Consider the following 230,686-nt stretch of genomic DNA (forward strand, 5'->3'; position numbering starts at 1 on the left):
GAAGAACCCGAATCTCATAACGACCCCAATAAACTCTCAGATCAAGTCGCTCCAAGGCATCCTGCCGATCTTTCATCAATTCGTATGGAAAATGGTTATTCATCCTGATGCATCATCCCTGTATCTTATGCTTGCAATTCATCCAAACGAATGGCGCGATGCTCTTTGGCCGAACGGTTGGATGCTTCCATCAATTTGGTTAGCTCAACCGCATATGCGATATTTTCCTCTGCAATGGTATCTTCTTGAATATGGGAAATCCATTGTTCAAATGCACTTGCACGATTCGCCGGTACCGGCAGCTCAACCCAAGCATCCTTGTACTCTTCTTTTTTCGTTGTACGAATCAGAAGCTTGCTATCAGGCGTTCCGTACAGAATGGTTCCATCCGTTCCATGAATCTCAATCGTAAACGGCGAGAAGTTGTTAACAAATCCGGCTTCCACTACACCGACGGCACCCGTGGCTGTAGAGAGCGTAGCAACGGCGTTGTCTTCCACCTCTTTCCCCGTAATGTAACCGAAATTCGCATTGACATCAACCGCTTCTTCACCGAGGAACAAGCGTGTCAAATACATCGGATGACACCCCAGATCGATTAAGGCACCTCCGCGGCACTCCTCCAGGCTGTAGAAATGCTCAGGCAGCCAACCGGCAGTTGCGCCATTATGAGACAAGCGTACGCGAACGAGTGTTACGGTGCCAAGCAGCTCTTGCTGCAGTACCTCATTGATCGCCAGGGTATAGCCATCATTCAGTCGCGGAAGCGATACCGTTAATTTGACTTGGTTCTCATTCACGGCATTGATGATATCATTGACCTCTTGAAGGGTGGCAGCAATTACTTTTTCCGTGAAAATGTGTTTGCCTGCTGCCGCGGCCTTCAACATCACTTCTCTATGCATGGATGTCGGAGCATCCACGATCACGGCATCGATATCGTCACTTTGCAGCATGTCATCCAAGGATTCATAAAAAGGTACACCTTGCTTCTCCGCCGCTTCTCTTCCGCGCTCTGGGTTCTCATCCCATACCGCTACGATTTGAGCATCCGGATGCTCCTGCGCTTGTTTCGTATAATCCCACGCGTGCACATGCCAATAACTAATTTTTCCGATTCTAATCATTCTCGTCACCTCAGTATCTAATATTAAGACATCATGCCATTAATCTATCACACGAACCGCCCGATTCACAGTGTAAAATTGCGACAATCCAGTTAGATATCACGACATAATGACCAAACAAAAACTCCGCCAGTTGACGGAGTAGGATGTGCTATATCTAAAATTTCAATCGTTCTCTTGCAGATGTGATATGTGCAGTATGATGTTTCCCATGCCAGGCGTACATGCCCGTGGCGTATTCGAGACTGGTTTTTCGCTGGTTCTCAGGGTGATAGAACGTTCTGAGATAGTCTCCGTTATTCATGATGTCTAGTAAAGCACCCCATCTGGCATGAATGCCATCAATCAAAACAAGCGATGCGTCAATGTCCAGTATCAATGAATCCTGAAGAGCTGCCCACTTCTGCTCGTCATAAGGCTTAATCGTTGGGTTGTCTTCCGTTAAAGCAAGTTTAAACCGAATATAGCTATTCATGTGGCTATCTGCAAGATGGTGAACGACTTGACGGAGCGTCCAACCGCCATCTCGATAAGATACATTCAGCTGTTCCTGGCTCAACCCCTGGACTGCAGCCCTCAGTTTCTCCGGCAGGCTCTTAATCTCTCGAATCCAGAGCTCCCTTTGTTCAGGCGGGGAGTTCCCTTCCCATTCAAATTGCCCTATCGGGTATCTCAAATCCATGTTCCCTCACTCCTTGACCATCATTTTTTTGTAAAACTCCTATGATAATGATATTCGCATTTTACAACGAGTCCAGTATTCCTGATCCGATGTCAATCCACTGCAATTCTTTCAAAATTACGCAGTGTCCGAAGTGCATTCCATGTCAGAACGCCCTTCCATTCCTCCTTGGCCAACGGCCATACCTCTTCGTACTGGTACCAGCTCCAATTGGGCGCCCAGGCACCATCTTCCCCTTGATTCTCTACAAGCAAATCCAGTTCCAGAGGCAGAAGCTCTTGGTATTTAACAAAATACGGTGAATCCGGCGAATCCATAATGCTAAGAGGCGTTGCTCCGTATCCCTCGCGACTGCCAGGATCCCTGCTTATGCAATGATCCATGAAAACCTCAAGTGTTTCTCCGATCTCGGACGCCTGTTCTTTCGGCAATCTTTCGTTCAAGCGCAAATAACAAAACAATTCATGCATTTCATGAAGATCGCTAGATTGTTTCAGGTAGTTCACAGCATAATCCATCCTTGATTCCAAAAACTCCGAAGGGTATAACTCCCGCTCGTCGATAAAATACGCAATGATATCCGCGTTCGGATTTCCCCAATGATCCTTGAAGGCTCCGTACTGCCACCATATCGCCCTTGGAGACTGCTCTGCTTCCTTCGGAATAATGTCCCACCCTGACCGTTCTGGCACATAGGAGTGCTCAAGATATTTTAACGCGGATATAACCCGTTCGTTCCGCTCCGGATGATCTGGATTCAACCGAAGAATCTCTAGCGCTCTGGTTGTCGCCAGAGCAGATGACTCCTTGCAGCGAAGATCGGGCTCCAGAGCATGTCCAAATCCACCGTCCTTGTTCTGATAGCTGTCGAGCTCGGTTAATACGTCCGTAAACGACCCGTCCTCGAATTCGTACCGGAATAGTGCCCGTTCAAGGTCCCTGGCCTGGTGCAGCATATATTGCCTGGCTTGTTCAAATCGCATCTGGTTTAGCTTCTTCACTTGGATTCCAACTCCTCGTAGAAAGTGATTCGGTTGCCGAAAGGATCCGTAACACATACCTCTTTGCTATTCCAGGGGGCGATCTCGATTCCGGGCCTGGAATACCGATAGTTCTGGCTTAACAGCTGTTCGTGAAAATCTTCAATCCCTGCCATCTCCACGCGAATGGCTGCTCCTGGGGAACAGTCACCGTAATGTTCCGTCAAATGAATCGTTAACGAATCCTTAGTTATTTGCATGTAGAGCGGTGCCGAATCATCAAACCGATGTTCCCAATCCAAGGTAAAACCAAGATATTGAATATAGAATTCCCTTGCCTTCGTTTCATCGAATACCCTGAACAATGGTATGATTTTGCTCATCATCTGCCCCCTACTATATCCCGTATTTTTCAAACTCTTTATGTATGTGCTGCTGACTTATTTAGAATATATCATAAATTCTGCAAGGCTCGTCCCAAACATAAAAACCCAGCACAGATACCATAAAACCTCGTTTGCTGGGCCATCTTTGGCTAGTATTCATTTTATTTATACCTATTCATTCCTGGTCACTTTGGACAGCTTCTTGGCTTTCTCGCGTTTAACACGACTCCATACCAGCAGAACGAGAAATGAACTACCCAGGCAGATAAAGATCACTTTCAAATAATGCTCAACCACATTCAGAATGTACTGCCACTGTTCGCCGAATATAAAGCCTATGCTGAAAAAGACCAGCACCCATGAGGCCACGCCCGTGTATCCATATAGCCACACCGTTCGATAGGGAACCCGAATCATGCCGATAAAATACCCGATAAATTGCCTGACCCCGGGGATGAAAAAACAAATAATGAGCAGCTTATTTCCATATTTGTTGTAATAGGCCTGCGTTTTCTCTACAAGGGACGGCTTGATAAACAGCCATTTTCCATAGCGCTCTATAAGCGGCATCCCCAGCTTGTATCCCAGGATATAGGTAATGGTTAGCCCCATGGCCGCTCCCATAAATGCAGATCCAACGGCAGGAACCATATCGATGATTCCTTTATAGGTTAGAAAACCGGTATAGGTTAAGGTACTGTTTCCAGGAGGAATTGGAAGAGCAATAAAATCAAGAGGAAGCCCAATCAATAACACCAGGTAGCCGTATTGTTCAAACAACTGCTCAACCAATTCAAACAAATTCATGGGGAAAACTCCTTCATCTTACCGATAACTGTCATAGTAGTGTTGTAGAGCATCATTTACATAAACTTCTTTGTTCAGCACCCCGTAAGGCACCGGATGCATATCTTCAGACCATTCATGAGAATGGCGCCGATTCTGTTGAATATCCATCAATCTTGTGAGGACTGATAAAGCCGAATCTTTATGCGTATTAATGGCCGCTCTTCGCTTCATTTCTTGCAACAAGGGCGGACTTGTAATTAATGTTAGCAATTGGTACTGCAGTTCACCCGCCATGGCTTGCCGTGCCACGCCTATTCCAACCAGGTAATCTGCATTATCCTGCTCTTGGCCTGGCAAGGGTTTCACTAACAGCATCGGCCGTTCCATCGTTAATGCTTCGGAAATCGTGAGGCCTCCCGGCTTTGTCACCATTAGGTCCGCTATCGCCATCAATTCATGCATACGATCTACGTAACCCATGACCGTGATTTGCGGATGATCTGAAAACTCTTCCAGCAGTGATTGATATAATTTCATGTTGCGGCCGCACACGACCATAAACCGAACACCCTGCGGGTATGCCCTTGATTTCAAGAGTTCGATAATTTCTTTATCGATCATCCCTTCTCCACCGCCCATAATCAGCACGACCTGTTCGGATGAACACAAGCCGTAATAGGCTCGGAGCCGTTCCGAATCGACAGGTTGACTATACAGCGGATTTACGGGAATACCGGTCACAGAGATCTTTTCGCTTGGCACGCCTTTGCGCTCCAATGCAACCTGTACCACATCGGAACCAACCATGTAATAATCCGTATGAGAGTGTATCCAGTAACTGTGGTCTGTATGGTCCGTCATGACGGTTGCCGTCGGCACATTGGTGAAACCCATCGCTTTCAGCAGAGACATGCCCGCTGCTGCCGGCGGAAAGGTACTAACCACGATAGCCGGATTTTCCGTTTCCAGCATCGTGCTGAGCCTGTGAAGACTGAAGGTACTAAAGCGTTTCAGCATCTGGATGAGGGTGTTTTCCTCGCGCGTTTTCTGGAATAAGTAGCCATAAAAGGATGGAAAGTGCTTCATCCATTGCACAAAGAAAAACTGACCAGCTACATGCAGGCGTGGATGGGTTAACTCCATGTAATCAATGACTTTCACGCGCAGATGAGGGTAGTTTCTTTTTGCTGATTCCACAATGGCCTTTGATGCCTGGTTGTGACCCTCTCCCAGACTTCCGGTTAATATGATGATTTTTTGCTCATATATGGATCTCATGAATATTACTCCTTATCTAACGTTATGTGATTCCAATGACATGCATCAGGTAAACGACCAGCCATCCTGAACCGAATCCAATCAGACTGCCTGCCAGGCAATCAGTTGGGTAATGATATCCCCAATATATACGGGATAGACCGACCAGCGCAGCCAGGATAATTAACAGGATCGTTGGCAGCGGAGATACCAGAAACAACAGTGGTGTAATGACGGCAAAGATTGCCGTGGTGTGTCCTGACGGGAAGGAATAGTCCTTCAATGGAAAATTTCCAATCTTCACCTGCTCCAGAACCCGAAACGGACGATCTCTTCTGACAATTTTCTTGATGAGGACAACAATCAGATGGCTAATGGTTAAGGCAATGGCACTCTGATATGCCGTTATGTCCCATGCTTTAAATGCAGCCCAGGCGATGAGCAGTGCGCTCAGAATCGTAAAGGTGGCTCCACCGAGATGGGTAATGCCGCCGAACAGCCGATCAAAGGCTCTGTTGCTGATCGTCTGGTTGCACCAGACAAATACCCGGTGATCAAATCTTCGTAATCGCTCGATCATTCATTCTTCACCTGCCGTTACATCAACTGAATCTTTTGAACCCTGCACGACAGGGATTTGCGAACGTTTTTTCCTGCGTTTCTTGATAAAGTGAACCGTCAGCCAAATTCCTCCAATCAGAGCACCTACGGAGATCAAAATAATCGGAAGCACGCTGTCCACCATATTCTCTGCAGCACGGCCATATACGTAGAAGAGCACACCTACGGCATAGAACTTCACAGCGCGTCCGATCGCTGCGTAGGTGAGAAGTTTCCATAAGGGATAGCTCATGCAGCCGGATAGAATGGTGAAGATTTTAAAAGGAATCGGTGTAAACGCACCGACAAGAATTGCGGCTTCGCCATGCTTGGTAAACAAGACGGTGGCGGAATCGTACCATTTTTTCTTCATGACCTTGGTTAAGACCAAATTTCCGGAAGCCTTGCCTATTCCATAACCGATCGGCGTTCCGATCAAGCAGCCGACAAAGCCGATGGAGGCGAGCCAGATCGCACGGTCCGGACTCAATGCACTTAAAGACAATTGCGATAAAAGTGCCGGAATCGGAAAAATAATCGCATCGATCATGGCATGAATAAATAATCCGATATCGCCTAAATTACGTAAAAAATCCATCAGGCCTTGTCTCCTCTGCTAGACTACACACTTGGCAGTCCCTATACTGTGCGATATCGCGGGTCAAATTTATATCCGAAATCATCCGTTCACATTCCTCTCACATATCATGTTAATGTAAGAATATCATGATTGAAGAAGGATGCCTTCCGTCTCCAGACGATAATCAACCTAGACTTAGGTCTAGATACTAATAGTAGATATAATATAGTAGATATAGTATAAACGAGTTTTATGATCAATAAGTTGGGTTTATAACCATTTGGACCAAAAACAAAAAAACAGCTTAGCCGCAATATGCGGCCAAACTGCCAAGCTCTAAGACCATGAACTATTCAAATTGGCAAATTTGCGCGACCTCTCGGACCGAGTTCACCACATGATCGGCCTGCGATAAGTCCTGATTCCCCGAGTTCGGGTTCACGAAGCCGATGCATGTCATTCCAGCCGCCTTCGCTGCAGCAACGCCATGCTTTGCATCCTCAAGCACCATGCAATGCTCCGGATTCACTCCGAGCAATTCAGCCGCCTTAAGATACACATCCGGTGCCGGTTTCCCTTTCTCCACTTCTTCACCGCTCACAACGCATTCAAACTGATCCAGGAGATCGAACTTACGCAAGACGGCCGATATAAATACTGGTGGCGATGATGATGCAATAGCTGCCGGTATGTTACGTGCTTTAAGCTCCGCAAGGAGCTCCCGAATGCCATCAATAGGCTCCATTTCCCGTGAGGTGAGTATTTCAATTTTATTGGACAATTGGTATTCAATAATTTCCGAAACGGATTGAGCAAGCTGATGTTCATCTTTAATAGCTGCCCACATCTCTGGATTGGTCATGCCTACATACTTCTCCAACTGTTCATGGGTTATCGCCGATCCGTAGTCGTTCATCACCTGAATATCGACTTCAAAGTGAAGCGGTTCACTGTCAATAATGACCCCATCCATGTCAAAAATAAATGCCTGTATCATGTTCATGCTCCTTTGTTGATATGTATTTTAGTTAACGCCAGATTATATCGAGCAGTTCCATAAGGGAATGGATCTCATACTTAGGTTGAATGGATGTTGGGTTTGCCTTGCGCAGCGGGTTATACCAGCAGGTATCAATTCCGTAACGAATGCCTCCCTGTATATCGGAAGTTAATGAATCGCCGACAATGAGAACTTCCTTCTTGTCGGGGTGATTCAACTTATCGAATGCATAATCGAATATGCCTTTGTGGGGCTTCTGGGACCCGGCATCCTCCGAAACAATGATGCATTCAAAGGAATCGCATAGCGCCGACCCGCTGATTCGGTTAAACTGCACTTCCTTGATTCCGTTCGTGATGATAGCCATACGTTGACCGCGTTCCGCAAGTTGACTGCACAGCTCTTCTGCCTCCTCCATCAGAAAGGAGCCTTGTCCTAGATATTTTATGTATATATCGCTAAAGGCATTGGCATCCAAGGCGCACTTGATGTCGTGTTCTGCCAACAGCCGGTCAAACCTGGCCGTACGCAAGTCACTTTGTGTAACCTTCCCCTGCTCGAAATCACGCCACAACTGCTGGTTAATGTGTCTGTAGCTGTCTACGATGGCATCCGTGCACTCCTGATCAATCTCGCCAAAAACGCCGGATAACGCAAAAGCCTCCGATTTGGCATAGTCGTATAATGTTTCATCTGCATCAAATAAAATAACGTTGTAACGCACGGCTGCCCTCCTTCTCATGCTGCTTAACTTATGGCAATCTGGATTGCTGATTAGTCAAAATGAAGAATCCTACACCCAAGGCAAGCTGTTTCATCATACCTCCTTAACTCTCTCTGTGGAGTCTATAGAGATGATACCGCTCCTGCTCAAGCTCGATATCCCCTACGTACTTAAACCCGCATTTTTGGATCACTTTATTGGAGGCATGATTATGAACGACGGCTAAAGCGATTAGCTCGCGCTCGCTTGTATTCCGGAACAAGAACTGGATTAATGCCCGTACAGCTTGCGTTGTATATCCCTTATTGTAATACCGATTCGAGATTCCGTACATAATCTCTCTGTTAGGCGGGGGCAGTTCTTCCTTAGGACCTGTATTGCACCAGCCGATACATTCGCCTGTTTCTTTTAAGACCATGGCTAGCCGCAGACGCAGCTGCCCCACATCCCCGCCGTCTTGTACGGCTTGCAGGAACCGCCGATTCTCCGGCATCTCATAGTTGGTTAACCATACCAGCCGCTGTTCCCTGGATACATCCCAACCGGGGAGGAAATGTCTGATCTCCGGTTCGTGCGTGATCTTGAAGATCGCCTCAAGGTCTTCCACCATATACTCCCTGAGAAGGATGTCCTCGCAATCTATTGTGAAAGGAATTCCTTGAGATTCGATATCTGTCTTGTTGTTCAATGTAGTCCTCCTATATTCATTCGCTCGCTCCATTTCCCTGGCCCATGACGAGGGCTATTAACTGATCGGGCCGAGTGTAAATATCATCAGGTTCAACGCTAAATTCTACGTTCTGTACGGTATCAAACCAATGCGCTCCAATGGTGAGCACCTGGGCTGATTTGCCTGCCGCTATATCGGCATCGCTGTCGCCGACAAAAACCACGTCCGATGTACTCAGACCGAGCAATTGAACGGCTTTGAATATCCCTTCCGGGTCCGGCTTGGAACGTTCAACCTCATCACCCGTGATGGTAGCGGCAAAAAAACCGTCCAGCTCCAGATTTCTAAGACAGATATCCAGGCACCTTCTGCTCTTGCCCGTAATAATGACCATGGGTATATGTAAATCCCACAACTTCGAGATTAGATTCTGGATCGATTCCGACACCTGTACATGCTTCTGAAAATCCTTCTCAAACACTTCGTAATAATATTCTACGGCTTCGTCAACATGGGCTGGGTTCGAGAGATTTTCAGTAATAATCTCTTCCTCCGTCGGCCCAAACATCTGCACGATTTCCGCATCCGTCAACGTTTTGCCTTCATATTTCATGAAAACCGCTCGGAACGTTTTAAACGATAGCGGCAGCGTATCTGCTAAAGTACCATCAAAATCAAACAGCACCGCCTGAACGCTGGACATACATCGCTCTCCTTTCATCCTTTGCTTCAAGAACGACTATACACCATCCCACTCAGACTAAATTCATCCTCATCTGAATGGTAATCATCTTCTGATTATCATCTAACGTCGTAATACGAACATCGAAGGGCTCAAATCCAAGCTTATGATAAAAAACCAGCCCTCTGGAGTTGGTATTATGGCAGCTAAGATGAAAGGTTGTCATCCCATATTTCTCTTTGGCTATATCCATCATGGTCTGTAACAGCTTCTGCGCGGCTCCCATTCCCCTATTCGACGGAGCAACGATAACATTGCCGAGCCACAGAGATTGATCAACATCCTCATAAAAATTTGCATAAGCGACAACCTGCCCTGTAGATTCTTCAACAATCACCGTAGGATCATATCGATTTTCTAGCAAACTCAAGATTTGCTCCGGCGTCCAAGGAAACTCCGATCTGGGACTCACGTAAAATAGCTCCTCCGGCGTTTGAGGAAAGCTGCATATCGTTGATAAATCCTCGTCTGCCAGCGGCCTATGGATGTACATATTACAAGCTCCTCCTTACTTCATATTTCGTGCAATATACATGCCTCTTCCAATCAAGCCTTGTGGATCGTGCTCCACGTGAAGACCCGCTTCCTGGAATGCCTTGATCATCTCTTCCACGGTAAAGAGCCCCATACGATGCTCCTCCGAATAATGCTCAATTCCATGCTCGCTTCCAAACAAATACTCGAATTTCATGATCGAAATATTGCCTTTGCGGTCCGAATGAGACATTCTGCTCATATAGATCCCGCGATGCTCAGTCATGATCGTGTCCACTCTCCCGGCGGTCCAGACATCCGGTGTAAACCACGGCTCAACCAGAATGACCCCCTCCTCGTTCAGATGCTCCTTAAACTGCGTAAGGGTCTGCACCAATAGATCGAACGTCTTCACATAACCGATGGAGCTGAATAGACACAGGATCACATCATATTTCCGGTCTAAGCGAAAACGGGTCATATCGGCAACGGTATAATCACCCTCAGGATTTTTTGACTTCGCTATCGAGACGAATTCGGAATTTAGATCAATACCATCGATTGCATAGTACTGCTTTAAGAACAAAGCATGTTCAGCAGTTCCACAGGCAACGTCAAGCAGGGTCCGGTAATTCTTACCCTGTTCTTCAATATATTCCCGGACCTGGTGCGCCTCCTGCTCATAATCCTTAAGGCTGTAAATTACATCATAATACTTCGACGATAAATCAAACATGGATTCACCAACTTTCCGTATCGGATATCATTATCTAAAGCCAGGTCATCCGTGCCAGGCATCTTCCATGATTATACAACCGTTCCTCTGATTGAGTAACCCCTTGTTCACGTAAGGGGCAAATTCACGAACATCCATGATTTGGGATTGCATGTGCTTCCCCTTCGATACGCTTGTGTCTGTACCAATAGGAATAAATCTCTACGTACTGAAAACGATCATATAACCGGCTTGCAGCAAGATTATCCTGTACGACCTGCAAATAGCTGCGCGTGGCTCCATTCTTCTTAGCCCAATGCAGAATATGTAATAGTAACTGTTTGCCGAACCCGCGATTTCGATATGCTGGAGCGGTAACCAGATCATATATTCCTACAAATCCCTGCTCCAAAGCTCCGATCCCGCATGCTACAGGCTCAGCTTGATCATATAGGATGAAGAATCCATACGGTATCACGGAATAGTTAAACAGTTTTCTTTTCACAGCCTTGTTTCTCTCGGAAATTCCGGTTATATCCCCGAGCGCTTCCAACCATTCATCGGTCAGCTTTTCTTCGATCTTAACTTCCTTGTGGGATGGGGACTCCATATCATCCAGGTGATCCAACACTCTAATGCTGGTAGGATCCAGTATGGTATAACCCCTGGATTCCAAAATAGGATCGAGTTCCTGCGGATTGAATGGTGTCATTTTAAATACGACGTCAAGCCCGGCCTTCACATATAAACGCTCACATTGTTCAATCTGTGCATAAATGTCTATCGAAGGCTCCGTATATAGAGCATGAATAGAGTTGGATCTCTTGGTATAGCCGTCTGCAAATCGTAACAGCCATCCATCGTGTGTCAAGGTTTGGAGCGCTGGCCAAGCGTTTAAAGTAAGCTCTTCGATTCTCTTATGCACGTATACCACTCCTACAATATGATAGGAATAAATATACATCATAACGAATTTTTATTCAATGAATGAAAATGTACGCCATCCCCCTGAACCAGACCGACCACCTGGTTTCGATAGTCGATTAACCGCCTACAATCTGAATAGAACAGGAACATCCGCGAGCCTTCTTCTCCATATCATATGGTCTGCTCCGCTCCCCCAATGGTTCTGAAGAACATAATCGGGTTCACCCAGCCTCTTCTTCCAGATCTTCTGTGCATGGGAGTATCCGCTATCCAAACAAAATTCCGTCATTCCCTTATTATGAAGCGTAAGATACATAACATTTAACATTAGATTTCCGATCCCTTGCTGTTGGTAATCAGGATGAACAAATACCGTTCCAATTTCAACTACATCACGCCATTCACCATCAGTAGCTTCCCGGATCAATGCATTGGATGGTCCAAACTCGATGCAGCTTACAATGTTGTTGTCTAGCAGTCCGATAAGAAAGTATCTCTGCTCTCCATTCGTATCAAGATCCGCATTCAAGTACCCGTTTTTGCTGTCGATCTCCTGCTCCATGTCTTCAAGTAAATCCTCTAAACCTTCTTTGGCAAAAGTATCGGTAATCACGAACCTGAAAAAATGCTCCATAGCCACTATATCGCCGCGATTGGGTCGCCTAACTTCTACTTGAAGCATATAAAGTCCTCCTTGTATCTTCAATTACAATAGACTCACAGATTTTTAGTGTGTTTCATAACATGGGCTTTAATTTCATCCTTTTGTTCATCGGTTAAAAAGCTTCAACATGCTCTACCTTTTCCCCTTCGCTCTGACAGGAGCATAAAACCAATCCCATCCAGACAGAACAGATCCATAAACCAAATCGAAGTTTATTCTTCAGAGCCACAACCTCCTATATATCCGTAAGCAATAGCTGAAAGTGCGATCCGGTCAGCATATTTTCTTTTCAATTTATCCTCCATGTTCATCGATTCCCGATGGGTTGAATAATGTGTTCAACTCGGCAGCTGTGTCCTGTATGAACGTTTTCACTTTATCTAAGGTAAAATAAATCAGCTCAACCTTCGGCTCATTACGTTCATCCAACAGCCACTCTAATTTGAGCGTTCGGTACTGCTCTACCTCTGACTTTTCAACAAATAAAGGTATGGAATGTCCTGCCGAATCCTTAAGTTTATTCAAAATGGAGTCTGTCCAATGCTCTGATCGTTTCAATTCGAATTCAAGCTGGCTGACCTCTTGGTTATATGTATATCCTATGTTTTCTTGGTCCTCTATGTTTTCTTGCTTAAAATCAGCGTACAACGTCTGAACCCACCTTAAATCCGTGTAGATATGAGCAAAATAACCGTGTATATATTCTTTCCATACCTTCTCCGGTTTCAGATTTAGATAATGCAGATAATTCTCCTTGATAAGGTTTACATCAGGCAGCCTTCCTTCATGTACCAGATGCGTAATCCCTTTCTGTTCTCTCGTGATCTTGCCTCTAACATGAATGGCATCCGGAGCGATACTCCCGATCAGCAAATGCGGAGACGGCTCCGGTCGGCCCAACTTCTCGGCAACCCCAAAATGCACCATAGGCCACGGCATAGCGATAACCTCCTGAACTTATCGTAATTTTGAGAAAGACCCAGCCCCAAATGCTCCCATTCCAGGTCTGAGTCTTGATGATCGGTTTGTCTAAAAATCACTGAAGTATATACCTCTCGTTTCCATGCGTTTACTCCAAGCGTTCATTGCGGATAACCATATGTAGGTGATCTTCCCAGACGCCGTTAATCTTCAGGTATTTAATCGCCAGTCCTTCTTCGTAAAAGCCTAGGCGTCTCACTACATTCAACGAAGCTTTGTTTCTTGGCATAATGTTAGCTTCCAGCCGGTGCAACTCCAACGTATCAAAACAATAGGCGACCACGGCCCTTAGCGCCTCGGTCATATACCCTTTCCCCGTATGAGCCTGTGAAAGCTTGTATCCCACATGTGCCGATTGAAAGACGCCTCGAACGATATTGCTGATCGCAATCGAACCGATGATTTCATCATCTTGATGCAGCCACACTTTAAACAGAGATCCGTCAGCTATGCTTCGACTCTCCGCAGCCAGAATCTCCGCCTGCTTATCGATGGAATAGAACTCAGCTTCTCTAGCGGGCTCCCATACCTTCCAATAGTCATCGTTCTTGACTATAAAATCCACCACATTCGCTGCCCGATCCCGATCCATGGTCTTCAATTGCAGACGCGAAGTTTGTAGTGTAATAGACATGCAAAACTCCCCCTTGAACAGCTTAAACTGAAATCAGATCATACCATATTAGTCCCTTGGGATATAATGTCTTAGCTTTGATCGGGTAATTCCACGGGCTTTCCCCTCTGGCGTCAATCGGTATTCGAACTGCATAATCGTATCATGTGCAAAATAAATATATTCGACATCAGGCTCGTCATTGAACACCACGACGACATAAAAAGCAGGCAGCTTAACGCCCCAGACGCCTTTTACTGACTGTATTTCATCCTTGCTGTAACGTTCTTCCTCAAGCAGGTAGGCATTCACCTTCTTAGCGTAGATCATTTTGTTCGCCTGCACGTACACAAAGGGAGACAGAAGCACAAGAACGAACAAAACCAATAAGGCAATTCTGATTTTCTTCATGTTATTCCCTGCTATTATCATAGATTAAAATGCCGTTTAACCTCTTCGTAGTTCTCCTGAATGCTTCTGCTTCCGTCCACGAAGATAATCTTGAATCCCCGATTCATAACGTCCTTGGCCACATATGCCGCAAAGCCGATATCTCGTCCCATCCAATTCTGAAATGCGGTATCAGGATCATCGCATTGATTCAGAATATCATGGATCCATTCCCGCTTCGCATAATGCTCCTTCTGGAAATCCGGTACCGGCACGACCCAGATCGCCTGATGAGGGCTGGATACCAGCTCTGCTACTTTTTCCGGCAAAAGGGCTGCGCCCTCCACAATGATGGGGTTCGTGTCCGGCATGGCCGATACATCATCCACAATCATCCGAAATTCCTCGCGGTAAAACTCCAGTTCTTCATGAACCTGCTGCTCTACAGGTCGTGACCACAACGCATTCCAGGTCATATCCTTCAATCGGAACATGGTAGGATGCTCAGACGGATTGCTTGCGTTCACATGCTTCTCGTTGAACAGATCACATTGATAATAGGTGTAGCCGTACTCTTTCGTGATCATTTCGGCAATCGTGGATTTGCCTGAACAAGGGGAACCTCCGATCCAGTATACGTGGGAGTAGTCTTTTTTCTCGTTCATCATCACATCATGCCCCTCTGTTGCTATCTTGTCTTAATTCGTTTCGAATTTCCAGCAATACGTTCCAGATCGCCCTCAAATATACTACAACGAATAAAAAGCCTACAATCAATATCCATCCGATCATTTCCATCTTCACCCCACCTTACTGCTTGGACTGGAGACCTTCATTCAACCCTATCTCTTCTATAAGTACTCCCTCTTGCCTTCAGCGCTTTTTTGTATTCGCAGCGTATCAAACAATCGCCCTTCATCATCGATGGCGCGCACTTCCAAGCGATCTGATGTGACGACGACTTGCAGAAAATGAGGCACCGCCAAGGACTGCGAAGTATGCCATTCCCTTTTAGGCAGCAACCAGCCCGGCATGGCTCCGGCGCCGCCTGCCACGATGTAAACAATACCGTTGTCATAATCCACGGTTCCTTGCGATAAGGGGTGGCTTCGCTCATATACAATCGTATGCGAGTTGATAACCAGATCCACGCCATACCGTTCAAATACCGGGCAAAGCTGTCGCAAATCCTCGACTTGATAGCCGCCCGAAACATATGGCGGGTAGTGAAAATATACAATTTTCCACCTGCGATTGCTTGTTGATAGCTCGCGTTCCAAGAAATCATACTGCGCATTTCCTGGACTCATCACGCCGGAGCTGCGAGGATAATCTTCTTTTCTGATCAAATCCGTGCTGTCTAAGCAGATGAAATGAACATCTCCGTAATGAAAAGCGTAGAAATTCTTCGGTTCGGGAAAAGCAAACAGGTCGTAATACCATGACGCGTTGTCCTCATGATTTCCCAGGCAACTGTAGATAGGTGTATCCACAAAAAAATCTCGTCCTGGTCCAAAGAAATACTTGTCCCAATCCTCAGCGGTCTTCCCGTCATGGACGACATCACCTACAAACAAGGCGATATCGGGTCGATACTGCTTCATCCGGCTAAAAATTCTCTGATTTATTCGTCCTCCCGACGAATCAAACCCGCTATAACCTCCGGTTTCACTGGTCACCGTAAAAGAGAATGGCTCACCTTGTCCTGCTGCTGTCTTGAACATATAAAATCCCGAATCAATCTGATCTGATTCATGCTGGGAGTAGATCCTGTAATAATAAGTGGTTCCGGGCTCGAGACCCTCCACCGTTATTTGGTGTATCCGTGTTGGAGACTCATCAGCGAAAGTACCGAATAGGTCAACAGGCTGCTTGTAGTTCCCTTGATGTCCGCTATGTATTCTCTCGGCATGCAGGACGTCCACCCTGGAAGTTGCAGGGAGAGACGTTTCCCACATCACGATCATGGTGTGCTCGGTCGGGTTTTGCAGGTACGGCCCTTTTATAATGGAAAGCATGTTCAGCCTCCTTCGGATCTTGTTATTCGGAAATGTGTTGTTATATGACTCCATTTCCTCTCTAATTATAACTGTCCTTTCAGCTAAAAAGTTACGCTATCTTACAATCACGCCGATGGTCCTAAATAACGAAAAGAACCGGCAATAACCCCCGATTCTTTGTAAAATTTATGATCGTCATCCTTCTCGTATCCAAAACTTAGCCTACCACGGCATCCAGTTCCGTCTCACGCTGTTCATGTTCGGGAACTAACACCTCGACCACGACTCTGGTCGGTACGCAGATGATCTGCTGATAGGGTTCCGAGATAAATCCCATATCCAGTGCAATTCTCTTTGGGGCATCCGAATATATCATCTGGATCCCGTAGTCATACACTTTCAGTGTGTTGTGTCCAAACTTGGTCTTAATGTCAATGATACGTTCGTCCCCGGTCAGCGGGACAGTTTCGTATTCTTTGCCATTCACCGTAATCAAGGCCTGCAGTTGTCCCTGCTGGTAATCCACATGGCTATGCTTCCACCATTGCAGACCCGTAAAAGTGCCAAGGATCAGAATCAAGGCAAACAGGATCATATCTCCGCGTCTGAATCTGGACAACCTGCTCCCTCCTGACATTCACAGTGTTTGGAACCTAAGTATGAACGATGTGCGAAACCATCGAAATGAATTTTGTCACTATGGATTGCAATGTGATTTCATCAATGAATTGCATAAATCACATATCTATTTTCTTCTATCAATACAGCTCCGTTGATCTGCATGCACAGATTACATACCGCCCATAGACCTGGGCGCCCTGATAACACCAGTCCCGTCCGATGTAAGGATTTACGTATTGCGAGATGCAGTCCTGGCACTTGGCCCGCTGTCCCACCGGATCACTTGTATACCACCACCCAGAAGGATAAGGACATAGACCTCGGCAATCGCTAATCACCGTCTTGGGGGTGCAAATGATATAATCGGACGGACAGGAGGCATCTGCGCCGCAGCCCGAACAATATTGTCCATGCGGAGGCCGGCAGGGCCCCGCAGCAAACGAGATTTTGACGATATCATCATCAGGCCGGACCAATACTTTGGCAAGCGTCTCGGCCGTTTTTTGCGCAAATTTATTCAATAGCGACTTTCGATTCATCTTCCGGGTCACCCGACTGATCAACACCTGCGTCTCTTCGTCCTTGTTCTCCGGCTTCCGCCACATACTCTCACCTCATCTTAAGAAGCCCTTGATGCTTTCGCGTACGCTTCAAGTTGTTCCCGGCTGTTAACCAAACCCTTATGCCGTATGACACCGTTCACATCCACCGCATAGGCATAGGGGGTGACCTGCACATCCAGATGATTCGCAAACTCCGAACTTACGATCAGCACCTCATCGTCATAAGCTATTTTTCGGATATACTCCGATGCTAAATCCACGGATGAGAATAACAACAGAACGGGTTTTACGTTATTCATCTTGGCAATCCGCCTAAAATCCGGCAAAATATCGGCGCATTCCTTACACGTCGGCGATCCGAACAGCATGAGGGAAGGCGTGCCAATCAGCTCGCTCGTGGACCACTCGGCTCCCTGCAGGTTTGTCGTTGTGGCCCCGGGTATTTTTTGGCCGACCGGAATGCCGGACTGATTCACGCCTCTCGCGGTACCCATTACCATAATCCCCAACTGCCGGAACAGGACCAGATTCAGAATGACCAACGGTACGACCAGAATCCACAGCACGGTATATGAGATCCAGAAGAACGTATTCATCACGGCCTCCTTACAACCTTTTTATTCTCGAAACATAAGGTGCGGCAATCTCGCGGTATATTCGGATCGCATGCAGCGCATCCGGAACCCCTATGATGATAAACAGCGATAGCAGTATCATCATTCCCTCTATAAGCAGGCCGGTAACAGCGAAAGAGTTATTATGCGCAAACCAGACAGGATGGCTGTAGGCCAACCCCATGAGACTCATCGCCAGATTGAACCCAATCAGTGGAAAGCCAAGCTTGGAGTTGATCTGAGGTCCGAGACAGCCGCAGTCCACCCTTCCTTTTTTCCGGATGAAATAAGCGACGCCCAAGCCCTGAAAGAAATAGAGTAAAGAGATACCCAGGAAGCTGAGCCGCGATGGAAAACAATATACCATGGTAACGGACAGGACTTGCAGGAGGATGAGCAGACCATGCAGACGGGCACTTCCGGGAAAAAGATCCGGATCACCGAATACACGGCTCCAGCCAAAGCTCGCCACCGACAACAGCATGGGCAGCGTAACGGATATCGCGAGCAAATCGTACATGGACCCGTAAGCTCCTTTCTCTTCAGTAGCTGATGAGCCAGATGATGGAACCGATGATCAGCAGCTTGGAGACCGTTTGCCGCACGGCCGTGAGCAGCGTGAGGTTGCGCACCCTTTTTTCAAGCATACGGTACACGATGGATCGGATCAGCGGGAGGCTGAACACCGTACCACGAACGACTCCAAACGTTGCCCCTGCCAACAGGCTCAGCCACCATGGAGCAGTGAACAAGGAGACCAGGATATAGGCGTGAAAAAGGACGCCCACCTGCAATGTGATGAAACCCAAGCCCAGAATCTGCCCCCATAATGCCGCGGAGCGGTACCCTGCGTGCTTGATCCATTCGGAGGGAACAATGAAATTGCCGGATGGAAGAATCCCCGTTTTCTGAATGAACTCCAAGCCCAGAAGTATGGCAAACAGCACAACAATAATATAGTTCTGATATAAACCAACAGAAGTTAATTTCAGCAAAAAATTGATGAACCCGATCGCCAGACCCGTTATAGCGCCGCCCAGAGTACAGGACACGATATACACCAGAGCATATTTGGATTTACTGACCTTCGTGCCCTCCAGACTGCCTAACACATTCAGCCCACAAGTGGTGTCCACGCTGGCCACTGCAGCACCGACGGCAAATATAAAGAGCAGCATCGACAGCAAGTCATGCCACCTCCCCACAATCCCTAGTAATGAACCCTTCACTTCTTCATCTTATGAGTGACAGCCTGTCGATTATTTACACAAATATACGTTGGCATGTCCTGCTGCATGGCTATCTACTTGAGAAATAAGAAACCGCCCATGGATGATCTCCATAGACGGTTTCAATTTATACATGCACGCTCGATGATCTCATTATGCGACTTTATGATAATCCGAGATATCGACCTCAAGCGGCATTTCGGCTGCGCGCGCTTTTTGGGCCGCTTTAAAGAATACGATGACCAATATGACACTGATCACAGCACCCACGATATAAGAAACATTCATGGACTGCCTGAATCCGATCTCCGCGTTCAGAATGTAGACCGTTGTTGTGTAGAGCATAAACGCACCGGGAATCAGCGCCACCCAGTAATTTTTACGGGCAATGAACAGGTACATCGCACTGACAAACAAAGCAATAACCGCGGTGGCCTGATTGGCCCAGGAGAAGTATCTCCAGAGAATGTTAAAATCAATCTGCGTTAAGGCGATGGAAATGATAAACAATGGAATGGCAATGAGAAGACGCCGCTTCATGCTGAATTGTGGCAGCTTGATATAATCCGCAATGATCATGCGCGCGCTCCGGAATGCGGTATCCCCCGAGGTAATCGGCAGCACGATCACTCCCAGTACAGCCAGCGTGCCTATAACGGCACCTAGCGTCACCTTCGCAACCTCACTTACAACAAGACCCGTTCCGCCGGTTGCAAGAAGCTCGTTCAAGCCATTGGAACCCTGGAACAAACTCATCGCCGCCGCGGCCCATACCATGGCAATGATCCCCTCGGCAATCATCATTCCATAGAAGATTTTACGTCCCTGCTTCTCAGTCTGAGTAGTCCGGGAAATAATCGGCGTCTGGGTAGCATGGAATCCGGATAAGGCACCGCACGTAATCGTCAGAAACAATAGCGGGAAAATCGGCATATGATCCGGATGCAAATTGGCTAAGGTCAATTCCGGTATCGGTACCTGCTGTACAATCAGCATCCCGCCGACACCAAGAGATGCAATGAGTAACAGTGCGCCGAATATCGGATAGAAGCGGCCAATGATTTTATCAATGGGCAGCAGCGTAGCCAGAATGTAATAGCCAAAAATAAACAGGGTGATGATCCACAAGCTTACCTTGCCGTTCATCAGATTGTGAAGCAGGCTGGCTGGTGAGGTCACAAAGACGGTACCTACCAAGACCAGCAGCAGAATCGCGAAAGCGTTCACAACATGCTTCATCACTTTACCCAAAAACTTGCCAGCAAGCTCCGGCAGATGGGCACCGCGGTTGCGGATGGAGATCATACCCGTCAAGTAATCATGCACAGCGCCGGCAAATATACACCCTAGCACAATCCAGATAAAAGCAACCGGCCCATAGAGCGCTCCCATAATGGGTCCGAAAATGGGTCCCACACCGGCTATATTGAGGAGCTGAATCAGCGAGTTTTTGTTCGAGCTCATGGGCAGATAATCGACGCCGTCCTGATTGACATAAGCAGGCGTGGCTCGTTCTTCTTTAACTCCGAACATTTTTTCGATGTATTTTCCATAGGTGAAATATCCAACAACCAGCAGAATGATCGATATGATGAAGGTATACATGCCTTCGCCACCTTTCCTTGAAATCGCTTACATTGATTATAAGAAATTATCGAGGTCATGGGGCGATTTTGAAATAACATGTCGTCTAGACGCATTAAGATGTTCAAATTTAAGGTTATTATGCATAGATACGGGGTTCTCTCATCAAGCTCTCATCAATCCCTCGTCTACTCATGAGCATTCCATCATCCTCATCACATCCACGTTTACTACTAGAGCTCCAAAGCTTCTCGAAATGCCTTGGCATAATTTCGGCTTACGGCTAGTTTGTCACTGCAGCCCTTCAGCTCAAGCTGGAATGCGCCGTTAAACCAAGGAACCAGGCTTTTTACATAATCAAGATGTACCACATAGCTTTTATGAATCCGGAAGAATGGATACTGCCGAAGCTTCGTTTCCAGCTCCTTGAGCGGCGTTTTAACATGATATTGCTTATCGGCTGTGACAATCTTGGAGTACGCATCCTCCCGTGAGATATAAATAATATCATCCGGGTCTATAAACTTGATTTCCCCCTCCACATCCAATGACAGCTTCCCCGAAGCTTTTGAATACCCGGTTGCTGCAGAATCTTCCTTCCGTAACGATTGCTCAAGGCGCCTCACCGTCTCCGCCAGCCGATCTTCGTCTATGGGTTTTAACAGATAGTCCAATGCTTCAAACCGGAATGCCTCAACACCGAATTGAGCATACGCCGTGGCAAACACGATTCTCGGAGGGAGCTTTAACTCGTTCAAGGCTCTTGCCGTTTCAAGCCCGTTCATTAAGGGCATTTCAATATCCAGAAATACGGCTTCCGGCTTCAACTGCATGGTCTTTAACACCGCCTGTTCACCGGAATCCGCTTCCCCAACGATCTCGAGTGTAGGATGCTGCTTCAATAAATAGATCAGTTCTTCGCGGCTGTACCGTTCATCATCCACGATGAGTGTTCGAATGCGTTCGATCATGTTTCATAAACCTGCCTTCATGAATGGAGTTTTACGTTAACGGCAGTGGGAATCTGAAATTGGATTTCTGTCCCGACCGCTTCATCACTATTGATGTTTAATGATGCATGGGGTCCATACATCAAGGCTAATCTTCTGTTCACATTATACACAGCCATTCCCGTACCCGATGAAGAATCGAGCATTTGGCGACCCAATAACTGAAGCCGTTCCGGCGGAATCCCCGTTCCATTGTCCTTGATCGTAACGATTACACCGTTAGCCGGATCACCCTGAATGCAGATGTGTATGACACAATGGTCTGTTTTGTTCCTGAAACCGTGGCGTATGCTGTTCTCTATTAACGGCTGCAAGGTCAGCGGCGGCACAAGCACCTGCAACGCAGAATCCTCTACCTCATATTGAATTTGCAGCTTATCCTCGAATCTGGTTTGTTCAATGCTCATATAAGAACGTATATGCTGCAGTTCATCCTGAAGCGTGGCCTTCTCGGCGGTTGCGGCGGTCAAATTCTGACGAATATAGTCTGAGAGACTCCGCAGCAGCTTTCTTGCCTTCTCGGCATCAATCCGTGTCAAGGAGAGGATGGTGTTTAATGCATTAAACAAAAAGTGCGGATGAATTTGTGCTTGAAGCGTCTTGATTTCAGCTTCCCTGGCAAGTTCCTTGGTTTCCTCCAATTGAGCGGCCTCCAGCTGGTAGCTTAACAGCATCGTAAGACCTGACATCAACTCTGTTGTAACGTGGGTAATGTCCTTCGGACTTCGAAAATAGAACTTGAGGGTACCCACGGTCTGACCTCCCTGTTTCAAAGGTCCGATGATAGCCGCGCCCAGCGGACAATCGGGCTCCTGGCACTGAATATGCGCCCGATCCGCAATCAGCTGCTCCCCTTGTTCAATTACCCGACGCGTCACTTCCGTCTGCAGCGGACGGCCCGCCGCGTGATGATCATCTCCCGTCCCAACATGGGCCAGAATCATCCGATCATTCGTAATCGCAATCGCACTAGCGTTGACTTCCTCGTAAAGAATCCGGCATACCGCTTCCGCGGATTGCACATTCATCCCCTGCCGCATGTACTCTATGGTTCTCCGGGCAATACGAAGAGAAGCTTGAGCCTGCTGAGCCGCTACCTTCTCCTCTTCATTCAATACGGATCGGATAATGAGCAGAAACAAAGCGCAACCGATCCCGTTAGCTACAATCATCGGAACTCCAATGTAGCCGACCAAGGTCATCGCCTGTTCGAATGGTCTGGACAAAAGCAGAATGATCAGCATTTGAAGGGATTCTGCCAATGCCCCCATTAGAAGCGCAGCTGAGAAAGAAACCTGCTCATTCTTCTTATGAAACAAGCTGGCCAGAAGCCCAGCAAGTATGGTCGCGAGCCCACAGGCCAAACTCGTGAATCCCCCTAATGTAAAACGGTGAAGCCCGGCAATCAGTCCTGCACCGAGCCCGATTCTGTAGCCTCCGAATAATCCAGCCATGACCACACCGACAACCCTTGAATTCGCAATCGCTTCGTCTCCGGACACCTGCATCATCCATTTGTTAACTTCAAGTGATTCGGTGTTCACCGTAATCCCGGTATACGTCCCGATAATACCTAAAATACCGAAGACTAATATGGCTTGCATCTGTTGTACAGACCCCAGCTTGTCCTGGCTTATCATTGTCCGGAAGAACCTCAACCGGGTTACGATAAATGCAATCGTCACAATAATGCCAATCCGTTCGGTCATTGTAATCAGTAGTTCAAACATGGCGTCACCCCGCAATCTGACTTTGAATCGGTTACTCGTCACGCATAGATTCCTTATGAAGTTTGCCGTAAATCTGGCAATACATACTAAATTATCATGGCAGAGGCTCAAAAAACAACAAAAAAACCTCCCGCTTCAGTCCGTTCTAAAGCGGAGGTTGTTAAACTCCATACCATCCTATTCGTTTGAGAATCTCCGTTTTATATGATTATCGTCCGAAATCCGGCTTTCTCCATTCCATATAAATACGGTCGCTGAACCCTTTTTCCTCTGCGTCATCCTCGGATCTGCGTTCAAATTCCCGGAACCCTAATTTCTGATATAACGATAACGCGACCTGGTTGCTGTCGGTCACTTCCAGAACATAACGCTTGTATGGCAGCTCTTCCATAACATGCTTCATTAAAGCGGTGGAAACGCCTTTGCCGCGCGCTTTTGTGGTAGTTGCCACACATTCGATATAACCCGTCTCGTCATCATAGGGCAATGCCGGGTTAAATTCGTTTTTCATGACGTTATATGCAAGTTCCCCTGTCTTGTCTCCAAAAGCCTCCTGAAGCGGAGCTAATTCGACCGGCATGGCCCGCTGCCCATGATGAGAACAGGCTAAAATCCCGATTATGACTTCCTTGACCTCCGCTACATAAAACACCTCAGGACTGAAGAGACTCCGGAAGGCTTTCTTCAATGTGCTTCGGTCCTGGGTGAAATAGGACAATTCGTTATAATACCCATCGACAAACACTTCCGCCACTTCCTCGCGAACGTCTCGTTCATAATCTGCCATTCTTCTAATCGTCATGGAGCACATGATGTTTACCTCCTGTCAAAAATGTAATCTGCGCTTCATATCCTTTCGAAAACCCTTATCTGCAATCAGGCACATCCCGCTAAACGTTAATAAGGCATATACAGCCGCCGCAACGGCTGTCCATAATACGTGCGACATGCCGATGGCAAAGAGTAATAAGGGCACAAACCCAAGCAAGATCAGGGTTAACAAGTAACCTGCGAACTCGCGCCAGCGCATTTTTCTGGTGCAGCATATAACGGTAATCAGCAGGGTTGCCGCCATCATCAGGAACGGAATGACGTAGCCGGTTGACCAGTAGTTCGTACCCGCTGCAACGTTGAGCCAAAGCAGCATGCCGGACAGCCCGAGCAGCTGTACAACGATTTTGCCGCCAAGGTGCGACTTGGACATCAAGGTATGTCTGATGAACAGCCATGCATAGAGCACGCAGGGCATGAGATACAGACTCCACCATACTTCGTGATTCCCCAGAATATTGATAAGAACGGATAAACCGATGACGGACACGGCAATGAAGGTAAGCCACTTGGATAAAAGACTGCTCGCACGCTGCTCCTCAACAGCCTCATAGACAGGGTACCAAGAATTGCCTACCTGTAGTGCATCGCCCTTACCATGTAAATTTCTCCGGCATAAGGGACATGCTGCGTGCGCCGGTTCTACGGATACCCCACAGCTCTCACATCTCATGCACCCATCCCCCAATCGTTGCTGACGATTCTTATATCCAATCCGCTTAAGCTGGCAAGCTGACGAAAAAAGTGCCTGATCACATCGCTCTCAACGATATTCCTGGCAAAGGTGATGGTCAGCTGGTCATTGATCGAACTGACGGCACAGTTCATTGGACTCTTGGCCGTAGGATACATCGTAGTTTCCATCGACTCGATATGCGCAGCCATACTCGCAGGGATGTCGACTCGGCCCAGATTGGTAAGCGTTAGCGTTTTGGCCTCTTCACCGTAATGGTCGAATCCATAACGAATCGCCAGATCCTTCAATTTCAGCGGCGTGAATCGGGATAACAGGTTCTTCTCGTATTTCATGCTGCTGGCCATCGCTTGGCTTAGATATGGCTTCGTCGTTTTCTCTTTCATCTGTGCATGCACGATGCCTTGTACATCATCCAATGACATGCCTTCCTTCATCTGTACGCCAATGTTGATGACCGCAAAAAAGTTGCGCAGGCTGCTGGAAGGGAAGATTTTTCGCAGGTTCACCGGCATGCTGATCACGATCGGTCGGTTCTCGTTGTTGAAAGGCAGCGTGGTCTCATAAACCGCCATGATCAAAATCGCTGTCAGGTAAGCGGTGAGGGTCACTCCCTTCTGCTTGGCCGCCCCATTCAGGCGCGAGGCGTGAATCATGCCGTGGATAACGTTATGTCCATAAGGAGAGAATCGGGTACCGGGAATTTGCAGGGCCTCCGGCATTCTGGAATCGGCCGTGATCGAAGTATAATGAGCTTGAAAGCTGTCCTGTGCTTCGGCATAACGAGCAAATGATGCGGGCGGCAGAATCAGACCTTCCTTGTCCTCTACGTTCTCACCGAGTAGATATAAATACTGGAACACCAAGGTTTTGAGGAACTCCAGAGCCCCGCCGCCGTCTGTTAGCGCATGGAAAATCTCCACGCTGATCTTGTTGCCATGATATAAAATTCTCACTAAGCTTCCGTTCTCCGTCGAGAGGGCTGCAGGAGCACAGGGATAGGAGGATTCCGGTTCCACCATCAAACGCGTCTCCTTTTCTCGCAGAAATTTCCAGAACAGGCCATTTCTAAGCTCAACGTTCAAAAGAGGGAATCTCTTAATTACGCTATCGAGCGCCTGTTGTAAAACCGATGGCTTCACGTGACTTGTCAGCATCAGCGACAACCGGTAGGTTGATGAATTCTCCCTTCCCGCAACCGCGGGAAACAGCTTCCCGGCGTGGTCAAGTTTATACCATTCTTCCATCTGTTGCTCTCCTCATTTCTTGTTAAACTCCCATTTAGCCGTTTATAACTGGATTACCTTATGTACGTCTCAATGCCTCTTTTACTCAAGCTTCAACCGCAGCTGATACCAAGAGGGCATGCCCCTCTTCATGTGCAGCCCGCTTATCCGCCATTGAAAATCGCTTCATCAGCGATGAGCGTGTATGTATTAACATCATTGGAACAAGTAATTCCGTTCTTCGATCAATCCGGTTCTTGCCATCCGGGTGCAGCACGGATAACAGCATTCGCAGGTAGGACGTGGTCAGCTTTTGGAACAGGTCCGGTTTCATCGCTTGATGCTCAAAACCAAGGCCATGGGTTAATCCACGGTGCAGCAGTGTAATCCCGACCAATGCCCTGACCTCGCTGAACTCAGATTGGCCTTCATATGCACGGCTAATCTGCAGCATGGACTTTCTTGCAAGTCTTGCTATTTTCAAAGCCGCACGATCTGGCCCTTCCGATCGGATGAGTTTCAGAATCGTTTCATTATCCAAATGAAGCTCGCCTACCAGATCTCCATTCTGAATAACCGTCGAGTCCTCGCAGACGATGCACTCACCTCGATGCTTCTTAATCATGACCGTGCATATGCCAAAGCGCGAGATATGCGAGCTGCGGAACCTGGAAATGAAGCTGAAGATCCGTTCCCATATCATCCAGGAGCTTTGCATGACGGTTTTAAATAATTTTCGCAGCAGTTGAAACACCTCATTATTTATGAATTGAATATGTCATTCCACGATCCTCCAGTGGAATTCCGTTAGCTTCATCATAAAGAAGATCTGCACAGGTTCACACCGTCTCAGGTTCAGAGTTGCCCTCGGTCTCAAGACGGAGATGCGGATCAAAAAAAGTTGCTATATAAGTTGAACTAAAGATTCTCAGCCCGAGCATCACTACGAATACGGATTATTCCTCCGATCGCTGTTGCCCCCAGATTTCTATCAACCCATTAAAAATGGTTGAAATCCAGGTGCAGTATATGCTTCCGATGAAAGCTTTCCTTTGGAAAGCTTTCGGGCGACCGCTACCGCTTCTCCCAGAATAATTCCGCCTTCTCCGTTGAGGTTCTTCTTTTCATTAGTTCAATCTATATAGCTTATGATGTTGTATACAAAGCAAAACAACCTTTGATCTGCACCAAAGGTTGGCTCGCCTTAACGCTTATATCAACAACTCATTAGGCTCTCTCTGTCCCAGAATGCTCCGGTCTCCCAATCAAACCATAATAAAATAGACGATCGATATCCCGAAGCATGCTAGGACTCGCTTGTGCCATGAACCCCGGTCGTGCCAGCCCCTCCTTAAACACTTGAATATAAAACAAAACCGCTTCTATCGAAATTTCTGGATCAATAACCCCCTCCTGCTTGCCTTGCTCAATCAATTTCACAAAAAAGGGAATCGTTCTCTCCTTGTAAAATGCCTCGATATGCTCTTGAACAGACGGTTCATTGCTGATTTGAATAAGATCGGCGTTAATCTGATCCACGCTATTCATTCGTGCCCCCAGCAACAACTCCAATTTTTCCTGAAAAGGGATGGGCTTATCTAGCAGCTTCTCATACTCGTTCATGATATTACTCATATAGTCGATAAACGTCAGACGGATAAGCTCTTCCTTGCTGCCAAAATAATTATAAATGGAGACGGGGGACACGCGGGCGTGTTTGGAGATTTCTGCAATGCTTGTCTTTTCAGCTCCATATTTGCTTATCAAATCGAAAGTTGCCTTCATAATTTGTTCTTTTTTCTTCACTGTGCGGAGTTGATAACCGTTCATGTACTCACCTCTCGGATAAAACTATACGGAATGTTTTGTAATAATGCAATTCAAATATTTCAAAAAATATCTTGCTCATTGTTATCCAAAGCAATATTATGAAATATATGAATGATTTAATTACAAAATATAAAAAAGGAAGTGTGATTATGAACCGTATACCAGGACCCGATTCCGCTCTTGGCTGGAGGATCAATATGTTTCATTTCTTCCGCAGTCCGTTCGCATTTCAGCACAAGTTATATGAAAAGTATGGTAAGATCGCTGCCCTCGGGAAAAGCCACAATCCTTCATCAGTCTTTGCGTTTGGACCCGAACTGAATCGTCAAATCCTATCCAATCCAAACTTTTTCGAGATGAGCACGGCTCTTGTTAAAATACCCAAAGATACCGTAATGGGGGATTTATTCTATCATAATCTGCTATTGATGAGCGGTGAAAAGCACAAACAGCACCGTCGCCTGATACAGCCCGCCTTTCTGCATGGTCAAATTGAAAAATACGGCCAGGATATGACATGCATAACGGAACAATTGGCAGACGAATGGAGAGGACGTACCCGAATTGACATCAACACTGAAATGAAAAAGTTAACGCAGCGCATCGCCCTTAAGACGTTATTCGGTGTTCATAATACTGAAATGATGGACTCAATGGGGATGCTAATCAATCGGTTTACGAAGTCTTTCTTGCTTACCACCCTCGCTCCCATTCATCTTCCTTTCACTCCATATCATCGCTCTCTTCGTATTGCACAACAGCTTAATACACAAATCCGGTCCATGATTCATGAGAAGCGGCAAGAGACTAATGCAACGGATGTGCTAGCCGCACTGATTAGAGGACATGATGAGGATGGCTCAACATTAACGGATGAGGAATTAGTCGGGCATGCATTCTCAATCTATGCAGCTGGTCACGAAACAACGGCAAATGCTTTGACTTGGGCATTTTTTCTACTGATCCAGCACCCGGATATATATGCAAACTTGATGGAAGAATTAAACGCCGTGCTGGGTGGAAGCCCTCCAACACATGAGAAACTAGGCCGACTCCCCCTACTGGATTATGTCGTCAAAGAGAGTTTGCGTTTACTTCCTCCAGCAAGTATCGGTACCCGTATTACGGCCGTCCCTTGCGAGTTGGATGGCTTCGCTCTTCCAGAAGGGACAAATATATTTTTCAGCCAATTCATTACCCATCGTCTTCCACAGCTTTACGAGAGTCCGAATGAATTCAAGCCGCAGCGCTGGGAGACGATTAAACCATCTGCATTCGAATTCTTACCTTTCAGTGCAGGACCCCATATGTGTATTGGCTGGCATTTCGCCATGCAAGAACTTAAGATTGTCCTTGCTGTTCTTCTTCAGCGTTATCATTTTTCATTAGTGCGTCATGCCAAAATCACCCCAAATCTAATGATGCGGCCCGTTCACGGTATGCCTATGTTTATAAGCCAGGAACATGGTGATTTTGAACGAGTTGACGTACGCGGCACCATTCATCGACTGATCCAATATGGAGACGAACATGCCCCAATTCCAAAATAATAACCTGCCACGCGCCTAACATCGGTTCTAATCGATTGTTTTCGTAATATTAAAAAGTAAGCGCTTCCTATTTGCGCAAATATATACTCTTAGGATAAGCAAGCCATTGTAACTGCCGTAGAGTCCATTAGGTTTACATCAAACTGACAAGGATGTGACTACGATGATGCTTTCACATTTACGTAGGTGCGGGCTTTTGTTTCTGGCGGCAGTGTTCATCTCTGCAATCTGGGTTCCACTCCCCCATGCCAAGGCAGCAGCGTTAATTACAATCGATTCCCATCAGGATGGGCAAACGCTTCACCCAGGTGTGTCTGAGTTATTCGGGACCTACAATGGTGTGTATGAGCTTCAACTCATCGTAGACGGAGAATTTGTAACGGATGTTCAGATGGATGATCCCAATGGCGATGACAGCGGGACCTGGTCCTACAAGCTCGACACGAGTCAATTGGACGGTTCAGTCGAAATGGTGCTGAAAGCAAATGACGCGGTTACACGTTACGGCATCTGGTCTCCTTGGATTCACCTGAACATCGATAATCCCGCAGCTCATACTCCAGAAGTGGAGATTACCAGCCCTATTGAGTATACTTTGCAGCGCAACAAAATGGATATTAATATATCCGCAGCAGGTAAAAATCCGATATCACTTGTTGAGCTCCGCATCGATGGTGGAGAATGGCTGCAGGTACCCCATGCCAAAAACGGCTATAAATATACATTCGATTCGCGTCAATCCCCGCTACGGGTACACAGCCTGGAAGCCAGAGCAACCGATTCTTATGGCAATATAGGCTATAGCCTAACGGTCTATGCAAGAACAGGGGGGCAGCCCCCGGTGAACCAAGGTAAAAATCCCGCGACGGTTACAGATGCCGTTTATACGGATCTCATCCACCCAACTCCCGTTAACGTAATAGATGAAGTATACAATCCATCAGCTACGAACCCTGAAACGGTAACCAGCAACACTTATAACTCAGAACCGCTGACGGATCAAGATCGTGCGATCTGGATCTGGGAAAATGCCTCCTACCCTCTCGTTCTGAATCCGAACTCCCGCGTTGTCCTCTCGTCCATGGCAAAGGATACCTCAACCTTTAATCAGCGTCCGATTACGACCCTTTATTTGGCTGTAGGTCAATATGACGGAACCAAAATGCTGGAGGATCATCGTAGTAAGGTCCAACAATTCATCGAGTGGGCACACGCCGAGGGTTTTCGGGTTCAAGCGTTGATCGCCGGTGGTACCACTCCACCTTACTTCGGAGCCTATAGTCGATATCAGACTCATGCCGTAAGGGAATTTGAGCAGATATTGAATTACAATTTGGCCTCGGGCGAGTCTGCACGTTTTGATGGCGTGAACTTGGATACTGAACCGTATATCCTGCCGGATTTCAAAACAGCAAAGCCTTCCGTCCAGATTCAGTACCTGGATATGCTGCAGCTGCTGATGGAACGTAAGCAGGCATCGGGACTCGCCTTGTCAGTCGGCGCAGCCATTCCAAGATGGTACGACACTTCGGCCGACGCCAGCAATATTACATGGAACGGAAAGACGAAATGGCTGTCTGAGCATATCCAGGACACGGCCGATTATATCTCGATTATGAATTATCGCGATCAGGCCGATGGCAGCGCAGGCATTATCGCGCAAGCGCTAAATGAGCTAGCCTATGCAAATGCGATCGGCAAGCCGAAGTCGGTCGTAATCGGAGTCGAGACAAAAGACATCGCGGATGGCGGGGATCCCGAAACCATCAGCTTCCATGAAGAAGGGCGAACTTATATGGAGCAGGAGTTAAACAAAGTTTACGACGCTTTTCTGAGCGATTCGGCGTTTGGAGGCATTGCTCTCCATCATTACTCCTCGATCGTTGATTTTCCAAGCGAATGGGGACCTGGCGGCTACACATGGCAGCCTCCTTCCGACCAAGAACCGCCAAGCACGGTTAGTGGGACAACTGCGGTCACGTTTGATTTTCAACGCATCAATATAACTTACAATATGGCGATGGATAACACGGCCGTGAATGCATATCGGATTTACCGCGGGACAGAAGCCGACTTTGAGATCGGACCCGCTACTTACGCCGGAACCTCTAAAGGACTTTCCTACAAAGACACCGGGCTGCTGCCAAGCACCACCTATTATTATAAAATCACGGCGGTCGATATCAGCGGCAATGAAGGAGCTCCCAGCGCGGCCGCTTCAGCAACAACGGTTCCGTCCGCCATGAAACCCATGGTCATTGATCAGATGACCATCACCTATTCTGCAGGTATCGCCAGAGTAACCATGCAGATGGTTGATATGGAAACCAGGCTGCCTGTTACAGCCAAGATCAGCGGACGATTCACCCATATGGCAGGCAAATATGTTAATGCCGTGACAAATGCGGAAGGCGTGTTCCAATCGCAGTCCGAGCTCATCCCCGTATCCCGAGGCGAGATCGGTTTCCTGCCGCGGCGCATTATGGCGGACTCCTATTACTGGGCCAGTGCTTATGACCAACTCCCATACCCGACGGTGATATGGGAGCCTTGAGTCTCATTTAGATTGTACGTTACAGTCGTATTTAGACAAGAAACGCCCAGGCCTCAGCCTGGGCGTATGTTGCTTCACTATTTTTGAAGGAATCGACATTCTCTCTATAGGATCGTATGGGAAATGATCGCACCTAATTAATAGCAATATCCGCATCAACAAAATGGTTGAGCCATGTAGGTCTTATCTGTACAGCTATTCCCGCTGATTAATATGATCATGCATGCACCTCCCGTAACAGCCATGTTTATGATAATGGTTATATAGGCTAATCAAAATACTTCTTATAGTTATCCAATTATTCTATTGGACTTACTTCATCTTCTTCCTTAAAAAACTCCTCGTCCGATTCAACTTGGTATACGAATTTAGAGCCGGTTTAAAAGGAAGCTCGAGAGAGGGCAGTCTCGGATATTGAACGAAAAATCGTACAAATGGGCTTGCCGTGGGCGGACAGGTCCAGCTTTTGTGCGAAATATCGTACAATTGGGCATACCGCAAGCAACCAGACTCAGCATTTGTGCGAAATATCGTACAAACGGGCGTGCCGTGGGCGGACAGCTCCAGCTTTTGTACGAAATATCGTACAATTGGGCATACCGCAAGCAACCAATCTCAGCATTTGTACGATATATCGTACAAACGGGCATACCGTGGGCGGACAGCTCCAGCTTTTGTGCGAAATATCGTACAATTGGGCTTGCTGTCAGCAACCAATCTCATGTTTTGTACGACAAATCGTATACATAACGTACCGTTAACACTCATACTCACCTTTTGTACAAAAATCGTACAAAATAGACACACCGCCGGCGGCAAGCCTCGAGTTTTGTTCGAAAAATCATACAAACGAGCGCACCACGAACGTCTAATTTCGGCAAAAAAACCAAACAGAAACCTCTCCATGTTAATGATGGTTTTATACCACCACATATCAAAGAGAGGTTTCCTTTTTGATAACTATAATCTACTTAATGGTCGACAGCCATCCACACAGCTCCGGACCACGCAACGTGCGCACAAGGAGCAGTACGCACGTTGTACTCATTGTACAGTATCCTTAAGTTAAGGCAGCGTGTTCAAGAATGGTCTCACTGTTTTGGCAAGAGTGTAATTCGTGGTCGCATCCCAGTTAATGGACCAAGTCATTGCTCCCCGTATATCAGGGTATTTAGCAACGGGCTTATAACTACCACAGCTGTTTCCAGTTGCTAGACAATTCAGGGCATTATTTACGACCGTTGGAGAAACATATCCGCCTCCAGCTGCTGAAGAGGTAGCAGGCACTCCCAATCCCAATTGGGAAGGTGATACCCACTGGAGCGTTAAGTCCGAAAGAGCCGTCAGGAAATCAACTGTGCCTTGGGAATAGCATTTTCCGTCACGACCTAGCATGCATCCAGAATTATAATATTGGACGTTAATTACGGTTGTAATATCCTTTAGATTGTTATAGAGCTGCATATAGGAGGTGTTTGGATTCTGCATGTCTATCGTTTGGGGAGCCATCGTCAGAACAAAATCATTTCCTACTTTTAGCTTCAGTTGACGGATCGCATTGGTTAAGTTAGGTACATTCATGCCATGCTCCAGATCAATGTCTATCCCATCAAGTCCAAATTGAGTGATGATTCCGTACATGCTGTTCACAAAATTCGCTACATTCGGGGAAGGATTATTCAAGTTAATGTTTCCCTGTTCCCCTCCAACGGATATAATGACCTTCTTGCCTTGAGCACGTTTAGCCTGAATATCCGCGATCAGTTCAGCATTTGTGTACCCACCAAGAGCAGCGGATAGCGCAGAATCTACAGTGAAAGTGACACCACCAGGGTTAGCAGGGTCCATCTCGGCAAACGCTAAAACAATGATGTCGTACTGATCCGGTATATCTCTCACTTTCAATTTGCTGGCACCATTGATAAAGTTCTGCCAGTACCCTGTCAATATATGCTTCGTCGGCTGGGGACCTCCGCCTGGTCCTTCTGAAGTTGTTGCATTCACGGTCGCACTTGCAGGAGAAAGATTCCCGGCAGCATCCTTAGCAATGACCTTAAAAGAATATGTCGTTTTCGGTGAAAGACCCGTTATTGTCGCTGTCGTACCGGTAACAGAAATGGCAAGGGATGTGCTTTGGTATACATCATATCCTGTCACGCCTACATTGTCCGTAGATGCTTGCCAGGATAATGTAACACTTGAAGTGGTGACTGCGCTTACAGTTACATTCGTAGGAGTTGTCGGAGCTACAGTATCATTACCTCCACCACCTTGAACAAACTGCCACAATGCAGGAACATTAGGCGGTTCCCACCCGGGTAATGAGGTATGAGATTGAATAGCTTTATACGCTTTCCCATCGTATGTCACGTTATCGTTTACGGCATAAGACACATTGGGTGCCCAAGCACCCCGTTCTGCTGCAGAAACCTCAAGGGGAAAAAAGTTCATAATCATAGACACGACGACCAATAAAGGCAACATCATCATTCTCGATTTGTCCAACACTCTGGATAAACCCTTTTTCATCCATTAATCCCTCCTCAATAATTGAAAATTAAGGTTAGCCCTATCTTGCATAAGACGACAAACATCACCTCCTTTATAAAATAGAATCCTTCTGTTACATTCTCTAAAACCAGATGATCCATTCACTTACTCAATTTTGATTCATTTACATATTTCGTAAGTTGATTTATATGTTAAAAATTTACTTTATATGTTAATGACTATCAATAGCCCGGAAGGATCAATTTGTGTATGCAAGAAGATTTCCAAGCAAGATGCGCCTGGGGTCTAGGCCTGGGTTGCTTCCCTATTTTGTAAGATAAAAATAACCGTCCTCCTTGAATTGTGTTCAGGAGAACGGCCGCTGTATGGTTAGTTTAGTCATGGGTCATGTTTCGGGATCTCTCGGATAGATTTCGCCGCTCCTGGCCTTCCAGAAATAACGGCATGAAGTGTGCTCGTAATATTCCTTGGATGTTTCCTCCATGAATCGCAGGGAATCTTCGGATACTTCGTCGGAACGCAGTGCTTGTTGAATTCATTGTATGCAAAAGTGATAAAAATTCAACTCTTCGTGAGGCAGCACTACGAATGCGGATCATGCTTCCGATCCCTGTTGCCCCCAGATTTCTCATTGTACTTCTCCAAGGTTGAAATCCGGGGGCAAAGGGGACCGCTCCGCTTCTCCAGCATGATTCCGCCTTCTCCGTTGGAGAATGGAAGACCTTTAAATGCGAATTATCGAGGAAGCAGCTTATTTATCAAACATGCTTCAATATAGTAGGTTCGAACCCTTTGTCACGGTTAAAGACTGGATATACTCAGCGAAATCCTGATAATTTTCAAATCTCAATATCCGCATCAACAAAATATCGGCCCCTTACCCCGCCAATCACTTTGTTAAGCTCACTCAGTACCCGCTTCTCTTCGATAGGATTGGTCCACCAATTGTCTCGCCTCCCTTGAGAACGATGATCCGGGCACCACACATACTCATACCAAGGAGGCATAAAGGTCCTGAGCATCAGATGGCATCGGCGCATATGACCAGGTGCACTAACGAGCAAGAGTCGCTGGATTCGTTCTAACCCCAATGCCCGATCAAGTACGGTTAGGGAGGCCATAATGTTTTCCTTCGTATGATTGGACATCATTTCAATAAAAATGGATTCTGCCGGAATTCCCATTTTTATTGCTTCATCCCGCATCATAACCGCCTCGGGTTGCTCCCACTCGCCAAACCGGTCTCCACCCGTAAATAATAGATAGGGGGCGCGTCCGCTTTTGTATAATTCAACCGCTTTCCATACTCGGTCCAGGTTTTTTCCGCCAAACACAAAGATACAATCTCCGAACTGCGTACCATCATCCACTTCCGTTTCCGCTCCGAACACCACCGTTGTGATCTGTTCTCTCGTTAATGTCTCCGGATTCATCTGTGAGATCAACAATAAGAACGCCTCCCGTTTCTCAAAGCTAGAATTCCAAAAAAAGACGAATCACACGATCGTCCCATACCTGCACCTATATATCGTTCTGGTCCTTGATCTCCATTTTTATTCCAATCCTGCGGCCAACCAAATTCGTCCACCAGCTGGAAGATTTCATTCTTTAAATAGAGCTTCCGTCTGTAAGGCTTGTCGTCTTTATAACGCATTGTAGGAAATAAGTCACCATACGTAAAACTAATCGTCTCGGGGTCAACATCATCGAGGGGAATCTTGACTTCCCTCCCGTTCTGATACCACTGCTTGATCCATTCACAAGGGCCATGTGTCATGTAATGTGGATATTTATTCATCGCCCTGCCACCCTTGGCTATGAATAGATCTCTTGCACACGACTCTACTTCACGTCGGATTACGATATAATCATCTGCACGTTGACTCGCAAACATATTTTTATTTTGTTGAAGTCTTCTCTGTACTTGCTGCGCTTCTTCTATGGATAGTGCGGATAAATTTCGAAAGGGTCCGGTTGCTGCATCATAATAATGATATAAGAATAATTCCATAACTCCTTCCTTTCCTTGATTACAGCGATACTATTTCGCTCGTAGATTTAAAACCCCCTCATGTTTCTCAGAAGTCTCTGAAGCGTCAAATGTCAGCCCGTCCATGGTCAGCTTACCCTGATTCCATTTTAATCTGGATACTTGTAGCTTTTGATCAGTTGACTGCACATTCATGGGATGATCAGGAATCTCCATCTCAATCTCATGATCATTTATGATTCTGACCTTGGATTTATGAGTAGAAATGACTGGAAGTCCACTTCCATATATCATATAGAGACCATACTTTTGATTATTTTCTTCATAAAAATACACACCCGTCCCTTTTGCATCCCACTCCCGATTTACAATGGTTGTCCATATTTCATATTCATTCTTCATCCATTGATTAACATGAAATAATAAAAACATGGATAGGACTACTGCAAGGACAAGTAATAATTGTTTTTTCATAGGCTACTCCATATTATTAAATAGGGCTCATCCTTTATATTTCACGACTTGTTATTTATCGATTTCCACTTTCGATTTTCTGCTTCTCACCCTCGATGTAGTCATATACTTTTGAAATCTCTTCTTCGTAGTTCTCTTTAATTTCAAAATAAGGGACAGCAGTAGCTAAACACTTTTCATGGAAAGCATCATGCTCCTGTATATAATCTGTAACCGTTCCTTCTTCAGGATACATCCGAGTTTCGATAGCATTTCGATGTTGAATGATGTTGGATTGGAAGTTTTGCTGAATATACGTGGTTGAGAACCCCAAGAATACTGGTATAATGTGCGCTGAGTAGGATGGCTCGATATCCTGAAGATGGTGAGGCAGGATGTAGCAGCCCTCAATGATTAGATTCTGATTATTCTCGATGTTCGTCTTGATGATCCCCTTGAGGATCGGCCATAATTTTTCACCGATAAACTCTGTTGAATCCAGGGGGGTGAAGCCACAGTTCATATCCGCTCTGTATAATCCCATTTTCAAATGGTCGATCGAAAGATATGGAACGTGATACCTCTCCAGCAATTGTTGAGCCATATAGGTCTTACCTGTGCAGCTATTCCCGCTGATTAGTATGATCATGTTCGCGACAGTCCTCCTTTAATGGCATAGGCATCAACTCTTTAGGCAAAAGTCAGCCCTTTGTGGGGTCGACCGTCATACTTGTCTCTTAATTTCAAAATTTTATCGTGAATATCCATGGGTGGGACAATTCCGAAGTCATACTCCAATGCAGCTTCACCTCGCTTTACAAGCTATTCTAAGCAGCACTTAGGCTGCAGTGTACATCTGGTCTGCTCATTCACATGCTTGACTATTTTCCCATGTAAATCGGTTGTTTGGTGAATCGGCCACGCTTTCAAACGGTCTCAAGCAGACCATTAAGATATTACTGCAAACGGTAGTAACCTCTACAAAATATACTATTCTTAGGTTTAATAAGAATTAAAAAAGAATTTATGATATCAGAAGATGATATGACCATGTTAAACCAACAAATATATAACATGAGTGATTTCATGAATCCGCTCATACCTATTGAAGCAAAAGCTGGAACTATAGACAACATCATAAGCGGAAGGCTCATGAATAACCAAAACCTCTTTTTAGATAGGGGAGTATCTGTATTAAGCCAAAAAAATATGCCGCTAAAAGTCAAACTTATATCACCAAGCTTATAGATAACTATAATGTGAAAGAACTCATGTATCACGAATATACATGCACTAAATAGGATTAATGTTATATAAAATACAACACTGCTCCTGGTACTAATGCTTACTTGATTGGTTGCCGTGATCAATTGTGAGATTAAATCATCGCCAAAAACAAGGCCAGGTGCTAATGCAATACATATCATTAACAAATATACAAACTTCATATAATGTGTTCGGAACCAAGGCTTTCGAATGAAAGGAATCCATGAAGAAAAATCAATATCTGTTGCAGGAAGATTTTTAAACCATAAAATCATGTGTTAATTTCGCTCCTTTTCCAATTGAACCGGTACCTCTTTGATTTACGACCAGGTAATGGACTATTTGAAGCTAAAAAACTCGCATTGACGAGGCACCTTCCATGATTATACATCTGTCCACAAGAAGGCGACAGCCAGAAATTACAGAAGAGATAACTTCTCTTCTCAGAAACATTACATTTGGATTTTATTCAAAAAAGGAAACCCTTTTTTATCCAAATGTGGTAAAGTAGAAGTCGAAAGTATAAGCGGTTTAATTTTTAAAAAAGGAGGATTTCATTATTTGTCAAAGCCTTTCCCTGTTGTCATTCCAAAAATTAAAAAGGAAGTGTCGCGATGATCACACGAAGCAAAATGATGGTCTTAAGTCTCTGCATTTGTATGTTGATCACATTATTTCCTACATCGGGCTTTGCTGAAGCAGAGGTTGAGGAAGAAACGGCAGCTGCTGCTGTGCCGAGTCCGTGGAAGCAACAAAATATCGGTTCACCGTCGGTGAAGGGCAATGCTTCTTATGATCCAACGGCTGATCAATTTTCCGTAAGCGGTGCGGGCAAGGACATCTGGGGCAAATCAGATCAGTTTAATTATGTGTACCAGCCCTGGACGGGAGACGGCGCCATTATCGCCCTTGTCTCTTCTCAAACCAATTCACACGAATTCGCGAAGGCCGGTATCATGATAAGGGAAACGCTGAATGCTGATTCCAAGCATGTCGATTTGCTGTTGACGCCTTCGAACGGGTTCACTTTCCAGTACCGGGCCGAAACAGGCGGAACTTCCCAAAGTGAGAAAATTGCATCGACCAGCCCGGCCTGGATAAAGCTAGAACGTAAAGGCAGCGTCATCAAAGGATATGTATCCAACAACGGTTTGAACTGGGGAGATTTAGGCAATGTGACTCTAAACATGAATGCCTCGTTGTATGTAGGATTGGCTGTCAGCAGCCATAATGAGTCTAAATTAAGCACGGCTATCTTTGACAAGGTGAAGGTAAATGCGTCAGGAGATGTATACCCGCCTACCGAACCGACCCACTTGCAAGCAACCAGTGTAACCGATACAACGGCAAGTATATCCTGGACGGCATCATTGGATGATGTTGGCGTTAAGGATTATGACGTTTATAAAGACGACGTATTGGCGCAAGCGAATGTGACGGATACGATCTACACCTTTACCGGTTTAACCCCGAATACCACATATAATTTCACAGTCAGGGCAAGAGATACAGCAGGGAATATTTCCAATGCCAGCAGTCCTCTCACCGTGAAAACGACGAACCAAACCGATACTCAGGCACCAACTGCCCCGACAGAACTTGAAAGCTCAAGCAAAACATCTTCATCAGTTCATTTGACCTGGACGGCATCGACAGATGACGTAGGCGTGTACGAGTACGATATTTATAGAAACGGCTCATTAGCAGGCAGCACGTCTGCCACATCTTTCAAGGTAACAGGACTTACGGCAAATACCACATACAGCTTCACCGTTAAAGCCAGGGATTTAGCAGGAAATATCTCTGAGGCTAGCCAAGCGTTATCGGTTAAAACGAACCCTGCCTCTTCCGATCCATATATACCAGAGGTTGTCGCTAACAACTTGGAAACGCCATGGGCTATCGATTTCGCACCGGATGGACGGATCTTCTTCACGGAACGCAACAGCGGCAGAGTTCGTGTCGTTGAGAACGGGAATTTGAAATCAACGCCGGTCATTACGCTCGGCTCCCCTTTTTATTATATGCCTAAGAGTGAAGGCGGCTTATTGGGACTAGCGCTTGACCCTAATTTTGCCACCAATCATTACATGTATATTTATCATTCCTACAAAACATCCGACAACAAAGTAGCCAACAGGGTTGTTCGTCTTAAAGAGAATAACAACAAAGCTACAATTGACAAGGTTCTGATCACTGATCTTCCTGGTGCAGTCTATCACAATGGCGGCCGCTTGAAGATAGGCCCGGACAACAAACTGTATTTCGGTGACGGCAACTACGGAAATAAAGATGATACTCTTTCTTACCTCGGAGGGAAGATATTCCGCCTTAATTTGGACGGCACCATTCCTGCCGACAATCCATTTGGCGCCTCTTCGCCGATTTATAGCCGTGGACACCGGAATCCTCAAGGATTAGCATGGCAGCCTGGAACGAACCGTCTCTTTGAATCGGAGCATGGTGAATCCTCCAAGGACGAAATCAACTTCATAGAACCCGGTAACAATTACGGCTGGCCTAAATATGAGGGCGGGAATCAGAATCAACCAGGCATTACACCTCCGCTTATTTATGCGAGTGGCACAACCTGGGCACCCTCCGGCATGACCTTTGTAACTCAAGGGCCATGGGCAGGCAATCTTCTTGTTACCAACCTTAAAGGCAAACAGATCATTCGCATGGTCATTGGAGAGCAGAACGGAAAGCCGACGATCAACAGTAGTGATCTTAATTATCTGTTTGTGAATAAATACGGCCGCATCCGCGACATTGTCGAAGCACCGGACGGTTCGCTTTATTTCGTTACCAGTAACAATGGCGATAAAAATGGTGACGGCACTCCGGATAAACTTGTTCGATTGCTTCCTAACTTCTAGCGAATTTGAATCATGTTAATAGCTATACAAACCAGCGCGTGCCGATGTCCCTTGGCACGCGCTGGTTTAAGTTATGCCTGAAACCACAGATCATTTACTATCATCGACTTGCTGTATCTATGCAACGAGCTCCTTGTATCACTTTCTTTTGGAGCTCCTTGTTCGATAATGCGGTACATTCCCGGAAAGCAAAATGTTTACATCCTAAACATTGGTTATGATCCAATTGGAATAATGCGTAATCAATCGCCTCACCCGTATGCCCAAAGAAGTGATCGGCCCCGATAAGATCAAACAAACCCGTTCTCTTCAATACTTCCATAGGCTGTGGTTGGACACCCGATATAAGAACCATCCCACCAAACTTCTTGAAGTGTTTAACTAAGCTGGCTAAATTGTGCTCCCCTGTCGTATCCATAAAGGGTACTTTCCCCATTCGTAGAAGTAAGACTTTAGGTCTTTGATGAATCGTATCCATGATCGACTTCTCGAACATGTTCGCAGCACCAAAAAAGAGCGGACCTTCAATTGTGTACATACCGATTTGGGGACAATCATGCCCCTCGGTTACCATGTGTGCCCTTACTTTTTCATGGTTATCCGCTGGATCGGGAAGCACTTTAGTTACTCTCAAAACGTCACTCATTCGTTTCACAAACAGAATGACGGCTAAGATTAATCCCACTTCAACAGCAGTCGTTAAATTCGTGAATACGGTTAGTAAAAATGTAATGATGAGTACAATGGAATCGCTCGTTTTGGTTTTCAAGACATGAGCAAATTCTTTCCGTTCGCTCATATTCCAAGCAACGAGCATCAGGATGGGAGCCATACTGGCAAGTGGAATCTCCGAAGCGTAAGGTGCAAATAAAATGAGGACCAAAAAAACAACAATACCATGTATAATTCCGGACATAGGCGAGACAGCACCGTTTTTGATATTGGTTGCTGTCCGTGCAATGGCACCCGTTGCTGGAATACCTCCAAATAGAGGTGTCACCATATTCGCGATGCCTTGCCCAATCAGTTCACGACTGCTATCATGACGACTGCCGGTCATGCCATCAGCTACAACTGCCGATAACAAAGACTCAATACCACCCAACATCGCGATGATAAAAGCGGGACGAATCAGCGTTTCAATACGGTCCCAAGTTATTTGCGGAAAATGGAATTGAGGTAATGTACTAGGAATTGCTCCGAACGACGATCCAATCGTTGCTACGTCTCCTTTGAAGAACACAGCCGCAACCAAACTGGATACGACAAGCCCCACTAAAGAACCCGGAACCTTCGGCATAATTCTTGGTGTAAGGAGAAGGACAACCAAACAAACCCCTGCTGTTATGACGCTGTAGATATTCGTGGTTGTCAGATGCATCACAATTTCCTTCATGTTGGGCAGAAAATTTTCATGTTTCTCGATACCACTTAGACCCAAAAAATTAGCAATTTGTCCGCTGAAGATAATCACTGCGATTCCAGCGGTAAATCCAATGGTTACCGGGCGAGGAATAAACTTAATCAACGCACCAAGTTTTAATAATCCCATTAAGACAAGGATGATGCCAGCCATGAATCCAGCAATCAGCAAATTTTCGTATCCATATTGAATTACTATTGCGAAAAGGATGGGGATGAATGCACCGGTCGGCCCCCCAATTTGAAATTTAGAGCCTCCGAGCAAAGAAATTAAAATACCGGCAACGATGGTTGTATAAATACCATACTCGGGTTTGACACCAGCAGCAATAGCAAACGCCATTCCTAATGGAATGGCGATAATACCAACAATCAGGCCTGAAATAAGATCTTTACGAAATGCGGATGCATGATATCCCTCAAATCTTCCCGTCCATTTCATCTGCTTTACCTTCTTTTTTTCATATATTTGATTATTTGAATATATGTGAGATGTTACTCCTGCAAATGAATAATGTCAATCGCTAAAATTGAACCTATTCCTCTATTCTATAAACGAAAAAAACAAGGTGCTCCTGAGTATTGCTCACGGATGCCCTTGTTTTTTTAGTTATGGTTCATTTCGGATGACCTCAAGCAAAGAAATCGCATCAACGAGATGATTATCGAATATCTGCTTTGTAACAGCTAGCAATTCTTTAATCAACGGGTCACGTAAGGAATAGATGACCGATGTTCCGTCTTTTAAGCCAGTAACTACATTTTTATTTCGTAATACTGACAATTGTTGAGAAACGGCTGAACCTTCTGAACCCAAAATACTTTGCAATTCGTTGACGTTTTTATCTCCTTCGCTCAGCACCTCAAGAATTCGAATTCTCATCGGATGAGCCAGCGCTTTAAAAAAATCGGCTTTAAACTGTTGAATATTTTGATTTTGGTTCATGGCTATACTCCCTTAGTGGCTAAACTTTTGAATATATGAATATAATAACACAACCGTATACCAAACATCGCGTAAAAAAAAATCGCCTGAGCATCGATTGTTATTTGGTTGCAACTATCGTATAATACTCTTTATATTCAAATTTTTGAATATTTGATTTTATACCATTAATAAATGAGGAGTGGATGCGAATGTCAGGCTTTATGGTTAATGATCCATCTCAACAAGATTTGCCATCCATTCACCCATCGACTTCGTTATTGAAAAAAGTGAGCAGGCAAGCTGTCATTGCGATTGGTATTCAGGCTCTGCATGAGGTCGGATCCGATCCTATTTGCAAAGTCTGCATTGCCAATGGAGGCTCTTGCTGTAATGGTTGCAGGCATCTTGCGGACGGAATTGGATGCCAGCAACGTAATACAAGTTGTACGGCATGGTTATGTGGGTTTCTTAAATTTTTGTTGTATGAAACAGGCCTGTTACGAGAATGGAATGACTTTTGGGACCAAGTACCGGGACAAGATTTTCGTGAGGATTTCACTCCAGAAGTTTTCTTCGTGGAAAAGTCGTTACATCTTCCGGACATTCGAAATCTTAGCGAAGCTTTGGCTGCGGATCTTCAGGAGTTAGCCAGAACTCACATTGCGATTGGGTTCATACTCACACTTCGGGAAAAAATAGATAAAAATATTGACCAATTGGAGTATTTTGAACATGATCCCAAAAAGCAAATCAGCCTAAAAAGAAGCATTAAAATGTTATCAGGTCCTTTTTATCGTTTTCAAAAAGAACTACATGATTATCGCCAAAAGCTTCAGAAGACTAAATAACAACATTGCCGGGTCCGACGGACTTAGCCAGAGCAGGTGGTCTGCCAGAATTTTTTTCTCGAAGTCTCTCCAGCAGACCACGGGCGCCAATCGGACCGCTGCCGTAAACGCATTGTTATGCAATGTCCTTGCCCATCTTCCAAAATGCTTCAATCTTTATCAATCTTCAAATTTGTTATACCAGAATACTGCTTTTTCATTAGCAGTCGAAAAATTTGAATAAAGCATATTATCAACTGCACCGATAACAAATTTATTCTTTGAGTAAAACCTACATGCTGTAATATTAACATCTTGAGTTTCGAGCATAAGACCGATAAGTTTATTCTCCTTTGCCCATTCAATTGCTTTCTCTAGTAGTATTTTTCCCAATCCCTTTGTTTCTCCAATTCTTTGCAACAGCGATATCTTCTAATAAAGCATAGCCATTCCAATGAGTATGAAGTTGTATCTGGCCTACACAATTATTGTCAACATAATAGAAGTAGACAGCTTTGTTTTCGTTATCTATATAACTGACGTCGATGTCTTCATTATCCCTTAGTATATTGTTCAGAGAATAGTTCTTCCGTGTAAGTCCAAATATCGTCTTCGTATTTAGGAATTATCCTTCCGAATACAATCAAGTCTTCATTAGACTTATTAAAATCCTCTATATTTTCATGTGTCATTTTAATAATCATAATCCCAAGTATCTCCTTAGATCGTTTACGTTTATTCAGATTTGCAAGGATTTCACATAACGTTTGGTATCTACGAACCCGAGCTTATCGGGGTCCCAGCAATCAGTTCCGACGGGCTTAGCCTCACAAGGTTGTCAGCACCTTTTCCGAATAACTTTCATAATCTTTGTATACTATAAACGGCTTGTTCGGCACCAAATCTTATAATTCTTTTCTCCATTATCATACCTACTTTCTCTAACAACTTGCATGATCTAATGTTTGCCGTTTGTGTTTCTGCTACTAACTTCTGTATTCCAAGTTCATTAAAAGCATATTCAATCAATCTACTAATAACCTCCGTTGCAAGACCACCCCCCCAATACTCTGGAAGGAACTGATACGACACTTCAATGTTTTCACCATCGTAATATTCGTCCAAAGATATCAAGCCGATAAATTCTTTGCTTTCTGACATTCTCACAATCCAATAACTTGAACTATCCTCATTAGATTTATTAATGATTTCGGAATATTTGATTCTCAGGGATTGTTCATCATCAGTTGTTCCGCCAAGGTAAGATCGAACATGCTCATTTATGTATAATCTCTTTACATTTTCATAATCACTTTCTTGAATTATAGAGAGTAAACATCGTTTTGTTGTTAACATGGAGAACCTCCACGGATCATCTTTTTAGTTTTTTAAAATCACGCTGATTCACATAACGTTTGGTGTTCCCGACATTCCAAATGCACTAATACATCTCGACGGGCGGTCTGCTCAATCGGCTATCCGGTCTATAATATTTAGTTACGATATGGTACAAGGATTTTTCCTTGAAGCCTAGACTCTCGTACAGCGTTTTCGCAGGATTGCCTTTGACGACCTCAAGCTTAACGATCTTTTCGCCACGATGCATCATCTCATTCAAAAGAAATGAAACGAAGGCTTTACCGTATCCACGAGATTGCATATCTGGCCGAACTGCGACCTGACGCAGCTCACAGCCGTCAATAACTCCACATGCCGCTATTACAAATCTGTTGTTTCTACCTTTCAAAAAATTATTCCGTTCCCATTCTGAAGGTGCAATATAATACGATGGGAGAATACCAACTCGTTCACGCATTTTGTAAAAAGCCATTTCGCGAATAACATCCACTCGGGATAATCATCATCTTCATACTGCCTAATAGGAAAATGACTTTCAGGAAGAATTTCTCCTTCACGCACCATGATATAAGAAGAATGAAGTATATGGTAACCGTTTTTACATACAAATTGCAGAGAAGATCGATCGCCGTCCATACATGCACCAATCGAACGTTCGACTGCCTCGTATTGATTAAGTAATTGTTCTGCGCTTTCAATAAGCTTGCTCCCGATGCCCTTTCCTCTATATTCCTTTCTTACAAAGATTGTCATCTCCGTTCCTCTCCCCTTAAAACCGCTAAAGGAGAGAAATCCCACGGTCATATTATTGTAATAAGCAACAAATATACCTTCAGGAAAATTGATTTCGGTCTCCCGAAACTTTTCCTTAAAGAATTCATCCCCAAACAACATGGCTTGGATAGAGGATATATCCCTTTCGGGTTTGTAGGGTTCTATTATTAGATTTTCCACCTTGATAATCCTTTCAATTTGTCATGTGAGTTGATGTAATTGCCATCTCCAAAATACCGTTAAATCATGTTTCCCTTACATGTACTTCTTTCTCTCCATCTTCCCAAACGACATGAATTTCGAATGTCCCATCTTGGAAAAAGTAAGGCATCCTTCTTCTGATAGATTGTTGCATAGGTAAATCTTCTAAATCTGAAATCTTCACCCACTCTGGTATACCTTCTGTGAAATCCGACAATAATTCTCCAGAAAAATCGTTTGTTAAGTAATTTAAAATAATGTGTCTATCATTGGCTTCTTCATTCACATACTCATAGATCCCTTTAAACCTCAGATTTTTAACAATAAGTCCTGTTTCTTCTTTTACTTCTCTGATCGCACCTTCAATTGGACTTTCAGGAAAATCCAATTTACCTCCAGGAGCAATATATCCCTTAAAATTATCATGGGTTCTATTAAGCATCAAAACCCTATCCCCATCTTGCACCATACATAGAGTCCATATCTTATAATTTATATCTTTCATAATTCACCTCATCGATATAACTTCTTCGCAAAAGCAAACGGATTGATCAGGTAATTTCGCAGTCTCAGCTACTCCATCTATGTATTCAATATCTCCTCTTGATCCGATAATTTCATATGCTATTCTTGGCATTTCCTGTTCAGGCTCTATTGCATAGATCTTCTGTACATTTCCGACAAAGTGTCGAGTAAGGAACCCCCGGTACCTGCGCCAATATCAGCAACAACTCCATGACTCGCATTTACCGAAACCGAGAATCTTAAGGTCACGAAGAGACCGGCTACGCTTGTATAGCTAACCTCACAGGTGTGGCCGCTGATCCCCCTTCCCCTGGATGCCTTCTGGCGGACCGAGGGTCGTCAGGCCCGACGCGTGAATTTTGTGTTAAATGATGTCAAAGCCTTCATCGAATGACTTACAGTTCTTCTCATCAATCTTTGCAAAAATAAATGTATCTCTTAACGTACTCCCATCAACAGATGTATCTTCATTTCTTAGTGTCCCTTCTAATGTAAATCCTAATCTTTCTGGAATTGATCTACTCTTATCATTCAATGTATCGCATCGGATTTCCACTCTGCGAGCTTTTAATACATTAAATGCAAAGTCAGAAATACCCTGTACTGCTTCAGTCATAAATCCTTGCCCACTTTGTCGACTGTCTATCCAGTATCCGATCTCAAATTTAGGTATATTCCAGTTAGGATTATGTAGACCTGAAGATCCAATATATTGGTTAGAATCTTTATGAAAGATTAAAAATCTAAGATCTTCTCTCTTTAAAAATTTCAAATAAGCCTCTCTTAAGTTAGCTTCAATTATTTCCTCTGATTGTTCTTTCTGTGCAAAAGGAAGCCATCTTCTTAATTCATTTAATGAAGCCATAATTGATTCATATACTATCTTTCCATCTCCAGGATATGGACTTCTAATCAGTAATCTATCAGTAAAAAATTGGCTTGGAAAATCTATTAATATCGGATTCAAAAAGTAGTCGCCCCTTTGTTTTTTATTGTTTGCATTGATTTCATATAACTCCGTACGCTCCACTACCGTCTGACTGGTTATTTTCGCCAATCATACCATAATCATCTAGCGCCGGACATGACAAAAAAGACCAGAAACGAACTCCTGCTCCTGGCCTAAACCTATCGTAATTTATCTAATCCATGGATCAAGCATCATCTTCTAAACTTGCCAACCTAAACCTTAAGGTTCAAAACCCTTCTGACTCACAAACAACTGCTCCTCCGGAAACTCCCTGCGAAATCGATCGTAGACCACCTGATAGGCAGCTGGATCGTACCATTCCTGCTCCCCAAGCTCCTCGTACAGAGCCTGAACCGGCAGTCTTTTCGTACGCTTCCCGCCACTGCCATCCCCCATAAAATAATCGTCGATGCACACGCGATTCACAAGCGGCCGCAGGATCTGTGGGAAAGCCTCCGTGCTCGGAAGCACGGGTGCGATTGCTGCCTGGGCAGGAATTCCTGCGTCCCTCAGGAGTGCGAGGGTTTTCAGTCTCGCTTGGATCGGCGGGGCTGACGGCGTAAAATGCTTGCGCATCTCATCACGGTCCGTCTCGACCGTCATGCTTACCCGCACGCGTTCTCCTAACTGTTGCAGCAGATCAATATCCCGCTGGACCAACGGACTGCGCGTCTGTACGAGCAGAAAATCCGGCGGTTCGCTGACCATCACCTCAAGCAAAACGCGAGTCACTTCTTCCTTGGCCTCAACCGGCTGGTAAGGATCGGTGCTGGAAGACATGAAAATCGTGACGGGTCCCTTGGACTTGGCACGCTTCAGTTCTTTACGCAGGATGGCAGCAGATTCGAGCTTAACGTCAACCCAGCTCCCCCATTCCTGATTGCGGAATATCGATACCGGCATTTGCCGGACATAGCAGTAAGAACAAGCGAAGGTGCAGCCCGTATACGGGTTCAAGGTATGGCTGTATCCATTCAGGAATCCTGTTCCTTTATTGAGCAGGGTCTTTGGCGTTTTATAGAGCACTTCTTGTTTCACCTCGGACACCCCATTTCTACACTTTCTTCTATTATACTATTTCTCTCCTCACAACCCGTAATGAACGAGTGAATACACATGCGCCCCTCTACTTTGCATCATGAAAAATAATCCCAAGGCTGTATCTGGTCCCCGACGTAATCGTGCTGACGCCATGACGGAGCGTGGTTCGGTAATACCCCCGCGTTCCTTCAACGGGACGATGATTGGTGGGAAAAATTAACCCCGCACCTTGTTCCAACGTGATGACATGTCCCCGGCTCTGTGCCCGCGGCCGCTGCTCGATGAGAAGGAACTCTCCTCCCGTGTAATCGACTTCCTTCTCATTCAGAACAAACACCACTTGAAACGGGAAAAATTCATCTCCGTACAAATCCTGATGCAAGCAATTATAGCCGCCCTCTTCATATTTCAAAATCAACGGCGTCGAACGCTTTTGCTCCTGCGCATGGCACATGCCAAGAAACTCATCCAAGCTCGCCGGATACCTCTCCTCATGTCCAAGCTGTGTCAGCCAGCGGTTAGCCGTCAGCGCAAGCTCAGGATAAAAGCCTTCCCGAAGCTGCTGCAGCGATTCTGGCAGCGGAGCTTGATAATACTTGTACTCTCCGAGCCCGAACCGGTGCCTAGCCATATTGATCGTGTTTCGAAACCGCTCTTCTTCCGAATATGTGTTGATAATCTCTGTACACTCTTCAGATAGCAGCAGCTTTGGTAGGACAGCATATCCCTGTTCATCCAAAGCTGCTTGTATCCCTGTCCAATCCAGGCCTGCTATGCGTTGCGGCAATGAATTAGGCATAATTCATCGTCTCCCTCATCCTGGCTCGCTCACCCTCAAGCTCCAGCAGCCGGGTCTTCATGGCAAGCCCCCCGCGATACCCCGTCAATGCACCGCTTTTGCCAATTACCCGATGACAAGGCACAGTTATCAGCAGCGGATTAGCCCCAATAGCTGCTCCTACAGCTCGAACAGCTGCCGGCTTTCCAATCTGATTGGCGATGTCAGAATACGTAAAAGTCTGCCCATACGGAATCTGGCACAGCGCATTCCATACCGCCACCTGAAAAGCGGTCCCCTTGTAATCCAAAGCCATCTCAAACCGATCACGCTTCCCTTGAAAATACTCCAGCATCTCGGTGGCATATGGCTGCATGGCTGCATCATTCTGCACGAGCTCACAGCCAGGGAATTTCGCTTGTACCCAGTCCTCCAACTCTGTAAAAGGTTTATCCTGTGATCCGACGTAACATAATCCCTGCTCCGTGGCCGCGATGTATACGCTCCAGTTATCATGACGCAGTTGAGTCCAGTTAATGGTAATCAAATGATTGGATTTCATGATCGTGCACCTCCGCACTCGTATTTTTTAAACATTGCCCGCGATAGTTAAGGGGGGTCATCCCCGTTTTCTTCTTAAACAGCGTGATAAAATAAGCCGTATTCTCCATGCCCACCTTATGGCCGATATCCGAGATCGCCAAGCTGGAATTCGTCAGGAGCTCTTTGGCCTTGCCAATCCGGTAATCCTGAATGTACTCCATCGGGGTCTGACCTTTGACACGCTTAAATATTCGGTGCAGATGGTACGGACTGCCGTGGCTCACATCGGCCAACACATCAAGCGAAAGATGATCGGTATAGTGTTGATCGATATACTCGGTGACGAGTTCAATCCATTCATGGTCCGGCAGGCGCTCTCCCGTCGGCTTGCACCTTTTGCATGGCCGGAAGCGCTCAGCTTTTGCTTCATCAGCCGATTGAAACACGCGCACATTTTCAAACTTCGGGGGTCTGGATTTACAGGATGGCCTGCAGAAGATCTTTGTTGTCTGCACCGCATAGAAAAACTTGCCGTCACTTTCCTTGTCGTTGTTGATAATGGCTTTCCACTGGGCTTCGGTCGGTTGTATTTGGTTTGCCACGTTTCCTCACCTCCGCTAACATTATAACCACAGGATAATCCTGTTGTACGCTTTTTGGAATAGAAGAGCAAGATAACAAAATTATACGGTCTGCATTTATGGTACAACTAGTATAGAAGAGTTCAGGTGCGAAAGGAAATGATGAAGATGCAGGAGCGAAACCAGATACATGACGATAAGCCCTATACTATGGAGAATCATCTCCCCCGGGACAGCTGGGAAGATCATGCCGAAGCCATAAGGCTTTTCGTACCGAAGGAGTTCAGTTTTACGGAGAACCTCAATTATTTGCAAAGATCGCCGAACGAATGTCTTTATCATATTCGGAATGACAGCATCTACCGTGCTATCCCGCTTGATGGTGACATCGCTGTGATTGAAGTCAGTGCGGAGCCTCAAGAACAGGCGATCCTTGTTCGGTTTTTGGGGAATACCGCCCCCTCCGATCCCTGCAAGCGGGCGGAAGTAGCGGGTTATGTTCGGGACTGGTTCGATCTGAATACCGATCTCGTACCGTTCTATACGATGGCGGAAGCAGATCCATTACTCAGTCAAGCCGTTCAATCCTTCTACGGGCTTCGCAATATGGGTATTCCCGATCTGTTCGAGGCTTTGTGCTGGGGCATTCTGGGGCAGCAAATTAACCTGGCCTATGCCTATACGTTAAAAAGACGTTTCGTTGAAGCCTTCGGCCGCCGCGTGGAGTGTGAAGGAGAGATTTATTGGATTTTTCCAAGACCTGAAGACATTGCACCGCTGCGTGTTGAAGACCTGGACGGGCTTCGGATGACCGTTAAAAAAGGCGAGTATCTTATCGGAGTGGCCCAGCTCATGGCAGAAGGGAAACTGACGAAGGAGCAGCTGCTAGAAGCAGGCAGCTTGAAACAAGCGGAGAAACAACTGGTCAGCATCCGCGGGATCGGACCATGGACAGCCAATTATGTGTTGATGCGCTGTTTACGAATGCCGGCGGCTTTTCCCATCGATGATGTGGGTCTGCACAATGCCATCAAACATCTGCTGGGCTTGGAGGTCAAACCGACGAAAAAGGAAATACTGGAGCTGTCGGCAGCATGGGCGAACTGGGAATCCTACGCCACCTTTTATCTGTGGAGGTTTCTCTATTAAAGTTCAAACATAATAAAGAGGACGTCTCCCTCTTCTGCCATCACTGACAGCAGGGAGACCTCCCCTATTTAGCAAAACCTTTGATCCGAGAATCAACTATTCGATGAAGTACAGTTTACCGTCAACCTCGAGTGAGATCGCGGATTGCGACAAATCGTCTTTAAGCTTCTTCGCATAGTCCACCACTTGATTAAGCGAATCCTTATCCAGCTTCTCGGCAAACGCGTACACGATCGTTACTTTTTCCTTGATGAGGGTTTTGTTATTGTCCACCCATGCCCCTTCACCCGGAATCGCCGTTGCCCCGCCAAACCAGCCGGACAGCTTTGTCAGTGTTTGGTCAACAAACTTCTGATGAGCTGCATCCGTAATCGGAATATCTCCCTTCACCGTTGAAGGCACGTAAATCTTAACGACATGATCCAAATGGAACTGATCGTTCAGAGCACTCTGTGTAATGGCGGTTGCCGTCGGATTGCCCTCTGCACTAAAAGACTGCTGAACCGGTACTACGATAAGTGTTAACAATAATGCCGCTGCAAAAGCGATAAGCCAACCTTTTCTCTTCATGTCCATTTCTCCTTTATGTATGGTCTCGTATCCCGTACAAGCATGGCATTTCAGTTGTCCAGTGCAACCTTCCTGCCATCCGCACGATACAAACTAGCACATATTATATACTGGCCTTTGCTTATCAGCTATGGGACATACGGATTATATTATGCGGAATCATGTAAAAAAGCCGATATTCCCGATAAACAAACTACGAGAATTCGACTTTTGATGATTACAGCGCTATTTTATCGATCCGATCCAGGATAAACTCTCCACCGAACGATGATCCATGCTGCCGTTCAAAATAGCTTGAACATCATGCAGCGTATCCTGTAAATGCACCCGCTCGCCAGGTAACCCGTTGTAAGCCTCGGCAACGTAAAAAGGCTGCGTAAGATAAGCCTCAAGCCGTTCTCCACGTTCATAAACCTCCGTCTCGGATGCCGGAATGGCCTGCAATCCTCGCACTTGAACCAGCGAACGCAGCTCGCGATAACGGCGCAGCAGCTTCTGGGCCCGCTGTTGGACCGATAAGTGAGCCTGATCCAGGTGAACGCCTTCCAATACGGAAGATGTAGAATATAACGGGTTCACGGCAGGAAACATATGTCTGGCCGCCAGATCGGCATCGAAATACCACAGCGTCTCCAGCGGACCGTAAGGCATGTCTTCATCAACAACCGCACCTTTAAGGTCCACAAGAAAAGTCGTGACCTGCCTCAAACCCTCTTGTTGAAGACGTTCCTGGAGGTCGTAGATTTTGCCGGTCAAGACATGCTCCCGGTCCGCTGCAAACATAATCTCTTTATCGGTATTTGCATTCGTCACAATGGAATAGGTTTCTTCTATTGAATTGGCAACCCGTTCTACATCATTCAGCATATCCTGCAGCTCGGGATATTCGCCTTCCGGCTTCAGCAGAATCGTCATATACCCTTCCTGCTTGAAGTGATGAAACAATTCACCGAGCAGCACCGGTTGGCCCATTCCGGGACGGGCGACCAGCCCGACGGTACCTCCTTTGGCCAAAGGAGCAAATAGATCAAGGGGCTTAATGCCCGTTTCGATCATCTCCACACTTTCCCCGCGCAGAATCAGTTCATCCAAACTGCATTTTGCCAGAGATGCCAATGCGGCAATGGTGCGGACTTCCGCCCGACCAACGGGAATTTTTCCTGTGCATAGGTTGGAGACCGTGGCCGGCCGTAATCCCACGGATTTGGCTGCGCTGGTCAGGTTCGGAACTCTTTGTCGTAACAGTGATACATTCAGCTTCAGATTGTCCAAGTGCGTACACCCTTTTTAGTGATAGATTGATGGTTCTGCCTAATCTCTTTTTAGAAAAGAGTCTGCGGTGCTGACAAACACATCCACATCCGGTTCAAAAATATTATGATCATGCTCCTCGAACGCCGCGATGCTTGCCTGAGGCAGCGACAGCTTATATTGTTCCACTGCTTCTAATGATAACCCGGGATGTGGTTTTACGCCACGGATAATAAGGACTGGGCATGTCAATCGGGTTAAGTCGTTCCACAATTCGACCTTAGCCGATTCCTGTTGCAGCGCCTGTAAAGCCGATGTTTTCATACGGTCGGACAGCTTCCTTCCTCTCCAAGGCGGTAGCGAAGCAAAGAATTCCACCCATCCCGCTGGCAGCTGGGTATGAACCGCGGGATAGTCTCCGATGATCAGGCCTTGAATGCGTTCCGGATTCTGAACCGCGTAGCCTAACTGATAGGACACCCCTCGGGAGTATCCCATGAGTACGAATTGCTCAAGTTCAAGATGACAAATAGCCGCATCAATGTCGCTGATATGGTCTTCGAGTGCATATCCCGAGACAGGCGAATCACTTCGTCCCCGGCCACGAAGCGTGATGACAACGATATGTCTGGGCGTCAGCTTTTCCATTATGGCGATGTAATCCTCAGCCGACTCGGACAGTCCCGGGATGATGACCAATGAGTTTTGTTCATTCCTAAGCTCCCGATGTACCTCCGTCACATGAATATATACCCCTTGGTTATTGACCATTGTCTCGTATAACTGCATACATTAGACCTCCTTAAAAATGGACATTTATTTATGAAGTTTGATTATAGAGTTATCTCCTTTTTTTCATCCGTCTGAGCCATCCCCCTTAACTTCCTTTCACCTCAACGCCCCAAAAGGTAAAAATGCGTGCACGCCCTTAAGGATGTTCACGATCTGGGTTACCCGCAGATCCACTGTTAAGGTGGCGTAGGCGTACGCCTCCGTTCTTGAAATAGAGTAAAGCTCGGTCATGAGATCAAGCATCCCGCTTAAGGCCATCCACATGGCTTCGTCCAGATCCTCGTGGAACCCCATCGTAAGCCACCCGGTACTCGTCTTGGCTCTGGGCATCGTTATGGGCATGTCGTCACGGACATGAAAAGTTAGACACACCTTATCCATGGGGCATTCCAGGGCGGGACCGCTAACTTCGCCGTCGCCCTGCGCCGCGTGTCCGTCCCCTGTTGAGAATAATCCGCCATCAACCGGGATTGGCAGAAACAACGTGCTTCCAGCCGTCAACTCTTTGCAATCAAGATTGCCTCCATATGGACGCGGCACAAAAGTCGTATGCTTGCCTTTTTCCTTCGGCGGCATGCCCATAACCCCCATAAACGGTTTCAGACCGATGCCGTACTTGAAATCTCCGAACTGACTTCTGCCTGTCATTGTCCTGGCATCCAATTCAAAATCCAGTGTCACTTCCTTGGCGTCGGCCATGCCCAGCTTCTCGTTCCAATAACTCGGAAAACCTCCAGCAGAGGTCCATCCCCACGATCCGGGAATAACTTCGTTGATCTGGATCTCCAATGTAAGCCCGGGTTCAGCCCCTTGAATATGGACGGGACCCATTAATGCATGCCCAAAATGCTCCTCCTGCCGCTCCGGCTTGCGCTCCGTAAACTTCGTTCTCGCCGCGCCCGGGGCACTGCGCTTCTCCAGTCCCCAACCCGCATCTAGGGTTTGATACACGACAGTATCCCCAGATTGAATATATAGCGCGGGCTCCAGTTCCCTGCTGAAAAATCCATGAAGCGTATGAATATCCGGTTGCAGCATATGAACCTGTGACATCCATCTTTCTCCCTTCAAAGCCATAATCAGAGTGGCCATTCCATGTCTCATATTCACTCTGTTACTTTATAGGGTATTTTAAATTACTCTTAGAGTCAATAATTAATTACTCCAAAACGCAAAAATAATTACTCTCAATACATTCTGTTGCTCAATTCCGATCAATACTAAAGGGTCGTTGCAGCACAAAAAACCGTCCGCTGCTTCACTACGAGGGACGGTTCATCACTATGTTCAGTTAAATTTCATATCAGCTAATGATTGAGCGTTCATTGGAATGGTTACCGTTATTTTGCGCATGGCCATTCTCATTGCACTCTATTCTTTCTTCAAATCCTTACACTGGAATCCCGCACGACCATCTGCGGCATCAATTTCACGGCCCGCTCTTCCCTCGGAATTCCCAACATGCGATCCATCAGGATTTGTGCTGCCTTTCGGCCGATTTCCTCCTGCTGCAAGGCAACGGACGTCAGCTTGGGATATACGCGGGAGGCAAGGTCCAGATTATCCATGCCCACAACGGCAACGTCATGGGGAATGCGCAGACCGGCTTCCTCGCAGGCCTTCATGACCCCGATCGCCATTAAATCGTTCGCGGCAACAATGCCCTCCGGATGGTCGGGCCCTTCCAGCCACGCCTTCGCCATTGCATAACCGCCGCTTTCGGTGTAATCGGATTCGGCGATAAAACGCGGGATCAAGGGTATTCCCGCATTCAGCATGGCATCCCGATACCCGCAGAACCGCTCGTGGCCGGTCTGCTCGCTCAGATTGCCGCCGAGATAGGCGATGCTGCGCAGGCCTTGACGGATCAGATGCTCCGTGCTTTGCTTGATCCCGTCATATGTGTCCACATACACATAGTCGAAGCGGTCATTCCCTTCCGGCGAGACATATTTATTCGTGAGCACGACCGGTGCTTGCAGTGCATTGATGGCCCCGATATTCTCTTCACCGAAATGAAAGGACACCATGATCATGCCGTCGGCCACATTTTCCCGCAGGGTCTGAATCGCCTTCATCTCCTCCTGGAACCTGTGCTTGGTGTAGAACAGAATCATCAGGTAATCATGCTCTTCCAGCACCTGATTGATTCCGTTGATCATATCGAAGTAGAAAGGGTTGCATATATCTGGCACGGCAAAAATGATTTTGTTGGTTTGTCTCATTTTCAGCATTTTCGCTGCATGATCGGGCGCATAGTTCATTTCTTTGGCAGCTTCCAGAATTTTGCTCTTCGTCATGGGACTGCAGTAACCTCGTCCCGACAAGGCTCTGGACACCGTAGAAGGGGATACGCCTACCCGTTCAGCAATCGTATAAATCGTATGTTTGTCCATCCTATCCTCCATTAACAGCCATGGAAACGCCATATGCTCCCGCAAAAGGCTCCATGGATTCACACTATCACCTTACCGCCAGGTAAGCAATAGCTGCTCCTTTATATAACCTCCCGCTCATCATTATCCGGAAGCTCCGGGAATGGCGCATGGGGCTCGGCCTGATACCAGAACGCCGTCGATGCAATATCGCTCTGCTGCGGAAGATATCTTCCTCCGGACCTCCAGCCGAGATCCTGAATGGTCACGCGAAGATCGCTTTGAAAGCGGATTGGATCCATGACATGCCATCGATACATGCCAAAACGCTGCTGACTTCGATACAAACCGTCCGGCTTCAGCACTTGGTGCATCCCCAGATATGGCGTCGAGTAGGTTCGATAGGTACCAATCGGCTGCTCCCAATTCCAGGCTCCGCCAAAATAATCTTCCGTTCCCGTACCGCATAGGGTCGGATAATCCTGATCCCCGTCCATATAGAACTTGATCTCGCCTTCGCCCCACCAGCCGTTATTATTCACCTGCCAAGCGAGGTAAGTCCCTACATAGTGCCCGTGTCCAGTTACCCCATCCAGAATGGTGTAAACCTCTTTATAAGGAACGGGATTCGTTCTCCGCCACTGCGCGTGAAAATAAGCCTCATCTTCCGGGATGTCCGTCAGCGTATAGTCAATTTGATAGTAAAGGACTGCCTTTTCCGGCGCACGGTTCTCCATCGTCAATCGGGCATGCTTGCGGAAAGGCATCTGCCAGTAGCTGTTCATGCCGCCGGCCGGATTCACGGCAACCGGAATCGAGTTGACATCGCTGCGCTCCCCCCATCCGTTACAGAACAAATCACCGACGGGTACCTCAACCGAAGGGGCCTGCTCATCGTCCCAATACATACGGATAATCAGATTACGCCACAGCGTCGGATGGCAGGTAAGCCAGATATGCTGAATCGCCCCGGGACCCTGAATGTCACCCATCGTAAACGTTTCTCCCGATAAAATCTCCACGGAAGGAGAGACCTTCCAGCCCACGCCCAAGTCCCTGGAAGCCGCTGCGCCCGTGCCGTCGGTGGCCATGCCGCCCTTTCCTTTGTCACCGGTAAAATTCTCCGCGCTGATGGATCTTGTCTGCGCATTGGACAGCCGTGATAAATTTCCGAGGTGCATGTTGAGCCCATTAAAGTTCGTCAACTGTTATCGCTCCTTTAGTATGTGATATCGTATCCGTACCGTTCTTTCAACGTTTGGCCCAGGTGATCCTTAATCCGCAGGTAAGCTTCAGCGGCCGCGCCGTTCCCCCAATCGAAGATGGTGAATGTCCCCATGCCTCGTCCCTCCTCGTCCACAACACCATCATGACCGTAATTCTCCATCATGAAGCCGTAATCCTTCTCGTTAAAGAAAGGATACGCCCGCTCCCACTGCTGTTTTGTTTTTTCATTCTGGGGACAATACATCATGACGAACGAGGCCTGCAAAGCGGCGATCCCGCGCTCAATATATTCGGGCAGATCCAGTTCCATCCCATATTGTAGGATCAACTCGGCAAACAAGCTTTGCCGCGCATCATTCCACTCCCCATCACAGTTCATGACGCCGAATCCGCCCAATACGTCAACATACAGGTAGGGAGGCTGCCAGGAAGCCTGCGTCATCAGCATTTCATCCAGCACACTTTGGCCAACGTTCAAATAGGCAGGATTGCCGCTCATTTTATACATATGGTATAACGCTTCCGCCGTCCAAAACATGGAGAAATTGCACTGCTTGAACATGTTATTCCTAGCCACCTTGTTGCCTGGAAGCTCTTCACGACCATAACCGCAGCAGGACCAATAGGTCTCGAAATCCTCCCACCTGCCGGTCGGCACGATCTCCTTCATCACAACCTCCAGCGCCCGCTGTGCCGCTTCCTTGTATTTGGAATCCGGGCGCAATTCATGCAGCTTCAGCAACAAAGTGACGGATAGCGAAATTTCCGGGGACTCTCGAAGAATATCCAGCGGCGCTAACGTATCCTGATTGAGCCAGGCCGGAAAATAGCCTTTCGCGTCTTGGAGGGGCACAAGCGCATCTGCATAGCGCACGGCATATTCCAGCAGCCTTGGATCCGGCTCTAGCTCATCAAACCAGCGAAGCATGAGCAGCGCCGTCCAGCTCATATCCAGCACGTGATAAGGGGCATCCGCAATCGAACCCCATGGATCAGCCGGATTGCGATTGGAATTTCCCCAGAAGGCAGACGCCCAGTTCCCGGAACGGTTAACCTCCTGTCCATCTACCACTACCCGCTTCATCTCCGTTGCAATGACGGCGGGAAAGAACCCGCCGCGCTGCGGAGCAGCGAGAGCAAGCTCTTTCATGAGCAGAGCTTTCCGAACTAACTCCGAATCGCCTTGTGCCCGGCCGTAACGACAGATGCCTTGTGCCGAGCGAAGGGAGCTGAACCATGCCTGATTCCAGACGGATCGGCTCTCCCGCTCGTTTGGCACGCCCGGATAATTCGGGCTTTGACTCACATCGGCAATGAATACCGCAGCCCCTACGTTCCGTCCGTCCCATTCGAACTCCTGCCATACCGTGTCTTTCCAGTGACGAAAAGCCCACTCATAGGCATGCCTTACATAGTGGTCAAGATGGACCTCTTCATAGATACTGTGACGGAATTGCGTATGCCCCCACCTGTCCCATAAAAACTGCAGTACCAGCCGCCAGGGATTGAATACGGCTTGATCAGCCTCCACCATTTTAAGAAAGAAGCCGATTCGTATCGTTCCTGGCGGGTATGAAGCCCCATTCACCTTCTCAAACAGCACATGCTCGCTCACCCGAGTTCGGCTCATTCCCAAGACAAGCAGGTTATTAGGAGCATCCAGGTCCATGTACCAACGAGCGTCCGCATCCTTCGTGATCAGATCCAGATCCGGTATGAGCATGAGCGTCCTTGTATCGTCATGAACGATGAGCACAGGCGAACGAAAGCAGTGTTGGTCCATCACATGCCGGGATGTCGGTGTTACATGAGGCGCCCAGTGAAAATGAGGCAGGAATGCCGGCTCCAAGCGCATCTGCCAGTCATCCTGTTGAATCTCCTGCTCCAGCTCGAAGGTCAGTATGCAATGAATCGTGTCTTCATCCAGCTGATGCAAGCTAAGCTCTGGAGCCGTATGCCCTATATTGTCGTAATCCCACCGTTTCACAAAAGAATCCGGTAATCGTATCATTGATGTCTCCCTTCTTCCGGTTTCTCGGCATCATTTCATCATTAATTCTTAACCACGCTGAAATCGTCAACCTGAATCCACATATCCGAAGTTGCCCACATCCCGGCGTATATCTCCAGACTATGATGCTGGCCCGAGTTGAAGCGAACCGTCTTCAGGGTATATCCGGGAATTTGCTGAAATGCAGTTTCATTCAGCACCGGACCTCCGCCAAGCTGCCTTACGCCGAAATATCCATCGTTATGGTTGTCTGAGGTACGGATCCATGCCGATAATGTGTAATCGGTATCCGGCTCGACAAAAATCTCCTGCTTGATTGCATTCCAACCGCTGCTTGCCCTTGCATATCCGTTGTTTGCTCCAGTGTGTGCAAATCCAAGATTGCGGTCTACCCCGGCCGTTCCGTTCGAATACCAGGGCGATGTCAGGCTGGAAGAGGATTGCGATTCAAAACCGGCATGACCCACGAGATTCGAATCCCTCACCAGCGACACATCATCAACCTGAAGCCAGGTGTCCCCGCTCGCCCACAATCCCGTATACAATTCCACAACGGATCGGTTCCCGGAGTTAAAGGTCACCGTCAGTTCCGTGTAATCAGGCAATTGGGCAAAAGCGGTTTCCTTAACGACGGCACCATCTACAGGCTCCCTTATCCCGAAGTAACCTTCCGTATTGTTGCTCGATGTACGAACCCAGCCTTTCAGCGTGTAATTGGTGTACGGCTGCACCACGACCCGCTGCTTGATCGCGTTCCATCCGCTGCCATTGCGTACATAGCCATTATTCTCACCGGTTCGGGCATTTCCGAGCTTGCGGTCCAAGCCGCCCTCGCCCGTAACATACCATGGAGCCATGACCGGCGTTTTTATCTGCGTTTCGAAGCCTGGGTCCGAGATGAGATTGTCGCCGAGCATGTCAGGGGCCAGCGTGGTCTTCATTAGATGAGTATTGTAATCCGGGTACCAGGTCGACATGATAAAATACATCTCAGGCCCGTTATTGGACAGCGGATGCATATACGCATTGTACTGACCAAGGCCCGTAAAATCTCCAGGCACCAGAATTTTTTCCCCGCTCCATGGGCCGATCGGCGTTGCCGCATCCCGCATGACGATCGCCTGCCGGTCTTCGTTCAGATAGGTCATGATATACCGTTTGAAGTGGGCGTTGTAAGCAACGGACATCTCGCCCGCCACACCGATCGCCACTGGCCGGGCCGCAGCCTGTGCGGCCGACCAGCCGTTACCGTCCCAATAACGATAATCCCCGATATTCAGCAGCGCATTCTCCGATACCCGGGCAAGATATACATCCTCGAAGCGGCCATTTGGCGTAGCATACATATAGACGAATCCGCTGTCCTTAAGGAATGCCGCCATTTGAAAAGGATTGTTCCAGGTTGACGTGTTGTTGTACCAGCGAGCGGACGGACTCTTGGTCCAGTTCTGCCCGTTGTCATCCGAGTAAGCGATGCCGGAGTAATTCGTATACCATCGGCCGGCTGGTCCCCAGTGGTTGACGGACATATAATGGATATAATGCCTGTTGCCGACGGTTACGCCCGCCGTCGGAATGACCGTCATTTCATCATTGTTGATTTTTTTGGAGGGGAGAATTTCCTTGGCCTGGCCTGGCCTGCTCTGAATCATTGTGGAGAAGGTAAGTCCATCCTCCAGATTCGTATCTGATGAGATCGCCAGCAAATTGCTCCGGTTCCAGTTGCCTGCCGTATCGTTCGTATCGCCGAAAGCAATGAAAAATTCGCCACCTCCCTTATCCCACACGATGCCCAAATCCGTCCCGCCGACATTGTAGTTTACGTGGGTTTGATTCGGATTCGGCATGGTCTCTCCGACAGGCGTTGCACCCGTTACCCGGGCGATCATCTTCGTGCCTTCCGGCGTCAGCGCTTCGGCGCTGCCTGCCCACGCGGAAGCGAATATTATGGACACGGCGAGAACACCTGTCGTCATCTTTTTCATAAACATCACGGACACCCTCCTTCACACATCGGCCTCAAGCAGCGGTGCTATTTATGTTCTCGAATACATGGCTATGTCAAATTCCAGCATTGCCATGCTTCGGGGCGGAAGCGTTAGCAAGCGCTGAGCATCTTGCTGTGGAGCGCAATTAACGGCCTGCTCACCCGCTAGCGTGAACAGCCGTCCGTTCACTGCTGTTTTCCCGTAGTCTTCCGGACGAAAATCTACACGAATCGTTTGCTCCTCTTCAGTCACATTCGCAAAGAATAAGCCAACATCTCCTTGCTCATTCTGCCATGCCGCGTGTATGACGGAGTCAGTCAAAAGTTCCCCCTCATTGTTATACTCCGGTGTTCCCTTACCATGGTTATAATGAAACCATTTCATGGAAGTCTGAGGGCTGTCGAAGGAGAGCGGCCGAAGCATGGTCCCATATGACCAATACGCCTTCGCTGCTCCGGTCCGTAGTCGTGCATACAGGGCCAAGTAATCTGCCCTGTTCGTGGAGAAGGCATACCCGCGCGGATCAAACGAATAGTAATGCTCCTCCGCCTTATTTTCGTTGCCGTCCAGTACCTCCATCGGGCTGTATTCGTAATTCAGTTCGTACAATCCGCCCCAGAGGTACGTGCGTGCCACCGTAAAATAGTACAGCTCCCCGATCTCCTCCGTCAGCTTGCCCCAGCCATCTAGTCTCAGCGCGCCGTACTCATGATATACGTACGTGAACATCGGGATCAGGCGGGCCTCGCCTGACTTAAGCAGTTCCCGGATCGGCCAGCCTTCAAGCGGCGCTGCGGGCTGCCCTCCGGCCCGCGCCTGATAATAGTCGATCAGATCCAGCATCGTTTCATTGATCATCTCGGTGCCCATGGGGATATAACGGCCTGCAGTTTCGCACATAGCCGCCTTCGTATCCGCATAGTTCCGCCGGTAGGCATCCTCTATCATGATGCCGGCTCCAACCGGATGACCATGACTTTCATCCATGCAGATTTTCAGAATGTTGTTGGCGGAGATGTCATAATAAATCGCATCGACATCATCACTCTGCTGCAGCGCCGTATCCCGTTTCACATGAAAGTCATGAGTATACGGATGTGCCGGACAGAGGAACGGGAAGCGGTACGCATCCACGCTTTTTTTCAGATCGGGAAATTTCTGCGCGGCTTCCCTGCCAAGTGCGCCGTCCGCTCCGTCAAAATGATACAAGTAATCGAACTCGAAAGGAGCGAAGCGGTGGCCCAGCTTTCGGATCAGAGCGATGTTCTCTGGGTTGAAGCGGGTCGGAAACCAATCGTCGTATCCCCCAGGCACGCCGCTGCCAAACGTTTGCGGCCGGTGCGTCCAGTCTGGGCCCAGGATGTGAAACATCGGCGTTCCGATGCTTTCATGGTATTTCTGAATCCATGCAGTCCGATCCGATCCCGCATTGATCCCAAAGGTAGCTGCCCCCATATCCTCATGCAGCCATTGACTCCCCTCCTTCGCAGCCCTGCCCGCAAGCTTGCCGCGTGAACACCATTTCTGCTGTACGGCCCAACTCTTGTATCGATCAGCAGCTTCGTACCACCCGGTTCCTAACAGAAGCGACAGCTGCACCGGGTAATGAGGCTGAATCCCTTTACCGGAACCCATATCACTGCAGCCATGGATCATCGAAGCTTCCAGCATGCCGTTTCCGTTCTTGAAGAAATTAAGCCACTTCGGATGGCCTTCGCCGTCCAGGGCCGCGAAATACAGCCCGCCCCTGTCCTTGCCATAATAGGCAAAGAACTGCATCGTCGCCCCTGAGAAGCTTTCCGGGTACGGCATGAAACGAAAACTGATCCCATTCATTTCAAACACCTTCATCGGGTCGTTGACCTCAAATCCGGTAGCAAAGGGGTGAGCAATATAATCCTCCTCCCCATGCTCCGTAATCGTGGTCAAATTCGGGATAATCGGATATTCCAGACTAAGCAATCTGCAATCCGAGTTGTTTTCAGCGTCGCATCGAAATTCAATACCGTCCCCCTCCGCCGAGAGTGTCAAGGAAGAGGTTACGATCATGCCTTCCTGCGTGTGCCAGCTTAGTCGAACTTGATCCTGCCCGGATGCCGTCTTGTTCCTGTCCCAATCGAATCGCTGAAAGGAACTGCTGAAGCCCGCGTCTGTCTCAAGGCGAAAGGGATCCGTAATGCCCGCAACCGCGATATAATCGATCCCTCTTAAGTTATCGCGAACAGCTTGAATCGTACCGTCCGTCTCGCTGAGTTCAAGCCGGATGAGTCTGTTCTCAAGAATAATCATGCTTCACCTCCACCTGTATGGCTTAGATCGTTTATTTTAATCCGGAGATTTTGATTCCTGATATGATGTGCTTCTGGAAGAAGAGGAACAGGATAATGGTCGGCAGACAGGAAAGCGCCGATCCGGCCATCAACATGCCCATTTCCGTTGCACGCTCGGAACGGAAGGTGTACAAGTACTGCATAATCTGAAACAGCTCCGGATTGGTAATCGTCATCGTCGGCCATACGAAGGAGTTCCAATAGGCTAAATAGGAGCCAATGCCCACAATGACAAAGACCGGGAACGACATTGGAATGAAAATATGCGTAAAAATCTTGATCCTGCCCGCTCCATCGATCAGTGCCGCCTCTTCCAGCGCCATTGGAATATTCAGATAGAATTGGCGGATGAAGAACATATGTCCCGCGGAAGCAATCCCGGGCAATACGAGCACCGCAAGGGTGTCGAGCATGCCCATCTCATTCACCACGATAAAGGAGGTCAGCAGGATCGCCATGCCGGGAATGAACATGGTGATGATGACGTAAACCCACAGAAATGTCTTGAACCGGAATTCCAGCCTGGAGAAGACGTAAGCCGCAGTAGCGTTAACGGCCAAGCTTAGCAATGCAAAAAGAACGGCGCCCCCGAATGTAACCAGCATCGTTTGAATGAAGGCCGAATCGCCCAGAATGTCCATGTAATTCTGAACCATCCATTTCTTCGGGAAGAATCGGAACGGAGTGGCAAGCACCTCCGCTTTGTCTTTGAACCCGGCAAGGATGACCCACAGCAGCGGGAACAGAGCCATAATGGTCACCAGGCCGGTCAAGAGTGTCATCAATGTTTTTTGAAGTCCGTTGAACGTTTTCATCTTGTTATCCTCCTGTCTTCCCTAACCGTCGATCGCTTTTTCCGAATTCAACACTCTGAAGATGATGGCCGAGATACTGCCCAGGACCACAAACAACAGCAGCGATGCCGCGATCGAGTTGCCGACCATGACGTCGTTGCGGAAATGGTTCAAGATGTACAGGTTCGGCGTTGTGGTCTCGCTAAGCGGTCCGCCGCCCGTCATCACGAGGGACAGCTCGAACTGTGAGATTTGCGCCGTAAATCCGGTTACGAGCAGATACAGGATCACATTGCGCATGAGCGGAATCGTGATATACCACATCCGAACAAAGGTGCCCGCTCCTTCCAGTTCCGCAGCCTCATAGTAGCTTTTCGGAATATCGTGGAGACCTGCCAGCATGATCAGCGTTGTGAGGCCGAAGCCCAGCCATACGGCAGGGGCTGCGATGCTGGGCAGTGCCGTAGCTACTTCGGCAAGCCACGCTTTCGGCTCGTATCCGAACAGTCCGATGATGTAGTTGGCCAAGCCGCCTGCATAATCGAAGATAAAGACGAAGATGACCGATGCCACGATCCCGGAAATGATGGTTGGGATGTACACGGAGGTCTTCACAACGCTTGCAAAGCCGGAGCCCAGGTTCTTAATGATGTTGGCGAACAGAAATGAGAGAATCAGCATTGTCGGAACGACCATAAGGGCAAACTTGAGCCCTACCCAAATGGACTGGAGAAAGAGGTCATCGGTCAGCACCATATAGAAGTTCTGTAAGCCCACAAAGGTGGAATCCTGGTAGAAGCTCCAATTATAGAAGCTCACGCGCAGGGCATAGAAGAAAGGTATGATGACAAAGATCGTCAGCAGGATGACGATGGGTGCGAGAAGCAAATAAGCCACCCCATTGTCCTGCCGGTAATTTTTCTTAAACATGTAGAGTCACCACCATGACCTAAGGATGAGGCAGCCATCCGAAATCGGATATCCGTATCTGAAGGGATGATCCCCGGGTGGCCGCTAAAGCGCTAATTTTTCGGATTTGTGCCGGCAAGATTGTTCTTGGATATGAAATCGTTAATATCCTTTTCCGCTTTCTCCAGCGCCTTATCCACCGGCGTTCCTTTCATGGCGGACTCAATGGAAGTGGAGAGTGCGAAGCTGATATCCCATGGATAGATCGGTTCAGCCTGGGAGTAAGGAATGATCTGCTCAGAGACCAGCGCACGCCAATTATCCTTGGATGCATCCGGATCGGATTTCATCGCTTCGTCCACCGATTTACGCGGGGAGAACTTGGAGAATTGGGACGTCTTGAAAAAGTCGATCATGATGTTCGGATCCCCGGCGAGGAGATAAGAGATGAAATCTGCCGATTCTTGCGCATGCTTGGATTTGCCGTCTACCGCGAGCGACCAGCCGCCAAGCGTTGCCGTCGGTTTCGTCAAATCGCCGTCCAACGATGCCATCGGTGCAATCCCCACTTTATCCACCAAATCCTTATAGGTGTTGCGAAGCTGCCCCATCGCCCAGGAACCGCAAATCTGGATGGCAATCTTGCCCTCGCCGAAAGGCTTGATATCCGCATACCCGGCCAGAGCCTGCTTCGGCATGACGCCAGATTGGTAAGCTTTCTGGTAAAAATTCAAAAGTGCCTTGTAGCCGTCATTGTTTACGTCTGCTTTGGACCAGTCCTCCGTAACCGCAAGATGTCCTGCTGCATTATACTGCAGCCCCCAGCTCGACCAGCCCAAATCCGGAGCGGTTTGTGCGATCGATAATCCGAACACGCCTTTCTTGGTCAGCTTCTGAGCTGCATCCAGAAGCTCATCCCACGACTTTGGCGGCTGATTCGGATCAAGCCCGGCCTCCTGGAACAAATCCTTCCGATAGAACATGACGGCAGAAGGTTCGACCAGCTTTGGATAAGCGTAGTACTTACCGTTAACGGATACAAATTCCTTCATGTTGTCGTACAAATCATCGAATACTGCCGGATTCATCAAATCGTTCAGTGCCGTCAGCTGTCCTGTCTTCGCGGCATTAGCCACGTTTCCGTAGTTGATCGTTCGGATATCCGGCGCTTTCCCCGCGGCTTGAGCCGCTTTCATTTTTTGATCCCAAGCGTCGCCCGGAACGATCGTCAGTTTCACTTCCACATTATTCTGAGATTTGTTGTACTCGCCGACCCATTTTTTGAACCACTCATCGGTCGTTTCCTCGAATTTTTGCGCCCAGAAGTTGATTACAATTTTATCGCCGCTGCCACCACCGTTGTTTGCGCTTTCATTTTCCGGTGAATTGCTTGATGCTCCGCCTGCCGGGCCGCCGGATCGTCCGCCACAGCCTGTAACGAGCAGCGCCAGTACCATAAGTGTGGAGAACAAAACTTTCCAGGATTTAAAACTGATGTTTGTTTTCTGCACCATGAACCCTCCTTATAATGGATCAACCTATTTAAACGCGATTCGCATTTAAACCGAACATTCGTTGAATCCGTTGTCATTTTTCCAGAGAAGCTTTATACCAAAAGACGTTGTACGGATCCCACAAAGATAGCGTGAAATAAATCGTTCGCCCGTCATTCTCGGTATACCGATCATTCATATAGGGACCATACAGTCCTGGATAATCCTCGGCTCGGACCAAATCCAGAGGCTCGCCCCACGGCCCCCACGGCGTCATCCCTTCACGTATGACAACACCCTGGCCTTCCTTCAGATATGTCATCAGCCAACGTTCCAGATAAGAGTTCCATACAACAGAAAGCTCGCCGACCGTGTCATCCACTACATTCTGGGCATCTTTCTTATCGGTACTCCATCTGGGATTACCATCATCGTCCAGACCACTATAGTACTCGTACTCGGACAGATTCTCGATGTTCTCTTCTCCCACCTTCATGAGCTGAACGCCGCCATAGCGTCCGGCTGGAATACCCCAGAAATAAATGTCCGTCCCGCCTGCTTCATTCTTTACCTTATAGGGACTGACCTGAATGAAATTGCTGTCCCCCGGCCAACGCAGTTGATCCTGGAGCTCCCACGTCTCACCGTTATCAACCGATTTGGCCACGCTGCTGTAGTTGGCGTCCCACTTCCCGGGATCTCCCCAATGATTGACCGACATGTAGTACACATACAATGCACCACCTGCCGCAATGCCATGAGTCGGAATTTTGGTCATTTCTTCATAATCGATTTTGACGGAGGGCAGCAGCTCCTTGGCTGTACCGAATTCATCCGTCACCATGTTTTCAAACGTGATGCCGTCAGCCGGTTCCATATCCGTGGTATAGGCCATCGTATTGGAGCGCCAGTAGCTGCCCCCTCCGCCTATCTGATCTGGCGCCCGTTCGCCGAACGTATCCCCGAACACGAAGTAGGTTCGTTCCCCATCGTTCATCATAGAACCGAGATCGGTACCGTACACCGCGTATTGATCGGTACGATTGGGGGATTGTTCGCCCGTCAATTGCGAAATTTGTTCCAGGCCGGTAATGCCTGTTAATATAAAGCCCTTGTCTGCTCCATCTAGCTGGGGATTCACCTTGCTGCCGCTCGTGCAGCCGCAAAGCAGCACGAGTAGGCCGGCGAGCAAGGCCGATTTCAATTTCAAGCTCATCTCCCCTTTCGATTCACTATTCCACCCCTGTATTAAGGGTTGGAGTGGCCGAATATTTGCTTCATGCTATCATCGTTAAGCGGCTTGATATCCGGCAGGGGCATTCTCTTATCCACCTTAGGCAGCGCCGGGAAAGGACGATGAGGTTCAGCCTGATACCAGTACGCCGTAGAGGAAACATCGTCGCTCCGATGATTGTTATGTCCGTGCTCGATCGTTACCTTAATGCTGCTCTCGAACATGATCGGGTCGAGGATATGATACCGGTACGTGGAGATTTTGCCGCTCCAGTTCGGTCCCCCTCCCAGAATAATGCCATGATAGGGCGTGCACACTTCCTGCTGCGGACACCAGGCCGTGTTGAAGTAATCCTCCATCCCCGTTCCGTGCAAGGTCGGAGGCCATGGCTCCCCATCGATGAAGATCATGTCGTCCCCTTCGCCGTACCAGTTCCACTCCCGCGTATCGCGCAGGTTATGGACATTGAAGTTGCAGCCGATGTAATGACCTTTCCCCACCGCGTCCAGGATGACATAGTTCCCGTCTCCGGTCGTATTCTTGCCGCCGAATTCATAGAAGGCGTAATCCACTCTGTTATCCGGTATCCCGTCCGTCGGATTTTCCCGATGCCACTGGGCATGAAATCTAAGCTCCTCCTCAGGCAGCTTATCGTATGATTCGTAATTCACATAGAAATAGAATTTGATCGGATGGTCCGCCTCGCTCTCAATCGTAATACGGGCTCCATCCGCAAAAGGCATCCGGAAAAAGCTGTTGAATGCCTTGCCGTCCTCGGGACTCATCATCAATGCCGCTGACGTATAGTTTTTGGTGAGCCCATGCCCCATTCCGAAAAAATCACCGATCGGCGCTTCCACGCTGGGCTCCGTCTCCTGGTCCCAGTACATGCGTAGAACGATTTTACGCGGTAGATACAATTCCTCAGCAGGCGCGTCAGTCGCCATCGTCATCCAGATGTGGGTGATGACGCCCGCGCCTGGAATGTTGCAAATTTCGGTCCGGTCGCCAGGGTTGATGGAGAAGTAATCTTTATTGCCTCCCGAACGGTCGTAGCTGGATTCCCGTTTACTTTTCCCGTTGCGAGTAAGGCTGAGTGAAGATAATGCTGAATGATTGTTCATGGATGGTTCGCTCCTTTTAGATTGGTGGATAAAGGTTATATAAGTATTTCTAGAACTCGTTTCCCAAAATGTGACATCGATTGCAGAATTGATGGTGATGGAATGCAGGGCCCTTCCAGAACCTGCATTCCCAGTTTATGAGTCCAACGCCGCCAGGCGATATTTCGTTGTGACCTCGCGTTTATTCAGGCTTTCATTCACACATTCATTCCGGTGATTTACCGCTTCTTAATGCCTTCAAGCGTTTCAGCACCCCGTTTTCGCCTCTGCCCAAATAATCATGAAGGCCTTTATATTCCTTGTACAATTGATCATACACTCGCACATTGGCCTCAATCGGCTTAAAGGTCTCTTTCCGAACACGGGCTATTGCTTCCGCAGCCTCAACGATACTCCCAAAGCCACCTTGCTCTTTGCCTGCCGCCACGGCACCGAACATGGCTGCACCAAAAGCGGCCGTCTGGATTGTATCCGCTACTTTGATTTCTTTGCCGGTAACGTCAGCATAGATTTGCATCAGCAAACGGTTTCGCTGCGGCAATCCGCCGCAAGCATAGAGCTCCTGGACTTCTACGCCGCTTACAGTAAAAGCATCGATAATCGCCCGCGTTCCAAACGCAGTGGCCTCCAGCAGCGCCCGGTATATTTCCGCAGGCTTGGTTTGCAGGGTCAAGCCGAGCATTACGCCGCTAAGATCGGCATCCATCAGTACAGAGCGGCTTCCGTTCCACCAATCGAGTGCCAGTAGTCCGCTTTGGCCAGGCGCATACCGGGCCGCTTCCTTCTCAAGCCACTCATGAATGCCAAGCCGCTCTTCGGATGCTTTGCGACGAACATATTCCGGCACAGCCTCTTCCACATACCACGCGAAGATGTCGCCTACGGCCGATTGCCCGGCTTCATACCCGTAATAACCGGGAATGATCCCGTCCTCGACGACGCCGCAAATGCCTTCGCCCGTCACTTCCTTGTCGCTTAAAATCAAGTGACAAGTAGAGGTTCCCATCGCAAGCACCAGCTTGCCAGGGGTTACCACACTAACGGCCGGCACCATGGCATGGGCATCGATGATGGCTACGGCGACCGCGGTGCCCGGCAGAAGCCCGGTCATGGCTGCCATAGATTCGGTTAATCCGCCCGCTTTCGAGCCCAAGGGCTTGATCGGGCCTCTCAGCTTCGTCTCCACGAGGTCACCAAACCTCGGATCAAGCGACTTCAGGAACTCCTTGGACGGGTATCCCTCCCGTTTATGCCAATTGGCTTTGTAGCCTGAGGTGCAGCTGCTCCGCGCGAGCTGACCGGTCAATTGCATGACCACCCAATCGGCAGCCTCCATGAACAATACAGCCTGCTCATAGATCTCCGGAGCTTCATTCAGAATCTGTAAAGACTTCGCAAGCATCCACTCCGAGGAAAGCTTACCTCCATAGCGAGCAAGAAATTTCTCACCCCGCCGTATTGCGGCTTCATTAATCAGGTTCGCTTCATCCTGTGCCGCGTGGTGCTTCCACAGCTTTACCCAGCTATGCGGGTTGTCTCTCCACTCCTCCAGCATGCACAGCGGAGTTCCCCCGGCATCCAGCGGCATCATTGTACACGCTGTAAAATCGACGCCGATCCCTATGACTTGATCAGGTGATACGTTAGCCTCCGACAACACACGCGGGATGGATTGCTGAAGGACTTCCATGTAGTCCCCCGGATGCTGCAGCGCCCAATCCTGCTCCAGCTTCAAGTCCGAGTGGACCAGCGCCTCGTCCATAACTCCGTGCGTGTATGGCGTTACATGCGTCGCGACTTCTTGCCCTGTATTGATATCAACGAGCAAAGCCCTGCCCGATTCGGTACCGAAATCCACGCCAATAGTGTATAACTGCTTCATTTCATCCGCCTCCTATTTATACAACGGACCATAAGACGCGCATGCCCGGTAGTCTGCCGAGACCGGCTCCAGTCCGCCGAAAGCGGTCCATGCGCTCGGCCGGAATATCCGTTCCTCCGGTACGTTATGCATGCATACCGGAATGCGGAGCATCGAAGCCAAGGTGATCAGATCTCCGCCGATATGGCCGTAACTCATGGCGGCATGGTTGGATCCCCAGCTGCTCATCACGGTGTATACATCCTTGAACAGTCCCTCGCCGGTCAGATTTGGCACGAACCAGGTCGTCGGCCACGTAGGATCGCTTCGCTGATCCAATACATCGTGCACCGCCTCCGGCAGCTCCACGGTCATTCCCTCGGCAATATGAAGGACCGGCCCGACACCCGCAACCATATTGATCCTCGCAATCGTGACCGGCATGCCTTCCCGGGTCGTGAAGTCTGTTGAGAAGCCGCCGCCGCGGAAGAAATCGATAGCCGGACACCACTTGACCGCATCCAGACAGTCTTGAACTTCCTCCTGCGTGATTTCCCAGAACGGCTTCATCGCCGGTCTGCCGTCCTTCGTCTGCCTTCCCGTTCCGTCAAGGGCAGCAGGCCCGGAGTTGATCAGATGGATCACGCCCTGCTCTGCGATCCACTCAAGCTGATACCCTGTTACACGCTTTACCGCTTCAGGGCTCCAATATGTACGAACATCTGCAAATACCTGGGCTGCGTCCGTCAGGAGATGTCCGAACAGCATCGTAATTCCGTTCAAATTATCGTTCTCCGTTGCAACCATGTAGGGTTCCCTCAGACCATTCCAATCAAAGGAGGAATTGAGTACTGCCTCCATGAAATCTCCGGTCGGGAAATAGTCCGTCCAGGCACGCTGTCCTTGAAACCCTGCTGCCAGCGCATTTCGCCCGAGCGCTTCCTCCCCGTATCCCATTTCAGCCAGCTTCGGATTGCCCACCATCAAATCGCGTGCGATTAACGCCATCTTCGCGACGGTCTCCCAATCCTGCCGCTTCTGCTCATCGGTTCGCTTTAAATGCTCCGGATTGACGTCCGTCCCTGGCTTGCAGTTCTCTTTAATCCAGGCCAGTGCCCGCTCATATTCGTCGCGGTCGTATATTTCCAGCTCGATTCGCCTTACGAATTCCGTCATATCCACGTATTCATTGCGCATCCCAAGATACTTCTGGAAAAAGTTCTCGTCGACGATACAGCCCGCGATTCCCATGGAAACGGTACCCATCGACAGATAGGAAGTCCCCTTCATGGTCGCTACGGCAAGGCCTGCCTTTGCAAATTGCAGAAGCTTCTCCTGTACGTCAGCTGTAATTTCGGTATCCCCGATATCCTGCACATCGCGTCCATAGATCGAGAAAGCCGGGAGTCCCTTCTGATTGTGTGCTCCAAGAGCTGCCGCCAGATACACGGCACCGGGGCGCTCGGTTCCGTTAAATCCCCAAATCGCTTTCGGCCTTGTCGGATGGGTATCCATCGTTTCCGTCGGATAGCACCAGGAAGGTGTCACCGAAATGGTTAGTCCTACATTTTCCCTGGCAAACTTCTCTTCCGTTCTTGCGGCTTCGGCTACTCCTCCAATGCAGGTGTCGGCAATCACGCATTCGACCGGAAGCCCGTTGCTATGCGTTAGATTTTCGGTAAGCAGGCGTGCAGTTCGCTTCGCCATATCCATCGTTACATCCTCTAACGATTCCCGAATGCCTCCCCTCCGACCATCGACGACTGGACGAATGCCGATCTTCGGCAATTGATTCTGCAATCGATTGCAGATTTGGGTTTGATAATGCATTGTCATCATCCTCTCTGTTTTTAGAACGGCAGCTTATAGGTCAATTCAGCTGTTTCACTTCATTGCTGTAAATTTCAATTTCCGGATCAGACAGCGGTGCTTCTTCGCGAATTCGACGTAGAAGAATCTCACCGGCTTTGATTCCCATTTCATAGGGATGCTGTTCCATATAATAAAGTCCCGATCCTTTGAGTAATGGACCGGCCTCTACCTCACCGAAAGAAGCTACTGCCATGTCATCCGGAATCTTTAGTCCACTGCGTACAATCTCAAGCAATACGCCAAGACTCATTCGGTTATTCAGAGATATAATCGCAGTGGGCCGATGCTTCAGCCCCAGAAAATGCCGTACCGCCCGGATTCCGTCCTCTGTAGAGAAGTCGCCATTATACACCAGCGGTTCCTCGTGCAGTCCGTATTCCTCCATCGCCTTCCGAACACCGTCAAGACGCTCCCTGCCCGTACTTGATCTCGTCGGGCCGTTTACCACCCCAATGGCCGTATGCCCATCCTCTAACAGTTTTCTGGTTAGACGGGTTGCGCCTTCGGTATTGTCCTCGGCTACCAGATCGAGTCGAAATCCTATTTCAGGCGAGTCCAGTTTTCTGTCTATGAGGATGATCGGCATTTTAGAATCTGCCAGTTGCTTGATCGCCGGATCATTTCCGCCTGACGTCGCCAGTACGACGGCGTCCACGCGCTTTTCCTGCATAAGCTTAAGCAATCGTTTTTCCTTATCCGGATTCTCGTCCGAGCTGCAGAATATGAGCTGAAAGCCCTCTTTGCCTACAATATCCTCAATACCTCTGGAGATTCCCATGAAATAAGGGTTCGAGATATCGGGAACGATGACCCCGATCATATACGTACGGTCCTGCTTAAGACTTCGGGCGATGGCGCTTGGCCGGTAATTCAACTGGTTCACCGCCGCCATTACGCGCTCTTTAATTTCATCGCTTACATAATCGCTGTCGTTCAGCACTCTTGAAACGGTTGCCGTAGATACTTCTGCTGCCGCTGCTACTTGTTTAATCGTTGCTCTTGCCAAACATTGTTCACCTCAAAACGTTATGATTCCATTATGTAATCGATTACGTAAACGATTACAATCACAGATTACAAGATCGGATATGCTTCTGTCAACCCTCTTTTTTTAATTTTTGGTAAGAAGATTATCCGAGCGTTGTCGGGGCTTTTATGACTTAGCGGGCGCACTTCTCCCTGTGCGCTCGGTGCGTGATCCCGGCTTTGGTGCATCCCGCTGCTTCATAAAAAAGCCCCTTACCATCTTGTTGGATGGTTATAGGGGGCTGAATGTACTGCTGTAAATTTCCCAATTCGATCTAACTCTGATCTGAGGGGCGGCTGTGTATTTTTGTTGGATCAGACTAAATCAAGCTTGAGCTTTAAATAGTTGCTGCGCAACAAGATTGACCTGACCCTTGCGATCGTATCCTTTCTAATGGGTAGGCGGGCCACTTTACTAAGCAAAACCCAGCGCAGACAGGCTATAGCTTCAAAAAGCTCGAGCTCATCCGCTTCGTAACGGTTCTCGGTACAAAATACAGCACGGTAGAAAGAAGCTCCCTTCTCGCTCACATATATCCACATTAAGAATATCGACCAAGCGATGTCATACCTGGGATCGCCCATTTGGACATTAGTCCAATCGATGACGGTCAACTTGTCTTCCATCTCAAGAATATTGCCCAGATGGTAGTCGCCATGGATGACACAATCTTGTTTCATGTTCGCACGCTGAACAAGCTCCATCAATGGCTGTTTGATATCGGGAAACTCATCAATTCGAGGATAAAAATAGGAGATGAAATCATATCTCTTCAACCCAGAGCCTCTCTGGCTATCCAGGGGAAGCTTATGTATATCCAATAGCATCTTAGCAAGTTTCATTAGTTTAGGCTGATTCACATTTTGAACGGGAGTACCATCATAACTGGTCAGCAAAACTGGGTTGCCATTCCGGTCTGTCCCCCAGCCTAAAGGTTTCGAAACCGCGCTTCCATGCGTGCACAATGCATTCAATATGTGATATTGCATCTGAACGTTGGGCTTGGAATCTTTATTCCAAACCTTTAGTACATAGTCTGCCGTTAATGTGGTGATCATCATCACTTCTGCCTCCATCCCGGAATCTAATGGGACGGCATGGAATGAAGTTTCATGCTTGAGCAATGACTCGAGCGTCTCGTTTTTCTCCAACCAATTTATTTCTCGCAAATTACGTTCCTCCGTCATTATGCAACGACTCGATGGTCGCAAAAATATGGGAATAGACAGCCTGGATATTGGTCTCATTCATTACACCGTTGTATAAACCGTAACCCCAATGCGACGCATCCTTGCCGTAATATCCTGTTGCGTACATATCCGATGAAAGATCCGGAACCTCATCGTAGGACAATTCCTCGATCGTGAAGGGGACATGAGATTTTTTAGACTCGATATAGAAAAAAGGCACTTCAGCCTGATGATAAACTTTTGTATACTTGGGCTCAGAAGCTTCCACCAGATGTTCTTTGGTTATGAAAACAGCGTCAAGCTCCGCGGAAAAGTCTAGATCCTCTAGCTGCTGAAACGTAACCTCCCTAAAACCCACATGCCCCTTCTCCCTAACTTGCGGTGTTTCTCCGATCACACCAATAACGAGGCTTCTGCCCTCATAAATGGGCATATCGATCGAATCTCGTTGAGCATTTCCATTTATCAGAATAACAAATACAAGCAATAGGATTACTATTATTTTTCTTTTCATGAACATCTCCTCGCAAATTTCCCTTTCTCACGAACGCATCCCATGTCCCTTATCCCATTACTCTTTATTTTATATGCTTCTTCCTAGCGATAATAACATGCGCAGTATCCAATAACTCCATATTATGTGTTTCCTGAGCTTCGTAAACATTTATCTTAACCTTGAACACATATCTGTACAACAAAAAAACCGCGATCCACGCGGTTTTTCGATGGTTCAATCCATCTTGCTTATTTCTTAGCGCCCCTTCTCCGCTCCCCGATCAGAGGAAATTCACCGATCCGAAGCCTGGCGCTTCCGTACGGAACTAACTCCAATTCCGTAATGGGCTGCCCGTCCGTGTTCGGATGCAGCGGAGGGTTTCCGGCATTATTGCCTTCCATTTTCCAATCCCGAATCAGCTGACCCTTAACCTTCACCCTGACAGGTGCATCCTTTGCCAGGAACGGCTGGCGAACCATATCCTGCTCAAGCACCTCGAAAGACGTATCGGCAACCAAACCGTATTTCCAGGGTGAAGCGGGATACACCTCCCAATCGTGAAACAAGTCGCGCTGCCGGATCATCTGCCAGTTCTCCTTCACGGGCAGCACATACACCAGCGGCCCTCTTTCAATGCTGGTAGCGTACATGCTGCGCGACACGGTCTTCACTTCCATGGGCAAGTGAAGCTCCAGAAGGTCGCCGCTCTGCCAGTTCTGCACAATCCTTGCATAGCCGGATTCAACCTGGAATGGCAATTCGCTCCCATTCAGAGTGATGACGGGATGGTCACACCAGGCAGGGATGCGCAGCGATAGAGGGAACGATTCCGCGCGTTCCATTGACAGTTTGATTTGAACGTGGTCCTTGAACGGATATTCGCCGGTTACCTCTACCACAGCCGAAACGCCCTGACGACCGACCTTGGTGCTCACCGTGCATGGAGCATAGGACACGGCAACAAGCCCTTCCTCTTGATTCTTCATCCATAGATGCGAGGTCAGCTTGGGCCAGCCCTGATGCATGTTGGCGGTACAGCATCCGAAGTTCGGCTCCAGCCCGAACACGTTAGCGTCGGGTCCGTTACTCCATGCACGCGGAGCGACATTGCAGATCATCTGGTTGACTTGCTGATCGTACTGGTGCGAGGTCCAATCCGGAGAGATGGCGGCAGGCAGCGCATTAAACGCGACCTTCTCCAGGATATCCCCGAAACGTCCATCCCCGAAAATACGCGTCAACTGCTCCATCGAGAACATATACTCCACGACAGCACATAATTCCACGCCTTGGCTCGGGTGGGTGCCGGACAACCATTCATCTCCCGAGAACATGCCGTGCGCTTGACCGTGGAACGTCATCAAGGAATCGATACCCCGATGTACGCTTTCCCGCTCCACCGGATTTCCGTTTAATTCATACAGCACGCCCGGCGTTTTGATGCCCATCGCCACATTCACGACATGGGTTGTCCAATCCCACTCTTCAACCTTGCGCCAGAACGGAAAATCATGAAAGATATCGGTCCAGTCCGTTGTTTGTCCGGCAACGATATCGGCAAGCTCTAACAGATAAGGTTGCGCCGTGCGTTTATATAACCATACGATGCACAGCAGCATCTCCGCTCCCCTTGTTTGGGCCCAGCCCCGCAGCGGCTGTTCCTCGATAATCGAATGGACATATGTAAAAAACTTCGTAAGAAAAGGGACAATCCGTTCATCGCCCGTTGCTTCCTCATGCTGCATCATCACTTTCAGCATGATCATGTAATGCCACCAGTCCTGCTCCTTATCGATATCCTGGTTCACGGAGGTAATGCGCGCCGGACCGAACATGCCATTCTCCTGCTGGCTCGCAAGCGACCACTCGATCCACCGATTCGCTTTGGCAATCAAAGACTCATCTTCGAGCAAATAAGCTAACGGAAGCAAGCCGTCGACATAATACGGTCCCCGTTCCCAGCTCTCTCCCTGGCCTCCAAGCCACCCGTTCTCATCCCCTACGTCTTTCCACTGTTCTTCCAAATGTCCGGTAAACCCGCTTGCTTGAATCTCCAATTGGCTTTTAAGCCATCCGGCCGGTTTAATTGCTCCTAATGGCAAGCTGTTAAACGCAGTTTCATGCAGCATCAAACTTCCACGCTCCTTGTTTCTGTCTTGTAGGTGCACACTCTGGTAGAAATATACCATCTGAACCAGGTGTTACCCTATACACAGAAACAACATCTTTTTATCCGATTACAACATGCTGTCTTATTGAAACCGGATCAGTAAAACGATTATCATAGAGAAAAGTTCGTTTGAAGAGGAGGTCTTGTCGCAGATGATCTTCCAGTTTACGGTGCCGCCGTTACCCCACTATATGATTTGTGGAGAAGATACCTATCTGGTAGGAGATAAACATCCGGATCGCTATAACATCGGGGTCTTTGATCTGATTATGGTGACAAAAGGGGCGCTATTCCTGGAGGAGAACGGTGCTCCTTACAGGGTAAAGGCGGGCTGCTACTTGATCCTAAGACCGGATGCAGCCCACCGGACATTTGAGCCCTGTCAGGAGGAAACGCACTTTTATTGGCTGCATTTTCAGACGCTAGGGTCTTGGATTGAAACGGAAGAACTGACCCTTTTTGCCTTATCACAAACTGATCAGCCTTATGTGCAGATCGAGAATTTTTCTTTTTATATACCCAAGTATGGAGAACTACCCTCAATAGAGCAAGCGAGACTCCTGCTAGAGCAATTGCAGAACCTTCAGCTATCGTCATCTTCCGCCGCACGCTGGAAACAGCAGCTGCTGCTGCATGAGCTGCTCCTGCTGTTTCAAGCGGAAGAGGACGGAATCCAGCATCAGAATCCTCAATATGCCATAGCCGAACGAACCGCCAACTATCTGAGACAACATTACAAAGAACCGGTTAGCTATCAGAGATTATCCGATGCCATGCACTTCCACCAGAACTATCTGTCGATCTGCATGAAAAAAACGTTTGGCTGCACGCCCCTGGAATTTCTAACACGGCATCGGATCGAACAAGCCAAGCGATTATTGATCCACACCAACGATCCGATCGGACGCATTGCCGAAGAATCCGGATTCGGCTCTTTTCCGTATTTCATTCGCTGCTTTATTCGTTATACAGGCTTCAAACCCAAATCCTTTAGGCAAAAATACCGTTCCTAAGAGCGTTCATAACACCTCGGTTGCTTAAAATACGCTTCGTACCAAACCCCCGTCGATTCGAAGCGCTGATCCGTTAATCGCCGAGGATTTGGGACTGCTGAGATACGTAACAAAATCCGCAATCTCCTCCGGTCGAATCAATCGTTGAATAATGGAAGTCGGCCGATTCTCCTTCATAAACCGCTGCCCGGCTTCTTCGATCGAAAGATCCTCATTCGGATACAGCGTATTCAGCATCGTTTCAACGCCTTCCGTAAGAGTGGATCCGGGCATGACGGTATTCACCGTTACGCGGGTTCCTGTCGTCAGCTCAGCCAAGCTCCGGGAAAGGGACAGCTGCATCGTCTTGGTTGCGCTGTAATGTGCCATCTCCTGGGATGGCATGACGGCTGCTTCGCTTGCGATAAAAATAATTCGACCTTCATTTCGATTGATCATGTTCTTCAAATAGTGCCGGGTTAACCGAACACCGCTCATAATATTGGTCTCGAAAAACCTGAACCAATCCGCATCAGGGATATCGAAAAATTCAGCAGGCTCAAATATCCCCAAATTATTGATCAAAATATCAACGACCGGAGCAGCTTCTCTGACCTGATGACAGCCCTCCTCCGTTCCGAGATCCGCCACGGCAATACGCAGCTCGGCATCCGGATGCACAGCGTGAATGTCATGGATCGTCTGTTTTACTTTGTCCTCATGTCTTCCATTTATAATGACGGACGCTCCCTCGGCTGCAAGCGACAAGGCAATCGCTTTGCCAATGCCGGATGTCGAGCCAGTGACCAATGCGACTTTTCCCTGTAGATCGAGATTCATGATCCTCTCTCCTTTTCGTTTATGTAGGAATGGACCCTCCCGATTCCCGTCGTTACTGCCCGAGGTCCAGGAGAGTCACAATATTTATTACACTACTATCCTTGCGTAAACGCAGATTTCTTAGACATCAAAATTGTCCGGATCCGGTCCCACTCTAAGATTTTGATTCAAGCTGTCGATGCGTTGCATATCCTCATCGGACAATTCAAAATCAAAAATATCCGCATTCTCGGTGATCCGATGCTCTTTGGTCGATTTCGGAATCGTCACCACGCCGTTCTGTAAATCCCAACGAAGAATAATCTGGGCGATGGATTTATGATGCTTCTTCGCAATGATTTGAAGGTCCTCCTGATCCAGCAGCTGTCCCTGCATTAAGGGAGACCAAGCCTCGAGCTGAATTCCGTTCGCCTCGCAGTACGCCTGCAGTTCTTTTTGCGTTAATCGGGGATGATATTCCACCTGGTTTACCATCGGTTTGATTTCCGTTTCCTTCATTAACTTCTCTAGATGATGGATTTGGAAATTGCTCACGCCAATGGCTTTCACGCGTCCTTGCTTGTACATCGTTTCGAGGGCCTTCCACGCCTCTATATATTTCCCTTCAACCGGCCAGTGTATAAGGTACAAGTCCAAATATTCCAAACCCAGCTTCCTAAGGCTTTCCTCGTAAGCCTTCAAAGTCGATTCATAACCCAGGTCGGCATTCCACACTTTGGATGTGACAAATAGATCTTCTCGATTTAAACCAGCAGCTGCCAAGCCCTCGCGAATGCCTTGCCCGACGCCTTCTTCATTACCGTATATGGCGGCCGTGTCCACGCTTCGATAGCCATGCTGGATAGCCGTACGTACGGCATTCACCAGCTCCGGTCCTTCTTCTACCTTAAATACGCCTAGTCCAAACCAAGGCATGTTGACGCCATTATATAAAGTGGTTGTATCTTGTAAGTGTTTTGCTGTCATGTTGATAAACCTCCGAACATCTTTTGGATTGTAAAAAAGTTGAACCTATTTGTAGTATCTCCGATAAACGCTTAGCCTCACCTCCCTTCATCATAAAATAATCATTCAGGCCACTTGCTTACCCGACTGCTCCGAGTTCTTCCGTTCCAGCTTCAAGCTCCATCCCGTAAGCACGACGGCACCTACTACCATTAGCGCTCCGATCCATGCCGTATGAATCAAGCCCATGGAATTCGTGATCAAGCCGCCCAGAAAAGCGCCGATGGCGATGCCGGCATTAAAAGCGGCAATGTTCAGCGCGGAAGCCATATTCACGGCCCCGGGTGCAAATCGCTCAGCCAGCATCACGACATAAACCTGTAGTCCTGGCACATTCATGAAAGCCAAAAAGCCCATGAGAATAATCGTGATGAGTCCCGCCACTTGAAACGGTGCGGTAAACGTCAGCGTGAACAGTACTAGCGCTTGGGCGATGAACATATAGAACAATGCTCGAAGCGGGTTGCGATTGGCTGCCTTCCCACCGATCACATTGCCGACCGCAATGGCGATCCCGTATACAAGCAGAATGATGGCCACTGTATTTTCCTTGAAGCCTGTTATATCCTGCAGCAATGGGGATAAATAAGTGAAGACCACGAAAGTCCCGCCATAACCGAGAGCCGTAATTAGGAGCATGAGCAGCAGTCTGCCATTGGTCAGCAATTTAGCCTGGTCACGGAATGAAGTTCGTTCTCCCTTAGGCAAGTCCGAAGGGACTAGGATGCTGTTGGCGATGAGCGCGACAATACCTACCACAACAATGGCAACAAAAGCAAGTCTCCAACCCCACTGCTGACCAATAAACGTTCCAAGCGGAACGCCGGTGACCGTAGCTACCGTCAGGCCCGTAAACATAATGGAAATCGCCGATGCTCTGCGGTCCTCAGGCACTACGCTTGCGGCAATGATCGAGCCGATCGACATGAATACGCCATGGGAAAAGGCCGACAATACACGTGCGGCAAGCAGAATACCAATGGAAGATGCACTGGCCGCAAAGCTGTTACCAATGATAAAAATGATCATAATCCAGAGCAGCAATGTTTTTCTGGACATCCTGGACGTTAGCGACGTTAGGATTGGCGCACCAAAGGTAACGCCCAGCGCATACATCGAAACGGTTAATCCGGCCGTCGTCACGGATATATTCATATCCTTCGCTATCAACGGCAGCAGCCCTACGCTGATAAATTCCGTTGTTCCGATGGCGAAGGCACTGACGGCAAGCGCCAGCAGCGCCAGCAAACTTCTTCTTTTATCTATCATCATGATGTTGATATTTCCCCCTATCCTATTCTCTTGCTTGTATATTGTAAAAATATTGAGTATGGTGTAATCCAGCTGGCAAATGCTATTATGATCTATATCGCTTTTTGTGTGAAGAACGTACTTTTTTGTAATGTAGGTACCTGACAGTACCCTAGGTACTTTTTAGTACCTATTAGAAATAGGAGGGTGAATATGCAAGCCAAGAAATACAACATCGCCGTCGAAGCGACATTGGAAGTGATCGGGGGCAAATGGAAATGCGTGATCCTCTGCCATCTGACCCATGGACGTAAACGAACCAACGAGCTGAAGCGTCTCATGCCGAATATTACGCAAAAAATGCTGACGCAGCAGCTGCGGGAGCTCGAGGACGATGGCGTGATCAATCGCATTATTCATAATCAAGTGCCGCCCAAAGTGGAATATGAGTTGAGCGATTACGGCATGAGTTTGAGTGGAATTCTCGATATGCTCTGTGCATGGGGAGAAAAACATATCACGATAGTATATGGGGACAAATTCAGCGTGCTTGAGGATAGTATCCTGAATGATAAACTGAAAGTCTCGGACGAGCCCGCAACAACAGATGAACGCTAGACCTGATGGATAAGCAATCCTGATATGGCATCTTCGAAGATAGCAAATCATAAGAAATTTAGACATATCGTGAATGCTATACTGATCCCGGAATAAACGTTTTTCGTAAATACGAGTCAATACAGGGAACTAAAAAAATGTAGGCAACAAGGAAAATTTCCGGATGGAAGGTGAACCAATCCATGACTCAAGTTATTGCTGAGATGTCGATGTCATTGGACGGATATATTACAGGTCCGAATCATAGCGCACGGCTGCCCCTAGGCAAGGGAGGTGAACGACTGCACGAATGGATCTATGAGCTCACCAGCTGGCGCGAACTGCATGGCCTGGCCGGGGGCGAGTTTAATCAGGACGCGGAGTTGATCGCCGAATCCAATCGCAGAACGGGTGCTGTCATCCTCGGCCGTACGATGTTCGATCATGGCCATCCATTTTGGGGAGATACCCCACCTTTTCATATGCCGGTGTTTATACTGACTCATGAAGCTCGCCCTGCAGAAATCAAGAACGGCGGCACGACTTATACCTTCGTTACGGATGGAATCGAACGCGCATTGGAACATGCCAAAGCTGCAGCGGGGAGTAAAGACGTTAAAATTGCCGGAGGCGCCAACCTGATACAGCAATATATCGAAGCAGGTCTGCTGGATGAGCTCCTGATCACGCTGGTACCAATCCTCCTCGGCAACGGTCAGAAATTGTTCGAACATATCCACTCGCCGAATATCGAATTTATTCGGACCGCTGTCATCGAATCTCCGAATGTCACGCATCTGAGATTCCGACTGTTCCATCACGCGAACGCATAATAGCGGCACGTATTCCTGGCACTGAACTAATGTTCATGAGAACACAAATGGCAGACCGCTCTTGTTCAGGGTCTGCCAGTGCATTACAGAATAACATGCAAACAATTAACAAATTCATGCCGTCCATCCTATCCGTGCAGTATCACCGAGCTCGCAGGTTATTTCGCATTTTCCTTCTCTTTTTGGTTGACGATCATATCCGTCACTTCCTCCGCCTGGGCCAGGACAGCAATCGGATCAAACGGCCAGAATCGTTTGGCATCGAGATAAAACACGCGATCCTGCTTCACCGCTTCAATCGAAGTCCACACCTTGTCCTCCTTATCCATCTCGGCACCATTGGACTCATCAAAGAAGATATAATCGCCTGCATAATCTTTGAGCACTTCCAAAGAAACCTCTTTGTAAGTCACGTTGGCATCAATCAATTCTTTTTGGATCGTTGCCGGAGGCGTTAGCTGGAGCTCCTTATAGATCGCCAAGCCTCCTCGATAAATGCCATCTCCGTAGAGATAGAAGGTTTTGCCGAATGCGCCAAAGATCGAGAACGTCTCTCCCTCTTCCAACACACCGTTCACTTTTGTGCGTAGCGTTTCTATTTTTTCATCGAAACCGGCGAGCCATTCTTTTGCTTCTGTTTCTTTTCCCAGTATAGCACCGAGTCCCTCCACTTCTTCGTGCACGCCTCGATAGGTTTCATAAGGGAGAATGACCGTCGGTGCGATTTTGGATAATTTCTCGTATAATTCCGTGTCCGAGTTAGCGCTGATAATCAGGTCGGGGTTCAGTTCCACAATCTTTTCCGGAGAACTTTCCCCCGTGTTCTCTATGCCCTCAATCATGTCTTGAATATGGACGTTCTCGAGATCCGTCGCTGTCGCGCCGACCGGCTTTTCTCCAAGCAGCAGCAGCGTTGGCAGGTAGGCATCAACTACAATTCGCTCGGGAGCGGCCGGAATATCGATTTCACCGTTCATCGTAGCCACCTTTCTTATCGTAGGGGCTGGGGTTTCAGTCTTGGGGTTGTCCGTGCTCGCAGCTGTTTCATCGGCAGAGCCACCATTATTCACGGTATTCCCATTCCCGCTGCATGCCGAAATAAAGATCGAACATATGACAAGCGTGGAGAGCATGATGCGTAATTTAGACTTGAACATTTTTTTATCCTCCCAAAAAAATGATAGCTGGATTTAAGCACCGAATTGAGCCCGATGCAATCGGCTGTATATACCATGCGCTGCGAGCAGATCTTCATGGACACCTTGTTCGGCGATACCTTTGTCTGCAACAACCACAATGCGGTCTGCATTCTTGATCGTAGCAAGTCGGTGTGCAATCACCAGGGTCGTACGTCCTTCCGACAGTTCGGACAGCGCCTGCTGGATCGCCGCTTCGGTCTCCGCATCCAATGCAGACGTCGCTTCGTCCAGAATAAGAATCGGCGGATTCTTAAGGAACATCCGGGCTATCGACAAGCGCTGCTTCTGTCCGCCGGACAGCTTAACGCCCCTCTCGCCAATGAAGGTGTCCAGCCCATTCGGAAGCGAAGTGACCAGATCCTCTAGCTGGGCACGGCTTACGGCTTTCATAATGTCGCTATCGGCAGCATCCAGTCGGCCATAGGCAATATTTTCGCGAATGCTGCCGTCAAACAGGAATACATCCTGCTGCACGATACCAATATGGGAACGAAGAGATTGCAGCGTCATGTCCCGGATATCGATCCCGTCAATCGTAATCCGGCCAGCGACTGTATCATAAAAACGCGGCAGCAGAGAGCACAGCGTGGTCTTGCCCGCTCCGGAGGGACCCACAAGCGCAACGGTTTCACCGGCACGAATGGATAAACTGACATCCTGCAGCACTTGATCTTTATTCTCATAACCGAAGGATACACCGTGAAAGCCAATGTCTCCCCGCAAATCGTGAACCGGCTTCGCATTAGGCGAATCCGCAACATCCGGTTCGCTCTCAAGCAGCTCCAAATAACGCTTAAAGCCGGCGATTCCCTTCGGATACATCTCTATGACCGCATTAATCTGTTTAATTGGACCGAGGAAGACGTTGGACAGCATGACAAAAGCGATAAATTCCCCGTTGGTCATCCGGCCTTCGATCACGAACCAAGTACCGCACACCAAAACGAACAGGGAGATGAATTTCATCAGAATAAAGCTGATCGAAGAGTTCCACGCCATAATGCGGTAGGCAATCAGCTTTGTCACACGGAAACGATTGTTGTTCTCGGCGAAACGAGCCATTTCATGCTCCTCATTCGAGAAGGCTTGAACCACGCGGATACCGCTGACGTTGTTCTCCACCCGTGCATTGTAATCGGCGATATCGGAGAACATGCGCTTGAACGCAGCCGACATTTTTCCGCTGAAATACAGCGATAAATAGACCATCAGAGGTACTATCACAAACGTCATCACCGCAAGCTCCCAGTTAATCCCGAGCATGATGCCCAAGGCTCCGGCAAGCGTCATAAGGGCAATGAACAGATCTTCCGGACCGTGGTGGGCAATTTCCCCGATATCCATCAGGTCATTCGTCATCCGCGAGACGAGATGTCCCGTCTTGTTATTGTCAAAAAAACGGAAGGATTGCTTCTGAACCCGATCAAACAGCTTTTTGCGCATATCCGTCTCAATGTTGATGCCAAGTTTATGCCCCCAATAGGTGACCACGTAATGCAAGAAGGAACTAACAACATAAATGCCGAGAAGACCCAAACAAGCGTATAAAATCCACTTCCAGTTGCCGCTTGGCAGCAAGTCGTCGATCACGCGGTTGACGGCAACCGGGAATATCAATTCCAGCAATGCTGCAAAGATAGCGCAGCAAAAATCCAGGATGAACAGCCCTTTATATGGCTTGTAATATGAAAAAAATCGACGCAGCATAAGGACCTCCTTAATCCGTAATTCCGTTATAGAAATGAGCAAGTCCTTCCTTTTTAACAATCGCCCATATTTAGATCCGTTACGATCTTATCCTGTTACGCTCTCGACCTGGATAACAGGTACAGGAAATAGGGAGCGCCAATCACCGCAACCACGATCCCCGTCGGAATCTCAGATGGTTGGATAATCCAGCGTCCCAGAGTGTCGGCTGTGATGACCAGCAGTGCACCCACCAACGCCGTTACCGGCAGCAGCATCTGATGCTTCGCACCGACCAAGCGTCTGGACAGGTGGGGCGCGATAAGTCCGACAAATCCAATTCCGCCGCTTACCGCGACGCAGGAGGCTGCCAAGCCAACCGCCGCTGCCAGCAGCTTCAGCTGCTCCCTTGTGACGGAAGCACCGAGTCCGGTTGCCATCGGTTCTCCAAGATTGAGAACGTTCATCACCTGCGCTTTATACATCACGAAGGGCAGAAGCACAAGGATCCATGGGAGCAAAGCCAATACAAACTTCCAGCTTGAACCCCAAATGCTGCCCGCTAGCCAAGTGGCAACAAACTGATATTTTTCAGGACTCAAACGCAGCGTTAGCACGATCATAGCCGCACTAATGCCAGCCGCAACGGCAATCCCTGTTAACAGCAGCCCCGTCGGCTTAAAACCCTGATTCTTCTTATAGGCCAGCACGCATATTAATGCAGCGGTTAAGCTCGCCCCAATCAATGCAAGCACCGGCAGTAGATAGACAGGGGCCGCCGTCGTGCTTGGGAAAAATGAAATGAACAGCATCACCATCAAGCCTGCTCCTGCATTAATCCCCAAGATTCCCGGATCCGCCAGCTCATTACGGGAGATTCCCTGCATCACACATCCCGATATCGCTAACCCGGCCCCAATAAGCAACGAGATAACGATCCGCGGCAAGCGGAATTCGAACAGCACGAGCTCCTGCTTATCCGTCCCGCTGCCAAACAGTGTTTTTATGACCTCAAACGGTGATAAACGAATGACGCCCGTGTTCATACTGATCAGAAATACCAGAACGATCAGTGCAGCCAGCACAGACAGGGTGATGATTTTGCGCTTCTTGTCTTTTCGCCCATGCGTGGTGTTTGTGATGGTCTCCATTACAGTTCCCTCCTTTCTTTGCGTGCCAAGTAGAGGAAGAAGGGCACCCCGATCAGCGCGATGATCGCGCCCACCGGTGTCTCGTAAGGAGGGTTCACCATTCTTGCTGCTAGGTCGGCAATGACGACCAGCAAGCTCCCAAGTACGGCCGAGCAAGGAATGATGAGGCGGTAATCCACACCGACCAGCTTGCGCGTGACGTGCGGAATCATGAGACCGACAAAGCCTACCGCACCGACAACCGAGACGGCAGCCCCTGCCAGCACCAGCACGATCACCGTTCCGGCCAGCTTGACAAGTCCCGTTCGCTGCCCGAGTCCGCGGGCGATCTCATCGCCGAGGCTGAGCATGGTAATGGAGCGTGACAATGCGATAGCTCCCAATATGGCAGCGACGATCCACGGCAGCATAATCTTCAGATGGACCCACTTAATCCCCGCTGTTCCGCCGGCATACCAGAACGCCATGTCCTGTCCGACCTGAAAATACAATGCAATGCCTTCGCTAAGCGCACTTAACAACGCACTAAGCGCGGCACCCGCCAGAACAAGACGTACCGGTGTCAATCCGCCTTTTGCCATGGAACTGACACCATACACGAGTACAGCACCTAATCCTGCTCCAAGGAATGAGAACAGAATCAGATACATATAAGGCAGCCCTGGAAAAAACGAAAAACAGAGAGCAATGGCAAATCCCGCTCCCGCATTTAATCCGAGCAAACCGGAATCAGCGAGCGGATTCCGGGTCATCCCCTGCATGATCGCCCCCGATACCGCAAAGCAGGCGCCAACCATCGCCCCACCGAGGACCCTCGGCAAGCGAAGTTCCTGTATGATCTGATGCTCCGTCACATCGGGATTAAAGAAGAACAGCGCCTCCCATACATTTCGCAGATCAATCTCGGCCGCTCCGAGCGATATCGATAAAGCTATACCAAGCACCAGCGCTGCCAAGCCTCCGGTAAGAATTAGGGTTGCAGCCCATGGTCGCCCTTTGAGTTTAACGTGGGCTTCGGAATCTGTAAGACTTGGATTGGACGTGTTTGATGACATCATTTTCCCCTCAATACTTTGATATTGATTCTCATTATCATCTGTAACTATAAAATAAAGGTCTTTCCTGCGTCCATGGACATCTTGAATTTCTCATCTGAAAAAAGTCCATGTCCAAGTCAAGCACTTTTTTCCAAATAAAAGCGGTACCTCTTTGGGCTCACCAAAAGCTCCGCTCCAAATGGATTGTGCCGTTGACACAGAAACCTCTAATCCATTACAATAAATGCTAATTGAATGAGGCGATGGAGTTCGCCATAACCGCTTCGATAGCTAATGACTCCTACCAGAGGTCGCTTTCCTGGTAGGAGTCTGTTTGTGTATTGAAGGGTTTAGCGGCGAATATATAGAAACGGGTGAATTTGCATGATTAAAAAATGGTTTGAAGGTACCGAAAAATGGCCATACGCCTTGTTGTCCGGTTACTTCATCAAATGGATCGTTCTGGGAAGTGTTGTTGGATTGATGACGGGCAGTGCCTCCGCCTTCTTTCTTTACAGTCTGGACTATGTAACTTCCCTTCGCATGGAGAATCCTTGGCTGCTGTTCTTCCTTCCCTTGGGAGGCGCTGTGGTCAGCTACCTTTATTACAAGTTTGGCAAGAGCAGTACCAAGGGGAATAATCTCATCCTTGAACAAATCCATGGCGGTACGGAATCCGTTCCATTGCGAATGGCACCTTTAGTTCTAATCGGAACATTAATCACGCATCTGTTTGGGGGCTCTGCAGGACGTGAGGGTACTGCCGTTCAGATGGGAGGAAGTTTATCGGAGTGGTTCGGTAAGCTTATCTGCGTCACGCCGGCGGATCGAAAAATACTGCTAATCTGCGGAATTAGCGGCGGCTTCGGATCCATTTTCGGCACGCCGCTAGCGGGAACGCTATTTGGACTTGAAGTCCTTGCCATCGGACTGATCTCGCATCAAGCCCTATTACCAGCATTCGTGGCCAGCTTGGTCGGAAATCTGATCGCCACCTCCCTATGGGGTGTCAGCCATCTGCATTATCCGATCGGAGAAATTCCGGCTTTGAGTTTCATAGTCATCATGAAGGTCGTTTTAGTCTCGATACTCTTTGGTCTGACAAGCCGACTATTCAGTGAGCTAACCCATTCCTTGAAGCGATGGTACAGCTATTTCTTCCGCAATCCGATGATCAAAAGCGCAGTCGGCGGTGTCATCATCATTGGGCTGGTTTATCTGCTTGGGACACGCGATTATTTGGGGCTGGGTCTCCCCCTGATCGAAACCTCCTTCACAGGTGAGGTATCGCCTCTCGCCTTTCTCGGCAAAATCCTCTTTACCTCGCTGACGCTCGGAGCAGGGTTCCAGGGCGGGGAAGTAACCCCACTGTTTGCCATCGGCGCAACGCTGGGCAACGCGTTGTCGGGATGGATCGGGTTGTACGCCCCGTTCCTGGCTGCATTAGGATTTATTGCCGTCTTCTGCGGAGCGACGAACACCCCGATTGCTTGCTTTATTATGGGAATCGAACTGTTTGGTGGGGAAGGCGCGGTGTATATGTTTATGGCCTGTGTGATTAGCTACCTATTCTCCGGGCACTCCGGCATCTACACCTCCCAACAAATCGGCATATCCAAACACCCGCTCCTCTCGTTCCCGCTGGGCACAACGCTTGCAGGAGCGAAAGCATTAAACAAACCGAAGCACAAATCAAAGTCGTCCGAGTAATCGGACGTCTTTGGTTGAGGGGAACAGCGATGAAAGGAACGTTTCGTACACGGAGCGTCTCTTCAAACAAAAAGAGAGGTGCATCGCAAGATCTAATGATCTTGCGATGCACCTCTTTGTTAGATATTATACCGTTGACTTGCGAAGCCACTGACGAGAACACACCGCAATGATCAATACAATCGGAATCATCCACAGCGTCAGATCGAGTGCAGCTTGCTTTGTAAACCATATAAAGATCGGTCCCCACCATTCATATCGCATCGCGATCAAGCTCAAGCCCGAGATGAGGATCATAACGGCGGCCAGCGTGATAAACGTTCGGATTCCTCTGAATCTTAAGAAAAACGCACCGATACCCAACCCTAACATGGAAAACATTAGGAGTAATATGACATTCACAATAAATTGGACAAGCCATGATCCATCGCTCAAATACGGCAAATTAAAGAAATGTACTTTATCCCCCCAATATCCAGTCCATACCTCAACTTGAGAAAGCACCACCAGCACAGCCGAGCAGAAGATACTGATTAATAGAATAAAGATAAATGTCCCTAGGAAAAAGTCCGTTCGACGTAAGCTAAACCCCATAGAGAAAGGAAACAACTGCACTGCCGTGGTTAAAGCGGTAACGAACATGAATATATAGATCGTCGCCAAGCCACCTGTATAAAATGCCTCTCCCCCAATCAAGACGCTGAGCAGCAGATTGACCAAGAAACTGAAGGACATGATGATCCAAGGCAAGTAGAACCAACTTAGTTTATGTCTTAGATGAATCTTAATGACACTGGATATTCCTCTCATCAGCGGTTCGCCACCTTTCCATTTTTCGTTAAATGAACAATTAATTGTTGGAGGGATACAGGCGTCGTTTCCAAGCCCGCTTGCTTAGCTTCCTGCTTCACAACAGCTTCTGAGGCTCCCATAACCGTCGCCGAAACCGTCGATCCCAACATTTCCCGGTGGATGACTTCCCGCCCTTGAATGAAGGACTCAACCGCAGATTGATGCCCGATTACGTTATAGGTGCGTCCTCGCAGTTCATCTGTATCCGTGTCCAGCAATATTTTTCCGCCATCAATCACAATGATATGCTCCAACAGTCTGCTAACCTCGTCAATCAAATGAGTGGACAGAATAATCGTACGCGGATGGTTGGTGTAATCCTCGATCAATTGATCATAGAACAACTCCCTCGCCACGGCATCCAAACCCAGATAAGGCTCATCAAAAATCGTAATGGGTGCGCGGCTGGCGAGTCCGACAATGATGCCGACCGACGACAGCATGCCGCGGGACAATCTTTTCACGAGTCGTTTCATGGGCAGACGGAATACCTCGATCAGTTCCTTGGCATATTCCGCATCCCAGTTCGGATATACATTCGCTGCAGTTTCCATCACATCCCTGACCGTAAACAGATCCGGATACTTCTGGCCTTCCTTTATAAAACATACCTGCTGGATGACCTTTTGATTTTCATAAGGATGCTCACCAAATATGCGGATCTCCCCCTGGCTTGCGAATAACTGAGCAGTAATCATTTGCATGATGGTCGTTTTGCCAGCACCGTTCCTCCCGAGCAATCCGTAGATCTTGTTGGCTTCTATCGTAAAGCTCACATTATCGACGGCTGTAGTATCCTTATATTCCTTACTCAAATTCTTGACTTCAATCACAGTTTGGCTCATCAGTCTTGCTCCCCTCTGCGGATCATTTCCGATAATTGATCTTTGGTAATCCCAAGCTTCGCCGCTTCCTTAACCATGGCGACAACGTACTGCTCATAAAACTCCGTCTTGCGCTTTTCCATCAGCAATTCACGAGCCCCTGAAGCTACAAACATGCCAATCCCCCGTTTCTTGTACAAAATCCCTTGATCCACCAGCAGATTTACGCCTTTGGCAGCCGTTGCCGGATTGATCTGGTAAAAGGCTGCAAACTGATTCGTCGATGGAACCTGTGTCTCCTCAGGCAGTCGTGCTTCGATAATGTCGTCTTCAATTTTGTCGGCAATTTGCATGAATATCGGTCTGCTGTCATCAATCTGAAATGCCATTTACCTCACCAACTTTCGTTTATAACCTTCATTGCATCATTGGTTAGTTACTCATGTAATTAACCATATAAGGGATGAAGTTGTTTGTCAATGGGTTATCGGAATTTATTTACAAAAACAAAGAGGGGTATTGGACTTTTGTCCTAAATAAACAGCCCTTATCTTCCGATAAAGTATAAGCACAATTCCTATGTCACCAATACAGATAAAGAGAAAAAGGAGCTTGAGAGGAAACATGAAAAGAATCATTGCAATCGTCGTACTAGCCATGCTGACGGTAATAACGCCGCTGTATGCCGCATCCGCCCCCAAGAATATGGCTTATGTGGATAAGAACAGCCAATCCTATATTTCGATTGGGGTACTCAAGACCTATGACGGCGTAAAGGTGGCGTATACAGCCGCCGAGAAGAAACTCCACATTACTCGTGAAGATACAGACCTCACGTTATACCTGGGCAGTCGGAATGCCTACGTAAATGGCAAGAAGGTTCAGGCGAAAGCAGCCCCGTTTTCCGAGAACGGATCCACCTATGTACCGCTGCAATTTGTCAGCCAACATCTGGGCTTACAGCTATCCTGGAGCCATAATAGATCCACCTTGAAAATCACGGATGGGAATGTAGCAAACACGCTCCCTGTTCTATCGGGAACATTCATATCCAGCCAAACCAAGCCCGTTACGACGGCTAGGAAAACCTTCAAGGTGGGCTCCCGTTCCTTCAGTGCACAGGTGGTTACCGTTTCACTTCTCCATCCGAGGGTGGAACTGGACGTTGTTCTGGCAGGCAATAAAGCAGGGAAGGTCGAGGATTTGCGCAGTATAGCCAAGCGCAGTAAAGCCGTAGTCGCTATTAACGGCACATACTTTGATGCCTACACATCCGGCGCATACAAAGCGCCTTATGGCTATTTGATCAGCAAAGGCAATATTATGCACAAGGCCTCGGGGGATAATCGGACGATTTTCACCTATGACAGCAACAATCTAACCTCTATGATCCCGGGACTTGATTTTAAATCCGTATATGATGCCGGGCATATGGAAGGGGCCCTTCAAGCTGGCCCGCGTCTGCTGACTGACGGCAAGGTGACCCTGGACGTCAAGAAGGAAGGTTTCAAAGATCCGAAGATTTTAACAGGAGGCGGCGCACGAAGCGCGCTCGGTATTACGAAGGATCATAAGCTGATTTTGTTAACGACAGGCGGAGCAACCATTCCCCAGCTTGCGGAAATTATGAAACAAGCTGGGGCGTACCAAGCGATGAATCTGGATGGTGGTGCCTCCAGCGGCTTGTATTATAATGGATCTTACTTAACGGCGCCTGGACGGCAGGTCAGTAATGCCATCGTCGTAAAATATAAATAGATACCTCCTCTCCCCTGGTTATCCGGATATTCTGCCGGCTGATCAGGGGTTTTCTTTTTACGCAGCACTACCTCTGCTTGGAGCCGCATATGCTGATCTAGAAAATGTTTCACGATGAGGACCCATTGTGTAAATATATACAAACTGTCTTTTGTTAACGTTCTAATCTAATGGTTCATTCAGCGGGGGGTGGATTCCATTACATCGGCTATTGCGGTCATTCGGACGAGAATCAGGGACACGGTCGAGGGGATATATCGGGTTTGGAGGGAATGGATTGGGAGATACCCTTTCATTGCCAAGGTGTATCACTTATTTTCCTGGCTTTCCCTGCTGGTACTCGTGATAAGTCTGGTGCTGATCGAAGAATCACGGACCATGCTTATTCAATATTTGTGGTCTTTCTACGTACTGCTGCAATTTTGGCTGCTCAGCCGGAGCAAAACCATTACCTGGAAGCAAGTCAGTTTGTTTGTTCTCTTAGGCGTTCTTTTGGTCATTCCCTTGACCAATGGGACCATGCAGGGACTTCATTTGATTTTTGGAGGACGGCCTACCGATACATGGTCATTTGCCGTCATGACCCCGGTCGTTGAGGAAATCTACAAGTTACTACCGCTGGGATTGTATTTATTTTTTTCAAGAAGAGCTACTTCGTTAAGCCTGAGTGATTATGTTTTATTAGGGGCTGCTCCCGGCATTGGCTTTCAATTTATGGAGGAACTGTCGAGGCGCTTAGTCCAAAGCAATTACGGGGTGTCTTTTCTCGGCGGCAAAACGCTCCATTGGGAGTTCTTCGATTGGTTTCCGGGCTACTTCGAGGAAAGCTTTATTCCGACCATGATGAATGTTACGCATCCTGTACATAGTGCTATGATCGCACTCGGAATCGGCATCGCTTTCCGGTACGCCAAACACCTCTCACGCTGGGCCTATACATTTCCGGCTCTCCTTCTGCTGTGGGCTATCCTGAATCATGCAGCATGGAATGGGCAGAATCGGCTGCCGGAGTGGGTACTTACTCTTCATGAATGGACCGGTGAGGGCTACCGAACCGAAGGCTTCTTCCTGGTCCTGCTGGTTGCTGGGTTGTTCATCGATTATTTCGATCTGCATCGAATCCGTGACCGTCTTCCGGTTCTGAAGGGTGAGGCCCTCATCAACCCATTAACGGAGTGTTGGCAGATGACGCGTGCTCTCTTTACAGATAGGAAACGCCTCGGTTACTTGATTGGATTCTACCGAGAACGACGCGAGCTCGGATATTCGATATTGTATGGCAATCTCGAAGCAGCAGGCCAAAGGGGTCAGGTCCAGGAAAATGTAAGAAAGTATACTGCCGTACTGGGAGCCATCGGCATCCTCGTGCTTGCTGCCGGGATCCTGTCCAGTATCGGAGCTACGATGATAGCCGGCGACTCCTCTTGTTTTGCGTGCTTGTTCGACTCACTCCAGAACTGGTGGGATCGGCTTAGCGGCTGGGAACAAGCGGGTATGATATTGGGAGCCTTTGCCCTTTCCCTGCTGTTTGTCAGCTTCTGGCCTGCGCTTAGCATTGCCTTGACCGGTGCAGGCATTGCCGGTGGCGGGCACGAGATTGCCGGATACATCCGCGACCCGAAGAAGCTGCTATCCCCACAAAATGCGGCCGCTGCCGTTTTAGCCGTTATCCTCAGCCGAATTCCGATCGGTAAAGGGGTATCTTGGCTGTCCAATAAGCTGGGTCCCCGCGCGAGGAGGTGGCTGGATACGCTTTCCGAGAAAGTCGGTTTGAAAACGCGCGAGGAGCCGGATACCCCGACTGGCGGAAATCGCGATCCGAAGCCTGACGGTACGAAAGAGCAGCCGGAAGAGAACCCGAGGAAGCCGGATGATGACCATGAGAATAAGCCGGAGGAAGATAAGCCGAATCCAGATAAGCCTGACAGCGAAAAGCCGGAGGAAGAAAAGCCAAAAGACAAACCCGATGATGAAAAGTCTGACGAACCAAACGACACACCGCAAGAGGTGCCGAGATATTCCGGAGAGCTGCAGAAGGTTAACAAGCCGGATGCTGCCGCGGATGCGCTTGCGGAGCGACTTGGCGGAGAATCGAGAATGAAGTTTGATTCCGACCCCATCGGGCGGGAATTTGACGCCGTTAGCGATGATTATATTGCCCAGACCAAGCCAGCCCTGCAGCAGGTTAACAAAAAGGTCCGTGATCAGATGAAAGCGACCTTCGAAGCGGCGGAGCAAACCGGCAGAAAGGTCTATTATCATTTTGAAGGGGAGCCTGCCCAATCGGTTATTGACAAATTACATGAATACAGCCAAAGATATGGAATAGAAGTCCACATTGATACCGATCCATTATAACGACAAGGAGTGAGCATTCATGTATGAATTTCACGGCTGGGCTACTATCCAGGAAAATCCTGCGGATGCGGATGCCGGGCAGCTCGACATGATTATTCAGAAAATACAGCTTAAGATGACCGAATTTGCATGGGGTAGTGGTTTGCTATCCTTAAATGCGGCTAACGGCTTCTATTACCTTCATGTTGGAGGTTTTACCAACCGCAAGGGAGCCGAGGCTGCCGAGATCGTGGCGCTGTATCAATTGATTGGCGAAATCGCTCCCGGTTCATACGGTCTTCTGTATACCAGAGATGATGAGAATCTGGAGGGTTATGACAACGAGTTCCGGGTCCAGGTGTTGGCACGCGGACAATTACGGGAACAACGCGATCCGTTTCTTTCCCCTTGCGTCCCGGTGATCGAAGATGAAGTCGATTAATGACATGATAAATGGAGTTAGAAAATAAAAAAATCCCGTTACTCGCTATCTCATGATGTTCCTATGGATAGCGGGTTACGGGATTTATTGTTTATCTGGATATTGGTCATGTATTCGCTCATGTATCTATACTCATTGCAAGAAGGACTGGGTGACAGTGACTTAAGCTCGTCTGTTCAATTCATCCATCGTGGCCTGTACGATGATGTACAGGCCTTTCAACATCGTTTCATGGGATAAAGTCGGCAAGGACGGCTTCTCCACGGCCATCTCCGTCGATGCCGGAAAATGCACAAAGCCGCCAATGGCCGATCTTTGTTCAAGCCGTATTTCGTTCAAAATCGCATACATCGTATTATTGCAAATATACGTTCCGGCCGTATTGGATACCGAAGCAGGAATTCCCGCTTCTTTCAGCCGGTTAACCATCAAACGGATGGGAAGGGATGAGAATAATCCGTCCGGTCCGTCAGCGTCTATGGGCTCGTCTTGAGGTCTTGCCCCCCGATTATCCGAAATCGTCGATTCCGGCGGTATGTCCTTGATATTGATGGCGATTCGTTCCGGTGTAATGGCGGTCCGTCCACCCGCAACGCCGCAGGCAATGACCGCATCGGGTTCGTATGCCTTCATCTCTTGCAGCAGTATTTCCGCACACTCATCGTAATGTACGGGAAGCAGCAGCGTTCTGATTTCTGCACCGGGGAAGGATTCGTGCTTGATCTCCTCAACCAGTCTCTCCGTTGGATTAACAGAGCTGCCACCAAAAGGTTCAAAGCCTGAAATTAATATTTTTAGCATATATCACATCTCCTGTACTCGTTTATGTAAGCTGCCGGGTCACAACAATAGCATCCTAACTTTTATTATAGCAGCGCTTGTACGCTTACGCCTTCAGCTTCAAGCCGTGATCGCAAGGCGCTGGCGAATAACGATGCGTGCGCGCCATCTCCATGAATGCAGACGGTATCTGCCGTAATGGGAATCACCTTGCCGCTCAGAGAAACTACCACTCTTTCTTTCACCATCCGCACGACTTGTGTGACCGCAGCTTCGGGGTCGATTATGATGGCATCCAGTAGATTTCTCGGCGTGAGGGTACCATCATCCTGGTAGGTACGATCCGCAAACACTTCGCTAGCTGTGCGAAGCCCTGCCGTCTCCCCCGCCGCGATTAACTCACTGCCTGCCAACCCATACAGAACAAGTGTCGGATCGATATGCTTGATTGCCGATGCAATCGCATCCGCAAGGGGTCTGGAGGTCGCTGCCATATTATACAGGGCACCGTGAGGTTTTACATGCTGCAGCCCGGAACCTTCCTGTATCGCAAAAGCCATCAAGGCTCCAATCTGATAGGTTACCATATCATAAGCTTCGGCAGGCGTAATCTCCATTCTTCTTCTTCCGAAGCCGGCCAGATCGGGCAAACCCGGGTGTGCGCCGATTGCGGCACCACTCTCGATCGCCTGACGCACCGTTGCCCGCATAACCGCCGGATCGCCTGCATGAAATCCGCAAGCAATGTTTGCCGAAGTTATACTGCGCAGAAGCTCCGTATCATTGCCTAACCTGTAAGCACCGTAGCTCTCTCCCATGTCGCAGTTCAGGTCCACTCGAATCATGCTGACTCACCACTCCTTTAATTTAAGCTTGATCATGGCTTCCAACATTCGAAGCTCTCGAACGTGAGCCGTATAAAGCTGTTCTGCTTCTGCCAAGGAAATTCCCGTAAAGCGAATCGTAGCCCCAGGCGACAGCTGAGCGATCAGCGAAATATCGACGGTTGCCACTTGCGCGATTTTGGGATAGCCTCCAAGCGTCTGCCGATCCGCCATTAGAATGATGGGCTGGCCATCTGCGGGTACCTGTACCGTTCCAAGGGCTACCGGCTCGGATATATATTCCTTCGCATGGCTTAATTGAAGCAGCGGGCCGGACAGCCTGTAGCCCATACGATCCGATTGCGGAGTTACGGCAAACCGATCTTCGAACAACGCCTGCTTGCTGTCGTCGTCAAAGTCATCATATTGACGCCCTTTCAGCACGCGTATCAGCGTCTCCTGTCCTGGACCAGGGTACCCTTCAGCAGAAACGGCCCATTTTACGGTGAGGAAACCGCCATAATCATCAAGGTATCGTTCCGACGAAACCATGGGAAGCTTAGAAGGATGGGCATCCAACATATCCCCTTTCCTCAACGGCCTCCCTTCATACCCGCCGATTCCTGCCCTTAAGTACGTACTGCTGCTGCCCATTACCTGGCAGACATCAAATCCGCCCGATACCGCCATATAAGCGCGACAACCCGTTACCGGCTGTTGAAAGCTCAGAACACGGCCCGCTTTGATTAGCACGGGACGCCACATTGGAACCTTCACGCCTTCAATCGAGGGCGATAGATCCCCTCCTGTAATGGCAACCCACCGATCACTATGAAATTCAACCGCGAATCCAGACCATGTAATTTCCAGAACGGCCTGTTCATCCTCATTGCCAACCAGTCGATTGGCGATCCGATAAGCAGAGGTATCCATTGCTCCTGCCGTGATAATACCGTATCTGCCGTACCCCCGTCTTCCCGCATCCTGAAGAGTAACAAGAAGTCCCGGCTTTATAACGGTTATACTCATAGGCCCACTTCCCTTAACTGTTCGTATTCCTCCGCATGAATAGGCCGAAACCGGATATATTGCCCGCTCTTCAACAACGTTGGAGGCTCGGCTTCGGGACGAAATAAAACGAGCGGCGTCCGGCCGATAATCTGCCACCCGCCCGGCGTTTCGATCGGATAAATGCCGGTTTGCGTACCGGCGATTCCTACGGATCCAGCCGGTATTTGCAGCCGGGGAGTCTGTTTCCTCGGTGTCGCAATTTGCTCCGGAATACCTCCGACATAGGGAAAGCCGGGCGCGAATCCGATGGCGTAGACCAAGTAATCCTGCCCGGAGTGAATTCGAATGACATCCCTGGGAGAAAGGTGATTCTGCTGAGCCACTTCGTCCAGGTCTGGTCCATAGTCGCCCCCATAACAAACCGGAACGTCAACAACCTCATATTTCGTGATGGTCTTCTCGCAAGCGCCCGCCTGCATCCGCTGCTCGAGCATCGCACAGACGTAAGCAAACACGGTATCGAATCCGTCCGGCTTGCCGATCTTATCATAATCATAGTAAACCGCTACGCTCGTATATGAAGGGATGCATTCGATCCAGCCTGGAAAAGGGTTCTGTTCCAATCGTCTCGTCATAGCTGTGACCTGGCGATGTACCTTCTCACTCACGATATTTTCGAATTGAATGTGAACAGCCGAATCCCCTAAAGGGAAGAACGAAAAAGACTTGCTCATGGGACATTCTCCATTCCATATGTACTGCTGTTTATCGTTAATCATTGAATGATTATTCCTATGATAGCAGAGAAACAGGCATCCGTTGAATATGCAGTTTAATTATTTATCGATAGAAACAGGAATAGCTGACTCTGACGGATCTGGCCAAGCGTCAATGCTGTCTTTCTGTATAATTTTAGGAATTGTTGGCAAAATACAGAAGACGTACTTTGATAAGGAGGTGCACCAACATGAGCCAACAAAACCATAATAGTAACGAACCGACAAAAGCGGAAGTTCAAACCACAAAATTGAACAAAATGCCGATTCCAGGTGAATTTGACACCGGAGTCTCTGCCGAAGAAGCAGCCGAGGTGTTTAAACAGCAGCAGCCAAACGCTGGTCATAGCTCCGAGAACCAACAATAATACAAGTAGAAGACCTCACGCATGATCCGTTGTTTACAGGATCGTCTGTGAGGTCTTTTTAGCCGGCTCTTCAGAAATCGATATCATCCATTAGAGTTTCCTTACTTGATACCGCCCCGTTCTAACCTCGAGAATATATTCCTCAGGGGAAGGCATGCCGGATTCCAAGGCATCCTGTACGGCCTGTTCAATAGGGTATGGCACGCGAATAAATTGAATGTTGAAAGGAGCCGGATCTTCGCTGTCATAAATTCCGTCCAAAATGACATAGGAGGCTTCAGGCATCTCAAGGGGATTGCCGACGCTGCCGGTATTAAACAGCGTTCTCCCGTCCAGATGCTGGTGATATGCATTATGAATATCCGCGTAACCGGCGACGTCCGCGATTCTCGGGTCTCCGCACAGCGGGGAACTGTGAAACAAGGTTTCCAGCTGCTCCTGACCATCCCATGGTTGTATTCGCTCGTACACACTGCGGGGTGATGCATGAAACAACCGGATCCATTTACCGCTCATCATGAACTCAAGGATATACGGAAGTTCGGCAAGATATTGAAGCCTCTCGTTTCCGAGTCTATGCTGATGCCATTGGAGGACCGGATCATCGGTTTCCTTACCTATAAAGTCATCCCAATTTCCCTTGATGACTTGCTGGCAGTGGGTTCTCACCATATCAACCGCGATATCTCCGTGCGGGCCTTTCCCAATCAAGTCACCCAGGCAATAGATAGTTTCTATTCCACGTTGTTTGATATCCTTCAGAACGGCCTCCAAGGCAGGAATGTTTCCATGTATGTCGGAGATCAATGCAATTTGCGTCAATGAACCCGCCTCCAAACTTCGTTTATTTCGGATTGCTGTGGTTATGGTTTAGTGAATCCCGTAATTCAACATATGCGTCTCGAAGCCAAGGATGGACTACCTTCAGCAATTCACGCCGATTCCATAAGTAATGAATATATTCAAATGCGGCATGATCCAGCGAGATTTGCAACTGCTCCGTTATCTCCTTTAAATACGGGGGGATTCCCGGTTGATCCCATTCCATCTTATCAGCGACGAACAGTACCTTGTCTAACAATGTAGCCTTGGATCTTAACGTCGTATGGCAACCAACAGCGTTCAAGATTTCAGGTTCTGTAATCCTGAACAAATCCTCTGCTATATATGCCGATATTTTCTGATGTATGATCATGGGAAATTGCTCTTCTTCAGGCAATACTTCCAACCCGATCTCGCGGGCTACTTGAATGCGGACATGATTCGGAAAAACGGCGCTAATATCATGCAGATACCCGGCATATTCAGCAGCGGTCGGATCGGCGCCATAGAGAACAGCAACTCTGCGGGCTTCCTCCCCCACTTTCAGCACATGCTCTGCTGTCTTGGGACATTGGTGTTTCTGCAGAAAGGAGGCCACGTCATTCCTAAGATTCCCGGTGAGATCGTGTCCCCCAAGCTGACGGTAGGAGCTGATCATCAATCGACGGTTATGCGGGTCATTCACTCTTTTCACCTCACCCATTTCCCCTGAATTCACCAATATAGCACTTCATTTTCCATACAATATTAACTTATACTGAGAACAGTTTGAAGCTATTATACAAGAAAGTCAAAGAAAGGAGGTCATCCGATTCCAAGCATCATCGACCAAACCCATACGTGCAGGTGATGCGGGATATTAACGACGAGCATGACATAACGAACCTACGGAAGGAGGAAGCAATGATATATTAGAAAGACTTGATCGATCCGTGATATTGCCCCCGGTTTGTCCATTTATTATTCCTTTTTATGGAATGTTTCGATTTTTAGTCTAATGTTTATAAACGTAATCATATATTTATACTCACGCAAGCTTGGTAACTGAATAAGATTTAAGCATCACCGACTTCACCACGTTAGGAGGCTGACGATAGTGAATACACGCAGGATGGTTAGCTTGGGGTTACTGATTCTTGTTATGATCATCAGCGGTTGCGCTGAAAATGTTTCCACCGAAAAAACGAAAACGCTTACACTCTGGTATTGGAACCGAAGCCTGGACGATGAGCTGATTAAGTCCGTTGAAAAGGAATTTCCGGGAATCCGAATCGATGCGCAAAAAATCGGTGGCGACTTCAAATCGAAGCTAAAAACAACGCTGGCGGCTGGTTCCGGAGGACCGGACATCGTCGCTTTTAACGACTGGGTGGCAGAGCTGTTTACGAGTTCGGATCGTTTCTACGATCTGTATGAGCTGGGCGCCAAGGAGATTGAGCCGGATTTCCTGGATTGGAAATGGAAGCTTGGCGTCACTCCGGAAGGCGCCATGATTGCCCTTCCGATCGATACAGGGCCAACCGCCCTATATTACAGGTCAGATTTGTTCGGGGAAGCCGGGCTGCCGACCGAACCGGAAGAGGTCCACGCGCAGCTCGGCACCTGGGATCAATATTTCGAAGCCGGGCAGAAGCTGCAGGAGCATTTTGATCAAAAAGTGAAAATGCTCGACAACATCACCAACATTTACACGCAAATGAATGCTCAGTCTGAACGCATCTATTTTGCCGAGGACAATACGTTTATCGGCGAAACCCCTGAATCCTCCATGAAGACGGCCTGGGATACGGCGGTGAAGGCTTCACAGATGAAGCTGAGCGCCAACACTACGACTTCCTCCTCCGAATGGAATGCCGCCATGAACAATGGGCGGGTCGCTTCCTTTGTCGGTGCGGTGTGGATGAAGGAAATATTGATGCAGGCGGCACCGGATACCAGCGGCAAATGGAGAGTAGCACGCGCCCCTGGTGGGGACGGCAACAATGGCGGCTCCTTCCTGGCCATTATGAAGACGAGTAAATATCCGCAAGAAGCATTTGAAGTGATGAAATATATTCAGAGTCCGGAAAATCAGGTTCAATCCTTCAAGAAGATCAACCTCTTCCCTTCCGCCAAAGACGCGCTGGATGCCCCCGTGATGAAGGAGCCCGAGGAATTTTTCGGGAATCAGGCAACGGGCGAGGTGTTCTCGGAATCTGCGCGTAACGTCAAACCTGCTTATTTCGGCGGTAAATTTGCTAATGTAAACGGCATTGTCAATCGAGAGCTGTCATCCGTTGCGCTCCAGGGCAAAAATCCTGATAAAGCCTGGGAAGACGCGCTGGCCAGAGTCAAAAAAGAACTGCTGCGCTAAACCCGGATCCGCTTCTTACCTGTTTGTTTCTCGATTGCTATTAGTACTTAAATACCAACCGCTTGAGGAGGTTACAGTACGATGGATAATCCAATGCTGAATCCTACACCCGTGGAACAGAAGCCTGTTCCTAAGCATCCGAAATCACAAGACCGACTGTCTGCACAGATTTGGAAACACCGCAAAGAATATTTGGCGATCTCCCCTTTTTACATTCTATTTGCCATATTCGGCCTCTTCCCGATCGCCTTCTCGATGTTCCTGTCCTTTCAGAAATGGGACGGCATCGGCGAGATGACCTATAACGGGCTGGGCAACTACCAATTCATGCTCACCGATCCGGAATTCTGGAGAGCCGTCGGCAACACGCTTCTCATCTGGATCTACTCCACGATACCGATGCTGTTTATCGCGCTGGTCGTTGCCTTCCTGCTTAATGCATCGTTTGTCCGGTTCCGCACCTTCTTCCGAATCGGTTATTTCCTGCCGAACGTTACGTCACTCGTGGCGGTTGCCATTGTGTTCGGCACCGTATTCTCGAACAACTACGGCCTCCTCAACTATATTCTGTCCTTGCTCGGCCTGAACTCTATCGAGTGGCTGAATACGACATGGGGCATACAACTCGCCATTTCGGTCATGGTCATATGGAGATGGGCAGGATATAACGCCATTATCTATCTTGCCGGGCTGCAGAGCATCCCGACCGTCCTGTACGAAGCAGCCAAAATCGACGGGGCCTCCGGCATTCAATCCTTTTTCAAGATCACCATTCCCAATCTAAGGCCTATTATTCTTTTCACGGTCATCACCTCGACCATCGGCGGCATGCAGATCTTTACCGAACCACAGGTGCTTGTCGGCAATGATGGCGGCGTCAGCGGCGGCGGTATGACCATCGTCCTCTACCTGTATCGTGAAGCCTTCGTGAATAACTATTTCGGATATGGCGCTGCCGTCGGCTGGGGAATGTTCCTGCTCATTGCACTCTTCTCCATCGTGAACTGGAAAATGGTGCAGGGCAGTCCGTCCAATGACTGAAATGGGGGTGAATCGTATGTTCAAATGGAAATCCATTTTTCTTCACATCGGGTTAATCGCCGGACTGCTGCTGTCGATTTTCCCCTTCTACTGGCTGCTTGTCATGGCAACGCGAACCACTTCGGACATTTACAGCTTTCCCCCGAAACTATGGTTCGGTCCTCACTTGCTGGATAACGTGTCGAGGGTGCTGAGCAGCATTGATTTTTTCGGGGCCTTCTGGAATACTCTATTCGTTGCTTCCGCTTGTACGCTGTTAGTCTTATTCTTTGATTCCTTAGCCGGATTCACGTTCGCTAAATTCCAATTCCCAGGAAAAAAATGGCTGTTTGTGCTGCTGCTAGCTACCATGATGGCGCCTGCCCAGTTGTCCCTGGTGCCTTCATTTGTCATTATGGCAAAATTCGGCTGGGTGGGCACTTACAAGGCCTTGATCATTCCGGGTATGGTAAACGCTTTCGGGATCTTCTGGATCAGGCAATATGCACAGGAATCGGTGCCTTCGGAGCTCCTCGATGCAGGCAAAATCGACGGCTGCGGATTCTTCCGCCTCTACTGGAATATATCGCTGCCGATTCTGCGTCCTGCCCTATCGTTCCTGGCCGCCTTCACATTCATCGGCGTATGGAATGACTACCTGTGGCCGCTCATTATTCTAAATGATGAGAACAAATTCACCCTGCAGGTTGCGCTCTCCTCATTGAACGGAATATACACGACCGACTATTCGATGGTCATTGCCGGTACGCTGCTTGCCGTCATCCCACTCATCGTCATGTTCCTGTTCATCAGCAAGCAATTCATCTCCGATATTGCAGCAGGTGCCATTAAGAGTTAACGGTCAGAGGGTATTCCAAAAAGATCTTGGATCTGGATGGATGCCCTCTTATTCTGTTCATAGCAGCCGGCCGAAAAGCAAGAAATGGCGGTGCAAAGGATAACATCCTGAGCACCGCCAATTCTTCATAAGACATAGTTTTCAACCTGACGAACCATCAGTCCAATGAGCAAATCCGCTTATTGGAAAACTCTTTCATGATTTCAACCCAGATCATACCGCCATACCGTAAACGCTACGGCACCATCACCAGCTTTTCATTATCCGGAGTTTCTCCCTCCTCTTCTGAACCAACCACCGCCTCCCTCTTTAACTCCGCTGTTTCATCCAACTTTTTACGCCCCATTAACGTTGCTGCCGCAAGCGCTAATGCTGCAGGAATAATAGCCCAGGCAAATGTAACGGCAATAGAGGAAGCGAGGTTGTCCGAGATTGGTTTGAGCAGCTCTGTCGGAATCAGCGACCTTGTCTCCGGCGCCAATAAGATGTGGGGATCCTTCAAATCGAATCCTTCAGGAAGTCCACCGTTGTTCAATCCTCCCGATGACAGGGATCCGGTAAAGGATCGGCTCTGTATCAACCCGAACACCGTTATTCCAATGGTCATCCCGAGCGATCGCGTGAAGTTAAAAGTCGAACTCGCCATCCCGCGCTGTTTATAGGATAAGCCATGCATGACGGCTGTACTCAGCACGGAGAACGATCCGCCGATGCCAAGCCCGATCAAAACCATGTATAGGGTTACGATGAATCTGCTGGATTCCGCCGTGAGCGTCGAAGCAAGCACCATCCCACCCGTGAACAGGACAAGCGTGGGGATCATGATGTTGCGATACGATATTTTACTCATCAGAAAACCGCTCACCGTAGCCGTTATGACCGAACCCACCATCATTGGCAGCAGGACGAGCCCTGAGTTCGTTGCGCTTCCGCCGAGTACGCCTTGAATGAAGATCGGAATATATACGGAAGCCACGATGAACGATCCTCCGCTAAATAAACCGCATAGCACACTGGATGTATACAGTTTATTCTTGAACAAACGAAAGGAAATAATCGGTTCCTGCACCCTTCTCTCCGCAAGCACGAAGAGGACTAACATGACAAACGCCACAGCAAACAACGCCAGAATAATCCAGGAATTCCACGCCAACTGCTTGCCGCCAAGCTCTAAAGCAAACATGAAACAGATGACGCCTGTCAGGAGCGTAACAGCCCCCATCCAATCAATCGGCTGCTTGGAACGTTCGTGCGATTCCTTATAAAACAGCGTAACCATTATGAAAGCCACGATGCCGATTGGCAAATTAATATAGAATACCCACTGCCATGTAATATGATCCGTAATATATGCACCTGCGAGCGGACCGAATATACTGGATAATCCGAACACGGCTCCGAATAACCCGGTAAGCTTACCTCGCTTTTCGAGGGGAACCGTATCGAACATAATAGCGAAGGCAATCGGGATCAGCGCACCGCCACCAATACCTTGCACGGCACGATAAAGCGCCAGTTCCGTAATGGAGTTCGCCGTACCGCACAGCACGGAACCCAGCATAAATACAATCATCCCGAATACAAAGAACTTTTTGCGACCGTACATGTCGGACAGCTTGCCAAAGATCGGCATTCCCGCAAGCTCAGCGACCATATAAGCGGAGGTCACCCATACGAAATGATCAAGTCCTCCGAGCTCCCCGACGATATTCCCCATTGCGGTCGCTACGATTGTATTGTCCATGGAGGCCATTAAGATGCCGAGCAGCAGGCCGGCGAGCACGATGGGCAATTTGTTGGTCGATTGTGTCTTCACGTTCTCATACACTCCTTCTAAGTAGGTTTCTTTCTTTACTCTCGTCATTCTAATTCAGAAAGTATGACAGGTGACTGTCACACTTTTGTCCCCGATTCCTCTTTTTTTTCGAACACATATAAATAAAGCTTAGACACTTTATGCACACATACTTGGTAGCGGTTGGTCAGTTCGCAGCTCTCCATAAGTTGAAAGACTGCTTGAAAGACAAACCTCCCTTACGGTGAATGAAAAGAATCAGGTCCCTGTCTGACGAAATTAACGCCCCGAGCGTCATGATGCTCGGGGCTGTTCATTTCCATGATTAGATCCGTTATCTGCAAGCCTCCTTAACATGTTAAAATAAAGTGTACATCTGAAATGGAGGAAATCTACATATGGACAATTTCGAGAAAAATCTGGAGAAATACGCGGAGCTGGTCGTTAAGGTAGGCGTAAACGTTCAACCGGGCCAAGTACTGATTGTCAATGCTCCAATCGAAACCGTAGAGTTGACACGCCACATCGTGGCCAAAGCATACGATGCAGGCGCCAAATATGTGCAAGTCGACTGGGACGATGAGAGAATCACCCGCATTCGCTACGAGAAAGCACCGGCTGACTCTTTCGGTTATTATCCGCAGTGGCAGGCTGACGCCATGCAGCAGCTTGCAGAAGGTGGAGGAGCCATTCTGCGGATTAAGGTTCCGGATCCTGAGCTGTTCCGCGGCATTGATTCAGCCAAAGTATCTACAGCCGTGAAAGCCGCTGCCGTAGCTAACGAGAAATACCAGGTTTATGTGCGCAACAATAAAATCAGCTGGTCGCTTATAAAAGCCCCTACCCGTGCCTGGGCCGATAAGGTATTCGCGGATCTTCCCGAAGAGGATCGTATTCAAGCGATGTGGGATGCGGTATTCCAGATGAATCGAGTGGATAGCGAAGATCCGGTTGCCGCTTGGCGGGATCATATTGCTCAGCTGAAGCTGCGCCAGAATCACATGAATGCCAAACGCTATAAGAGTTTCCACTACCGTGCGCCGGGAACGGATCTGCGCGTGGACATGCCGGAAGGGTATCTCTGGCTTGGCGGCGGTGACGAAAATGAAGCCGGCGTATATTTCGTGGCAAACATGCCGACCGAAGAAATCTACACGATGCCGCACCGTACAGGCGTAAACGGGACCGTAACCAGTACGCTTCCACTTAATCTGAACGGCCGCTTGGTAGAAGGCATAAAACTCACGTTCAAGGACGGCAAGGTTGTCGAATATGAAGCCGAATCCGGGCGGGAGCATCTCACATCATTGCTGGAAACAGACGAAGGCGCGTCCTATTTAGGAGAAATGGCCCTCGTACCGCATGATTCGCCAATCTCCCAGCTGAACCGTGTCTTCTATAACACCGGTATCGATGAGAATGCATCGTGCCACTTTGCGCTGGGAAGCGCCTATCCTGTCAATATCGAGGGCGGCACCAAGATGAGCAAGGAAGAACTTCTCGCTCGCGGGGCCAATGTCAGTCTGACGCATGTTGATTTCATGATCGGTTCGGCTGAACTGGACATTGACGGCGTGCTGGCTGACGGCACAATTGAACCTGTATTTCGCGGTGGACGATGGGTTTAAATTCACTCTGAAAAAGTTCAGGTACACATCTGTATACTTGAGACAAAGCCCTGCAGGAAACTGCAGGGCTTTACGAATATCCATGACTCTTACAAACGGGTTGGCGCTGATGTCAAAAAGAATGGCCAAAACCATTTTTCCACTTTACTTATTTTGCGTATGATGCGACCGATAACGGCACGCCGAAGCTGCTCATCAATGATTTGAATTGGGATTCCCAGGGCTGGCCAACTTATTGAATGCTCCATAACCTTAGCATGAATCTCCATTAGCCTTGAATCTAAAAGAGGCAGACACTAAAGCTCCAGCTCTAGTGTCTGCCTCTTATTTGTTCTTATCTCTTACTTCTTCTCCATGTTCTCCAGCATACGAAGAATCATCATGACGGCTTCCGCCCGGGTCGCGGAGTCCTGTGGAGCAAATCGGTTACCCGAGCGGCCATTCACGATGCCAGCCGCAGTGGCGGCAGCGATTTCCTTCTCTGCCCAAGCTGGAATGGCTTTCTGATCACGGAATTCCGTCTCTGCTTCTGGTAAGGTAAGGCCCAGATAACGTGTGATCATGACCGCCATTTCAGAACGGTTGACGGATTGATTCGGTCTGAACGAACCGTCCTGATATCCCTTCACAATATCTTCGGATACGGCCCATTGAATCGCATGAAGCGCCCAGGATCCGATTTGGGAACTGTCTTTGAAATTCAGCTTCCCAGCATCCCCTTGTCCATTCAGTGCCTTGGCCATCATGACCATAAATTCAGCGCGTGTTACTTGCCGGTCCGGTTTAAAGGTATGATCCGGATAGCCGTCAACGATTCCGAGTTGAACTGCTTCCTCTATCGCCGACGAAGCCCAGTGTCCAGCGATGTCTGTAAACATCACCGGCTTTGGCTTCGGCATCGGTTCTTCGGTCCTCGGATTCGCCTTACGATGAATGGTTAACTGGTACGTTCGGGTCGTCCCGTTCTCCGCCCGAATCACCAGCTTCAACAGGTTATCCCCTTCCTTCAGCGCGATAACCTGATCCTTCTTCAGGGGTTCTTCTCCCAGAAGGACTGTTGCCTTGTTATGCGCCGCATCAACACGGAGCTGCACGGAATCGGCTTCCGTCTCAAGTCGGTACTCTGTTGTGTTCTCATTGAATGCAGGGGTAAGTTCAGCTGCTTTGCCGCCGATGATCACTTCAAGTCCTTTTAAACGGTTGTCTCCAGATAATAATATGTGTCCTCCAGAGGACCCCGATCCCGACTCTGATCCCGATGAAGGAGGATTCTCCGTTGAAGGTACAACCGAAGCGTTATAGGTACGGATCGCGGCTTGCAGAGCGGTGATCGCATCCTGTACTGCCTTGGCAGTTGCATGATCCTGTTGCGCTATGGCGCTGGCTCTTTCAATGGCAGCACGGAGTGCGGACCTTGCTGCGGCCGGATACTGCCCCGGCGATGTGCCTTCCCTTGTTTCGTCAAGCCTTTGCTGTGCCGATGCGATGAATCGGATTAACTCGCTCTTGTCTACTTCTGCTGCCGGTGTTGTGACCGAGTTATGGAGTCCGGCGCTCTCTCCCGCAGCGTTATAGGCTTTTACGGTAAAATGATATCGGGTGTCCGGCTCCAGACCGGAAGCGGTATACGAATACACATCATGGGTCACGGTAACAACCGGTTCACTCCGACCTTTCAGATATACACGATATCCATCCACACCATCATCTGCGGTCGCCTCCGGCCAGCTTATGGATACGCCGTTTGACGTGATGTCCGAAAATTCAAGCTTCCCGGCTGTCCATACAGGTGCACCCGGATTTTCTACGGCTTGAGTGATGACCGTTAAAGCCTCACTAGGAGCCGATTCCGTGCCTTGCTTGTCCACGGAGGTTACTTTGAATTCATACAGCGTGTCCGGGGTTAGCCCAGTCGCTTCATATACGCTATCCGTGACCGTTGCCACGCGCTCCCCGTCCTGATACACATTAAAGTTCACGACTTGTTGGTCTGGACTGTTCACGGGATCCCAACCGATTCGAACCGTTGACGATGTCACATTTAGTGCTTTCAGGTTGGTCGGAGCGCCGGGATTCCCGCCATCTGTCGTGAATGTCCACACATCCGAAAGGGTTTTCCCCCCGAATTTGTCTTGTGCGACAACATACCACGAATAGGTTCCATCAGATTGCAGTCCTGACCACGGCTGAACAACCTCAGTTCCGCTAGCCACGTTCTGCGGTGTACCGATGGACTCTCCTCTCAGATGATTTACTTGGATCGAATCCGTTGCTACCCGCTTTAATTTCGGTTCAAGATCCAGATTCATCGTAAATTCATCCACGCCCGGATTCGTATAATAATTATACTTATCCAAGTAAGGCGAATACGTATTCACATAAATCTGATTGCTTTCCTTATCAAAATGCAGCAGTCTCAAGTAACCACTGCCGCCATCGGCATGTCCTTGATAGTCTGCCAGCATCTGATACACGGTTCTGTCCGCAGTACCATCTCCATTATCATCCAATTCATTTTTAAGCAGACTCGCTCCCGTGTAATGGCCGCTCAGAACGGCAACCACGTTGGGATTCGGTACGACAACTTCCTTGTACAATTTGTTACCTATACCGGAACGAGTTCCGTTCGCGAGCATATAATCATGGAAATTCAGGAACGCGGTACGGTCCGGATACGCTGCGAGAACTTCGTTCATCCACTTGATGTCCTCGTCTTCAACGCCCCATCCCATATACATCATGATGAAGTCGTTGCCTTCAATAGAGACAAGGTCATAATGTCCGCGATTGTCCTTGTAGGAACCTCCGTAATATGGCTGATCCTTGTAACGGTTCTCCCCGAAATACTGACTGTAGGTCGTGTAATCCCAATCATAACTTCCCACATCATGATTCCCGGCAAGCACGCCATGCGGCAGATTTGCATCCTCCAGCATCTTCATGTAATCATCGGCACGTTTCCATTGATACTCAGCTGTCGGATCATTCACGATATCACCGGTATGGAACAAATATTTGATGTTCATATCATCGATGGAATCGACAATCCAGTCGAATTGCTTCTGCTGAATATGCGGGTACAGCTCCGTTAAGAACTGGGTATCCGATACCCATACAAAAGTGTAATCATAATCCCCACGGGATGGAATTTCATCCTGTACGATGATATCCACTTTGCTGTTCTGGACGTAGTCTGCTGCCATCAGTTCGCCTCGAAGCGTAAAATCATCTTCAGACTGGGCAATATGTTTGGTAATTTCCGTCCACTTGTTCTGTTTGTGGTTCCACGCATACATCGTGACCTTGCGGCCCGACACCGTATGTCCTTCCCAAGTAACTTCAACGCTGTCACCCGGCTCCACGGCATGCTCCAGCTCTACCTCAAACCGGATATAAGGGAATTTAGACGTGGAATCCACCGTGACGTATTGATCATTGGATTCAGCTACCAGCTTCAATTCCTCTTCGGTCAACGCGGTTTCGCCCGCAGGAAACCTGTCCTTAGGAGGCTCTTCATCCGAGGCGTTCTTGGATAATTTTACTCGATCGCCACTTAATGCATGATACGGATACGCCTGATGGAAGGAGACCTCAAGCTCGTCATCCGATGGATCGCTGACTTGAACCTTCAGCTCTGGCGACAACCCGGTCCCGCTCTCCATATCTCCTGGTGAGACCAATACAGGTGCACTCGGATGCTCCGGTGCCGTGTTAAACGTTACCGTACGTTCCGAGATGTTGCCGATCTTGTCCACTGCCCGGATTTCCAGCTTATGATCACCTGGATCAAGCTCGGACGATGAAGTATCGTATGGCACCTGGATGGCTCGACCATCCAGCAGGACCTTCACCTGTTCCACGCCGGATACGCTATCTTCGGCAGTCACATCGATCGGAATGCTTCCCTTATAGCTCTTCCCCTCTTCAACGGTTACGCTAATTACCGGTCCATTGTTATCTACCTGAACGATGGCAGATGCTTCAGACTTCCCCTTTACATTCAATTCAACCTTGTGCTGTCCGTCTTTAACCGCCTTGGTATCCCATGCGTAAGACAGGGCCTTTACTTTATCGGCTGGAATATCGAATTGAAATGCAACAAAAGGTAGAAACCGTCCATCATCACCAAGGTCATGGATAAGCGCAGGATCGCTAAATTGCGGATCCCGAATTTCTGTCCCATCCCCTAACAACAGCCGTACGTTGCGGGCATTAAAGTCATCCATATTTCCGGTCGGCTTGTCATCCTCGAAATAGGTTTTCTCATTATCGCCGGCCCGAAGGGTAATTTCGTTTGTGCCGCTTATCAACCATTGCGGTTCGATGGGGACAACGATGGTTTGATAACCGTCAATGTTCGCTTCGGTCTTGAACAGAACATTCTTGCCGATGGTTACCGTGTTGATCCCATCGTCAATGCCATCGCCTTCAAAAACAAAATAAGCGGAATACTCCATAACGGGTGTACCTTGAACCGGCAGCCCGTCGATATGAAGCTCAAGATCCGCAGATTCCACCCCGTCAGCTGCACCCCGGATATACGTGATCCCGGTGACGGTCTGTTGATCGTCAACATTCAGGCTGGCGCTGGCACCATTCCCCGTGAGATCGACTTCATATTTGGGACTCTCTACTTCCTTAAAGGTGTTGGACACCGTGAAAAAATACTCCAGCTTGGTGTGTCCCAGCAGCTCCAGGTAAGAAATCGTATGACTAAGGCCTTGCTTCCCTTCCTGAAGCTGTACGACCTTGTAATCGTTCTGTCCATCGACACGATAAGATAACGCGAGCGAAGTAACCATACGATCATCATGCGCTTCTGCGAGAATCTCCATATTTTCGCCAGGCGTCACATTTGTCGTTGTCGTCCGATTGGTGACCGTTGGTTCCTTGGTCACATCAATATGTACCGGCTCCGCAGGCACCTCGGAATGCTGCAGCGAACCCGGCGTAGCCTTATGCTCCAGCTGGGAGATCCGCTGCATCTTCAGGCTGCCATCCTCCGGGTATTTATAGAAGATCCCCTGATCGGCGGCGTTATGAACATCTCCGTCATTGTAAAATGCGGACACGATCGGACGGCCGGTGTTCGTTACAACCACGAGCTCCCGCATGCGTGAATTGGACATGCCGCCTGAGAATATTTTGACGACATCGGTGTTTTCAATCAGGTTAGTGCCGTAATTTTTATTAAAATCAGCAATCGTTGATTTGCTGTTCTGTGCGTTAATGATCCAGAACACCAGCGTGCCTCTGGATGGAATCATCACCTCATCGGGTACATGAGCCCAAAGGGTATCACTCTCCAAGTAACGATAACGAATTTTGTAATGGCTGAAATCGATGTCTTGATCGGTATTGTTGTATACTTCAATAAATTCATAACCGTCGGCGGTTCCTACATTCGTAGAATCAGGGACAAGCTCGGTGATCAGCAGTTCAGGTACGTTGTTCAGCGCGTTGGATGACTGGGCTGAAGCCTGTCCTGCGAAACCGGCAACCGAGGCCGACAACATGATACAGAGAATCAAGAAACAGGATATACATCGATTCAGGACGATCTTAGACAATGGAAAACCTCCTAGAAATGATTTTTGAACAATCAATTCAGTTTCCCAATTCTCCAGGTCTCCATGGGATCTCCAAATTTTAATTAAAGCGTTTTCAATATTAAATCCCTCACGATATCCGATTTAGGCTGTCCCCTAGAGAGATCAATGCAGCACCTCACCTCCTAGATCAATAATTGCATATTCCCTTTCTTTTTTAAACCGTTTTATGTAAAATCTGATAAATGATTCACAAGTCCCGGTATCCGTTAAACATCTAGCAAAATAGGACAATTTGTTAATAGATATTCATTACTATATATAAGTAGGTACCCCTATCTCAAGGTCCACAAGCGGGGTCAGCATAGCGTATAAAGTTCATTACTTCCAGACTATTCACGTCTTAATCCGGTTCATCTTTGGGCAAGCATCCGTCACGATCCTCTTTCATAGAATGCAACTTCAGCTTATTCAGATACTAACAATTACTCCGGTCTCCCGCACAAAAAAAGACCCCGCGAATGATTTCGCAGGATCCTTATCAGTGGGAAGCGATTTAAAATTCATTATGCAGCCATTTTCCAATTGCTAGGGTGCCTTACCTGAAAAGAATCGAAGAAACTTCGCTCTCCTTCTCCTTTTGCGAGTGTTCATGGTGAATCAACTGCCTTTCGGAATGACATCAATGTTCTTCCGTCCGTCGATTGACAATACCACTTCCCACTTGTTCTATATTTACCCGCTCCTCAGGAAGTGAAACACTTTAGCCCAAACTTCCTCTCGAATTTTGAGATTAGCCTATGTACCCCTTCATTTGTATACATGATGGCGACTACTCACTCTTCATCGTCTGGGACAGTTGGACCAGCTTGTTCATGGTTTTCCAATTCCGCATGGTCATCGGTACGCCGAGCTTGGTCAACTGAACCGCCAGCTTGGAATTCCGAACGCTTTCCTTAAACAGTAAGTAAACCTCTTCACCAATAACCTCGAAGGTTTCCTTTTCGTTTACATAAAGCCTTAATTTCTCCACATCTTCAGCAGCAGGCGCTTCCGGCAGCATGGCAACATAAAGACTCTCAAACTCCGACGCTTCCTCCGCTTGACGTATCGTCTCTTCCGAAAATGGACAGTTCCGAACGATACCCTCGATTTCCTCAGAGGTTCTAAGGATCACCGATATCGAAAAGCCGAACGTTTCAAGTATGCCTTGTTGCATTTGGACGCGCAGCGTTTCCTTGGATTCCGCAGATTCGAAGAGCACGTTTCCGCTCTGGATGTAGGTCTGCACGCGAGTTAGTCCCATGCGTTCAAGCATCTTCCTTAGATCGGCCATTTTGATCTTGTTATGGCCGCCTACATTGATCCCTCTGAGCAACGCGATATAGATTGTCATCCAAGCACCCTTTCCACGATCAGACCTGCCGTCTTCTCCCCGTTCGCAATGCAATCCGGTATACCCACTCCATAATAGGAGCATCCCGCAAGCATAACGTTAGGGTACAGGTCACCCATTTTATACTCTAATGACTCCACGATTTGCCGGTGCTTCAAATGATAATTCGGCATATTATCATGCCATTTAGTGACTTCACAAGAAATAGGCTCTGCCTTAATGCCAAGGCTTTGGCTGATATCCTCCATCCCGACCCGTTTCAATTCTTCATCGGATAATCGGATCAACTCCTCATAATGCGGATTGGAGCTCTTGTAGAACAATCGCATTAATAACCGCTTGTTCTCGGAAGTATGCTCCCATTTCCGGCTCGTCCAGGTACAAGCATCACACTTCAACTGGGTTCCCTTGGCCGTAATGAATCCCGTTCCATCGTAGGGAAGCTCTTCGTCTTGAATATCATAGGCAAGATACACGCTGATAAGCGATTTGGTATGCAGCTGGTCAAAGTCCTCGTTAAGCAGCGGATCTTGCAAGAGCTCCTTCGCGGCGGATCCCATTGTGCTTAATACAACAAAATCAGCTTCAAGCTTTTCGCCATTTGCCAATGTTATCCCGTAGCCGCTAGCCATTTTCTCCAGCTTCTCTGCGGAAACGCCCTTGTATATCTTCGCGCCTGCTTGTATCACGGTCCGTTCCAATGCATCAATCAATACAGAGACTCCGTCTTGGAAGGAAACAAACTTCTTATTTTCTGAGCCCAGGAATTTCTGTTTATGCTCGGCTAGACCACCCATGATACTGCCGTATGTATTTTTGTATTCTAGTAAATAAGGAAACGTAGACGCAATGGTGAGATCATGAAGCTCTCCGGAATATACGCCAGATATGACTGGAGCGATCTGATTCTGAACAATTTCCTTGCCAAGGAAGGCTTCAAGAAACTCGCCCAAAGAATCATCCTTGGTAAACGTTTCATTCGGCGTGTAGTAGTCCTTGAGCGCCTCCACCTTCCCCTCGGCAGACACGAGCTCACTTTCCGCCAAGGATTTCATGCTAAGCGGGATGCCGAATACGCTCTCATCCGGGATTCTTTTCAAACCTGCAGTCGTATATATGAAAGAAGTCCCCGTGGCATTATACACAACCTCGTTTGTTAACTGAAGCTCCTCCAGAAGTGGTGCCACATTCGTTTTCCGGGATACGATCGAATCCGCTCCGGTTTCCATAATAAATTCACCGTTCTGAACGGTTCGGATTTTGCCTCCCAGCGTTTCACTTGCCTCGATAAGCACCAATTCCATATCCTGTTGACGGCGATTTAACTCTTTTTGCAAATAGTATAAGGTCGAAAGTCCGGTAATGCCGCCGCCGATGACTACGGTAGTTGTCACAGTACATACACCTCTATTATGTAGGTTCATCACATCTTCATCATGTTTGTTACCATTGTATCCAATTTCTAAGTATATCATAGAGCCGGTTCTTTCGAGGGCCGCCAATCCCTCAATATTGTGAACAGAATCGTCCCCACAGTCATCGGCTTCCCACCAGGAACACAATTTGTATATCATGCATACTCCCTTTGTGCACGTGCAGATTCAGGGGCATGCCAGGATGGTTATCGACAGCAAAAAAAAACTCCGCGAGATCACTCGCAGAGTTTTTTCGTGGGAAGCGGTTATTTCTATTCTAACGCAATCGTTCCATTGCTTAAGGTGTACTTTGGAATAATTCAGGTAGTGTCGTCCTTATTCCTCGTTATGCTGTACATGGGTATCAAATCCTTTCGGTAATTCCGACTTAACGTCTTATTATCCGTCTGGTGTTGATGTGTTTCCACTTCCCACTTAGGATATATATACCCGGTGTACGGATGATGAAACAGGTGAAGCTTCTCTTTTTTTCGCCCCTGCCAGAACTTTAATTATCCTCGGTCAACACTTCAAGCAATCCTGCCGGAAGCTCATACTTGCGGTTGTTGATCTGTATGCTCTTCAGTTCCTCCAGCAGTGAATCATTGCTTTCCGAATCTTTAATGGCTTGCACTTCGTGGTGCAATTGCTCCATCTGACGGTCCAGCGCGTTAGCCGTATCCGCAGCCTTCTTAAGCTCTTCCAGCAGATGCTGGGGAACCGACTTATTATATTTGTAGAAAATTTTATGCTCCAGACTGGCCCAGAAATCCATCGCAATGGTCCGAATTTGGACTTCAACGCATACCTTCTCCACCCGGTCGGAGAAAAAAACAGGCACTTCGACTAACAGATGCAGGCTTTGGTATCCGTTTGGCTTCGGATTCTTGATATAATCTTTGACGTTTAGAACCGTTAAGTCGCTCTGCTTCTGCAGCATGTCGCTGATTTTGTAAATGTCGGTAATAAAGGAGCAAGTGATTCTTAGACCCGCGATGTCTTTGATGTTATCTTCGATGGAACTGAGAGATATGTTTCCGCCTTTTCGCAGCAGCTTCTTCATGATGCTCTCCGGCGATTTCAGGCGGGATTTCGTATGTTCGATCGGGCTATAATCATGAAGAGCCTGGAACTCCTCTTTTAATATTTCCATTTTGGTTTCGATCTCATCTAAGGCGAATTTGTATTTCATCATAAATCGGGTAATTTCGTTCCGAATGATTTTGAGCTGTTCGATTTGCATAGAATTCATGGGATACTTCCTTTCGATTGTGTGATTCAGAGCCGTGATGACTCGAGTAGTAAATAAAAACAAAACACGCTGCTAACATTCTAGAAGTTCTGTTCCCTCTTTAAATAGTAGTTGATTTTGAGGTGCGACTGCAACTTTAGTGCAATGACGTCAAAAAGACGCTGCAACCAGAAGGTTACAACGTCTTTTATCATATGCCAGCATCGTAGTGCTTGATATCGTTGTATAAACCATATCTTGCGAAACGTTTATGCTCGTATTTTATGATCCTATACAGTTTATGGACGTGTTATTATTTCTCGGGCAATCGCAAAATACTCATGGTTTCGACATCCATTCACGATGGATTTCCCCGTTTATATCCAACCCGCTTGCCCGTATATCAAACCACGTCCATTACTAACCACCATTTATGAAGACAACTTTGCAAAGATCTCTCTCAATTTAGCAACAGCTTCGATCTCCAGAGCTTTAATATCCTCTACCAGCGATATCGCCTTCGTTGCTTGATCCTCCGAATTAGGCTCTCCCCCCACCGGGAATGGGAACATCTGATGCAGGACACTGAACTTCTCACACATTCCTGTATATAACACGCTGGCCTCTTTAAATTGCTGCGTGAGCTCCGGTCCTTCCTTATTCGCATCCGGCCAAGCTGCATTCAGTTCCTTGAAGAACTCCGCAGCGTAATACCGGGCATCTCTTAATACCTCGATGTTGTAAGCATGACCGTTCGGTTCGATCTTCCGCCCCTGCAGTGATTCAACCCAAGCATCATATGCCGCAATCCCTTTCACCGCCGTCGGCACCACGCTTTCTTTCCCCTCATATTGCTCGATGGCGGTTTCAAGCGCAAGTCGAAGCTGCTGCTGAAGCGTTAAATCAACGGAGCCCTCAATAGCCAGAACAAATAGATCTTCCATCACGCTTCTGCCGAGATTTTCGTAGGGCAGCGTATCCGCTCTTCCGCATACTTCCCCATAGAGGGTTCTCGTTTCATCGTCGTAACCATACAGTGTGCCAAATTCCGGGAAGAATATATCCCAAGCCAGCACAGGGTATCCCCGGTCTAGTGAAGCATGAATCAGATCGAGGGCCCTTGGCAGCTCCTGATGAATGCTGCGCTTGCTCATGGCGCTCTTCTCCAAAGCGGATGGATCCAGCAGATTGGCATTGGTGCCGACGCCGTCCGACATGCCATCTACAAACTTGGAATGAAATCCGATATTATGAAGGCCCCGAGATAATACTTCACCAAAAAAATACGCCGTTGGACCTGCAATGTGAACTTCATCCGGAATGATGTTGATCCGGAATGCATGACCTGTAAGCCCCATGACCATCGGCAGGGATAGCTTCCGATCTGTAAATTGCAGCATTTTATACGTGGCATCCGCAGCGGTTGTCCAAGTTTTGATTTCTTTCAACGGTCCTTCATAAGGCAGAATCTTCTTTTTCATAATTCCCAAGTCCCTTCTCATCTTAATATAAGAGTCAACCGTGACCCGGATTTTTTCTTGGATCACTTTCTTCCGTGATCTCGAAATAATCTGATACACATTGGCCGAAGAGAGCTGAAACAAGTCGGCAATTTCTTGCGGAGACAGCTGATCGAAAAAATGGGATTCGAAAATAAGCCGTTCGCGTGGCTTCAGGCATTGAATGATGTCCGTTAAAAAGCGCAGCGTCTCTTGCTGGACGATCCGTTCCTCCGGAATGTGGAATCCAGCGGCAGCTTCGGTTGCAGAATGATGGAGCCTGCCCAGAATGCTGTCCAGATTGTTCCACTGATCCGAACTCCCGGCACCATCAGCCCTTCCCCTGCCTTCAAGCTCGGTGAATGTCTGCTCTTTCATCGCAGGGCTTCCCTTAAGGCGGGTATAGGCCTGATTCCGAACAATCCGCTGCACCCACGGCAAGAACCGCCGGGCATCGACCAGTTTCCCCAGATGCATGAACGCACGGATTAGCGCATCCTGTACAACGTCCTCTGCCAGGTAGGACTCCCGGGTTATAGCTCTGGCATAGCCATAAACCTTGGACCGATGACGCCGAACAAGCTCCCCGAATGCTTCCCGCTCCCCTGCCTGCGCATATTTCACCAACTCCTGATCTTCCATCTCATCCCACTGGACCGTGCTGTCTGCTGCCGTTTCCAATTGCTCAAACCCTCTTTCGTATCGTTGACTACTTATATGACCAGAGAAGTTCTTCATTTCTGACAAAGTAATTGAAAAACATTATACCTTTTTTTGATTGACCCTGGTGCCATGATGCTAAGAACGCAAGCAAAAATAAATCCAGCCAGCCTAATACATGGCTTTTATCATACATAAAAAACGTTCCAAGATGACCCCTTAACCTCGGTCACTCGAAACGTTCTTTAAAATCGCGGCTCGCTTAGATTACATCCGCGGCTGCCTGGTGAACCTCCCGGCGAAAATGTCCGGGGTCAGGACGTGTTAGGCCCAGGTGCTCCCTTAGTGTCGTTCCGCTGTATTCAGTACGGAACAAGCCTCGTTCTTGCAGCACGGGTATAACCGTATTCACGAAATCATCCAGATCACCCGGCAGAACCGGCGGCATGATATTAAAACCGTCGCAGGCATAACCTTCGAACCAATCCTGCATCATGTCGGCTAATTGTTCGGGCGTCCCAACAAATTGCATATGGCCCCTCGAGGTCAATATCTTTCTGCCTAACTCCAGGACCGACAGATTTCCTTGGTAAGCCATATCCATGTATAATTGGACCCGACTCTTCATGCCGTTGGAAGCTGCCACGGGGTCCGGGATGTTTCTTGGCAGCGGCTGGTCCAGCGGATAACCGCTCAGGTCGTAATTCAGGAACCCGGATAGAACGGTGATCGCCGACGCTGGCGGAATCAATTCCAGCAGCTCCTGCGCCTTGCACCGTGCCTCATCCTCTGTAGACCCGATGACAGGCGACAGGCCCGGCATGATTTTCAGGCTTCCGCTTCCTCTTCCATAATGAGACAACTTCGAATGGACGCTTGCATAAAACTCCTGCGCTGCCTGCTTGGACTGCTGAGCCGTGAAGATAACCTCTCCATATTGGGCAGCGAAGTCCTGTCCCGGACCGGAAGAACCGGCTTGTATCAGCACGGGGTAGCCTTGCGGCGGCCTGGGTACGTTCAGCGGGCCTTTCGTGGAATACCATCGTCCGGTAAAATCCACAGGCTGTACCTTCGCTCCATCCGCAAATCTCCCGGACTCCCGGTCAAGCACAAGCGCATCGTCTTCCCAGCTGTCCCATAAACGGGTAACCACTTCAACAAACTCACGCGCCATTTCATAACGCAAGCCATGTTCTGGATGCTTGTGCTTCCCGTAATTGTGGGCTTCGATATCCAGCTGGGACGTTACGATATTCCACCCCGCTCTACCTCCGCTGATAAAATCGAGCGAAGCGAACTTCCTTGCCACGTTGTATGGCTCATTGTACGTTGTGGAGACCGTGGCGGTCAGTCCCAGCTTGTTCGTAACGGTGGAGAGAGCGGATAAGAGCGTCAACGGGTCCAGCATGCCGGAGGCGGAATTTTCAACCTGGGTCACATACAGCAAATCGGCAAAAAACATCATGTCGAACTTCCCCCGCTCCGCTGTGGCGGCAAGCTGCTTATACAGCTCAATTCCAAACATTCCCTCCACATCGGATGCTGGATGACGCCACCCGGCATGATGATGTCCGGCATAATAGATAAACGCACCCAGATGCATCTGGTGATTTCTGCGGTTGGTTGTTCCCATCTTCGTTAACACTCCTTTTCATAAATGGTCGACCTAACTTCCTAGAAGCCCTTATAGGTCTCTCTCCAGCTCAGCAGCCTGGATTCCAGCAGACGCACCACGGAATCGGACAGCTTGCCCACGATCGCGAAAATAATGATGCCTACAAACACGATATCCGTCTGCGAATAGGCTCTGGCGTCTTGAATCATATAGCCAATGCCCGCGCTTGTCCCCATCATCTCCGCGACGACCAGAACAAGCCAGGAGACGCCGAGCGACAGGCGGATGCCAAGCAAAATGTTCGGCAAGGCAGCCGGTACGATCAATCGGATGAGCAGCTGCGGCTTGGAATATTGAAAGATCCTTGATACTTCATACAGCTTCGCATCCACGCTCCGAATGCCAAGGAAGGTGTTCACATACATCGGGAAGAAAGCCCCCAGGGAAATCATCAGAATCTTGGAGAATTCCCCGATGCCGAACCAGAGAATAAACAGCGGAATCAACGATAAGAGCGGCACAGTGCGCAGCATCTGCAATGAGGGATCCAGCGTACGCTCCGCCATTTTGCCTAGACCCGTGGACACCCCCAAGGCGAGACCGGTCAAACCACCCAGTAAAAAGCCCGAGAGCGCTCGAAGGATGCTGATCCGAAAATGCTCCCACAGCTCACCGCTGGCCCCCAAAATCGCGAATTGCTTGGCAATCGTTAGCGGCGTAGGCAGCAGGGTTGGTGAAATCCATCCGAAACCACCCGCTGCCTGCCATAAAGCCACAATCGCGATCGGCACAAGCCAGGCATGAAGCGGCCTGGGTATGACCTTCAACCCATCCTTCTCCGCAAGTTCACGGATGGTAATTTGACTTTTCATGACTTGTCATCCCCCTTGTAGCTGTTCTGCCAACCCAGCAGTCTGCCTTCGAGCCATTTAACCAGCGTATCCGAGAGCTTTCCGACGATCGCAAACACCATAATTCCGACGAAGACAACCGTGGTCCACGAGAAGGATCGTGCGTCATTGATGATATATCCGATGCCGGAGCTTGCGCCCATCAGTTCGGCCACAACCAGACCAAGCCATGCAACACCGATCGAAAGGCGGATGCCGAGGAAAATATGCGGCAGCGCGGCGGGAACGATCAGCCTGCGAATCTGGTCCCAGCGGCTGAACTGTAGAACACGTGCTACGTCAAACAGCCTGTTGTCCACGGATCGGATCCCGAGAAACGTGTTCACGTAAAGTGGAAAGAACGAGCCTTTGGCGATAAGAAGTATTTTCGAGGTTTCCCCAAAACCGAACCAAAGGATGAACAATGGGGCGATCGCCAGATGGGGAAGCGTCCGCAGCATTTGCAAGGAAGGATCGATAAGCCGCTCGGCTTTGTACGAAAATCCTACCCATATACCCGCGGCCAAACCGAGGCTGCCGCCAAGCAGGAATCCGAGCAGCGCTCGCCAGGATGATATGCCAAGATGCCTGATCAGCTCGCCTGTGCTTGTTAGATGAACGAACTCATTCCAGATACTGAGCGGAGTCGGAAGCAGAATCGGGTTGAGCCAGCCCAGAGCTCCCGCGGTCTGCCATGCGATGATAATAAAGAGCGGAACAAGCCAGCCGATCAGTGCGTTTGTAAGCTTTAGCCGGAACCTGCGGTTTAGCCGATTTTGACGGCGTATGGACTCGGCGGGCACAACCACGGCCCCTTTGCTGATCCCTTCTTGGAGCATATACGATTACCCCCTTTCCGATTCAGATGATTTGCTCTTATTTAGACGCAGCCTCAATGTACTGATTATCAAACACGTCTTTAACCTGGATTTTTTTGCGGATCGTTTTTTGCTCAAATTGGAAATCGGCCGTTTTCTGCTGTTCGGCAATAATGGCATCCGTCACCGGAATGTTGATCGACCTTGAACGGTCAAAGGTGCCTTGAATGACTTCCTGTGGAATGCCGCGCTCATCGGCATACCGCTTTAGCGCCTCGGCCTCGTTCTCTTTCTCCCAAGCGAGCGTTTTGTTCAGCACTGTAAGATAGAGCGTGACCAAATCCGGATATTGATCGGAAAAATCCTTCCGCACGATATTGAACGACGGTGACAGAACGCCAAGCTGCTCGCCGTCTACCAGCACTTTGCCTTTGCCTGTCAGCGTGTTCAAGGTAATATACGGATCCCAGGTTGCCCATGCATCGACGCTGCCCGATTCGAATGCCGGCTGGGCTTCATCGGGCTGAAGCTGGATGATTTCAATATCGGACACCTTGACTCCTTGATCCGCCAATGCCCGGTACAGGAAGTTAAAGGCGTTGCTCCCTTTGGTCACCGCTACCTTCTTGCCCTTCAAATCACTCAAGGTCTGCGCGGAACTGCCCGGCGGCACGATGATAGCTACATTCTTCTGGCCGTGCAGACTCTGGGAAATGACCTTAAACTGAATATCTGCCGCCTGGGCAGCGATAATCGGCATATTGCCGAGCCCCGCAAAATCCAGGCGCTTCGAAGCCATCGCTTCGGTCATCGGGGGGCCGCTCTGAAACTCCGACCACTCCACCTTGACGCCCAACTTGCCAAACTCCTCCTCAAACCACTTCTCTTCGCGAGCCTTGCCAAACAAACCGCCGCTGCCTTGTACCCCGAGTCTTACGGTTAGATCTTTGTATTTACCGTCCGCTCCTTTCCTTACAGCGCTAACCTTGGGCTGGCTGTTTGCGCCCGCGCAGCCGGATGCCAAGACAGACATGATGAGGAAAACCATAATGACTACACTCTTTTTCTTCAGTTTCATGCTCAAACTCTCTCCTTTGTTTTCTATCTTTCATCTATCCTGTTAGACGTTCAGCATCATCCTGCATGTTTAAATGCCCGCACCGGTATCAAACTCCGGTTCTTCCACTTTCTCAAACTCGTGCAGCACTTTGGTCCGCAGCTCCTGAAAGGAGGAACCGGTTCGTTTGCGAGGAAACGGCAGATCAATCGGCAGAATGGAACGGATGTGGCCCGGTCTCGGGTTCATAATAACAACACGCTCGCCGAGGAACACAGCTTCATCCAGATCGTGGGTAACAAAGAGCATGGTCGTGCGGCTATTTTGCCAAATATCGAGCAGCACCTCTTGCATGTGGGAACGTGTAAATGCATCCAACGCGCCAAACGGCTCATCCAGCAGCAGCACGTCCGGATTCCGCAGCAGCGCCCTGGCGATTGCCACCCGCTGTGCCATCCCCCCTGACAGCTCCCTGGGATATGCTTTCTCGAAGCCTTTGAGCCGTACCAGCTCGATGAACTCATCCACCTTCTTGCGGATGTCCTTCTGCTTCAGCGACAAATTACCCGCGATATTCTTCTCCACGGTCAGCCATGGAAACAAGCGCGGCTCTTGAAAGATAAATCCTTTCTCGATGCTCGGACCGGATATCGGCTTGTCATTCAACAAGACACTCCCTTCGTACGATGTGTCCAGACCGGCAACGATTTTCAGCAGGGTGCTCTTGCCGCAGCCGCTCGGTCCGATTAACGTAATGAATTCTCCCTTTCGAACCCGCAACTCAATGCCATTCAGCGCGATAACATCTCCCGTCGGAGCTTGAAAAATTTTATTTACCTGTTGAATAATCAAGGTGTCCGCTGACATTCGTTTCACCATCCTATATCATAATTATTCACACCTGTTTACTCGGTATAAAAGACAAACAAAAACCTCTTTCGAGCTACTTTCTCAGAAGACGGACCACATTTAGTGGAAGTTTTTCCTTGCAGGATAAGGATGATAAACGTCTGAAGTTTATGCTTTCTTATCTCATAAAAAAAAGGAGATATAGCGCTTGTCTAAGTACGTCCATCCATCATCGTACTTGTTCATATGCGCGATATCTCCAGTTATCCGGTCGATTATCTCGGTATTCATTTGGTATGCCGTTATATTACAACCGCTGGTAAAGGTTGTCAAACCTTTTTTTCATTCCGCGCCCAAGTCCTATATGTCAGAATATAGTCCTTACAGGCAATGGACAAAAGCTGCCCAATAATGCGACAATATAATCTGCATGTCATATCTTATATTGTAAGAATTTTGCACAACTCAACGCGAAGAAGCAACATTGCATTTATAGGAAGGGAACGAAAGCATGGCTCAATTATTTTTCAAATACGGCTCCATGAACAGTGGTAAATCCATCGAAATTTTGAAAGTCGCCCATAACTACGAAGAACAGAACAAACCGGTGCTCCTCTTTACGTCTGCTCTTGATGACCGGGATGCCGTTGGGTATGTATCCTCACGAATCGGCCTTCGCCGGGAAGCAATACCTGTAACCGATACGACCGACATCTATGGGATTGTGAAGGAACATCAGCCTAAGCCATACTGCGTTCTTGTTGATGAATGCCAGTTCCTGTCCAAGGACAGCATCCTGCAGCTCGTACGGATCGTAGATGAGCTTAATGTGCCTGTCATGGGCTTCGGGTTGAAGAATGATTTTCGGAACGAGCTGTTTGAAGGCAGCCGCTGGATGCTGATTTACGCTGATAAAATCGAAGAAATGAAGACGATCTGCTGGTTCTGCGAGCGCAAAGCGATCATGAACCTTCGCGTCATTGACGGTAAGCCCGTGTATGCCGGCGAGCAGATCCTGATTGGTGGGAATGATACCTACTTCCCTGTTTGCCGCAAATGTCATACCAATCCCCCTTTATCATAGGACGTTTTCACAAGCAATCCACCATTCAAACGTGAGGAGTAGGATGACCCATGCCGATAGTCAGACCGCTAGTAACCGACCAGGACTTTCAGGAAGTTATGGAGCAGCAGATCCGTATACGCATCTTCAAGGACAATCATCTGATTGATTCTGGCAGTCTCGTCATCCGCTTCACAGACGAAACCGTCATTACACAATCCAGCGTCAGTTCGCTCGGCTATCATAAGCGGGATGAATGCGAATTTTTTGAAGTACGGAAATGAGAAATGATAGATGGATTGCCTGAGTGCTTTCATGATAGACCTCTTCTACGAAGATCTGTCAGAGCCTCAGGCAATCTTTCTTTATCTCAGAGTGAGACCACATATAGCGGTCACAAAAAACAGCGGCCTTCTGCAGAACTATCTGCAAAAAACCGCTGTTCGTTAATCAACTTATTATAAGTGCGTACGCTTATACCCTAGTGAATATCAGACTTCGCCATGCTCCCGCCCAGCACATCCGCGACATTTTGAATCGAAATAAATGCGTTCTTATCAATCTCCTGCACAACCGTCTTCAGCTTCGCAATCTCCAGCCGGGTGATGACGCAATAAATCATCTGTGTATCTTCTTTCGAATATCCACCCTTGGCATAGATCATGGTCGTGCTGCGGCCAAGACGCTGCATGATGGCACTTGAGATTTCTTCATATTCATTGGATATAATCGTAACGGATTTGGACTCGTCCAAGCCCTCTACCACAATATCCATCACTTTTGCCGCTATGTAATATGAGAAAATCGAATACATGGCCGAATCTGCACCGAATACAAACCCTGCCGTAATAAAAATAAACACGTTGATGATCATGATGATTTGTCCGACCGGCATCCGCAGCTTTTTGGACAGCAGGATAGCGACGATCTCCGTACCGTCGAGCGCTCCGCCATAACGGATGACAAGACCTACCCCCAGCCCCAGAACCAAACCACCAAACAGCACCGCCAAAATTTTCTCGTTCGTAAACGGGTCTACGTGATGCAGGAAGGTTGTCGCCACCGACAATACCACGATCCCGTATAACGTGGAAAATGCAAACGTTTTGCCGATCTGCTTGTAACCGATGAACAGAAACGGTAAGTTGATAATGAACAGGAACACACCCAGGTTAATGGGCGTAATCGATGATAATACGATGGAAATACCGGTAATACCACCGTCAATAATTTCGTTGGGCACTAGGAATATTTCAAGCGCCACGGCCATCAGAATTGCACCGATGGTAATAAAGATGAACCGTTTCAGAATTTCGCCGACTGTCAGATTTTTGTGTTTTTTGACCATGCCATTCTCCTTTTGTATCTTTTTTCACACGAAGTGCCTGTCGAAGAACCATTGTATTAAAAAAAGGAATGACATGTCAATGTTGACACGCAAAGTTACTTAGGACTTTTAGGCCATTGCCTTGTCATCCAGACATAAGGAACGCAGATGCTGATCGATAATCCTCTCGATCTTTTCTTTGGCGAGCTGCTGTGGCCTCATGATATGATGAATCGCTAACCCATCCACCAATGCGTATATTCGCTCCTTCTCATATTCAAGATCCAGCTCGGGTTTAGCCAGCTTATGGGCAACCAGGGTATCCACCACATAATGGCACGCCTTGGTTAAACCATCGTACATATGATCCGTCATTATTCTTAATTCGGGATACACTAGCGCTTTGGCAACAAACGACAACCACACCTCCATTTCCATCGTCCTATCCTCATCCATCGGCAGAAATTGCATCAACACTTGCTTTACATCCGCTAAGACGGGTCCGTTTAAGGCTAGAGAAGAAAAACGTTCTTCAATCCTCTCGATAATAAGCTCCATACAGAAAGTCAACAGCTCAGCCTGGCTGGTAAAATAGTGCCTCAGCGAACCTACGGATAATCCCGCCTCTTCCGCAATATTGCGTACCGTCGCTTTTTCGAGTCCACCCCTCTGAATCACCCGCAGGGCAGCCTCAGCGACCCGTTGTCTTTGTTTATCATGATCTACGATTTTTGGCATAATCCCATTATACACTTCCGGTTTTTTTTAATACAACGTACTATAAACAACATTTCAGTTTCCTCGGTTTGCTTCTGCAATGCCTACTCTCGTAAAAATAGGTTCTCTCTTTGGAACACCTTGGTAGAACCAATACTATATATATTAATATCAAAAAGAATCGTGAACACGCACAGCGTGTTCTTAGGAGAGGGGCGAGTTTGTCATTCGCACATTAACTGAATCGAAGGCTAGGCATGGTGTCTCTCGTGCATTCCGTGATCGGGAGGGACGTTTAAACCTGTTCTGGCGTGTCGTCCTTGGGTGGCTGGCTTTTGTTACAGGGCTCGGACTAGCGGTTGTGATAGCCACGACAGCGAGTTCCTACGAGATCCCCACGCTCGGGCTGCAAATCCTCCTTGCAGTCGTAACAACAAGTGTATCCGTACCGCTGATTTATCTGCTTAGGCGTTATGTCGACCAGCGTCCCTGGAGCGGACTTGGTCTTAGCTCTCCTCCTTCCGGTTTTCGTTATTTCCTTCTCGGCATTGGTCTCCTTGCCCTGGTCACAGCAGCAGCCTTGCTGATTGGCAGTGCCGCCGGGTGGCTCCGAATCGTGGCATTCCACTTCCCTGTCGCTACGATGCTCGTTATCCTCATCAACGTTCCGATTGCTTTTTTTTACGAAGCCTTTCCTGAAGAATTAACCTTCCGCGGTTATGTGTTTCGGAACCTGAACACCCGTTTTCCGCGCTGGCTTGCGCTGATCCTTCAGGTTGTGTTATTCGTACTTGCACCTATCGCCGTAACGGGATTCATGGTGGCCATAGGAATAGGTACATGGGATCTGATTACGGTGGAGTATATCATCAATTTAATTGCTTTTGGTACGGTATTGCAGCTGTGCCGCATCGTATCCAACAATCTATGGATGAATATTGGCTTTCACCTGGCCTGGCTGGAGATGGTACGGTATGTCGTGGTGCCTTCGAATTATGCATTCATCGAGATCGAATACCTTTCTATTTGGGGCAATTATATAGTCACGATTGGTTCGGTCATCATCGGAATTATTCTCTTGGTCGTGTGGTCACTGCGGAGCAAGAATCGAATCGATTGGAATGGGGTCGAGCCGGATCTTCCCCCGGATACGAATCCAGAAACCAAGGAAGCTGCCCTGCCCTCCCATTCTGGATAACAAATCGTTAACTGGTATAGCTCAAACTTTCCACGCCTTTCGGGGAGTTTGAGCTTTATTTGTGATCATCCATCCGGTCCAATACCTGCAATTTATAATATTGGTTTCCGTTATGCTATAATATATTCCATCCGAGATCGACCAGAAAATACATAATTTTACCCTAGGCAGGGAGAGGATTTACTCATCATGTTGGAATGGCTTCAGAATTTATGGACCCATATAAAGGAAATGGACATGGATCAAGTACAGGGATGGCTTGAGCAGTATTCACAGCTCGGTCCCATTCCTGGTATTTTGCTTCCATTTATAGAGGCGTTTCTGCCCATACTGCCCCTTATCGTCCTTGTCATGGGGAACTCCGCAGCCTACGGTTTATGGTGGGGATTCTTACTGTCCTGGATCGGTGTTTGCCTTGGATCCATTACCGTGTTTTGGATCGTTCGCAAGCTGGGCGGCAAGCTGGGATTGCTTATTCAAAAAAGAATGCCGGGATCCCAGCGTTTTTTCCATTGGATCGAAGAAAAAGGTTTTACGCCGATCTTCATCCTGTACTGCTTCCCCTTCACACCTTCCTCGCTGATCAATATTGCTTCCGGCTTCAGTACGGTATCGGCTACGACATTTACGATAGCGGTGATGGCGGGTAAATCCGTAATGATCTTCATGGTCGCATTTATCGGACATGACTGGCAAGCTTTTATAACACAGCCCTGGCGTATTCTTATCGCAGTCGTTGTCCTATGGCTGCTGTGGTTAACCGGCAAAAAGATGGAAAAACGTTACCATCATGAAGATCATCCGGGAAGTATCGTGATAAGCAACAAAAAGACAAAGCGTTAAATTCATAACAAGACCCGCCTATCCGTTGCAACCGGGACTAGCGGGTCTTGTTATAGTAGACGTGCTTAGATGCGGAACAAACCCATCTTACTCCAATACGTAAGCCGCCAGTTTATGTACCGCGTCGAACCCCGCACGTTGATACAGCTGGATCGCGCCTTCATTTCTCTGGTCCACGCATAACGAGATGTCTTCCGGCTGTACGATATGGAACAGATAATGAAGTGCTTGGTCAAGAAGTGCCCGGCCATAGCCCTTCCCCCGGAAATTTTCGGATACGGCGATGTATTCAATGCTGCCTTCCTTAAATTCGGGTTCACCTTCCACATAAACATAGCCAACGAGCTGTCCTTGTTCCGTAAGCATAAAGAGTCGGTGATCCTCATCCAGCTGCTGCATAATATCCTGAGCGCTGAGATAGGTATAAGGGAAATTCGTACCATGCAGCTTCACAAATTCATCCGCATACTCGGATGTGAAATCCTGGAGTTCAGAAAGGCGATCCTTTAAAAGGGCCGATTTTCGGATTCGTAGAACATGATGCTCTCCTGACTTTCTCCCCCCTTTGTCTTCCATAAAGCGTGCAGCGGATTGATGATCCACATTATAAAAACCGTAATAACGATTTACGCAGCCTTCCAGCTTCGAGGTCCCTGTATCCCATAGCTGCTCCGCCAATCGATTCCATTGCTCACCTTCCGCGCTGATAAAAGGTCCCCATAATTCAGCGGACCGTTCTTCTTCATCAACATCGAATCCCAATGCCCCCACAATCTGATCTTGATCATATATGACGGTGAATTTTTGACTGCTCAGTTCGCCATTCTCCGTGAACTCCGCCTGAAGCGTGTTGTAAATCTCGCCTTCCTGTTCACCGCAGTATCCGACATGATGATGACGAATCCCATTTAATCTTGCAAGAAAGGAAGATAACTCTCTAAGTTTCATATCAGCTTGCTCTAAAATCATCTGTAGATGTTCTCCTTGTTCATATTCTGCTGGAAGTGCTAACGTTCATTCCCAAGCATTTCGAATAGATTTTGGTCAATTCTACCATGGTGATGCCCACTGACCAAGCTTTAACAAAAAAATGGGCTTCCCAAGTTTATGGAAAGCCCATTTTGTCAGTTGTCAATATGTCAGTCTGGGACTCCCTGTTCGGTCATCCCTTCTCGGAGCGCTCCCCTTTCTGGGAAGCGCGCATCCGCTCACGTTCGCGCTTGAGTTCAGGCTTAAGGTCATCGTGAACGCTGTTCTCCCACATGGACACGCCGGATCGATACGCCGCCCTCCCATTCAAGTGACCCGCTACCGGCCCCGTAATAAATACGAATACAATTCCCAGCAGCAGTTTTGCACTGACATGCTCCAGGTAGAAGGTGAAATACAGAAATGCGCCTGCAAGAATCAAGAGGACGCCTAGCGTAGCACTTTTAGTTGCTGCATGAGACCTCATATAAACATCCGGCAGACGGATAAGGCCAAATGCACTCAAGGCACCAAGTAAAGCTCCAAGCAGTACCATCAGAGCGATCAGAAACTCACCGATCTGACTCATCGTTTGTGCGTTCAATGACATCACCCCTCTCGATATATCTAGCAAGCGCAGTTGTTCCGATAAACGTCAGTATCCCGATCAACAGAATGATATCAAAATAGACGGTTGTCCGGAACAGCATGCACAGAACAGCGATCATGGACAACAGTATAATTCCAATCGTATCCAGCGACATGATCCGGTCGTTCATGGAAGGTCCCTTGATTAACCGGTACAAGCAGCCCAGAATAGCCAGGGACAAAATCACCAGAGAGGCAATCAGGATGCTATGAATCATGTGCGGGTCACCTCCTTGATCGCGCGTTCGAAGGTATCGCGGATCTGATTCGACAGCTCTTCGACATCTTCAATATCCATCGCATGAATATACAGTGTCTGACCATCGCGAGACACTTCCAGAGTAAGCGTTCCTGGCGTCAAGCAGATCAGGCACGATAACACCGTAATCTCCCAGTCGGATTTCAGCTCGGTTGAGTAGGCGAAGATGCCTGGACGAACATTCAGCTTCGGTCTTAGGATCTGTCCAATTACCGTGATGCTCGATTTTAACAGTTCCCTTAGGAACAAGAGCAGCAGCAGAATGATGGACCACAGCTTGCGCAAATAGAAATCGTGCGGCCAGAAGCGTCGCAGCAGATAAATCAGCAGGATTCCGATCAGATACCCGATGATCAATTGCTGGGGGGACCAATTATTGTTCAGGAACATCCAGACAACGGCAATGATGATATTTAACAGAATTTGATGGCCCATATCCACTACTCCTTTAATACAGCGTTAATATATAGTGATGGATCGGATAATACGGCGCCTGCTTGAGAGGTGTAGGAATATATCCACTCCGAACCCACCCCAAGGACAATCACCATAACCGTTAGCCCAATAGCTGCCGCATAAGCTGTCTTGTGGATTCTGACCGGTTTCGATTCTTGGAGTCGAGGTGATTCGCCCCAGAATGCCCCCATAAACACTTTGATCAAGGAATACAATACCGCCAAACTTGATGCCAATGCCAGTCCCGTTAGCACATAATGGCCTCCGCTCAATCCGCCGCGAACGATGAGGACTTTGCCAAGAAAGCCGCTAAGGGGCGGGATGCCGACCAGAGCCAGTGCAACGATAAAGAACATCCATCCCACCAAAGAATGGCGCTTCATCAGCCCGCCCATCTCGCTCAGCTTGTTCGCGCCTGCACTGGCGATGATGATACCGCCCAGAATAAAGAGCAGCGCCTTTGCTATCATGTCATGCATCAAGTAGAATACGGCTCCGTTCAAGGAATCAGAAGATGCCGTCGCTATGCCGAAAGCGATAAAACCGACACTGATAATAATGTTGTAGTTCAGGATCCGTCCAAGATCCTTATACGCAACCGCGCCCAAACTGCCCAGAATCATCGTTGCCGCAGCCATCCAGCCGATGACGGCATGGATGCCGCCGGTATCGTGATAGAAGATCAACGTAAACGTACGGATAATCGCATATAACCCAACCTTCGTAAGCAGCGCGCCGAACAAAGCCGTAACTGCCGCTGGAGGTGCACTGTAGGAACCGGGCAGCCAGAAGAACAGGAACAAACCCGCCTTCAGTGCAAATACAATCAGGAACAGAAGACCGATGACCGATAAGATTCCATCCTGCTGCACTTCGGCCACGCGCAGGGACAGATGCGCCATATTCAACGTGCCGACTGTGCCGTATAAATAAGCAACGGCTGCAACAAACAAGGTGGATGAAATAATATTTATCAGCATGTACTTTAAGGTTTCCCTCAACTGGCGCTTGGTGCCGCCCAGCACGATCAAGGCGTAGGAAGCGATCAGCATAACCTCAAAACAGACAAACAGGTTAAACAAATCCCCTGTGAGGAACGATCCAATCACGCCAGCCAGCAAAAATTGAAAAAAAGCATAGAAGTAATGCTTCTCTCTCTCTTCCCCGATGCTCTGGAAAGAATAGAACAAACAGGCAGCCGCGACAATCAACGTTGTAAGCACCAGCAGTGCCGCGAGCATGTCGGCCACAAATACGATTCCATACGGCGGCTGCCATCCACCCATGTGAAGTGTCTGGATGCCCTCATGGTTTACCTGACTTACAATGAACAACGCCACAAGCAGGTTGACTGCGATACTAACCGCACTGATCCAACGCTGAACACGAACATATTTGGAACAGAAAATAAGAATAACAGCTGTAACCAGCGGAATAAGGAGAGGAAGAACAATTACATTATTCATCATCCATCCCCCTTAGCTCCTCCATGTTGTCCGTGCCCAAGCGTTGATACGCTTTATACGCCAGTACGAAGAAGAACGATGTGACGCCAAAGCTGATGACAATGGATGTCAGAATCAACGCTTGCGGAACGGGGTCAACGTAGGATGAAGCCTTCTCGCCAAGCAGCGGAGCAGCACCGGTCTTCAGCCGCGACATGGTGAGCAGCAGCAGATGGACACCATGGGTTAACAGGGAAGTACCGAGAATAATCCGCAGCAAGCTTTTGGATAAGATCTGGTATATCCCAACCGCAAAAATAATCCCGATGGCAAGCGACATATAAAGTTCCATGGTCAGTTATCCCTCCCAATCGAATTGATGATGGTCATCGTCACGCCAACGACGGCTAAATAGACGCCGAGGTCGAAGAGAACCGCAGTAGCCAGCTCGGTTTCCCCGAGCAACGGCAGGTTGAAGTAACCGAAGGAATGACTTAAAAACGGTGCGTCAAAAGCAAAGGAGCCGATCCCTGTAAGGAGTGCAATCGCAAGTCCAGTAGCCGTAACCTTTCGAAATTCGAAAGGTACGATTTTCCTGGTCATATCCATGCCGAAAGCCATCGACAACAGAACCAGTGCGGCTGAAGTCATCAGCCCCCCGATAAATCCTCCACCCGGCTCATGGTGTCCCGAATTGAACAGGAACCATGAGAAGGTTACGACGATAAAGATAACCACCCTGGATATGGTGCGCAGTATGACATCATTGCTGTTAGGGAGATATGCCCCTTCAAAACGATCCCGTTCGCCCAAAATGCCTTCACCTAAATCGATTTTAATCAAGGCATAAATCCCAAGGGATGCTATGCCGAGAACCGTAATTTCAAGCAAGGTATCAAATCCACGGAAGTCCACCAGAATGACGTTGACGATATTTTTACCGCCGGCCAAATGGTAGCTCTCTTTAATGAAGTAATCCGCAATGGAGTCAAAGGTTCTGCCGCTGCTCGCAGCCAATGCGATCAAGGTCACGACAGCACCGACGCCTACCGAAATGAGCAAATTTCTCCACTTCAGGCTCATCGGTATCTTCTCCCGCTTCAGCTTCGGCAGATGATAGAAACAGAGCAGGAACAGCATGACGGAAACCGTCTCGACAACCATCTGGGTCAGCGCCAAATCCGGAGCCCGGAACAGAACGAAGAACAAGGTCACCATATAGCCGGCAGCACCTGTCAATATTATGGCCATCAGTCGTGTCCGTACGAACGGAAGCACAATGACCGGGATAACCAGACCAAGGATGGCAACTGCCTCATAGAAGGACATCGGTGCGTAGTCCGTCATATCAAATCCAATATGATCGACCAGCAGAAGCCCCCCGCCAAGAACGGCTATGAAAAATACAAAAATATAGATCACATAATGACGGAGTGAACCTGTCATATAAGTGGAGGTCAGCGATTTGCCGCCTCTTTCGAGGACTCGCAATCCCCCGTCATACAGGTTGTTCAATGTGAATCGCTTGAAAAGCGTTGTATTCAAGATACGCGCTCTGCCGTGAAGCTTATACAGAACGGTACCGAGAACAATGATTCCGATGGTCATGAAAATTTCCGTTGTCCACCCGTGCCACATCTCGATATGCACGTGGAAACGATCCTCTGCCACGAGCAGCCCGGGATGAATGGCGGCCATCGCCGGTTCAATGAGCGCATGAGACAGCAGGTTCGGAAACAACCCGAACACAATGGCCAGCGATGCCAGAATAACCGGGGGAATCAGCATCCCCAGCGGTGCTTCATGCGGCTTCTTCTCCAGTTTTTCAGGCTGGAAGCGTCCGGTGAAGGTTTTAAAGACCAGGATCATGCTGTACAGGAACGTAAACACGCTGGCAATCCAGGCAACGACCGGTATCAGCACACCCCAGGTCTCGGCATTCCAGAAATTCATGTGAGACGCTTGAAGGACCGCCGTAAAGAACATTTCTTTACTCAGGAATCCGTTAAACGGAGGCAGACCGGCCATGGAAAATGCACCAATGACGGCCACGGTGAACGTGATTGGCATGAGCGACATCAGACCTCCGAGTTTCCGCAGATCGCGGGTGCCCGTCTCATGATCGACGATACCGACAACCATAAACAAAGCGCCCTTAAATATAGCATGGTTCATCAAATGAAAGATGGCGGCTGTCGTTGCTTTCGTATAGAGCAGCGTGTCCACGCCGCCTCCATAATAAGCTGCGGCAGAGCCAAGACCGAGCAAACTCATGATCAGCCCCAATTGGCTGATGGTGGAGAATGCCAGCAGTGCTTTTAGGTCCGTCTGCTTGATCGCGCGAATCGAGGCATAGATCAGCGTGGTCAGGCCCGTAATCGCTATGATCCAGAACCAGGAGGCTTGCCCGGCAAACACCGGACTAAAACGGGCCACCAGATAGATTCCGGCCTTGACCATCGTAGCGGAGTGCAGATAAGCACTAACTGGAGTCGGTGCTTCCATCGCATCCGGCAGCCAGATATGGAACGGGAACTGCGCGGATTTGGTGAATGCTCCCAGCAGGATCAGAATCATGGCCGGGATAAACAGCGCGTCTCCCGCAATGCTCCCCACATTCGCTACAATCTCCCGCACGCAAAAGGTGCCTGTCATGATATAAAGGAGAATAAACCCTGCAAACATGGCAAGTCCGCCGAATACGGTAATCAGCATGGATTTTAAAGCTCCGTATCTGGAGCGGTCGCGATGATGCCAGAATGCAATCAGCAGGAATGACGAGATGCTTGTCAGTTCCCAGAAGCCGTACAGCACCATCAGGTTATCCGAAAGCACAACACCAAGCATGGCGCCCATGAACAGAAGCAGATAGATGTAAAATCTATGAACGGCTTCCTTGTTCTTGTCCATGTAGAAGATGGAGTACAGTACAACGAGCGAACCAATACCAGATATTAATAGTGCAAAAATTAAACTTAATCCATCCAAATAAACGGTAAAGTTTATTCCCACGCTTGGAATCCATTCCAGGACAGCTTGAAGCTGCTCACCTCCCTGAATGGTTGGGATAAGCCCCAAAAAATAGGCGAACAGGACAACCGGTACCGGCAAAATCACCCATCCGGTGTGAACACGGCCGATGAGCTTGTAAGTCAACATAACCACAAGCGCTACGATAAAAGGTGCCATAACGGCGATGTGCAGCAAAGACAAAGTCTACTCCTCCTATAGTCCGATTTTTCCTTCATTAGTAGTATTTCCCCATTATTTAGGCATAAGTCCAAAAAAACACAAAAAGAGCCCGCTGTTGGCAGGCTCCTCCAGGTAAAACCATATGGTATTTTTTTCGAATCACACTGAAAAACAGTATATCTTGAGATCAAAACTTTGTCAAAGGGTATGTTGGAATGAAAACGGGACAATCAGGAAATCACTGTATATAAAGGAGTGGTTCCCATGATGATCAAAAAAGCGGTTGTTTGCGCTTTCATCTTTCTCGTTATCTTGGCGGCCGCCATCGTAACAAATACTCGTACACATCCCAGTTATCCACAAGAAAACACGTCAACCAGAGTTTATCAAATTCAAGAAACCCCATGGTTCTTACCACGAGAATACGTAAGAATCATTCGAACATCACCCGAGCCCTTGCCGGATGAGCCCTAATTCACAGACATGCGGCATTTATCCGTGAAACTGAATTTCATTATTCTCATTGCTTCGTTTATTTCTTCGAATCACTCGCGAAATGATCAGAAGGATGACCAGCACCACGACGATTCCCGCTGCATAATATCCGTACCGGTTAATGAGGGCTCCAATATGATCGACGACCTGATCTCCGACGAACATGCCTAAAGAGAAATAACCGATGGTCCATACAAAGGACGCGGAATACGAATACATCGCAAATCTGCGATACGGCATTCCTTTCATGCCTACCGCATAGGGAGTCACGTTGCGCAAGATGGGCAAAAAAGCGCTAATGCATATGGCGTAATTGCCGTATTGGCGGGTCAACCGTTCGGATACATTAAGAAACTGGCGGATTTTCGACTTTTCCTGGGCGCGGTTTAACAGCTTGCTCGCGGTAAAGCGACTAAGCATATAACCTACCGTCGATCCCGAGCACACACCAAGTAACGTCATGATAAAAGACGGAAACGGCGTTAAAATCTCGGATGCCGCTAACGCGCCGCCTGTCATTGCCACGATTTCATTAGGCACAGGAAGACCGACCAATCCAAGGCACAATACGACGAATAATGCGTAGTGCCCGATCTGTTCTATAAAATTCAATAGCGTATCCACCCCTGCCCCCCTTATCCGTCCCTAGAATAGTATCAGCTTATATGACAACGTAGTTTTCGCAAACGTGCTGCAGGCGAGGATATGAACTGGACCTGAGACCAGTTTTATTATGGATCATGCCATTAGAGATTTTTAAATGCCGAGATGAAAGAACCCGGATCATCCTTCACCGTGTACGAATACACTCCTTGCTGGGTGTGCAAGTATAAGAAACCACCGCCGTCTCCCATCGACCGATACGACAGGTCAAAGACCTGCTTGATGGGGAACTCCCGGTATTTCGTTACGATGCGATCCTCGTACAGGAACATCTCCCGCCCCTGCTCTTCCGTCCGTTGTTCGATACCATCCACGACTCGGTTGATTTTGTAGTACGGCTGTACGGCTACCCAATTCACAAACTCCCTCCTTGCTGTCTTTACATGTTTATTTGGAAGATTGCACTTCCCCCTTCTTCTTTCTGCGGCTCCTGATTCGTTCCAGCAGCTCCAGCGCCCCGATAAATAGTACGAATACAACGAAAAGTGCAATCGCCCGGCCAGGCTCGATCAGACCGGTAATAGACGCAACGATGCCGGTAATGCCTACAATAATAATACCTATTACGGATAGTTTCCAACCTGTTAACATATGTATGCTCCTAAAGTAAACGTAATTGCCACCCACCAAGATCACAGCTGCATGATCAAAAAACGTTAGACACACACGGAATGTATCATAAAGAAGTCCCTATTTTCAAGTTATAATCGATTTTCAATTTCAATTGCCAACCCTCGTAACATTTGCAATAATTTATTCAGGAGAGAATGAATAAACCCACCTCCAAACACTAAAAAGACAGGAGGAACACGGTATGAATTCAACAACCTGGATACTGATTATTCTTTTCGTTGCGGTGGATGTATGGATTATTTCTTTTTTCGTAAAACGCTCATTGCGCAAACAGAGCAGCCAGTCACTCCCAAATGGCAATAAGCTTCGACGCGGGAAAATACCCGAGCTGCCGCCGATCGTCAAGGCAGGAAGCCCGGCGAGTGAGCTTGTCGGCAAACTGGAGGCTGCGCTGCCCCACACCTATCAGAGCATGCTGAAGCAACGAGTAATGAGTGAGCATCCGAATCTGTCCGAACAGGAGTATGAATGGAGATGGCAGGAGCTTAAACGGTTCTTCATGATGTGCGCCGTGCTGGATCGTGTCCCAATGTTCAGCAAAGACGTGGATGAAGTATGGCATGAAATGTTGATGTATACATACGAATACCAACAATTCTCGGAACGCTTTCTTGGCAAAATGCTTCACCACGCTCCAAATACCGGAAGCGAGCATGTGCCTATTCCGAATGAACGCGCGTGGTTTGATACGGTATATGTACAATTATTTGGTTGGCATGAATACAGCGCCAAGCTATGGGGAGCTTTCTTTCGCGTCCCGCTGCCGCGCGAAGAGCTGGAGGTCTATACTTCTCGCCATTTCACCGTGAATCATGGCCAGAAGCGCTTCAATGCCTGGACCTACGAGAAGATCCCTGCAGCGCGTACGGCCATCGATGCAATCATCCTGGATCTGCAGGATCGGGTTCGAACCGCCCAAGAGGAGCCGGCGCGTCATGAGAAGCTGGTCAATTTCCGGAATAGCGATGTGCTCCTGGCAGCGGCCGTCTATTTTGCCTGGAACGCACCAGAACAATTTGGTGACCACATGATCCCTGATGAACGTGAGCTTCATAAAAACAGCAGCAGTTCCTCCTGCACCTACGCATCGGCATGCGGGTCTGGTGGATCGGATTCGGGCGATGGGTCATCAGGCGATGGATCTGGATCCTCTTGCAGCAGCGGTTCATCCTGCAGCAGCGGGTCCTCTTGCGGGAGTGGCTGTGGCGGCGGCTGCAGCAGCTAAGTAGCAAACTTAACATGAACATGAGCGCATACTTATTAATATATAGAACAAAAAGCATGGGCCGAGATTTCAGGCCCATGCTTTTTGTTTGATCTAATGTTCAACCCCCGCCATATACAATTTGGCCTCGTTTCACCTGGATATGGCCAAACCAGTTGATGTGAAGAGACTTCGTATTGACCCTAAACAGATCCGGATGATCCGACACCTGAAAATGCAAATGAGCTTCGGTTGAATTGCCGGAATTGCCGCATCGACCTATCAGATCGCCTGCTTCGACCTCAGCGCCTTCCTTCACGCATACCGATCCCTGCTTTAAATGTGCATATAGACTATATTCTGAATTTCCATGATCGATGATGACATAGTTACCGACGGGTTCAGTTTCGTTTGTCATACCCACTGGTTCATTGTCCATGATGTTATTCTCCATACTCACCACCTTCCCACGGGCACCAGCAAGAATCTCTTCTCCAAACGCAAAGTAACTCTCATTCTTGGCGGGATCTCCTTTATAAGACATCGCGTTCTCAGTCTTTATGACGTCTATGGCGTACCGCTGGCTTTCCTCGACGTAATGGTAATTATCCACAACATTCTCGCCGCCCCAGAACACGTACCATTGTCCGTTAAAAGGAAGTCGGAAAACGGAGTCTGTTTGCTTGGCATCCGATTCAGGAAATCTCTCAATAGGTGATAACATAAGCCCTCCAACCGTCCCCTTTTCATCGATCATCGCTTGAATGCCTTTTTGCCCGCTATCATCCATCCAGTTTATCATTCGGATCCTGTTGAGCGTGTCGTCCATGGTGATATGGAACGCGTTTACGCCTGCCGTGTATTCCTCTGCCATCGCTTCAAATTGTTCGACCGTTACGAGTAAACGCAATTCCTCCCCAAACAGCTCGTACAGCTTGCGATATTCCCCATTTAACAGGAATCTCGAAACATCTACCATTTTCAAACCTCCTCATGTATGCCAACTCAATATTATCCATAGTATATCTGACGAAATTAACCTGCATCGAAACAGGAACTTAACATGGGTTAAACTTTCGGTTCCCTTAAGTTACAGAGGGTCCATGACAATACGCCGGGATAACAATACAAACGGTCATTGCATACATCTCTAACCAAAACAAAGAAGCACCTGAACCCGTTCATCGATGGTTCAGGCACTTCTATTCATGATATAAATTCGGCATATTAATTGCTAGACGAGAGAACCATACCGGAACGGGTTTGCGGTCCGACCTTACGTAAGGAAACCTGATTCCGCTCGGCCCAACGCGTTAGACTCCGAATCCCTTCACAATTCTTCTCTTCAAATTTAAAGCAGCAATACATCGGATTCACGTTTTTGTCCTTGAGGTTGATTTGGAATGCGGCTTTATGGCATCCGGAAACCTTGATCTCACGAATCTGGTCGGCATGAATTTCTACGCCATTGATGGTAATCGTATCCGAATTCTCCTGAATATTCACTTCCCGTTTCACCAATCGGGCATATCCTTCAATCGCTAGTGCCGCAACAACAACGACGTTCACCACCATCTGCATATAGAATAGGACAGGATAGGAATATTCGGTCAAGGTAGCTACCTGAAACAGGATAATGCTAATAACAAAGGAAAACAATATAACGTCTTTCATTCTCGTAGAGTAATGGATTGCGTATTTCATCATAATCAGCTCCGTTCATTGTGTAAGGGTTTTCATTCAACTCTTACTTTATTATAACACCATTGTACATAATTTTGACACATATCATTCACATTTTTGTCAAAAAAATTATTTGCGTCGTTCCATATCCTATGCTTATCCGATGGGTCGCGTGTCGTTCATGGTCTAGCCAACCATATTAATACACGATGACGGAGGAAAGTTGGCTCGTTAATGGCGGCAAAAGTGGAGGAGGAACGATTTGTGCGTAGTGCCTGTGATTCCTCCTAACAACAAAAAAGAGCATCCCGCCAGATCGAAGATCTGTTGGGACACCCTTTGCTTCAACACTTTTCTCTTTACTTGGTTAACGCCGTATTTCCTTCCTTTCCCCGGAACCATTTCATCCCGACAGATACGGTATCAATAAGGGCAATGACCACAATGATGTAAACGAGGCCTTCTCTGGATCGATCCCAAATTGATTTTACGGTATCATACGCTTCATCTCCCGGTGTTACGAGGCCTGATTGAACGAGCTGATCCATGAATGTCGGATTCCAAATCGTCATATCGGAGAACAGGATCACCGCAACGATAACGGAAGCAACGTTAAATATGACATGCATGAAGGCAATCTGCGGCGTCCACTTTTTTGTGATCAATTTCCTGGCTTCATTGAATATGCTGAAGGCGGTAAGAAACCATATGAGCGGCAAATACTTGGCAAAGGCAGCCTGTTCAAACACCGGAATGGCGATCGAGTTTTCATTGAATCGATGAACACCGATCAGGTTAATGGAAAACGTGAACAGGACGAAGAACAGCACGGAAAACAGGATGCCGAGCACAGGCTCGATCGGTTTAATCCGAGCGGCTGGTTCCGGAATTGCAGGCAATTCCGAGGGTTTCCATGGATCATTGGAGACTTGGCGAGCCCCGCGGTATTCGATAAAGGCAAAAATAACGATTACCCAAGCAAATCCGTGGATTCCTACGCTAAGCAGCGAGACAAGGTATTCCAGCAGCTTCTCGGCAGTGGGTTCCGTGCTTATAAAGAAATCAAAGATGTAGACGATCCCAAGAGCAACGGCTATCGAATACATAACGATCCTCAAGACGGACCAATAGCTGTCAATCAAACCGGGACCAATGAGATACCTTTCCTTTCCTCTGTATCTGGTTGCCATTTCCCCCGGCGGCCCGAGCTCAAGCAGCACCTGCTCTACTTCTTCCAAACTAGCGCTCTCTCCGCCGACTCCCCGGTCTTCCAGCATGTCTTCGACGAGTCCTTGAAGCTCCTTCTCAATATCCGCCCGCTGCGATTCGGGCAGCTTCTGGGTCACCGCATAAATATACCTGTTAATCAGATCCATCGCCTTAGTCCCCCTTGTCATTCACAAGTCCCTCAAGACTTGTCATCATCTCTTTCCATTCATGGTAGAGCTTACGATATATATCCTTACCTGTCTGACTTATGATGTAATATTTCCTCGGCCGGGCTTCATTCGTATCCCACTCGCTGTTAAGCAAGCCTTGTTTCTCCAGCCGTCGCAGCAACGGATAGAGCGTACCCGCTTCCACGTTGATCCCCCTCTCCTGCAATATGGTCACTAATGAATATCCATACTGCGGTTCGGACAACTGACTGAGAACTCCAAGGATGATCGTACCTCGCCGAAGCTCCTGCACCATACTGTTTAAAATGTCTTGATCCTCTGGCATATCATCATCTCCTGAAATTATTATACTGTATGACACACACTAATGTAAATGAACCATTAATGATTTCGGAAAATTATTTTAACTTACCTCATGTTAACGGTTGCTAAGTTTGATGGCTACCAAATTCGAGCAACTCCTTGTACGCAAAAAAAGGTTATCCTACAGCCGTGACGGACCATAAGATAACCTTCTCTATTTACGCTCAACCCATTACAGGGTTCCTTAGGATGTTCACACTTTCAGGGAACCGATCTGCCAATCTCCCTATAATCCGTTGGCAGATATATCTTCATCTGCTTGCCTATCTCGATTTTCTGGGAAATCCGTTCTGATACTGTGTCGGAATTGCCGTCTCCTTCTGCAGGACAGCTGCGGCCTCTAATGCCCAATACGGGTTGCGCAGCATCCCTCTGCCCACAGCGACGAGATCCGCGTCTTCGTTGCCGATCACCGCATTCGCCAAAGCAGGCTCATCCAGGCGGCCAACGGCAATGACCGGTACTTGCAGCGCTTCTTTAATCTGCCGGGCAAGCGGAACTTGATAGGCTACATGAGTGCCCGGTCTTCCTTCCGCCGCAATCGGTCCTTCACCGCCTGCGCTGATATGGAACATGTCAACGCCTGAAGCTTGATATTCCTTGGAGAACGCGATGCTCTCTTCGATACCATAACCGCCGGCTACATATTCTCTTGCAGAGATCCGCAAGATTAATGGCATGTCCGCAGGCATTTCGCTTTTTGCAGCTTGAATGACTTCTTTGCCGAACTTGGTTAAATCCCGGCCGTACTCATCCGTTCTCCGGTTAGTCAATGGGGAATGGAACTGATGGATCAGATATCCGTGGGCCCCATGCAATTCAATCGCATCAAAACCGGCCTTCACCGCACGTCTTACAGCCAAGCGAAATTTCTCCACCATCTGCTTGACTTCTTCCGTTGTAAGAGCCCTTGGCGTTTTGGATTTCTCGTCAAAAGGAATAGCCGACGGTGCCACTGGTGTTTCAGCATCCTCCGCTTTGCGGCCGGCATGCGCAATCTGGATTGCTGCTTTCGAGCCTTGCTGGTGTATCGCATCCACGATACGAGCCAGTGACGGAATTTGATCGTCCGACCATAATCCAAGATCATAATCGGAAATGCGGCCATCCGGTTCCACATCCGTCATTTCCACGATAACGAGTCCCGTTCCGCCAATCGCCCGGCTTGTATAATGCAAATAATGCCAATCGGTAGCAATACCGTCTTTGTTCGTTACGGAGTACTGGCACATGGGAGGCATAACCACCCGGTTTTTCAATTCTAAAGATTTCAATTTGTATGGACTGAATAAATGTTCCATTGAAGCACGCTCCCTCTATCCTAATAAAATTCGCGTTCTATAAATGCATGCGCATGCATTCAAAATATCAAAATAAAAGCCATTCGTCAAGAATGGTTGTTTTGAAAATACGTCTAACCTTTGATCTGCTTTAAAACTTCCTGAAGCCCATGCTTCAATTTAGGCGTTGCGAACTGCTGCTCCAATACGTGTTGAACCGTGCTCTTGGCTTTGCGTAGCTTCTCTTCGCCAATGGGGGTCAGCGAGGTATAAATTCCTCTTCTGTCATTCTCGCATATGGCCCTTTGCATCGCCCCGCAGCCTTTGGCTTCAAACCGGCTGACCAGCCTCGACATCGCGCTTTGGCTCAGCCCCACCATCGTTTGCAGCTGCTGAAGTCGCAATTTTTGCTCGGGAGCCTCAGACAGAAATAACAGCACGTAAAATTCATTCAACGATAAATCGTGTTTCTGCTGAAGTGTTTGTTCCAGTTCGTTGGTGATCAACGCCTGAATCTGCGTCAAAGATAGCCAACTTGTTATAAGATGTTGTGTTTGATCGGCTGACATAAGGTCTCCACCTGTTCCGGTATTTTTCCGCCAGATGATTCTACACCATAAAGCGGGTCACTACTAGTTATTAATAATAACAAGCCCCTGTTTCCTTCGTCAAACCTGCCGCTTCAAAAAAGGTGCTTCAAAACCGAAAACATGCCAGTCCTTAACGCCCGGCGAGGAGCGAAGACTGACACGCTGCATAATTTTTATATCAAAAAAACTACACGATCTCCTTCGCTTCCATTCCCAGCAGGCCCAACATGCGGAGTCCGTGCTTGATCCCATCTTGATCAACATCGCGAGTTACATGTCTAGCCGCCTGCTTGACAATCTCCGGCGCATTGCCCATCGCCACACCGTGGCCCACGTACGACAGCATCTCCAGATCATTCAGATAATCGCCAAATGCGATGGTATCTTCCAGATCGATCTGTAGCAGCTGAATCAATTGTTTGATCCCTCCGGCTTTGGATCCGTCAAACGGCAACACATCGACTCCATAAGGACCCCATCGAACGAAATCGAACCGCCCTTTGAATCTGTTCACGTAAGCCGCTTCCTCATCCTCCGTGCAGAATACAATGGCCTGATAAATATCTCTGCCCAAGTAATATTCCGGATCATATTCCGGGATCGTGAGTTTCAGTTCCCCCCAGCTGGAATCGATATGAACATGCTCAGTTACGTTCATCTTCATGGATTCACTGCCGGCATAAATGATCGGATGGTCAAGCTCCACGGCTTTCTCCGTCAGCTGCTGCAATGCGTCTTGTGCTAATGGATTTCCATATATCGGTTTGCCTTAATGAACCACATACTGACCGTTCAAACAGACATAAGAATGGATACCGAGCTCTTCCCGCAGCTCTTCAAAATGATAAGGAGCGCGCCCTGTCGCTATGGCGACGATATGCCCGGCTTCCTTTAACTCTTGAATGGACTCCTTCGTTGTAGCCGGAACCTTCTTTTCATGATCCAGCAGCGTCCCGTCAATATCAAAAAATATGATTTTCTTATTCAATGAAACTCGCCTCTCTTCCGTATATTCTAGCCAGTAACCATATTGTAAATGATGAAAAGCATTTCAGAGCAAGCCATTATTTCAGCAAGATCGCTCAGACCCTTCCCGAACATGCATAAAAACCGCGCTGTAGCACGGTTTTCACGATATCAAATATGGATGAGTTAAAGATACCTATCTGCATTAACATTTCGTGTATTTGCTGTAATTTTCTTATCTAACGACAAAGAGTCCGCCTATAACAGACGGACTTCTTCTGTGGTCTTTATTTCGCTTCCGAGCGAACCTCGTCGAGCATTTTATCATTAAATCCGAACAGCCAAGTCAGCACAAAAGTTAGAGCCATAGCTGTTAAGTTGCACAAAATGTAAAGTGGAAGCTGACTGTTCAAGTATAAGAGCGTACCGGGAATAACGGTAATCGCCATACCCGTAGCCTCAAGCTGGAAGATGGAAGCCATGAAACCGCCCACGCCACCGCCGATCAGGGCGATAACAAACGGTCTGACGTAACGGAGGTTGACTCCGAAGATCGCCGGCTCCGATATTCCCAGCATCGCCGAGAATGCGGATGGCAGGGATAACGCCTTTAGTTTTTTGTTTCTCGTCTTAAGTCCGACAGCGAGACAAGCTGCGCCTTGCGCTGCCATGGCACTTGTCACGATCGCATTAAACGGATTGCTTCCCGTCTTCTCAAGAAGCTGAATTTCAAGGAAGTTAAAAATATGATGCACACCGGTGACCACAATGATCTGGTTGAAGAAGCCAATCACAAGACCCGCAATGCCGAACGGCAGCTCCAGCAGAAGGTCGTCACGTTCATCACGACCTCTTCCAGGGAGTGGAACACGGGTCCGATTGCGAACAGACCAAGGATGATCATAACGAGCAGGGTTAAAAATGGCGTAACGATCAAATCAATTGCTTCAGGAATGCGTTTTCTCAAAAATCTCTCGAATTTCGCGCCAAGGAGTCCGATGAAGAAGGCTGGCAGGACCGAGCCCTGATATCCGACAACCGGAATGAAATCGAAGAGCATGAGTGCTTCGGCCGAACCGTTCGCCACGCTGTAAGCGTTGGGAAGAGCCGGGTTAACCAGCATCAAACCCAGCACGATACCGAGCACGGGGCTGCCTCCGAACACCCGGAATGCGGACCATGCCACCAATGCTGGCAAGAAAGCAAAAGCCGTATCCGTAAGTACCTGGGTGAAAAGCAAAAAATTAGGCGAGATATCATCCGGTACCGCTCCAAACCAGGCCAGAACGGTTTCTTGCGTCAATAATCCACGTAATCCCATGAACAAACCGGTGGCGACCAATATCGGGATAATCGGCACAAACACGTCTCCGAACGTACGAATCGCCCGCTGAAACGGATTTCCTGATTTTTTCGCCTCGGATTTCAACTCATCCTTGCTTGTGCTCTCCAGCCCAAGCGATTCAACCGCTTCAAAAATCTGATTAACGGTTCCTGTTCCGAAAATGATCTGATATTGGCCGGAGTTGAAAAAAGCGCCTTTGACCTTATCGATATTCTCGACCTTCTTCTGGTCTATCTTCTTCTGATCGTGAACCATAATTCGGAGTCTCGTAGCACAGTGAGCAAAGGAAGCGATGTTCTCCCTGCCACCGATGGCTTCCACTACCTGCCTTGCAATTTTCCGATGATCCGCTGCCATGTTCATTCATCCCCTTCTATATCTTTTACGGCTTGGGCAAGATCCCACTTCGTGACCTTCAAGCCGGTGCTGCCGTTTTTTGCGAAAAATCGAATATGACGGCTGTCCTGCTTGGGAAATATCCGACTCGTAAACACCTCTTGGCCATCATTGACGAACACTTCTGCCGAAGAAATATCCACAAAGAGATGGAATTTGATCGAGTCTCCTTTGTTATGCAGCATGCAGGTTCGTGTCGTTCCGTAATCACTCACAATTATTGCACCCGATGATGAGCGATCCAGTGTAACCTTCTGCCTGACAGCGTCATACCAGATAATTGTGCGCTCCGTTTCGCCGGCTCGAAATTCAATGCCAACAACATCCGCTTCGATCGCATGGAACTCGCATATCATCTCGAATACGGTCCCTTCAACACCTGTATAACTCTTCACCTCGCTGTATAGCGTATCCGCTGCTTCCATGGCTGTCCCACGAAGAATTTCCAACTCGGGAACCGGCTGCTGAATCAGCTTGCCCTCACGGAAAGCGAGCACACGCGGAAGAGTCAAACAATGCGCCCAGCCATGCGAGTCGGTTGGATAAACGACCTCCGGCAAACCCATCCAGCCTACCATGATGCGCCGGTCCTTCTCATCCAGCATGGTCTGCGGTGCGTAGAAATCAAAACCTCTGTCCAGCTCGTAAAAGGAGCCGTGTTCAAACTCCAGTGTCCCCCGATCCAGCGGCTTGCCCGCGATGTAGCCGGATTGGTAAACGTTCCGGAATTCGTCGCCTTGCGGACTCAGCCCCTGCGGCGAAAACAGCAGCACGCCCTGTCCTTCCAGTTCAAAATAATCGGGGCATTCCCACATATAGCCGAAATGTTCAAGACGGGTCTGGATTTCCCCTTTGCATGACCAATCCAGCAAATCCGGTGATTCATACACGACAGCCGTTCCTGTTTGATCGTCCCTTTGGGCGCCGATGACGAACCGGAACAGGTCTTCGTCTTTCCATACCTTCGGATCCCGGAAATGCTCGGTATATCCGTCCGGCACACGGTCAATCAGCGGCTTATCGAGCTTCGTGATGGTGCCAACACGGTCCATCACGGCCATGCATTGACAAGAATGCCTGTTCCATTCCTCATCCCGGGTATTCCCGGTATACATCAGATACAGTTTGTCGTCTTTCACGATCCCGCTTCCCGAATAGGCGCCATATGCATCATGCGAGTACCCGGGCTCAATGGCGATGCCTTTGTTTTGCCAGTGCACCAAGTCCGTGGAGGAGGTATGGTACCAGTATTTCAGGCCGTGAAACGTGCCCAGAGGAAACCATTGATAAAACAAGTGGTATTTCCCGCTATAATAAGAAAATCCGTTGGGGTCATTCAGCAAGCCCATGATGGGCTGTATGTGAAACCTCTGCCTCCATTCGCTTCGTTTCGCTTGCTCCTTCAAGGAGGCAATCTCTTCAGGAGAGGCCTGATCCAGGCGTCGGTATTTCCGTTCTCTGTCCATGTCTCTTCTCCTTGTATATAGGCTTTCTCAAAAAAACAAACTGATCATGCTATGCGTGAACATCAGCCTAACCCATTTATAACGGAACCGGTTCCAAAGAGGGTTAAAAATAATGAACTCAGCTCCAATACCAAGCAAAAGCAGTATTGGAACCGGTTCCGTTTTTTTCAGTATAAAATACCTAATTTAGATTGTCAACGCTTTCCCGATGAATCATATCGCAATTCATGACCGTCAGGAAATCCACAGGCTCGTCGTTGACCAGCTTTATGATATGCTGAGCGGCGAGGTGGCCCGCTTGGGAATATCCATATTTAACCGTTGTCAATCCGGGATGAATTACCTCGGTAACGTCGTATCCGCCAAATCCGGTAACGGAGAGTTCGTTGGGGATCTGGATGCCCTTCATATGAGCCGCTTTCATAACACCTAACGCGATGTTGTCGGTAGCGCAGACCATTGCAGTTGGCAGCGTTCGGTTCAACTCAAAAATGGACAATGCGGTCTTTACACCATCCGACATCTTAAACCCACTCTCATAGAGAACCGCCTCCACCTCGTCATACTCGCTTAACGCCTTCAGAAACCCTTCCTTCCGCTGAACTCCGACAGCAACGTCTTTTTCCGTCACGCCGATATAAGCTATATGACGGTGTCCCATGGACAGCACATATCGGCCCATGTCATAACCTGCGGCATAGTCGTTATATATCATGCTGTGGACATCCTTATGCTGTTGTCCGAGCAGGATGACTGGGATGCCGATCTCTTTAATCGCTGCAAGATGCGTTTCCGTCACCTGAGTGGCGAATAAAATAATGCCAGAAATTTTTTGTCTGGCGAGATCATACAGCGCTTCAATCTCCCTGGATAAGTCCTGGCTTGCATTAATAATGAGAAGTTGATAACCGTGTTTTCTTAATTCTTCATCCATGCCGGCAACGGTCTGTGATGCTGAGAATGAATCCAGACGCGGCACAATGGTACCGATCATGCTGGTTTTTTTCGCTTTCAAGCTCTGTGCAAACGAATTCGGAATATAACCGGTTTCCTGAATGACCAGCTCTATCTTACGGCGTGTTGCATTACTGACAGAACCTCCGTTTAAGAAACGGGAGACCGTGCTTTTGGCAACTCCGGCTTTTTTGGCAATATCTGCAATCGTGTTCTTCATTCGGTGCTCCCGGGAGCCACTTGCGGCGCTGCAACGAACAGATTATCGTCCACAGCTCCTTGTTGGGCAGCACAACTGGAAATGAGTTGTTTGTCCATGAATCTCTCCCCTTCGATTTTGCTTTTTCCTAACTATACCATGACGTCCAGCGATCCGTGAAATGCAGACTCCAAGCCTATCATTACTGGAGCCATATCTCTTCCATGTTCCACACTCTTTCATGAAATGAAGCGATTCGAAGGGGATTATTCATGGGCGCCCTCTTAATTCATATGCAAATAGTCTGTGGCTGTCCCTTAGCCTTGCACGGTTCGCTCAGCCGATTCGACGGTATGCTTCAGCAATGTAGCAATCGTAACGGGGCCTACACCGGCAGGTACCGGTGTAATCGCAGATGCCACCTTCGCGCAGGCTTCATAATCGCAGTCGCCGATATTTCCTTTATTGTAGCCGGCATCCAAAACAACGGCACCCGGCTTGATCCAGTCCCCTTGTATGAAATTAGGTTTGCCTACGGCCGCAACTACGATATCTCCCTGAGACACAATCTCCCCGAGGTTCTTCGTTCTCGAGTGGCAGATCGTAACGGTAGCATTGCGATTGAGCAGCATCATCGATACCGGCTTGCCCAGAATCGGACTGCGTCCGACCACCACGGCATGCTTCCCTTCGATCGGCAGGTCATAATAATCCATAATCGCAATAATCGCAGCAGGCGTACAAGACGGGTAATCGGCAAAATCAAACGCATTTTGCGAGAAACCTAGCGTGGTTACTCCATCCACGTCTTTTTTAATGTCAATGGCATCAAAAGCCGCCCGTTCATCGATATGATGCGGTACCGGATGCTGCAGCAGAATACCGTGGACATTCGGATCCTCGTTCAGCTCTTGAATCGCGGCAATCAGCTCCTCTGTCGTTGTCGATGTCTCCAGCACCACTTTTCTGGATATGATGCCAAGCCGCTCGCAAGCATTTCCCTTCATCCGCACATAGGTCGCTGAAGCAGGATCATCCCCAACCAAAATCGTTGCCAGACAAGGCGTTATCCCATGCAACTTCAATTCCTGTACCTTTACAGCCAGCTTGGCCTTGATATCGTCGGATACCTTTTTTCCATCTAAAATTACGGGTTCCTTCCTCATGCTAATCCGCTCCTTCGCCATTGTATTAAAAACATAAAGAGGCAAGGCGACTGATCGTCTCCTTACCTCTTGCCCAGGCGTACGGCATATGATCCTATGTGCTCCCTCTTGGTACCCCAAGCTACGCCAGTAACACATAGATAACTTTTTTTAAATATACCACGACTTTGGACATCGCGCTACCGAGTATGAAGCTGACCGCTTTAGATCGCAATCTCTTTGATTCATTTGCTGGAATCACATATGATTCTGATTAGTCCCTCGGATAATTCACTTCCATAATGTCCATAAAAGGAACCTTCGTAATGACGCCATTCTGTTTCATATGTACCTTCCCTGTTCGGGAGTCCATTTGATCGATTTGTCCGCGGACCGCCTCTTCCCATCCCCAGACCGTCAGCACGATAACCGATTCCTCCTGGTAAGCTTCCGTAAGCTGATTTCCGAGCTCTTCCAGTACAAACTCATCTCTAGTGGGTCTCTTTGGAACCTTTGCTTTTGCCATAACCTTGTCCTCCTGATTGATGTTGCTCATGCGTCAGCATTACATTCTGAAATACGATAAAGCTATCATCGAAACTATAAATTGGGAATCTTCTTCCTATTCTTCCTATTATACAACAAATACAAAGTAGGCGCTCTGGACTTGAATTGATTTAACCAGCCGAAGCGATACACTACAGATTTTCTTTTTTTGAACTTTCCATGACAAAAATCCCCTTTGAGTAAACTGTAGCGCTCTTCTACAGCACTGTCTACGCAAAGGGGATTATATTCTAAAAAACCTGTAAAGCCACTCAAGTGGCCACTTATATATTCGTAAACATTACGATTAATTCCAATCAAAAAAATATAGCCTTACAGTGATAGCTCTTCGATGGCCATCCAAGGCAGCGGATTGTTAAACGTCGACCAATCCAGCTGCATTTCCTGATCGGTCAACAGACAATCGTCCAGCTCCTGCTCGATTAGTGACTGTTCCATCCCAATCCCGATCATCACGAGTTCGGTCATCCGATCCCCCCAGACGCCATCCCATTTTCGCTGCACATCCGGCTCACTTTGAATCAGCTCCTGCTGCTCCTGCTCGGTTAAAGCAGCCACCCAATATCCAGCTGGCCCGAACTGAATCGAAGGACCCGCTTGACTTAGACTTGCCGCAACATCCTCAAGCACAGCCAGCCAAGCGATCCCTTTCGCGCGTACGACCTCTTCCGGCCAATAACTCATGAATGCTGCCAGCCGCTCCGGATGAAACGGTCTTCTTCTCCGATAAACAAAAGAGCTGATGCCGTACTCATCCGTTTCTGGCACATGCTCTTCCTTCTGAAGCTCCTGAATCCAGCCTGGGGCCTGACTGGCCTTCTCAAAATCGAATAGACCGGTATTCAGAATTTCCGCAGGTGCGACTTGTCCTTTCACGGTACGTATGATTTTGGCGCTTGGCTGAAGCTTATGAAGTATACCTTCCACCTTGGCCAATTCGTCTTCGCTTACCAGATCACATTTGTTCAACAGCAGCACATCACAGGTCTCAACCTGGTCGATCAACAGATCCACGACTTCCCGCGTATCCTCTTCGCCCAGCGCTTCCTTCCGATCGAGCAGGCTTTGGCCCGAAGAGAAGTCTTTCCAGAATCGGTTCGCGTCCACAACCGTCACCATGCAATCCAGCCGGGCAAGGTCGGACAGCTGTACGCCGGATACCTCATCCGGATAGACAAAGGTCTGCGCAACGGGCACGGGCTCGCTGATACCCGTAGATTCAATGAGAATATAGTCAAAACGGTTTTCTTGTGCTAGCTTCTGAACTTCCTGCACCAGGTCTTCCCGGAGGGTGCAGCAGATGCAGCCATTGGACATTTCGACCAGCTTCTCATCCGTTCGGGACAGGCTCCCTTCCCCTCGAACCAAATCCGCGTCAATATTCACCTCGCTCATGTCGTTCACAATGACCGCAACCTTCAATCCATCGCGATTATGAAGCACATGATTCAGCACGGTCGTTTTGCCTGATCCGAGGTAACCACTGAGAACAGTAACCGGAATCTTATTGTTGTTATTCATCTACTGAACTTCCTCCATTCATTAATCGTAATTATTACGATTTATACGGTATGATGATATATCTCCTTCAGCGAATTGTCAATCCTTCCGCGCAGAAAATGATCCGGCCAGCAAAATAAACCTCCGGCACTTAGGTACCGGAGATTTATTTCCTCACCATTTTCAATTATCCTGGTAGCCCATTTTCTTATGGTCAAGTGTCACTAATCGTTTGTATACATAATATGAATTATCTCAAGACGAAAAGGAGAAATTCGATGAATCAACAAAACTATAACCTTCAAGAAACTCAACAAAGAGAACCTGAGCCTTATCATCATGGTCATCATCATGGTCACGGTCATGAGCATCACCCCCATCTTCATCCATATAGTTATCCATCAGGCCATCATATGATCCATCATCATCACCATCACCACTATCACCATCACTACCAAATGAGGAGAGAAGAAGAGCAGTATTAATAATTAATAACGAAAAACGTAAGGCGAGAAGATTTACGCCACGGTTGTATGTCGCATTCATGCAGCCGTGCGTGTCATTCTCGCCTTTTCTATCCTTACATAGTATTACGGTAAAACGACCATGGATGCGCAACATACCGCTAAACCACTCTCAAATTGTGCTCACCTTATGGTCAAATTATGTTCAGTTGCTTACCCATTAAGGAAGGTAAGATTCGTTTCATAATATTCCTTTACAAGAATATTCCCATTATGGTATATTGTAACCGACCGTTGGTTAATCTTTACAAATAAAGGAGGGCAAGAGATGAGCCAAGAAGTAGTTTCGTTCATCGAAAACCTTAGTTTGCCTTGGCAAGTAGACGTCAGCAAAAAGCTTCGACACATGGTCCAAGAAGCAATTCCGGAGGTAGAAGAACGGATTCAGTACAAAAAGCCACATTTTCTAAAGAACGGGCAGTATGCAGCTGTAATTTCACCATCAAAAGATGCAATCGCCTTTATGATCATGAACACAACAAATCTAGAAATCCCCAAAAATTTCGATGGTCCTCCCGAACGAAAATGGCTTAAAATTCGAAAAGATGATACACCAGACTATGAACTGCTAGCAAAACTATTAGTTCAAGCATCAAGTTCGTTGTAATAACAAGATCGGGGGTAAGGTCATATGAAACAGACAACATTGAACGCACTAGCCGAACCTAACCGATTGCAGATTGTCGAACTATTACGAGACGGTCCCTTAACTGTCAATCAGGTTGCTGATCGTCTTAAAATCCGGCAACCACAGACTTCCAAACATTTAAAGATATTGCATGAAGCAGGAATGGTAGAAGTTCAGGCGGAGGCGAATCGACGAATATATAGACTACGACCTGAACCGCTTCAAGAGATGGACGAATGGTTGGATTCGTTCCGCAGCATGTGGGAAAAGCGCTTTGATCAACTTGAGGATTATTTAGACAAGTTACAAAAGAATGGGTAGCAGCCGCAACCTTTCATATTAGGAGGAATTCAAATGACCGAGCAAAGCAAAAGTGGCTTACTTCTAACCCGCGTTTTCAATGCCCCTCGAGAACTGGTTTTTAAAGTTTGGACGGATCCAGAACACTTCGGTAAATGGTGGGGGCCTCAAGGGTTTTCACTAGATGTTATTAGAATGGATGTACGTCCAGGTGGTATGTTCTTAGGTTGTCAGAAGTCGCCAGATGGTACCCAGGCCATGTGGGGTAAATTTGTATATCAAGAAGTAATAGTTCCTGAGAAACTGGTATTTATCCAATCATTCTCTGATGAAAAAGGTAACACTGTTCGTGCACCTTTTAACGCAAACTGGCCACTTGAAATTATGAATATCATCACACTTGAAGAAACCGATGGAAAAACTACTCTGACTATGCAGGGTGGCCCTGTCAACGCAACTGCAGAAGAACAAGCAGCTTTTGATGATATGGCTCCAATGGTGAAACAGGGATTTGGCGGTACATTTGATCAACTCGATGAATACCTTGAGAGCCAGCAATAAATACATTGGATCAAGGAAGCTCAAACCAGCGAAGGCGAACCAACAGGTTCGCCTTTTTATTCTTCAGAGCTCAGCATCATCGCGCTCGACTTGCCCATACATTCATAACCATTGTTCAAAAAAAATTACTACTTCTGTGCGACTGCTTGCTCCTTTGCCTGTTCATTCTCTTTATTCTCAGGCAACTCGCCGTCTTTCCAGATAACCTGTTCGCCGTAATCTTTTCCCCAATCGTACATCAATTTCAAGATCGGCATAAGACTCTCCCCGTAGGGCGTGAGCGAGTATTCGACTCGAGGCGGAACCTCGGGATAAACCACACGATGAACGAGCTGATCTTCCTCCAGTTCACGAAGCTGGTTGGTCAGCATTTTTTGCGTGATATGAGGGATCATCCGATTCAGCTCACCGAAGCGTTTAACGCCCTCCAAGCCAAGATGCCATAGGATGATCAGTTTCCATTTGCCGCCGATGACCGCCAGGGTTAACTCCTTATGGCAGTTTATTTCCTTCAGATTAATTCGCTGCTTGACCTCGTTTGCCATAATGCATCACCCCTTCTTGCCCTATAGTATACAACGGGTGCGGGCATATCATCAAAACGGCATCTTTACCCAGACCTTGGCCTATTATTCCAAATTGGCATGCAGCCCAAACATATTTTCCGAGTGAAGTTCCCTCATCTCCATCAATCTCAAGATGACGGCATCCAAAACGATCAGCATCGTTTGCTCAAATAATGAAGCCATCGGTTGAACGGTGACGAGAGTATCCTGATTCTGCTCCTTCGTTGTGCCCGGAAGCTGAACCATGGCATCCGACAGCTTACCGATACTCGATTCGGGTCTCACGGTTACGACCGCAACGGCGGACCCGATTTCTTTGGCTTTCCGAGCCATGGATACCAATCCTTGCGTTTCGCCGGAGCCTGAACCGATAAGAAGCAGATCACGCGCTCCGATGGCCGGAGTTACCGTATCGCCCACGATATGAACCTTATACCCCATCTGCATTAACCGCATGGCAAAAGCTCGGATCATTAGACCAGATCTGCCGCCACCCGCTAAGAAAATGGCGTCGGATTGCACGATCCGTGCAATCAACTCCTCGATCTGGCCAGCATCCACCTGCTGTACGGATTCCGATAACTCCTTGACAATGACGGATGCATGTTGAAAGATGTTATGACTCATGGTGATTTATGCCTGCTTCACAAGTTCGTTCATTTGAGCCGCTGTGGCCTTCTTGTCGGTTTGGCTTGTAATTCCGCCGCCGACGATGACGAGATCTGGATTCGCCTGAATCACCTCAGGGAGCGTCTCCATTTTAATTCCGCCCGCAACGGCAGTTTTGGCTTGTTTCACGACACGTTTGATCGCCGCCAATTCCTCGAATGAGTTTTTGCCTTCCGCCTGGTGGTCGTAGCCGGAATGAACGCAGATGTAATCCACGCCGAAAGCATCAATCTCCTGTGCCCTGCCTTCAATGTCCTTTACATTGATCATATCCACCATCACTTGCTTACCTTGCTTGAGGGCTTCCGCTACCGCGCCTTTGATCGTGGAATCGTCGGATACGCCAAGCACCGTAATGATATCCGCACCGGCTTCGGATGCCTTCATCACTTCATAACCGCCGGCATCCATAATTTTAAGGTCGGCCAGCACGCGCAGATGCGGGAACGCCTCTTTAATCGCTTTGACGGCATGAAGCCCTTCGTTAATGACAACCGGCGTGCCAATCTCCACGATATCGATAAACTCGGCTACCTCCGCCACGACTTCTTTTGCTTCCGGAATATTCACCAAATCCAATGCCAATTGAAGTTCCATATTGTCAATCTCTCCTTATGAGTGTATTGGTTAATGACTACACGATCATTGTAGAATAAACAGTTTACTTTACGGAAGTACGTACTTATAAGTGAGATACTTACGTGGAGGTAAGTAATACGAGGGATAAGGGGTTATGGACTCCGTTTAATTAGCAATGGATACTGTCTCCAACAAGCTGGTAAAAAACAATTAAGCCTGTTTGTTCACTTTCGACTGACATCTGGCTATGGTTTAATATAGTTGTCAGGCCGGACAAAATGATTGGAAAGGAGGCTGAACGAATTGATTCAGAATATGGAGGTGGCATCCGCATAAGCGGGTGTCACGTTTAGGGGAGCCCCATATAGGGCTCCCCTTCATTTGCAATCCTATAAAATTGGAGGCAACGCGATGTCACATTTACGTCAACCAGCCGTTATCGTCGTTACTGGGGTCATGGCCTCTGGTAAGTCGTCGATAGCTCAGCTTCTAGCGGAGAAGTTTGAACGAGGAGTCCATTTGCGAGGGGACTCGTTTCGGAAAATGATAGTCAGGGGCAGAGAAGAAATGCTTCCGGATGCTTCCCTTGAGGCGGAGAGGCAGCTTGCATTACGGTATCGGCTATCCGCCTCCACTGCCAGAACCTATGCTGAAGCCGGTTTTCATGTCGTTCTGCAGGATGTCATTCTCGGCCCGGCGCTGCACCAAATAACCGAAATGCTAAACGGCCTTCCGGTTTTCGTCGTTGTGCTAAACCCATCCGAGAATGCCATTAGCGCCCGAGAGCAGATACGTGACAAAAAAGGCTACGGGGTATGGACCATCCACGAGTTGAACCGGCGGTTGACTGACGAAACGCCAAGGATCGGCCTGTGGTTGGATACCTCCGATTTTTCTCCTGAGGAGACCATTGAAGAGATTTGGAAACGGATTTGGGATGAGGGGAAAATCCGTTAACATATACCCGGTATCATTCATGACAAGACTTCCTGGTAAAAAACAATTAAGCCTGTTTATTCACTTCTATCCCGCCTCCGGCTGTGGTTAAATATAGTTGTCCGGCTGGACCAAATGATCGGAAAGGAGGCTGAACGAATTGATTCAGAATATGGAGGTGGCATCCGCATAAGCGGGTGTCACGTTTAGGGGAGCCCCATATAAGGCTCCCCTTCATTTCAGTTTACTCGTAAATGACGGCTTTGATCTCGTCGCTATCGATATTGTTTTTGTCATACCAGTAAAATCCCGTATCGATCTGCGGTTCGACCTTCTCCCCTTTGATGGCCGCCACAGCGGCTTTTACCGTCTCATATCCGATGCCGACCGGATTTTGCGTGATGGCTCCCGCCATCGTTCCGTTCTTGATCGCGTCAATCTGCGCTTTTCCGGAATCGAAACCGACAACGATAATCTGACCTTCCTTCTTCATCTCCGTTACCGCATTAATGACGCCGACCGCTGAGCCTTCATTCGCGCCGAATATCCCTTTCAAATCCGGATGCGCCTGCATCATCGCTTTGGCCAGGTCCGTCGACTTCAGGTGGTCCCCGCCTCCGTACTGGATGTCAACGATTTCGATATTCGGATACTTCTCTTCGATCTGCTTCTTGAAGCCGTCGCGGCGGCTAACCCCGGTTACGCTGGTCTGGTCATGGACCACCATCGCAATTTTGCCTTCATTCCCGATGAGCTCCGCCATTTTATCCGCCGCAAGCGCGGATGCAGCCATATTGTCCGTTGATGCGGTCGTTACCGGAATGTCGCTTTCCACGCCAGAATCGAAGGCGATGACAGGGATGTTGTTTTCCTGGGCTTTTTTCAAATAGGGAATGGAGGCCTGGCTATCCAGTGCCGCAAAGCCGATCGCGCTTGGCTTCTTATCGAAAGCAGCCTGCAGCATTTCGATCTGCTTATCCACTTGAGATTCCGTCTCCGGTCCTTCAAAGGTAATCCGTACGCCAAGCTCTTCTCCAGCTTGCTCGGCACCGGCTTTTACCGCCTGCCAGAACTGGTGCTGAAAGCCTTTGGAAATGATCGGAATGTAGATTTCCCCTTCGGCTGCCGAACCGGAACCAGAGCCGGATCCGCCCTCGTTTGGACTGTCGGTCCCAGCAGCGTTCTTGCCCGATGAACCGCAAGCCGCCAGCATACTTGCAGTCAGCATGAGAATCAGAGCCAATACGGAAAGCTTTTTCATAATCTCAATCTCCCCTTGTTTATCAAAATAGTACATCTATAGAACTTCCATCCAAGGAAGCTTCTAACCCGTTAACATTCGGCTAACTCAGCGCGGAACGCAGCTCTAACCAAGGGCTTACGCTTTGCGTCTGCGCAAAATATCCGCATACACCGCGAGTATGATAACGAACCCTACGACAACGGTTTGCCACTCCTGCGGCACGGACAGAATGCGTAATCCATTCGTCAGCACGCTCATGATCAAAGCGCCGATAACCGTCCCGATGATGGTCCCCTTCCCTCCGCTGAGCGAAGTGCCTCCGATCACGACCGCCGCGATGGCCTCCAGCTCATACCCGGCACCCAGCGCTGGATTGGCCGAGTTCAGCCTCGATGCCATCATGACGCCGGCCAAGCCGGTAAAGGCGCCGGTTAGGGTGTAGATGACGATTTTCCAGAAGCTCACATGGACACCGGACAATCGGGTCGCCTCTTCGTTGCTGCCCAGGGCAAAGTTATACCGCCCAATGATGGTCTTCGATAAGATGAGGTAGCCCACAACCGCCGCAATGAAGAAAATAACGACCGCGTTCGGAATATCGAGGCCCGGTATCAGCCAGCCAAGTACGCTGCCTTGTGACACCTCGGCAAAGTTTTCGGCTTCGTTAAAATAGACCGGCTTGGCTCCGGAGATAATCAGTGCCAGTCCTTTGGCGATCATCATCATGGCCAGCGTAGCGATAAAAGGCGGGATCTTCATTTTCGCTACCGCCGTCCCGGACAGAAGCCCGCACAGGGCGCCCGTCAATATGCCGCCAAGGATGCCGACCGGAACCGGTAATCCCCAGAAGGTTATGCATACGCCGGTCATAACGCCGCTCAGGGTCATGACCGTCCCGACCGACAGATCAATACCGCCGGTAATGATGACAAAGGTAGATCCCAAGGCCAGCACGCCGATTACCGCGGTCGAGAGAAGAATGCCCACAATATTGGAGAACTGAAAGAAATTGCTGGATGAGAACGTAAAGAATAGAATGAGAACGACCAAGCTGGCTAGGGCCAGCACTTGCTGAAGCGCGCCCGATTTGATTTGAATGTTCATCTGCTTGTTCCTCCTGACATGTATGGATAACGGCCTACATTCTTGCTGTAGCCAGATGCATAATGCTTTCTTGGGTCGCCTCTGCTTGATCCAGCTCGCCCGTAATCCGGCCTTCACACATCACGAGAACCCGATGACTCATCCGAAGGATTTCAGGGAGCTCCGAGGAGATCATGATGATCGATTTGCCCTGTGCCGTAAGATCGTTCAGCAAGCGATAGATTTCGCTCTTGGCTCCTACATCGATCCCTCGCGTAGGCTCGTCGAAGATCAGGATGTCGCAATCCCGCGTCAGCCATTTGCCAATGACGACTTTCTGCTGATTGCCGCCGGAGAGGAACTTGACCTCCTGGTCGACATGCGGCGTTTTGACCTTCAATCGCGACACTATATCCTCCGCCTGCTCGCGAATCCTGGCTGTATTCATCCAGCCTCCGAGTCGTAGGAAGCTGCCGTATGAGGCGATAGCCACATTGCTCTTCACATCCAGATCGACAATGCATCCAAAGCGCTTGCGATCCTCGGATAAATAACCGATCCCTTGGCGTACCGCATCGTGCGGGCCCTTGATCGTTATTTTGCGACCATGAACGTGGATCTCACCGGATTGAATGCGATCGGCACCGAAGATCGCTCGGGCAAGCTCGGTTCGCCCCGCTCCAACCAGGCCTGCAATGCCAAGGATTTCTCCCTTTTTCAGCGTGAAGTTAATGTCCTTTAATGTTCGACCTTGATTCAGTCCTTTAACCTGCAATACCGTCTCACGTACATCTGCGCTCCTCTCTGGCTTCGAGGTCTCGTAGATTTGCCGGCCAACCATTTTGGAAATAATGTCCTGGGTGGTGACCTCATCCGTTAATACCGTATCGATGTACTGTCCGTCACGCATGACCGTAATGCGATCCGTAATTCGCTTGATCTCATCCATCCGATGAGAAATGTAAACGATTCCAACTCCGCCTTCTCGAAGCTGGTGAATGATGCGGAACAAATCCTCAATCTCGGCTTCGCTTAAAGCCGCCGTAGGCTCATCCATGACCAGCACGTCAGCGTTATAAGACAATGCCTTGGCAATCTCCACCATCTGCTGCTTGGCAACCGTTAGTTCCGAAACCTTGATGGATGGATCCATGTCCAGCCCCATCCGTTCGAACAGCTCATTCACCTGCTGGTGCAGCGCCTGCTCATCCAGAAACAATCGGAGCTTTCGCCGCGGCTCCCGTCCGATGAATATATTCTGGGCAACCGTCAGGTCAGGTGCCAAATTCAACTCCTGATGGATCATGCTGATCCCGGCATCTTGTGCCGCTTTCGGATTCGTTAACTCCACGGGCTGCCCTTTGTACCGAATCGTACCTTCGTCCTTCTGGTATACGCCGGTCAAAATTTTCATCATCGTTGACTTGCCGGCACCGTTCTCACCCATAAGCGCATGGACTTCACCGCGCAGCAGTTCGAATCGGCAGTTATTTAATGCAAGTACGCCCGGAAATTCCTTCGTAATTCCTTCCATCTGTATCAATACTTCGCTCAAAGCCCCTCACCTCTCCAGCTGGCACCTTTTATGAATCATTGTACAAATCGCTCCCTTGCGGAGGAATGGAATATTCTCTGATCGATGTTGAATAATCTATGATCTGTTAACAGGACCCCATATAGGAAGAAGCTACTCTTCCACAAAGGGAAAGAGCAGCTTCTGGTTCTCCTCGGTATACATATTGACTTTGGTGATAACAACGGAATCGGTGTACACGTTGCGTGACACCTTGTCGCCTTCGATGATGGATACGGCTGTTTTGATGCCCAAATAGCCGATATTGAAGGGTTTCTGAACAATGGTGGATTGAAGGACCCCCTCTTCGAGCAGCTTGACTTCCTTCACCGAGCTGTCGAATCCGACCAGCTTGACCTTGCCTGCGAGCCCCAATTCTCGAATCGCTCTGCCTGCCCCGACTGTAGAAGGCTCATTCAGGCCCACGATTCCATTCAGGTCATGCCTCTCCAGCAGCAGCTTCTTCGTGATTTCATAGGCTCTCTCCTCCTTGCCTTCGCTGTAGTAAGTGCCCACAATTTCCGTGCCACTGCGCGGCTCCAAAATACTTCGAACCCCTTGTTCCCTCTCGATCTGCGTCGAGGTACCCTGCACGAAACTGACGATAGCAACCTTGGCATGTGCCGGGAGTAATGAAGAGAGCTCTTTGCCTGCCTTCTGTCCGGCATTCACATTGTCGGTCGCGATCAAGCTCTGCGCATAATCACCATTAACGGCGGAATCAATCATAATAAGCGGGATGTGAGCCTTACGTATTGACTCTGCTAAGGGAACAAGACGGTTATAATCTCCGGCGGCCATGACAATCGCATCCGGCTTCTGTTTGATGGCTTCCTCCAGCAATTGAATCTGCAAGTCCACTTCGATTTCCTGGGTGGGTCCTACCACCGAGACATCCACGCCGAATTCACGAGAAGCCGTGTTCACCCCTTCAATCAGAACCCGCCAGAATTCAATTTCATCCAGTGCTTTAACACCCACGATGATCTTCTTGGCACCGGGCTCTTCCTTGGACCAATGAAAGGCGATATAACCCAGAATTAGTACCGGAATCAGCAGCAGTAAAATATATCGCAATCTCATGTACGACTTCAAGGCACATCTCCCTCTAAGCTCCGCCATTCATCCGGTTGAACAGCCGGAATAAGTACCTTTACGTTTGTCCCCGATCCGGGCTCGCTCGTATATTCAAGGCCATATTCCGCTCCAAAATATAACTGAATCCGCTGGTGGACATTCGCAATCCCAACGCTGTTTCTCGATGGGTTGCCTTCTTTGGACGTTAGCAGAGTCTCAACCTTGGACTGATCCATGCCGATACCGTCATCCTTGACTTGAAACTCGATCCGGTTATCTTGAAGCTTCCCCGTAATCGTCACCGTTCCCAGACCTTCCTTGTTCTTGATGCCATGATAAATGGCATTCTCCACCAGCGGCTGCAGCAGCACCTTCAATGTCAGATATGGGTAAAGTTCGCGATCGATATCCAGGGCAAAACGGATTTTGTCCTGGTACCGCATTTGTTGTATTTTTAAATAATTCGTTATATGTTCCACCTCGGTAGCAATCGGTATCATCTCCCTCCCTTTGCTGAGCGAAGCTCGAAACAACCTTGCTAAAGCCGATGTCATCAGAATCACTTCATCATGCTTCTTGCTTTCAGCCATCCATATGATGGAATCCAGCGTATTATAGAGAAAATGAGGATTGATTTGGGCTTGCAGGGAATTCAGCTCGCTTTTCCTCTTAATCTCTTGTTCTACCACGATTTGAACCATTAATTCTTTGATCTTCAGCACCATTACATTGAAGCTGCGGGCCAGGCCGGAGATTTCCCTGGAATGCCCTACGGGAACCCGGATATCGAAATTTCCCTTCTCCACTTCCATCATTTTTTCTTGGAGCTTCTTGATGGGACGCGTCAGGTTCCGGGAGATGACAACGGAGAACAGCACGCCCACGCCAAGACATAACAACCCCGCTATGGCAAAAGAAAGCTGCATCTGCTTCTTATTGTCCACCAGCTCATTCTCGTAAAAAACGCCAACGATTTTCCAGCCGAAATCCGTATCCTTGATGCTGTATATCCGGCTTGCCCCGCCCTCCTTCACGACAAATCCCCCTTGCTTATCCGAAAGCACCTGTTCTAATCTCTCCGTCTTCAAATTGCTGTAAAGCAGCTGCTGCTGCGGGTGATACACAATCCGGCCTTGACGGTCAATCACAAACACGTAACCCCGGTTCCCCAGATCCAGCTTGCTGAGCATATCGTTAATCACCTTGAAGTTAAGATCGATCAACAGAATGCCGAGCCCGTTAGAAGGATTCACGCCGCTGAGCTCGCGGCTAAGTGATACGACCCAGCGGTACTCTCCCTTGATGACCGGCTGTACATGTGACGAGGAGATCACCGTCTGTCCCTTATTTTCCTTCGCCTGCCGATACCAGGGCTGCTCCGATATCACAATATGGGGATTCAGTTCGGCGTCCGCCCGATCCGAGATAAAGGTGTCGCCGGCTCCAAACATATTAATCGACGCAATATCTTTGCGCGAAACCCGAATCGAATGAAAATATTCCGGTATCTTCGCTTTCAATATGGCCAGTTCCGCAGGCTGCAGTTCATCGATCGAAGCCAGATATTCCCTCACGTTCGGATTGTTCATCGCTGCGAGCGAGATGTCCTTCATGCCCGTAATGTAGGTTTGGATATTCGCATTGACTTGGTTGATCAGCTCAGAGGTATAACTCTCCGCCGTTTCACGCACAGCCGACTCGGACAGCCGGTAGGAGATAACGATCAGCAGCAGCGCCGTAAACAATACCAGCATCACAAAGGAGCTGGCAATGCGGGACTGAATGCTTTTGATTCGCTGCGGTGCCTTCATGGCCTTACCTCGTCTGACGTCATTTTATTTCGGTACTCGGTCGGGGTATCCCCGGTATGTTTCTTAAACAGCACGCTAAAGTATTGAGGATCCTGATAACCAGTCTTTGCCGCAATTTCATAGGTTTTCATCGAGGAATGCTTCAGCAGTTCCTTTGCTTTTTCCATACGGACTTCCGTTACGTATTCAACGAAGGTTCTCCCGGTATGAGTTTTAAACAGGGCGCTGAAGTAACTCGTGCTCATGAAGATCCGGCTGCACACGGTCTTAATCGATAACTCCGGATCCTCGTAATGTCGCTGGATGAAATCGACCGCCTCCAGCATCTGGGAGCGGGTCAAGTCCTTTCTCGTCTTGGCAACTTCCCTTAACGCCTGCTCGCACACCTCGTTTAACCAACCCTCGATCTCATCCAAGGACCGAAAAGAATGTAGATCGGATAGCAGCCTTTTCTCTTTGCCGATCAACTCGTTCTCATTGCAGCCGATTTCCATCAATGTTTGAAGCACGGCAAGCATGACCCGAACGACTCGCACATAACAGAGCTCGATCGAAATCGAAGCGCTTCCAAGTTCGCTGATCAACCGCCGGATGCACGCCTTCACTTCAGAATCCGTACCGGCCCGGATCGCGGAGATTAGCGCTGACTCGGTTTCGATCCCAACCAGGAGAGGAACATCCCCCCGCTTTTCAAGATCCGTGATATGCACCACCCGATCGCGGCCGATCAGGAGCCGATATTCCAATGCAGCTTCCGAAGCCCTGCAGGAATAACGGATATCCTGAAACTCGCGGCAAATCGTTCCGATGCCGAGCGTGACCGTGAATTTCATGAACTGCTTTGTAGATTCGCGAATTTCCTCCGCTAGCTCCTGCGCCCGAGCGTGCAGCTCCTCCTCGTCGGAGCCCGACAGGATGGTCATAACTTTGTTCTCTTTATACCTAAAAATAGCTATACCGGGCTCACCCTCCAATATCTCCTGCATGATATTGTATAAAGCAAAAGCATACAGCTCATTATCGACATGCTGTTCATCGGGATGAAGCTCATCCATATCCGCTGCCATCGCGATATAAAGCGGCCCCGGAAGCGGAATATCAAAATATGACAGCTTGCTCTCGATCTCGGATCGCTTCATCGGCGATGACGCCAGTCGTTCAAGAAATCGTTCCTTAAGCAGGACCAAGCTCTCATTCAACTGATATTTGAGCCTCTTCAAGTGCTCCGTACGTCCGTGTTCCTCATCCATTTCCAGCTTGAGTTTATCAAGCATCTCCCTTAACTCCGCTGAAGTAACCGGTTTCAAAATGAAATCCGTGACCTGCAGCTTCACCGCCTGCTGGGCATATTCGAAATCGTCAAACCCGGTCAGGATGATGATCTTCGTCTTGGGAAAACGTTCCGTGATCTGGCGTGACAATTCCAAGCCATCCATGTACGGCATGTTGATGTCCGTTAACACCACATCAGGTTGTTGGCGGGTGACCGTCTCCAATGCATCCCTGCCGTTCTCACAATCTCCGATGCATTCAAAGCCATGATCCGCCCACTGAATCCGGTTTCGGATCCCTTCCCTTACAATCGGTTCGTCGTCCACAATAAGAATCGTATACAATCGAAGCCTCCCCCGTTCATAAGCAAATCCCATCTGCTTAGGTTCTATCGTGTTACGAGGTGAATATACAGGAAAAGCCCTTTGGCAGGCAACTGCCAAAGGGCTCCATGACTTCATATTTATTTGCGGGTGTTCATCCATGTAATGAAATTGTTCACCACAATATCGAGGAAACCGATCGTCGGCTCATGAATCAGCTTGCCGGACTCATCTATCTTCTCGTGCACTGCGCCGATGTATACTTCATTGTTCGGAAGCAGCGGCGAAGTAATGCCGACAGAAAACAGAATATCCCGGAGATGCTCTTGAGCGCGAACCGTTCCAAGCTGTCCCATCGACGCCCCCATAATCCATGAAGGCTTCCCGTTCATAACCTTATCAACGCGCGATAACCAATCAAGCGCGTTCTTGAGCACGCCCGGTATGGAGTAATTATACTCCGGCGTGATCCACAATACCGCATCGGCGGCAGCAATCCGCTCTTTGAAATCCTTGACGACCGCAGGAGGGTCCAGCTCAATGTCTTGATCGTAAAACGGAAGATCACGAAGCCCCAAGATTTCAAACGTGATTTGATCCGAGTAGCGCTGCTTCAAATATTCCGCCAGTTTCATATTGTACGACTCTTTTCTAATGCTTCCTACAACGATTGCGACTTTCATGATACCCTCCAGTTCTGTGCCCTCTTAGCACATTACATTCTATTGTTGACAACTAACTTTAGCCTAACACCATATTTTACCAATGTCAAAATATTGTTTGTCCTACTTCATCAACGAAAGCAGCTTACACACATCGCGCTCCATGCCTTCTCTATGTTCAGGCGGCACATATTGGAGCAGAGCCAGTGCCGCATAAGGCACTTTGATGGCATGCGGATCTTCATACCGTTTACTCCAATAGGCCGAATCCGTAATCGAAGCTTTTTCAGGTGCCTGAACCCCCTGTTTCGCAAGCGCTTGTGGCTTTAAACGGTTGAGTTTCATTTGCAGCCGATGATTGCTTTGACCAAGCTTAGCAAGCTGGGCATAACCGAGCCGTTCCAGCTCAATCAATGCGTGGGCGTGGGTAATGCCATGCTCAAGCTCACCTGCAAAAAAGTAGTACTTCCCTTCAACGTGTTGATCCGGCAGCACATGATCCAACTCGGATAAGGCACGACTGGCCAGATCGGATGCATTCCGGTACGGCGGTATTTCCGAGAGTGAGATTTCCGATCGATCCAGCTTCGTATAATCATCGATTTCGTAATACCTAGCAAGCTTGTGTTCAACTGCTGCATCCTCCATCAGCTTGAGTAAGCCTCGCACGATAGATGGCGTCAGTAAATCCGGACGGTCCCGCAATGCTTTCAGTCCCAAGACGGCCAGGGTTACACCATGTCCGGAAGTGCTCAGAGTCGTCAGGTTAGGCAGCAGTCTTTCTATCAATTGATTCATTAATTCAGGCTGTGCAGGCTCAGGAGGATAGGGTTCGAACCAATCTTCATGCTGACTACGCAAATGCTGGCAATTGGCAGCCAACCCCTGCAGTACATCTTGCGGCAGATCAAACTCCTTCTGCATGTAATAAGCTGCCAGATATGCTCCGCCAACATGTCCTTCAAACCAGCCAACCTCGCCGCCTCGGCTCAAGGCTGTAAGACCATCCTCCAAATACCGGTCACTAAAGACTGAATTCACCTCCTTCCCTTCGATTGCACTCGGCAGATTCAGCCTTGCTGCAATGTCATTGGGGAAGCTCGTGATCTTCAAGCGGATGCTGTAACCATACATTCTAAAATGTAAACCATCCTCGTTATCCGAAACCATCATCCGCCGATTCAGAGTGGAACGAACCCGGTCCAGAAAGCGTTCGTCCGTTACTCCGTAAGTTATCTCCAAGGATGGTGCCAGCGCATACATCGAAATCGGAATCCATTTGCGCTTTGTTGATACAACAACGGAATGAGCCGTTCCTCCAATGGCAAATGCGAATTGCTCCGACTCCTTGGCGATCGTTAACCCGAGCGTCCGCTTCATCCACAATCTTGCGGCTACCGGATCCTCCACAGGCAATCCCACCTCCCGCAAGTACAGGATGCCATAGATACCGTTCGGCGTCAGTACCCCTTCCTTCAAATCATCATGCGCTATAAACTCCAGCAAGTTTCCATCGCCATCCTTGAAGTACACGTTCACGCCGGAATCAAATCGCTCAACCACTTCACCACCAGGCCATTTCAACAAAGGTACCTGCTCTGCGAGCTTCTGTATTATGGATTCAAATTGGGAATAAGGCACTTCAAACGCAATATGAGCAGGAGCTATAGGTTCATAAGCTTCTTCAAAAGCGAGCGTGAAATCCGGTGTAGGCTGAAATACGATCTCAGCCTCGCTTTCGCTTGCAATCGGGAAATGAAGTATCCCGTGGTAAAATTGTTTCACGCCCTGAATGGATACCGTCTTTAATTTCAGTCCGGCAAAATGAGTGATCATGAGGTTTCAACCTCCTCTTTAAGGCTGACCTTCTTGACCAGCTCCATAAAGATGGATAGCGCCTCTTTAGCCCGATAATCCAGTACAATCGTGCCTTCTGCCGCTTCGGATTCGTAAATGGTCCGCTGTGAACCGCCAATGGAGATCCATTCCGGACTATTAATCCCGTGCAGATTGCGTATGGTAGCCTGCATTTGCTGCAGTGAACTCACGCCGACCGCCCCTCCTGCTGAACTTACCGATAAAACCGGTTTACCTGAGAAATGCATCTGTCCCAAATGATCCAAAGCGTTCTTCAGGACTCCGCTCATCCCTCCGTGGTACTCTGGTGTCGTCAAAATAATGCCATCCGCCTCCATTAACAGACGCTGCAGCTCGCGCACGCCATCATGACGATTGAATATCTCGTCTGGTGAATAGAACGGGAGCGGTGTTTCATACAGGTTAAACAGCTTCACTTCTACGAACAACGTATTCATTTGCGCTTCGAGGGCTTTGGCCAGAACGGTACTTGTTGCTTCCTTGCGATTACTGCCAGCTATAATCACGATCTTCATGGTACTGCCTCCCTTATTGGTATTGAATGTTTTGTTATGTCCATTGTAGAGGAGGCAAGCCATGGAAATCGTCAACATTTAGAGTGATATTACGAGCAAAAGCTCTCATGCCTTCGGCTGAGAGCTTCCACAACTATAGTCTTAGATTTGATCGTTATGTACGCCAAATACAGCAATCCTTATACGATTCCATGCTTGAGCGCATAAATGGCCGCCTGTGTTCGGTCGGCAACCCCCAGCTTATCGAGCAGATGGCTGACATGGGTTTTAACCGTCTTCTCGGTGATGTAAAGCGCTTCGCTGATTTCCCTGTTGTTCATGCCCGATGCAATCAGCTGCAGTACCTCCTGCTCCCGGCGGGTAAGTTTATCCAACTGCGCTGCCTGTTCCTGATGGCCGGACCCGCTGGTCTCATCTGCTCCCGCCGGGGATGTAACATGCGTCATGAGCAGGCCTGCCGCATCCGGATGCAGTTCAACTTGGCCTTCATACACGCGCCTGATCGCAGCCACCAGATCCTCCGGCTCTATATCCTTAAGAAGATAGCCGCGTGCGCCTGCCCGAATGGCTGGCAGAACATGGTCATAATCAATAAACGAGGTCAGCACGATGACTTTAATGTGAGGCTGTTCCTTTTTTAACCGTGCAGTCGTATCAATTCCATTGAGGATTGGCATATTCAGATCCATTAATACGACATCGGGATTTAGATGTTTGGCCGTCTCCAACGTCTCCTCGCCATTCGCGGCTTCACCAACCATCTCGATATCCGGCTGCGTAGCCAGAAAAACCTGCAATCCCCGGCGTACCATGGCATGATCATCAGCGATCATCAATCGGATCATCCGTTATCCCCCCCTTCTCTGTTGATCTCACCCTTAAGGGCATCGAAACCTCAATGATGGTTCCCTCTCTGTACACACTGTATAGACGGAATTGTCCTCCGAGCGATTCGGCTCGTTCCCGCATGCTCGACAACCCAATCGAATGCCGCGTCAGCTCGTTCAATCGTTGCTTGGTAATCCCGCGGCCATGATCTTCGATCCGAAGTTCAACTTCATTTTCCTGTAGAGTTAATACTACCGTTACTACCTTCGTATCCGCATGCTTGCTCACATTATTCAGCGCCTCCTGACCGATCCTCCACAAGGCTTCTTCCACGATCCGGGGCAGGTCCTGTATCCCGCTGATATGCGAACTTACGTGAAGCTTCAAACGTTCGCCGTATTGTTTAAGACCTGTCATAAGCCCTTCCTCAAGTCCGGGAGGGCGAAGCTGCATGATCAGTTCCCGCATTTCCTTAAGGGCGCTTTGCGATAAGAACTGTATATCATGGATGGTGTCCTGCAGCATGCTTTTCCGCTCATGCGGCTCCGCGGCAAGCATTCCACCCACCCCCTTGGACATCATGACTAACGAGAACAGGGATTGACTTACCGAGTCGTGCAGGTCTCGGGCGAGACGATTTCGTTCATCCATTCTTGCGAGCTCCCGCCGGTTCTCCTCCAGACGGATGCGCTGCAGGGTCATGCCGATATGTTCAGCCAGTGCCTCGAGCACCTCCATATCCGCCCGGTACGCACCCCCGTAATGATCGTAGCCTACCAAAAGCAGTCCAAAAGAGGTGTCTCCGGCAGCCACCAGAGGAACCGCAACCGCTCGAGTGATGGAGGATATCCATCCCTGTTCAGCCAATAGATCCGCAAGCCGCTGCGCTTCTTCGGTACTGACCGTATCCGCAGAAACCTTTCCCTTGCCAGAACGGGTTCGTGCGGTTTCAACGAGCTTGAATTTGGCATGGGGCAGCGTCGTCTGCCCTCCGCTGTATAGGGCACGCAGTGTCATTTCGTTGCCGATTGGTTCCAACAATGCGGCAACCGGCCAATCAAAGTAATGGCCCATTAAACTCATGACTTGCTTCGTTAATTCGGCCCGGTTAACCGCTTGGGAAGCATAAGCACCGAGAGCGCTGCTATATTCCCCAAGCCGGGCAAATAAATCCGCGCGGCGCTGCTCGGCTGCGTACAGTCGCATGCGCTCAATGGCGCTGCCAATTTGGTAAGCTACCGATTCCAGCAGTGCCAGTTCCTCTTTGGTAAAATGCAGCTTCCCGGGTGCAGCCACATTCAGTACACCGAACCTGCGGCTGCCGGATCGCAGCGGAACGGTTGCATGATGGGTTATGCCCTTCGTATCGCCCCACTGATACCGAACGGCGTTATCCAGACGTTTGCAATTCAAAATGTTCACTGCATTTTTCAGACGTCCGTCATCGTAACGCTCCAGGCACCAGCAGCTGCCGCATCTCATGGGTTCGTTATCGTTCCGGCTCAGGGCAGGCGGCAAATTCCGGCTGGCAACGAATTCATGCGCTCCCCGATCTTCCACCAGGAACAGCCAACCGGTCATAAGTCCCGTTAGCTCCAGCAGCTTGGCAATAACAACATCCAGCATGGGAGCAAGCTCATTGGACTCGTTCAACGTTTCTGCGATCGTCTTCAGCGTAATTAACTCCTGAATATGCGGATCGTGATTGGACATACACGAAAGCTCCTTCTTTTTTTTGCATTCTGAAGTAACTATATTATATAATCCTGTCACACACCATCAAAATCCCTTATGAGCCCTTCGGGCTTTTCTCAGATCATTCACCCCATGAATTTTGGTAAAAAACAATTAATATCGTTTTATCTCTTGCAAATTTCCACCTACATATGGCTTAATATAGAAGTCGGGGCCGACGAAATGAGCTGAAAGGAGGCTGATTGCAATGATTCAGATCCGTGAGGTGGTATTCGCGTAAAGCGAATATCCGTTAAATGGGAGCCCGCTGCGGGCTCCCTATATCTATTTTTAAATCCAAAAATCCAAAAATCCAAAAAAACCAATATCACGAAAGGAGGAGGGCAAGCATGATCAATGCAATTGTTTTGAAACTCAGCGATAGCTTAAATATGTATACAGAAAGAGGAGGGCATCGATGGGCCATTACAAGAACGGAAGAGAAGTGCTTCCCCCCGAGCTGCTGCAGCAAATTCAACAGTATATAGATGGAGAATTACTCTACATACCGAAACAGAGCGAGCAAAGAGCCGGCTGGGGAGAGTTAAGCGGTTCCAAACAACGCATCGAAAGTCGAAATAAAGAAATGTATCGCGCTTACTGCAAAGGACGGTCCATTGAGGAATTGGAACGGACCTACTTCCTGTCTGGAGAAAGCGTACGCAAGATCATAAGTAAACTTACCCGCGTAGGGACCTGAACCGATGAGATTTAACGGTCCGTACAAGGGTTAACATAGGACTGTTCCCCTGGGGCGCAGTCCTTTTCATTTTATTGAACACTACTACATAATAAAAAATGCCCGACTGTAGAGTCGGGCATTTTTTTATACTCTAGTGATCTTCACGCTTCTCCCCCGCGACATCCCAACGATGGCGAAATTTCTCCAAACGCGGGTGCAGGTACGGAGGCTCTGACAGGAGGATGAGCCTCAGCTTCACAATCCATTCCTCGAAAGAAGAAAAGGATGCAAACACATTGGCCATCTCAGGTGTCAGAATAAGAAAATGGGGACTTTCGTATTTTTCTACCAGATGACGAAGCGCAGTATCGATCGGCGTGTATTTTTTCCGTTTCGACTCAAAAGGTTCAATCACAACCGATGATCCTTCATGCTCCTCTACCCATTCTTGAAGCTGTTTTTCCCGCTTATAATAAGGGCTTACCGGCTCCTTAAACATCCGCCTCGCCGTCTCTTCATGCAGCGGATACAACACCAATTTTACAAATGACCGTTCTTCTAATATGGCGGCAGCCTGATCCAAATCTTGCTGGACCTGCTCGAAGAGGTCGTAGAATATCAAGGTTCCTTTGGTTGTCGGCTTTGGGGGCTCGTAACCGTAAGGAACATGCTCCAAATTGCGCGGCATGATGGAACTTCACCTCTCTTTTACTCTGATGACTGGGATGAAAGCTTCGGTGGTACGCGATGCTGGGTAGCCTGCTCAAAGCCGTAGGCTAATTGGATGAGCACGGGCTCGCTATATGCCGTTCCGATGAACGTAATGCCCTGCGGCCCCTTCGTGATATAGCCTCCCGGGGCAATGACGCCATTCTCGGCATAACCGCCGGGTACGGTAACCGATGGATACCCTGCCCGGGCAGCCAAATCCGGTCCATATTCATTACCCAGAAACAGCAGGGCGTCGAGTTGATACGTCTGCAAAACATGGTCAATCCCTCTCGTTCCCGCCATTTCTTTGTTCTTCTGCTTGCTCTCAAGATACTCTGCTTCGGTCAGCGTGCCGCTCGTTTCCTCGGCCCAAATCAATGTCCCCTGTCCATATTTCAAGGCAGCATCGGCGTGTGCCTCATTATAAGCGATCACCTCGGCCAACGAATGAACCGGCAGAGACGCATCTACGTTCGCCAAATAATCATTGACATATTTCTTGAACTCATAGCGAAGGACATTGGCATCCCACTTGGTATCCTGGCAAGGCAGCTCCACCGGATCCATAATGGTAGCTCCTTGATCCCGAAGCACTTCAATGGCGGACTCTACAATATCTAGTCTATCCCGATCCAGGTGCTTATAGTAGTATCGGGGAATCCCGATTCGGGCTTTCTTCAAAAACTTTGAATCCAGAAACTTCGTGTAGTCCTCCACCCTTTTTTGGGGATCGATCATGGTCACTTCGTCCAGATCATCGGCTCCCGCGATCGCACTAAGCAGAATCGCTGCATCTTCCACCGTTCTGGTCATTGGACCGGCCGTATCCTGCGTGTGGGTGATAGGTATAATACCTGACCGGCTTACGAGTCCGATCGTCGGCTTAATGCCAACCAGACTATTCTGGCTGGAAGGACTGATAATCGATCCGGATGTTTCCGTCCCGATGGCCGCTGCGGCCAAATTCGCCGCCACCGCAGCACCGGAGCCTGAGCTTGAACCTCCAATGAACATTTCGCCAGGGCCGTAGGGATTTAACGTAAGTCCATGTCTTGACGAATATCCTGCCCACATCGTCGATGACATGAAATTCGCCCACTCGGTCATGTTGCTCTTGCCCAAAATAACAGCACCCGCTTTACGCAGCTTCGCAGCAACAAAGGAATCTTTGACGGCAAACGAATCCGCAAGGGTGATGGAGCCTGCGCTCGTATGCAGCCGATCCCCGGTGTCGATATTGTCCTTAAGCAGGATAGGAATCCCATGAAGCAATCCTCTTGCCCCCTGATCTTTGCGCTCCCGATCCAACTCCTCGGCAATTTGCAGCGCTTCAGGGTTCACCTCAAGAATCGAACGGAGAATTCCATCGTATAACCCGATCCGCTCCAGATACAATTGAACCAGCTCTACTGAAGTCACCCAACCCTCTGCCATCGCCTGCTGCATATCCGAAATGGTTGCTTCCACAATCCATGTTTTTTTATCCATGATCCTATATAGTCCCCCTGACTTATCTTACTGACCTTACGGTAGGTGATGGGGATTAATGTTTCATATTTTAGCCTCCAATCTGTTTATATCCTTATTTAATTCGGAAATCAGGAACAAAATTCCTCTTATTATGCATAATCCGAGCGGTACCTATATGTTTCCGTCTTCCCTGATCTTTGCTTGTAATCTCTTCATCTCCAACGAAACACAAAACGCGGACCAAGAATAGTTCTTGATCCGCTCCTGTCCCCACTCGAAATATTCAACTTAATGTACGATTCTACCGATACCATTGAGCCTGCTTGTTGAACATCTCGGCATAGTGGGCACCCTGCTCAATTAACTCCTCATGTCTTCCCTCTTCGACGATTCTCCCATCCTTGAGAACGAGAATGCGGTCCGCATGTCTGCAGCTTCCCAATCGGTGGGATATGAATATGGCAGTTTTGCCATCGGTCATGGACATCAGATTCTCGAAAATGGCGGATTCCGTCAACGGGTCTACTGCTGCTGTCGGCTCGTCCAGATAAATCACTTCGAAATCCCGATAGAACGCCCGGGCGATCGCTACCTTCTGCCATTGGCCCTGAGACAGTTCACGCCCTCCCGAGAAACGCGTTCCAAGCTGGGTTGTGACACCATCTTGCAGCGAATCCGCGAGTGAGGTCATCGATGCCTTATCCATGGCATCATTCAATTGGCGATGCGCTTGACAATCATTCGGATCCATCTCCTGCAGCGCTATGTTCGCCTCAAGGGTCAATTCATATCGATAAAAATCTTGAAAGACCGCCGTTACTCTACTGCGAAAGCTCGCAGGATCATAATCCTGTATCGGGACGCCGTCATAACGCACAACGCCATGCGTCGGTTCATACAGTCCCAGCATAACTTTTACGAGGGTGCTCTTCCCCGCACCGTTCTCGCCGACAATTGCGACCTTCTCTCCGGGCTTGATGCGAATCGTCAAATCCTCAAGAACAGGTTGTTCCTGGTTCGGATATCGAAACGTTACGCCTTCCACATCGATTCCTTCCCGTAAAGGCGTGTCCATCGGCAGAGCTTGATCCGTTTGCGGAACCGGCGTATCCAGAAATTCAAACAGTTCGTGGATGAACAGGCCGTCATGATAGATTTGCCCGATGTTCTGACTGATGTTTTGTATGGAATAACGGGTGTCCTGTACCGCTTGATAGAGCGCGACATAACTGCCAATGGTTAGTTTGACGCGGGAGCCGACCCATATGAATACAGCTAAAATGCTAAAAGAAAAAATCGTGACCGCCGATTCCACGATCAGGCGATTCTTCATATTTTTCCGTTCGACGCCCAACATCTCATACGTATTCTTGAAATAGATGCCCCGCCATTTGTTCAATAAGTAGTCTTTAGCATGAAACAGCCGGATTTCCTTGGCCGCTTCCTTCGTCTGCAGCAGCTGGTTCATATACGCCGCCATCCTGGATGAAGCAGTCTGCTGATGGATCACCACGAATCGGGAAGTGCCCTCTTTCTTCTGGATGATCAGCAGTGGTATGATCAGAAGCAGCATGACAATAGGCAATATGTAATGAAAGCTAAACAATAGAATGAGCAAACCGACCAGCGTAATGACGCTCTGTGCAATCGAGAACATGTAGAACACCATGTTAATACCGCATATATTCAGATTGCGCAGAGCCCGCTGCAGCTTGTCATAGCTTTCTGGAGATTCAAAGAATACGAACGGAAGCTTGCTTAACTTCTCAGATACCTGAAGGTTAAACCAGAAGGAGACATAAGCATTCATCTTTCGCTCGGTATACTTTTGAAGGGAGGCCAGCACAATGCCAATCAGCATAGCCATCAGTTGAAGAACCAGCCAATATAATGCGTTGATTGGAGTGTCGCCCCGAGTAAGAACGCCAGTAATGGCGTTTATGACTTGAGCCGTAACGTAAATCTGTGCTACGGGCAGAAAAGCTTGGAGTAGATATATCATCGTAGATCTAGTAAACATGCGTGGTGAGACACGGTACACTTGCTTCATAACCTCAAACATCAGGTTTGCATATTTCATGTTGTGCAACCTTGAGCCTCCTTCGTCATTAAGCCGATTTGTTAAGGGCTGAAGGTTTTGCCTGCGGCAGCTGCTTGATCATTTGTTCAAAATGATGCAAGTAATTGGTTACGCTTTTGTTGATCACGATCTGCTCCTCAGATAAATAGAACGCCATCGGAAACCGGTTCACCTTAAACGAATCGATCAAGGCCCGATCAGCCCACACCACCTGCAAATCCGTTAATCCATTGGCACTGGCCATTTCAGCGGCCTCATCGGCATCCTGGGCGTACAGAAACAACGTAATCGGAAGTTCCGGATGCGATGTCATGAACGTTTTGATAGCCCCGTATGTTTCCTTGCATGCATTGCAATGATTCATCGTGAACAAGAGGATTTTGGACGTATCGTCGTACAGATTAAGGGGTTCCCCGCTCATGCTCACGTAGGTTGTTCGGGGGATCTGCATGCCGAGCTCTAGTCCCTCCTTCGGAACGGTCGGTTCCTCATCACCGCTTACGGCTGCCTGCGGCCTCAACTTCAACTCTCGAACATGCCGGTACAGCTTCATGACAAAGAAGGCCAAACTGAATATCAAGCCATATTGAATCACGAGTACAGTTGTAATCAAATCCATAGATTTTATTCTCCCCTCGCCTGTATGGAATCAAGCGTATAAACATTCAATGCGATTAACGAAATAGCGGCAATCCCGACGGAGGACAGCAACGTGAGAACCGCCTCTTGGACCGGCATACTTAGTGGATTCACGGGTTCTGAAAAAAGCCAAATTAGCGCATTTAATAAACCTAAGCATGCAACTTTAACAACCGTATTCCTGCCGAGGGTCTCATTAGACCATGAGCCAAAGCAGCTGCATGTTATCTCCTGTTTCTGCACGACCCTGGCTTGGTAAACAGCGTAGCCGAACCCTGCCAGCAACATAAAAATCGCGATTTGCGCAAGCATTCTGCTCCAGGAAAACAATAAACCTGTCCCAGCTGCGATCTCAGCGGTGCAAATGAGAACAGGTACAATCGGTAAGCGACCTGCAGGCAGCTGCAATCGTTCGATTGTCGTCCTGAAATCCGCTAACGACAACAGTTTCGACACTCCCGAAAACACAAAAATCAAGCTCAGATACAAGAGGCACAGCGCACTCATGGACACCGTTCATTCTCCTTCCCGACAACCAGGGAGACCAAGCCCCCATCCGATGACATTGATACCTTGCCAGCACTGCTCCTTGCCGTTCTTCTTCGCTGCTCACTGTCTCTCTTTCATATTGCAATTGCAATGGACCTGTCATCATAATTGATACCTCACTCTTTAACGGTGATAAGAAACCCGAGAACCGGCGCGAAATATAAACAGCGGAACAAGGAGTTCCGCTGTTTATGCATGCGCTTTCATAAAAAAGTTAGCAACCGCAAGTATATCTCTCTTCGGAACCATTACCGCAGTCCCATACCTCAAGACGAACGCCAAATTTATCACGTCCGCATTGCTCCGTTGTGTTACAGGAAGTATGACGGAGAATACACATAAATGTTCACCTCCTTTCAAGTCATGAAATTCATCCATATAGATGAAAGGTGTTGCCGTGCTGAAGGATCGAGGTGTATTAAACACTGGATGCAGGAGCTTTCATTTCACAAGCCGAAAACACTGTAAGCGGGTTCAATTCAGAAGTAGCGTAAGAGGAGTTTGTCCTAACTAACTAGCTTTCAAGATATTACAAATATACTATATTTGTATTTTATTACAAGGATAATATCTTACAGTAAAATAATAGGATATTATCCCTTATTTAAGAAATTACACAATGAGGGTTGCCCCTCTCATGTTGATTAGGGCAACCCAGTTATAGTAATAATGAATCCGGTCAATCTATCCGTAATTAAAGGATAAATGTCCACTCAACTCCCCCTCCGATGACATAAACTAAGTACATACATTCATCCGGGGCGGTGATAAGACTGAAAACTCCCGTGATTAAACGGAAGCGGTATCCAACATTAAAATCCCATAGGCAACACAAACGCAGGAACTTCTAGAAGCGCAAATGTAAACATGTCGTATCACCATGCAATAGAAAAAGAAGTCGACCGTGCAAATCCAGATCCGATCATTCAACCATCATCCCATCTGTATGGCCGGAAACAGAACGGGGAAGGAGTTCAGAGGGATTACCTGGATTGCCTGCTCAGCCAGGTAATCCAGGGCTCTAAGGTGATCCAGGCATTCAAGGACCTCCAGGCGCACCAGGTCTTCCGGGCTCCACCGGAGCATCTGGTATCCCTGGTCAAGCGGGTCCCCAAGGGCTGCCGGGTATTCAAGGCATTCCTGGGGTGCAAGGCATCCCTGGAGTGCAAGGCATTCCAGGCCCTCAAGGTCCTCCGGGTCCCACTGGTCCACAAGGCATCCAAGGATTACCCGGTAGCGTGATTGTGCCGGAGATCATTGTAATGCCGACCACGCTTCGTTATTTTTACGTCTTGATGTCCGAAGTTAATCTGGATGCTCCCTTCGTCATATCTGCCAAGCAATTTACGGATGATGACGGAAATACATTTCAGAGCATTGAGGTCGGTCCGAACACCACCTCAACGGTTTACATCAACGGCATGATTCAGGAAGGCCGAATATACACCCTCACGCCGGAAGCACTAACCTTGTATTCTCCCGGCGATGTACTCCTGGCCGGCACTCCGATCTTGCTGGAGGTTCTATACCTCACCGTTCAGGTGGTGGCTTAAAACACACAAAGACCCCCACTGCATTCAGGCAGCGGGGGTTTTAGCATAATTAAATGACAACGCCTTTTTTGAGGATCACATTTGCATACAGCGCCTTTTCACCTGTCGACACGATGGCATAAGCCTTCTTCGCCCGTTCATAGAACGAGAATCGCTCTACCTCATCAAATGCCATGGGAACAGCGTGAAACTGCTGAACGATCTCACGGTATTCATTCCAAATCGGAGTTTCCACGGTATCACCCGGCGTCACTGCCATTAGCGCTACCGGGGACTCAACATACGTATCCAGCGGGAATAACGGCAATATCGCGTTTAATAATTCAGGAATCCCGTGTCCGTCTGCCCGGACCAACCGCTGGGCATGACTGGCTGCCGGAAAATTGGCATCGCCGAGCACAATTTCATCCGCGTGCCCCATCTCCATTAGAATCTTCAGCAGCTCAGGCGAGAGCACATGAGATATGCCTTTTAGCATGATATGTCATCCTTCTCTATCGAATTTAGATGTAAGGCTTGGGATTACATTAGGAGACCGTCAGTCTCCAAAGATCCCTGAACCTCACTGTTGTACCTGCTGCTGTTCGACAATGGATTTGTAATGTTGGAATGCTGCCTCCCAATCCTCGTCGGACTCAGGCTCGTACCAGGCAAGCGGAAAAGAACGCTTGACGAGTTCTACTCCCTCTTCCCGATTGCGCAATGTGCCATTCGCCACAAATTGAACCAGCATGTTCCCGATGGCACTTGCTTCAATCGGTCCGGCCCACACCGTTCGGCCCATGGCATTGGCCGTATACCTGCACAACAACTCGTTTTGAATGCCGCCGCCAACCATATGGAGCCCATCGAAATGCTGCCCTGTCAGAAGCTCCATCCGCTCAAGCACTTCCCGGTATCTTAGGGCCAAGCTCTGCAGTATGCACTGGACATACTCTCCGGTGCTATGCGGAATAGGCTGCCCTGTCTCCCGGCAGTAATCCCGGATTTCAGCCGTCATATCCGCCGGATTCATGAAGCGCAGGTCATCCGGGTTTATGAAGCTGCGGAACGGTTCCGCGTCCTGTGCGAGTTCAACCAGCTCTGCAAACGAATACGTCAACCCTTGATTCTCCCACTGCCGCTTGCACTCCTGAAGAATCCAGAGGCCCATGATATTCTTCAGCAATTGAAAGGTTTGGTAAGCTCCACCCTCATTGGAGAAGTCTTCTTCCAGCACGTCCGGGTGGACAAGCGGCTCTGGAAGTTCGGTTCCGAGAAGCGACCAGGTTCCGCATACAAGATAGGCAAAAAGGGATGTGTTCGCCGGAACGGCTACCACGGCGGATTCCGTATCATGCGAAGCTACAGCAATCGCTTTAATCGCCGGAACACCCAGCTCTTGCGCCACGGTATCCTGCAGACTTCCAATCACGGTTCCCGGCTGCACAGGTTCAATGAACAGGGATGTGGGAAGCCCCAGCTCCTCCATTAATGGTTCATTCCACTTGCCTTCTGTAACATGGTATAGCTGAGTCGTGGTGGCCATGGTAAATTCGCACGCCTGGACCCCGGTCAGAAAATAATTCAGAAGATCCGGCGTGAGCAGAAACTTGTCCGCAATATCCAGCATCGGGGATTTTGACTTCAGCACCGCATTTAACTGAAAGATCGTGTTAAACGGCATGAATTGCAGACCGGTTTCTTGAAACAGACGTTCTCTCCCGACCTGCTTGCAGGTTTCCTCCACCATGCCTTCCGTCCGCAGATCCCGGTAATGATAAGGAACTCCGATGAGCTCTCCATTACGGTCAATCAGTCCATAATCGACGCCCCATGAATCAATGCCATAACTGACCGGTTGATAGCCGGCCTGGAACGCTTTGCGGATACCATGCTTAACCTCCTGCAGCAGCATCGGGAAATTCCAGTGCAAATGCTCTCCCATCTGGACGGGTATATTGGCAAAGCGGTGAATCTCCGTAATCTTTAGCGTGCCGGGTGATTCATGATCAGAAGAGGTGATCTCGCCCAGCAGCGCCCGGCCGCTGCTGGCCCCCATGTCAAACGCAAGCACCGCAGATGATTTGCTCATAAGCCGCATCCTTTCTCACCTTTAGTACTATATCGATCCGAGTTTGAACAACCGGATCTGATCCACAATCTTTTATTTCATCTTCTGCAGGAGCTGAATACGATAATCTTCGCTCTCCAGTGCAGCGATATCATCCACTTCCTGGTCTGTCAGCGGCACCGGTGTGCCGGCTGCCTTGGCGCTCAGATAAATTTTGGCGCTCTCTTCAACCACCTGAGTTCGGTAATACGCTTCACGCAAATTCCGGCCGGTAGTGACCAGTCCGTGGTTACCCAGCAGAATGGAACTGGCTGCAGTTACTTTCTCCGCAACGGCATCTGCCAGCAAATCTGTCGTTGGAATGATGTAAGGAATATAGGCTGTACGTCCAACCAATGCCGCCTGGTCGGGAAACATCACCGGTAATTCCTTCTCGACCAACGTGAAGGCAATGCAATGGGATGGATGTGTATGAACCATCGCCCCGATATCAGGGTTGCTGCGATATCCATACAGATGCATCAGCACTTCGGAAGATGGTCGTAGACCTATATCGGTAATATCCCCGGTCGGGATATCCACTTCAATCCATTGCTCCGGTTCAATCTCCTCCAGCGCAAAACCGCTCGGGGACAAATACATTTTGTCCCCGGCTCTGGCGCTGATGTTTCCTCCAGGTCCTACAACGAGTCCGCTGTCGACGATTTTTTTGGCATACTTGCAGAGCTCATTTCTCGTTTCTATGTTCAGCATGATGTCCTACTCCTCTCGATTAACCTTATTTATACAGAGGACCGAAGTTCTGACAAGCGCGGAAATCGGCGCTCTCCGGATCGGTCGTTCCGAACATCCCCCATGCACGCGGGCGGAACACCTCTTCGGCAGGCACATTATGCATGTTGACTGGAATACGCAGGACCGAAGCCAGGGTGATCAGATCCGCTCCGATATGTCCGTAACTGATCACGCCATGATTAGCACCCCACTGGTTCATGACCTCATAAACGCTTGAAAACGCACCCTGTCCCGTAAGGTTCGGTACAAACCAGGTCGTTGGCCATGTTGGGTCGGTACGCTTGTCGAGCGTGTCGTGCACCTCCGCCGGCAGGTCCACGGAATAGCCTTCGGCGATTTGCAGGACGGGACCAAGCCCCTTTACCAAGTTTAGACGGAACATCGTCATCGGCATGCCGCCGCGCGTCAAGTAGTCGGTTGAGTAACCGCCGCCTCGGAAATACTCCAGGTTAGCCGGTCTCCATTGCGTGGCCTTCAGCGTGCGATCAACCTCTTCATCCGTGATCTCCCAGAACGGTTTCATAGCCGGTTTGCCGTCAATCTCCTGCTCGCCCGTTCCATCCAGTGCAGCCGAGCCGGAATTGATCAAATGCAGGATGCCGTTCTCCGCTTTGCCTTCAAGCTTATAGCCGGTCACCCGTTCCACCGAAGCCGGACTCCAGTAAGTCCGCACATCCGCGAAAATCTGTGCCGTATTGGTTAGCAGGTATCCAAACAGCATGCCGACACCGTTCAGGCTGTCATTCTCCGTTGCCACGATATACGGCGAACGTCTGCCGTTCCAATCGAAGGAGGTATTGAGGATGGTCTCCAGGAAGTCACCGTTAGGGGAATGATCTGTCCACTGGCGCTGACCCTGGAATCCGGAAGCGATTGCGCTGTGGCCCTGAGCTTCCTCTTCGAAACCAAGCTCCTTCAGACGCGGATTGCCAATCATCAAATCGCGGGTGATCAGCGTCATTTTGACAACAGTTTCCCACTCCAGATCCTTGCGCTCCCGGCTGTTCTGGAGATGATCCGGATTGTTATCCGGTCCTTCCGTACAGTTCTCCTTCACCCAAGCAAGCGCCTGCTCATACTCTTCAGGGTCATAGATGCCTTCTTCCAAGCGGCGCGTAAACTCACTCATGTCCACATATTCATTCCGCATGCCCAGATACTCCTGGAAGAAGCTGTCGTCCACGATCGAGCCGGCGATGCCCATCGACACCGAGCCCATAGATAAATACGATTGTCCGCGCATATACGCTGCAGCCAAGCCGCTCCTTGCAAAACGCAGAAGCTTCTCTTGAACGTCATCCGGAATGCGGGTATCCCCTTCATCCTGAACGTCTTCGCCATAGATGCCGAATGCAGGAAGCCCCTTCTGGGCATGGGCCGACAGTACGGCGGCCAGGTAAACCGCGCCTGGACGTCCTGTTCCGTTAAAGCCCCATACCGCCTTCGGACGGGAAGGATCCGCGTCCATCGTCTCGGTGCCGTAACACCAGCAAGGCGTAACAGTTATGGTCAGGCCGACCTCGGCATTCTTGAATTTTTTGGCAGCTGCAGTCGCTTCGGCCACTCCGCCAATGCACGTATCCGCAATCACGCATTCAACCGGCTCGCCGTTCGGATATTTGAGCTCCTTCGTCAACATCTCGGCGACAGCCTTAGCCAGATTCATGGTCTGTTCCTCTAGAGATTCCCGTACCCCTCTCCGTCTTCCATCTATCGTAGGGCGAATGCCGATTTTCGGAAATCCGTCCCGCCATCTGTAATCGTTTTCAATTGTCATGTGTGTCACGCCTCCCTATAAGGATTATGACATCATTGTAAGATTATTCGGTGCAAGAGATAACCCACTATTTTGTTATATCGAATCATAATTTCAGCAAGACTGTGAACCATTCCGAATAGCAGATGTAAACGATATCCGCATCGAAGGGCGTTTTGCATTATAATAGGTAGAGGATGTTGCTTTCCAGGAGGGACAAGAACGTGCCAAAGATCGAAATCTCGCATAGCAAAAGCGATCACTTCCGCTTCATCAAAAATCCGCAGCTGCTCTTTGCCGGGCAGGTCGTGGACGAGGACTTCTTTTATGGACCGCCGCAAATTCATGATTTCTGCGAGATCATCTATGTTGTAGAAGGACGCGGAGAATTCACGATTGCAGGAAAAGTATACGAACTCCACAAAGGCGATGTCGCGATTTATAACCCCGGCATTCCTCACGAGGAGAGATCTATCACGGACGAGCCTTTTAAGGTGATCTACTGCGGCGTGGATTCGCTTCACATTGAAGGGGTTCCCCAGGGGATGCTACTCCCGGCCTATGTGGAGCCGGTCATATCCTGTGAGAAATACGCCTATAAAGTAGAGAGCTATCTTTCCGAGATCCTCCGTGAATGCGATTCTCAGGTGCTTGGGTATGAAACGCTGAGCACCAACCTGCTGATGTCATTGATTACCGTGATCTACCGCATCGTCGATGTGAAGCACCAATTCCAGTCCTTGAAGGGCAAGAACGAAATCGCGCTGCGGACCAAACACTTTATTGACACCAATTATACCCAGAGCATCAGTCTCAAGGACATTGCCGATACGATGTATGTCAGTCAGCATTATTTGTCCCATCTGTTCAAAAAAGAAGTCGGCGATTCCCCCTTCAATTACTTGATATCCCGCCGGATTGAAGAGGCCAAGCGCCTGCTGGCAGATTCCGAAATGCCGATACATGAGGTTGCTTCTCAAGTGGGTTACGGCAACGATAAGTACTTCTCGATGTTATTCAAAAAAATTACCGGACAAACGCCGAGTTCGTTCCGGGAACAAAGCAAAATGGCCATGGAGTAAAGGGATTCATATGTGTAGACAGTTAAAAAAAGCTCATTCCTCCTCATCGTTCAAGTTGGAATAACAAAAAAACAGGTCAATCATGGTAGCATCTGACCATAATCGACCTGTTCAATGTAACGGACAAACCCTACCTACCATTCTAATCCACATACTTCTCAATCTCATTGGGCTGAAGTACAATCATAGCTTTAGTTATACCTGATTCATCTACGAATTCGATTTCATAGGCTTCATTCGGAATTGTATGCACTGAAACTACTACCCCGATGTCACCCTTTTTTAATCCCTCATTTGGGTAATCATTTAATATCACAACGGTATCGAGTTCATTAAAACTCATATCATCACCTACTTTACATATATGGTTGTCATCTCTGGTGCATCTGAACCTGGCTTAATAATCCAACCTGTTCTGACTGTAGTGGTGTTACCATTTGGACCTGTTATCTGCAAATCAACAGTATACCTTTGTCCATATTGGTCAACTTTACCCAAAACAGCTTCACTCTGGGGCAACTTCTCTTGAACCTGTTTCATTAAATCATCGGCATTGGATCTATTGTACCCTAGAGCACTTTCAAACACTTTCGCTTTGTTGCCCCCGACCGGATGTTCCGGATTTAGAGCGTAGTGTGTAAGTTTTCGAGGGTCTATCTTTGCATATTCTAGGTTAGGTAAAGCATTTTCAACTTTATCCGTTCCCTCATCGGCTTTATCCTTATTCGGCGGATCGTCATCCGGCCTCTTGGGATCGTCCCGATGCTTACCCGGGCCGTCATTCTTCGGAGGTTTCGGTTTAACCGGGACGTCGATATCCGGCTTCCGGGAACCGAACTTATCCAGAAGCTTGCGCACATAGCGGCGTCCTTTCATTCCTGCCCAGCTTAACGCTTTACCGAATGGGATTCGGCTTAGTACAATGCGTATAGCAACGGAAAGCGCTCTTTCGGGAGTCAAAAGCTTCTTCGGATCGCGGATATAGCCGGCAATCTCATGACCGCTCCCAGCGATTCCCATCCCTGTCATAGCGATGCCAAAAGCCGGCCAGAATCCGACGAACAGCAGTGACAAGGCAAGAGCTCCAAGAAGGATCGCGCCCTGTTCATACCAATCCAGCCGATCCCACCAATCTTGCAGCGAGTCGAACATACAGGCAAAACATGCCGTTTCTCCTCCGCTCGTATGTGTCCCGATGCCTGTGAACAGACCCGCCACGAGCAGAATTATAGCAAGTCCGGTTAGCACCTGGTAAAGAGCTTTTACCCGAGCCTGGACAGGTTCCTGTCTACCGGCTGCTTCTTCATTTCCATAAAGTAAATGAAATCCGAGCTCCCTGCGCTCCCGGTAAAATCCTAGCCAATATACGAATTTCCCACGGTCCAGACAAAAAGAGCGGGTCATATTCCACAGCTCGGTAAATGGATTAAGCAGCGGCTCGCTCGGCAGCGACGGCAGTCGGTTTCGTATTTTGTTCAGCGACCAATAATCGGCAATAATCGATGCAAACAGCATCAGCAGGAAGACCGGTTGAGTTCTATAACCGCTGCCGGTCCAATCATGAAACCGGAACACCCAACCCGGCAGCTGGTGCTGACCATTATAAGCCGCGTGATCAAGGATGGCCCACAGCAACATGATTGCTGGGAACAGAAAAACCCATTTCGTCAGTTTTGTCCGCAGCCTATAGGCTATTCCGCACGCAAGCGCGATCATGGCGGTATGCACAGGATGACCGACGGTCATCAGCGTCGGAAACACACTTTCTTCGAAACGCCCGGGAAACAGTGAGAACAAATCCCAATGGATCGTTTCGCCGCCCAGCCATGTAAAGCTGTAGCCGAACTTTTCCGCAAGCGGGCCGGAACTTAGCCATCTTCGGGAGAGCTCTTCCATCAGTTGGAAGCCAACGCCAGTCGCCGCGCCGATGAGCGTGTAATCGCTTAAACTCAAGGCGGAAGCTCGACGTGAAAACAACAGAAATATGCCTAGCGGAAGGAGCTTCCACAATTCTTCGAAAATTGGCGTGATAACGGCAATGGACCAAGTGTCGGATGTTTCTCCGCCAAAAAGCACGTGGAGAGCATTGACCGTAAGCGTCGTGAACGGAACGACAAGAAAAACGCCTGCCAGAACAAACAGCACAATCTGCTTCCACGGTATCGTTTTGCTTCGGCATAGAAACCAAAATTGCAGGAGTACATAAAACGACCATAAATATTGAACCATCATGGTACGCGATTCTTTAACGAAAAACAAGCTTAAAACAAACAGGATTAGCGACAACCAGGAAAATATCGTATACGCCGTTTTAATAAACGGATATTTCTCAATCCAGGACCGGCCAGTTCGATAGATAGACTCCAGGAAATCCCGAATTCCGGTTCGGATGGACCAGATCGAATTCATAACGGTCGCCTCCTTTGAAAGCGGCTTCGTGCGAGCAGGACGTCTCCCTTGATGTCGGTCCGGCCACGAGTAATGATAAGAACTCATAAAACCATGGTCACCGATCGATCGCAGCGGAGTTTTTGTGAGTTTCTCCGCAAATTATCTATAGTCTGTTTTTTACAAGATATTAGTAGTATAGTCATTCTAGTAAAATGTGGCAAAAGGCGCTAGTCTCATATCTGATGAATATTTTCAACAACATCCCAGGAAACGAAGTTGAATTATCAAGGGTGGCTTGCTTTTGTTCCCCATGAAAAATCCCCTCCAAGTAAACGGATGTGCTCTTTCTACGCACTGTCTACTTGAAGGGGATAATGTCCATTGTACGGCTGCCTGATTTTTTAAATATGAACGGCATCCGTCTTCTATGTCATCAAAAGTATGGGGCATGCTTGATTTTAATGGGACCGACCGCTTCGATCTTGCTCTGGCATCCCAGACGATATCCTTCTTCGATCTCCTCAGGATCCAGGCGTTGTTCTTCGGCCAGATTGGGCCCGGACAAATACTCGATTCCCTCCGCCACCATGCAGCGGCAGCGTGCACAAGTTCCTCTTTTGCAAAAAGAGTTCCAGTCCACGTCATTCCGTTCGGCCAGATCAAGCACCGTCATGCCAAGAACAGGAGCCACACTGCGGCGAACCTCGCGACCTGTTAGTTCAATGATCCGATCCGGTACAGCTTCGATCATCTCTTCCGGGATGCGCGAGTTGTTGTCTTCGCTATTCCTACCCTTTTTGTTTTTCCAGAATTTAAACACGCGTGTTATCCCCCTATGCATATCATCATCAGGTTATGTATTAAATCCTTCATTTATTATACCGGAAAGTTTAAAAAATCAACATGCTTACTCTTATCTATTCTATGACATCATGTAATTGGAATTCTATGAAAATTTTGCTATACTAGCGTATGCTATATAAGTTGAACTAAAGATTCTTAGCCTGAGCATCACTACGAATGCGGATTATTCTTCCTATCGCTGCTGCCCCCAGATTTTCTTCTATACATCCATATCATGGTTAAAATCCGGGGACAGTATATGCTTCCGATGCGAGCTTTCCTTTGGAAAGCTTTCGGCCGACCCCTTCGTTTCTCCAGAATAATTCCGCCTTCTTTCGTTGAAGTTCTTCTTTTCTTTAGTTCAATTTCTATATAGAACAAATTCTATGAAAATCATTCTATTATTTTTTTAGGGTTGGAGGGGAAACAAAGTATGCTGCAAATACGAATAGGAAAAATAGCTGTCGCTGCCGTTCTTGCCTTATCCTTGCTCGGCACCGCCCCCCATGTTAGTCAGGTGTATGCTGAGCCTGCCATATCGGTAAAGCTGGATGATGTTACGCTAACCTTCGATGCGGCTCCGCGGGTGGACAAAGGGGTCACCTACGTTCCATTCCGAACGGTCGGTGAAGCGCTTGGCATTCAAATCACCTGGAATAGCAAGACGCAGACCGTAAAGGCCATCGGCCGTGTGAAAGGCCAATCGACTGAAGTGTTACTTCAGGTGGGAAGCACGACAGCAACGGTCAATGGAAAACAAGTGAAGCTTGCGGCCCCGCCGGTTCAACGGGAAGGCCGTGTACTGATCCCGCTTAGCTCGTTCAGCAGCCAATTCGGTGTCGATGTGGGCTGGAATCAGGCAACTCGCACGGTCTCCCTTGTATCGCCGCAGCGCGAGATGCATTTGAGAGCCTTCTATGCATTGCAATCTTTCCAAGAACGGGATCTTGTTACATCTATGAATTCAGTCGCCTTTGGATGGAGCCGCATCGATCGTGAGGGTCAGTTCACGCTTCAAGGCGACGAGTACCGCCTGCCCGCTGCGGCCGGTGACGTTACGCCGCAATCGATGGTAACAGATGCTGCGGACCAGAAGATTAAACCATACCTCATGGTCTACGCCTTGGATGGAAACGGCGAATTAACCAAAGTACTGAGCGATAGCAGCCTGCGCCAAAAGTCCATTGAAGGCATCACAGCCGCGGTAACGGAGAACGGCTTCGGCGGCGTTGTACTTGATTTTGAAGGGCTCGGTTTTAAACTGGATGTCGTAAACCAGCAGAAGCTGCTCAATGATTATGTCAAGCAATTAAAGGCAGCATTGCCGCATGACATTGCTCTGTCCTTAGCGGTGCCGCCATTGAACAGCGCCTATAAAGGCTATGATTACAAGACGCTTGCTTCCATCGCCGATGATCTCATCGTTATGGCTTATCAGTACAATCCGGTCGGAACCAAATCTCAGGTTCCCGAACCAAACAGTCTGGTGGACCAAGCGATCCAGTTGGCACTCCAAGCAGGTGTCCCGAAGCAGAAGCTTTTGCTCGGTATCAGCTTAAGCAGCGAAACAGCCACTTCCGTGGACGATAAGCTCGGTTTGGCCAAGCGTTATGATCTGAAAGGTGCCGCTTTCTGGCGTCTTGGCTTGTTCCGTCTTTATAATAACGGGATGGAAGCAGCTGTGAATGCCTCCGTTGTTAAGGAGTAACCGAACAACCCCTGTGGGATTGACAGACTTATAGTAAGAAAAACTTCTATCGACGTACTTTCACAGATGACAGACCGCAGTTAGTCGAAGTTTTTCTTGCGATATCAGGAAGTCACAAGCTTCGAAGTTTATACTTTCTGATATCTAAAAAAAGAAAGCCTGACAAGGACATCCCTTTGTCAGGCTTTCTGGTTATGTATTGAACCCTAAACTGCAATGTAATCCAATTAGCTTGCGCTTCCTATCAGCCTCGCATAATTTTCTTGACTCAACACACGACGTGCCGTGACATAACGGGGCTCGTAATATGAATCGCTAAGCTTGCTGATTCTGACTCCCTTGCTACTGGAAGCATGCGCAAATTGTCCATCACCAATGTAAACGCCTGCATGAGAAATTCCGCTGCCGCTCGTATTGAAGAATACCAGATCTCCAACACGCAGATCTTCACGATCCACATGTTCCCCGGCGCTAGCCTGGCTTTGGGATGTGCGTGGAAGATCTATATCGAAATTTCTAAACATGTACAGAATAAACCCGGAGCAATCAAACCCGCTAGTGGTCGTTCCGCCCCATTTGTATGGCGTTCCTACCAATTGCTTCACTTGATATTGAAAATTCGGTTGTTGATCAGCAAATGCTGATACGGCACCAGAAGAAAAAATAATTGCAGACCCTAGCAAAGTGATGACAAACTTCTTCAAAATATGTTCTCTCCTTCGATGCCTACGGAGTTAGCTAAAGGTTCGGTTGAAGGTTCCCTATACTCTCTATACAAGAGTAATTCACCCAAGACGGTTCCCCCGTTTTCACAAACGAAATTCGGCAAAATTCATTAACGTTTTGTAACCTTCTCTTAATATAGTATACAAGCAAGGATGCTGTCAATCATATCCTAAAAATCTATCGTTTTATGTTTGGAGCTGTCGTAAAGATGAAATATTTCTGCCGGATATTTGTTACCATCTCACCCAGTCATGACAATTATGTAACTCTGCCTTCCTTCTCACACTGCTTTTTATAATAATCTATATAGATTGAACTAACGAAAAGAAGAACCTCAACGGAGAAGACGGAATTATTCTGGAGAAGCGGTAGCGGTCGCCTTTGCACCCGGATTTCAACCCTTTTTAATGGATTGATAGAAATCTGGGGGCAACAGCGATCGGAAGAATAATCCGTATTCGTAGTGATGCTCGGGCTGAGAATCTTTAGTTCAATCTATATAGCAACTTTTTACAAAACTACGCGTTTACATAATCAGAAATGAAATTAAAGAGGTGATCCATCCCTTATGAGTCAAATTACGATGGCAGAAGCTTTGGCTGTCCGGGCAGCAATCAACCGTCTCATCAATCAATTGATGTCGGAACGATTGAACAACAGCAGCACGATCATTGAAAAAGGGGAGACGGCGGAATACCCTACACGCAGCGTGGATGCCATTACGGAAGAGATCGAAGCGGCCGCGGCGGATTACAGAAAGCTGGATTTGCTGATGGCAATCTCCAATACAACGCAAACCATTAGCTGGAACGGCTCCGACATGACCATCATGGAAGCGATCGAACTGGCCAAGCAGATACGCAGCGATATCGGACAGCTTGCCCATCTCGGCTCCCGCAAGAAGCTGGAACGCCAGAGCAGCCGTGGCAGCGGAGACGGTGCCGTAACGTTGTTCAACGTCGCCTTATATGATCCGGAAGCTTATCAGGCGCAAGCGCGCAAGAAGGAACGCGAAGTAACCAAGCTCTCTTCACTGATTGAACATGCCAATCATACGTCCATGATTACGTTTGACGCATCCAAGTACATGGAATAGCGGCAGCCGCCGGCTCCAAGCCTGCAGGTCACCTCGCGTGCGGGTTTGGAGCCGGCGGTTTCCGCCGGCATTGCGGGAAAGTGTGAGCAACCGCTTATTGTTTGTCGGATACAAACAAACCTAACCAGGAAACCAAAAAATCGACTCCAGTGAAAACGGATGACGGCTTACGGTTCACGCCTATCACTTGTCACATGTTACGGACTTATAACGATAAAAATGATCGCTCCGTTTCCCGCTCTCTATGAATAATTGGAAAGCCGCCCCCTGAAGGGCGGCTTTTGTCTAATTCGGTTAAGCTCGATTAACATGAAACTACGTTGCCGATCCAAACACTTTCTATCTAAACTCTATTCCATCCTTTATCCTATCCGTGACCTTCTCTTTACCCCTATGCTACTGGAACAAGGCCGCAGCTCCAACCAGACCAACATCGTCCCGAAGTCCTGCAGGAACGATTTCGTACGTCCCTAAATAGGATGGCATCACCAGCTTGTCTGTCATTTCCCGCAGCTGCGGAAATAAAAGCTCGCCAGCTCTGCTTACTCCCCCTCCAATCACGATGCGATCGGGGTTAAAGCTGTGAATGACGTTAACCAGACCAAGCGCCATGTAATAAATAGCACGGTCGATGACCTCTACAGCTACAGGATCATGAAGACGTTTTGCCTCAAACACATGCTTTGCATTCACTCCCGATTCGGCTGCAGCCAGTTCTGTTATGACGCTGGTCTGGGAGCGCATCCGCTGGGAGGCCTCATGACCAATGGCCGTTCCTGAAGCAAATACCTCCCAGCAGCCGTGACTGCCGCAATTGCACTGCGGACCGTTCGGATCAATAATATGGTGTCCCAGTTCCCCAGCAAAGGAACTGCTGCCCAGAAACAGCTTCCCATCCAGCACGATGCCTGAGCCGATGCCGGTGCTTAGCGTCACGTACACCATGTTCGTCGACCCTCTTCCGGCACCTCTTACATACTCTCCCCATGCGGCTGCATTCGCGTCATTCAGCACCTGAACCTCCGTTTGCAGATCACGTTCCATCCATGCTTTGAGGGGGACATTCGTCCATTCCGGCAGATTTGTTCCATGAATGACAATGCCCTCCCGGCTGTTAACCGTTCCCGGCGATGCCATGCCTACGCCTCGGAGCGTATGGCCGCCCGACACGCTGCGGATCATGGCCGTAATTCTTCCGACCACATCCTCCGCCGTTCGCGTACCTGCTGTTTCCATCTGCTCCCTTTTCAGCAGCTGTCCTTCGGAATCAAAGAGCGCTGCCGCGATCTTCGTACCCCCAAGGTCAACACCAACCACAAATTCTTGCTGTTTATTCCATACGGTTTGCAATTTTTGTTCACCTGTTTCCGATAGGTTTGCTACTTCTATTGATGGATGCTCTCAGCCAGCGATCGCAGCTCGACCGGATCGATGGGCTTCAGCCCTGATCGACCGTACCGGACAGCAGAGCCGAAATGCACCTCGCTCACACCGGTCCGGTCGATAAAATCGTGTATGATTTCCCACTTCAGGCCATTGCCGGCCAATATTTTAAGCTCACTGCCTGCCGTTTGTTCTACAAGCTCCCGAATTCTCGGGATGGCCTGCGGTGCAGGCTGCGGTCCTCCTGAGGTTAGGACACGGGTAACCGACGAGTATTTCTGCAATGTACGCAGCCCTTCGAACTGATCCTCCAGTTCATCAAAAGCCCGGTGGAACGTGACCTGCATATCTCCTGTCCATTCCAGCATTTTAACCAAAGAGACCTCGTCAATCTTCCCTTCCGGCGTCAGCATGCCAAGCACAACGCCAGCTGCACCAGCCATGCGGATCGCCTTAACCTCCGCCATCATGGTAGCTATATCATGTTCGTTGTACACAAAGGATCTGCTATGAGGTCTAACCATGACATGAACAGGAATCTGAACGGCTTTCACTACCTCTTCAACAAGCCCGATCCCCGGCGTAAGTCCGCCTTCGGTTATCGCCGTGATCAATTCCAGACGATCCGCGCCATTCTTTTCTGCTGTGATGGCATCATCCACGCATGTTGCGATTATTTCAAGCAGCATCGTCGTCACTCCTTACTGAAGTTGATTCTTTAAGATGTTGTTCAAAAAGTCCGCTTTTGATCACGAAGTGAATCAGGAAGTGGGCTCGGCATCGAATCTTGAATTCAGCCGGGTCTTCCGGTGCTCACGTACCCACAACGTACGCTCCGCTCCTTTCGCCCCTAGCTTCATCCAACCTTCTCGGTGCTGAAAACCGACCTTTTTGAACACGTACTTTATGCATGGAGAAACTGCTTCTCCACATAATCCGCCAACAATCTTGCACCATAGCCGGTAGCCCCCGCTGCGGAGTGGGGGAATTCCCGTTTATACTGGACCGTGCCCGCCATATCGATGTGCACCCATTTCATGGAATCCGCCACAAAGTGCCGGATAAACAGCGCAGCCGTTATAGCGCCTGCCAAAGTGGACGTACCCACATTTTTCAGATCGGCATAATCGCTTCTGAGATCCGATTCGTACTCGTCCATCAGCGGCATAGGCCATAGGCGCTCTCCGTTACGCTCACCGATCTCAACCAAATCGGCCGTAATCTGTTGATCGCCCCAGATGCCCGCAATCTCCAAGCCCAGTGCGGCTCCGACATTACCGGTGAGGGTTGCGATATCAATCACCTTTTCTGCGCCAAGCTTTGCTGCGTGCAGCAGCGCATCCGCAATGATCAATCTCCCCTCCCCATCCGTATTTGCGACCTGAACGCTTAAACCATTCGGATAATGAACAACGGAAGAAGGAAGCATCGCATCCGGTCCCGATAAATTATCCGCAACGGCTATAAGCGCCGTTACTCGTACCGGAGCTTTTTGCGATACTAGAATATCTATGGCACCCACGACGGCTGCAGCGCCTCCCATATCCATACGAGCATCGCTGATGTCTCGGCCGATTTTGACGTTCATCCCGCCCATATCAAAGGTTACGCCTTTACCGATGAGCACAATATGAGGACTCTCCTTCTCGGAATCCACCCCATTATAGGAAATCTCCATCATGGCAGGCTCGTATTTGCTGCCGGCACCGACAGCGATCAGACCGTTCATCTGCCGATCATGGAGTTCTTGTCCGCGATACACATGAAGCTGAACGGGTGCCTTCTTGAAACGATCCTCGACAACCGCAACAAACGCCTCTGGATTTAGCGTTTCCGGTGATTCATTCACCAGGTCTCGGGTGAGCTGCGTCCCTTCGATTCGGATTTCTGCCGTCCGTATGATGACATCCATCTCTTCACGGGAAAGCCCCTGCCAATCTTCCTGTCGAAGATTTAGGGACAGAGCTTGCAGATTGGCCGTAACCCCGCGATGCTTATTGAATTGATATAATCCATACATCCAGCCTTCAACCCACGCTTGAAGTTCTTCCTCCACCGAAATCCGGGAAGAAGCCCGGTCATCGCGGATTGAGGTGCGTATCAGTACTGCGCTTGATTTGTATTCCTTGAGCAGTGCTCTCGCAGCTGATGCGCCTGTTCTGCGAACTTGCTCCAACGTCAGGTTCGAGCGCTGCCCCATTCCAACTACGAGATCGTCTGCTTCTTGATCGGAGCGGCCATAGAACCAAGTCAGCTTCATGCTATGCTTTCGAGATTCCGTTAATCTGAAATGAGTCTCCTCGCCCTCATAAACCACATAAATCGAAGTATCTGCCAATGAAGCTTCATCTATTGTGATATTCATATCGAGGCCTTTCCTCCTTATATAAGAGAATCAACGCTGTTAAGCATTTTTCATGATTTCTTCGTCATATAAATGACATGCCACCTGATGGCCCGGCTCCACCTCACGATAAACCGGGGTAATCTGTTTGCACACTTCCATGCAGGATGGACAGCGTGTATGGAAGCAGCAGCCTGTCGGCGGATTCACCGGACTCGGCAGATCCCCCTTCAGAATGATCCGTTCCTTCTTCTGCTTCGGATCCGGGACAGGTACCGAGGACAGCAGGGCTTGAGTATAAGGATGCAGTGGACGGTCGTACAGCGTATCTTTATCGGCCGTCTCCACGAGCGCGCCCAGATACATGACACCAATCCGGTCGCTGATATGCTCAACCACGCTGAGATCATGGGAGATGAACAGATAAGTCAGGCCGTACTCCTCCTGAAGATCCTGCAGCAGGTTCAGCACCTGCGATTGGATAGAAACATCCAGTGCAGATACTGGTTCGTCGGCTACGATCAGATTCGGACGCACGGACAGCGCTCTGGCAATGCCGATCCGCTGCCGTTGACCGCCGCTAAACTCATGGGCAAATCGTTCCGCATGGAAGCTATTCAATCCGACCGTTTCCAGCAGCTCGCAAGCCAGTTTGTCCCGCTCTTTGGTGCTCAGCTTGGTATGAATGAGCAAGGGCTCTGCGACCAGTTCTTTGACCTTCATCCTTGGATTAAGGGAAGCGTAAGGATCCTGGAAGACCATCTGCATGTCTTTGCGCAGCGGGCGCATCTGATTCTCATTGTATCCGCTAATATCCGTCCCGTTAAACAGGACCTCGCCGCTATTTGGCGTCAGCAGTCGGGTCACCAAGCGACCTGTCGTCGATTTGCCGCAGCCGCTTTCGCCAACCAGGCTGAAGGTTTCGCCCTTATGGATTGCGAAGGAGATTCCGTCCACGGCACGAAGCTGCTTGGACGTACCGAAGAATCCTTTTTTCACCGTGAATGATTTCTGCAAATTCTTTACTTCTAATAGAGGTGTTTCTTTCATGCGGTTTCTCCTCCCTTCGAGTGACCTTCCTGAGTCAGCCAGCAGCGGCTCTTGCGATGTTCTTCATGTGCGACAGGGAGAAGCTCAGGCTCCTGGGAGAGGCATTGCTCCATCACAAATGGACACCGCGGGGCAAACTTGCAGCCTTTCGGCATGTTCCGTAAATCCGGCACATTCCCTGGAATGGAGTCCAAACGGCGTACCTTTTGTCTAAGCTTGGGCACTGAATTAATGAGTCCTTTGGTGTACGGATGCTGAGGATTCTCGAACAGCTCTTCAACCGTCGCCTCTTCCACGACTCTGCCTGCGTACATGACAACCACCCGGTCGCACATTTCGGCCACGACGCCAAGATCATGGGTAATGAGCAGCATGCCCATTTCCTGCTCGGTCTTCAGTCGATTCATCAGATCCAGGATCTGAGCCTGAATCGTGACGTCAAGGGCGGTGGTCGGCTCGTCGGCAATCAGCAGCTTCGGATTGCAGGACATCGCCATCGCAATCATGACCCGCTGTCGCATACCGCCGGACAATTGGTGTGGATAGTCATCCACAACTTCATCGGCCCGCGGAATCCCCACAAGTTTGAGCGAGTCGATGGCATGCTGCCGCGCTTTCTTGCGGCTATACCCCAAGTGCAGCATGATGGATTCCTCCAGCTGTTTCCCAATACGAAGGACGGGATTCAGCGATGTCATCGGCTCCTGGAAGATCATGGCCAGCTCGTTTCCGCGATAGCGGCGCATTTCTTTTTCCGACATTTGTACGAGATCCTTGCCCTCAAAGCTTACCGAGCCCCCGGATATTCTGCCGGGCGTATCTTTAAGAAGCCTCATGATGGACAGGGAGGTCACGCTTTTGCCGCATCCGGATTCACCCACGAGTCCAAGCACTTCGCCTTTATTGATGTGAAAATCGACCCCTGCTACGGCAAGCACCGATGAGCCATCGCGTTTGAATTCGGTTTTGAGACCCTTTACTTCAAGCAATGTTTGCGTCACGATCTATCCCCCCTATTAGTTTTTCGTTTTCGGATCAAGGGCATCATTCAGTCCGTCACCGATCAGATTGAATGCAAGCACGGTCAGGAAAATCAGGAGTCCCGGGTAGTACACGATATGCGGAGCAATACTTAAGTAATCGCGCCCCATACTGAGCATGGCGCCCCAGTCAGGTTCCGTCGGCTTGGCACCAAGCCCGAGGAAGCTTAAAGAAGAAGCAGCCAGAATAGCGCCGCCGATTCTCATCGACACGTTGACAATGATGCTGGGAACCGTCTCAGGAAAAATATGCTTCCACATAATCCGGTTATGCTTGGCGCCCATGGATCTTGCAGCTTCTACATATAAAGACTCCTTGGCAGAGAGTGTCACGCTTCGGATGATTCTGGCAAACGACGGGGTGCCGAAGACAGCCACGGCGATGACCACATTCGATAAGCCCGGTCCCAGAATCGCTACGATTCCGATCGCAAGCAGCAGATCGGGGAAGGAGAACATGACGTCACTGCCCCGCATGATGAGACGGTCGATCCAGCCGCCATAATAGCCGCTGATCAGACCGAGAATCGTACCGAGAACTGCGGATATAAATACCGCGCTTAAGCTGACCGCCATGGTCAACCGGGTGCCGTCAATCAAGCGGCTTAAGATATCGCGGCCGTACTCATCCGTACCCGCCCAATGGGCTGCCGACGGGCCTTGCATCATTGCATCATAGTTAGGCTCATTCGGAGGATACGGGACGATTTGCGGACCGATCACCGCCAGCACTAACAATAACAAGATAAATCCGCTCGATATAACGGCAAGCTTTTGCTTCATAAATTTGGACATGAACGCTCTGAATTTGCCAGTTGCCTGACTCTTCGCAAGCGTATCCTCCGGTACGGAGGAATTGACCGTCACTGTTGAATTGTCGCTCATGGGTTCCCCCTCCTATTTCGATGCATACCGGATTTTTGGATTCAGTACACCGTACAATAAATCGACAATCAGGTTAATCAGAATAAATTCGGCTGCAAACAGCAGTAATAGTGCTTGAATGACGGTATAATCCCGGAACGCAATCGAGTCTACCAAGAGACGCCCCATGCCGGGAATACTGAATACGGTCTCAACCATAACCGAGCCGCCCAGCAAAAATCCGAACTGCAGCCCCGCAACGGTTACGACCTGAATCAGGGAGTTGCGCAGCGCATGTCTTCCGACAACGACGAATTCCCGCAGACCCTTAGCGCGTCCCGTCCGGACATAATCCTCACGCATTGTCTCCAGCATCGACGTACGGGAGTACCTAGCCAGCATGGACATAATCCCGGCCCCCAGTGTAAAGGAAGGCAGAATGTAGGACTGCCAGCTGTCGACACCGCCTGTTGGGAACCAGCCCAGCTCGACGGAGAAAATTTGAATAAGTACAAGACCAAGCCAGAAGCCTGGCAGGGAAATACCGGATATCGCAGTCAACATCCCGATATAGTCCGGCCATTTTCCGCGATTAACGGCAGATACGATACCAATGATCAGACCAATGACCAATGCCCAGCCAAGGCTGGTAAATGTCAGGACAATCGTCGGGAAAAAGCGGCTTTCCAACATGTCCGTCACCGGCAAACCGGAAGTAACGGATACACCCAAGTCACCCTTCAACAGATCACCCATGTAGTTCACATACTGCTGCCATAGTGGCAAGTTTAAGCCTAGCTGCTCTCGAATCCCGTTGATCTCCTCAAGGGTGGCATCCTTACCTGCAACAAGTCGTGCCGGATCTCCAGGAATAAGGTGAATGAACATAAATACAAGAATGGATACAACGAACAACAGCGGGATAACACCCAGCAGCCTCTGAATTGCATATCTTCCCAAAGGATGTGCCTCCTTTCAACATGCCAGCTTTTAAAATACGATGGGCCGCTTCCTTATTGATTCAAGAGGCGGCCCACCACAAGGTATACGTTTAGCAAGCTCTTCGCTGCCTGATTATTTGACTTCTGCGTTGATCACACTGATCGATCCGTCCGGAAGGGCTTTAACGCCTTCAAGATAAGCTCTCTTGCCGGTGATGACCTGATCGACCCCGAGGAATGCCCACGGAGCATCTTCCCAGATTTGTTTTTGGATGTTCGCATAGATTTCTTTTGCATCTTCAGCTTTTACGGATGCGTTAGCATCTTTGATCCATTGGTCTACATTGTCGTTCTTGTAGTATGCCGTATTGGAGCCAGCCGGCGGGAAGAACTCGCTGCTGAACAGACCTTTTGTTGCGCCGTCAGCATCACCTGACGAAGGTGACCAGCTCACATACCACATTTGAATTTTTGCGTTTTCCGGTGTAGCCGAGTTAATCTGATCGGACAAGGTAGCGCCCTCCATCGATTTCACGTCGACTTTGATTCCGACAAGCGCCAGCTGCTGCTGAATGAACTGCATGCCTTTCATCGTTTCGGAATCATTTTCTCCCCAAAGCTCTGCTTCGAATCCGTCCGGATAGCCCGCTTCCGCCAAGAGGGATTTTGCTTTCTCCAGATCATAATCATATCCGGATTGCTCGGAGTAGTGCTGCGTCATGGAGGACATGGAAGACTTCAGCTTCGAGCCCAGACCGGATTTAACCACTTTAATGTAAGCATCTTTATCGATGGCATAGTTGATGGCTTGACGAACCTTCACATCGTCATAAGGCTTCTTCATGGTGTTAAGCGTAATATAACGAACGATAGTGGAATCGGTCTTATCAATAACGATATTGGAATCGCCTTCTACGTCAGAGACTTGCTCGGTAGGCATTGGATAGATGAAATCCGCTTCGCCCGTCTTCAGCATCGCGATCCGGGAACCGTTCTCCGGTACCGGCTTGAACGTTATGCTGTCCACCTTCGGAAGACCTTCTTGCCAGTAATCTTCATTCTTTACAACAACAAGGCGGTCACCTTGAATCCATTCCTTGAACTTGTATGCCGCCGTACCAACAGGATTCTTCGTGATGTCAGCACTTTCTTTGAGCGCTTTCGGGCTGATCATCAGCGCCATCGCGGTCTTGTTCAAGAAAGCGTTGTAAGGTTGGCTAAGGGTGATGACAACCGTGTGGTCATCCGGAGTTTGAACATCGGCGACGGTAGAGAAGCTTTTGCGCATTCTAAGGTTGTTCTTTTCATCCATGATGCGATCCAGGTTGACTTTTACGGCTTCTGCGTTGAAATCTGTTCCATCATGAAACTTCACGTTCTGGCGCAGATTGAATGTGTAGGTCAGACCGTCTTCGCTGATCTTGTAGTCTTCAGCCAGCACAGGAACGAGTTCCATCTTCTCGTTGAAGCCCATCAAACCTTCGTACATCGTGCGTGCACCGGAAATAGAATGCGTGTCTCCGGCATTGTGAGGATCAAGCGTAATGAAGTTGGCGTTAATCGCAATGACAACATCTTTGTTATCTTTTGTCACCGGCTTGCTCTCGCCGCCGCCTTCACTTGCCCCTTTGCCGCTTCCGCTGTTTCCGCCGCAGCCTGCCGCAACAATCGTAAATGCGAGCAGCAGCATGAGTAGTGACCATGTTCTACCTTTGAATCTCATTGTTTTACTCCCCCTTTGATGTAGTGAATATCTATAGATTCACTCGCCGCGCCAGCATATAATATCCTGCCGATCGCCTTGAGTTCCTCACAGCTTAAACATTCCATTCATATACCGCGCGTCGCTTCCCAACCAGCGTACCGCCATCATTGAAAATCTCATTCGGAACAAGCGCATACAAGCGGTCGATCGTAGCCTGATCGCTGTAACCGAGGCGCTCCAGAATGGAAGCGATAATGCATGGCCATACTTGCTCGGAGCCATCGGATACTTTAAGCGAGATCGCCAAGCGTTCTTTCCGAAGTCCGATACCATACACACCCTTTGCGCCGCCCTTGGCTGCCAGATTGTGGTCCCGGAGCAAGGCGGAGCACACAAATTTCGTGTCTGCAATGATATCCGGATACTCATTCATCAGCTTTGCCATTCTGGCAGCTGCATCCGCCGTCTCTGCGTCCTTGATCAAATCCGGGCAGGCCAGCTTAAGGAAAGCGTATCCGATACGGTCCAGCGGAAGCGCGAAAATGGGAAGCCCACAGCCATCAATGCCTTGCGGAATCGAGGAAACCGGAACTTCGGCAAAATAAGCCAGCGTCTCGATGATCTCTTGCTGAACCGGATGCTCCGGCTTGTAATACGTGCTCTCGTCCCAGCCCATATGTTTACACAAAGCGATCAAGCCGCTGTGCTTGCCCGAGCAGTTATGGAAGATTCGCCGCTTGTCCTCATGATCGCGATGGCGCTGCGCCTTGGCATCCTCGTTCAATGGATACGTTGCGCAGCAGTGAAGCGCTTCTTCCTGAATCCCGGTTTTCTTCAGAATCGATTCCAATGCGTCGATGTGGAATCGTTCGCCTCGGTGGGAAGCGGCAAACAATGCTGTCTCCTCCCCCGTAAGTCCGTACACTTCGTCAATCCGGCGTTTCATTACAGGTATTGCTTGGAACGGCTTAGCCGCCGATCTCAGAAAGGTCATGTGATGCGGATCACCCGCCGCATAAACCACCTTCCCGTTCTCGTCTACAACGCTGATCGCTCCGTAGTGGATGTTCTCCAGTACGTTTCCGCGATATTCCTCTACCAATGGCACAAATCCCATGATTTTGCTCCCCCGATCTCCAGTTGTATTAATTCAATCGAAAATAACGATCCTGTGCGACAAGTCCCGACCCTATGATGACCCCATGCTCGTGAAGCTCCGAGCGAACAATCGTGAAGGAATCCTGAAGCGGTTCCCAGATATACTGTGAGTAGCACAGGTGGGTGATCTCTTCATATACTTCAGGAAACTTGTCCAGAATCTCACCACTCAATATGACGCTGTCCGGATTGTACATGCTGACGACGTTATTAATCGTAATCGCCATATACGCGAGTGCCCTATCGATTAAATAAGTCGCCCATCGTGTTCCAGCCTGTCTTTCCGTGAACAGCTCCTCAATCGTACGAACGGGTTTAATCTTGCTGGCTTCCGACAACAAGGACGGTATATTGATATAAGTCTGGAGGCAACCGGCTTTACCGCAGTCACACATCATACCTTCAGGATCAACGGTCGTGTGTCCGATTTCCCCCGCGCTATTGGTCACCCCGCGGTAAATCTCCCCTTCCAGGATCAGCGCTGAGCCTACGCCATTACCGAATCCGAGGAGAACCGTCCGGTTGGAGCCGTATGCCGAGCCTTTAAGCTGCTCCGCCAATGCCTTTACCTTCAGTTCATTGTCTACCACCGCTTGAAGCCCGGTTAATTCCTTGAGCCTCTCGGCAAGCCTCACATTTTTCCAACCAAGCTGTACCGAGAAATTGACCACTCCGGCATCAACATCGATGATACCCGGCAGTCCCACGCCAATACCCACCACCCGTCTGCGATCGATATCGCTTTCCGCGATGAGTTCCTCAATGGTGTCTGCAATTCGGGCTACCGTGGCTTCAGCCGTATCCTCCGACAATCTTGGAAAACTTCCGCTGCACAATACATTTCCCTGAACATCGATGAATCCAATATTGGCTTGATGGCGATCGAGCTCAACGCCAATCGAGATGACTGCCGTATCCAGCAGTCTTATTAAGGAAGACTTTCTTCCGCGTCCGGACGAGGCTTGTTCTTCCGTTTCGTGAACGTACCCTTCTTCCGTCAGTTCCGATACGATCCGGCTGACCGTTGTCGGACTCATTCCCGTCTGTTTGGCAATAGCTGCTCTTGAAATCGGCTGTTCGTTCTTGATGATTTGGAATACTGTGAGTCTGTTCTGCCGCTTCATAAAGTCTTGATCATGCTTTTTCACGAAGACATCCCCTATTTAATTTCATCAGTAGATTAATTAGATCATTTTTCCAAATAAAACGATCCGAAATCATCAAAAAACCGTGATTATTATCAAATTCTATATTTTTATTCTCCAGTGATATTAATAATAAAACGTGTTTTGTAAATGTGTCAATATATATGACACATTTAAATTATTATTTTTTTGTTTCTGGAAATGTAAGTGTTTCAATGTTTTGCGAAAGAAATTCATTCTCGTGCATACATACAGATGACCGCGCTTCGCGCACAACATGACATTAACCTAACACAAAATCTCCTAAAATGTAGATAACAACGTCGTTCCACCTCATAAATAAAGCCATCTGAGGAAAGAATGATTGGGACATTCTTCATCTCGGATGGCTTCAAAAGGAGGAAATCTATGATTATTTTGGTATTATCCCGAGTCTTTAGTTGCTTCCCTGCATGATCCGCCTAAAACGAATTAAACCACCCGAGAAATAAATTCGAGGTGACCCTCGAAAATCTCGGATGGCTTATGTATATAGAAATTTTTATATTCATATTGTTCTGATTCTTGATAGAATGAGCTGAACCTACAGGATAGTAAATAATTGATCCTGAAAATTTTAGAATGCTTTAACCTTTATGTTTATTGAATCCCCGTTTATTAAAAGCTGACTCTCTTATTGATCTCTTAATATGATCCTTAGTCCATTGTCATTATCTGTTAATCTTTTATCTTTTGAACTTGGGAGTTTCACCCACCCAGCGGAGGTTTGAGGATAGCTGATCCTTTGGGAGTCCGTTTCTACCTTACTTATTTCATTCAGGAAACGGACGGACAACAGAGCGGATAGCCTCAAACCGGAGCACCCGATAGCCTCAAACCGGAGCGCCCTACTTGTTTTTGTAATATTCAACCGCTTTATCGAAATAATGCTTCTGGTCTTCCGGCAGATCCTCAAAATAGAAAATGGCCGCAACCGGACAAGCCGCTTCGCAAGCCCCGCAGGAGATACAAATATCGGTATCGATGTAGAACTGGTCATCCCCTTCTTCTATGCAATCCACAGGGCAAACGTCAACGCACTCTCCCGCTTTCTCTTCAATACAAGCTGAGCCAATAACATACATCCGTATTCCACCTTCCCGAGTGTAATAATCTTTCAAACATTCGACTGGCTATCATTGCAAAAAGCTCAAACTTCATCAATTCCTTATTTTTCTATACTTTTTATACTATAATATATCATAATTATGTGGTTAATCATGCCAATTGTCAATAAAACGCGTAATGATAGCCTCAAAACAGCCATTCCGGTTGACTTATAGAAGGTAAAGACATAAGATGAGACATATTGCTTTTTAACCTTTTTTGTTAAAAAAGAAAGCATTCATCGAGAAACAAGGCGGTGATTATAGTGGATCAAGAAGTCGCATACAGTACTCGCGAGTATATCATGCAAATGTTAAAAATAAATGGTGAACTCAGCACAAAATCCATTACCGAGGCGCTGGGCATAACTGGCATGGCCGTTCGGCGCCATCTGGAGAGCTTGAAGAGCGAGGGTTACATCACCTATCGAACCGTGAAACAACCGATGGGAAGACCCGTCTCCTTATACAGTCTTACGGAATCCGCCGAAGATTTTTTCCCTAAGAACTATCATGCGCTTGCACTCGATCTCCTGAACGAACTGCAGGACGAGGCCGGTGATGATATGATTTCACGGCTGTTCGACAAGCGTAAGGATACATTGCTGAACAAGTACACGCCTACGGTGAAAGCCGATGCGCTCGAAGATCGGGTTGCAGCCCTGGCCCAGGTTCAGAATGACAATGGATATATGGTGGATTACAAAAAAGTCAACGAAGAAGAATATCTCCTCGAAGAACTGAACTGCCCCATATCCCAGGTAGCCAACCGGTACCAACACGCATGCCGCTGTGAGCTTGACCTGTTTCAGTCCTTGCTGGAGGCAGATGTGGAACGTACCGAGTGCCTTGCCAAGGGAGACAAAAAATGCGTCTACCGTATTCGAAAACAAACCGAAGCCAAGCAAACATAATATCTGTTATTGCCATTTCAGGCTCCTTCCATACAGGAAGGGGCCTTTTTTGTTAAGAGATAAGAAATTATAAACTTCAGAGGCTTACCCACCTTACCTCGCAAGAAAAACTTCCGCTATATGCGGTCTGTCTTCTGAGAAAGTACGTCGATAGACGTTTTGTCCTATCATATCCTATTCTCTTACCATGCAAGACATGTACAGTTCTTTGAATTATTTCAGCACCAGCAGTCGATCATCCTGATCGGAGGGCACACCCCGGCCATCGGTATTGTTGGTAATGACATAGGTTTTGCCGTCATGGACTTTGACGTCTCTTAATCGGCCTTCCCCCTCCAATACCGCCTCAAGCGAGGCGTTTTCCGGCTGAAATCGGTACAGCTTCTGACCGCGAAGGGTTGCCACGTACATGTGATCCTCCTCATCAAAAGCGATGCCTGAAGGAGCAATAGCCGTTTCGCTGCTGTGGTAGATCGGGGATTTCATGCCCTCTTGCTGTTCATCTCCGATAATCTCGGGCCAGCCGTAATTGCTGCCGGCCGTGATCTCATTAATCTCATCATGTCCGCCGGGTGTGCCGGACGGTCCATGCTCTGAGCTGTAGAATTCACCTTCCGAATTCCAAGCCAAGCCTTGCGAATTCCGATGCCCTAACGTATATACATAAGAGCCTGCAGTCGGATTATCCGCCGGGACCTTGCCATCCAGCGTCAATCGCAATATTTTGCCTGCTAGACTCTCCTGGTTTTGCGCAAGCTCTCCTTCACCTGAATCTCCCGTCGTTACGTAGAGCATCTCGTCGGGTCCGATCGCAATTCTGCCGCCGTTATGTACGTTGGAGCCGGGAATACGCTCAAGAAAGACATGCGACTCTGTCCATTGATTCCCCTCCTGCTTGAGAAGGACCAACCTGTTCATGACTTTTCCACCCAGATCATAGGTGTGGTAGGCGAAGGCCTTGCCGGAATTCTGAAAATCAGGAGCTAACGCAAAGCCCAGAAATCCGCCTTCTCCTTGATGAGCGACTGGCTTTTCGGTATGTACCGACTGTCTCGTTAATGTCCCATCCTTGATCTGAACGATATTTCCTTCCCGCTCGCTGATATAAATCGTATCGCCGTCAAAATCGATAGACCAAGGCGTCCTCAACTGCTCTGCAAGCACTTGATAAGCGGAATCATTTTTTTCCTCCCGACGGTCTTCCTGCCTCCCTTCTTCCTTAGAAGGAGTAGACTGTGTACAGGCAGCAAGAAGCAGCAAAACTGCAATTAAAGTTGCCCCAACCACCATTCGTTTCAAAATCCAGCACCTCCCGGGTAATTTTATAGCTCCGGTGTCATCATCTGGATGCCATGTTCCATGTCCTGCAATGAACGCAACACCATATCCTCATCGCTAAACGATTCGATCTGGCTGCCTGCTACATAATGAGTCTCATGTCCTCGTCCGGTAATAATGATCCTGTCCTCGTCACCGGCCAATTCCACAGCTCGTTGAATGGCTTCTTTACGATTCAGGATAACCTCCCAATTTCCCGCTTCATGCGAGGTTAAGCCACCCAGCATCTCGGCCATAATCTGCTCCGGATCCTCCGAGAACGAATTATCTGTCGTGAACAACACATAATCCGAATACGAAGCTGCAATGTCTGCCATGAGCGGACGTTTCAAGCGATCTCTTTCGCCCCGGCAGCCCATCACGCATATCATTTTGCCTAAAGTGATTTCTTTGGCGGATTGCAAAGTTGCCTTAAGTCCACTTGGATTATGCGCATAATCCACAACCACATGAAATCTTCGTCCTGTTTCTATTTCTTGAAATCGTCCATGAACCCCTGCAAATTGGTGAAGACTTCTGCGGATTTCTTCAAGCGTTACCCCTTCCAGCAAACAAGTGGTCATGGCAGCAAGTGCGTTATACACATTGTGAACACCATGCACCTTCAGACTGAAGTCGCCGTTTCCCCATGGCGTTTCTACATGAAACGTGCAGCCTTCCCGCATGTTTTGAATTTGTGTTGCCCGAACATCAGCCTCGTTGCGAATGCCATAAGTTACGATCTGTGCGGATGTACGTTTTGCATAATAGGATGATGCTTCATCATCCGCATTCAGGACGGCCCTCTTCAACATATCACGGTTACTGTTACCGAGCTGGGCGAACAACAGCTCCTTCGTATTGCGATAGCTCTCCATATTCTGGTGGAAGTCCAGATGATCATGCGATAAATTCGTAAAGACCACGGTCTGAAAATCGCATCCGCGCACTCTCCCCATATCCAATCCATGCGAAGACACTTCCAACACGGCATAGGCCCCGCCATGGGTGACCATCGTGTGAAAACAACGCTGCAGCTGGATCGTATCCGGCGTGGTATTCAGCGTCTTCTCTATATGATCTCCGATCTTCATGTAAAGTGTGCCTATAATGCCTGTTTTGCGGTGAGCGTCATTAAGTATTTTTTCTACCATATGGGTTGTCGTTGTCTTGCCGTTCGTCCCCGTAATTCCAATCAGTTTCAACCGCTGCGTGGGATCTTCAAAAAAAGCGTTTGCGAGAATCGGCAGAATTCTTCGGGTATCCGGTACCGTTATACGCGTTACGTTTCCTGGAAGCACTGGCAGCTCCCGCTCTGCTACGATGGCAACTGCACCATTGCGTATCGCATGCCGGGCATAGTCATGGCCGTCCACTTGAAAGCCCGGAACACAGACAAACAGGCCGCCAGGACGGATCTCTCTTGAATCTGTATCCAGGTTCGTGATTTCCACGGAAGTACTGCCCGTTATCGTCTTAAGTATCAACTGCTCCGTCAGTGATTTCAGAATCATGTGCAGGTTCCTCATCTCGTGATGTAATCAAAATCCCAGTGGTCAGTGGCAGTGTGATATATAAGATGTAGAATTTACGACGATGTATCATTTTAACCAGTATTTCTTATTAACCTAACCAAGCAAACGCATTCTGAAACTTGAAAGGCGGATTCCATTCCCCCCATATACTGGAACTTTCATTTGGCTCCTGCGTATTTCACTTTAAGGGGTTGATCTTATGTTTTTATTACTACTCTATGCTCTGATCATAACGGTCAACGTTCTGATCGTTTTGTTCGGCCTGTATGTCTTCAATCATCCAGATAATGATTGGTTACGAATGTTCAATGGAATTCCTGAGGATGTAGAACAAGATGATATTGATTTAGTAAAAATTAAGTCAGGGCTGTAATCGCAATCATAGTCGGTCTGATCATGGGTGCGTTTTCGGTATTACAGGCCATCGTTACACATATTGGATAGGGAGGTACATTATTTGTTTCCAATGCTAGTTGATGTGATCATGAAATTAACGATCATGACATTTTAAAGGTGCAAACACTTGGAATTTTAATTCCAACAAATTTATTTGAAATGAGGTATATATATCATGAGAAAGATTAACTGGCCCGGACGAACCAAGTTAGAAAATTTATCTGGTAACGCCTCTCTGGTCTTGGATGTTATTCTCTATATCCCTCGTTGGATCATGAGGCTTTTTTAGTGAGGGTATTGGCTCTATCACCTTGTCCGGTTGCAATCAGGAATAACGTTGCGTTGCTCCAAGCCTCTTACTCACCTTCCTTACGAGTTATTCCCAACCTCCTATCCTCTCGATCTGCTTCGGGTTAGAATTTCGAATAGCTCAGTCCATGCGAGTAGCTCAGTGTATTGCAATTCCCACATGGTATACAACCGACTCGCCGCATTCCAAGCTCGTACTCCTTGCCAACTTAAAGAATGTGATGACTGGAATCATTAACCATGTTACGCTGGAAGTAAGCGGTTGCAATTCCAATGTTGTCAGGGGTTAGTGCAACCTGCCAATATAGGACGCGTACAGAAGATCCGCTGCACTATTCCATATCTGCTTGAAAGGAGATCCATCGATGGGACCGTTCACTGACGATTTGCTTCAAAATAAAGTCGTATTGATCACGGGAGGCGCCACGGGGCTGGGGCGCGCCATGGGGGAGAAATTCGCCCAGCTTGGCGCCAAACTCGCCATCTGCGGACGCCGTGAGGAAGTTCTGCAACAAACTGCTGAAGAACTAAGACAGCAGGGCTGCGAGGTATGGTACAAGAGCTGCGATGTACGGGACCCTGCGCAGATCTCGGCTCTTGTTGAGGCGGCAGAGCAACATTACGGAGGCATTGATGTGCTTGTCAACAATGCAGCCGGGAATTTTATCAGCCCCACGGAGCGTCTCTCTCCTCGAGCTGTAGATGCCGTACTGAACATTGTGCTGCACGGCACCTTCTACGCAACCCTTGAAGTCGGCAAACGCTGGATTGAACAGGGCAAAAGCGGAACGATGCTCAACATCGTCACAACATATGCCTCGACAGGCTCTGGCTACGTGGTCCCTTCGGCAGCCGCAAAAGCGGGCGTGCTTGCGCTTACACGGTCCCTCGCGGTGGAATGGGCTCCTTACGGTATCCGTCAGGTAGCAATCGCCCCAGGTCCGTTCCCGACCGAAGGCGCCTGGTCAAGATTATCGCCCACGCCGGACCTGGAGCAAAAAATGATCGACCGCATCCCCCTGAGGCGCGTAGGGGATGCTGAGGAACTAGCTAATCTTGCCGCGTATCTCATTTCCAATTATGCCGGTTATATTAATGGCGACGTGATCACCATCGATGGCGGCGAATGGCTGCGGGGTGCGGGGCAATTCAACGACTTGGCGGAAGTAACGCATGAGCAATGGGACCATCTGGCCGAACTGACACGCAAAGGCAAATAACCTCATATGAAAGAAAAACATCTATCGGCGTGCTTCCACAAGTAGACAGACTGCGTTTAGAGGATGTTTATCAAAATTTGCAGCTTCACTAAAATCTTATACACTCCATAAACTTAAATTAGCCCCAAGCGTGAGCATGTCGTAACTGCTCCCGCTTGGGGCTAATCCTGTGTTATTCGTTAACTATTATAGGAATCGACCAGCAGGGCGTACACGATGCCTGGCCCGTGAACGCCAATCGTAAGATCGTTCTCGATATCGGCGGAACGGCTCGGACCCGAGATGAAATGGATTCCCGCGGGCAGCTGCTCACGTCCAACCTGATCGAACTGAACCAGAATCTCCCCTAGTCTGGTAACCATCCGCTCTACGGGGATGATAGCTATCAACACAGTCGGCAGCAGGCTGACGGATCTGCCTTTATGCGGGGCCGATTTCACCGTAATCGAACCGGTGTAAGCCGCTGCGTAATCCGCCATGACGACGCCAAAATCGGCTCTGGCAGCTACAGCCCTCCAGTCCGTGTCGGCTGCATCATTCCAGGAGAGAACAAGCGCCTCTGGCAGACTCTCTTCCAGCGCCAGGCATTCCAGCGCCTCTTCCTGCTGACGAAGAATCGTAGCCGCACTCATCTCCATCGCTTTGTCCCTAATAAACCGGCTGACCTCTTCGCGATTGCTCAGCCTTGCCACATGGCCTCCTGCCGCTTCAAAGTTGGCGGTAAACTGTGTAATCCTCTCTTCAAGCGGCCACTCAAATTCATTCCAGAAGTCGGGGGCACCTCGGAAAGGGTGCTCCGGGGCCGTGCGAACCCGGTCTCTCCCCAGCTTCGCGGCGATTCCATCCATGAACTGCTCCTGCTTCATGCGAGACTGTTCTTCAAGACGGTTCAGCCAGCTGCGATCGGTTTCGTTAGTCATGGGTATTCTCCCCCTTTCCGGACTTCTGCTGCTGAAGTCGCTCCTTCAATCGGTTTGCGATTTCAGGGTCCATCGATCCGGAGGTTCTGCGAATATCCTGCTCCATCTTAGGCCATCGGTCACGGAAGGATTGCTTGGGGAGACTCGGGGTTACCCTGTACGAATTCCACCCCTTCAAAGGGCCGATCCGCGTTCGGATCTCGCCGCCTCGTACCACCAATTTCTGCCCCCACTTTCCGAGGGATACCACACTACGGTAACGCTTGGCATTCCCCATAATCGCCGAGAAGCCCTTCATTCCCATCGCTTCCAGCTTGTCACCGCGCCCAGCTTCAATCTTCCGGCGGCGCAAGGATACCAGCATATCATGCAGCGGAATCTTTACGGGGCATGCTTCATAACAGGCACCGCACAGGCTGGATGCGTTGGCGATATCGTCCCATTCCGCGACATTCTTGTTTAAGGCCGGCGTTAATACGGCACCGATGGGGCCGCTATATGTGCCTCCATAAGCGTGCCCGCCAATATGGCGATATACGGGACATGCATTCAGGCATGCGCCGCAGCGTATGCAGTTGAGCAGCTCCTGAAATTCGGGGTCGCCGAGCTGGAGAGAACGTCCGTTATCGATGATGATAATATGCATTTCGTCCGGTCCATCGGCATCCAATTCTCTTTTCGGACCACTGATTCCGGACATGTAGACCGTCAGCTTCTGACCGGTCGCCGAGCGCGGCAGCAAGGTAGCCATCACTTCGAGATCTGCCCAAGACGGGATAATCCGCTCCATGCCCATCAGGGTAATCTGTGTCTTTGGCACCGTCGTCACCATGCGGGCATTACCCTCATTCTCGAACAATACCATCGAGCCCGTCTCGGCGATCGCAAAATTACAACCCGTCATGCCAATGTCCGCTTCAAGGAATTTCTCGCGCAGCTTCATGCGGACAAAGCCGGCCATAATCGCCGTATCAGGCGGCAGCGTTTCGCCTGCCTCTGCGGACAACAGCTCGGCGATCTGATAACGGTTCTTATGGATGGCAGGAATGATGATATGAGATGGCGTTTCATCCGCAAGCTGAATAATATACTCACCGAGATCCGTTTCGATGGCCTCCACCCCGATCGAGTCAAGCGCCTTGTTCAGATGCAGCTCCTCGGACACCATCGATTTTGATTTCACGACGGACTTGGCCGCCTTATGCTCCGCAATCTGCAGGGAGATCGCGACAGCTTCTTCCGCCGTCTCCGCAAAATGGACATGGGCTCCGTTCGCCCTGGCCTGTTCCGCAAACTCATTCAAATAATAATCCAAGTGAGCGATGGTATGAAGCCGGATTTGGCGTCCCCGTTCCCTCCACGCATCCCAGTTGCCATGCTCCTCCGATGCAAGCTTTTTGCCAAGCCGCAGCCGCTCTGTCGTAAACTTCACCGCATTGCGCAGAAAATCATTATTAAGGGCGTAGCCTGCACGTTCCTTAACCGTCTGCGCTTTCGTTTCAGCTGTGCTCATGTACGCTCACCCCCTCATACAGCAGCTCGGCCAAATGTTTGACCTGAACCTTCTCGCCCCGGTGGCGCAGATTGCCGGCAATATTCATGAGGCAAGCCATATCGAGACCGACAAGCACGGACGCCTCGGTCTCTAACACATGATCGCTTTTCTCTGTCACCATGGCCCCCGAAATGTCCGCCATTTTCACGGCAAACGTTCCACCGAACCCGCAGCAATCCTCGGCAAAGGGCAAGGGAACAAACTCCAGCCCTTTGACGTGGCTGAGCAGTTTCATTGGTTGCTCCTTAACGCCGAGCAGACGGCTTCCGTGACAGGAAGGATGATAGGTTACCTTTTGCGGATAAATGGCGCCTACATCGGTCACACCCAGCACATCAACAAGGAATTGCGTAAATTCATAACATTTGGATTGAAGCGCTTTCGCTTTATCCAGGTATATGGGATCGTCCTTGAACAAATCCGGATAATGATGAATCATATACGTGCAGGAGCCGGAAGGAGACACGACGAAGTCGCTATCGTCAAATGCGTCCAAAATCGTCTTGGCACTTAAACGCGCATCATCCCAATAACCACTGTTGTAGGCCGGTTGGCCGCAGCAAGTCTGGATTTCCGGGAATTCCAGCTGCACCCCGTACCTTGCCAGCAATCTTGCCATCGATTCAGCTACCCGCGGGAACAAGGCGTCGCTGAGACAAGTGACAAATAATGAAATCTTCAACCTCTTCACCCCGCTAATCATCAGGATATGGACCGAAGAATCGGCCTCTAGCAAGAACCCCCCGGAACGGGGGGATTCCATGTTGATATGTTATAGCAGCTTGCTCTATACAGATTCGATCTTGATGCCCAATGCTCGATATGGTGCCGCTTCCTCTTCCGTCAATCTGCGATCGGTGATGATCAGATTTACTTGGGAGAGATCGGCAACCTGCGCAGAAGCCTGCGTGCCGAATTTGCTGGCATCGGCGAGCAGAATGGTCTCATCCGTCATTCCGATCATTTTATGCTTGATTCTCGCTTGAAGCTCATTGGATTCGCTAAGACCCCGCTCGATGTGCACACCCTTGCACGACAGAAAGGCTTTATCCACGTAGTAAGCATCCAGCGAGCGTTCCGCAAGCGGACCGACAAAGGACAAGGAGCGATGAGCCAGAATGCCGCCTGTGGAGATCACCTGAACCCTCTCCTTGGTGCTCAGCTCAGCAGCCACTTTAATCGAATTCGTCAGCACGGTAATCGGAATATCCGGTATGATCTTTGCCATGTACCAAGCCGTAGAGCTTGCATCCAGCAGGATGCGATCATTCGGATGGATTCGCTTGACCGCTTCCTCCGCGATCCGCTGCTTCTCCAGCGCATGCATGATTTCCCGCTCAGCATACGGTATTTCCGGCTGCGACCGCTGAATTTCCGGTTGATCCTTCACGCTAACCGCTCCGCCATGGGAACGACGCAAGCGCCCTGCTTGCTCCAGCCTGTCAAGATCACGGCGAATCGTTTCTTCCGTTACACCGCAAAGCTGACTCAGCTCGGAGACTCGGATGCTCCCTCTTTCGTTGACCAACTGTACTATTTTCTCATATCGTTCTGCAACCAGCATCATACCGCCCATCCTTACTGTTCATATATTCTATCTCTTCCCGGTTCGCTGACCGAACACGCCGTAAGCTTCCTCCCATACGGGAGCATCCTTCGGCTCATAAGTCTTGACCGGGAAGGACTCTCTAATGACTGCCCGTGCTTCCCATATATCGGACAGCTCGCCTTGCGCGATCCACTGCACAGCCATATTACCGATGGCACTGCCCTCACCGGGTCCCGCCCATACGGGCTTCCCGATCGCATTCGCAGTCCACTGGCATAATGTTTCATTATGAATGCCACCGCCTACCATATGCAAGCCCTGAAATTTTTGCCCCGACAATTCCTCGGTCAACTCCAGTACATAACGGTATTGCATGGCCAAGCTCTCCATAATACAGCGCACAAGAGCACCTACCCCCTGCGGAACGCTCTGGTTCGTGCGGGCCGCATATTCCACTACCCGTTTCGGCATATCACCCGCAGGGAGGAATACAGGATCATCGGGATCAATAAAACAAGCAAATGCCGGCGCCGCATCCGCCATATTAACCAATTCGGGATAGGAATACGTTAACCCTTCCCGCCCCCAGGTCCGCTGACATTCCTGCAGAATCCACAGTCCCATGATGTTCTTGAGCAGTCGGTACGTGCCGTAGGCTCCTCCCTCATTCGTGAAGTTCAGCTCTCTGGCCCGTTCATGAATGACGGGCTGGTCGACTTCTGTTCCCATCAGCGACCAGGTACCGCAGCTTAAGTAAGCAAACGATCGTTCCAGAGCCGGAACCGCGACCACGGCGGAAGCCGTATCATGTTCTGCAACCGCATAGAGCGGAATCGGCGGGATCCCCAGTTCCTCCATGACGGATGTCCTCAAAGCCCCAACATGCGTACCAGGTTGAACAACAGGATGAAATAACTTAGGAGGAATATTCAATGATTTCAAGAGATGATCATCCCAGCTCGCCGAAAGCGGGTTATACAGCTGCGTTGTGGTAGCGTTCGTAAATTCATTCGCCATCTCGCCGGTCAAGAAGTAGCGCAGCAAATCGGGAATCATAAGAAAACGCTCGGCTTCTTGAAGCAGGTAGGGCTTCTGCCGCTGCAATGAGGCCAGCTGATAGATCGTGTTGAATGAGAGGAACTGAATCCCCGTCCGATCAAAGATCTCGGCAGGCGGCACGTCCCGAAAGACCTGTTCCATCACGCCATCTGTGCGTGTGTCCCGATAATGATACGGATTCGTAAGCAGCTCCCCGGTCCGATCCAGGAGACCAAAATCCACCGCCCAGGAATCAATGCCGATGCTCGATGGCAGGCTATGCTGTCCCTTCAACCGGAGCAGGCCCTGCTTCATCTCGTGGTAGATCCGTAATATATCCCATTGGAAACGGTCGCCGATTCGAACCGGATCGTTCGGGAACCGGTGGATTTCCGTTACATCGATGGTGCGGCCGTTCCATTGGCCCAACATGGCCCTTCCGCTGCTCGCGCCCAAATCAAATGCAAGAACGCTCAACACGCCCCAGCCTCCTTGTCAGATCAAAATTTAGCGATTCGGGCACAAACCCGAGTGGTTCTCCGTCTCTTCTCATGCTTGCGAACGCTTCAGCAATACTTCCTGCTCATACTGCTTCACTTCGGACAGCCACTCTTCTCGGACAGGTACACCCATGCGTTCGCAGTAATAATCCCACACCGCTCCAAACGGATACGATTTAAACTCCTCGGTTAACGCCAGGCGGGTCGTGTAATCGCCTTCAAGTTCAGCCTGCTTCAGCTTATCGACAGGCTCCAGCTTGGCACGCAGCAGCGCTTTTATCGTATTTCGTGTCCCGATAACCCACGCGGCGATGCGGTTAATGCTGGCATCGAAAAAATCCAGTCCGATATGGGTAACATCCAGCAGGTTATTGCGCACCAGCTCGCGTCCGATCTCGATCAGTTCATCATCCATGATGACGACATGGTCGCTGTCCCAGCGCATTGGCCGGCTGACATGGAGAAGAAGTCCATCGGTGAAAAGAGCAAGCGACGACAGTTTCCCGGCAATGCTCTCGGTTGGGTGGAAGTGACCCGCATCCAGACAGATCAGCTTGTTGTTTCGAATGCCATACCCCATATAGAACTCGTGGGAACCCACAACATAAGCTTCGGAACCTAGTCCGAACAGCTTGCTCTCGACGGCATCGAGGTTCCATTGCGGATTCATTTCTTCAGCAAAAATCTCATCCAGCGCATCCTTCAGCCGCTGCCTCGGCGCCATTCGGTCTACCGGCATATCCTTGTATCCATCCGGAACCCAGATATTCGTCACACAGGTTTGACCCAACTGTTCGCCGAAGTAAGCCCCGATTCTTCGCGATGCCTTGCAGTGCTCAATCCAAAATTGACGGATAGCCGGATCGGCATGGCTTAGCGTAAACCCATCCTTCGATTTGTCGTGGGAGAAACAGGTCGGATTAAAATCGAGGCCAATGCCTTGCTCCTTGGCCCAATCCACCCAAGACTGGAAGTGCCTCGGCTCGAGCTGATCCAACTCAACGGACTCGTCGGTATCCGCGTAGATTGCATGGAGGTTCACCTTGTGGGATCCCGGAATGAGCGACATCGCTTTTTCCAGATCGGCTCGCAGCTGATCCGGCGTACCTGCAGCCCCGGGATATTCCCCGGTCACGGAGATCCCCCCGGACAGCTCCCGATCCCGGAACAGAAATCCACGTACATCATCACCTTGCCAGCAGTGGATGGAGATTTTGATGCGCTCAAGTTCCGTCAAGATTTCGTCCACGTTGATGCCATGCTGCCCATAGAGCTTTTTAGCTTCTTCAAAGTTCCTTGCAACATCCTGACTCATCACATAACCTCCCGTATGATGGATAGCCGGGTCATATTAGACCCAGCACCCCATCTTAATAAGAAATCTTGATTCCTTGCGGTAGATGTGTCATACCTTCATTCGATTAACGAGTAAACGCAGCAGGTACTCCGCCGTCAATCGTCAGCATGCAGCCGGTCGTCTTCGAAGATCTTGATGATGCAAAGTAAGCGATGCCTTCGGCAATATCCTGCGGATAGATGTTGACAAGAAGCGTCGTGCGTTTACGATAATGCTCTTCCAACTGATCGGGTTCAATCCCGTAAGCTGCTGCCCGCTCGTTTCTCCAGTTCGAATTCCAGATCGCGGAACCTTGCAGAATGGCGTCCGGCAGAATGGTGTTGACTCGAATACCGTATTCTCCGCCTTCAGCAGCAATGCAGCGCGCCAGATGAGCCTCCAGTGCTTTTACAGAGCTGTATGCGGTCACGTTCTTGCCTGCATAGACGGAATTCTTCGATCCGACAAACACCATGCTTCCGCCAACGCCCTGTGTCTTCATCAACGAGAAGGCTTCTCGCGCAACCAGGAAATAACCTGTGCCCAGCACGTTCATGTTCAGGTTCCATTCCTTCAGCGATGTCTCGTCAAACGGGCTGGATGTTGCAAGGCCTGCATTGTTGACGATAATATCAACACCGCCATAAGTGATGGAAGTTTCTCGATAGGCGCGCTTCACCGCCTCTTCGTCAGTTACATCCATTTTAACAGCAAACGCCCGATTCTCCCCGTATTTTGCGTTGATCTCCTCGGCAACCTGCTGAGCCCCTTCCAGGTTCAAATCCGCCAAAACGACATGCGCGCCTTCAGCTACCAGCCTGCGGGCTGTGGCACTTCCGATACCGCCTGCTCCTCCGGTGATAAAAGCGATTTGGCGGGAAAACTCCGCCTCAGCCGGTGCAAGACTCAATTTATACAACTCAAGCGGCCAATACTCCACGTTGTAGGATTCATTTTCACTCAAGGATACAAAATCGCCCAGGGCCGTCGCACCGCGCATGACCGCAATCGCCCGATGATACAGGGCGCCGCTGACTTGCGACATTGCCCAGCTCTTGCCCGTGTTGATCATGCCGATGCCGGGAATAAGAATGACGCGTGGAGCCGCCTCGAACATGACGTCGCCTTCATGATGGTTGCGTTCAAAATAAGCTTTATACTGCTCTTTGTAAGCAGCAATCCCATCGATAAGCTTTGCCTTAAGGCCTTCCACATCTTCGGCGTCAGGTGTCCAGTCGATGAAGAGAGGAACTACCTTGGTATGAACCAGATGATCTGGGCAAGCTGCGCCTACCTGGGATAGCTTCGGCGAATCGGCACCGCCGACAAAGTCCAGTACATCATCTTGATCGTCGAAGGACAGGATCATTTTCTTCACGTCGCTGACGGCGCCGCGAACGGCAGGCATCACTTTGGCAGCGATGCTGCGACGCACTTCCGAGGTAAGCGGTGTATGCTTCCGGCCGCCGAACAGCTTGTCGTTATCTACACGAGCTTCGATGAAGGCTTCCGCTTCACTAATGATACGAATCGTTTGCGCGTAACAGGCTTCCGATGTATCGCCCCATGTGACAAGCCCGTGCTTCTCCATCAGTACCAGCTCGGCCTTCGGATTAGCGAGCACCCCTTCGGCAATCATCTTCGACAAAGTAAATCCGGGACGAACGTAAGGAACCCACACAAATCGGTCGCCAAAGATCTCCCGTGCTAATTCCTTGCCGTTGTGGGCGCAGCATAAGCTGATAATGGCATCCGGGTGGGTATGGTCCACATGCTGAAACGGCAAGAACGCATGCAGGAGCGTTTCAATGGATGCGCGCGGGTGCTTTGCATCGACCATGCAATGCCCCAGATAAGCCACCATTTCCTCATCCGACATCGAATCCCTTTCGAATAATGGCCGGATATCCTCCATACGCAAGCCTGTGAAATTGCCCGATTTCATGGTAGCCAGATCGGATCCGCTGCCTTTCACGTACATAACCTCTATGTCTTTGCCGCGAAAATCCTGAATCGTTGTTTTGCTGGATGTATTGCCGCCTCCCCAGTTGCACACGCGCCGGTCGGAACCAATCAAATTCGAACGGTAGACGAGCTCATCCAATGTATGTTGTGCCTGCTGTGCCTTTGACTGTTCCCATAAGCTTTGAACCATGAAGTTTCCCCTCCGATTGACCATATGAATTTGCTTTCATTTGTTTCTCATAATATCACGCCCGTTTATCTTTGAATAGTGAATTTTCAAAAATAAACAAAGATTTTTATGTGTTTATTTAGAATTTCATCTTATAAACCTGTTGCAAACAAAAAAAGCAGCCCTGCCAGAGTTCCCTCTAGACAAAAGCTGCTATTTTACAATCTACGATGGATCTGAGCCTGCGGCTGACATTGGATCCGCCTTCGCAATGCCTTCCATCAACGCATCACGAAAGGCGATCTCATCCTCGTCCTGAATAACACTTGCTTCATCCCCGGCTTTAGTCCAGCCCAGAAATCATTCCGGGGTACAGGGCCTGTTACATCCCCAGCCCGTTAAAGTCACTCCCATTCTCCTGTAAATTATAAACAATTCATCATTACGGAGAGGGTGTCATTCATATGAATCAACCTGCACGTGAAACGACGAACTGGGTGTTCAAGCTGTATAAGCAGGAGACTTGGCTTTTGCTGACGGGGCTGCTCGGGTTTTTGTTAGCCGGAATATGCGGGATATGGGTATTGCTGAATGGAGGGCCTGTCTCGCCGGATGGAGATATCTCCAAAGCGTTTTCCTTCAACGCGGCACTGGGGATCTTCATCGTATCAACCGCAATCATTTTGCCGGTTTCCGGTATGAGGCCACGAAGCAAATCGTTCTACCGCTGGTGCTATATTCCGCTCGTTCTGTTCTCTTACTTCGCCGAAACCGTTCAAAATTTCCGCGGTGTCGATCCGCGATTCGTTCAGAACGGCTCGACCTTTGATCATGTCATCTCGGCTATTTTCCCTGCCGTTGCGATGCTGCTTGTCGTGTTCTACCTGATCCTTGGCACCCAATACTTCCGCAAGCGTGTAATGGAAGCCCATCCTGAACTCGGACTCGGCATTCGTTATGCCATGATCGCGGTGCTGTTATCTTTTGCAGCCGGCATATGGATCTCCATCAATGCGGGACGCTTTACTGGGATCGGCGGCAATATCATCTGGCTGCACGGACTAGGGTTTCATGCACTGCAGGCGATCCCTTTTGTGGCGTGGCTGTCCATGAGGAAATCCGTCAATCCTGCAGTTAAACCGATCCTCATCCACATTAGCGGCCTGGCATATTTGCTCGGATTGATCGCCATCGGATGGCAGACGCTTCTTGGATACTCCATCGCCGAATGGTCCTTGCTTCCGATTTTGGCGGGCAGCTGTTTTCTCGTGGCATTCACGCCGGTCATATGGCTGCTCAGTCAGTTCAACGCATCAGCTGAACCCATCCACAGCGCCAAATCCACACGTAATATATAAGACTGGCATAAGAAAAACGTCTATCGACGAACATTCTCAGGAGACAGACCGCGTTTATAGGATGTTTTTCTTGCGATATCAGGAAGGCTCATGCTCTGAAGTTTATACTTCTGATATCTAAAGAAAAACGTCTATCGACGAACATTCTCAGGAGACAGACCCCGTTTATAGGATGTTTTTCTTGCGATATCAGGAAGGCTCATGCTTTGAAGTTTATACTTTCTGATATCTAAAAAAAGGAGACAGTACCGGGATACCCCCGTCTGTCTCCTCTATAAAAACACTGCGCCCGTGATCTAAAGTCTATGAGCGTTTAGATAAACAAGAACGGAATGAGGAACAACAGCGCTATGGCTTCCCAAGCAAACACATTGGCTCCAAAGCCATAACCGCCGTATGCACCGTAGCCGTAAGGTCCAAATGCTGACGTTTGCGCACCGCGTTTAGCTGACTTCGAAGACTTTCTGCCCTTTTTACCCTTTGTGGACAAAGTATATGCGGATGGGTTCCCAAATTCGAGTTCAAGGCCATGATCATGTACACCGCGAATAGTCCCCACAACTTCCCTTCCATCACGCATGACAGCGCAAACGGTTTTGCCGACGTAACCTCTGCATCCTTCTGCCGAAATTGGTATTGGTTGCACTTATTTTCCCCCTCCCCAGCGTTTGTGTATTATATTCCGCCTGGGGAGAAGGCGGCAGAGATAGGTGTCTACATCTCCAAAAATCCGCCTTTTAACTTCACTTAATCACGCTAGCTTTTCGATAGGCTCTAACCATCAAATCCTCGTCGATCGCGCCTTGAAACCGCTCTGATATCATACCGTCCGGCGAGATGACGTAGGTGGTCGGATAGGCCATCACCTCGTACCGTCTGGTGTTTGCTCCGTTCTGGTCGTATAGGACAGGAAAGGTTAACCCGTTCTGTTCGACAAAAGACTGTACCTCACTCATACTATTTTCCAGATGCGTCATGTTTACAGCCAGTATAATCACATTCTCATCCTGATGTTTATCGTAAAAATCCTGCATATAAGGCATTTCTACTTTGCAAGGCGGACACCAGGATGCCCAGAAGTTCAGAAGAACGGTTTGCCCTCGATAATCGGATAGTTTGATCTCCTGCCCTTCCCGATTCATCAGCGAAACATCCGGTGCGCGAAGACCAGGCTTCAACCCTTCAGCAATGGCTTCGGGATTGTTTTCGTCATTCGGAGATACGAGCGCGTCTCGTTCGCTGACCGAGGTGGAAGCGAAGTCATAGATTGCCCACACGAAGAGAGCCCCGATGATGAGTTGCACCACTCCATTTCTTCCTAATCCCAGAGTAAGAAAGCGGGACAGTGCAGAATCGAATTGAAGCCAGCTAATCGCCAGCAATGCACCGAATAATAAAATAAAGAATAATGAAGAGTTTATAGCGGCCCCGTCCGCCCATAACCACTGAAATACATACCCGGCCAATCCGCTCGCGAATGCCGACAACAGAGCGGACTTCAGCAGCAGACCTGAATCTTTTCTATTCTTGTTCCAGCGCAGAGCTATGTAGATCAGGGCTAGAACGGCCCCAAGCCATATCCCCTTCGTTCCGCCCGTCATGTAAATAAGCGAGGTCGGATGCTGAACGGTGCGGATCGGATCGAACACCAGCATCCCGAATTTCCATGAAATAAAACCGATAATAAGTACAGATAAATAGGTATCCAGGATCCATTCCCGCTCCGGCATCTGACGCAAACGAATTCGAAGCGCAGCGAAACCAGCCGCCGCACAAATTAGAAAAATCACAATGTCGGCCCTCATCATAAAAGGACCTATCGGAATTATACTCAAATGCGAACCTCCTAAGGTCGGCATAGTTCTCTCTATTACCCGCCAGGGTATATTCTCATCATAGTGGATTCCCTCTCCAATGTAAACTTAAGCGGAGCGCTTTTTAGGAGAAGGACCGAATTCGATCAATGGAACTCCACAGCAGAGCCATTTCAGCATGTGTTTTTCCGCCGATGACAATCTCTTTTCGTTTCAGTTCCTGGCCGCCCATATATTTATAAAAATGTTCAGCCTTATTGCCTTCCAGTACCCAGACCAACAAAGAACGATATCCTCTCATTTGCAGAAATTCCTTGAGCCTGGCAAATAGCTGCTTCCCCCAACCCTTCCCCTGAATCTCTTCCAAGAGATAGATCGCGTAAAGTTCTCCTTCATGAGACATCTTCTGCTCTCGTTCCGTGCCGTAAGACATGAACCCATATACCTCGCCAGCTTCATCTGCAATGACCAGAAGTTGTTCGTCCTCCGGCATATTGGCAAGCTTCCAGCGCCAGCCTTCTATCCGATCCGCAGCAGACAACTTTCCTAGAAAGCTATCATCCACGATTCCTTGATATGTTGTTTTCCAGCTATTCACATGGACGTTAGCGATGCCTGCAGCATCATGTTCATTTGCGTGTCTAATATGCATAAACTTCCTCTTCCTCCTGCTCATATCTTAATCTCTATGTATTCGCGGACACGATCTGCGATCCTCCTTTTTTGAATGCTTCTTCCCTGATGACGCAATGCCCATTCCCGGCATACATATATCGGGATCATAATCTCGAGCAGCTACCCATGGAAGGAGCGCATCTTGATGAATAAAGCATTGATACGGCTTGAAGATATCGGACCAGGCGGCTGGTATGAGACAGAGGAACAACAGGCGAAGCTGCTGGTAATCGCACAGTTCCTGCATCATCAACAGATCCCCTTTCACCTAGCCGTCATTCCGCGATATGTCGATCCAGCCCAGCATGCGGACCGGTCGATAGATGATCTGCATGATGAAGTTTCCCTTCGATTTGTCCGGCTGCTACGAAGGATGGTAGCCCTTGGCGCCTCGCTAGGTATTCATGGATATACGCATCAGTACGGGGGATCGGTAAGCGGCGACGGATTCGAATTTGCTTATCCCGAATGCAGCGCCAATTGTCCTCCGGATGATCCGCCCGAAGCGCTCCATTCGCTCCGTCAGTTGCAGCAATCCTATGCTTATCAGCGGGTTCAACAGGCTCATAAGAGGTTTCAAGCGGCTGGTCTTACAGCGGTCTGGTATGAAACTCCCCATTATACCGCTTCATCTGTCCAGCGCCATATTATTGAGATCTGTAACGGCATCCTCTATGAATCTCCGCCTTCCAGCCCGGATGCAAGGACAGTCACACTCCAGCACACCCCGGACGATCCATTGACAAACGGAACGATCTACGTTCCCACTCCGCTTTATTATGTCGCAGGTGACAAGATTGAGGAAGAAGTCACTCGTATGGAACGGACATTACAGGATTTCACAGGCGATCGTGAACTGGCCTCGTTCTTTTACCACCCCTATCTCGAATTTTCCTATATCCGCTTTCTTGCTGACGGCACTGTACATTATGACGAGCATTCGCCGCTTAGAAGAATCATGCAGTCCTTCAAGAGGGAGCGTAAATCGTTTGTGACCATAACCTCAATCTTGCCTTTCATACCCGATTTCAGGGAAACCCGATGGCAGGAGAGGATGACCATGAAACTCCCTAAGTTTCTGCACGCCACGAGAAAAGAGCAGCCGGATCGATGGATCGTCCGGGACGAGGCCAACAACCTATGGTACGACGCTTCTTTTGGGGTCTTGTCCCCCATTAAAATCCATAATGGCATACAGTATATACGCCCGCTGTTAGCAGATTGGCCGCTTTACCCCGGTGGGACTGCAATGGCAGGCGATTATGATGGAGATGGCATCATCGATGCGGCTGTATGGAATACAGAGCTGGGAATATGTGAGGTTGCCTTGGGTTCAGGCAGCCGTTTAGTACCATCGGGTTATTGGCTCTGTGAACCTGGAGCCGTGGACTGGAAAGCTCTTACGGGGGATTTGGACGGGGACGGCAGACATGATTTATTTTTATGGGACCCTGTCACAGGAAAAGCCGCCATTGCTTATAGCTCCGGGTGTCATTTTTATTCTCCCCTCATTCAGCATGAGGTTTCCGTACAAGGTGAATGCATGATTCCTTCCATTGGAGATGTGAATGGCGATGGGCTGGATGACCTGGTTGTGTGGAACTCCGACTCAGGCACATGCCAGGTCTGGTTAAGCAGCGGAAAACAGCTCGTGGACGCCGGAAATTGGTATTCTGACAAAGACTCCATCGGTTCGCCCGTATCTGTGATGCTAGGTGACGTGGATGGGGATGGGCTGAAAGATTTGATTCTCGTTGAACATACCGCAGGGAACTGGCTCGTTCTCTATAGCTCGGGAACCGCCTTCGGGCGGCAGGAGGAACGGTTTGGGCCTTGGGTTGCCGGTGAACGAATGACACCTCTCATTGGCGATCTGATGGGCAATGGCCGTGTCAGTCTGCTGGCATGGTCTCCGAATCGGCTCGGCGGAACCTTGGACGCCGCCATCAATTCCAGGGACCGGACAATAGGATAAGGACATGATATACTTCTATACAACAAAACTAGGTTTATTCAAAACTCCTGTAATATGTGGTCTGTCTTCTGAGAAAGTACGCCGAGAGACGTTATTCTTATAAGTTCTAATCTCTATACTTATTTCTATGTTCGGAGGAGAAGTCATGTCATCCAAAAGAGAAAGCCATACCAACAGCAATACAGCCAGTCCATCACCCCCGGTCAAAATCGTGAAACCCAAGCTTCCCAAACAGCTTGAGCCTATGATTCTATCCGATGCCGGCGTTGACGATGAGTCCTCGTTCATTCAATCCACATGCCAGGACGAGACCCTGTCTTATATTTCAGCCGACAAGGTTCAATTCGATCAAATGATATTCCATAACGTTACGTTCCAGCACGTCACACTCCACCATGCCGAACTAACGGATCTGGTGTTTAACCATTGCGACTTGTCCAACGTAGATCTCGGAGAGGCTATTATGTACCGCGTACAATTCAATCATTGCAAAATTTTGGGGCTCGACTTGACGGCAGCCACTATCCGTAATGTCGTGTTCGATCATTGTACGGGCGACTACGCTACGTTCCGTTTTGCTAACATGAAGCAGGTGTCCTTCCAATCCACCTCGCTCGTAAAGTCGGATTTTTATCATTCTGAATTAAATAAGGTGGAATTTGTGGATTGTCAGATCGACCAATCGCAGTTCTCCGGTACGAAACTTGCAGGAATCGACTTAAGCCGAACGGATTTCCATAATATTGGCGTGACCCTGGAAGATCTTCAAGGATGCATCATTTCACCGCATCAAGCCATCCCGTTAACCAAAATATTCGGTCTTGTCGTCAAAGAATGACCGTAAGTTATACGCGCTCCCAATCATCGCTTCGTTGATATGAAAAACGTATCCGTGCGCAGCATAAAGCGGCTTACTCCGAGGTCCGCTTGGACCTTTCGGGTTAAGCCGCTTTTTTAGATCATCCTGTTATTGATCAAGAGTATACTTCTGCAAATCAAGCGGCAGCGGTGCTGGGATATCACAGGTGCTGATCATCTCATAGCGCTTGCCTTCATCGGAAGCATCATGGAATCCCCACATGGCTTCAAGCACATGGTAGGCAAGCTCGCCGCTCGCACGGTGAGCTCTCCCGCTGCGAATAGCGTATGCCATATCCGCTGGGCCGATCCCTCTTGTATTCTCGTTATACCCCGGAAGCAATGGTTCTTCCGTCCACTCGGTTTCTCCGGTCAGCCGATATTGAACCGAGCCGCCAAAACCGTTGGGATCCGGGACGAGCATTGTACCCTTGGTCCCGTAGATTTCAATAGTAGGGAGCGTGCTCCCTCCAAATACATCAAAACTCGTAATCAGTGTGCCAATCGCACCGTTATGAAACTCCATAAGTCCAGCCACGTGAGTAGGAATGTCCACCTGAATCTTCTGACCCTGTTTCTTCTCACTGGTAATCGTCCGCTCTGTAAGGGCCGTTCCGGTCATGCCGCTAATACGGCGGATTGGGCCCAGCAGCTGAACCAGCGCTGTCAGGTAGTAAGGCCCCATGTCAAACATTGGACCACCGCCAGCGGCATAATAAAATTCCGGATCGGGATGCCAATGCTCATGTCCGCGGCTCATCATAAATGCGGTTGCTGCAATCGGCTTGCCGATGCGTCCGTCTTCAATGAGCTTCAGTGCCGTTTGGATACCGGCTCCAAGGAATGTCTCGGGAGCGCATCCGACAAGCAGCCCTTTGGATGCAGCCATATCCAGCACCGCCTTACCCTCTTCTCGGGTTACGCCAAGCGGCTTTTCCACGTACACATGCTTGCCGGCTTGCAGTGCATCCAGCATAATTTGCGCGTGAAGTGCAGGTATCGTCAAATTAATGACCAGCTCAATCTCCGGATCTGCAAGCAGTTCCTCGGTGGTGTATACATTCGGGATATTATACTTGGCAGCCTGTTCCTCGGCACGGGTACGATCGATATCCGCACAAGCCGTCAGCTCCAGGATATCGAACTTATGGCAGTTTTCCATATATATGCCGCTGATTTTTCCGCAGCCGATGATGCCAACCTTTACTTTCTTCATAATCCAAGTCTCCTTCTGCCTTATTGGCTGTCTCCCATGCCTGTGTAGCCTTGACCTTCCGTAAACACACTCATGTCCGAACCCGAATATAACGCTTTGCCTTCAGCAGCCCAGAGCAATCCCCTACGCATCATTTCCTTCACCTGCGGCATATCGACGATATCGGCATGATGGCCGAGGGAATTGTAATAGACCCGTCCATATCCCCAGCGCTTCGTCCACGCCACCGGCATGTCGACCGCTTTGTTCAGCAGGTGCGGTCCGGCCGCAACCGGAAAACGAGTGGTTGCGAGCACTTCAACGGCCGGATCCACATGCAGATAATACTGCTCGGAGGCAACCGTGAAATCCTCCATTCCTGCTACCAGCGGGCTGGAGCTCGATTTAATCTCAACCCGGTACTTCACGCCGTCGTTGCCTGGATGCGCAACCCAGTTTCCGCCTGTCATGAAC

At 48.8% G+C, this 230,686-nt stretch carries 213 protein-coding genes, 3 pseudogenes and 3 riboswitches (2 of these 219 only partly in view); of the genes and pseudogenes, 37 read left to right on the plus strand and 179 right to left on the minus strand.

Annotation, left to right across the window (positions count from 1 at the left end; all coding sequences use genetic code 11):
* From ABEW73_RS07885 to ABEW73_RS08060, 36 genes are all read right to left on the minus strand, one after another.
* Positions 1-103 carry the start of an AraC family transcriptional regulator gene (locus ABEW73_RS07885; protein WP_430163859.1) on the minus strand. It extends 845 nt beyond the left edge of the window, so 103 of the gene's 948 nt are visible here — the first part of the coding sequence; it begins with the start codon at positions 101-103; the stop codon falls past the left edge of the window.
* A 22-nt stretch (positions 104-125) separates the two neighbouring features.
* Positions 126-1,127, minus strand: a complete 1,002-nt coding sequence (locus tag ABEW73_RS07890; protein ID WP_430163862.1) for a Gfo/Idh/MocA family protein — start codon at positions 1,125-1,127, stop codon at positions 126-128.
* A 157-nt stretch (positions 1,128-1,284) separates the two neighbouring features.
* Complete coding sequence (locus tag ABEW73_RS07895; protein WP_430163865.1) at positions 1,285-1,809, minus strand: YfiT family bacillithiol transferase; 525 nt, start codon at positions 1,807-1,809, stop codon at positions 1,285-1,287.
* Between the two features lie 92 nt (positions 1,810-1,901).
* A complete protein-coding gene (locus ABEW73_RS07900; protein ID WP_430163868.1) occupies positions 1,902-2,810 on the minus strand; it encodes a hypothetical protein in 909 nt (302 codons plus the stop codon).
* Positions 2,807-3,172 (minus strand): glyoxalase superfamily protein, encoded by a 366-nt coding sequence (locus tag ABEW73_RS07905; RefSeq protein ID WP_430163870.1) that lies wholly within the window; start codon positions 3,170-3,172, stop codon positions 2,807-2,809. Before ABEW73_RS07905 ends, ABEW73_RS07900 begins: the two co-directional genes overlap by 4 nt.
* A 174-nt stretch (positions 3,173-3,346) precedes the next feature.
* The gene (locus ABEW73_RS07910; protein ID WP_098746185.1) at positions 3,347-3,982 is read right to left on the minus strand and encodes a DedA family protein; all 636 of its coding nucleotides are present in this window, start codon (positions 3,980-3,982) and stop codon (positions 3,347-3,349) included.
* An 18-nt stretch (positions 3,983-4,000) separates the two neighbouring features.
* Complete coding sequence (locus ABEW73_RS07915; protein WP_430163873.1) at positions 4,001-5,242, minus strand: MGDG synthase family glycosyltransferase; 1,242 nt, start codon at positions 5,240-5,242, stop codon at positions 4,001-4,003.
* A gap of 22 nt (positions 5,243-5,264) precedes the next feature.
* Positions 5,265-5,801 (minus strand): phosphatase PAP2 family protein, encoded by a 537-nt coding sequence (locus ABEW73_RS07920; RefSeq protein ID WP_430163876.1) that lies wholly within the window; start codon positions 5,799-5,801, stop codon positions 5,265-5,267.
* Positions 5,802-6,419 (minus strand): YqaA family protein, encoded by a 618-nt coding sequence (locus tag ABEW73_RS07925; protein WP_430163878.1) that lies wholly within the window; start codon positions 6,417-6,419, stop codon positions 5,802-5,804.
* A gap of 331 nt (positions 6,420-6,750) precedes the next feature.
* On the minus strand, positions 6,751-7,398 hold the full coding sequence (locus tag ABEW73_RS07930) for an HAD family hydrolase (RefSeq protein ID WP_430163881.1): 648 nt from the start codon (positions 7,396-7,398) through the stop codon (positions 6,751-6,753).
* 31 nt (positions 7,399-7,429) lie between these two features.
* Positions 7,430-8,125: a YjjG family noncanonical pyrimidine nucleotidase gene (locus tag ABEW73_RS07935; protein ID WP_430163884.1), complete on the minus strand. Its 696-nt coding sequence runs from the start codon at positions 8,123-8,125 to the stop codon at positions 7,430-7,432.
* 103 nt (positions 8,126-8,228) lie between these two features.
* Positions 8,229-8,813 (minus strand): GNAT family N-acetyltransferase, encoded by a 585-nt coding sequence (locus ABEW73_RS07940; protein WP_430163887.1) that lies wholly within the window; start codon positions 8,811-8,813, stop codon positions 8,229-8,231.
* A 16-nt stretch (positions 8,814-8,829) separates the two neighbouring features.
* Entirely contained in the window at positions 8,830-9,498 is a 669-nt protein-coding gene (locus tag ABEW73_RS07945) for an HAD family hydrolase (protein ID WP_430163890.1), read from the minus strand.
* A 52-nt stretch (positions 9,499-9,550) separates the two neighbouring features.
* Positions 9,551-10,030, minus strand: a complete 480-nt coding sequence (locus tag ABEW73_RS07950) for an N-acetyltransferase family protein (protein ID WP_430163892.1) — start codon at positions 10,028-10,030, stop codon at positions 9,551-9,553.
* A gap of 15 nt (positions 10,031-10,045) precedes the next feature.
* On the minus strand, positions 10,046-10,747 hold the full coding sequence (locus ABEW73_RS07955) for a class I SAM-dependent DNA methyltransferase (protein WP_430163895.1): 702 nt from the start codon (positions 10,745-10,747) through the stop codon (positions 10,046-10,048).
* 124 nt (positions 10,748-10,871) lie between these two features.
* Positions 10,872-11,651 carry a GNAT family N-acetyltransferase gene (locus ABEW73_RS07960; protein ID WP_430163899.1) on the minus strand — a complete coding sequence of 260 codons (780 nt, stop codon included), beginning with the start codon at positions 11,649-11,651 and terminating at the stop codon, positions 10,872-10,874.
* 126 nt (positions 11,652-11,777) lie between these two features.
* Positions 11,778-12,335 carry a GNAT family N-acetyltransferase gene (locus tag ABEW73_RS07965; RefSeq protein WP_430163902.1) on the minus strand — a complete coding sequence of 186 codons (558 nt, stop codon included), beginning with the start codon at positions 12,333-12,335 and terminating at the stop codon, positions 11,778-11,780.
* Between the two features lie 276 nt (positions 12,336-12,611).
* A complete protein-coding gene (locus tag ABEW73_RS07970) occupies positions 12,612-13,256 on the minus strand; it encodes a hypothetical protein (RefSeq protein ID WP_430163905.1) in 645 nt (214 codons plus the stop codon).
* 130 nt (positions 13,257-13,386) lie between these two features.
* Positions 13,387-13,932, minus strand: a complete 546-nt coding sequence (locus ABEW73_RS07975; RefSeq protein WP_430163907.1) for a GNAT family N-acetyltransferase — start codon at positions 13,930-13,932, stop codon at positions 13,387-13,389.
* Positions 13,933-13,980: 48 nt separating this feature from the next.
* Positions 13,981-14,322, minus strand: coding sequence for a DUF3139 domain-containing protein (locus ABEW73_RS07980; RefSeq protein WP_430163909.1), 342 nt, complete (start codon positions 14,320-14,322; stop codon positions 13,981-13,983).
* Between the two features lie 17 nt (positions 14,323-14,339).
* On the minus strand, positions 14,340-14,969 hold the full coding sequence (locus ABEW73_RS07985) for a hypothetical protein (protein ID WP_430163912.1): 630 nt from the start codon (positions 14,967-14,969) through the stop codon (positions 14,340-14,342).
* 4 nt (positions 14,970-14,973) lie between these two features.
* Positions 14,974-15,099 (minus strand): hypothetical protein, encoded by a 126-nt coding sequence (locus ABEW73_RS07990; RefSeq protein ID WP_430163914.1) that lies wholly within the window; start codon positions 15,097-15,099, stop codon positions 14,974-14,976.
* 53 nt (positions 15,100-15,152) lie between these two features.
* Positions 15,153-16,319: a metallophosphoesterase gene (locus ABEW73_RS07995; RefSeq protein ID WP_430163916.1), complete on the minus strand. Its 1,167-nt coding sequence runs from the start codon at positions 16,317-16,319 to the stop codon at positions 15,153-15,155.
* 199 nt (positions 16,320-16,518) lie between these two features.
* Entirely contained in the window at positions 16,519-16,920 is a 402-nt protein-coding gene (locus ABEW73_RS08000) for a NusG domain II-containing protein (protein ID WP_430163919.1), read from the minus strand.
* Between the two features lie 139 nt (positions 16,921-17,059).
* The gene (locus ABEW73_RS08005) at positions 17,060-17,527 is read right to left on the minus strand and encodes a hypothetical protein (protein WP_430163922.1); all 468 of its coding nucleotides are present in this window, start codon (positions 17,525-17,527) and stop codon (positions 17,060-17,062) included.
* A gap of 14 nt (positions 17,528-17,541) precedes the next feature.
* Positions 17,542-18,081: a methylamine dehydrogenase gene (locus ABEW73_RS08010; protein WP_430163926.1), complete on the minus strand. Its 540-nt coding sequence runs from the start codon at positions 18,079-18,081 to the stop codon at positions 17,542-17,544.
* 10 nt (positions 18,082-18,091) lie between these two features.
* Complete coding sequence (locus ABEW73_RS08015; protein ID WP_430163929.1) at positions 18,092-18,619, minus strand: MauE/DoxX family redox-associated membrane protein; 528 nt, start codon at positions 18,617-18,619, stop codon at positions 18,092-18,094.
* Between the two features lie 22 nt (positions 18,620-18,641).
* Entirely contained in the window at positions 18,642-19,277 is a 636-nt protein-coding gene (locus tag ABEW73_RS08020; RefSeq protein WP_430164961.1) for a hypothetical protein, read from the minus strand.
* A gap of 204 nt (positions 19,278-19,481) precedes the next feature.
* The gene (locus ABEW73_RS08025) at positions 19,482-20,933 is read right to left on the minus strand and encodes a carbon starvation CstA family protein (RefSeq protein WP_430163932.1); all 1,452 of its coding nucleotides are present in this window, start codon (positions 20,931-20,933) and stop codon (positions 19,482-19,484) included.
* Positions 20,934-21,145: 212 nt separating this feature from the next.
* Positions 21,146-21,883, minus strand: a complete 738-nt coding sequence (locus ABEW73_RS08030; RefSeq protein WP_430163934.1) for a LytR/AlgR family response regulator transcription factor — start codon at positions 21,881-21,883, stop codon at positions 21,146-21,148.
* A 17-nt stretch (positions 21,884-21,900) separates the two neighbouring features.
* Positions 21,901-23,652: a LytS/YhcK type 5TM receptor domain-containing protein gene (locus tag ABEW73_RS08035; RefSeq protein ID WP_430163937.1), complete on the minus strand. Its 1,752-nt coding sequence runs from the start codon at positions 23,650-23,652 to the stop codon at positions 21,901-21,903.
* Between the two features lie 208 nt (positions 23,653-23,860).
* Positions 23,861-24,463, minus strand: a complete 603-nt coding sequence (locus tag ABEW73_RS08040; RefSeq protein ID WP_430163940.1) for a GNAT family N-acetyltransferase — start codon at positions 24,461-24,463, stop codon at positions 23,861-23,863.
* Positions 24,464-24,478: 15 nt separating this feature from the next.
* The gene (locus ABEW73_RS08045; protein ID WP_430163943.1) at positions 24,479-25,156 is read right to left on the minus strand and encodes a DUF6320 domain-containing protein; all 678 of its coding nucleotides are present in this window, start codon (positions 25,154-25,156) and stop codon (positions 24,479-24,481) included.
* Positions 25,153-26,424: an alcohol acetyltransferase gene (locus ABEW73_RS08050; RefSeq protein ID WP_430163945.1), complete on the minus strand. Its 1,272-nt coding sequence runs from the start codon at positions 26,422-26,424 to the stop codon at positions 25,153-25,155. Before ABEW73_RS08050 ends, ABEW73_RS08045 begins: the two co-directional genes overlap by 4 nt.
* 85 nt (positions 26,425-26,509) lie before the next feature.
* The gene (locus ABEW73_RS08055; RefSeq protein WP_430164964.1) at positions 26,510-27,121 is read right to left on the minus strand and encodes a YkoP family protein; all 612 of its coding nucleotides are present in this window, start codon (positions 27,119-27,121) and stop codon (positions 26,510-26,512) included.
* 509 nt (positions 27,122-27,630) lie between these two features.
* On the minus strand, positions 27,631-28,233 hold the full coding sequence (locus ABEW73_RS08060; RefSeq protein WP_430163948.1) for a TetR/AcrR family transcriptional regulator: 603 nt from the start codon (positions 28,231-28,233) through the stop codon (positions 27,631-27,633).
* 98 nt (positions 28,234-28,331) lie between these two features.
* Here ABEW73_RS08060 and ABEW73_RS08065 point away from each other — a divergent pair, with 98 nt between their 5' ends.
* Complete coding sequence (locus ABEW73_RS08065; protein ID WP_430163950.1) at positions 28,332-29,783, plus strand: cytochrome P450; 1,452 nt, start codon at positions 28,332-28,334, stop codon at positions 29,781-29,783.
* 163 nt (positions 29,784-29,946) lie between these two features.
* Entirely contained in the window at positions 29,947-32,337 is a 2,391-nt protein-coding gene (locus ABEW73_RS08070) for a fibronectin type III domain-containing protein (protein ID WP_430163952.1), read from the plus strand.
* Positions 32,338-33,402: 1,065 nt separating this feature from the next.
* On the opposite strand, the gene ABEW73_RS08075 is transcribed toward ABEW73_RS08070, so the two are convergent.
* The 6 genes from ABEW73_RS08075 to ABEW73_RS08100 all read right to left on the minus strand — a co-directional run bounded on the left by ABEW73_RS08075 (position 33,403) and on the right by ABEW73_RS08100 (position 38,832).
* Positions 33,403-34,866, minus strand: coding sequence for a chitinase (locus tag ABEW73_RS08075; RefSeq protein ID WP_430163957.1), 1,464 nt, complete (start codon positions 34,864-34,866; stop codon positions 33,403-33,405).
* An 821-nt stretch (positions 34,867-35,687) separates the two neighbouring features.
* Positions 35,688-36,296, minus strand: a complete 609-nt coding sequence (locus ABEW73_RS08080) for a YdcF family protein (RefSeq protein ID WP_430163959.1) — start codon at positions 36,294-36,296, stop codon at positions 35,688-35,690.
* Positions 36,290-36,859, minus strand: coding sequence for a hypothetical protein (locus tag ABEW73_RS08085; RefSeq protein WP_430163962.1), 570 nt, complete (start codon positions 36,857-36,859; stop codon positions 36,290-36,292). Before ABEW73_RS08085 ends, ABEW73_RS08080 begins: the two co-directional genes overlap by 7 nt.
* Positions 36,860-36,889: 30 nt before the next feature.
* Entirely contained in the window at positions 36,890-37,312 is a 423-nt protein-coding gene (locus ABEW73_RS08090) for a hypothetical protein (RefSeq protein ID WP_430163965.1), read from the minus strand.
* A gap of 55 nt (positions 37,313-37,367) precedes the next feature.
* Positions 37,368-37,940 carry an AAA family ATPase gene (locus ABEW73_RS08095; RefSeq protein WP_430163968.1) on the minus strand — a complete coding sequence of 191 codons (573 nt, stop codon included), beginning with the start codon at positions 37,938-37,940 and terminating at the stop codon, positions 37,368-37,370.
* Positions 37,941-38,247: 307 nt separating this feature from the next.
* Positions 38,248-38,832 carry a DUF3267 domain-containing protein gene (locus ABEW73_RS08100; protein ID WP_430163971.1) on the minus strand — a complete coding sequence of 195 codons (585 nt, stop codon included), beginning with the start codon at positions 38,830-38,832 and terminating at the stop codon, positions 38,248-38,250.
* Between the two features lie 339 nt (positions 38,833-39,171).
* Between ABEW73_RS08100 and ABEW73_RS08105 the strand changes: the two genes are divergently transcribed.
* Complete coding sequence (locus ABEW73_RS08105; protein ID WP_430163974.1) at positions 39,172-41,436, plus strand: PQQ-dependent sugar dehydrogenase; 2,265 nt, start codon at positions 39,172-39,174, stop codon at positions 41,434-41,436.
* Between the two features lie 100 nt (positions 41,437-41,536).
* Here ABEW73_RS08105 and ABEW73_RS08110 read toward each other — a convergent pair whose 3' ends face one another.
* Positions 41,537-43,300 (minus strand): SulP family inorganic anion transporter, encoded by a 1,764-nt coding sequence (locus ABEW73_RS08110; protein ID WP_430163977.1) that lies wholly within the window; start codon positions 43,298-43,300, stop codon positions 41,537-41,539.
* A gap of 168 nt (positions 43,301-43,468) precedes the next feature.
* Entirely contained in the window at positions 43,469-43,804 is a 336-nt protein-coding gene (locus ABEW73_RS08115) for an ArsR/SmtB family transcription factor (protein WP_076321867.1), read from the minus strand.
* A gap of 191 nt (positions 43,805-43,995) precedes the next feature.
* Here ABEW73_RS08115 and ABEW73_RS08120 point away from each other — a divergent pair, with 191 nt between their 5' ends.
* Positions 43,996-44,634, plus strand: a complete 639-nt coding sequence (locus ABEW73_RS08120) for a hypothetical protein (RefSeq protein WP_430163980.1) — start codon at positions 43,996-43,998, stop codon at positions 44,632-44,634.
* A 159-nt stretch (positions 44,635-44,793) separates the two neighbouring features.
* Here ABEW73_RS08120 and ABEW73_RS08125 read toward each other — a convergent pair.
* The 10 genes and pseudogenes from ABEW73_RS08125 to ABEW73_RS08170 all read right to left on the minus strand — a co-directional run bounded on the left by ABEW73_RS08125 (position 44,794) and on the right by ABEW73_RS08170 (position 51,406).
* A pseudogene (locus tag ABEW73_RS08125) lies at positions 44,794-45,317 on the minus strand (GNAT family N-acetyltransferase).
* Positions 45,318-45,474: 157 nt separating this feature from the next.
* Complete coding sequence (locus ABEW73_RS08130) at positions 45,475-45,969, minus strand: GNAT family N-acetyltransferase (RefSeq protein WP_430163982.1); 495 nt, start codon at positions 45,967-45,969, stop codon at positions 45,475-45,477.
* Between the two features lie 85 nt (positions 45,970-46,054).
* Positions 46,055-46,444 (minus strand): GNAT family N-acetyltransferase, encoded by a 390-nt coding sequence (locus ABEW73_RS08135; protein ID WP_430163984.1) that lies wholly within the window; start codon positions 46,442-46,444, stop codon positions 46,055-46,057.
* A complete protein-coding gene (locus ABEW73_RS08140) occupies positions 46,357-46,926 on the minus strand; it encodes a GNAT family N-acetyltransferase (protein ID WP_430163986.1) in 570 nt (189 codons plus the stop codon). Before ABEW73_RS08140 ends, ABEW73_RS08135 begins: the two co-directional genes overlap by 88 nt.
* A gap of 64 nt (positions 46,927-46,990) precedes the next feature.
* Entirely contained in the window at positions 46,991-47,452 is a 462-nt protein-coding gene (locus ABEW73_RS08145) for an 8-oxo-dGTP diphosphatase (RefSeq protein WP_430163988.1), read from the minus strand.
* A 384-nt stretch (positions 47,453-47,836) separates the two neighbouring features.
* On the minus strand, positions 47,837-48,439 hold the full coding sequence (locus ABEW73_RS08150) for a GNAT family N-acetyltransferase (protein ID WP_430163990.1): 603 nt from the start codon (positions 48,437-48,439) through the stop codon (positions 47,837-47,839).
* Between the two features lie 222 nt (positions 48,440-48,661).
* Positions 48,662-49,480, minus strand: coding sequence for an SPL family radical SAM protein (locus tag ABEW73_RS08155; protein WP_430163993.1), 819 nt, complete (start codon positions 49,478-49,480; stop codon positions 48,662-48,664).
* Positions 49,481-49,568: 88 nt separating this feature from the next.
* On the minus strand, positions 49,569-50,282 hold the full coding sequence (locus ABEW73_RS08160) for a 2OG-Fe(II) oxygenase (protein ID WP_430163995.1): 714 nt from the start codon (positions 50,280-50,282) through the stop codon (positions 49,569-49,571).
* Complete coding sequence (locus tag ABEW73_RS08165; protein ID WP_430163998.1) at positions 50,275-50,823, minus strand: methylated-DNA--[protein]-cysteine S-methyltransferase; 549 nt, start codon at positions 50,821-50,823, stop codon at positions 50,275-50,277. The genes ABEW73_RS08160 and ABEW73_RS08165 overlap by 8 nt, the downstream gene beginning before the upstream one ends.
* Positions 50,795-51,406, minus strand: coding sequence for a bifunctional transcriptional activator/DNA repair enzyme AdaA (locus ABEW73_RS08170; RefSeq protein WP_430164001.1), 612 nt, complete (start codon positions 51,404-51,406; stop codon positions 50,795-50,797). Before ABEW73_RS08170 ends, ABEW73_RS08165 begins: the two co-directional genes overlap by 29 nt.
* 141 nt (positions 51,407-51,547) lie before the next feature.
* Here ABEW73_RS08170 and ABEW73_RS08175 point away from each other — a divergent pair, with 141 nt between their 5' ends.
* On the plus strand, positions 51,548-52,534 hold the full coding sequence (locus tag ABEW73_RS08175) for a DNA-3-methyladenine glycosylase family protein (RefSeq protein WP_430164967.1): 987 nt from the start codon (positions 51,548-51,550) through the stop codon (positions 52,532-52,534).
* Between the two features lie 96 nt (positions 52,535-52,630).
* Here the strand turns inward: ABEW73_RS08175 and ABEW73_RS08180 are convergent, their stop codons facing one another.
* The 20 genes from ABEW73_RS08180 to ABEW73_RS08275 all read right to left on the minus strand — a co-directional run bounded on the left by ABEW73_RS08180 (position 52,631) and on the right by ABEW73_RS08275 (position 79,207).
* Positions 52,631-53,104, minus strand: coding sequence for a DUF3574 domain-containing protein (locus ABEW73_RS08180; protein WP_071220445.1), 474 nt, complete (start codon positions 53,102-53,104; stop codon positions 52,631-52,633).
* A gap of 225 nt (positions 53,105-53,329) precedes the next feature.
* Positions 53,330-54,376, minus strand: coding sequence for a hypothetical protein (locus ABEW73_RS08185; protein ID WP_430164004.1), 1,047 nt, complete (start codon positions 54,374-54,376; stop codon positions 53,330-53,332).
* A gap of 39 nt (positions 54,377-54,415) precedes the next feature.
* Positions 54,416-55,144: an alpha/beta fold hydrolase gene (locus tag ABEW73_RS08190; protein WP_430164007.1), complete on the minus strand. Its 729-nt coding sequence runs from the start codon at positions 55,142-55,144 to the stop codon at positions 54,416-54,418.
* A gap of 99 nt (positions 55,145-55,243) precedes the next feature.
* On the minus strand, positions 55,244-56,200 hold the full coding sequence (locus tag ABEW73_RS08195; RefSeq protein ID WP_430164009.1) for an acetamidase/formamidase family protein: 957 nt from the start codon (positions 56,198-56,200) through the stop codon (positions 55,244-55,246).
* 329 nt (positions 56,201-56,529) lie between these two features.
* Entirely contained in the window at positions 56,530-57,543 is a 1,014-nt protein-coding gene (locus tag ABEW73_RS08200) for a LacI family DNA-binding transcriptional regulator (protein WP_430164012.1), read from the minus strand.
* 101 nt (positions 57,544-57,644) lie between these two features.
* Positions 57,645-58,727: a glycoside hydrolase family 172 protein gene (locus ABEW73_RS08205; protein WP_430164015.1), complete on the minus strand. Its 1,083-nt coding sequence runs from the start codon at positions 58,725-58,727 to the stop codon at positions 57,645-57,647.
* A gap of 14 nt (positions 58,728-58,741) precedes the next feature.
* Positions 58,742-60,760 (minus strand): hypothetical protein, encoded by a 2,019-nt coding sequence (locus tag ABEW73_RS08210; protein WP_430164018.1) that lies wholly within the window; start codon positions 60,758-60,760, stop codon positions 58,742-58,744.
* A 41-nt stretch (positions 60,761-60,801) separates the two neighbouring features.
* Positions 60,802-62,751, minus strand: coding sequence for a DUF4185 domain-containing protein (locus ABEW73_RS08215; RefSeq protein WP_430164021.1), 1,950 nt, complete (start codon positions 62,749-62,751; stop codon positions 60,802-60,804).
* Between the two features lie 45 nt (positions 62,752-62,796).
* On the minus strand, positions 62,797-65,037 hold the full coding sequence (locus tag ABEW73_RS08220; RefSeq protein WP_430164024.1) for a DUF6259 domain-containing protein: 2,241 nt from the start codon (positions 65,035-65,037) through the stop codon (positions 62,797-62,799).
* Positions 65,038-65,068: 31 nt separating this feature from the next.
* Complete coding sequence (locus tag ABEW73_RS08225; protein WP_430164027.1) at positions 65,069-65,893, minus strand: carbohydrate ABC transporter permease; 825 nt, start codon at positions 65,891-65,893, stop codon at positions 65,069-65,071.
* A 21-nt stretch (positions 65,894-65,914) separates the two neighbouring features.
* Complete coding sequence (locus ABEW73_RS08230; RefSeq protein ID WP_076321888.1) at positions 65,915-66,802, minus strand: carbohydrate ABC transporter permease; 888 nt, start codon at positions 66,800-66,802, stop codon at positions 65,915-65,917.
* Positions 66,803-66,894: 92 nt separating this feature from the next.
* The gene (locus tag ABEW73_RS08235) at positions 66,895-68,292 is read right to left on the minus strand and encodes an ABC transporter substrate-binding protein (RefSeq protein ID WP_430164030.1); all 1,398 of its coding nucleotides are present in this window, start codon (positions 68,290-68,292) and stop codon (positions 66,895-66,897) included.
* 76 nt (positions 68,293-68,368) lie between these two features.
* Complete coding sequence (locus tag ABEW73_RS08240; RefSeq protein ID WP_430164033.1) at positions 68,369-69,484, minus strand: DUF4185 domain-containing protein; 1,116 nt, start codon at positions 69,482-69,484, stop codon at positions 68,369-68,371.
* A gap of 38 nt (positions 69,485-69,522) precedes the next feature.
* Entirely contained in the window at positions 69,523-70,632 is a 1,110-nt protein-coding gene (locus ABEW73_RS08245; RefSeq protein WP_430164035.1) for a glycoside hydrolase family 172 protein, read from the minus strand.
* A gap of 205 nt (positions 70,633-70,837) precedes the next feature.
* On the minus strand, positions 70,838-72,514 hold the full coding sequence (locus ABEW73_RS08250; RefSeq protein WP_430164038.1) for a ribulokinase: 1,677 nt from the start codon (positions 72,512-72,514) through the stop codon (positions 70,838-70,840).
* Positions 72,515-72,526: 12 nt separating this feature from the next.
* Entirely contained in the window at positions 72,527-74,323 is a 1,797-nt protein-coding gene (locus tag ABEW73_RS08255; protein WP_430164041.1) for an L-fucose isomerase, read from the minus strand.
* A gap of 40 nt (positions 74,324-74,363) precedes the next feature.
* Positions 74,364-75,371 (minus strand): LacI family DNA-binding transcriptional regulator, encoded by a 1,008-nt coding sequence (locus tag ABEW73_RS08260; RefSeq protein WP_430164044.1) that lies wholly within the window; start codon positions 75,369-75,371, stop codon positions 74,364-74,366.
* A 335-nt stretch (positions 75,372-75,706) separates the two neighbouring features.
* Complete coding sequence (locus tag ABEW73_RS08265; protein ID WP_430164047.1) at positions 75,707-76,561, minus strand: aminoglycoside phosphotransferase family protein; 855 nt, start codon at positions 76,559-76,561, stop codon at positions 75,707-75,709.
* 1 nt (position 76,562) lies between these two features.
* Positions 76,563-77,096, minus strand: a complete 534-nt coding sequence (locus tag ABEW73_RS08270) for a hypothetical protein (RefSeq protein WP_430164050.1) — start codon at positions 77,094-77,096, stop codon at positions 76,563-76,565.
* A 230-nt stretch (positions 77,097-77,326) separates the two neighbouring features.
* Positions 77,327-79,207 (minus strand): beta-L-arabinofuranosidase domain-containing protein, encoded by a 1,881-nt coding sequence (locus tag ABEW73_RS08275; protein ID WP_430164053.1) that lies wholly within the window; start codon positions 79,205-79,207, stop codon positions 77,327-77,329.
* Positions 79,208-79,400: 193 nt separating this feature from the next.
* On the opposite strand from ABEW73_RS08275, the gene ABEW73_RS08280 reads away from it, so the two are divergent.
* The gene (locus tag ABEW73_RS08280) at positions 79,401-80,261 is read left to right on the plus strand and encodes a helix-turn-helix domain-containing protein (RefSeq protein WP_430164056.1); all 861 of its coding nucleotides are present in this window, start codon (positions 79,401-79,403) and stop codon (positions 80,259-80,261) included.
* Between the two features lie 24 nt (positions 80,262-80,285).
* Here ABEW73_RS08280 and ABEW73_RS08285 read toward each other — a convergent pair whose 3' ends face one another.
* From ABEW73_RS08285 to ABEW73_RS08295, 3 genes are all read right to left on the minus strand, one after another.
* Positions 80,286-81,080 carry an SDR family NAD(P)-dependent oxidoreductase gene (locus tag ABEW73_RS08285; RefSeq protein ID WP_430164059.1) on the minus strand — a complete coding sequence of 265 codons (795 nt, stop codon included), beginning with the start codon at positions 81,078-81,080 and terminating at the stop codon, positions 80,286-80,288.
* A gap of 120 nt (positions 81,081-81,200) precedes the next feature.
* Entirely contained in the window at positions 81,201-82,046 is an 846-nt protein-coding gene (locus ABEW73_RS08290; protein WP_430164061.1) for an aldo/keto reductase, read from the minus strand.
* A gap of 105 nt (positions 82,047-82,151) precedes the next feature.
* Entirely contained in the window at positions 82,152-83,357 is a 1,206-nt protein-coding gene (locus ABEW73_RS08295; RefSeq protein WP_430164064.1) for an MFS transporter, read from the minus strand.
* A gap of 192 nt (positions 83,358-83,549) precedes the next feature.
* On the opposite strand from ABEW73_RS08295, the gene ABEW73_RS08300 reads away from it, so the two are divergent.
* On the plus strand, positions 83,550-83,954 hold the full coding sequence (locus ABEW73_RS08300) for a winged helix-turn-helix transcriptional regulator (RefSeq protein ID WP_430164067.1): 405 nt from the start codon (positions 83,550-83,552) through the stop codon (positions 83,952-83,954).
* 182 nt (positions 83,955-84,136) lie between these two features.
* On the plus strand, positions 84,137-84,766 hold the full coding sequence (locus ABEW73_RS08305; protein WP_430164070.1) for a dihydrofolate reductase family protein: 630 nt from the start codon (positions 84,137-84,139) through the stop codon (positions 84,764-84,766).
* Positions 84,767-84,924: 158 nt separating this feature from the next.
* Here the strand turns inward: ABEW73_RS08305 and ABEW73_RS08310 are convergent, their stop codons facing one another.
* From ABEW73_RS08310 to ABEW73_RS08325, 4 genes are all read right to left on the minus strand, one after another.
* The gene (locus ABEW73_RS08310) at positions 84,925-85,923 is read right to left on the minus strand and encodes an ABC transporter substrate-binding protein (RefSeq protein ID WP_430164073.1); all 999 of its coding nucleotides are present in this window, start codon (positions 85,921-85,923) and stop codon (positions 84,925-84,927) included.
* Positions 85,924-85,956: 33 nt separating this feature from the next.
* A complete protein-coding gene (locus ABEW73_RS08315; protein WP_430164076.1) occupies positions 85,957-87,672 on the minus strand; it encodes an ABC transporter ATP-binding protein in 1,716 nt (571 codons plus the stop codon).
* 95 nt (positions 87,673-87,767) lie between these two features.
* Positions 87,768-88,802, minus strand: coding sequence for a FecCD family ABC transporter permease (locus ABEW73_RS08320; protein WP_430164079.1), 1,035 nt, complete (start codon positions 88,800-88,802; stop codon positions 87,768-87,770).
* Complete coding sequence (locus ABEW73_RS08325; protein ID WP_430164082.1) at positions 88,802-89,857, minus strand: FecCD family ABC transporter permease; 1,056 nt, start codon at positions 89,855-89,857, stop codon at positions 88,802-88,804. The genes ABEW73_RS08320 and ABEW73_RS08325 overlap by 1 nt, the downstream gene beginning before the upstream one ends.
* A gap of 232 nt (positions 89,858-90,089) precedes the next feature.
* A riboswitch (Fluoride riboswitch) is annotated at positions 90,090-90,150 on the plus strand.
* Positions 90,151-90,223: 73 nt separating this feature from the next.
* Here ABEW73_RS08325 and ABEW73_RS08330 point away from each other — a divergent pair.
* A complete protein-coding gene (locus ABEW73_RS08330) occupies positions 90,224-91,549 on the plus strand; it encodes a voltage-gated chloride channel family protein (RefSeq protein WP_430164085.1) in 1,326 nt (441 codons plus the stop codon).
* A 126-nt stretch (positions 91,550-91,675) separates the two neighbouring features.
* Here the strand turns inward: ABEW73_RS08330 and ABEW73_RS08335 are convergent, their stop codons facing one another.
* From ABEW73_RS08335 to ABEW73_RS08345, 3 genes are read right to left on the minus strand one after another with little or no spacing between them, the layout of a single operon-like run.
* A complete protein-coding gene (locus ABEW73_RS08335) occupies positions 91,676-92,359 on the minus strand; it encodes a hypothetical protein (RefSeq protein ID WP_430164088.1) in 684 nt (227 codons plus the stop codon).
* Positions 92,359-93,246, minus strand: coding sequence for an ABC transporter ATP-binding protein (locus ABEW73_RS08340; RefSeq protein ID WP_430164091.1), 888 nt, complete (start codon positions 93,244-93,246; stop codon positions 92,359-92,361). The genes ABEW73_RS08335 and ABEW73_RS08340 overlap by 1 nt, the downstream gene beginning before the upstream one ends.
* Positions 93,246-93,614, minus strand: coding sequence for a GntR family transcriptional regulator (locus ABEW73_RS08345; protein WP_009591066.1), 369 nt, complete (start codon positions 93,612-93,614; stop codon positions 93,246-93,248). The genes ABEW73_RS08340 and ABEW73_RS08345 overlap by 1 nt, the downstream gene beginning before the upstream one ends.
* 235 nt (positions 93,615-93,849) lie before the next feature.
* Here ABEW73_RS08345 and ABEW73_RS08350 point away from each other — a divergent pair, with 235 nt between their 5' ends.
* The 3 genes from ABEW73_RS08350 (at position 93,850) to ABEW73_RS08360 (ending at position 97,762) form a co-directional block, all read left to right on the plus strand.
* Entirely contained in the window at positions 93,850-94,983 is a 1,134-nt protein-coding gene (locus ABEW73_RS08350; RefSeq protein ID WP_430164093.1) for a phosphodiester glycosidase family protein, read from the plus strand.
* Between the two features lie 189 nt (positions 94,984-95,172).
* Positions 95,173-97,341, plus strand: coding sequence for a restriction endonuclease fold toxin (locus ABEW73_RS08355; protein WP_430164096.1), 2,169 nt, complete (start codon positions 95,173-95,175; stop codon positions 97,339-97,341).
* Positions 97,342-97,360: 19 nt separating this feature from the next.
* On the plus strand, positions 97,361-97,762 hold the full coding sequence (locus ABEW73_RS08360; protein ID WP_430164099.1) for an immunity 7 family protein: 402 nt from the start codon (positions 97,361-97,363) through the stop codon (positions 97,760-97,762).
* Between the two features lie 162 nt (positions 97,763-97,924).
* On the opposite strand, the gene ABEW73_RS08365 is transcribed toward ABEW73_RS08360, so the two are convergent.
* The 4 genes from ABEW73_RS08365 to pxpB form a co-directional block, all read right to left on the minus strand.
* Positions 97,925-98,563 (minus strand): pyroglutamyl-peptidase I, encoded by a 639-nt coding sequence (locus tag ABEW73_RS08365; protein WP_430164102.1) that lies wholly within the window; start codon positions 98,561-98,563, stop codon positions 97,925-97,927.
* 65 nt (positions 98,564-98,628) lie between these two features.
* A complete protein-coding gene (locus tag ABEW73_RS08370; protein ID WP_430164104.1) occupies positions 98,629-99,387 on the minus strand; it encodes a LamB/YcsF family protein in 759 nt (252 codons plus the stop codon).
* 6 nt (positions 99,388-99,393) lie between these two features.
* Positions 99,394-100,395 carry a biotin-dependent carboxyltransferase family protein gene (locus ABEW73_RS08375; protein WP_430164107.1) on the minus strand — a complete coding sequence of 334 codons (1,002 nt, stop codon included), beginning with the start codon at positions 100,393-100,395 and terminating at the stop codon, positions 99,394-99,396.
* The gene (gene pxpB, locus ABEW73_RS08380) at positions 100,392-101,111 is read right to left on the minus strand and encodes a 5-oxoprolinase subunit PxpB (RefSeq protein WP_430164109.1); all 720 of its coding nucleotides are present in this window, start codon (positions 101,109-101,111) and stop codon (positions 100,392-100,394) included. Before pxpB ends, ABEW73_RS08375 begins: the two co-directional genes overlap by 4 nt.
* A 233-nt stretch (positions 101,112-101,344) precedes the next feature.
* Between pxpB and ABEW73_RS08385 the strand changes: the two genes are divergently transcribed.
* Positions 101,345-101,521 carry a hypothetical protein gene (locus ABEW73_RS08385; RefSeq protein ID WP_430164111.1) on the plus strand — a complete coding sequence of 59 codons (177 nt, stop codon included), beginning with the start codon at positions 101,345-101,347 and terminating at the stop codon, positions 101,519-101,521.
* Between the two features lie 90 nt (positions 101,522-101,611).
* Here ABEW73_RS08385 and ABEW73_RS08390 read toward each other — a convergent pair whose 3' ends face one another.
* Entirely contained in the window at positions 101,612-102,343 is a 732-nt protein-coding gene (locus ABEW73_RS08390; RefSeq protein ID WP_430164113.1) for a metallophosphoesterase family protein, read from the minus strand.
* A gap of 22 nt (positions 102,344-102,365) precedes the next feature.
* Positions 102,366-103,001 carry a bis(5'-nucleosyl)-tetraphosphatase (symmetrical) YqeK gene (yqeK, locus tag ABEW73_RS08395; protein WP_430164970.1) on the minus strand — a complete coding sequence of 212 codons (636 nt, stop codon included), beginning with the start codon at positions 102,999-103,001 and terminating at the stop codon, positions 102,366-102,368.
* 438 nt (positions 103,002-103,439) lie between these two features.
* On the opposite strand from yqeK, the gene ABEW73_RS08400 reads away from it, so the two are divergent.
* The 3 genes from ABEW73_RS08400 (at position 103,440) to ABEW73_RS08410 (ending at position 106,575) form a co-directional block, all read left to right on the plus strand.
* Entirely contained in the window at positions 103,440-104,696 is a 1,257-nt protein-coding gene (locus ABEW73_RS08400; RefSeq protein ID WP_430164116.1) for an ABC transporter substrate-binding protein, read from the plus strand.
* Between the two features lie 81 nt (positions 104,697-104,777).
* Positions 104,778-105,737 (plus strand): carbohydrate ABC transporter permease, encoded by a 960-nt coding sequence (locus tag ABEW73_RS08405; RefSeq protein WP_430164119.1) that lies wholly within the window; start codon positions 104,778-104,780, stop codon positions 105,735-105,737.
* A 16-nt stretch (positions 105,738-105,753) separates the two neighbouring features.
* Positions 105,754-106,575 carry a carbohydrate ABC transporter permease gene (locus ABEW73_RS08410; protein ID WP_430164122.1) on the plus strand — a complete coding sequence of 274 codons (822 nt, stop codon included), beginning with the start codon at positions 105,754-105,756 and terminating at the stop codon, positions 106,573-106,575.
* A 235-nt stretch (positions 106,576-106,810) separates the two neighbouring features.
* Here ABEW73_RS08410 and ABEW73_RS08415 read toward each other — a convergent pair whose 3' ends face one another.
* Positions 106,811-108,391, minus strand: coding sequence for an MDR family MFS transporter (locus ABEW73_RS08415; RefSeq protein WP_430164125.1), 1,581 nt, complete (start codon positions 108,389-108,391; stop codon positions 106,811-106,813).
* Between the two features lie 377 nt (positions 108,392-108,768).
* Here ABEW73_RS08415 and ABEW73_RS08420 point away from each other — a divergent pair, with 377 nt between their 5' ends.
* Positions 108,769-109,998, plus strand: coding sequence for an aminopeptidase (locus ABEW73_RS08420; protein WP_430164128.1), 1,230 nt, complete (start codon positions 108,769-108,771; stop codon positions 109,996-109,998).
* Positions 109,999-110,339: 341 nt separating this feature from the next.
* On the opposite strand, the gene ABEW73_RS08425 is transcribed toward ABEW73_RS08420, so the two are convergent.
* The 10 genes from ABEW73_RS08425 to ABEW73_RS08470 all read right to left on the minus strand — a co-directional run bounded on the left by ABEW73_RS08425 (position 110,340) and on the right by ABEW73_RS08470 (position 126,995).
* A complete protein-coding gene (locus ABEW73_RS08425; protein WP_430164131.1) occupies positions 110,340-115,568 on the minus strand; it encodes an S-layer homology domain-containing protein in 5,229 nt (1,742 codons plus the stop codon).
* An 811-nt stretch (positions 115,569-116,379) separates the two neighbouring features.
* Entirely contained in the window at positions 116,380-116,943 is a 564-nt protein-coding gene (locus ABEW73_RS08430) for a DUF1697 domain-containing protein (protein ID WP_430164134.1), read from the minus strand.
* Positions 116,940-118,337, minus strand: a complete 1,398-nt coding sequence (locus ABEW73_RS08435; RefSeq protein WP_430164137.1) for a protoporphyrinogen oxidase — start codon at positions 118,335-118,337, stop codon at positions 116,940-116,942. The genes ABEW73_RS08430 and ABEW73_RS08435 overlap by 4 nt, the downstream gene beginning before the upstream one ends.
* Before the next feature lie 529 nt (positions 118,338-118,866).
* Complete coding sequence (locus ABEW73_RS08440; RefSeq protein ID WP_379404241.1) at positions 118,867-119,610, minus strand: GTP pyrophosphokinase; 744 nt, start codon at positions 119,608-119,610, stop codon at positions 118,867-118,869.
* A gap of 410 nt (positions 119,611-120,020) precedes the next feature.
* Positions 120,021-121,769 (minus strand): RNA polymerase sigma factor, encoded by a 1,749-nt coding sequence (locus ABEW73_RS08445; protein WP_430164140.1) that lies wholly within the window; start codon positions 121,767-121,769, stop codon positions 120,021-120,023.
* Positions 121,770-122,010: 241 nt separating this feature from the next.
* Positions 122,011-123,381 (minus strand): LLM class flavin-dependent oxidoreductase, encoded by a 1,371-nt coding sequence (locus ABEW73_RS08450; RefSeq protein ID WP_430164143.1) that lies wholly within the window; start codon positions 123,379-123,381, stop codon positions 122,011-122,013.
* Between the two features lie 41 nt (positions 123,382-123,422).
* On the minus strand, positions 123,423-124,235 hold the full coding sequence (locus ABEW73_RS08455) for an ABC transporter permease (protein ID WP_430164146.1): 813 nt from the start codon (positions 124,233-124,235) through the stop codon (positions 123,423-123,425).
* On the minus strand, positions 124,232-125,092 hold the full coding sequence (locus ABEW73_RS08460; protein WP_430164149.1) for an ABC transporter permease: 861 nt from the start codon (positions 125,090-125,092) through the stop codon (positions 124,232-124,234). The genes ABEW73_RS08455 and ABEW73_RS08460 overlap by 4 nt, the downstream gene beginning before the upstream one ends.
* A gap of 37 nt (positions 125,093-125,129) precedes the next feature.
* Complete coding sequence (locus tag ABEW73_RS08465) at positions 125,130-126,149, minus strand: aliphatic sulfonate ABC transporter substrate-binding protein (protein WP_430164152.1); 1,020 nt, start codon at positions 126,147-126,149, stop codon at positions 125,130-125,132.
* A gap of 69 nt (positions 126,150-126,218) precedes the next feature.
* Complete coding sequence (locus ABEW73_RS08470) at positions 126,219-126,995, minus strand: ABC transporter ATP-binding protein (protein ID WP_430164154.1); 777 nt, start codon at positions 126,993-126,995, stop codon at positions 126,219-126,221.
* 493 nt (positions 126,996-127,488) lie between these two features.
* On the opposite strand from ABEW73_RS08470, the gene ABEW73_RS08475 reads away from it, so the two are divergent.
* Both ABEW73_RS08475 and ABEW73_RS08480 read left to right on the plus strand, forming a co-directional pair.
* Complete coding sequence (locus ABEW73_RS08475) at positions 127,489-128,061, plus strand: thymidine kinase (RefSeq protein WP_430164157.1); 573 nt, start codon at positions 127,489-127,491, stop codon at positions 128,059-128,061.
* A 50-nt stretch (positions 128,062-128,111) separates the two neighbouring features.
* The gene (locus tag ABEW73_RS08480; RefSeq protein WP_430164160.1) at positions 128,112-128,324 is read left to right on the plus strand and encodes a hypothetical protein; all 213 of its coding nucleotides are present in this window, start codon (positions 128,112-128,114) and stop codon (positions 128,322-128,324) included.
* A gap of 197 nt (positions 128,325-128,521) precedes the next feature.
* Here ABEW73_RS08480 and ABEW73_RS08485 read toward each other — a convergent pair whose 3' ends face one another.
* Together ABEW73_RS08485 and ABEW73_RS08490 are read right to left on the minus strand one after the other, a co-directional pair.
* Positions 128,522-129,388 (minus strand): YitT family protein, encoded by an 867-nt coding sequence (locus ABEW73_RS08485; protein ID WP_430164163.1) that lies wholly within the window; start codon positions 129,386-129,388, stop codon positions 128,522-128,524.
* Positions 129,389-129,496: 108 nt separating this feature from the next.
* Positions 129,497-130,105: a TetR/AcrR family transcriptional regulator gene (locus ABEW73_RS08490; protein WP_430164166.1), complete on the minus strand. Its 609-nt coding sequence runs from the start codon at positions 130,103-130,105 to the stop codon at positions 129,497-129,499.
* Positions 130,106-130,445: 340 nt separating this feature from the next.
* On the opposite strand from ABEW73_RS08490, the gene ABEW73_RS08495 reads away from it, so the two are divergent.
* Together ABEW73_RS08495 and ABEW73_RS08500 are read left to right on the plus strand one after the other, a co-directional pair.
* A complete protein-coding gene (locus tag ABEW73_RS08495; protein ID WP_430164169.1) occupies positions 130,446-131,282 on the plus strand; it encodes a CPBP family intramembrane glutamic endopeptidase in 837 nt (278 codons plus the stop codon).
* Positions 131,283-131,471: 189 nt separating this feature from the next.
* On the plus strand, positions 131,472-132,125 hold the full coding sequence (locus ABEW73_RS08500; RefSeq protein ID WP_430164172.1) for a TVP38/TMEM64 family protein: 654 nt from the start codon (positions 131,472-131,474) through the stop codon (positions 132,123-132,125).
* 87 nt (positions 132,126-132,212) lie between these two features.
* On the opposite strand, the gene ABEW73_RS08505 is transcribed toward ABEW73_RS08500, so the two are convergent.
* The 10 genes from ABEW73_RS08505 to ABEW73_RS08550 all read right to left on the minus strand — a co-directional run bounded on the left by ABEW73_RS08505 (position 132,213) and on the right by ABEW73_RS08550 (position 140,843).
* A complete protein-coding gene (locus tag ABEW73_RS08505; protein WP_430164175.1) occupies positions 132,213-133,094 on the minus strand; it encodes a GNAT family N-acetyltransferase in 882 nt (293 codons plus the stop codon).
* Positions 133,095-133,287: 193 nt separating this feature from the next.
* Positions 133,288-133,683, minus strand: a complete 396-nt coding sequence (gene mnhG / locus ABEW73_RS08510) for a monovalent cation/H(+) antiporter subunit G (protein WP_098746405.1) — start codon at positions 133,681-133,683, stop codon at positions 133,288-133,290.
* A complete protein-coding gene (locus tag ABEW73_RS08515; protein WP_076321947.1) occupies positions 133,667-133,960 on the minus strand; it encodes a Na(+)/H(+) antiporter subunit F1 in 294 nt (97 codons plus the stop codon). The genes mnhG and ABEW73_RS08515 overlap by 17 nt, the downstream gene beginning before the upstream one ends.
* A complete protein-coding gene (locus ABEW73_RS08520) occupies positions 133,957-134,436 on the minus strand; it encodes a Na+/H+ antiporter subunit E (protein ID WP_430164178.1) in 480 nt (159 codons plus the stop codon). The genes ABEW73_RS08515 and ABEW73_RS08520 overlap by 4 nt, the downstream gene beginning before the upstream one ends.
* Positions 134,437-134,441: 5 nt before the next feature.
* Entirely contained in the window at positions 134,442-135,923 is a 1,482-nt protein-coding gene (locus tag ABEW73_RS08525; protein ID WP_430164181.1) for a Na+/H+ antiporter subunit D, read from the minus strand.
* Positions 135,916-136,254, minus strand: a complete 339-nt coding sequence (locus ABEW73_RS08530; RefSeq protein ID WP_071220369.1) for a Na(+)/H(+) antiporter subunit C — start codon at positions 136,252-136,254, stop codon at positions 135,916-135,918. Before ABEW73_RS08530 ends, ABEW73_RS08525 begins: the two co-directional genes overlap by 8 nt.
* Before the next feature lie 2 nt (positions 136,255-136,256).
* Positions 136,257-139,115, minus strand: coding sequence for a Na+/H+ antiporter subunit A (locus ABEW73_RS08535; RefSeq protein ID WP_430164184.1), 2,859 nt, complete (start codon positions 139,113-139,115; stop codon positions 136,257-136,259).
* Between the two features lie 471 nt (positions 139,116-139,586).
* Positions 139,587-140,213, minus strand: a complete 627-nt coding sequence (locus ABEW73_RS08540) for a DedA family protein (protein WP_430164186.1) — start codon at positions 140,211-140,213, stop codon at positions 139,587-139,589.
* 122 nt (positions 140,214-140,335) lie between these two features.
* Positions 140,336-140,611, minus strand: a complete 276-nt coding sequence (locus ABEW73_RS08545) for a hypothetical protein (protein WP_430164189.1) — start codon at positions 140,609-140,611, stop codon at positions 140,336-140,338.
* A 28-nt stretch (positions 140,612-140,639) separates the two neighbouring features.
* Positions 140,640-140,843, minus strand: coding sequence for a hypothetical protein (locus tag ABEW73_RS08550; protein ID WP_098746414.1), 204 nt, complete (start codon positions 140,841-140,843; stop codon positions 140,640-140,642).
* A 223-nt stretch (positions 140,844-141,066) separates the two neighbouring features.
* Between ABEW73_RS08550 and ABEW73_RS08555 the strand changes: the two genes are divergently transcribed.
* The gene (locus ABEW73_RS08555) at positions 141,067-142,110 is read left to right on the plus strand and encodes a hypothetical protein (RefSeq protein WP_430164192.1); all 1,044 of its coding nucleotides are present in this window, start codon (positions 141,067-141,069) and stop codon (positions 142,108-142,110) included.
* 100 nt (positions 142,111-142,210) lie between these two features.
* Here the strand turns inward: ABEW73_RS08555 and ABEW73_RS08560 are convergent, their stop codons facing one another.
* The 14 genes and pseudogenes from ABEW73_RS08560 to ABEW73_RS08625 form a co-directional block, all read right to left on the minus strand.
* Positions 142,211-143,068, minus strand: coding sequence for a M23 family metallopeptidase (locus ABEW73_RS08560; RefSeq protein ID WP_430164194.1), 858 nt, complete (start codon positions 143,066-143,068; stop codon positions 142,211-142,213).
* A 248-nt stretch (positions 143,069-143,316) separates the two neighbouring features.
* Positions 143,317-143,793, minus strand: coding sequence for a hypothetical protein (locus ABEW73_RS08565; RefSeq protein ID WP_430164196.1), 477 nt, complete (start codon positions 143,791-143,793; stop codon positions 143,317-143,319).
* Positions 143,794-144,131: 338 nt separating this feature from the next.
* Complete coding sequence (locus tag ABEW73_RS08570; protein ID WP_430164199.1) at positions 144,132-145,148, minus strand: hypothetical protein; 1,017 nt, start codon at positions 145,146-145,148, stop codon at positions 144,132-144,134.
* Positions 145,149-145,152: 4 nt separating this feature from the next.
* On the minus strand, positions 145,153-145,497 hold the full coding sequence (locus ABEW73_RS08575) for a PadR family transcriptional regulator (RefSeq protein WP_430164202.1): 345 nt from the start codon (positions 145,495-145,497) through the stop codon (positions 145,153-145,155).
* Positions 145,498-145,798: 301 nt separating this feature from the next.
* Positions 145,799-146,836, minus strand: coding sequence for an NADH:flavin oxidoreductase/NADH oxidase (locus ABEW73_RS08580; RefSeq protein ID WP_430164205.1), 1,038 nt, complete (start codon positions 146,834-146,836; stop codon positions 145,799-145,801).
* A 113-nt stretch (positions 146,837-146,949) separates the two neighbouring features.
* Complete coding sequence (locus tag ABEW73_RS08585) at positions 146,950-147,384, minus strand: MarR family winged helix-turn-helix transcriptional regulator (protein ID WP_076321961.1); 435 nt, start codon at positions 147,382-147,384, stop codon at positions 146,950-146,952.
* Between the two features lie 208 nt (positions 147,385-147,592).
* Positions 147,593-148,393: pseudogene (locus ABEW73_RS08590) on the minus strand (Cof-type HAD-IIB family hydrolase).
* A gap of 265 nt (positions 148,394-148,658) precedes the next feature.
* Positions 148,659-150,079, minus strand: a pseudogene (locus ABEW73_RS08595) (sucrose-specific PTS transporter subunit IIBC).
* Positions 150,076-151,578, minus strand: coding sequence for a glycoside hydrolase family 32 protein (locus ABEW73_RS08600; RefSeq protein WP_430164208.1), 1,503 nt, complete (start codon positions 151,576-151,578; stop codon positions 150,076-150,078). The pseudogene ABEW73_RS08595 and the gene ABEW73_RS08600 overlap by 4 nt, the downstream one beginning before the upstream one ends.
* A 181-nt stretch (positions 151,579-151,759) precedes the next feature.
* Positions 151,760-152,752 (minus strand): LacI family DNA-binding transcriptional regulator, encoded by a 993-nt coding sequence (locus ABEW73_RS08605; protein WP_430164211.1) that lies wholly within the window; start codon positions 152,750-152,752, stop codon positions 151,760-151,762.
* 296 nt (positions 152,753-153,048) lie between these two features.
* Positions 153,049-153,897: a bifunctional 5,10-methylenetetrahydrofolate dehydrogenase/5,10-methenyltetrahydrofolate cyclohydrolase gene (locus ABEW73_RS08610; protein WP_430164214.1), complete on the minus strand. Its 849-nt coding sequence runs from the start codon at positions 153,895-153,897 to the stop codon at positions 153,049-153,051.
* A gap of 64 nt (positions 153,898-153,961) precedes the next feature.
* A riboswitch (ZMP/ZTP riboswitch) is annotated at positions 153,962-154,041 on the minus strand.
* Between the two features lie 109 nt (positions 154,042-154,150).
* Complete coding sequence (locus tag ABEW73_RS08615) at positions 154,151-154,402, minus strand: YolD-like family protein (protein WP_090908448.1); 252 nt, start codon at positions 154,400-154,402, stop codon at positions 154,151-154,153.
* A 353-nt stretch (positions 154,403-154,755) separates the two neighbouring features.
* Positions 154,756-155,964, minus strand: coding sequence for a GTP-binding protein (locus tag ABEW73_RS08620; RefSeq protein WP_430164217.1), 1,209 nt, complete (start codon positions 155,962-155,964; stop codon positions 154,756-154,758).
* Between the two features lie 234 nt (positions 155,965-156,198).
* The gene (locus ABEW73_RS08625; protein WP_430164220.1) at positions 156,199-156,564 is read right to left on the minus strand and encodes a hypothetical protein; all 366 of its coding nucleotides are present in this window, start codon (positions 156,562-156,564) and stop codon (positions 156,199-156,201) included.
* A gap of 171 nt (positions 156,565-156,735) precedes the next feature.
* Here ABEW73_RS08625 and ABEW73_RS08630 point away from each other — a divergent pair, with 171 nt between their 5' ends.
* The 3 genes from ABEW73_RS08630 to ABEW73_RS08640 are packed head-to-tail and all read left to right on the plus strand — an operon-like array spanning position 156,736 to position 157,956.
* Entirely contained in the window at positions 156,736-157,074 is a 339-nt protein-coding gene (locus tag ABEW73_RS08630) for a DUF1801 domain-containing protein (protein ID WP_430164222.1), read from the plus strand.
* A 24-nt stretch (positions 157,075-157,098) separates the two neighbouring features.
* Entirely contained in the window at positions 157,099-157,416 is a 318-nt protein-coding gene (locus ABEW73_RS08635; RefSeq protein ID WP_430164225.1) for an ArsR/SmtB family transcription factor, read from the plus strand.
* A 33-nt stretch (positions 157,417-157,449) separates the two neighbouring features.
* On the plus strand, positions 157,450-157,956 hold the full coding sequence (locus ABEW73_RS08640; protein ID WP_430164227.1) for an SRPBCC family protein: 507 nt from the start codon (positions 157,450-157,452) through the stop codon (positions 157,954-157,956).
* A 128-nt stretch (positions 157,957-158,084) separates the two neighbouring features.
* Here ABEW73_RS08640 and ABEW73_RS08645 read toward each other — a convergent pair whose 3' ends face one another.
* The 3 genes from ABEW73_RS08645 to hxlA form a co-directional block, all read right to left on the minus strand.
* Positions 158,085-158,501, minus strand: coding sequence for a winged helix-turn-helix transcriptional regulator (locus ABEW73_RS08645; protein WP_430164230.1), 417 nt, complete (start codon positions 158,499-158,501; stop codon positions 158,085-158,087).
* An 84-nt stretch (positions 158,502-158,585) separates the two neighbouring features.
* Positions 158,586-159,149, minus strand: coding sequence for a 6-phospho-3-hexuloisomerase (hxlB, locus tag ABEW73_RS08650; RefSeq protein ID WP_430164232.1), 564 nt, complete (start codon positions 159,147-159,149; stop codon positions 158,586-158,588).
* 6 nt (positions 159,150-159,155) lie between these two features.
* The gene (hxlA, locus tag ABEW73_RS08655; RefSeq protein WP_430164235.1) at positions 159,156-159,788 is read right to left on the minus strand and encodes a 3-hexulose-6-phosphate synthase; all 633 of its coding nucleotides are present in this window, start codon (positions 159,786-159,788) and stop codon (positions 159,156-159,158) included.
* A 393-nt stretch (positions 159,789-160,181) separates the two neighbouring features.
* On the opposite strand from hxlA, the gene ABEW73_RS08660 reads away from it, so the two are divergent.
* Positions 160,182-160,727 (plus strand): phosphotransferase-like protein, encoded by a 546-nt coding sequence (locus ABEW73_RS08660; RefSeq protein WP_430164238.1) that lies wholly within the window; start codon positions 160,182-160,184, stop codon positions 160,725-160,727.
* A 223-nt stretch (positions 160,728-160,950) separates the two neighbouring features.
* On the opposite strand, the gene ABEW73_RS08665 is transcribed toward ABEW73_RS08660, so the two are convergent.
* The 11 genes from ABEW73_RS08665 to ABEW73_RS08715 form a co-directional block, all read right to left on the minus strand.
* Entirely contained in the window at positions 160,951-161,967 is a 1,017-nt protein-coding gene (locus ABEW73_RS08665) for an ABC transporter substrate-binding protein (RefSeq protein ID WP_430164241.1), read from the minus strand.
* Positions 161,968-162,084: 117 nt separating this feature from the next.
* Positions 162,085-163,053 (minus strand): ABC transporter permease, encoded by a 969-nt coding sequence (locus ABEW73_RS08670; RefSeq protein ID WP_430164244.1) that lies wholly within the window; start codon positions 163,051-163,053, stop codon positions 162,085-162,087.
* A 34-nt stretch (positions 163,054-163,087) separates the two neighbouring features.
* The gene (locus ABEW73_RS08675) at positions 163,088-164,587 is read right to left on the minus strand and encodes a sugar ABC transporter ATP-binding protein (RefSeq protein ID WP_430164246.1); all 1,500 of its coding nucleotides are present in this window, start codon (positions 164,585-164,587) and stop codon (positions 163,088-163,090) included.
* Positions 164,588-164,719: 132 nt separating this feature from the next.
* Positions 164,720-165,700 (minus strand): substrate-binding domain-containing protein, encoded by a 981-nt coding sequence (locus tag ABEW73_RS08680; RefSeq protein WP_430164249.1) that lies wholly within the window; start codon positions 165,698-165,700, stop codon positions 164,720-164,722.
* Positions 165,697-167,493, minus strand: coding sequence for a cache domain-containing sensor histidine kinase (locus ABEW73_RS08685; RefSeq protein ID WP_430164252.1), 1,797 nt, complete (start codon positions 167,491-167,493; stop codon positions 165,697-165,699). Before ABEW73_RS08685 ends, ABEW73_RS08680 begins: the two co-directional genes overlap by 4 nt.
* Positions 167,490-169,109 carry a response regulator gene (locus ABEW73_RS08690; RefSeq protein WP_430164255.1) on the minus strand — a complete coding sequence of 540 codons (1,620 nt, stop codon included), beginning with the start codon at positions 169,107-169,109 and terminating at the stop codon, positions 167,490-167,492. The genes ABEW73_RS08685 and ABEW73_RS08690 overlap by 4 nt, the downstream gene beginning before the upstream one ends.
* 119 nt (positions 169,110-169,228) lie before the next feature.
* Positions 169,229-169,771, minus strand: coding sequence for an NADPH-dependent FMN reductase (locus ABEW73_RS08695; RefSeq protein ID WP_430164258.1), 543 nt, complete (start codon positions 169,769-169,771; stop codon positions 169,229-169,231).
* A 102-nt stretch (positions 169,772-169,873) separates the two neighbouring features.
* A complete protein-coding gene (locus tag ABEW73_RS08700) occupies positions 169,874-171,586 on the minus strand; it encodes a VOC family protein (protein ID WP_430164261.1) in 1,713 nt (570 codons plus the stop codon).
* Positions 171,583-172,143 carry an NADPH-dependent FMN reductase gene (locus ABEW73_RS08705; protein WP_430164264.1) on the minus strand — a complete coding sequence of 187 codons (561 nt, stop codon included), beginning with the start codon at positions 172,141-172,143 and terminating at the stop codon, positions 171,583-171,585. The genes ABEW73_RS08700 and ABEW73_RS08705 overlap by 4 nt, the downstream gene beginning before the upstream one ends.
* 179 nt (positions 172,144-172,322) lie before the next feature.
* Complete coding sequence (locus tag ABEW73_RS08710; RefSeq protein WP_430164267.1) at positions 172,323-172,988, minus strand: response regulator; 666 nt, start codon at positions 172,986-172,988, stop codon at positions 172,323-172,325.
* Positions 172,966-174,684, minus strand: coding sequence for a GAF domain-containing sensor histidine kinase (locus tag ABEW73_RS08715; protein ID WP_430164270.1), 1,719 nt, complete (start codon positions 174,682-174,684; stop codon positions 172,966-172,968). Before ABEW73_RS08715 ends, ABEW73_RS08710 begins: the two co-directional genes overlap by 23 nt.
* A gap of 439 nt (positions 174,685-175,123) precedes the next feature.
* Between ABEW73_RS08715 and ABEW73_RS08720 the strand changes: the two genes are divergently transcribed.
* The gene (locus ABEW73_RS08720) at positions 175,124-175,405 is read left to right on the plus strand and encodes a CD3324 family protein (RefSeq protein ID WP_006211013.1); all 282 of its coding nucleotides are present in this window, start codon (positions 175,124-175,126) and stop codon (positions 175,403-175,405) included.
* A gap of 133 nt (positions 175,406-175,538) precedes the next feature.
* Here ABEW73_RS08720 and ABEW73_RS08725 read toward each other — a convergent pair whose 3' ends face one another.
* The 5 genes from ABEW73_RS08725 to ABEW73_RS08745 all read right to left on the minus strand — a co-directional run bounded on the left by ABEW73_RS08725 (position 175,539) and on the right by ABEW73_RS08745 (position 180,794).
* Positions 175,539-176,075: a hypothetical protein gene (locus ABEW73_RS08725; RefSeq protein WP_430164273.1), complete on the minus strand. Its 537-nt coding sequence runs from the start codon at positions 176,073-176,075 to the stop codon at positions 175,539-175,541.
* Positions 176,076-176,095: 20 nt separating this feature from the next.
* Positions 176,096-177,586 carry an amidase family protein gene (locus tag ABEW73_RS08730; protein ID WP_430164276.1) on the minus strand — a complete coding sequence of 497 codons (1,491 nt, stop codon included), beginning with the start codon at positions 177,584-177,586 and terminating at the stop codon, positions 176,096-176,098.
* A gap of 283 nt (positions 177,587-177,869) precedes the next feature.
* Positions 177,870-179,648 (minus strand): ABC transporter ATP-binding protein, encoded by a 1,779-nt coding sequence (locus tag ABEW73_RS08735; protein WP_430164973.1) that lies wholly within the window; start codon positions 179,646-179,648, stop codon positions 177,870-177,872.
* 28 nt (positions 179,649-179,676) lie between these two features.
* Entirely contained in the window at positions 179,677-180,267 is a 591-nt protein-coding gene (locus ABEW73_RS08740; RefSeq protein WP_430164278.1) for a hypothetical protein, read from the minus strand.
* A gap of 5 nt (positions 180,268-180,272) precedes the next feature.
* Positions 180,273-180,794, minus strand: a complete 522-nt coding sequence (locus ABEW73_RS08745; RefSeq protein WP_430164976.1) for a MauE/DoxX family redox-associated membrane protein — start codon at positions 180,792-180,794, stop codon at positions 180,273-180,275.
* Positions 180,795-181,703: 909 nt separating this feature from the next.
* On the opposite strand from ABEW73_RS08745, the gene ABEW73_RS08750 reads away from it, so the two are divergent.
* Together ABEW73_RS08750 and ABEW73_RS08755 are read left to right on the plus strand one after the other, a co-directional pair.
* Positions 181,704-182,078, plus strand: coding sequence for a hypothetical protein (locus ABEW73_RS08750; protein ID WP_430164280.1), 375 nt, complete (start codon positions 181,704-181,706; stop codon positions 182,076-182,078).
* Positions 182,075-182,389, plus strand: a complete 315-nt coding sequence (locus tag ABEW73_RS08755) for a DUF4183 domain-containing protein (RefSeq protein ID WP_430164282.1) — start codon at positions 182,075-182,077, stop codon at positions 182,387-182,389. Before ABEW73_RS08750 ends, ABEW73_RS08755 begins: the two co-directional genes overlap by 4 nt.
* Before the next feature lie 49 nt (positions 182,390-182,438).
* Here ABEW73_RS08755 and fucU read toward each other — a convergent pair whose 3' ends face one another.
* From fucU to ABEW73_RS08775, 4 genes are all read right to left on the minus strand, one after another.
* Entirely contained in the window at positions 182,439-182,867 is a 429-nt protein-coding gene (gene fucU / locus ABEW73_RS08760; RefSeq protein WP_430164285.1) for an L-fucose mutarotase, read from the minus strand.
* Positions 182,868-182,951: 84 nt separating this feature from the next.
* Positions 182,952-184,463: a rhamnulokinase gene (locus ABEW73_RS08765; RefSeq protein ID WP_430164288.1), complete on the minus strand. Its 1,512-nt coding sequence runs from the start codon at positions 184,461-184,463 to the stop codon at positions 182,952-182,954.
* 72 nt (positions 184,464-184,535) lie between these two features.
* Positions 184,536-185,195: a class II aldolase/adducin family protein gene (locus ABEW73_RS08770; protein ID WP_430164290.1), complete on the minus strand. Its 660-nt coding sequence runs from the start codon at positions 185,193-185,195 to the stop codon at positions 184,536-184,538.
* A gap of 25 nt (positions 185,196-185,220) precedes the next feature.
* The gene (locus ABEW73_RS08775; protein WP_430164292.1) at positions 185,221-187,014 is read right to left on the minus strand and encodes an L-fucose isomerase; all 1,794 of its coding nucleotides are present in this window, start codon (positions 187,012-187,014) and stop codon (positions 185,221-185,223) included.
* 203 nt (positions 187,015-187,217) lie between these two features.
* Between ABEW73_RS08775 and ABEW73_RS08780 the strand changes: the two genes are divergently transcribed.
* Complete coding sequence (locus ABEW73_RS08780) at positions 187,218-188,075, plus strand: AraC family transcriptional regulator (RefSeq protein WP_430164295.1); 858 nt, start codon at positions 187,218-187,220, stop codon at positions 188,073-188,075.
* A gap of 142 nt (positions 188,076-188,217) precedes the next feature.
* Here ABEW73_RS08780 and ABEW73_RS08785 read toward each other — a convergent pair whose 3' ends face one another.
* The 3 genes from ABEW73_RS08785 to ABEW73_RS08795 form a co-directional block, all read right to left on the minus strand.
* On the minus strand, positions 188,218-188,418 hold the full coding sequence (locus tag ABEW73_RS08785) for a DUF4926 domain-containing protein (RefSeq protein ID WP_430164298.1): 201 nt from the start codon (positions 188,416-188,418) through the stop codon (positions 188,218-188,220).
* Between the two features lie 8 nt (positions 188,419-188,426).
* Complete coding sequence (locus tag ABEW73_RS08790) at positions 188,427-190,484, minus strand: DUF6883 domain-containing protein (protein WP_430164300.1); 2,058 nt, start codon at positions 190,482-190,484, stop codon at positions 188,427-188,429.
* A 415-nt stretch (positions 190,485-190,899) separates the two neighbouring features.
* Positions 190,900-191,286, minus strand: coding sequence for a 2Fe-2S iron-sulfur cluster-binding protein (locus ABEW73_RS08795; protein ID WP_430164302.1), 387 nt, complete (start codon positions 191,284-191,286; stop codon positions 190,900-190,902).
* A 456-nt stretch (positions 191,287-191,742) separates the two neighbouring features.
* Here ABEW73_RS08795 and ABEW73_RS08800 point away from each other — a divergent pair, with 456 nt between their 5' ends.
* Positions 191,743-193,017, plus strand: coding sequence for a stalk domain-containing protein (locus ABEW73_RS08800; RefSeq protein ID WP_430164304.1), 1,275 nt, complete (start codon positions 191,743-191,745; stop codon positions 193,015-193,017).
* 227 nt (positions 193,018-193,244) lie between these two features.
* Here the strand turns inward: ABEW73_RS08800 and ABEW73_RS08805 are convergent, their stop codons facing one another.
* Positions 193,245-193,721: a C40 family peptidase gene (locus tag ABEW73_RS08805; RefSeq protein ID WP_430164307.1), complete on the minus strand. Its 477-nt coding sequence runs from the start codon at positions 193,719-193,721 to the stop codon at positions 193,245-193,247.
* Positions 193,722-193,724: 3 nt separating this feature from the next.
* Positions 193,725-193,855, minus strand: a riboswitch (cyclic di-AMP (ydaO/yuaA leader).
* Between the two features lie 456 nt (positions 193,856-194,311).
* On the opposite strand from ABEW73_RS08805, the gene ABEW73_RS08810 reads away from it, so the two are divergent.
* A complete protein-coding gene (locus ABEW73_RS08810) occupies positions 194,312-194,839 on the plus strand; it encodes a hypothetical protein (protein WP_430164310.1) in 528 nt (175 codons plus the stop codon).
* Positions 194,840-195,235: 396 nt separating this feature from the next.
* On the opposite strand, the gene ABEW73_RS08815 is transcribed toward ABEW73_RS08810, so the two are convergent.
* The 11 genes from ABEW73_RS08815 to ABEW73_RS08865 form a co-directional block, all read right to left on the minus strand.
* Positions 195,236-196,189, minus strand: a complete 954-nt coding sequence (locus tag ABEW73_RS08815; RefSeq protein WP_430164313.1) for an ROK family protein — start codon at positions 196,187-196,189, stop codon at positions 195,236-195,238.
* A gap of 35 nt (positions 196,190-196,224) precedes the next feature.
* A complete protein-coding gene (locus ABEW73_RS08820; protein ID WP_430164316.1) occupies positions 196,225-196,911 on the minus strand; it encodes a copper homeostasis protein CutC in 687 nt (228 codons plus the stop codon).
* A 215-nt stretch (positions 196,912-197,126) separates the two neighbouring features.
* Positions 197,127-198,587, minus strand: a complete 1,461-nt coding sequence (locus ABEW73_RS08825) for a leucyl aminopeptidase family protein (protein ID WP_430164319.1) — start codon at positions 198,585-198,587, stop codon at positions 197,127-197,129.
* Positions 198,588-198,626: 39 nt separating this feature from the next.
* Entirely contained in the window at positions 198,627-199,616 is a 990-nt protein-coding gene (locus ABEW73_RS08830) for an ABC transporter ATP-binding protein (protein ID WP_430164321.1), read from the minus strand.
* The gene (locus ABEW73_RS08835) at positions 199,613-200,617 is read right to left on the minus strand and encodes an ABC transporter ATP-binding protein (protein ID WP_430164323.1); all 1,005 of its coding nucleotides are present in this window, start codon (positions 200,615-200,617) and stop codon (positions 199,613-199,615) included. The genes ABEW73_RS08830 and ABEW73_RS08835 overlap by 4 nt, the downstream gene beginning before the upstream one ends.
* Before the next feature lie 15 nt (positions 200,618-200,632).
* Positions 200,633-201,541, minus strand: coding sequence for an ABC transporter permease (locus ABEW73_RS08840; protein ID WP_430164325.1), 909 nt, complete (start codon positions 201,539-201,541; stop codon positions 200,633-200,635).
* A 12-nt stretch (positions 201,542-201,553) separates the two neighbouring features.
* Positions 201,554-202,480: an ABC transporter permease subunit gene (locus ABEW73_RS08845; protein WP_076322007.1), complete on the minus strand. Its 927-nt coding sequence runs from the start codon at positions 202,478-202,480 to the stop codon at positions 201,554-201,556.
* Between the two features lie 114 nt (positions 202,481-202,594).
* Entirely contained in the window at positions 202,595-204,184 is a 1,590-nt protein-coding gene (locus ABEW73_RS08850) for a glutathione ABC transporter substrate-binding protein (RefSeq protein WP_430164328.1), read from the minus strand.
* Between the two features lie 94 nt (positions 204,185-204,278).
* Positions 204,279-205,283: an asparaginase gene (locus tag ABEW73_RS08855; RefSeq protein WP_430164331.1), complete on the minus strand. Its 1,005-nt coding sequence runs from the start codon at positions 205,281-205,283 to the stop codon at positions 204,279-204,281.
* Positions 205,284-205,311: 28 nt separating this feature from the next.
* The gene (locus ABEW73_RS08860; RefSeq protein WP_430164334.1) at positions 205,312-206,472 is read right to left on the minus strand and encodes an ROK family transcriptional regulator; all 1,161 of its coding nucleotides are present in this window, start codon (positions 206,470-206,472) and stop codon (positions 205,312-205,314) included.
* Between the two features lie 884 nt (positions 206,473-207,356).
* The gene (locus ABEW73_RS08865) at positions 207,357-207,593 is read right to left on the minus strand and encodes an indolepyruvate ferredoxin oxidoreductase subunit alpha (RefSeq protein ID WP_015736133.1); all 237 of its coding nucleotides are present in this window, start codon (positions 207,591-207,593) and stop codon (positions 207,357-207,359) included.
* A 287-nt stretch (positions 207,594-207,880) separates the two neighbouring features.
* Here ABEW73_RS08865 and ABEW73_RS08870 point away from each other — a divergent pair, with 287 nt between their 5' ends.
* Positions 207,881-208,528, plus strand: coding sequence for a helix-turn-helix transcriptional regulator (locus ABEW73_RS08870; RefSeq protein ID WP_430164337.1), 648 nt, complete (start codon positions 207,881-207,883; stop codon positions 208,526-208,528).
* Positions 208,529-208,741: 213 nt separating this feature from the next.
* On the opposite strand, the gene ABEW73_RS08875 is transcribed toward ABEW73_RS08870, so the two are convergent.
* On the minus strand, positions 208,742-209,818 hold the full coding sequence (locus ABEW73_RS08875; RefSeq protein ID WP_430164979.1) for a PQQ-dependent sugar dehydrogenase: 1,077 nt from the start codon (positions 209,816-209,818) through the stop codon (positions 208,742-208,744).
* A 32-nt stretch (positions 209,819-209,850) separates the two neighbouring features.
* On the minus strand, positions 209,851-211,359 hold the full coding sequence (locus ABEW73_RS08880) for a UDP-N-acetylmuramoyl-L-alanyl-D-glutamate--2,6-diaminopimelate ligase (RefSeq protein ID WP_430164340.1): 1,509 nt from the start codon (positions 211,357-211,359) through the stop codon (positions 209,851-209,853).
* 1,091 nt (positions 211,360-212,450) lie between these two features.
* Between ABEW73_RS08880 and ABEW73_RS08885 the strand changes: the two genes are divergently transcribed.
* Complete coding sequence (locus ABEW73_RS08885; protein ID WP_430164343.1) at positions 212,451-213,305, plus strand: SDR family oxidoreductase; 855 nt, start codon at positions 212,451-212,453, stop codon at positions 213,303-213,305.
* 179 nt (positions 213,306-213,484) lie between these two features.
* Here ABEW73_RS08885 and ABEW73_RS08890 read toward each other — a convergent pair whose 3' ends face one another.
* From ABEW73_RS08890 to ABEW73_RS08920, 7 genes are all read right to left on the minus strand, one after another.
* Entirely contained in the window at positions 213,485-214,225 is a 741-nt protein-coding gene (locus ABEW73_RS08890) for a LutC/YkgG family protein (RefSeq protein ID WP_430164346.1), read from the minus strand.
* Positions 214,218-215,738: a LutB/LldF family L-lactate oxidation iron-sulfur protein gene (locus tag ABEW73_RS08895; RefSeq protein WP_430164349.1), complete on the minus strand. Its 1,521-nt coding sequence runs from the start codon at positions 215,736-215,738 to the stop codon at positions 214,218-214,220. The genes ABEW73_RS08890 and ABEW73_RS08895 overlap by 8 nt, the downstream gene beginning before the upstream one ends.
* Positions 215,725-216,462, minus strand: a complete 738-nt coding sequence (locus ABEW73_RS08900; RefSeq protein WP_430164352.1) for a (Fe-S)-binding protein — start codon at positions 216,460-216,462, stop codon at positions 215,725-215,727. The genes ABEW73_RS08895 and ABEW73_RS08900 overlap by 14 nt, the downstream gene beginning before the upstream one ends.
* Before the next feature lie 105 nt (positions 216,463-216,567).
* Positions 216,568-217,344 carry a DeoR/GlpR family DNA-binding transcription regulator gene (locus ABEW73_RS08905; protein ID WP_430164982.1) on the minus strand — a complete coding sequence of 259 codons (777 nt, stop codon included), beginning with the start codon at positions 217,342-217,344 and terminating at the stop codon, positions 216,568-216,570.
* Positions 217,345-217,374: 30 nt separating this feature from the next.
* Entirely contained in the window at positions 217,375-218,844 is a 1,470-nt protein-coding gene (locus tag ABEW73_RS08910) for a rhamnulokinase (RefSeq protein WP_430164985.1), read from the minus strand.
* A 72-nt stretch (positions 218,845-218,916) separates the two neighbouring features.
* Positions 218,917-220,182 (minus strand): L-rhamnose isomerase, encoded by a 1,266-nt coding sequence (gene rhaA / locus ABEW73_RS08915; protein ID WP_430164355.1) that lies wholly within the window; start codon positions 220,180-220,182, stop codon positions 218,917-218,919.
* A 106-nt stretch (positions 220,183-220,288) separates the two neighbouring features.
* Positions 220,289-222,358, minus strand: coding sequence for a bifunctional aldolase/short-chain dehydrogenase (locus ABEW73_RS08920; protein ID WP_430164358.1), 2,070 nt, complete (start codon positions 222,356-222,358; stop codon positions 220,289-220,291).
* A gap of 443 nt (positions 222,359-222,801) precedes the next feature.
* On the opposite strand from ABEW73_RS08920, the gene ABEW73_RS08925 reads away from it, so the two are divergent.
* Entirely contained in the window at positions 222,802-223,695 is an 894-nt protein-coding gene (locus tag ABEW73_RS08925) for a hypothetical protein (protein ID WP_430164361.1), read from the plus strand.
* Between the two features lie 313 nt (positions 223,696-224,008).
* Here the strand turns inward: ABEW73_RS08925 and ABEW73_RS08930 are convergent, their stop codons facing one another.
* From ABEW73_RS08930 to ABEW73_RS08940, 3 genes are all read right to left on the minus strand, one after another.
* Positions 224,009-224,341: a hypothetical protein gene (locus ABEW73_RS08930; protein WP_430164364.1), complete on the minus strand. Its 333-nt coding sequence runs from the start codon at positions 224,339-224,341 to the stop codon at positions 224,009-224,011.
* A 97-nt stretch (positions 224,342-224,438) separates the two neighbouring features.
* Complete coding sequence (locus ABEW73_RS08935; protein ID WP_430164367.1) at positions 224,439-225,530, minus strand: redoxin domain-containing protein; 1,092 nt, start codon at positions 225,528-225,530, stop codon at positions 224,439-224,441.
* A gap of 103 nt (positions 225,531-225,633) precedes the next feature.
* Positions 225,634-226,161 (minus strand): N-acetyltransferase family protein, encoded by a 528-nt coding sequence (locus ABEW73_RS08940; RefSeq protein WP_430164369.1) that lies wholly within the window; start codon positions 226,159-226,161, stop codon positions 225,634-225,636.
* A gap of 168 nt (positions 226,162-226,329) precedes the next feature.
* On the opposite strand from ABEW73_RS08940, the gene ABEW73_RS08945 reads away from it, so the two are divergent.
* Both ABEW73_RS08945 and ABEW73_RS08950 read left to right on the plus strand, forming a co-directional pair.
* The gene (locus ABEW73_RS08945; RefSeq protein WP_430164372.1) at positions 226,330-228,159 is read left to right on the plus strand and encodes a DUF2334 domain-containing protein; all 1,830 of its coding nucleotides are present in this window, start codon (positions 226,330-226,332) and stop codon (positions 228,157-228,159) included.
* A 145-nt stretch (positions 228,160-228,304) separates the two neighbouring features.
* Positions 228,305-228,997: a pentapeptide repeat-containing protein gene (locus tag ABEW73_RS08950; RefSeq protein ID WP_430164375.1), complete on the plus strand. Its 693-nt coding sequence runs from the start codon at positions 228,305-228,307 to the stop codon at positions 228,995-228,997.
* Between the two features lie 129 nt (positions 228,998-229,126).
* Here ABEW73_RS08950 and ABEW73_RS08955 read toward each other — a convergent pair whose 3' ends face one another.
* Positions 229,127-230,233, minus strand: a complete 1,107-nt coding sequence (locus ABEW73_RS08955; protein WP_430164378.1) for a Gfo/Idh/MocA family protein — start codon at positions 230,231-230,233, stop codon at positions 229,127-229,129.
* Between the two features lie 20 nt (positions 230,234-230,253).
* Positions 230,254-230,686: the 3' portion of a ThuA domain-containing protein gene (locus ABEW73_RS08960; RefSeq protein ID WP_430164381.1), read on the minus strand. It continues 299 nt past the right edge of the window; the window shows 433 of its 732 coding nt (coding positions 300-732); its start codon lies beyond the right edge, outside the window — the gene reads right to left on this strand; the stop codon is at positions 230,254-230,256.

The sequence above is a fragment of the Paenibacillus lautus genome (assembly GCF_050482385.1).
GTDB lineage: Bacteria > Bacillota > Bacilli > Paenibacillales > Paenibacillaceae > Paenibacillus_AQ > Paenibacillus_AQ lautus_B.

Excerpts from the sequence above, each read along its gene's own strand:
- ABEW73_RS08335 (WP_430164088.1), bottom strand. The coding sequence starts at position 92,359 with ATGAGAGGAATATCCAGTGTCATTAAGATTCATCTAAGACATAAACTA.
- ABEW73_RS07995 (WP_430163916.1), bottom strand. The coding sequence starts at position 16,319 with ATGCTTTCCATTATAAAAGGGCCGTACCTGCAAAACCCGACCGAGCAC.
- ABEW73_RS08465 (WP_430164152.1), bottom strand. The coding sequence starts at position 126,149 with ATGAAACTGAAGAAAAAGAGTGTAGTCATTATGGTTTTCCTCATCATG.
- ABEW73_RS08145 (WP_430163988.1), bottom strand. The coding sequence starts at position 47,452 with ATGAAAGATATAAATTATAAGATATGGACTCTATGTATGGTGCAAGAT.
- ABEW73_RS08085 (WP_430163962.1), bottom strand. The coding sequence starts at position 36,859 with ATGGAATTATTCTTATATCATTATTATGATGCAGCAACCGGACCCTTT.
- ABEW73_RS08440 (WP_379404241.1), bottom strand. The coding sequence starts at position 119,610 with ATGAATTCTATGCAAATCGAACAGCTCAAAATCATTCGGAACGAAATT.
- ABEW73_RS07930 (WP_430163881.1), bottom strand. The coding sequence starts at position 7,398 with ATGATACAGGCATTTATTTTTGACATGGATGGGGTCATTATTGACAGT.
- ABEW73_RS08015 (WP_430163929.1), bottom strand. The coding sequence starts at position 18,619 with ATGTACGATTTGCTCGCGATATCCGTTACGCTGCCCATGCTGTTGTCG.
- ABEW73_RS08570 (WP_430164199.1), bottom strand. The coding sequence starts at position 145,148 with ATGGATCTGATTAACAGGTATATTTATGCGGTGACCCAGAAGCTGCCC.
- ABEW73_RS08280 (WP_430164056.1), top strand. The coding sequence starts at position 79,401 with ATGATCTTCCAGTTTACGGTGCCGCCGTTACCCCACTATATGATTTGT.
- ABEW73_RS08430 (WP_430164134.1), bottom strand. The coding sequence starts at position 116,943 with ATGACAATCTATATCGCGTTGCTCAGAGGGATCAATGTAGGCGGCCAT.
- ABEW73_RS08090 (WP_430163965.1), bottom strand. The coding sequence starts at position 37,312 with ATGAAAAAACAATTATTACTTGTCCTTGCAGTAGTCCTATCCATGTTT.
- ABEW73_RS08610 (WP_430164214.1), bottom strand. The coding sequence starts at position 153,897 with ATGAGGAAGGAACCCGTAATTTTAGATGGAAAAAAGGTATCCGACGAT.
- ABEW73_RS08075 (WP_430163957.1), bottom strand. The coding sequence starts at position 34,866 with ATGAAAAAGGGTTTATCCAGAGTGTTGGACAAATCGAGAATGATGATG.
- ABEW73_RS08620 (WP_430164217.1), bottom strand. The coding sequence starts at position 155,964 with ATGAATAACAACAATAAGATTCCGGTTACTGTTCTCAGTGGTTACCTC.
- ABEW73_RS07955 (WP_430163895.1), bottom strand. The coding sequence starts at position 10,747 with ATGTTTGATTTATCGTCGAAGTATTATGATGTAATTTACAGCCTTAAG.
- ABEW73_RS08345 (WP_009591066.1), bottom strand. The coding sequence starts at position 93,614 with ATGGCATTTCAGATTGATGACAGCAGACCGATATTCATGCAAATTGCC.
- ABEW73_RS08360 (WP_430164099.1), top strand. The coding sequence starts at position 97,361 with ATGTATGAATTTCACGGCTGGGCTACTATCCAGGAAAATCCTGCGGAT.
- ABEW73_RS07990 (WP_430163914.1), bottom strand. The coding sequence starts at position 15,099 with ATGGAAATGATCGGATGGATATTGATTGTAGGCTTTTTATTCGTTGTA.
- ABEW73_RS08550 (WP_098746414.1), bottom strand. The coding sequence starts at position 140,843 with ATGTTAACAGGTTGGAAACTATCCGTAATAGGTATTATTATTGTAGGC.
- ABEW73_RS08790 (WP_430164300.1), bottom strand. The coding sequence starts at position 190,484 with ATGAATTCGATCTGGTCCATCCGAACCGGAATTCGGGATTTCCTGGAG.
- ABEW73_RS08110 (WP_430163977.1), bottom strand. The coding sequence starts at position 43,300 with ATGAAATGGACGGGAAGATTTGAGGGATATCATGCATCCGCATTTCGT.
- ABEW73_RS08720 (WP_006211013.1), top strand. The coding sequence starts at position 175,124 with ATGGGCCATTACAAGAACGGAAGAGAAGTGCTTCCCCCCGAGCTGCTG.
- ABEW73_RS08195 (WP_430164009.1), bottom strand. The coding sequence starts at position 56,200 with ATGTCACAGGTTCATATGCTGCAACCGGATATTCATACGCTTCATGGA.
- ABEW73_RS08505 (WP_430164175.1), bottom strand. The coding sequence starts at position 133,094 with ATGATTTTAGAGCAAGCTGATATGAAACTTAGAGAGTTATCTTCCTTT.
- ABEW73_RS08710 (WP_430164267.1), bottom strand. The coding sequence starts at position 172,988 with ATGATCCGATTGATGATCGCTGATGATCATGCCATGGTACGCCGGGGA.
- ABEW73_RS08500 (WP_430164172.1), top strand. The coding sequence starts at position 131,472 with ATGTTGGAATGGCTTCAGAATTTATGGACCCATATAAAGGAAATGGAC.
- ABEW73_RS08020 (WP_430164961.1), bottom strand. The coding sequence starts at position 19,277 with ATGCTGCTCTTTATATTTGCCGTCGGTGCTGCAGTGGCCAGCGTGGAC.
- ABEW73_RS08065 (WP_430163950.1), top strand. The coding sequence starts at position 28,332 with ATGAAATATATGAATGATTTAATTACAAAATATAAAAAAGGAAGTGTG.
- ABEW73_RS08880 (WP_430164340.1), bottom strand. The coding sequence starts at position 211,359 with ATGATTCTGAAATCACTGACGGAGCAGTTGATACTTAAGACGATAACG.
- ABEW73_RS08640 (WP_430164227.1), top strand. The coding sequence starts at position 157,450 with ATGACCGAGCAAAGCAAAAGTGGCTTACTTCTAACCCGCGTTTTCAAT.
- ABEW73_RS08875 (WP_430164979.1), bottom strand. The coding sequence starts at position 209,818 with ATGGTGGTTGGGGCAACTTTAATTGCAGTTTTGCTGCTTCTTGCTGCC.
- ABEW73_RS07945 (WP_430163890.1), bottom strand. The coding sequence starts at position 9,498 with ATGTCCAGCGTTCAGGCGGTGCTGTTTGATTTTGATGGTACTTTAGCA.
- ABEW73_RS08525 (WP_430164181.1), bottom strand. The coding sequence starts at position 135,923 with ATGAATAATGTAATTGTTCTTCCTCTCCTTATTCCGCTGGTTACAGCT.
- ABEW73_RS08095 (WP_430163968.1), bottom strand. The coding sequence starts at position 37,940 with ATGATCATACTAATCAGCGGGAATAGCTGCACAGGTAAGACCTATATG.
- ABEW73_RS07980 (WP_430163909.1), bottom strand. The coding sequence starts at position 14,322 with ATGAAGAAAATCAGAATTGCCTTATTGGTTTTGTTCGTTCTTGTGCTT.
- ABEW73_RS08475 (WP_430164157.1), top strand. The coding sequence starts at position 127,489 with ATGGCTCAATTATTTTTCAAATACGGCTCCATGAACAGTGGTAAATCC.
- ABEW73_RS08490 (WP_430164166.1), bottom strand. The coding sequence starts at position 130,105 with ATGCCAAAAATCGTAGATCATGATAAACAAAGACAACGGGTCGCTGAG.
- ABEW73_RS08775 (WP_430164292.1), bottom strand. The coding sequence starts at position 187,014 with ATGACAATTGAAAACGATTACAGATGGCGGGACGGATTTCCGAAAATC.
- ABEW73_RS07905 (WP_430163870.1), bottom strand. The coding sequence starts at position 3,172 with ATGAGCAAAATCATACCATTGTTCAGGGTATTCGATGAAACGAAGGCA.
- ABEW73_RS08295 (WP_430164064.1), bottom strand. The coding sequence starts at position 83,357 with ATGATGATAGATAAAAGAAGAAGTTTGCTGGCGCTGCTGGCGCTTGCC.
- ABEW73_RS08560 (WP_430164194.1), bottom strand. The coding sequence starts at position 143,068 with ATGGTAGATGTTTCGAGATTCCTGTTAAATGGGGAATATCGCAAGCTG.
- ABEW73_RS08600 (WP_430164208.1), bottom strand. The coding sequence starts at position 151,578 with ATGGACAGAGAACGGAAATACCGACGCCTGGATCAGGCCTCTCCTGAA.
- ABEW73_RS08685 (WP_430164252.1), bottom strand. The coding sequence starts at position 167,493 with ATGAAGGCACCGCAGCGAATCAAAAGCATTCAGTCCCGCATTGCCAGC.
- ABEW73_RS08350 (WP_430164093.1), top strand. The coding sequence starts at position 93,850 with ATGAAAAGAATCATTGCAATCGTCGTACTAGCCATGCTGACGGTAATA.
- ABEW73_RS08480 (WP_430164160.1), top strand. The coding sequence starts at position 128,112 with ATGCCGATAGTCAGACCGCTAGTAACCGACCAGGACTTTCAGGAAGTT.
- ABEW73_RS08300 (WP_430164067.1), top strand. The coding sequence starts at position 83,550 with ATGCAAGCCAAGAAATACAACATCGCCGTCGAAGCGACATTGGAAGTG.
- ABEW73_RS08275 (WP_430164053.1), bottom strand. The coding sequence starts at position 79,207 with ATGCTGCATGAAACTGCGTTTAACAGCTTGCCATTAGGAGCAATTAAA.
- ABEW73_RS08010 (WP_430163926.1), bottom strand. The coding sequence starts at position 18,081 with ATGAATACGTTCTTCTGGATCTCATATACCGTGCTGTGGATTCTGGTC.
- ABEW73_RS08310 (WP_430164073.1), bottom strand. The coding sequence starts at position 85,923 with ATGTTCAAGTCTAAATTACGCATCATGCTCTCCACGCTTGTCATATGT.
- ABEW73_RS08840 (WP_430164325.1), bottom strand. The coding sequence starts at position 201,541 with ATGAGCGACAATTCAACAGTGACGGTCAATTCCTCCGTACCGGAGGAT.
- ABEW73_RS08215 (WP_430164021.1), bottom strand. The coding sequence starts at position 62,751 with ATGTTTATGAAAAAGATGACGACAGGTGTTCTCGCCGTGTCCATAATA.
- ABEW73_RS08920 (WP_430164358.1), bottom strand. The coding sequence starts at position 222,358 with ATGGTTCAAAGCTTATGGGAACAGTCAAAGGCACAGCAGGCACAACAT.
- ABEW73_RS08665 (WP_430164241.1), bottom strand. The coding sequence starts at position 161,967 with ATGAAAAAGCTTTCCGTATTGGCTCTGATTCTCATGCTGACTGCAAGT.
- ABEW73_RS08820 (WP_430164316.1), bottom strand. The coding sequence starts at position 196,911 with ATGCTGCTTGAAATAATCGCAACATGCGTGGATGATGCCATCACAGCA.
- ABEW73_RS08135 (WP_430163984.1), bottom strand. The coding sequence starts at position 46,444 with ATGGCTTTTTACAAAATGCGTGAACGAGTTGGTATTCTCCCATCGTAT.
- hxlB (WP_430164232.1), bottom strand. The coding sequence starts at position 159,149 with ATGAGTCATAACATCTTTCAACATGCATCCGTCATTGTCAAGGAGTTA.
- ABEW73_RS07890 (WP_430163862.1), bottom strand. The coding sequence starts at position 1,127 with ATGATTAGAATCGGAAAAATTAGTTATTGGCATGTGCACGCGTGGGAT.
- ABEW73_RS08120 (WP_430163980.1), top strand. The coding sequence starts at position 43,996 with ATGTCAGGCTTTATGGTTAATGATCCATCTCAACAAGATTTGCCATCC.
- ABEW73_RS08070 (WP_430163952.1), top strand. The coding sequence starts at position 29,947 with ATGATGCTTTCACATTTACGTAGGTGCGGGCTTTTGTTTCTGGCGGCA.
- ABEW73_RS08025 (WP_430163932.1), bottom strand. The coding sequence starts at position 20,933 with ATGTATACCTTCATCATATCGATCATTCTGCTGGTTGTTGGATATTTC.
- ABEW73_RS08895 (WP_430164349.1), bottom strand. The coding sequence starts at position 215,738 with ATGAGCACAGCTGAAACGAAAGCGCAGACGGTTAAGGAACGTGCAGGC.
- ABEW73_RS08905 (WP_430164982.1), bottom strand. The coding sequence starts at position 217,344 with ATGCTGGTTGCAGAACGATATGAGAAAATAGTACAGTTGGTCAACGAA.
- ABEW73_RS08060 (WP_430163948.1), bottom strand. The coding sequence starts at position 28,233 with ATGAACGGTTATCAACTCCGCACAGTGAAGAAAAAAGAACAAATTATG.
- ABEW73_RS08115 (WP_076321867.1), bottom strand. The coding sequence starts at position 43,804 with ATGAACCAAAATCAAAATATTCAACAGTTTAAAGCCGATTTTTTTAAA.
- ABEW73_RS08890 (WP_430164346.1), bottom strand. The coding sequence starts at position 214,225 with ATGACTAACGAAACCGATCGCAGCTGGCTGAACCGTCTTGAAGAACAG.
- ABEW73_RS08190 (WP_430164007.1), bottom strand. The coding sequence starts at position 55,144 with ATGCAGTTATACGAGACAATGGTCAATAACCAAGGGGTATATATTCAT.
- ABEW73_RS08200 (WP_430164012.1), bottom strand. The coding sequence starts at position 57,543 with ATGGACAAACATACGATTTATACGATTGCTGAACGGGTAGGCGTATCC.
- ABEW73_RS08770 (WP_430164290.1), bottom strand. The coding sequence starts at position 185,195 with ATGCTGAACATAGAAACGAGAAATGAGCTCTGCAAGTATGCCAAAAAA.
- ABEW73_RS08800 (WP_430164304.1), top strand. The coding sequence starts at position 191,743 with ATGCTGCAAATACGAATAGGAAAAATAGCTGTCGCTGCCGTTCTTGCC.
- ABEW73_RS08245 (WP_430164035.1), bottom strand. The coding sequence starts at position 70,632 with ATGAACAATCATTCAGCATTATCTTCACTCAGCCTTACTCGCAACGGG.
- ABEW73_RS08255 (WP_430164041.1), bottom strand. The coding sequence starts at position 74,323 with ATGCATTATCAAACCCAAATCTGCAATCGATTGCAGAATCAATTGCCG.
- ABEW73_RS08315 (WP_430164076.1), bottom strand. The coding sequence starts at position 87,672 with ATGCTGCGTCGATTTTTTTCATATTACAAGCCATATAAAGGGCTGTTC.
- ABEW73_RS08745 (WP_430164976.1), bottom strand. The coding sequence starts at position 180,794 with ATGAGTGCGCTGTGCCTCTTGTATCTGAGCTTGATTTTTGTGTTTTCG.
- pxpB (WP_430164109.1), bottom strand. The coding sequence starts at position 101,111 with ATGAGCAAGTCTTTTTCGTTCTTCCCTTTAGGGGATTCGGCTGTTCAC.
- ABEW73_RS08705 (WP_430164264.1), bottom strand. The coding sequence starts at position 172,143 with ATGAAGATCGTGATTATAGCTGGCAGTAATCGCAAGGAAGCAACAAGT.
- ABEW73_RS08725 (WP_430164273.1), bottom strand. The coding sequence starts at position 176,075 with ATGCCGCGCAATTTGGAGCATGTTCCTTACGGTTACGAGCCCCCAAAG.
- rhaA (WP_430164355.1), bottom strand. The coding sequence starts at position 220,182 with ATGAGTCAGGATGTTGCAAGGAACTTTGAAGAAGCTAAAAAGCTCTAT.
- mnhG (WP_098746405.1), bottom strand. The coding sequence starts at position 133,683 with ATGAGTCAGATCGGTGAGTTTCTGATCGCTCTGATGGTACTGCTTGGA.
- ABEW73_RS08050 (WP_430163945.1), bottom strand. The coding sequence starts at position 26,424 with ATGGAAGAATGGTATAAACTTGACCACGCCGGGAAGCTGTTTCCCGCG.
- ABEW73_RS08825 (WP_430164319.1), bottom strand. The coding sequence starts at position 198,587 with ATGAATATCACAATAGATGAAGCTTCATTGGCAGATACTTCGATTTAT.
- ABEW73_RS08635 (WP_430164225.1), top strand. The coding sequence starts at position 157,099 with ATGAAACAGACAACATTGAACGCACTAGCCGAACCTAACCGATTGCAG.
- ABEW73_RS07925 (WP_430163878.1), bottom strand. The coding sequence starts at position 6,419 with ATGGATTTTTTACGTAATTTAGGCGATATCGGATTATTTATTCATGCC.
- ABEW73_RS08670 (WP_430164244.1), bottom strand. The coding sequence starts at position 163,053 with ATGAACATTCAAATCAAATCGGGCGCGCTTCAGCAAGTGCTGGCCCTA.
- ABEW73_RS08630 (WP_430164222.1), top strand. The coding sequence starts at position 156,736 with ATGAGCCAAGAAGTAGTTTCGTTCATCGAAAACCTTAGTTTGCCTTGG.
- ABEW73_RS07970 (WP_430163905.1), bottom strand. The coding sequence starts at position 13,256 with ATGCCGTGGCCTATGGTGCATTTTGGGGTTGCCGAGAAGTTGGGCCGA.
- ABEW73_RS08005 (WP_430163922.1), bottom strand. The coding sequence starts at position 17,527 with ATGTGGCGGAAGCCGGAGAACAAGGACGAAGAGACGCAGGTGTTGATC.
- ABEW73_RS08450 (WP_430164143.1), bottom strand. The coding sequence starts at position 123,381 with ATGGGAACAACCAACCGCAGAAATCACCAGATGCATCTGGGTGCGTTT.
- ABEW73_RS08565 (WP_430164196.1), bottom strand. The coding sequence starts at position 143,793 with ATGAAATACGCAATCCATTACTCTACGAGAATGAAAGACGTTATATTG.
- ABEW73_RS08885 (WP_430164343.1), top strand. The coding sequence starts at position 212,451 with ATGGGACCGTTCACTGACGATTTGCTTCAAAATAAAGTCGTATTGATC.
- ABEW73_RS08850 (WP_430164328.1), bottom strand. The coding sequence starts at position 204,184 with ATGAGATTCAAAGGTAGAACATGGTCACTACTCATGCTGCTGCTCGCA.
- ABEW73_RS08735 (WP_430164973.1), bottom strand. The coding sequence starts at position 179,648 with ATGAAATATGCAAACCTGATGTTTGAGGTTATGAAGCAAGTGTACCGT.
- ABEW73_RS08950 (WP_430164375.1), top strand. The coding sequence starts at position 228,305 with ATGTCATCCAAAAGAGAAAGCCATACCAACAGCAATACAGCCAGTCCA.
- ABEW73_RS08040 (WP_430163940.1), bottom strand. The coding sequence starts at position 24,463 with ATGTGCTCCATGACGATTAGAAGAATGGCAGATTATGAACGAGACGTT.
- ABEW73_RS08160 (WP_430163995.1), bottom strand. The coding sequence starts at position 50,282 with ATGCCTAATTCATTGCCGCAACGCATAGCAGGCCTGGATTGGACAGGG.
- ABEW73_RS08175 (WP_430164967.1), top strand. The coding sequence starts at position 51,548 with ATGAAGATGCAGGAGCGAAACCAGATACATGACGATAAGCCCTATACT.
- ABEW73_RS08715 (WP_430164270.1), bottom strand. The coding sequence starts at position 174,684 with ATGTCCAATCACGATCCGCATATTCAGGAGTTAATTACGCTGAAGACG.
- ABEW73_RS08865 (WP_015736133.1), bottom strand. The coding sequence starts at position 207,593 with ATGTATGTTATTGGCTCAGCTTGTATTGAAGAGAAAGCGGGAGAGTGC.
- ABEW73_RS08470 (WP_430164154.1), bottom strand. The coding sequence starts at position 126,995 with ATGTCAGCGGACACCTTGATTATTCAACAGGTAAATAAAATTTTTCAA.
- ABEW73_RS08530 (WP_071220369.1), bottom strand. The coding sequence starts at position 136,254 with ATGGAACTTTATATGTCGCTTGCCATCGGGATTATTTTTGCGGTTGGG.
- ABEW73_RS08730 (WP_430164276.1), bottom strand. The coding sequence starts at position 177,586 with ATGGATAAAAAAACATGGATTGTGGAAGCAACCATTTCGGATATGCAG.
- ABEW73_RS08370 (WP_430164104.1), bottom strand. The coding sequence starts at position 99,387 with ATGATTCGAGTGGACCTGAACTGCGACATGGGAGAGAGCTACGGTGCT.
- ABEW73_RS08410 (WP_430164122.1), top strand. The coding sequence starts at position 105,754 with ATGTTCAAATGGAAATCCATTTTTCTTCACATCGGGTTAATCGCCGGA.
- ABEW73_RS08945 (WP_430164372.1), top strand. The coding sequence starts at position 226,330 with ATGAATAAAGCATTGATACGGCTTGAAGATATCGGACCAGGCGGCTGG.
- ABEW73_RS07915 (WP_430163873.1), bottom strand. The coding sequence starts at position 5,242 with ATGAGATCCATATATGAGCAAAAAATCATCATATTAACCGGAAGTCTG.
- ABEW73_RS08660 (WP_430164238.1), top strand. The coding sequence starts at position 160,182 with ATGTCACATTTACGTCAACCAGCCGTTATCGTCGTTACTGGGGTCATG.
- ABEW73_RS08785 (WP_430164298.1), bottom strand. The coding sequence starts at position 188,418 with ATGAGTTTTAATGAACTCGATACCGTTGTGATATTAAATGATTACCCA.
- ABEW73_RS08325 (WP_430164082.1), bottom strand. The coding sequence starts at position 89,857 with ATGTCATCAAACACGTCCAATCCAAGTCTTACAGATTCCGAAGCCCAC.
- ABEW73_RS08575 (WP_430164202.1), bottom strand. The coding sequence starts at position 145,497 with ATGCCAGAGGATCAAGACATTTTAAACAGTATGGTGCAGGAGCTTCGG.
- ABEW73_RS08555 (WP_430164192.1), top strand. The coding sequence starts at position 141,067 with ATGAATTCAACAACCTGGATACTGATTATTCTTTTCGTTGCGGTGGAT.
- ABEW73_RS08105 (WP_430163974.1), top strand. The coding sequence starts at position 39,172 with ATGATCACACGAAGCAAAATGATGGTCTTAAGTCTCTGCATTTGTATG.
- ABEW73_RS08625 (WP_430164220.1), bottom strand. The coding sequence starts at position 156,564 with ATGTTGCGCATCCATGGTCGTTTTACCGTAATACTATGTAAGGATAGA.
- ABEW73_RS07920 (WP_430163876.1), bottom strand. The coding sequence starts at position 5,801 with ATGATCGAGCGATTACGAAGATTTGATCACCGGGTATTTGTCTGGTGC.
- ABEW73_RS08695 (WP_430164258.1), bottom strand. The coding sequence starts at position 169,771 with ATGAAAGTCGCAATCGTTGTAGGAAGCATTAGAAAAGAGTCGTACAAT.
- ABEW73_RS08580 (WP_430164205.1), bottom strand. The coding sequence starts at position 146,836 with ATGGAACATTTATTCAGTCCATACAAATTGAAATCTTTAGAATTGAAA.
- ABEW73_RS08385 (WP_430164111.1), top strand. The coding sequence starts at position 101,345 with ATGAGCCAACAAAACCATAATAGTAACGAACCGACAAAAGCGGAAGTT.
- ABEW73_RS07950 (WP_430163892.1), bottom strand. The coding sequence starts at position 10,030 with ATGTACATCCATAGGCCGCTGGCAGACGAGGATTTATCAACGATATGC.
- ABEW73_RS08055 (WP_430164964.1), bottom strand. The coding sequence starts at position 27,121 with ATGCAAAGCTCCTGGATGATATGGGAACGGATCTTCAGCTTCATTTCC.
- ABEW73_RS08460 (WP_430164149.1), bottom strand. The coding sequence starts at position 125,092 with ATGCTCCAAGAAGGGATCAGCAAAGGGGCCGTGGTTGTGCCCGCCGAG.
- ABEW73_RS08100 (WP_430163971.1), bottom strand. The coding sequence starts at position 38,832 with ATGATTTTATGGTTTAAAAATCTTCCTGCAACAGATATTGATTTTTCT.
- ABEW73_RS08340 (WP_430164091.1), bottom strand. The coding sequence starts at position 93,246 with ATGAGCCAAACTGTGATTGAAGTCAAGAATTTGAGTAAGGAATATAAG.
- ABEW73_RS08220 (WP_430164024.1), bottom strand. The coding sequence starts at position 65,037 with ATGATTATTCTTGAGAACAGACTCATCCGGCTTGAACTCAGCGAGACG.
- ABEW73_RS08455 (WP_430164146.1), bottom strand. The coding sequence starts at position 124,235 with ATGAAAAGTCAAATTACCATCCGTGAACTTGCGGAGAAGGATGGGTTG.
- ABEW73_RS08375 (WP_430164107.1), bottom strand. The coding sequence starts at position 100,395 with ATGAGTATAACCGTTATAAAGCCGGGACTTCTTGTTACTCTTCAGGAT.
- ABEW73_RS08225 (WP_430164027.1), bottom strand. The coding sequence starts at position 65,893 with ATGAAAACGTTCAACGGACTTCAAAAAACATTGATGACACTCTTGACC.
- ABEW73_RS08605 (WP_430164211.1), bottom strand. The coding sequence starts at position 152,752 with ATGAAGAACACGATTGCAGATATTGCCAAAAAAGCCGGAGTTGCCAAA.
- ABEW73_RS08855 (WP_430164331.1), bottom strand. The coding sequence starts at position 205,283 with ATGGGATTTGTGCCATTGGTAGAGGAATATCGCGGAAACGTACTGGAG.
- ABEW73_RS08830 (WP_430164321.1), bottom strand. The coding sequence starts at position 199,616 with ATGAAAGAAACACCTCTATTAGAAGTAAAGAATTTGCAGAAATCATTC.
- ABEW73_RS08750 (WP_430164280.1), top strand. The coding sequence starts at position 181,704 with ATGTCGTATCACCATGCAATAGAAAAAGAAGTCGACCGTGCAAATCCA.
- ABEW73_RS08485 (WP_430164163.1), bottom strand. The coding sequence starts at position 129,388 with ATGGTCAAAAAACACAAAAATCTGACAGTCGGCGAAATTCTGAAACGG.
- ABEW73_RS08645 (WP_430164230.1), bottom strand. The coding sequence starts at position 158,501 with ATGGCAAACGAGGTCAAGCAGCGAATTAATCTGAAGGAAATAAACTGC.
- fucU (WP_430164285.1), bottom strand. The coding sequence starts at position 182,867 with ATGCTAAAAGGCATATCTCATGTGCTCTCGCCTGAGCTGCTGAAGATT.
- ABEW73_RS08515 (WP_076321947.1), bottom strand. The coding sequence starts at position 133,960 with ATGATTCATAGCATCCTGATTGCCTCTCTGGTGATTTTGTCCCTGGCT.
- ABEW73_RS08270 (WP_430164050.1), bottom strand. The coding sequence starts at position 77,096 with ATGAAAAGAAAAATAATAGTAATCCTATTGCTTGTATTTGTTATTCTG.
- ABEW73_RS08330 (WP_430164085.1), top strand. The coding sequence starts at position 90,224 with ATGATTAAAAAATGGTTTGAAGGTACCGAAAAATGGCCATACGCCTTG.
- ABEW73_RS08305 (WP_430164070.1), top strand. The coding sequence starts at position 84,137 with ATGACTCAAGTTATTGCTGAGATGTCGATGTCATTGGACGGATATATT.
- ABEW73_RS08035 (WP_430163937.1), bottom strand. The coding sequence starts at position 23,652 with ATGTTTGAACTACTGATTACAATGACCGAACGGATTGGCATTATTGTG.
- ABEW73_RS07985 (WP_430163912.1), bottom strand. The coding sequence starts at position 14,969 with ATGATGAACGAGAAAAAAGACTACTCCCACGTATACTGGATCGGAGGT.
- ABEW73_RS07975 (WP_430163907.1), bottom strand. The coding sequence starts at position 13,932 with ATGTCTATTACACTACAAACTTCGCGTCTGCAATTGAAGACCATGGAT.
- ABEW73_RS07965 (WP_430163902.1), bottom strand. The coding sequence starts at position 12,335 with ATGCTTCAAGTAGAAGTTAGGCGACCCAATCGCGGCGATATAGTGGCT.
- ABEW73_RS08365 (WP_430164102.1), bottom strand. The coding sequence starts at position 98,563 with ATGCTAAAAATATTAATTTCAGGCTTTGAACCTTTTGGTGGCAGCTCT.
- ABEW73_RS08285 (WP_430164059.1), bottom strand. The coding sequence starts at position 81,080 with ATGAATCTCGATCTACAGGGAAAAGTCGCATTGGTCACTGGCTCGACA.
- ABEW73_RS07910 (WP_098746185.1), bottom strand. The coding sequence starts at position 3,982 with ATGAATTTGTTTGAATTGGTTGAGCAGTTGTTTGAACAATACGGCTAC.
- ABEW73_RS08940 (WP_430164369.1), bottom strand. The coding sequence starts at position 226,161 with ATGCATATTAGACACGCAAATGAACATGATGCTGCAGGCATCGCTAAC.
- ABEW73_RS08615 (WP_090908448.1), bottom strand. The coding sequence starts at position 154,402 with ATGGCAAAAGCAAAGGTTCCAAAGAGACCCACTAGAGATGAGTTTGTA.
- ABEW73_RS08045 (WP_430163943.1), bottom strand. The coding sequence starts at position 25,156 with ATGAGATGTGAGAGCTGTGGGGTATCCGTAGAACCGGCGCACGCAGCA.
- ABEW73_RS08320 (WP_430164079.1), bottom strand. The coding sequence starts at position 88,802 with ATGGAGACCATCACAAACACCACGCATGGGCGAAAAGACAAGAAGCGC.
- ABEW73_RS08230 (WP_076321888.1), bottom strand. The coding sequence starts at position 66,802 with ATGTTTAAGAAAAATTACCGGCAGGACAATGGGGTGGCTTATTTGCTT.
- ABEW73_RS08290 (WP_430164061.1), bottom strand. The coding sequence starts at position 82,046 with ATGACAGCAAAACACTTACAAGATACAACCACTTTATATAATGGCGTC.
- ABEW73_RS08250 (WP_430164038.1), bottom strand. The coding sequence starts at position 72,514 with ATGAAGCAGTTATACACTATTGGCGTGGATTTCGGTACCGAATCGGGC.
- ABEW73_RS08585 (WP_076321961.1), bottom strand. The coding sequence starts at position 147,384 with ATGTCAGCCGATCAAACACAACATCTTATAACAAGTTGGCTATCTTTG.
- ABEW73_RS08180 (WP_071220445.1), bottom strand. The coding sequence starts at position 53,104 with ATGAAGAGAAAAGGTTGGCTTATCGCTTTTGCAGCGGCATTATTGTTA.
- ABEW73_RS08765 (WP_430164288.1), bottom strand. The coding sequence starts at position 184,463 with ATGAGCAAATCATCTGCGGTGCTTGCGTTTGACATGGGGGCCAGCAGC.
- ABEW73_RS08420 (WP_430164128.1), top strand. The coding sequence starts at position 108,769 with ATGGACAATTTCGAGAAAAATCTGGAGAAATACGCGGAGCTGGTCGTT.
- yqeK (WP_430164970.1), bottom strand. The coding sequence starts at position 103,001 with ATGATCAGCTCCTACCGTCAGCTTGGGGGACACGATCTCACCGGGAAT.
- ABEW73_RS08925 (WP_430164361.1), top strand. The coding sequence starts at position 222,802 with ATGAATCAACCTGCACGTGAAACGACGAACTGGGTGTTCAAGCTGTAT.
- ABEW73_RS08165 (WP_430163998.1), bottom strand. The coding sequence starts at position 50,823 with ATGAAATCCAATCATTTGATTACCATTAACTGGACTCAACTGCGTCAT.
- ABEW73_RS08700 (WP_430164261.1), bottom strand. The coding sequence starts at position 171,586 with ATGATCACTCATTTTGCCGGACTGAAATTAAAGACGGTATCCATTCAG.
- ABEW73_RS08955 (WP_430164378.1), bottom strand. The coding sequence starts at position 230,233 with ATGAAGAAAGTAAAGGTTGGCATCATCGGCTGCGGAAAAATCAGCGGC.
- ABEW73_RS08030 (WP_430163934.1), bottom strand. The coding sequence starts at position 21,883 with ATGATCGAACGCATTCGAACACTCATCGTGGATGATGAACGGTACAGC.
- ABEW73_RS08810 (WP_430164310.1), top strand. The coding sequence starts at position 194,312 with ATGAGTCAAATTACGATGGCAGAAGCTTTGGCTGTCCGGGCAGCAATC.
- ABEW73_RS08520 (WP_430164178.1), bottom strand. The coding sequence starts at position 134,436 with ATGGGCCATCAAATTCTGTTAAATATCATCATTGCCGTTGTCTGGATG.
- ABEW73_RS08210 (WP_430164018.1), bottom strand. The coding sequence starts at position 60,760 with ATGATACGATTACCGGATTCTTTTGTGAAACGGTGGGATTACGACAAT.
- hxlA (WP_430164235.1), bottom strand. The coding sequence starts at position 159,788 with ATGGAACTTCAATTGGCATTGGATTTGGTGAATATTCCGGAAGCAAAA.
- ABEW73_RS07895 (WP_430163865.1), bottom strand. The coding sequence starts at position 1,809 with ATGGATTTGAGATACCCGATAGGGCAATTTGAATGGGAAGGGAACTCC.
- ABEW73_RS08405 (WP_430164119.1), top strand. The coding sequence starts at position 104,778 with ATGGATAATCCAATGCTGAATCCTACACCCGTGGAACAGAAGCCTGTT.
- ABEW73_RS08130 (WP_430163982.1), bottom strand. The coding sequence starts at position 45,969 with ATGTTAACAACAAAACGATGTTTACTCTCTATAATTCAAGAAAGTGAT.
- ABEW73_RS08740 (WP_430164278.1), bottom strand. The coding sequence starts at position 180,267 with ATGGATTTGATTACAACTGTACTCGTGATTCAATATGGCTTGATATTC.